Source organism: Pseudomonas sp. FSO-7, assembly GCF_059579345.1.
On the sequence record NZ_CM184193.1, the window covers coordinates 287,580 to 517,265 of the forward strand.

Here is a 229,686-nt window from a genome sequence, read left to right on the forward strand (position 1 = left end):
CCGACAACGATGCCGCCGTGAGCGCCCCGCGCGCTTTGGAGCTGGCGCGCAACTGGGGGGCCGAGGCCGGGATCCTGGCGGGGGCGGGGCATATCAACGTGAAGTCCGGCCACCAGCGTTGGGAGCAGGGTTTCGCTTATCTCTATCGTCTGCAAAACCGCATGGAGCATCACGCCCTGCGTCGCGCCTGAATTTTTAGCGCCCTCCGTCTCCCGGCGGTCTGGGGCGGGAGCCTGCCATGAGTTTGCATGAAACCTTCGGTCAGCCCTTGCTGACCTTTCCCGATGCGGAAAAAAGCCCCCTGAGCATTCGCGCCAAGGCGCTGGTGTTCGTCGACCCCCGTTCGCGGCAGTTGCGCCAGGAACTGGAACAACTGGCGCCCCGGGCGATTTCGGTGCTGATACGCGGCGAAACCGGGAGCGGCAAGGAACTGTTGGCCCGGCATATCCATCGCGAAAGCGAACGCGGCGGATTGTTTGTTTCGGTCAACTGCGGCGCTATCAGCCCGACCTACGCCGACGCCGAACTGTTCGGTTATGCCGCCGGCAGCTACAGCGGCTCGGCCAGTAGCCGGGCCGGTTGGTTCGGTTCGGCCAACGGCGGCACCCTTTACCTGGATGAAATCGGCGATTTGCCGCTGCCGATCCAGATCAAGCTGCTGGCGGCCCTGGAGAACCACGAAGTCACTCGTGTCGGCGCCCATCAGCCCAGTCCGGTGGACGTGCGCCTGGTCGCGGCCACCAGCATCGACCTGGCGCAAGCGGTGGCCGCCGGGAAATTCCACGAACGGCTCTATCACTACCTGAGTGAAGGCCGGCTCGAATTGCCCGCCCTGCGTGAGAGAGTGGGCGATATCCTGTCATTGGCCGAGTATTTCCTGGGTATTTACAGCCAACGCCTGGGCCTGACAGTGCCACTGATCAGCGAAGCGGCGCAGCTCGCACTTGAACAGCACAGCTGGCCTGGCAATACCCGCGAACTGGAGAATGTCATTCATTTTGCGTTGTTGGTGAGCGCTGGGGATTACATATTGCCGGAACATCTCAACTTGCCAGCGCTGACGGAACCTTTGACGGTGGTAAAGCAGATGACTCTCGCGTTGGCCAGGTCAGGCAATCATCAGCAACTGGAGCAGTTGAAAGCGTGGTTCGCTGAACTCTGATGCGTGCAGGTGCTCACTGATTTTATTTAGCCCCGATGGCTGTGCCGTCGGGGCGATTTATTATGCGAGCATTAAAAGTATCGCTTTGATAATGTCTTGCCTGTCGCTAAGTTATATATTTTCATATAAATAATATGTTTGATTTGTTCGCTTGATTGCAAAGGTCCTGTGGCCGTTAATTGAATGGCGCAAGCAATTTTAACTTGCGAGTTCATTAACTAAACGGTCGAGGTTTAAAATGGAATTTGAAAATAATACGCCAGTCGTGGCTAATGTTCCTGCATGGTCCGAGTTGGAAAAATTCAAGATTTTTTCAGTGTCGGGCGGTAACCGAGTCTATAGGAATGGTCGTCAACAGCTTAAGGTCAGGGTCGTTGTCGCGGTGGCCGATGCGTCTCATAAGAGAGTTCCCCTGACCCAGTCCGAACTTGACTCCATCGTTTTGGTCGATGCGTTAAGCGGGTTGCCTTTGTCCAAAAAAGACAGAGATGGCCCTAAGGGCCATGTATGGTATTACACGGAGTATCAAAATAGCCAATTTCGCGAACTGCCTCACTACGGCGCTGTGCCTGGTTCGGTACCGCCGGGACCGTTCGTTTACGTAGTGGATTTTTATGTCAGCACCACTTCGTATACGCCAGTTAAAGTGCGGCCGCGAATAACGCGGGCGGACGGCCAGATGTTCCAATGGGAGACGGGAGCCGAACTGGAATCTCTCCAGTTATATCCGCTTCCTGTGGCGGTTTATCGGGCTGAACAGTATTCGTTCAATCGCGCTGCGGTCCCCTACTACGGCTCAAATCATATTGAAAAGGCCGAGGTTTTCGTCTTGGAACTGATCATTGATCAGCAGCGAATCGAGTTCGTAACGGGCTTCGGTATCGGGACTCATCTGCGGATAGGAAGCTCGGATCGCCGATACACCGGTTATTACCTGGTCGGGTATGGCAATGGCAAGTATATGCCTACAGGCGGGGCTCCGAGGTGGGAGCGACCTGATGCGTTGGGAAGGAGTCGCAGCGAAGGCGGGCAGGTGGCTTTGGTACTTGCCTACGGAAAGCACGGGGGGGATGTGTGGGTCCGAGACCCTGCATCTAACACGCTGATGGAATTTGTCGATATGTATGGAAATCCTCATCAACTGCGCGTGGAACTCACTGATGATCCGCTTTTGGTCCGGGTCCATCGATAAATAAAAAGACGTTTTCAAGGATGATCCCATGAGTCACTCAACCTCACCTTCCGGGCAGTTAACTTCGGCTGCCTTCAAGTTTGATAGTTTTGTCCGTTCGGGTGTGGACCCCCGTACCGGCACCTACAGCTGCAGTGTGGCGTTGGACCCGGTGCCGGCTGATGCAGCCGGCGGCCCGAAGGTCTCACTGACCCTTTCATACGATTGCTTTAATGACAGGAATCTGGGTTTCGGAACCGGCTGGTCTCTTCGTACCTGCAGTTACGATCAACGTCGACGTAAATTGACATTGGCGAACGGAGAGACCTACCAGCTATTTATCAGTGGTGACCAGGCAACTTTCCTTGATAAGAAGCTCGATAACCTATTCGTCACGATACAAAACAATGAAATGTTTATTGAGCACATCGATGGCCGGATTGAAGTTCTTTCTCGCCCCAGCGCGACCTATAACGAGTGGTTGCTGGCGCGCGAGTATTGGCCCGATGGCAAGGAAACGTTCTACGAGTATCGTCTCCTGTCCGGAACGCGACAGTTGGCGACGGTCTATCATCAGCGTCGACGTGTCTTGCATATCGACTACGCTCGGAACAGCCCGGCGCCACCGTCAATTACCGTGTGGCCGGATATTCCCTCCAAGAAGCTTCAGTACCTGCTTGCGCTACAGAACGGAGAACTCCGCAGAATCAGGCTGGTTACCGCTGAAAATACTGAGTTGAATTGGAACTTTGGTTATTCCCCGATCAATGGCTTCCTGGTGATGAGCGAAGTTCATCAGCCAAACGGTGCCCAGGAAAGGCTCACGTACAGGAGTCAGGGGCATAGGCTACCCGAAGGTGCACCGGTCCCCTACATGCCGTACGTCACCCAATCGATCCTGTCTCCCGGCGCAGACCAGCCGGCGATTATCAACACATACCAGTATTCGCCTAGAAACTTTCTTGGCCATGCTTCAGGTTTTCGCTGGTCCGCTGAGCGTGACGTGCTGTATAGCGTCAGTAGCAATTATGAATACTCCTGCACTCAGATTCAGTGGGCCCTCGATACAAGCGGTCGACGCGAATACTCACGGATTATTCGTACCTACAACCGCTTCCATTCGATGATTTCACAACGGACGATCTGCGGCAGCACGATGCAACTGCGCGAGATCCAATATCACGATGTGCCCAATCGGGCTTTCAGGGATCAGCCTCCACAGTTCCAGATGCAACGCGCCGTGCATGACAGCTTTTTCAACACCAGCGCGGGGCCCAGCAACGTCCGGACGGAGACCACCCGGACGTCTTATGACGTGCATGGAAATCTGTTGGAAAAAACCAGTCCATGCGGTGCCCGGGAGAGCTATGAATACTTCCCGGCACGAGGAGGTGTGGATTGTCCACCCAGCCCCATAGGCGTGCCTTGTTTCCTCAAGCGCAAGTCGATATTCCCTTCTCCCGATTTCGTCGCCGCACCTACCACCGTCGTTCGTTACACCTACAGCGAATTGCCCTCACTGCTGGCTGGCCGTCGCGGTGTTCGGCTCGCCAGTGAAACACTCTACGAAGAGGGCGTCAGCGAGCCACGGGTGGACTGTCGGTTGAAGTACATCAACAACGTGAATGACTTCTTTCATGGGCGGTTGCGGAGCAAAGTTGAAACGGTAGGCGGCGTACGGAGCGAATATCGTTATGCCTACCAGCATGAAAACGATAACGTTCGCACCGACCAGACCTTTAGCGCCCAAGGACTGAGCCATCTGCGCCAGGACTGGCATGACGTGTGCGGATGGTTGATCAAGACCCGTGAGGCCGGTGGCTGCGCGGTCAGCATGGAGTACGATTCGCTGGGGCAACTGACCCGTGAAACGGTGATGCCCGACACCGGCTACTCTGCGTCGCGTCAGTTCATCTATCAGTCGGCCACCCCCCCTGGCCATGTCACCGTCACCGTCAAGGACGCCCGCGCAGGCCTGACAGTGACCCGCAGCGACGGACTTGGCCGAACCCTGAGCGTCGAGAAACAGGACGTCGATATGCCCGGCGCGCCCATGCGGGTCATTTATGAGGCCCAATACGACAGCCTGGGTCGCTTGCAGTCGGATAAACAAATCGACTGGTTCAACGGTGAGCCGAAAACGCTGGAAACGCTTTACGACTACGACCAGTGGGGGCATCAGAACCGTACCAATCGTCGTGGGCAAGTGATCCTTCATGATGAGATCGACCCTGTGGCACGCACGCGTACCCACTGGACGGATGGCGGCGGCAAGACCCGTACATTCATCAACGCTCTGGATAAACCAGCGCGCGTCGAACGTATGGATCTGTCAGGCGTTGTACGGGAGGTTACTGTCTACGAATACGATGGCTTGGGACGGTGTATCAGGCAAATCGCTTCCGACGGTGGGGTTACCCGCTACACCTACGATTTGGCTGGCCGCGTGCTGAGTACGACGCTACCGGACGGTACTGTCATCGAGAAGAAGTACGCGCCGCAAAGTCAGGCTGACCACCCCACGCAAATCAGCGCGAACGGCTATGTCCTGGGAAGTCGTGCCTATGACGGCTTGATGCGCATTACCGAGAATCAAAGCGGCGGTCGCAGCGAACGGATGAGCTATGCAGGCTCCAGCAGGAACGCTTCGCACAAGCGCACGCCAGCCGGGAAAGAGCTGCGATTCACACTTGATCCAATGCTCGATGATTGCGTCACCAGCCGCTCCGGCAACCAGGCATCCGTCGCCACGAAGCATCGGTTTGATCCGCATACCGGCTTGCTTCAGGAATCGGCCAATTCGCTGGTGCAGCGGCGTATGGAATATTGTCCTTCAGGCCGGCTCAGCCGAGAATCCTGGGTCACAGCGTCTGACCGGTTCGACAGTGAGCAAACCTATTCATTGATGGGTAAGCCGATTGGTCATACAGATGTCAACGGCATGGCCCGCATCTGTCTTTACGATCAGACGGGACGCCTGTCGGGCGTCACACAAGGCCCAGTCTCCGCCTCCGCTCAAGAACGCATCACCGCCGCCTATTCATACGACGCCCAAGGGCACGTCAAGTGCATCACTGTCACCGATCCTCGATCAGGCCTTTCGATGGTCACCGATCTGCTATACGACGCGTTTGGCCGCGAAATCCTTCGACGTTCCGCCTCCTCGGCAAATGACGTCGTCGAGGTGGCCCAGTCGTTCGGCCCGGGGGATAAGCTCAGCCAGCGTACGCTCAAGTCAAACGGGATGCTGCGTGTCGAGACGTTTGCCTATGATTTGCGCGGCCGGCTGGCCCGTTACGCCTGTCAAGGCCCGCAGGCGCCCGTGGACGCACAGGGCAAAGTCATCGCTTCACAGGATTACACCTATGACTATCTCGATAACATTCGGCAGGTCGTCACGCGTTTCGCGGGCGGCGAGAACACCGCTACGTATCGATATGACCTGGCTGACAAAACGCAACTGAGCGCTGTTACCCACAGTCATCCCGATTATGTGTCCGCCAATTCGGCCTTCCGATATGACGACGACGGCAACTTGCTCAACGACTCGTGGGGTCGCCAGCTGATCTACGATGAATTGGGCCGCCTGGAGCGCGTGAGTTCGGCTGACTCAAGGTCGACATTGGCGCGTTATCGGTACGATGCTTCGGACCGGCTTCATGCCGTTGAGTTGACGGGGCAGGCGCCGTGTCGCCGGTTCTACCGAGAAGAGCGGTTATGCAGCGAGGTAACGGAAAAGGGCGGTCGCAGCATCGTTCGCGAAGAGCGACAGTTGCTGGCGTTGTTGCAGGGGCAAGAGGCGGCGTTATTCAGAACCGACGGCTGCGGCAATGTCCTGCAAGCACTTTCTGGCGGCGAAAATCCCCATCACGCCTATTCGCCTTATGGTCAACGCCCGGGGGCAGACGGGTTGGGCAGCCTGTTCGGTTTCGGCGGCGAACCGCTGGATCCGGTCACTGGCTGTTACCTGCTTGGCAATGGCTATCGGGCCTACGATCCGGTACTGATGCGATTCCATAGGCCCGACAGTTGGAGTCCTTTTGATGGCGGTGGTCTGAACCCCTATGCCTATTGCCTCGGAGACCCGATCAATCTCAGCGATCCGACCGGTCATATTTCTACTTGGGGCTGGATCAAAATCGGCCTTACTGCCGCTTTCGCGATAGCTTCTGTTGCATTCACCATTGCGACACTTGGCGCATCCGCGCCGTTGGTAGGGGTGTCGTTTTCGGCTGCGGCGGCCTTGACGCTGGAGGTGGTGGGAGGCGCGGTATCGATTGCGTCGGTTGTATTGGAAGAGGCGGCTCCGGACGCCGTTGCCACGCAAATCCTGAGCTACACCAGCCTGGCCTTGGGCGCTGTCTCCGGCGGGGCCTCCCTGGCGGGCAAATTGCTGGGAAGGGGGACATCGCTAGCCCTGCGCAACACCGTTGATTCGCTCGGTGACGCGGTGACGCTGAGTCGCAGCAATGTGCGCGCGACACGTGTTGGCGGCTACTCCAAGGCCGCGAGCCCTTTGGTTCGGGGAGGCGGCCAGCGCAACCTCATCGGCCTGCAAAACGATCTCACAAACGTGCTGACGGCCAAGGATGTAGTCGGCTACGCCAATTACCCGTTTAAAGCCGTCACCTACACCGTCGAAAGAGAAAAATACATTGAAAAGGCCAAAGGGTATCTTCGACAGGCGGACGAATGGTTCAGCAATCATGAGCGAGCTGAAGCGCCCGAAGAGATTTACGGTGACGTCAGGAAGCGAGGCTCGGACATCCGATTTGCATGACGAAGGGACGTCCGTATGTTTTGGATATATGAAATATTGATATATGCCCTTCCATAAAAGATATTGTTAAGGCATAAAAAATATCGGTATCTTCCGCATCACGCCAGCGATAGCACTTCGCTGGCACCCCCCGTTGGCCGTCGTCCGTGACGACAGTGATATTCGATAAGGACACTGCATGAAAAAGGTTCTGTTGTTCACCGCATTGGCGGCAGCCCTGACCTCGGGCCTGGCCCAGGCCGCGGAGAAACTGGTCGTGGCTGCCACGCCGGTGCCCCACGCTGAAATCCTCGAGCTGATCAAGCCAACCCTGGCCAAGGAAGGCGTGGACCTGGAAATCAAGGTTTTCACCGACTACGTCCAACCCAACGTACAGGTAGACCAGAAGCGCCTGGACGCCAACTACTTCCAGACCCTGCCGTACTTGAAGAACTTCAACGAAGGCAAAGGCACGAACCTGGTGACCGTGATCGGTGTTCACGTCGAACCGTTCGGCGGCTACTCGAAGAAGTACAAGAAGTTGGCTGATCTGCCAGACGGCGCGACCATCGCGCTGCCCAACGAAGGCAGCAACAGCGGCCGTGCGCTGATCCTGTTGCAGAAGGCTGGCCTGATCGAGTTGAAAGACCCGAAAAACGCTTTGGCGACGCCAAAAGACATTGCCAAGAACCCGAAGAACTTCAAGTTCAAGGAACTGGAATCGGCCATGCTGCCGCGGGTGCTGGACCAGGTCGACCTGGACCTGATCAACACCAACTATGCCCTGGAAGCGGGTCTTAACCCGGCCAAGGATGCCCTGGTGATCGAAGGTTCCGATTCGCCTTACGTCAACTTCCTGGTGGCCCGTCCCGACAACAAGGACAGCCCGGCTATCCAGAAGCTGGCCAAGGCCCTGACCAGCCCTGAAGTGAAGGCGTTCATCGAGAAGAAATACAGCGGCGCGGTACTGCCGGCGTTCTGATTCGCGCGGTAAACCTTGTCACGGTTTCAAACGCCGACGGCTGATACAGCGTCGGCGTTTTTTTGTGCTCGCGTTTTTTACTGTGGGAGCGAGCTTGCTCGCGATGGCGGTTGATCAATAAGCATTGATGTGACTGACAGGCCGCTATCGTCGGATCGCCGCCCGGAGCAAGCTCGCTCCCACAGGGGGGGGCATCTGATGGGTCAGGCCACCCCGCTCTTCAACGCCCTGCGCAACGCCATCAACAATTTCAATATGTCCTGCGGTTCCAGTCGCTGCGGCACTTTTACGTCAGCCATGTTTTTCTTCCTTGTAATGGTGAGGGGGGTGTCAAAAAACCCTCCCTGCGGCGCAAGAAAAATAGTCGCCTTTGTCCTTCGCGGCAAATTCGGGGGATAGTTTTTTGCGTGATATCAATATGCTTTAACGGTATTTAAGTTCCGGTTTTTATGCCATTAAAGTCAGTGCCTGCCGAGTAGCTACCCGCTGCCCATGGACCGCACGACCGCCGCTTACCGAGCGGCGTCCAGGATGTTCAATGAACTTCGATTACGCGTTTATCCTCAGCACCCTCCCGGCATTTCTCAAGGCCGTGGGCGTGACGCTGCAGGTCGGCCTTATCGCCATCGCCACCTCGCTGCTGGTGGCGCTGGTCAACGCAACGATCCTGGTGTTGCGCGCGCCTTACCTGCAACGCCTGGTGGGGCTGTATGTGGAGCTGGCCCGCAACACCCCGCTGCTCATCCAATTGTTCTTCGTCTACTTCGCCTTGCCGGCGCTGGGCATCAAGGTGTCGGGGTTTGCGGCGGCGATCATCACCATGACGTTCCTGGGCGGTGCCTACCTCACGGAAGTGCTGCGGGCGGGTGTGGACGCGGTGCCCCCGGCGCAATTGGAATCTGGCCGTTCCATCGGCCTGTCCCACGGGCAGTTGTTGCGCTACGTGATCCTGCCGCAGGCCGGGATCCTCAGCTTGCCGTCGCTGTTCGCCAATTTCATTTTCCTGCTGAAGGAGACCACCGTGGTCTCGGCCGTGGCGGTGCCGGAGATTCTCTACACCACCAAAAGCTACATCGCGCTCTACTACAAGACCTACGAAATGCTCGCCGTGCTGACGCTGATTTGCGTGCTGCTGTTCTTGCCGCTGTCGCTGCTGCTCAGCCGTCTGGAAAGGAGGCTCCAGCATGGCCAGTTCGGGTCTTGAGTTGCTGTGGGTGTCGTTGCCGCAACTGGGCAAGGGCGCCGCGCAAACCTTGTCGATTTCCTTCTTGAGCATCGCCCTCAGCACCGTGGGCGGCGTGCTTTATGGGGTGTTGCGTACGCTGGGCGTGAAGTGGCTGGACGCCGTGCTACGGGTCTACCTGGAACTGTTCCGAGCGATTCCGGTGCTGGTCTGGTTGTACCTGCTGTTCTTCGGCCTGCCGATCTTTTTCGGCCTGAGCCTTCCAAGTTTTTGGTGCGCGGTGCTGGTGTTGTCGTTGTGGGGCGCCAGTGAGGTCGGTGAAGTGGTGCGCGGCGCCTTGCATTCGTTGCCGCGCGGCCAGCGCGAGGCGGGCTTGTCGATTGGATTGAACGGTCCGCAACTCTACGGCCATGTGCTATTGCCGCAGGCGCTGCGACGCATGACGCCGCCGACCATCAACGTCTACACGCGCATCATCAAGACCAGCTCCCTGGCCGTGCTGATCGGCGTGGTGGACGTGATCAAGGTTGGCCAGCAGATCATCGAGCGCACCTACGAGTCCGTGCTGATCTACGGCGCGCTGTTCCTGTTTTTCTTTTTTATCTGCTACCCGCTTTCGGCCGCCTCCCGCGTGCTGGAGCGGCGCTGGACGCAAGCATGAGCGCATTGATCGAGTTCAAGGGTTTCAACAAGTTCTTCGGCGAACAGCAGGTGCTGGACGGCATCGACCTGCAAGTGAAACCAGGCGAAGTGATCGTCATCCTCGGCCCCAGTGGTTGCGGCAAAAGTACGTTGCTGCGTTGCCTCAACGGGCTGGAAGCGGCCCACAGCGGTGGCCTGACATTCGCCGGTCGCGAGTTGCTGGGCAAGGGCACCGACTGGCGCGAAGTGCGGCAGCAGATCGGCATGGTGTTCCAGAGCTATCACCTGTTCCCGCACATGAGCGTGCTCGATAACCTGCTGCTCGGCCCGGTCAAAGTGCAAAAACGCGACCGCCGCGAAGCGCGTGGCCAAGCCGAAGCCTTGCTGGCGCGGGTGGGGCTGCTGGACAAGCGCGATGCCTTTCCCCGCCAGCTCTCCGGCGGCCAGCAGCAACGCATCGCCATCGTGCGTTCGCTGTGCATGAACCCCAAGGTCATGTTGTTCGATGAAGTCACCGCCGCCCTCGACCCGGAAATGGTCAAGGAGGTGCTGGAAGTCATCCAGGGCTTGGCCCGCGAAGGCATGACCCTGCTGATCGTCACCCACGAAATGGCCTTCGCCCGCGCCGTGGCTGACCGCATCGTGTTCATGGATGCCGGGCGAATCCTTGAACAAAACCCTCCCGAGATTTTCTTTACGAACCCGCAAACCGCACGAGCGCAGCAGTTCCTGGAGAAGTTCTCCTACGTCGCCGCACTACCCAAAACGACTCAAACAAAGGAACTGGAACCGTCATGAAAACTGCCAAGTCTTCTCTGCTGCTACTGCCGTTGCTCGCTGCCTTCCTGCTGGCCGGCTGCAACAAAACCGAAGAACCGCCGAAGCCGAACGTTGCCAGCCCAAGCGCCGCGTCGGCCAGCTACCTGGACAAAATCAAGGCACGGGACAAATTGATCGTCGGCGTCTTCACCGACAAACCACCGTTTGGCTTTGTCGATGAGGCGGGGCGTTATGTCGGCTTCGATACCGACATCGGCCGTCGATTCGCCAAGGACTTGCTCGGCGATGAAAACAAGGTCGAGTTCGTCGCGGTCGAACCGGCGAGCCGGATTCCGTTCCTGCAAAGTGACAAGGTCGACCTGATCCTCGCCAACATGACCGTGACCCCGGAGCGCAAGGAAGCGGTGGAGTTCACCAACCCGAACCTGAAAGTCGCGGTGCAGGCGCTAGTGCCGCAGGCCAGCGAAGTGAAAAGCCTCGATGACCTGGCGACCCGCACCACCATCGTCACCACCGGCACCACGGCGGACATCTGGCTGACCAAGAACCACCCGGACTGGAAGTTGCTCAAGTTCGAGAAAAATTCCGAGTCCTTGCAAGCGCTGGCCAACGGTCGTGGCGATGCCTATGCCCAGGACAATCTGGTGCTGTTCAGTTGGGCCAAGCAGAACCCTGGCTACCGCGTGCTGGAGCAGACACTGGGCGCTGAAGCGCCAATCGCACCGGCGGTGAAGAAGGGCAATGTCGAGTTGCGTGATTGGGTCAATGCCGAGTTGGCGAAGCTGGGTGAAGAGAAATACCTGCTCAAGCTGTACGACCAATATGTGCGCAAGGAACTGAGCGATGACACCAAGCCGGAGAGTGTGATTGTCGAGGGGGGCAAGTGGCAGGGGTGAGCCTCTGATTTTTAGGTAAACCTTCCTATTGCTATCGCGAGCAAGCTCGCTCCCACAGTGGATCTTCAGTGAACACAGCTCTGTGAACAGATGAGAATCCATTGTGGGAGCGAGCTTGCTCGCGATTCGGTTGATCAGGCGCCGCTCAATCCGGCCAATGCCACGCCGGCTCATCCAACGCCCGCTGCCCGACAATCCCGGTCTGCCCGAGCTCCTTTTCCAGCACGATGCAATTGCATTGCTCATCCTGTTCCAGGGCGGCGATCAGGCGCGTGGCGTGGGACACGACCCAGACCTGGCAATTGGCCGAGGCGCGGATGATCAACCGCGCCAGGGCCGGCAACAGGTCCGGGTGCAGGCTGGTTTCCGGTTCGTTGAGCACCATCAGCGAGGGCGGTCGTGGGGTGAGCAGGGCAGCCACCAGCAACAGATAGCGCAGGGTCCCGTCCGACAGTTCGGCGGCGGACAGCGGCCGCAGCAGGCCATGTTGTTGGAACGCGATGGCGAAACGTCCGCCTTGCAGTTTCTCGATGTGCAGGTGGGCACCGGGAAACGCGTCGCCGATGGCGGCATGCAGGGCTTCGTCGTCGCCGATTTCAAGGATGGTCTGCAGGGCGGCGGCCAGGTCGCGTCCGTCATGGTGCAGCACCGGCGTGCGGGTGCCCAGTTGCGGTTGGCGCACCGGGGCGTCGGCGTCGCTGCGAAAATGGTCGTAGAAGCGCCAGCGACGAATGAACTCGCGCATCTGCAGGACCTCCGGCGACGTGCGCAGGCTGCCGACCTGGTCGAACAGGCTGTCGAAGGTGGGCGTGTGCTGGGCCAGCACATCCCAGGAACGACCTTCGCGGGCACGGATCATCGGCCCGTTGCGGTCCACCAGCAGGCTGGCGGGCCGAAACACCGGGCCGGCCCAGATGCATTCGCGCTTGATTTCAGGGTCCAGTGAAAACGCTGAGCGACTGGGCTCCGGCAAGCCCAGGGCGATCGAATAGCTGAAGTCTTCCCCGGCGAAACCCAGGCGCAGGCGCTTGGTGCCCTGGCGCACAACCGCCTGGACCGGCACCTCGCCGTTACGCATGCGGTGGCTGATTTCCTCCGGGCCGGCCCAGAAGGTCGAGTCCAGCCCGCCTTCCCGGGCCAGGGCGTTGACCACCCCGCCCTGGGCCGTCTCGGCCAGCAGGCGCAGGGCGCGGTACAGATTGGATTTACCGCTGCCGTTGGGGCCGGTGATCAGGTTCAGCCGGCCCAGGGGGATGACCATTTTATTGATCGATCGGTAGTTGGCCACCGCCAGTGTCTTGAGCATGCAGATTTCCTTTGCATGGGCGTGGGAACAAGTCTGCCCGATTGCTGTGCTTTGAGTGAACCCTGTTCTAAGCTCACAGTCGTATCGTCACTGGTACGTCCGTACAACGCAAAGGAGTCTGCATGGCTGGTCCCGGAATCAAATTGATGATTGGTTTGGGCGTGTGTGCATTGTTGACGGGGTGCGGTGATAAGAAGCCCGAAGAAAAAGCCCTGCCACGGGTTTTTGTGCAGCAAGCCGTGCCCAGTGAATACGCAGCCTCGGTGACCCTGACCGGCGACGTCCAGGCGCGGGTGCAGGCCGATCTGTCGTTTCGTGTGGGCGGCAAGATCATCGAGCGCAAGGTCGATGTCGGTGACCGGGTCTCGGCCCGGCAAGTGCTGGCCCGGCTCGACCCTCGTGACCTGCAGACCAACGTCGACTCCGCCGAGGCCCAGGTGGCCGCCGAGCAGGCGCGGGTCAAGCAGAGCGCGGCGGCGTTCGTGCGCCAGCAGAAACTCCTGCCCAAGGGCTATACCAGCCAGAGCGAATACGACGCGGCCCAGGCTCAACTGCGCAGCAGCCAGAGTGCGCTGACCGCCGCCCAGGCCCAATTGGCCAACGCCCGTGAACAACTGAGCTACACCGCGCTGGTCGCCGAGGCACCGGGCATCATCACCGCGCGCCAGGCTGAAGTCGGCCAGGTGGTGCAGGCCACGGAACCGATCTTCAGCCTGGCCCGGGACGGCGAACGCGACGCGGTGTTCAACATCTACGAATCGCTGTTGAGCGAACCGCCGTCGGACCCTGCAATCACCATCAGTCTGCTGGATAACCCCGCCATCAAGACCACCGGCACGGTGCGCGAAATCACCCCAGCGGTGTCTGCCCAGACCGGCACCGTGCAGGTCAAGGTCACCCTCAATGATTTGCCCGAAGGCATGCGCCTGGGGTCGGTGGTCAGCGCCACGGCCAAGTCCGCCGGCAAGACCGCCTTCGAGTTGCCTTGGTCGGCCCTGACCAAAAACCTCAGTGAACCGGCCGTGTGGCTGGTGGACGGCGAGGGCAAGGCCCGGTTGCAAACGGTGACGGTCGGCCGCTACCTGACCGGCAAGGTCATCATCAGCGATGGTCTCAAGGGCGGTGAGAAAATCGTCACCGCAGGCGGGCAGTTGCTGCACCCCGGCGTACGCGTCGAGATCGCTGAAAACACCTATGGAAAATCCACGCCGGGAGCCCAGCCATGAGGCGTTTGTGGATGGTTTCGGCCGGCCTGTTGCTGGCCGCCTGCTCCAAGGAAGAAGCGCCGCCCGAACCGGTGCGCCCGGTGTTGTCCGTCGAAGTCCGGGCTCTCGACCAGCAGGCACTCGGGCGGTTCGCCGGGAATATCCAGGCACGTTACGAGAGCAACGTGGGTTTCCGCGTGCCAGGACGCATCGCCAGTCGCAATGTCGATGTCGGCGCAGAGGTGAAGAAGGGCGATCTGCTCGCCACGCTCGACCCCACCGACCAGCAGAACCAGTTGCGCGCCGCCCAGGGCGATCTGGCGCGGATCGAGGCGCAGTACATCAATGCCCAGGCCAATGCCCGTCGCCAGCAGCAATTGTTCGATCGTGGCGTCGGGGCCCAGGCGCAACTGGACATCGCCCAGACCGATCTGAAAACCACTGGCGCGGCCCTCGAGCAGGCCCGGGCCTCGGTGGAGCAGGCCCGCGACCAGCTCAACTACAGCGAGCTGCGTACTGACCACGACGCAATCGTCACCGCCTGGAATGCCGAAGCCGGGCAGGTGGTCACCGCCGGCCAGCAAGTGGTGACCCTGGCCCGCCCGGACATCAAGGAAGCGGTGATCGACCTGCCGGCCGGGCTGGTCGAGCGCCTGCCCACCGACGTGGTGTTCGAGGTCGCCGCGCAATTGGACCCGACTATCCACACCACCGCCATCGTGCGCGAGATCGAACCCCAGGCCCAGAGCGCTACCCGTACCCGCCGCGCGCGCCTGACGCTGACCGACACACCGCCAGGTTTTCGCCTGGGCACGGCCATCAGCGTGACCCTTAGCTCGACCATCGAACCGCGCATCGAGCTGCCGCTCAGCGCCCTGCAAGAGATCGACGGCAAGGTGCGCATCTGGCTCATCGACCCGCAGAGCCAGACGGTCTCACCCCGTGAGGTACGGATTCTCGAACGTTCGGCCAACTCGGTGCTGGTGGCCAACGGCATCAAGGCCGGCGACCGCGTGGTCAGCGCCGGCGTGAACAGCCTCCAGCCGGGGCAGAAAGTGAAACTCGACGAGGACGCACGATGAAAGGGCCTTTCAACTTATCCGAATGGGCCCTGCGGCATCAGTCGTTCGTCTGGTACCTGATGTTCGTGGCGCTGTTGATGGGCGTGTTCTCGTACATGAACCTGGGTCGGGAAGAAGACCCTTCGTTCACCATCAAGACCATGATCATCCAGACCCGCTGGCCGGGCGCGACCCAGGAAGAAACCCTCAGGCAGGTCACCGACCGCATCGAGAAAAAACTCGAAGAGCTCGACTCCCTCGACTACGTCAAAAGCTACACCCGTCCGGGAGAATCGACGGTGTTCGTGTACTTGCTCGATACCACTGGGGCCAAGGAGATCCCCGAGATCTGGTATCAGGTGCGCAAGAAGATCAACGACATCCGTGGCGACTTCCCCCAGGGGCTGCAAGGGCCGGGCTTCAACGACGAGTTCGGTGACGTGTACGGTTCGGTGTACGCCTTCACCGGCGACGGCCTGTCGATGCGCCAGCTGCGCGACTACGTGGAGCAGGTGCGCGCCGAGATTCGCGACGTGCCCGGGCTGGGCAAGGTGGAAATGCTCGGCGAGCAGGATGAAGTGCTGTACCTGAACTTCTCCACGCGCAAACTCGCCGCCCTGGGCATCGACCAGCGCCAGGTGGTGCAGAGCCTGCAATCACAGAATGCCGTGACGCCGGCCGGGGTGATCGACGCCGGGCCGGAGCGGATTTCCGTGCGCACGTCCGGGCAGTTCCAGTCAGAAAAAGACCTGGCCAACGTCAATCTGCGGCTCAATGATCGCTTCTATCGACTGGCCGACATCGCCGACATCAGCCGGGGGTATGTCGACCCCGCCACACCGATGTTCCGCTTCAACGGTACGCCGGCCATCGGCCTCGCCATCGCGATGAAAAAGGGCGGCAACATTCAGGACTTCGGCAAGGCGCTGCATGCGCGCATGACCGAACTGACCGCCGACCTGCCGGTGGGCGTTGGCGTGCACACCGTGTCGGACCAGGCCGAGGTGGTGGAAGAGGCGGTCGGCGGCTTTACCAGCGCCTTGTTCGAGGCGGTGATCATTGTACTGGTCGTCAGCTTCATCAGCCTTGGCGTGCGAGCCGGGCTGGTGGTGGCCTGTTCGATTCCGCTGGTGCTGGCGATGGTCTTCCTGTTCATGGAATACAGCGGCATCACCATGCAGCGGATTTCCCTCGGCGCGTTGATCATCGCCCTCGGCCTGCTGGTGGACGACGCGATGATCACCGTGGAAATGATGGTCACGCGCCTGGAAAAAGGCGACAGCAAGGAACAGGCCGCGACGTTCGCCTACACCTCGACGGCGTTTCCGATGCTCACCGGGACCCTGGTGACCGTTGCCGGTTTCGTGCCCATCGGCCTGAATGCGAGTTCTGCCGGTGAGTACACCTTCACCCTGTTCGCGGTCATCGCCGTGGCGATGCTGGTGTCGTGGATCGTCGCGGTGCTGTTTGCCCCGGTGATCGGCGTGCACATCCTTAGCGCCAACGTCAAACCCCACAGCGCCGAGCCGGGGCGGATCGGCCGGGCGTTCAACGGCGGCCTGCTGTGGGCGATGCGCAATCGCTGGTGGGCCATCGGCATCACCGTGCTGCTGTTCGTGCTGGCGCTGTTTTGCATGCGCTTCGTGCAGAACCAGTTTTTCCCATCGTCGGACCGACCGGAAATCCTGGTGGACCTCAACCTGCCGCAAAACGCCTCGATGGACGAGACCCGCAAAGCCGTCGACCGCCTGGAGGCGACCCTCAAGGGTGACCCAGACATCGCGCGCTGGAGCACCTACATCGGTGAAGGCGCGATTCGCTTCTACCTGCCGCTGGACCAGCAACTGCAGAACCCGTACTACGCACAACTGGTGATTGTCAGCAAGGGCCTGGAGTCGCGCACCGCGCTGACCGAGCGCCTGCAAAAGCGTTTGCGCGAGGATTTCGTCGGCATTGGCAGCTACGTGCAAGCCCTGGAAATGGGCCCGCCGGTAGGCCGGCCGATCCAGTACCGGGTCAGCGGCAAGGACGTCGACCAAGTGCGCAAGCACGCCATCGAGCTGGCCACCGAGTTGGACAAGAACTCCCACATCGGCGAAATCATTTACGACTGGAACGAACCGGGCAAGGTCCTGCGCATCGATATCGCCCAGGACAAGGCGCGGCAATTGGGCTTGTCTTCCGATGACGTGGCCAGGCTGATGAACAGCATCGTCAGTGGCTCGCCCGTGACTCAGGTCAACGACGATATCTACCTGATCAACGTGGTTGGCCGTGCTGAAGATGCCGAGCGCGGGTCGCCGGAAACCCTGCAGAACCTGCAGATTGTCACACCGAGCGGCACCTCGATTCCGTTGCTGGCGTTTGCCACGGTGCGTTATGAGCTGGAGCAGCCGCTGGTGTGGCGTCGTGACCGCAAGCCGACCATCACCATCAAGGCCGCGGTGCGCGACGAGATCCAGCCCACCGACCTGGTCAAGCAACTGCAACCGGACATCGACAAGTTCGCAGCCGGCCTGCCGGTGGGCTACAAGGTCGCCACGGGCGGTACGGTGGAAGAGAGCAGCAAGGCCCAAGGGCCGATCGCCAGCGTCGTACCGCTGATGCTGTTTCTGATGGCGACCTTCCTGATGATCCAACTGCACAGCGTGCAGAAACTGTTCCTGGTGGCGAGCGTCGCCCCCCTCGGGTTGATCGGCGTGGTGCTGGCGCTGGTGCCGACGGGCACGCCCATGGGCTTCGTGGCGATCCTCGGGATCCTCGCCCTGATCGGTATCATCATCCGTAACTCGGTGATCCTGGTGACCCAGATCGATGAGTACGAACGTGACGGCTATGAGCCCTGGGACGCGGTGGTGGAGGCCACCGAACACCGGCGTCGGCCGATCCTGCTCACGGCGGCCGCGGCGAGCCTGGGGATGATCCCGATTGCCCGGGAAGTGTTCTGGGGTCCGATGGCCTACGCGATGATCGGCGGGATCATCATCGCCACCTTGCTGACATTGCTGTTCCTGCCGGCACTGTATGTGGCCTGGTACAAGATCCGCGAGCCCAAGCGCGATTGAAGGGCTTGCTGCGCAGCCCATCGCGAGCAGGCTCGCTCCCACAATTGGTCGTTGTGAACACGAAATAGGTGTCCGCCGCAGATCCAATGTGGGAGCGAGCCTGCTCGCGATAGCTGAGTATCATTCAACATCAATGCAAGCTGACCCGACGCCTTCGCGAGCTTGCTCGCGATGAGGCCGGTGAATTCACCCTGGCCTTTTACTTGCGCAACAACCGCAACCCATTGAACACCACTAGCAAGCTCACCCCCATGTCGGCAAACACCGCCATCCACATGGTGGCAAGCCCGGCGAAGGTGACCCCAAGGAAAATCGCCTTGATCACCAACGCCAAGGCAATATTCTGCTTGAGGATGCTGGATGTCTGCCGGGACAGGCGAATGAACGCCGGGATCTTGCGCAGATCATCGTCCATCAGCGCGACGTCGGCGGTCTCGATGGCCGTGTCGGTGCCGGCCGCCGCCATGGCGAAACCGATTTCCGAACGGGCCAGGGCCGGCGCGTCGTTGATGCCGTCGCCAACCATGCCGACGCGGTGACCCTCGGCATACAACGCTTCGATGGCTTGTAGCTTGTCTTCCGGCAACAAGTCGCCTCGCGCCTGGTCCATGCCCACCTGCGCAGCAATCGCGTCGGCGGTGTGGGCGTTGTCGCCGGTCAACATCAGGGTCTTGATGCCCAGGTCATGCAATTGCCGGATGGCTTCGCGGCTGGAGTCCTTCACGGTGTCGGCCACGGCAAACAGCGCCAAGGGGCCTGTAGCGTCGAGCAGCAGCACCACCGACTTGCCTTGTTTTTCCAGGGCGAAGAGTTTTTCTTCCAGTTGGGGAGAGCACAGGCCGAGGTCTTCCACCAGGCGGTGGTTGCCCAAGTGATAGGTCTGGCCGCCGATGTCGCCGCGCACGCCACGCCCGGCAAGCGCCTCGAAGTTATCCACAACCTGCGGCGCCAATTGCTTATCCACAGCCGCGTTGGCGATTGCCCGAGACACGGGGTGGTCGGAGCGGGCGGCGAGGCTGGCGGCCAGTGCTGGAGCGGTGCTTTCCACCGTCGGGTCCAGGGCTACGTAGTCGGTTTGCACCGGTTTGCCGTGGGTGATCGTGCCGGTCTTGTCCAAGGCCAGGTAGTCGAGCTTGTAGCCGCCCTCCAGGTACACGCCGCCCTTGACCAGAATGCCTTTGCGCGCGGCGGCGGCGAGGCCGCTGACGATGGTCACGGGGGTGGAAATCACCAGCGCGCACGGGCAGGCGACCACCAGCAGCACCAGCGCCCGGTAGATCCAGTCGAACCACAGCGCGCCCATGAACAGTGGCGCAATGACCGCCACCGCCAGGGCCAGGGCAAACACCGCCGGGGTGTAGATTTTCGAGAACTGGTCGACGAAGCGCTGGGTCGGCGCCCGGGCGCCCTGGGCCTGTTCCACGGCGTGGATGATTCGCGCCAGGGTCGAGTGATCGGCCGCCGCCGTCACCCGATATTCCAGTTCACCGGCCTGGTTGATGGTGCCGGCGAACACCTTGTCACCGACGGTTTTTTCCACTGGCAGGCTTTCACCGGTAATCGGTGCCTGGTCGACGGTCGAACGGCCAGCGACCACTTCACCGTCCAGGCCGACACGTTCGCCCGGACGCAGCCGCACCCGCGCGCCGAGGGCGATGGCCTTGACCTCCTGGACCTGCCAGGTCCCATCGGCCTGCTGCACGGTGGCCTGTTCCGGGGCCATCTGCATCAGGCCGCTGATGGCGTTGCGCGCGCGGTCGAGGGATTTGGCTTCGATCAACTCGGCCACGGTGAACAGGAACATCACCATCGCCGCTTCCGGCCATTGGCCGATCAGCACGGCACCGGTCACGGCGATGCTCATCAGCGCATTGATGTTCAGGTTGCGGTTCTTCAGGGCGATCCAGCCCTTCTTGTACGTGCCCAGGCCACCGCTGAGGATCGACACCAACGCCACCAGCGCAACCACCCAGTTTGGCGCGGCATTGGTGAAATGGATCACCTCGGCGCCCAAGGCCGTCACGCCGGACAGCGCCAACGGCCACCAGGGCTTGGCCGGGGCGGGCAGGTCGTTGGTTGCCGGTTTCTGGCCCGGGGTCAGCGGGTCGGCCTGCATCCCCAGGGACTCGATGGCCTGGATGATCGGCGCGTCGCTGGGCAAGTCGTGAGTCACGCCCAGCACGCGGTTGATCAGGTTGAATTCCAGTCGCTGCACGCCTTCAAGCTTGCCGAGCTTGTTCTGGATCAGCGTCTGTTCGGTGGGGCAGTCCATGGCTTCGATGCGGAAACTGCTCAGCCGCGCACCGTCCGTCGGCGTTTTGCCGAGGTTGACCACCGCCGGCGCCGCTTTCGAGGCGCAGCAGGAATGCCCGTGGTCATGGCCGTGGTCGGGTTTGTGGATGTGAAGGGAATCGCTCATCGGGTGACGTCCGTGAAAAGTGCCTGTTGCGCAGTAAAGACCCTGTAGCCACTATAGGGTCAAGCACCTATTTGGGAGGCCGCATCATGAAGATCGGAGAACTGGCGAAAATCACCGACTGCCAGGTCGAAACCATCCGCTATTACGAGCGCGAAGGCCTGCTGCCGGAACCGGCCCGCAGCGACGGCAACTACCGCGTCTACACCCAGGCCCATGCCGAGCGGCTGACGTTCATCCGCAACTGCCGCACCCTGGACATGACCCTGGAAGAAATCCGCAGCCTCCTGGCCCTGCGCGACAGCCCGCAGGACCAGTGCGAAAGCGTCAATGCGCTGATCGACGAACACATCCAGCACGTCAAGGCCCGCATCGATGGCCTGCTGGCCCTGCAGACGCAACTGATCGACCTGCGCCATCGTTGTGGCGAAGGGCCGGACCTGGATCAATGCGGGATCTTGCAGCGGTTGGAGGTGAGCGGGGCGGTGGGGCCGGAGGTGGAGCATTCACATGTGGGGCGTAGTCACGGGCATTGAGCCGATCTTGAAATAGATGGAAATCCAATGTGGGAGCGGGCTTGCTCGCGAAGGCGGTGTGTCAGGCAAAGTGATGCTGCCTGACACTGCCTCTTCGCGAGCAAGCCCGCTCCCACAATAGTCTGATGGGGGGCTTTTAGACCGCCATCGGCGCGGTCATCGGCGCATGGTGCTGGTAGCCTTCGAGGGAGAAGTCGCCCGGTTCCACCAACTCCAGCCATTCAGGCTGGTACACGCCGGTCTTGGCGAACTCCGGCACACGCTCGGAAATCACCAGTTTCGGCATCGGAAACGGCTCGCGGGTGAGCTGTTCGTTGAGCATGTCCAAGTGGTTTTCGTAGACGTGAGCATCACCGATGAAATAGGTGAACCAGCGCGGCGTGTAGCCGGTCAGGCGTCCTATCAGGCTCAGCAGCGCGGCGCCTTCGGTGAGGTTGAACGGCGTGCCCAGGCCCAGGTCGTTGGAGCGGATGTAGAGGGTCAGGGAAATTTCCTTGGTCTCGACATTCGGGTGGAACTGGTAGAGCAGATGGCACGGCGGCAGGGCCATCTCATCGAGCTGGGCGCAGTTCCAGCCGTGGAACAGGATGCGCCGGCTGCCCGGGTCCTTGATGATGGTGTCGACGCACTGGCGAACCTGGTCGATGGCCTTGTACAGGACCACGTAGGCTTGGCCGTTTTCTTCGCCTTCGGCGATCTGCCGGTAACCCTGGGCCAGCGTCTGCTCGATGGCCGCCGGGTTGCTCAGGGGGATCTGTTTGTAGGCCGGCCATTTGCGCCATTGCACGCCGTAGATCTCCCCCAGGTCGTCTTCGCCCTGGCGGAACGGGTTGGCCAGCCACTGGGCGTTTTCGTTGGCGTTCTGGTCCCAGACCTTGCAGCCCAGGGCGCGGAACTCGGCGGCGTTGTTCACGCCACGAAGGAAGCCGCACATCTCGCCGATGGCCGATTTGAAGGCCATCTTGCGGGTGGTGATGGCCGGGAAGCCGTCCTTCAAGTCATAGCGCAGCATGGCACCGGGGAAGCTGATGGTGTTCACACCGGTGCGGTTGGCTTGCTTGGTGCCGTTCTTGATGACGTGGGCCACCAGATCGAGATATTGCTTCATGGGTTACCTGTGTCCTTGAACCCGGGGCCAGCGCCCCGGGGTTCGAATTTTAAACCTTGGCCGCCGCAGCCGGCGCACGATGATAAGCCAGCCAGATCAGCGCCAGGCCGCCGACGATCATCGGCAGGCACAGCACCTGGCCCATGGTCAGCCAGTTCCACGCCAGGTAGCCGAGCTGGGCGTCCGGGACGCGGACGAATTCAACGATGAAACGGAAGATGCCATAGAACAGTGCGAACATGCCCGACACCGCCATGGTGGGGCGCGGCTTGCGCGAGAACAGCCAGAGGATCAGGAACAGTGCCACGCCTTCAAGGGCGAACTGATAAAGCTGCGACGGGTGGCGGGCAAGTTGTAAATCGTCAGTGGGAAAGATCATCGCCCACGGCACGTCAGTCGGCTTGCCCCACAATTCGGCATTGATGAAGTTGCCAATGCGCCCGGCGCCCAGGCCGATCGGCACCATGGGCGCGACGAAGTCCATCAGCTCGAAAAACGACTTGTTGTTGCGTTTGCCGAACCACAACGCTGCCAGCATCACGCCGATGAACCCGCCGTGGAACGACATGCCGCCCTTCCAGACCTCGAAGATCAGCGTCGGGTTGGCCAGGTAGGCGCTCAGGTCGTAGAACAGCACGTAGCCCAGGCGTCCGCCGACGATCACGCCCATGGACAACCAGAACACCAGGTCGGAGAGCTTTTCCTTGTTCCAGGTCGGGTCGAAGCGGTTGAGCCGGCGCGACGCCAGCAGCCAGGCGCCACCGATGCCGACCAGGTACATCAGGCCGTACCAGTGGATTTTCAGCGGGCCGATGGCCAGGGCTACCGGATCGATCTGCGGGTAAGGCAGCATTGATATTCCTCGTAAACGTCAAAAATACCCGGGCGACGCTGTCACCTCGGGATTAAGCCAGGATTGCGTCAGAACAGAAAACTCAAGCCCACGCAGAATAGCAAGGCGGCAAACAGCCGCTTGAGCAAGCGCGGTGACAGGCGATGGGCCAGGCGCGCGCCGAAACGGGCGAAGACCATGCTGGTCAAGGCGATGCCCAGCAGCGCCGGCAAATACACGAAACCGAGACTATGGGCCGGCAGCAGCGGATCGTGCCAGCCCAGAATCATGAAACTCAAGGCACTGACCACGGCGATGGGCAGTCCGCAGGCCGATGACGTCGCGACCGCTTGTTGCATCGGCACGCTGCGCCAGGTCAGGAACGGCACGGTCAGCGAACCGCCGCCAATGCCGAAAATCGCCGAGGCCCAGCCGATCACCGTGCCGGCCACGGTCAACCCGGCCTTGCCCGGTACGGTGCGACTGGCCTTGGGCTTGAAGTCCAGGGCCAGTTGCACGGCAACGATCAAGGCGAACACGCCAATGATCTTTTGCAGGTGCGGGCCGGAAATCGCTTCGGCGGTGATCGCGCCGAAACCGGCACCGATCAGGATCCCGACGGTCATCCAGGCGAAAATCGGCCAGCGCACCGCGCCTTTGCGCTGATGCTCGCGCACGGCATTGACCGATGTGAAGATGATCGATGCCAGGGACGTGCCCACGGCCAGGTGCGTCAACACCTGCGGGTCGAAGCCCTGCAGGGTGAAACTGAACACCAGCACCGGGACGATGATGATCCCGCCCCCCACGCCGAACAACCCGGCCAGCACCCCGGCGCAGGCGCCGAGCAGCAGATAGAGCACAAATTCCACCAGCCTCTCCCCGCCCATCCCCGAAATAAGAGCGGCATGGTAACGGATCCAGGGCCCCTGGCTCCACTGAAGGCGATGGATGTCGGGGGGATGTGTGGGTAGAGTGGCTGAAAACGCCCCGGTGCATCATCACACTTTGTGACGAACCGCTGTTGTGGCGAGGGAGCTTGCTCCCGCTGTAGGAGCTGCCGAGCGAAGCGAGGCTGCGAAAAGATCAAAAGATCGCAGGCTTCGCCAGCTCCTACAGAGCCCGGCGGGAGCAAGCTCCCTCGCCACAAGAGCGGTGTTGGGCTTTATTTTTTAATGGATTGGCATTGTTAACAGGACAACCTGATGTGCCTGATCGTATTCGCCTGGCGCCCCAACCACGCCCAGCCGCTGATCGTGGCGGCCAACCGCGACGAGTTCTACGCCCGGCCGACCTTGCCCCTGGCCCAATGGCCGGACGCGCCCCATGTCCATGCCGGGCGCGATCTCGAAGCCGGTGGCACCTGGCTCGGCATCGGCGCCGAGGGCCGTTTTGCCGCGCTGACCAACATCCGCGACCCGGGCCAGATGCCGGCCTTCAAGTCGCGCGGTGAGCTGGTGGCGCGATTCCTGACCGGGAATCTATCGATTGCCGATTACCTGAGCGAAGTTGTGCCCCGCGCTGGCGAGTATGGTGGCTTCAACCTGCTGCTCGGCGATGGCACCGAGCTGTGGCACCACAACGCCCGCGATACCCAGCCCCAACGGCTGGCCGAAGGGGTCTATGGAGTATCGAACGCTGGGCTGAACACGCCATGGCCCAAATTGCTCAAGGCCCGGGCGGCCCTGGGCGAGGTGCTGGACGATCCGCAGCCCGAGGCCTTGTTGGCGTTGCTGAACGACCCACAACCCGCGCCGGTGGCGGAACTGCCGGACACGGGCGTCGGCCTGGCGACCGAGATGCTGTTGTCGAGTGTGTTCATTGCCAGCCCGGCTTATGGAACGCGGGCGAGTACGGCGTTGATTGTCCATGCCGATGGGACGCGGCATATGGTCGAGCGCAGTTTCGGGCCGCATGGGGGGCATTTGGGGGAGGTGGAGATCAGGATCTAGCTTTTGTGGTATCAGGTCTGCCCCAATCGCGAGCAAGCTCGCTCCCACAGGGGATCTCGGTTGTTCACAAAATTGGTGTTCACCGCAGATCCACTGTGGGAGCGAGCTTGCTCGCGATTGGGGCGCCGCAGGTTCAGAGCGTCTTGTTCGAGGCCGGATTGATCATCCGCGCCAACCCAAGGTTTTTCAGCGCCAGTTGCAGGGAGCTGTGGATCACTTGCGGGTTGTCGATGGTCATCACTTCCGCCAGCAATTCCTGGGCTTTGCTGAGGTTGATCTGGCGCAGCATCCACTTCACTTTCGGCAGATTGGTGGCGTTCATCGACAGGCTGTCGAACCCCATCGCCATCAGCAGCACCGCGGCCGCCGGGTCGCCAGCCATTTCGCCGCAGATGCTCACCGGCTTGCCTTCGGCATGGGCGTCACGCACTACATTCTGCAAGGCTTGCAGCACGGCCGGGTGCAGGTAGTCGTACAGGTCGGCGACGCGTGGGTTGTTTCGGTCCACGGCCAGCAGGTACTGGGTCAGGTCGTTGGAACCCACCGACAGGAAGTCCACCTGCCGCGCCAGCTCCTTGGTCTGGTACACCGCGGCCGGAATCTCGATCATCACGCCGACCGGCGGCATCGGCACGTCGGTGCCTTCGTCGCGGACTTCGCCCCAGGCCCGGTGGATCAGGTGCAGGGCTTCTTCCAGTTCATGGGTGCCGGAGATCATCGGCAACAGGATGCGCAGGTTGTTCAGGCCCTCGCTGGCTTTGAGCATGGCGCGGGCCTGGACCAGGAAGATTTCCGGGTGGTCGAGCGTCACGCGGATGCCGCGCCAGCCGAGGAACGGGTTGTCTTCCTTGATCGGGAAGTAGGACAGGGACTTGTCGCCGCCGATGTCCAGGCTGCGCATGGTCACCGGTTGCGGGTGGAAGGCGGCCAGTTGTTCGCGGTAGATCGCCAGCTGTTCCTTTTCGCTGGGGAAGCGCTGGTTGATCATGAACGGCACTTCGGTGCGGTACAGGCCCACACCCTCGGCCCCACGCTTCTGCGCCCGAGCGACGTCGGCCAGCAGGCCGGTGTTGACCCACAGCGGCATGCGGTGGCCGTCGAGGGTCACGCACGGCAGGTCCCGCAGGGCATCCAGGCCCAGGGACAGTTGCTTTTCTTCCTCCACCACATCGGCGAACTGCTTGCGCAGCACGTCGCTGGGGTTGGTGTAGACCTCGCCGTGGTAGCCATCGACGATCATCTGGATGCCGTCGACCTTGGAGTACGGCAGGTCCACCAGGCCCATCACCGTCGGGATGCCCATGGCCCGGGCCAGGATCGCCACGTGGGAGTTGCCCGAGCCCAGTACCGAGACCAGCCCCGCCAGCTTGCCTTCGGGCACTTCGCCGAGCATGGCCGGGGTCAGTTCTTCGCTGACCAGGATGGTGTTGTCGGGATAGACCAGGGTCTGCTGGCGCTCCTGCTGCAGGTAGGCCAGCAACCGGCGGCCAAGGTCCTTGACGTCCGAGGCGCGCTCGCGCAGGTAGGCGTCGTCCATCAGTTCGAAGCGGTTGACGTGGTCGGTCACCACTTGGCGCAGCGCGCCCTGGGCCCACTGGCCGGTCTTGATGACGGTGGTCACTTCGCTGCCCAGGGAGGCATCGTCGAGCATCATCAGGTAAACGTCGAACAGCGCGCGCTCTTCCGGGCGCAGCTGCGTCGCCAGCTTGGCCGACAGGGCCCGCATGTCGGCGCGCACGCCTTCGATGGCGGTCTTGAACAGGCCCAGCTCGGCGTTGATGTCGGTGATGGTCTTGTCCGGCACCACGTCGAGGTCGGCGGGCGGCAACATGACCACCGCCGTGCCCACCGCCGCGCCCGGCGAACCCGGCACGCCGACGAACTTGGCTTCCTGGATGCCCTTGCCCTGGCGCCCCAGGCCGCTGATCGAGCCGGTGGCCTCGGCGTGGGCGATAACCCCGGCCAGTTGCGCGCTCATGGTCACGAGGAAGGCTTCTTCCCCCTCGTCGAACTGGCGGCGCTCTTTTTGCTGGATGACCAGCACGCCGACGACGCGGCGATGGTGGATGATCGGTGCGCCAAGGAACGAGGCATAGCGCTCTTCGCCCGTTTCGGCAAAGTAGCGGTAGCGCGGGTGATCCGCGGCGTTTTCAAGGTTCAGGGGTTCTTCGCGCGTGCCGACCAGGCCGACCAGGCCTTCATTGGGGGCCATGCTGACCTTGCCAATGGAGCGCTTGTTCAAGCCCTCGGTGGCCATCAGCACGAAACGGTTGGTCTCGGGGTCCAGCAGGTAGACCGAGCAGACCTGGCTGCCCATGGCCTCTTTGACGCGCAATACAATAATCCCCAACGCCGCCTTGAGATCCTTGGCGGAGTTAACTTCCTGGACGATCTTGCGCAGCGTATTGAGCATGGCTCGGGGTCGAACTCCGTCGTCAGTCGCGCGTCAGCAGGCGCGGGGCAAGCTCTTTGAGAGCGCGTCGATACACTTCGCGCTTGAATGTCACCACCTGGCCCAACGGATACCAATAGCTGACCCAGCGCCAGCCATCGAACTCCGGTTTACCGGTCAAATCCATCCGCACCCGCTGCTCGTTGGAGATCAGGCGCAGGAGAAACCATTTCTGCTTCTGGCCGATGCACAGCGGTTGGCTGTGCGTCCTGACAAGGCGTTGCGGCAAACGATAGCGCAACCAGCCTCGGGTGCAGGCGAGTATTTCGACATCTTCCCGCTCAAGCCCCACTTCTTCATTCAACTCGCGGTACAAGGCCTCTTCCGGCGTCTCCTGGGGGTTGATTCCACCCTGGGGAAACTGCCAGGCGTCTTGATTGATACGGCGAGCCCATAGCACCTGCCCAGCATCATTCGTAAGAATGATCCCCACATTGGGACGGAAACCATCGGGATCGATCACGGCAACAACCTCGCAAACGCATGTCGCCGCATTGTTCCACAAAGGTTGTGAAAGCAGCAACGAGCGCCCCTAGCTTATGTGCACTCTTGTGAAAAGTCCGTATTCTGGACGCCTTTCTTCAGATTTTTCAGCGAGTAACTGCAATGCGGCTGGCTTTATTCGACTTGGACAACACATTGCTGGGTGGCGACAGCGACCACGCGTGGGGCGATTACCTGTGCGAGCGCGGTTTCCTGGACGCTGTCACGTACAAGGCACGCAACGACGCGTTCTACCAGGATTACCTGGCCGGCAAGCTCGACAACGCCGAATACCTGAATTTTTGCCTGGAAATCCTCGGTCGTACCGAAATGCACGTGCTGGAGCAGTGGCACCTGGACTACATGCGCGACTGCATCGAGCCGATCGTATTGCCCCAGGCCATCGAGCTGCTGAAAAAGCACCGTGACGCCGGTGACAAGCTGGTGATCATTACCGCCACCAACCGCTTCGTCACCGCGCCGATTGCCGAGCGCCTGGGTGTGGAGACCCTGATCGCCACCGAGTGCGAGATGATCGACGGGCGCTACAGCGGGCGCAGCACCGACATCCCGTGTTTTCGCGAGGGCAAGGTGACTCGCTTGAACCGTTGGCTGGAAGAAACGGGGCATTCCCTCGACGGCAGCTATTTCTATAGCGATTCGATGAACGACTTGCCGTTGCTGGAGGTGGTGACGCATCCGGTGGCGGTGGATCCGGATCCGAATCTTCGGGCCGAGGCCCAGAAGCGGGGTTGGCCGGTGATTTCGTTGCGTGGCTGAAATTGTCATCGCGAGCAAGCTCGCTCCCACAGAGGTTGCGTGATCGACACAAATCCCCTGTGGGAGCGAGCTTGCTCGCGATGAAAGCGCCGCGGTCCAAGCCTTAAACCGGCTTGGCCCCCATCAACCCCGCAATGGCAATAAAACAGACAACGCTGAACAGCGCCAAGGCAAACGTAAACTTCCCAGCGCCCGCCGCCGGCAGCTTGCGCAGTTTGTTCAGCCGCACCAGCAGCCAGAACCCCGCCAGCGCCGCCAAGGTGTAGAGCACGCTGGAAGCCAGCAGCCAGGTCTGTCCCAGCGGCCAGCCGACTTGATGAACCATCCACCAGCCGGTGAAGGGCAGGCTCGTCAGCGCCAGGATCATCACCAGCCAGACAAACAGCCGAGGGCGTTGCAGCGTGCGCGCAGGTGCCGTGGCATCGCCGTTGCGGCGCGTGCGCCAGACCCAGATGGCCAGCCCCAGGGCGCCCGCCAGCAGCAACACCGTGGCGACGACGTGAGCGATTTTCAGCGTGGTTAACGTTTCCATCGTTCGATTTCCTTATGACTTGCTCACAGCCTAGCCCGGCTTTATCAACCCAGGAACAGTTGGTAGGCCGGGTTATCGCTTTCATCCCAGTAGGGATAGCCGATTTCTTCCAGGGCGGCCGGGACCAGGTGGCGTTCATCGTGAGGCACTTGCAGCCCCGCGACCACGCGGCCGTCCGCCGCGCCGTGGTTGCGGTAGTGGAACATCGAGATATTCCAGCGCCCGCCCAGCTTGTTGAGGAAGTTGAACAGCGCGCCCGGGCGCTCCGGGAACTCGAAACGCAGCACCACTTCATCGATGACATGGGCCGCGTGCCCGCCGACCATGTGGCGGATGTGCAACTTGGCCAGTTCGTTGTCGGTCAGGTCCAGCACCGGGAAGCCTTGTTCGGTCAGGCTGGCGATCAGCGTGCTGCGCGGGTCGTTTTCCGGGTGGGTCTGCACGCCGACGAAGATGTGCGCTTCACTGCCGGTGTTGTAGCGATAGTTGAATTCGGTGATCTGGCGCTTGCCGACGGCTTCGCAGAACGCCTTGAAGCTGCCCGGCTTTTCGGGGATGGTCACGGCGATGATGGCTTCGCGGCCTTCGCCCAGCTCGGCGCGTTCGGCGACGTGGCGCAAGCGGTCGAAATTGACGTTGGCGCCGGAGTCGATGGCCACCAGGGTCTGGCCGCTGATGCCCCGTGACTCGACGTATTTCTTGATCCCTGCCACGCCAAGGGCGCCAGCAGGTTCGGTGATCGAGCGGGTATCGTCGTAGATATCCTTGATAGCGGCGCAGATCTCGTCGGTGCTGACGGTGATCACTTCGTCCACGTGGTGCTGGCAGATATCAAAGGTGTGCTGGCCAATCTGCGCCACGGCAACGCCGTCGGCGAACAGCCCCACGGTCGGTAGCACCACGCGCTCGCCCGCGGCCATGGCCGCTTGCAGGCAATTGGAGTCGTCCGGCTCGACGCCGATGATCTTGATGTCCGGGCGCAGGTATTTCACGTAGGCCGCGATCCCGGCAATCAGCCCGCCACCGCCCACCGGGACGAAAATCGCATCCAGGCGCCCGGGGTGCTGGCGCAGGATTTCCATCGCCACCGTGCCCTGCCCGGCAATGGTGTGGGGATCGTCATACGGGTGGATGTAGACGTAGCCCTTTTCGTCGACCAGTTTCAGCGAATAGGCCAGGGCCTCGGGGAACGAGTCGCCGTGCAGGACCACTTTGCCGCCACGCGAACGTACGCCTTCGACCTTGATTTCCGGCGTGGTCTTGGGCATCACGATGGTGGCCTTGACGCCCAGCACCTTGGCCGCCAGGGCCAGGCCCTGGGCGTGGTTGCCCGCCGAAGCCGTGACCACGCCGCGGGCGCGTTCTTCGTCACTGAGTTGGGTCAGCTTGTTGTAGGCCCCGCGAATCTTGAACGAGAACACCGGCTGCAAGTCTTCACGCTTGAGCAAAATGCTGTTGCCCAGCCGCTCGGAGAGCTGGCGGGCGCTCTGCAACGGGGTTTCTACGGCAACGTCGTAAACGCGCGAGGTGAGGATCTTTTTGACGTACTGTTCAAGCATCGGAAAGCATCACTGAGCGGGTTGGGCAGGGCCAAGGAGTCTAACCCGGCTTTTGGCCGGGCGACCACACGAATTAAGGCACTTTGAGCACAGAACCCCCCGTGGCGAGGGAGCTTGCTCCCGCTGGATCGCGAAGCGATCCCCCATCGATATACGGGGGGGATCAATTACGACGGCTTCGCAGCCGAGCGGGAGCAAGCTCCCTCGCCACACTGGATCGGTGCTATTCAGGCAATGACCAGGACCCTTTCGGCGCCTATAATGCCGGCCTTTCGTTCCCTCTCGGCACCTTCGGAGCCCGCATGACCCAGGATCAACTCAAACAGGCCGTGGCCCAGGCCGCCGTCGACCTCATCCTCCCGAAACTGGATGACAAGAGCGTCGTCGGGGTCGGCACCGGCTCCACGGCCAATTGCTTCATCGATGCGCTGGCGCAACACAAGGGCGCGTTCGACGGCGCGGTCGCCAGCTCCGAAGCGACCGCCGCGCGCCTCAAGGGCCACGGGATCCCGGTGTACGAGCTCAACACCGTCAGCGACCTGGAGTTCTACATCGACGGCGCCGACGAAAGCGACGAGCACCTGAACCTGATCAAGGGCGGCGGCGCGGCCCTGACCCGCGAGAAGATCGTCGCGGCGGTGGCCAAGACCTTCATCTGCATCGCCGACGCCAGCAAGCTGGTGCCCGTGCTCGGCGCTTTCCCATTGCCGGTGGAAGTCATTCCCATGGCCCGCAGCCACGTGGCCCGCCAGTTGGTGAAGCTGGGCGGCGACCCGGTGTACCGCGAAGGCGTGCTGACCGATAACGGCAACATCATTCTGGACGTGCATAACCTGCAGATCACCAATCCGGTGGAACTGGAAAGCCAGATCAACGCCATCGTGGGCGTGGTCACCAATGGTTTGTTCGCTGCTCGTCCGGCGGATGTGTTGTTGCTGGGGACTGCTGAAGGGGTGAAGACCCTCAAGGCTTGATCCGATGTTGTGACGGGTACAGTTGTGGCGAGGGAGCTTGCTCCCGCTGGGCTGCGCAGCGGCCCTTTTTTGTGAGCGCTTCGCACTCAAGCGGGAGCAAGCTCCCTCGCCACAATGATTTTAGGCCGCTCTTGAGTGATCAACATTGCTCGCTACAGGAGTCATTGCCTATCAATCGCCCTGCGGTTTCTTGAACACATAGAACAGGTTCGGCTCGCTCACCAGGTACAGGTTGCCATCGTCGTCCATGGCCAGGCCTTCGGCCTGGGGCACGGTTTTTTGCAGGCCTTGGCCGCCTTTGCTCAACGACAGCGTGCTCAGTGGCCGGCCGTCGATATCCAATTCGATAATCAACCGCGACTCATCGGACAGCGCCAGCAAGTGGCCGCTGCGTTCATCGTATTGCAGGCTCGAAAGGTCGCGCACGAACAGCCCGGCATCGCGCTTGGGGTTGTTGATCACATGGACCGCGTAGGATTTTTCCGGATTGTGGTGGGGAAACCCATGCACTTCATAAATCAGCATCGGGTCGCGCTCCTTCGCCACGAACAGGCGTTTGCCCACCGAATCGTAGGCCAGTCCTTCGAACCCCTTGTTGCCGCTCATGTGTACGCCGAGGGTCATCTGCTCGGCGTCGGCGGCGTCGAGGAATTGGGTGTCGTTTTCCAGATGAATCTTGATCAGACGCTGCTGGCGCTCGTCAGTGATGACGTAAGTGTCTTCGCTGATGAATTCCACCGCCTCCGGATCCCCGAAGCCGACCAAGGCGATGCGCCGCAAAATCTTGCCGTCCAGCGACAGCTCGATCAGCTCGGCATTCTTGTTGGTCACGGTGAACAGGCTCTTGCGGATCGGATCGAACGTCAGCGCGGAAACGTCATCGTCCAGGCCCTCGATCACCTGCGCCTCCACCGTGACCCGGTATTGGTCCAGGGCGATGGTCTCTTCGCTGGTGGGTTTCCAATAGGTGTTGAGGTTGAACCAGGCGCGCTCGAACAGGCGCAGGTGCTGGCCGGCGGCGATCAGGAGGATCAGCACCAGCGTCAGCAATAGCAGGATCAAGGGTTTGGGGCGGGCGAGTCGACGCATGTTGGGGTGGGCTCGGATGAGAACAGGTGAGTGGAAATACCACGGCTGCCTGAACTGAAACTTAATGGCTGTGTGCCACACCCTACAACGAAGGAAGACTTATCCTACAGAGTTAGTGCTGTCAGCGCTGTTTTTCGAAACGATAGAACAGGTTCGGCTCGCTGACCATGTACAGGTTACCGGCCTCATCGACGGTGACACCTTCGGCGCGGGGGATGGTGTCTTTCAGGCTGTTGAAGCCGCCCAGCAAGGTCATGAAGCTGACCTGCTCGCCTTTTTCGTCCAGTTCCAACAGCAGATGGGAGTCGGCCGAAAGCACCAGCGTATGGCCGGTGCGCGGGTCGATCGCCAAGGCCGAGAGGTTGCGCAGGTCCAGTTCATTGCTGACATGGATCTGCTTGTCGCCCTTAAGCTGTTGACTGCCGTCGCTTTTCCAGGTGAACAATGCCGGCGGGCGTTCTTCGCCGAGTATCAGTTGCTGGTTGCGCGGGTCCCAGGCGATCGCTTCGAACCCTTTGTTCTGGTTCTTGGATGGGCCGAGATCATAGTGGGGGAAGTCGGTATTGTTCAGTTCGCGGGTATCGGCATCGACGTGGACGATGGTCAGGGTGTGACTTCGCTCGTCGGTGATGGCCAGTAGGCCGTTTTCCATATAAGCCACGCCCTCCGGATTGCTCCAACCCACCAAGGGCATCTTGCGCAGCACGTCGCCTTGCAGGGTCAGTTCCGCCAGGAACGGCTTCTTGCCCATGACTGCGAACAGGGTCTTGGTCTGCGGGTTGTAGGTCACATCGGACGCCTCGTCCTTCTCCATGCCCGGTAGCGGCTTGGCGTCGATCACGGCGCGGTAGTCCGGCAACCAGATGCTTTCCTGGCGCTGGGCCGGGCTCTGGAAGTGCTCCGATAGCCAAAGCAGGCCGCGGTCGTCCCAATGCATCGCAAACGCCAGGCCATAGGCGGCGGCCACCGCCAGCAGCGACCAGGCATACCAGGGCAGGGCGAAGCGCGAGCGGCGGGCAGGTTTGGCGGCAGGCAGTGCTTGGGTTTTGGCCATCGGGGAATGCGTTCCAGAAAATTCGGCTAGGGGAGTGGCTGGCTCAGATGCCGCATTCCCCGGAATTATCCGGATGGCATGTGAAAAAAACGGTAAAACTTCGGTCTTCAGGGAAAGCTGGATCTCTAATGTGGGAGCGGGCTTGCTCGCGAATGCGGTGTATCAGAACGATATATGTCGACTGACACTCCGCATTCGCGAGCAAGCCCGCTCCCACATTAGATCAGCAGTGGCCACAAAACCGAGTTAGCGAACGCTGCTTTCGAAACGGCTCGCCCCCGGCAGTTCCAGGACCAGTTCATCGCCTGCATTCAGCGGCCCGACGCCCGCCGGGGTGCCGGTGAGGATCACGTCGCCGGCCTGCAGCGAGAAGCAACCGGCCATGTATTGGATCATCGGCACGATGGGGTTGAGCATCAGGCTGCTGTTGCCATCCTGGCGCACTTCACCGTTGATGGTCAGGCGCACGGGGATGTCGGTCAGGTCGGCAAAGGTATCTTTCGAGACAAATGGAGCGATCACCGCCGCGCCGTCGAAGGACTTGGCCACTTCCCATGGCAGGCCCTTGCCCTTGAGCTCGGCCTGTTTGTCCCGCAGGGTCAGGTCCAGGGCCGGGGCGAAGCCGGAGATCGCGTCCAGTACTTCTTCAGCGCTGGGCTTGGTGGACAACGGCTTGCCGATCAGCACGGCGATTTCCGCCTCGTAGTGCACCGAGCCACGGTCGGCGGGAATGCTGAAACCGCCTTCCAGCGGCACCACGCAACTGCCCGGCTTGATGAACAGCAAGGGTTCGGTGGGCACCGGGTTATCCAGTTCCTTTGCATGTTCGGCGTAGTTACGGCCAATACATACCACTTTCCCTAGCGGAAAATGAATACGTGTACCGTCGACATACTGGTGCTGATAGCTCATTACCGACTCCTGCTTCTGGGGTTCATCAGGTGTTTTAGGCGTCAAATCGCGAAAATCTTGCCCGGGTTCATGATGCCGTTCGGGTCGAAGACGGCCTTCACGGCTTTCATGTATTCAATTTCCACCGGCGAACGACTATAGGTCAGGTAGTCGCGCTTGGTCATGCCCACGCCGTGTTCGGCGGAAATCGAGCCGTTGTACTTCTCGACGGTTTCGAAGACCCATTTGTTCACGGTGGCGCACTTGGCGAAAAACTCATCCTTGCTCAGGTTTTCCGGCTTGAGGATGTTCAGGTGCAGGTTGCCGTCGCCGATGTGACCGAACCAGACGATTTCGAAGTCCGGGTAGTGTTCGCCCACGATCGCGTCGATTTCCCGCAAGAAAGCTGGGACTTTCGAGACGGTCACCGAAATGTCGTTCTTGTACGGCGTCCAGTGGGAAATGGTTTCGGAGATGTACTCGCGCAGCTTCCACAGGTTTTGCAGCTGGGTTTCGCTCTGGCTCATCACGCCGTCCAGCACCCAGCCCTGTTCCACGCAGTACTCGAAGGTTTCCAGGGCGTGGTTGGCGACTTCCTCGGTGGTGGCTTCGAATTCCAGCAGGGCGTAGAAGGGGCAGTCGGTTTCGAACGGCGCCGGTACGTCGCCACGCCCGAGGACCTTGGCCAGGGCCTTGTCGGAGAAAAATTCGAAGGCGGTCAGGTCCAGCTTGCCCTGGAAGGCGTGCAGCACCGGCATGATCGAGTCGAAGTCCGGGGTGCCGAGCACCATGGCGGTGAGGTTTTTCGGGGCGCGGTCCAGGCGCATGGTGGCCTCGACCACGAAGCCCAGGGTGCCCTCGGCGCCGATGAACAGCTGCCGCAAGTCGTAGCCGGTGGCGTTCTTGATCAGGTCCTTGTTCAGTTCCAGCAGGTCACCCTTGCCGGTGACGACCTTCATGCCCGCCACCCAGTTGCGGGTCATGCCGTAGCGAATGACCTTGATCCCGCCGGCATTGGTGCCGATATTGCCGCCAATCTGGCTGGAGCCTGCCGAAGCGAAGTCCACCGGGTAGTACAGGCCATGTTCTTCAGCCTTGTTCTGCAGTTGTTCGGTGACCACGCCCGGCTGGCACACGGCAGTGCGGTCGGTCAGGTTCACGTCGAGAATCTGGTTCATGTAGTCGAATGACACCACCACTTCGCCGTTGGCGGCCACGGCCGCGGCGGACAGCCCGGTGCGCCCACCCGACGGCACTAGCGCGATGTTGTGCGCATTGGCCCAGCGCACGATGGCCTGGACCTGTTCGGTGGTCTTGGGAAAGACAATGGCCGAAGGCGCCGGGGCGAAATGCTTGGTCCAATCCTTGCCGTAAGCGTTCAGGGAGTCGGCATCGGTCAAGACCTTGCCAGGCTCAACCAGGGTCTTCAGCTCATCTATCACGGCAGGATGGGTCATCGACAGAACTCTCGAACAATTCATGGTCATCCTGAGAACGCTTCACGTCGCAGGAATGAGTGTTTGCGGGGGGCATATGCTAGCATACCGACCCCGCAGCGTAGTGCCCAACGGCTGTTCTGCGGCGACGGCTGTCACGCCGGTCGGGCCAGCATGCGCTGTCCGATTCCCTGCCATTTTTCTCCGGGACACAGGTTTACGCAGATGAGCAAGACTTCTCTCGATAAGAGCAAGATCAAGTTCCTTCTTCTCGAAGGCGTCCACCAATCGGCTGTCGACGTCCTCAAGTCGGCGGGCTACACCAGCATCGAGTACATCACCAGTTCTCTGCCGGAAGCCCAGCTCAAGGAAAAGATCGCCGATGCTCACTTCATCGGCATTCGCTCCCGTACTCAACTGACCGAAGAGATCTTCGACCACGCCAAGAAACTGGTGGCGGTCGGCTGCTTCTGCATCGGCACCAACCAGGTTGACCTCAACGCGGCTCGCGAGCGCGGTATCGCGGTGTTCAACGCGCCGTACTCCAACACCCGTTCCGTTGCCGAGCTGGTGCTGGCCGAGGCGATCCTGCTGCTGCGCGGCATCCCTGAGAAGAACGCTTCCTGCCACCGTGGCGGCTGGATCAAGAGCGCGGCCAACTCCTTCGAAATCCGCGGCAAGAAGCTGGGTATCGTCGGCTACGGCTCGATCGGCACGCAGTTGTCGGTACTGGCTGAAGGCCTGGGCATGCAAGTGTACTTCTACGACACCGTGACCAAGCTGCCCTTGGGCAACGCCACCCAGGTCAATGACTTGCACGAGCTGCTGGGCATGTCCGACATCGTGACCCTGCACGTGCCGGAAACCGCCGCCACCCAGTGGATGATTGGCGAGAAGGAAATCCGTGCCATCAAGAAGGGCGGGATTCTGATCAACGCCGCGCGTGGCACCGTGGTCAAGCTCGACGCCCTGGCCGACGCGATCAAGGACAAGCACCTGATCGGCGCCGCCATCGATGTGTTCCCGGTGGAGCCTCGCTCCAACGACGACATCTTCGAAAGCCCGCTGCGTGGTCTGGACAACGTGATCCTGACCCCGCACATCGGCGGTTCCACCGCGGAAGCCCAAGCCAACATCGGCCTGGAAGTGGCGGAGAAACTGGTCAAGTACAGCGACAACGGTACGTCGGTATCGTCGGTGAACTTCCCGGAAGTGGCCTTGCCTGCTCACCCTGGCAAGCATCGCCTGCTGCACATCCACGAAAACATCCCGGGTGTGATGAGCGAGATCAACAAGGTCTTCGCCGAAAACGGCATCAACATTTCCGGTCAGTTCCTGCAGACCAACGAGAAAGTCGGCTACGTCGTGATCGACGTCGACGCCGAATACTCGGACCTGGCGCAAGAGAAGCTGCAGCACATCAATGGCACGATTCGTTGCCGCGTGTTGTTCTAAGGCGCAGTAACGAGCTACTAGCCGAATAAAAACGGGAGCCTCGCAAGGGGCTCCCGTTTTTTCTGTCGTACACATAACCTGTGGGAGCGGGCTTGCTCGCGAAGGCGGTGTGTCAGTCGATGTATTTCTGGCTGATACACCGCCTTCGCGAGCAAGCCCGCTCCCACAGGGTTTTGCGGTTCTTCAGTGAGTGCCGTTACTTCACATTCACCGTGATTTTCTTGGATACGATCGACGGGTCGAATGGCATGTGGCCGGTGTCGCCCAGGATCAATTGCAAGGTGTGCTTGCCCGGGGCCAGTTTGATGGTGGTCTCGGTTTGTGCCTTGCCGAAGTGCACGTGGTTGGCGTCGGTTGGAATCGGCGCACCGGCGGCAGGCAGCTTGTCGACATCGATCAGCAAATGGTGATGGCCAGTGTTCTTGGTCATATCGCCGGCCGGGGCCAGGGCGATGTTCTTGACGCCGAACTTGACCTTGAATTCCTGGGCGACGGTGGCGCCGTCTTCCGGGGAAACGATGAACACTTCAGCACCTTTGGGCGCCGGTGTCGCGGCGCTTGCCAGCATCGACGCGCCCAATAACAGACCGGCCAACGCGGCACGAGACATAAAGCTTTTCATTTTTTTCTCCAGTTTTTCCATGAAATCCGCCTGGCCATCACAACTTCATGACCAATCGTTGTCGAAGCCTGCAACAACCATAGCAAAGCGAGCCTGAAACGAGCGTCGCTTGTACAAATACAAAGGAGTGACCATGCGCTTTCTGCCTGGCCTGATTTGCCTGCTACCCCTTTTGAGCCCCCTGGCTCATGCCGAACTGATCGATGACATCAATGACCGTGGCGAACTGCGCATTGCCCTTGAGGCCAACACCGCGCCCTTCAACTTCAAGGAAGACGGCAAACTCACCGGCTTCGAAGTGGAACTGGGTGAAATGCTCGCGGCTGAACTCGATGTACGGCCCGACTTCGTGGTCACCGATGCCGCGGATCTGCTGCCCGGCGTGGAGAGCGGCAAGTACGACGTCGCCATCAACCACATAGCAATGACCCCGGAACTGGCCGAACGTTTCGACCTCAGTGCCGCTTATAGTCGTCCGGATGCGCAACTGCTGGCGAGCAAGGAGGAGCCGCAGCGTCCGTTGGTCATGGCACAGTCGTTCCAGCCGGAAGAAAAGAGCGGCCCGCCGCCGAGCCTGGTGATTCCGTTCCAGAAGGGCAATCCGGCGTTCAAGGCCAGCCTGGACAACGCCCTGACGCGTATCAAGGATGACGGGAGGTTGGAGCAGTTGTCGCAGAAGTGGTTGAAAAAACAGGAGTGAAGCTTCCAGGCGATGAGGCCAAACCATCGAGCTTCATTGATTGTTGCACCGCTATCGCGAGCAAGCTCGCTCCCACACTTGATCAGTTGTGAACTCATAAACTGTGAGCACCGCAGTTCCAATGTGGAAGCGAGCTTGCTCGCGATGGCGCCCTCAAATCCTAAGCAGGTCTACGCCAGACACTCGCCAACCAAGGCTGCTGCTCTCGCGGCAGCCCAGCCGGTCGGTAGTAATGCTCAAGCTCTACAAAGCCCGCTTCCGTGAGCAAGGTGCGCCAGGCCCCAAGATCGTGGTAGGCGCCGAAGCGCTGGCCGTTCCAGCCTTCCTGGTTTTCGCCCCGAGGGTTCGAGCTGAACAGCACGCCGCCGGGCTTGAGCGTGGCGTGCAGTTGCTTGAGCACCCGTGGCAGTTCCTGGACGGGGACATGAAACAGCACCGCGTTGGCGAAAATCCCGTCAAAGCGTTCGACCGGCAGGTCGAGTTCCAGGAAGTCCTGCTGCCACACCTCACAACCGCTGTCCTGGCGCGCCATCCGGGCAAATTCCTCTGAACCGTCGAGGCCGACCGCGACATGGCCCATGGCCGTGAATGTGCGCAGGTCGCGCCCCGGGCCGCAGCCGAAATCCAGGATGTGCAGCGGTGCCTGGCCCTGGATATGGCGCAGCAGGGCGTCGATGTTCTGGCTGACATCGTGGTCGCGGGTGCCTTCGCGAAAACTCTCTGCCACGGCGTTGTAATGGCCCAGGGTCGTGGCGGTGATGGCGTGCAGGTCGTCGGTGGTGTGTTTCATGGGTGTGGGCTTGGGTGAGGAGTGTCAGCCGACTATACCGCAAGCCCACAGGTCAACTGCTCCCATAGGTCAGCGTTTATTCAAGCCGCGCGCCAGGCGGTCACCACCCAATTGGATCACGGCGACCAATGCCACCAGCAACACGATCACCGTGAGCATGATCTGGCTGTCGAAACGTTGGTAGCCGTAGCGGTAGGCGATGTCGCCCAGGCCGCCGGCGCCGATCGCTCCGGCCATGGCCGAGGAGTTGATCATGGTCACCAAGGTGATGGTAAAACCGCCGACGATGCCCGGCAGGGCTTCAGGCAGCAGCACATGCCAGACAATGTGCCAACGCCGGCAACCCATGGCCTGGGCCGCTTCGATCAGGCCATGGTCGACCTCCCGCAGGCTGACTTCGGCGATACGGGCGAAGAACGGCGTGGCGGCGATGGTCAGCGGTACGACCGCGGCCCACACGCCATAGGTGGTGCCGACGATCAGCCGGGTGAACGGAATCAGCGCCACCATCAGAATCAGGAACGGTATCGAGCGGAACAGGTTCACGAACGCGCCCAGAACCCGGTTCAAGGCCGGTGCTTCATAGATCCCGCCCTTGCCGCTGGTGACCAGGATCACCGCCAGCGGTATGCCCGCCAGCAACGCAATCAACGACGACACGCCGACCATCAGAAACGTGTCGATGAACCCCTGCAACAACCGATCAAACCACATAACCCAGCACCTCCACCCGTTGCGCCCAATTGCCCGCCCGTTGACGCAGTTCCTCGGCGCCCCACGACGAGGCGCTCACGGCCAGTAGCAGTTGCCCCAGCCCGTGGCCCTGAATCCGTTCGATGCCGCCGTGCAGCAATCGCACCCGTCCACCGAGGGCGCTGAACAAGGCGGCAAGATCCGGTTCCTCACGCTCTATGCCGGTGAATTGCAGGCGCAGCACGGTTGCCGCGTCCGCCGACGCCGGCTGCACCTGCAAGCGACTTTGCAGTTCTTCCGGTATGGCGTGTTGCAACGGTGCCAACAGCGTCCGGCTGACCTCGTGTTGCGGGTTGCCGAACACTTCCCAGACCGGTCCCTGCTCGACGATCCGCCCCTGCTCGAGCACCACCACCCGGTCGCAGACTTCGCGAATCACTGCCATTTCATGGGTGATCAAGACGATGGTCAGACCCAGCCGCTGGTTGATCTCACGCAGCAGGCCGAGGATCGACTGGGTGGTCTCCGGGTCCAGGGCCGAGGTGGCTTCATCGCACAACAGGATCTGCGGGTCATGCACCAGCGCCCGGGCAATCCCCACCCGCTGCTTCTGTCCGCCGGAAAGCTGCGCCGGGTAGGCTTGGTGCTTGCCTTGCAGGCCGACCAGTTCCAGCAGCTCGCGGACTTTGCGCTGGCGCTGCGCCTTGGGCACGCCCGCGACTTTCAGGGGCAGTTCCACGTTCTGCCACACGGTCTTGGCCGACATCAGGTTGAAGTGTTGGAAGATCATGCCGATGCGCCGGCGCAGCTCCACCAGGCGGTCTTCATCGAACTCGCCGATGTCTATCTGATCGATCAGCACCCGGCCGCTGGTGGGTTGTTCGAGGCGGTTGATGGTGCGGATCAGCGAGGATTTGCCGGCACCGCTGCGGCCGATGATGCCGAATACTTCGCCACGCTGAATCGCCAGGTCGATGCCTTGCAGCGCGGCCACCGGGCCCTGGGCACCGTTGTAGGTCTTGCCCAGGCCGATGAAGCGCACATGGGCGCGATTCAGCTCTGGATGCAGTTCAGTCTGTTCGGCGCTGTGGGGCGTGGGGGCTTCATGTCGGAGTCGCGCGTTGACGGCGTTCATGGTCAGCCTTCCCAGCCGGCTTGGTAGAGCTTGCCGTGGGCCTTGTCCAGGGCGGCGCGCACGGCGGGCGAGTGCTGGTAGATATCGACGAACTTGGCCAGCCGCGGGTCGTCCTTGCTCTTGGGTTGGATCACGAACTGAATCACGTATTCCTTGTGATCGAGGCCATCGAACAGCAAGGCCGACGTGGCATCGAAGGTTTTCGCCAAGCGGATGTAGGCCGGGTAGCCCTGTACCAGGTCGGCATCTTCATAAGCGCGCACCAGTTGCACGGCTTCGACCTGGAGGATCTTGAGTTTTTTCGGGTTGGCGACGATGTCGTCTTCGGTGGCCTTGTAGCCGACGCCTGGCTTGAGGCTGATCAGCCCGGCCTTGGCCAGCAGTTGCAGGCCGCGACCGCTGTTGATCGGGTCGTTGGCAATGGCGACGCTGGCGCCTTCGGGCAGTTCGTCGAAACTTTTGTATTTTTTCGAATAGAGACCGACGTTGTTGATGATCCCCGGCGCAAAGGGCACCAGGTCGAACCCGGCCGCGGCCTTGGCATTTTCCAGGAACGGGATGTGCTGGAAGTAATTCACGTCGATGTCACCGGAGGCCAGGCTGACGTTGGGCGCTATCCAGTCGCTGAACTCCACCAGCTCGACCTTCAGGCCTTGCTTGCCGGCTTCTTCGACCGCTGCTTCCAGGGGAATGGCGAACGCGGCGGTGGTGCCGATCTTCAACGGTGCGTCGGCGGCAAACAGCGCCGAGCTGAACAGGCCGAGGGCCAGGGCCAGTGCTTTGACTGACAGGGTCAGGAGTTGCTGGGTCATGTCGGATATTCCAGTCATTAATGGATGAGTCGCAGGCTCTTTGTGGCGAGGGAGCTTGCTCCCGCTGGGCTACGAAGTAGCCCCAAAGTCTTTTTGGGCGGGCTTCGCCCACCAGCGGGAGCAAGCTCCCTCGCCACAGGGTCAGTGTCGATAGCCTCAGGGTCAGTGCCGATAGGTCGAACCGGTGTGTTGTTCGGGTAGATGGGCCTCGGCGTGAAACAGCTTTTCCCGCAGGGTGCCGGTGTCGTATTCGGTCTTGTACGAACCGCGTCGCTGCAACTCGGGGATCACCAGGTCGATGAAGTCCACGTAGCTTTGAGGCGTGACGATGCGGGTCAGGTTGAAGCCGTCGAGGCCGGTTTCGGCGATCCACGATTCCAACTCATCGGCCACCTGTTCGGGCGAGCCGACCAGGGTGATGTAGCGACCGCCCAGGGCGTGTTGCTCCAGCAATTTGCGCCGGGTCCAATCGTTGTTCTGCAAGGTCTTGGTGGCGGACTGGATGGCGTTGCTCTTGACGTACTGGATCGGTTCGTCCAGTTCGTACTGGGAAAAATCGATCCCCGTCGACGCGGAAAAATGCGCCACCCCGGCTTCGGCGCTGGCGTAGCCCAGGTACTCGGCATGCTTGGCCCAGGCGGCCGCTTCGGTCTCGCCGACGATCACGTTCAGGCCCATGAACACCTTGATGTCTCCGGGGTTGCGCCCGGCCTCGGCGGCGCTGGCGCGGACCTTGTCCACCTGGACCTTGGTCGCCGGTTTGTTCTGGCCGCTGATGAACACGCACTCGGCATGCCGCCCGGCGAACAACAAGCCGCGCTCGGAACTGCCGGCCTGGAACAGCACCGGGGTGCGCTGGGGCGACGGTTCGCACAGGTGATAGCCCTCGACCTGATAGAACTCGCCCTGGTGGCGGACCTTGTGCACTTTCTCCGGCCGGGCATAAATCCGCTGCTCGCGGTCGTTGATGACCGCGTCGTTTTCCCAGCTGCCCTCCCACAGTTTGTAGAGCACTTGCAGGTATTCATCGGCCTGGTCGTAGCGGCGATCATGTTCGACCTGCGCCGTCAGGCCCATGGCCTTGGCCGCGCTGTCCAGGTAGCCGGTGACGATGTTCCAGCCGACCCGGCCGCGACTCAGATGGTCGAGGGTGCTCATGCGTCGGGCGAACAGGTACGGCGGTTCGTAGGTCAGGTTGGCGGTGAGGCCGAAGCCGAGGTTTTTCGTCACGGCGGCCATCGCGGACACTAACAACAGCGGGTCATTGACCGGCAGTTGGATCGACTCCTTGAGCGTGACGTCCACCGACTGTTGGTACACGTCATAGACGCCGACGATATCGGCGATGAACAGCCCGTCGAACAACCCGCGCTCGAGCAGCTGCGCCAGACCGGTCCAGTATTCAATGGTGTTGTACTGAGTCGAGGTGTCCTGAGGATGAGTCCACAGGCCATGGTTGATGTGCCCGATGCAATTCATGTTGAAGGCATTGAGCAGGATCTTTTTCTTGCCGGCCGCCATCAGATCGTCCCCCGCAGCGGCGGTTTTTCATCGTTGAGGTAGAAGTTGCCCACGGCGTGGTATTTCCAGCGCACCGGGTCATGCAGGGTGTGCACCCGGGCGTTGCGCCAGTGACGGTCGAGGCCATGTTCGGCCAGGGTCGCCTGGCTGCCGGCCAGTTCGAACAGTGTGCTGCTGGCGGCCAGGGAAATTTCGGTGCTGATGGCGCGGGCTTCGGCCACGGCAATCGAGGCGGCGGCGACCGTGTCGGCATTGGTGTCGGCCTGGGCCCGATCGAGGAATTCACCGGCGCGTTCCAACAGGGCTTCGGCGGCGTGCAGGCGGATGCTCAGTTGGCCAAAACTCTTGAGGGTGTGCGGGTCTTCGGTGGCGACGTCGCTGGTGGCGTCGATCCAGGGGCGGGTTCTGCTGCGGACAAAATGCAAGGCGTCTTCATAGGCGGCGCGGGCGATACCAGTGTCGATGGCGGCATGAAGAATCTGCGCCAACGGCCCCACCGGTGTGGGGCGTTCGAAAGCGCTCTGGAAGGGCACGATGTCGTCGGCGACGACGTAGACATCTTCGAATACCACCGACCCACTGCCTGTGGTGCGCTGGCCGAAACCGCTCCAGTCGTCGATCACCGTCAGGCCTTTGCTGTTGCGAGGGACGAACGCCAGTTGTTGCACGCCGTTTTCATCCACCACCGACGTGGGGATGCGTTGGGCGTAGATCGCCCCCGTGGCGTAGAACTTGCGGCCGTTGATGCGATAGCCCTCGCCGTCACGGCGCAGTTGGGTGATGCGGTCATGGGCAGTCTTGGTGCCAAGTTCGGCCAGGGCGTTACCGAAACGTTGCCCGGCGAGCACTTCGGCGTACAGGCGTTGTTTTTGCGCTTCAGTGCCGTTTACCCGTAGCACTTCCAGAGCGTAGAAATGATTTTGTGGGATCTGCCCAAGAGAACCGTCGGCTTGAGAGATCAAGGCGATCACTTTGGCCAGGGTGACGTTGGACACACCGGCGCCGCCATAGGCCTTGGGCACACTGATGCCCCACAGGCCAGAGCGGGAGAAGGCCTCCAGTTCCGGGTACGGCAAGCGCCGCTCGCGGTCGCGCAGGGCACTGTCGCGCTTGAAGTCATCGGCCAGGTCACTGGCCACGATCAGGGCTTGTTCATCGCTGGTGATCACCGCGACGTGTTGGGAAAACGTCATGTACTGCTCCAGAGGTCGGGTCGTCAGATCCAGGAATGCCGGGCCGGCAAGGTGCCATTCAGGTGGTAGGCGCCTATCGCGTGATACTTCCAGCGCACCGGATCGTGCAGGGTGTGGACCCGTGCATTGCGCCAGTGACGGTCAAGATTGAATTCGGCGAGGGTGGCGCGGCTGCCGGCCAGTTCGAACAGTTTTTCGCTGGCTTGCAGGGCGATCTCGGTGGTGAGTGCCTTGGCTTCGGCCACGGCAATCGAGGCGCGGGCGGACGATTGCGCCGTGATGGGGGCGGCGCTGACCTGGTCCAATACGTGCCCGGCCTTGCGCAGCAACGCTTCGGCGGCGTGCAGTTCGATTTTCAGCTTGCCGATGTCGGCGATCACGTAGAGGTCATCACTGGCCCGCTCGACTTTGGCGTCGATCCAGGGGCGGGCCCGTTCGCGCACGAAGGCGATGGCATCGTCGATGGCGCCACGGGCGATGCCGGCATCGATGGCGGCCTGGATCAGTTGGGAAATCGCCCCTTGCACGCCGGGCGTTTCGTTGATGCGCCAGTTCTCCAGCACCAAGTCGGCATCCACTCGCACATTGTTCAACAGCACGGTGCCGCTGGCCGTGGTGCGCTGGCCGAAGCCTGACCAATCGTCGACGATCCGCAGACCAGGGGTGCCGCGCCGTACGAACGCCAGTACTTGCCGGCCCTCGTCATTCAGCGCCTTGACCGCCACCCAGTGGGCAAACAGCGCGCCAGTGGAATAGAACTTCTGGCCATTGATAACGAATCCGTCACCGTCGGCGGTGATCCGCGCCTTGAGTTCAAGGGTATTGCGGGTGCCGCGCTCGGGCCCGGCGTTGCCGATGCGCCAGCCTTCAAGCACGCTCTGCAACAGGATTTTTTTCTGCCGCTCGGTGCCGGTACCGAGAATCAGTTGGAGCACGCCGAACTGGTTCTGAGGGATCTGCCCGAGGGCCGGGTCGGCGGCGGAAATGATTGCGAACACGTCGGCCAGGGTGACGAACGACACCTGCGGGCCGCCGTAGGCCCGGGGGATGGCGATGCTGCCCAGTCCGCTGCGGGTGAATTGCTCGATTTCCGCCCAGGGCAGCTTGCGTTGCTGGTCACGACGGGCGGCTTGCTGACGAGCCACCTGTGCCAGTTCATGGGCGGCTTTGATCGCCTCGGCATCGTTGCGCAACACCTGTGCGGGCAACAACAGCGGAGCGATGTCCAGGTCGCTCTGGACCTTTGCTTGCGCCAGATCCGACATTACAGCCACTCCGTGGCTGCGGGCAGTGCCTTGGCAGACTGCACTGGGGTGATTGTGTTCCGTTCCATACCCACCTCACATCTCAAGAAACGCCGCGATGAAGGCGGCGAGCAAAAATCAAGAATGTCCGGTGGTCCGGTTTATATACCCTAAGCGTGTGTAATTTATTTTTGAACTAACTTTTAGGAATATGGATAGGTTGGTTTTAAATTGAAGCTGGTGTGCTCACCTGGGTGAAGCCGCTTTTTGTGGCGAGGGAGCAAGCTCCCTCGCCACAAAAGCATGTGTATCGCCGAAACGTTTGCATCAAGGCTCTCGGCGGCGCGTTTCGGCGGCCATGGGCGCCGGTTTCGGTGACGTGCTCAGGTACGGATTGGCGCAACCGATCTTCAACGTCCGTGGCGGTGCCCAGTGGGAGTTGTTGCCCACGCGATCGAGGATGCAGTAGGTCACTTCCAGGCGCAGATCTTCTCCCGCTTCCAGGATGATCTGCGGCGGGACCCAGATATTGATCGGCTGGCCGACTTCGCTGGCGGTGAGGGCAGGCAGGTCCATGCGCACATCGCCCCAGCGCAGGGTCACAGCGTCGCCGGCGGCCATGTTCCGGTAGGGTTCGATGGTCAGCGGTACGCCGCGCTTGATCTGGCTCGGGTTCACCCCTTGGCGCCGGATGGTGGTGGGAATGCGTACCGGCGCCAAGCCCTGGTTTTCATCGCCGCTCAGGGCCAACGGTTGGCCACCGGGACAATCGAGCTTCACCAGCACTCGTTGCCTGGCCGACAGCGCCGGCCCGCGTCCAACCTGCATCACCCGATAATGGATGCGCGAGGTCCCGTTGACGATGAAGCTCTCCGGGACCCGCATCGTAATGTTGCCCGATACGTCGGCCTGCGACAGCACGCGCGAACCGACGTAGCAGTTGTCCCAGTACAGTTCGATCAGGTCACCGGCGTCCATGCCGGGGTAAGGTGCAATGGCGACCTCCAGGTGGGCGGCGTTGGCGATATTGATACCGGTAGGGTGGGCATTGGCCAGGGTGGGGGCTGCCAGTTCAGGACTCTTCGACTTACATGTCATGGTGTTCTCCTTGATGCTTGAAAACTAAGTCCGTTTCGGGAAGATCAAAAGGCGATGGATCATCGCGATATATTTGTGCAGCCATATGGGCTGTCTGCGCTTAGTCACTGCGCAAACTAAATACTGTGCGTCGCCTGTCGGGCACTAGATAAGGGGTCTACAGTTTCAGTGTCAATAGAGCCAGTTGCTTAATAACTCATTGTGAAAGGCTTCAGAAATATCCTACGCATGCATGTTAAGAATGCGCGGCGCCGCAGGCCGATTTCCTAGGATCGTTGGTTTTTCGAATAAGGCTAGAAACCGCGACTGACAACTAAGTTTGTGAGGGCTGCGGAGGTGAAGTGTTGCGAGAGTTATATAGAGGGTCGCTTCCTATATAAAAGCGGAGGCTTTAAGTGAGGCGTAAGTTGCAAGTTATGTCGTTCGGATAAAGTGGCTGGTGATGTCGTGTTAGTTGTGCGGTCTCACTTCCATCCCTGGAAGCGATAACACCGATTTACTGGTCGCCGTGTCCGGCAGAGAGGAACTTGCTGAGGAACTGCCGCGTGCGTTCTTCCTTGGGGGCCGCAAACAAGGCCTTGGCTTCGCCTTGTTCGACGATCACGCCTTTGTCGAAAAACACCACGCGGTTGGCCACGTCCCGGGCGAAGCCCATTTCGTGGGTCACGATGACCATGGTGCGTTTTTCTTCGGCCAGGCCGCGAATGGTTGCCAGGACCTCGCCCACCAGCTCCGGATCGAGGGCCGAGGTCGGCTCATCGAACAGAATCACCGCCGGTTCCATCGCCAACGCCCGGGCGATCGCCACGCGCTGTTGCTGGCCACCGGAAAGGCGTCGTGGGTAGGCGCCTTCCTTGCCGGACAGGCCGACCTTGGCCAAGAGCTTGCGGCCCAGGGCCTCGGCTTCTGCGCGTGGAGTCTTTTTCACCACCAGCGGGCCTTCGATCACGTTCTCCAGCGCGGTGCGATGGGGGAACAGGTTGAAGTTCTGGAACACGAAGCCCACCTGCTGGCGTAAACGGCGCACCAAGCCTTGTTGCTGGTTCAGCGGGCGACTGCCATCGATCTCGATGTCGCCGACCTTGATCCGGCCGCTGGTAGGCTCTTCGAGGAAATTCAGGCAGCGCAGGAACGTCGTCTTGCCCGAGCCGCTGGGGCCGATGATCGCAACCACTTCGCCTTCTTCGATCTTCAGGTCGATGCCGTTGAGCACCACCTGACCCTTGAACTGCTTTGTCAGTTTTTCCACGACAATCATGGGTCAGGACTCCTGGTCATGCCGATTGACCCGGGCTTCCAGGACGTTCTGCAGGTGCGAGAGCACGGTGGCAAGAACCCAATAGATCAGCGCGGCGGCAAGGTACATGGTGAAGATTTCGAAGGTTCGCGCGGTGATCAGCTGCGCCTGGCGGAACAGCTCCGGTACCTGGATGGTCGCCGCCAGCGCGGTGTCCTTGACCAGGGAAATGAAGCTGTTGCCCAACGGCGGCAGGGCCGTGCGTGCGGCTTGCGGCAGGATGGCCCGGCGCAGGGTCTGGGCGCGGGTCATGCCGATACTCGCCGCCGCTTCCCACTGGCCGCGCTCGATGGAACTGATGGCGGCCCGCAGGATTTCACACGCATAGGCGGCCATGTTCAGCGAGAAACCGATCAGGGCCGCTGGCAGCGGATCCAGCTCGATGCCCAGTTGCGGCAACCCGTAATAGATCACGAACAACTGCACCAGCAACGGCGTGCCACGAAAGAACGACACGTAGATGCGGGCGATCCAGTTCACCAGCTTGAAGCGCGACAAGCGCATCAGCGCCAGGCCGAACCCCAGCAGCAAGCCGAAAAACATGCCGCCGAGGCTGAGGATGACCGTGTAATACGCGCCCTTGAGCAAAAAGGGCGCGGAATCCAGTGCGAGTTGAAGAGCTGCTTCCATTATTGGGTAACGTCAGCGCTGAAGTATTTTTCCGAAAGCTTTTTCAGCGTACCGTCGGCGCGCAGTTTCTCGATGGCCTTGTTCACGGCCGCCAGCAGCTCAGGCTCGCCTTTGCGCAAGGCAATACCGGACTCCTGGCGCGAAAAGGCTTCGCTGGTGACGGTGGTGTCCTTGGCTTTCTTGGCGTATTCCAGCGCGGCCAGGCGGTCGATCAGGATGGTATCGATACGGCCGACGCGCAGGTCCTGGAACTTGGTGGGGTCGTCATCGTAGGTTTTGACTTGGGCGCCCGGTACTTCTGCCTTGACCCACTGCTCGTAGTTGGTGCCCAGGCCCACGCCGACTTTTTTACCGTCCAGGTCAGCGGCCTTCTTGATGTTCAGCTCGTCGGCTTTCTTGGTCAGTACCAGCGCCTGAATCCCGGAAACGGTGTACGGCTCGGAGAAGTCATACTTTTTCTTACGTTCTTCGGAGATGGTCACCTGGTTGACCACTGCGTCCAGACGCCCGGATTCCAACGCTGCGAGGATGCCGGCCCATGGGGTCGTCTGCAGCTTGACCTTCACCCCCAGTTCCTTGGCCAGGGCTTCGGAGAACTCCACTTCGAAGCCGGTCAGTTTGCCGCTGTCATCGACGAAACTGAACGGTGGATAAGTACCTTCCAAGCCGATCTTGATTTCGTCCGCGTCCTTGATTTTCTGCAGTTGCTCACCGGCAACCGCTTGCCCCAGCAGCCCGGCGCTCAATGCCAGGCCCAGCGAACCCACCAACAGGTTGCGACGTAATGCGGAAAAATTCATGACAAGCCCCTGTGTTTTCTTATGAAGAGGTTATTTTGGCTGAGATAAGGCGTAGCCGCGACCCGAAAGGATTGCCACATCCTGCCTTAAAGCAGCCTGGGCGTCTCGCGGCAAATGCGCCTGTGGCGAGACTATAAGTTGGCTTTTATAGATTGGAAAATAATATTAAATCAAGCATGTATGCTCATTTGGAATGAGAACCTGTGGCAGCGAGCTTGCTCGCGATGGCGGTGGATCGGCCGAAAATGTATTTGGCTGACCTACCGCTATCGCGAGCAAGCTCGCTCCCACAAAAGCCTGCTACCGAGTCTTCACTAAGCCTGGAACGCCGCGCTGTAGGCAAACAACGCCGGTGCGCCGCCGGTGTGCAGGAAGATGATCGGGCCTTCGTCGAAACGGTCGCGGCCAATGCCGTCGAGCAGGCCGGCCATGGCCTTGCCGGTGTAGACCGGATCGAGCAACAGGCCTTCCTGGCTGGACAGCAGCTTGACCGCCGCCAGTGTCCCGGCATTCGGTTCGCCGTAGCGGGGGGCGAAGTATTCATCCCACAGGTTCACCTTGAACGCTTCTGGAAGGGCGACGTCCAGCAACGCTGCCGTGCGCTCCGCCAGGCCCTGGACCTTCGGATACTGGTCCTCCTCGCTGCGCGAGACCGTAACGCCAATGACCGGAAGCGCCGGCAGGCTTTCACTCAACGCCAGCGCCAGGCCGCTGTGGGTCCCGGCACTGCCCGAGGCCAGTACCACGGCGGCGAACTCGATCCCGGTGTCCCTGATCTGCTCGGTCAGCTCCAGGCCGGCGCGCACATACCCCAGCGCGCCCAAGGCGTTCGAACCGCCAATCGGCACCAGGTAGGGCTTTTTCCTATTGCTGCGCAGGCGACTGGCGAGGGCCTGCAATTGCTCGTCGGCGTTGTCCAGGTTGTCCACCAGCTCGACCTTGGCGTCGAACAGCTCCAGCAACAGCCGGTTGCCGTTGCCCAGGTAATTGCTGTCTTCGGTGCCGATGGGGTTTTCCAGCAAGGCCACGCAACCCAGGCCGAGCTTCGCGGCCAGGGCGGCGGTCTGGCGTACATGGTTGGACTGGATCGCCCCGGCGGTGATCAGGGTATCGGCACCTTGGGCGATGGCATCGGCGGCCAGGTATTCGAGCTTGCGCAGTTTGTTGCCGCCCAAGGCCAGGGGCGTCAAGTCGTCGCGCTTGATATAGATGTCCCGGCCGAGCCAAGTGGAGAGACGGTCGAGTTTTTCCAGCGGTGTCGGATGGCCGAGCAGGTCGAGACGGTTAAAGCGAGACAGCTGTTCTTTGATCATGAGTCCGTACTGGTTGTAGGCGATGTCTGGACTATAGGCACGCGGATATTCAGGGGCAACCGGCAATCATGGGGCGGAGCGTAAACGGGGTGGCGAATGATGAGTGAGCGCCGAAAAACCTGTGGGAGCGAGCTTGCTCGCGATAGCGGTGGGTCAGTTGGCCTATTTATTTACTGACCTACCGCTATCGCGAGCAAGCTCGCTCCCACAGGGGCTGTGTGGTGTCTGTTGAACACTGAACGAATACATACCAGGCAGCGTCTACCCTCCCACGGGCTCGCGTAGGAAACGTACCGTCGAGCCCTGCGATTAGTCCTTAGCTGGCTATTCATGTTTAACTTGAACGTTCATTCAAGTTAAACCGTCGGTTTGCTGCCCGCTCACAACAGGAGGCTTGCCTTTGCCGAGTCCGTATTCCACTGCCACCCTTTCGCTCCCCGGGGTACTTCGTTCATGAGTGCCTCGTCCCTTCCACCCAGCGGCCTGGTCCGCATGAACCCGCCGGTCTTTTACTTCGCCGCGACCTTTATCCTGCTCTTCGGCCTGGTGGTGATTGCCATGCCCGCCCAGGCCGGCGCCTGGTTGCTGGCGGCGCAGAACTGGGCGGCCAATACGGTCGGCTGGTACTACATGCTGGCGATGACGCTGTATCTGGTCTTCGTGGTGGTCACCGCCTTGTCCGGCTACGGCAAGATCAAGCTCGGTGCCGACCACGACGAGCCCGAATTCAGTTATCTGTCCTGGGCCGGCATGCTGTTCGCCGCCGGCATCAGCATCACGCTGTTTTTCTTCTGCGTGTCCGAGCCGCTGACCCACATGGTCCAACCGCCCCAGGGCGAGGCCGGTACCGCGGAGGCGGCGCGCCAGGCCATGCAGATCCTGTTCTTGCACTGGGGCCTGCACGGCTGGGGCGTCTTCGCGTTCGTCGGCATGGCCCTGGCGTATTTCGCCTACCGGCACAATTTGCCGCTGGCCCTGCGCTCGGCGCTGTACCCGCTGATCGGCAAGCGCATCAACGGCCCCATCGGCTATGCCGTGGACGGCTTCGGCATTATCGCCACGGTGTTCGGCCTCGGCGCAGACATGGGCTTTGGCGTACTGCACCTCAATTCCGGGCTCGACTACCTGTTCGGCATCGCCCACACCCAGTGGATTCAAGTCGGCCTGATCGTGCTGATGATGGGGGCGGCGATCCTCGTGGCGGTGGCCGGTGTCGACAAGGGCGTGCGGGTCATGTCCGATATCAACATGCTGCTGGCCTGCGCGTTGCTGCTGTTCGTGCTGTTCGCCGGGCCCACCCAGCATTTGCTCAACACCTTGATCCAGAACATCGGCGATTACCTCGGCGCCCTGCCGATGAAGAGTTTCGACCTGTACGCCTACAACGAGCCCAGCGACTGGCTGGGCGGCTGGACGGTGTTCTACTGGGCCTGGTGGATCGCGTGGTCGCCGTTCGTGGGGCTGTTCATCGCACGGATTTCCCGTGGTCGCACCATCCGTGAATTCGTGTTTGGCGTGCTGCTGATCCCCCTGGGTTTCACCCTGGCGTGGATGTCGATCTTCGGCAACAGCGCCATCGATCAGGTGTTGAACCACGGCATGAGCGCCCTGGGCATGTCCGCCCTGGAAAACCCATCGATGAGCCTTTATCTGCTGCTGGAAACCTACCCCTGGAGCAAGACCGTCATCGCGGTCACCGTGTTCATCAGCTTCGTGTTTTTCGTCACGTCCGCCGACTCCGGCACCGTGGTGCTTTCGACGCTGTCGGCCAAGGGCGGCAACCCCGATGAGGACGGGCCGAAATGGCTGCGGGTATTCTGGGGCGCGATGACGGCGCTGGTGACCAGTGCGTTGTTGTTCTCCGGCAGCATCGATGCCTTGAAGTCGGCGGTGGTGCTGACGTCCTTGCCGTTCTCACTGATTTTGCTGTTGATGATGTGGGGACTGCACAAGGCGTTTTACCTGGAGTCCCAGAAACAGATTGCGCAATTGCATTCCCTGGCACCGGTGTCGGGGGCGCGCCGGGGCACGGGCGGCTGGCGCCAGCGCTTGAGCCAGGCGGTGCATTTTCCGTCCCGTGACGAGGTGTACCGTTTCCTCGACACCACGGTGCGCCCGGCCATAGAAGAAGTGACCGCGGTGTTCGTCGAGAAGGGCCTGACGGTGGTGACCCAGCCCGACCCGGCCAACGACAGCGTCAGCCTGGAGATCGGTCACGGCGAGCAGCATCCGTTCATTTACCAGGTGCAGATGCGCGGCTACTTCACGCCATCCTTCGCTCGCGGCGGCATGGGCTCGAAGGAGCTCAACAACCGTCGGTACTACCGTGCCGAGGTGCACTTGAGCGAAGGCAGCCAGGATTACGACCTGGTGGGCTACACCAAGGAGCAAGTCATCAACGACATCCTCGACCAGTACGAGCGGCACCTGCAGTTCCTGCATTTGGTGCGCTGACCGAGGCTCTGGGACAGCCGGCCGTTTTTTCGATCTTCATCGGCCTCATCGCGAGCAAGCTCGCTCCCACAGGGTCAAGTGATCCACTTGTGGGAGCGAGCTTGCTCGCGATGGCGGTGTGACTGGCGACGGAGAATAGAGCCTCAGACCAGCCCGCCATTGGCCCGCAGGATCTGCCCATTCACCCAGCCAGCGGCCGGGCTTACCAGAAAAGAAATGATGCTGGCGATGTCTTCCGGCTGGCCGAGGCGTTCCAGGGGCGGCATCTTGGCGTAGTGCTGCACCTGTTCTTCACTCTTGCCGTGCATGAACAGTTCAGTGGCGACCGGGCCGGGGGCCACGGCATTCACCGTGATCTGGCGCCCGCGCAGTTCCTTGGCAAACACTTGGGTCAGGGATTCCACCGCCGCCTTGCTGGCGATGTACACCGAGTAGCCGGGCAGGTTCAGGCCTACGGTGCTGCTGGAAAAATTCACGATCCGGCCTCCGTCGTTCAGGCGGGTCGCGGCTTCGCGCAAAGTGTTGAAGGTGCCACGGGTATTGATGGCGAACGTCTGCTCGAACAGCTCGTCGCTGTGCTGCGCCAGGGGCATTACCTGAAGGATGCCGGCGTTGTTGATCAGCACATCGACCTTGCCCAGCTTCGCTTCGGTTTCATCGAACATCCGCCGCACATCCGCGGCAGAGGACACGTCTGCCTTGACCGCTATGGCTTGGTGGCCGGCCTGGCGCAATTGCACCACCAGCCTGGATGCCTCGCTGGCGCTATTGGCGTAATTGATGACGACGGCAAAACCTTCGCTGGCCAGTTGCTTGGCGATTTCGGCGCCGATGCCTCGGGAGGCGCCGGTCACGATGGCAACTTTCGAGTTTTGAACAGGCATGTGAGGGTTCCTTTGAGGTTGAGGGGTTGGATTCGTTGAAGCCAGATTCACATGTTTACTCTTGGCGATAAATGCACGAGAGTTGCCTTGACTGTTCAATTTTTTCCAACAATCAGTGCGCGGGGCTCAGATGGACCAAGTCAAGGCGATGAGGGTATTTGTCCGCATCTACGAGCGCAGCAGCTTCACCCTGGCCGCTGAAGACTTGAACATGCCCCGGGCCACGCTGACCCACACGCTCAATCAGTTCGAAGCCTGGCTGGGCGTTCGTTTGCTGGAGCGCAGCACCCGCAAGGTGCGCCCGACCCTCGACGGCGAAGCCTACTACCCACGCTGCGTGCAATTGCTGGCGGAACTCGAAGAAGCCGAGCTGGCGTTTCGCGGCGTAGCGCCCAAGGGCAAACTCAGAGTAGACCTGCATGGCACTCAGGCCAGGTATTTCGTGATCCCGGCGTTGCCACAATTCATGGCCCGCTACCCCGAAATAGAACTGTTCATCAGCGAGGCGGATCGTTTCGTCGACCTGATTGCCGAGGGCGTCGATTGCGTGCTGCGCTCCGGTGCGCTGGCGGACTCGTCATTGATCGGCCGACGTGTTGCCAACCTTCGGCAGATCACCTGTGCCAGCCCCGCTTACCTGCGCCAGTACGGCGAACCGAAAAGCCTCGATGACTTGAAACATCATCGGGCGGTGAATTACGTCTCGCGGACCACCGGCAAGCTCTATCCGTTCGAGTTCATGGTCGATGGCGAACTCAAGGAGGTGCCGATCGGGGGGACGTTCTCGGTGTCCGGTGCCGAAATCTACGCCGCCTCGGCCATCGCCGGCCTGGGCTTGATCCAATGCCCGTATTACCGAATGCAAGAGCCGATCCGGCAGGGCCTCATGCAGGAAGTCCTCCCCGCCACCCCACCACCGTCCATGCCGGTCTCGGTGCTTTATCCGCACAACCGACTCATGTCGCCACGGGTGCGGGTGTTCGTGGATTGGGTGGCGGAGGTGTTTGCGCAGGCGCGATGACCGAGTGGTGATAGCGATGCGTAGGTTGGAGAGTTGCGTTAATATTTTTCAGGGTGTGTATTGTGTGTATCAGCATCCTCTTTCGCAGCTAGAGTTTTCCGGCAGAGCTGTCGAATAAGGCAAAGGTGATGCGAAGTCGGGAAATGATCAGGAAGATCGAAGAGGATGGTTGGTATCTGGTGGCAGTCAAGGGTAGCCATCATCAGTACAAACACGCTTTCAAGGCTGGGAGGGTGACGATCAAGCATCCTGACACCGACCTGCCCAGAGGCACGATCAATAGCATATTGAAACAGGCGGGCCTGAAATGAAGCCCATGACCGATTACGAAGTCCCCTATGGGGATGCATTGTTATCAGACCGGTTGCTGCCGGATCTGGAGGAAGGATTCGTCCACATGAAATTTCCGGTCGTTCTGCACAAGGATGCCGATTCCGAGTACGGAGTGACGGTCCCGGATGTACCGGGTTGTTTCTCCGCAGGCAGTACCGTGAGCCAGGCATTCGAAAATGTGAAGGAAGCGCTCTCGTTGCACTATGAGGGCCTGATAGCCGACGGCGAGCCGCTGCCGCAGATCCATGAGATTGACGATCATCTCGACGATCCGCAATACGCCGGCGGGATATGGGGGGTGGTTGAGTTTGATGTCACGCCCTATTTCGGAAAGTCAGTACGGTTCAACGCAACGCTACCCGAGCAATTGCTTGAGCGCATCGACCAGACCGTGCGACGGGACCAGCGTTATAGCTCGCGTTCGGGTTTTCTGGCAGCGGCGGCCTTGCGCGAACTTTCAGCCTGACCGAGGCGTCTGTGAAATGTTAGCTTTTGCCACCCGCCGTCCGAACAGAGAGCCTTTTCGATGACCTACACCGCTGCGCAAAACCGCTACGAGTCCATTCCTTACCGCCGCGTCGGTCGCAGCGGGCTGGTGCTGCCGGCGTTGTCGCTGGGGTTGTGGCACAACTTTGGCGACAGTACGCCCATCGACACCCAGCGCGCCTTGCTGCGCACGGCGTTCGACTCAGGGATCAACCACTTCGACCTGGCCAACAACTACGGCCCGCCCTACGGCAGCGCCGAGATCAATTTCGGCCGATTGCTGCGCGAGGATTTCAAGCAATACAGGGATGAGTTGATCATCTCCAGCAAGGCCGGTTGGGACATGTGGCCGGGGCCTTACGGCCAGGGTGGTGGTTCGCGCAAATACGTCCTGGCCAGCCTCGACCAGAGCCTGCAACGCCTGGGGCTGGATTATGTGGATATCTTCTATTCCCACCGCTTCGACCCCGATACACCACTGGAAGAAACCGCCAGCGCATTGGCCACCGCGGTGCAGCAGGGCAAGGCGTTGTACATCGGCATTTCCTCGTATTCCGGGGTGAAGACCCGGGAAATGGCGGCGCTGCTCCAGGAATGGAAAGTCCCGCTGCTGATCCACCAGCCGGCCTACAACCTGCTCAACCGCTGGGTGGAAAAAGACCTGTTGGACGCCACCGACGAACTGGGGACCGGTGTGATCGCTTTCACCCCGCTGGCCCAGGGCCTGCTGACCGACAAGTACCTCAAGGGCGTTCCGGCCGACGCGCGGGTGAACCGTCCGGGCGGTGGCTCGTTGCAGGCTTCGCACCTGTCGGAGGAGAACCTCGCCCATGTGCGTGCGCTCAACGAGATCGCCCAGCGTCGCGGCCAGAGCCTGGCGCAAATGGCCCTGGCCTGGACCCTGCGTGATCCCCGCGTGACCAGCGCCCTGATCGGCGCCAGCCGGCCGGAGCAGATCATCGAGAACGTCGCCGCCTTGCAGAACCTGAACTTCAGCGCCGAAGAACTGGCCGAGATCGACCGGTTTGCCCAGGAAGGCGGGATCAATCTTTGGGAGAAACCTTCGTCGGCGGAGTAAGCTTTCTTGGAGGGTAGCAACCGAGTCACGGATAAGCCGCCTAGTTGGTGAAGTGTCTTATCCGTGATTATTGATGCGCACGGTTGTCATTTTTTGCTAGGAAAGCCAAGTATTTCCGCTGCCTCGCTGAAAAACGTATCCCTTGCAGATCGTTTTCTGAGGCGCATATCGATCACCTGTGATTGATCAGGTAGATTGAAATATCCCCTATCCAAGCTACACAGGTCCTCAAGAATTGGCAGGGGCAGCCCCAGTAGCTGTCTAACTTGAGATCGGGAAAGTACCTTGTTTTCCACGAGCATATTTACGCCTCGCGCAATTAACTGAGGTCTTTCAAAGTCAAAGTCGCCATCCATAGGTTCACCCTTGACCCAACCTCGTGCTGACCTCGCTTTCCACAATCTTGTTGTCGTGGTGTCGTTAATAATCTCCAGGTCTAGACATCTACGAACCATCGCAGCGACAGAGATCTTCCAGCGTGGTTTTAGCGCTAGCAAAGTATCCAACGTAGGCCAGCGGATTTCCCTCAAGAAGCTTTCTGCGGGCATCAGGAATGCACTCGCAAATCGGTGTGCCTGTGATTCAAGCAGCGTAAAATGCGTCTCGTACTGCTCCTTGGAAACATATCGATGGAGAACGATATGCCCAAGTTCATGAGCCGCATCGAATCGATTCCGTATGCCGTTTGCCTTATCAGCCACAAGAAGTACATAAGGTCGCTGATCTAACTCATACCAATTTGATACTCCATCCATTTTTAGATGGCCTAGAGTGGTTCGAGCGCAGACGATTCCGGCGTTTTCGAGTGCTTGAACGACATTGGGTATGGGCGCGACTCCTAACCCCCATGCCTGACGACATTCGCTAGCCATCCGTTCGACTTCTTGGTCGGAAATCAGCAGACAATTGGTTTCTTTCAAATGCGGAACGTTAACAGTGACGAATTCAAGACTCTCCTGAAGCTTATAGGAGATGTCTTGAAGCCACTCCAAGCGTACTTCTGCTATTTCTCTTGCGTTAGCGGTAGCACTCAGCTGTGAGCGAAAGAAAAAAGGAGTGCTTTCACTCGTTACGATTTGCTCTTCAAGCAACCAGTTTTCGCTGACGCCAAAAACCTCGCATAGCCGTTGGAAAGCATCTGCCTCAGGAACCTGAAGCCCATTCTCCCATTTAGAGATGTTTCCAGAGGCGCGTCCTACCATTTCGGCCAAAGCGGTCTGGGTGATACCAAACGTGAGCCGTAATTGCTTGAGACGCTCGGACTGAAAGCCCGCGACCCCAGTTCTCATGGTTTACCTCTTGGAATTGTGCTCATCATCAATTTGGTCTTCGATTTCTTCGGCGCGGCGCATCTTATCTCGCAATTTCACCAATTCAATCGGTTTTTGATCAATTGCTTGGTCATCAGAGTAGCCTTGGAGCAGCTCTTCGAACGTGCAATCCATATGGAAGCCTTTACCGTTGAAATAAGGTACAGCCATCATGATGGCTCTAGGCTCTGATTGGTCCGCTGATCGTGGAGGTGGTGCATGGACTACGACAAGCGCGTGGATCAACTGTTCGGTAACGGTATGCGTAAGCCCGTCGATCCAATCCATCTGAGTGGAAGCTAACGATTCATTCAGGGCTTTCAGTTCGTTGCGGTGTTTGGCAGAGCGGATCTCTTTTTGCCAAGGCAGAACGACCGATGTGACGCGCAAATCTCCCAGTTCCAATAGGACATAATTGTGTCCTTTCGGATCGGTTGTTTTGATGATCGGATTCCATCGCGTCATCCCCGCCAAGGCCTCTTGAACGAGTGAGTGGCGCAGGTGGCCTCGCAAATCCTCAGGAGGAGTATGGATCAGAAGATCTTGCACCTCCTTTGAAGCCTTCTGAAAGGTTTGAGGAATCAAAACCCCAAGCTCATCAAAAAAATCTTTATCAACTTGCGCACGAATGAAGCCTTGGATTTCTTCTTTTGTGACCATGCATTCACCACTCACTATTCGATAAGCGGATTTTTACTTCATTTTTATTCGTTATGGAAGCGCTGACTGGTTTTTTGTACAGCTAATAAGACGGGCGGCGCTTCTGTCCTAAAGCATATTGAAAAAACGGCACATCCCCCAACACCGTCGCCCGGTGCATCACCCGCCGGGCAGGGCGGTAGTCATCCACGGCAAAATGCTGGGTGACGCGGTTGTCCCAGAACGCCACGTCGTTGACCTGCCAGCGCCAGCGCAGGGTGAACTCCGGGCGGGTGGCGTGGGCGAAGAGCAGTTTCAGGATCACTTCGCTTTCGGTCTCCGACAGTTCGTTGATACGCGTGGTGAAACCCTCATTGACGAACAGCGACCGTCGCCCGCTCACCGGATGAGTACGGATCACCGGGTGGGACAACGGCGGGTTTTTCCGCCGGGCCGCTTCCCAGCGCGCCAGGTCCTCGGCGGTGTTGCCAAAGCGTTCCAATGGAAAGGACCGGGTGAAGTCGTGAGTCGCCGTCAGGCCTTCCAGCAAGCGTTTCAACGGTGTCGACAAGGCTTCGTAGGCGGCGATGCCGCTGGCCCACAAGGTATCGCCGCCAAACGCCGGCAGCAGTTTGGCGCTGAGCACCGCGCCCAGGGCGGGCGTCGGGAGGAAGGTCACGTCGGTGTGCCACACGGCGTTGTCGCGGACATCGGTGACGGCGGTGTCGAGCACCAATACTTCAGGCTGCTCCGGCACGTTGGGGTAGATCGGGTGAATGTGCAGGTCGCCAAAACAGGCGGCGAAGCGCGCCTGCTGTGGCGGTTCGATCGGTTGGTCGCGGAAAAACAGCACCTGATGCTCAAGCAGCGCCTGCTCAAGGGTGTCGCGATCGGCCAGGCTCAGGGGCTGGCTGATATCGATCCCTTCGATCTGCGCGCCAAGGGCGGTGCTCAATGGCGTAATGGTCGGGCGGTTCATTGCAATGTTCTCGTTCTGGGCGCCGAATGGTCGGCGTGGTCATTGGGTCTCAATGGGTCTGGCCGTGCCACGGCACCAGTTTGCGCTGCAGGGCGCGCAGGCCCATTTCCATGGCGAAGGCGATCAGTGCGATCACCAGGATTCCCAGCACCACCACATCGGTGACCAGGAATTGTGCCGCTGACTGCACCATGAACCCCAGGCCACTGGTGGCGGCGATCAGCTCGGCGGCCACCAGCGTCGACCAACCTACGCCCAGGCCGATGCGGATGCCGGTGAGGATATCCGGCAAGGCACTGGGCACGATCACGTGGCGAATCAACTGTGCCCGTGTGGCGCCCAACGATTGGGCCGCGCGCAGTTTGGCCCGGTCGACCGTGCGCACGCCGGTGGCGGTGGCAATGGCGATCGGGGCGAAGATCGCCAGGTAGATCAGCAGTACCTTCGACAACTCGCCAATGCCGCACCAGATCACGATCAACGGCAGGTACGCCAACGGTGGAATCGGCCGGTAGAACTCGATCAACGGATCGAGCACGCCGCGCGCGATGCGGTTGGCGCCAATGGCGATGCCCACCGGCACCGCCGTCAGCACCGCGAACAACAGGCCAAGGCCGATGCGTTCAAGGCTGGCGGCCAAGTGTTGCCAGAGGGTGGCGTCCATGTAGCCACTGGTCGCCAGCAGCCAGCCCTTTTGCAATACGGCAGACGGCGAGGGCAGGAACAGCGGTTCGATCAGGCCGCTGGCGGTGACGGCCCACCAGACTGCCAGCAAGGCGATCAGGGTCAAGCCGCTGATCCAGCGCGTACTCAGGTTGGGTCTCGGGTCGATGGCCGTGGGCTTGGTCTTCGTGTCACGGACCACGGCTGGAATTTCGTAGCTGCTCATGCGCGCTCCTGGGGTCGAGTGGCGCTGCGTTGGGCGAACACCTTGGCGAGTACATGCTCGCGGGTTTCGATGAAGCGCGGGTCGGACTTGATCGACCGCGCCGACTCCCCGGCCCCGTAGCGCTGGCCGAAATCCAGGCTCAGGCGCTCGACGATCTGCCCCGGGTTCGGTGTCAACAGAATCAATTCAGTGGCGAGGAAGACGGCTTCTTCAATGTCATGGGTGATCAGGAACACCGGCTTGGCGGTGCGCTGCCAGACCTGCAGCAACAGTTCCTGCATCTGCTCACGGGTGAAGGCGTCCAGCGCACCGAACGGTTCGTCCATCAACAGCACGCGAGGGTCGGCTGCCAGCGCCCGGGCCAGGCCGACGCGTTGTTTCTGGCCGCCGGAGAGCTGCCAGACGCGGCGTTGCTCGAAACCGGCCAGGTCCACCAGGGCAAGCATTTCCCGGGCGCGAGCCTCGCGTTTTTCCTTGGGGATGCCGGCCAGTTCCAGGCCGAACCCAACATTTGCCAGCACGTCCTGCCAGGGCAGCAGCGCATCGTCCTGGAACACCACGCCGCGCTCGGCACTCGGGCCCTTGACCGGCGTGCCGTCGAGGGTGATCTGCCCGGCGCTGGGCTCGACGAACCCGGCAATCAGGTTCAACAGCGATGTCTTGCCACTGCCGGACGGGCCGAGGGCAACCAGCAACTGCTTCGGCCCCAGGGTCAGTGAGATATCCGCCAGCACCGGTTCCGCCGCGCCGGGGTACTGTGCGCTGATGCGCTCCAGCTGTAGCAAGGCCACTGCGTGTCTCCCTTTTTTGATCAGCGAGTGATGTATTTGGCGCTGACGTAAGGCGCGTAGTCAGGCAGCACGGCGTCGACCTTGCCTTGCTCTTTGAGGAACGCGGCGGTGTCGGTGATGGCTTGGGTGGTCGGTGCGCCGAGGCTCACGACCTGATCGGCCGCCAGGGGAAAGACGTTGCCTTGCAGCAACAGCGGGATATCGCTGGCCTTGGCGCCGGAGAGCTTCACCAGTTTGTCGACGTTGGACGCATCGGCCAGCCACCCCTGTGGGTCCTTGCGGTACTGGGCGTAGGCGTCCAGGGTGACTTTGGCGAAGGCTGTGACGATTTCGGGATGCTTCTGGGCGAAGTCCTTGCGCACGATCCAGGCGTCGAAAGTCGGTGCGCCGGACTTGGCCAGCTCCGCGGAGGTGATCAGCACCTTGCCGTTTTCCTTGGCCGCGCCCAGGGCCGGGTCCCAGACGTAGGTGGCATCGATGTCGCCGCGCTTCCAGGCGGCGATGATGGCCGGTGGCGCCAGGTTGAGCACGGTGACTTTCGACGGGTCGATGTTCCAGTGCTTCAACGCGGCGAGCAGGCTGTAGTGACCGGTGGACACGAATGGCACGGCGATTTTCTTGCCGATCAGGTCTTGCGGAGAATGTATGCCGGAACCGTCACGAACCACCAAGGCTTCGGCGGCGCCGATCTGGGTGGCGATGAGGAAGGTTTCCACCGGGACCTTGCGAGTGATGGCCGCGGTCAACGGACTGGAACCGAGGTAGCCAATCTGCACGTCGCCCGAGGCGATGGCGGTGATGACATCGGCGCCGTTGTCGAACTTGCGCCAGTCGATTTTGGCCTGGGTGGCTTTTTCATAGGCGCCATCGGCCTGGGCGACTTTGGCCGGGTCGACGGTGGTCTGGTAAGCGACGGTCAGGTCGGTCGCCTGGGCAAAAAGACTCGTTGCAGCCAGGGAGGCGGCCGCGAGAAGGCGAAGGGGGAAACGCAAAGACATGGAAAATCTCCTCAACAGGCCGCCGGATGTTCGGCGTTGAAGGAGACTAAATGATCTAAGAATTAGAAAATAAATAACTTTTTAGAATGAGCTTATTTGCGAAAAAATCTATAAGCCACAACTGGAAACCCTTGTGGCGAGGGAGCTTGCTCCCGCTCGGCTGTAGGAGCTGTCGAGTGCAACGAGGCTGCGATCTTTCCCCAGACACTTGAATCCCAAGCGAAAGATCAAAAGATCGCAGCCTTCGGCAGCTCCTACAGTGCAGTCCAGCGAAGCATCCTCGTCAAAGAGGGCTCAGTTACTGATCGCCAGGATGCTCGCCTGATACGAACCCACGAACACATCGAAATCCCCTACCTCGTTCTGCTCCAGCTCGGCTTGCTGGACCAGTGATTCCCGGGCGGTTTCTTCGAAGGCGGCCTGCTCCTGGGCAGGCAATGGCTCGGCGCGGAAGAATTCGGCGTGGGCCTTGCTTTGGCGCAGGGAGAACTGGGCGAAGCTTTCCTGGTGTTCGGCCATCGCGGCCAGCACTTGGGCGGAAGGCGTCAGGGACGGATCGCGGACCTTCGCCAATTGCGCGTCCAGCGCCTGGCGATGGGCATCACCACCTTGGCTCTGGTCGAGCAGCGAGGCCAGCGGGGCGATTTTTTCCAGCAATTCCACGGCCCAGGCCTGCATGCCCACCGCTTGACCCTGGCGCTGCAATTGCAGGCCCGGCTTGCGACCCTCCTTGACCACGGTCAGGAAGTTGCTCGTGGCGTTGCCGCATTCGTTGTTTTCCAGCTGTGGGCTGTCATTGAGGCCGCAATACAGCAGGAACGCATCGAGGAAGCGCGACTCGGTGAGGTCGATGCCCATCGGCAGGAACGGATTGATGTCCAGGCAACGCACTTCGACGTACTGGATACCCCGGGCCATCAAGGCCTGGATCGGCCGCTCGCCGGTGTAGGTCACGCGTTTGGGGCGGATGTTGGAGTAGTACTCGTTTTCGATCTGCAGGATGTTGGTGTTGAGCTGTACCCACTCGCCGTTCTGGTGAGTGCCGATTTCGACGTACGGCGCGTAGGGCGTCGCCACCGCTTTGCGCAGGCTGTCGGTGTAGCTCGCCAGGTCGTTGTAGCACGGCGTGAGGCCGGCCTGGGCGTTGCTCTGGTAACCCAGGTCGCTCATGCGCAGGCTGGTGGCGTAGGGCAGGTACAAGGTGTCCGGATCCAGTTGTTCCAACTGGTGCGGGCGGCCCCGCAGGAAACCGACGTCCAGGGCCGGCGAGGCGCCAAACAGATACATCAGCAGCCAGCTGTAGCGGCGGAAATTACGGATCAGCGCGATGTAGGCCGACGACTGGAAGTCACGGTCGCTCAGATCGGCGGCTTCGTTCTGCCGGAGCAGGGGCCAGAGTTTTTCCGGCAGGGAAAAGTTGTAGTGGATCCCGGCGATGCATTGCATGGTCTTGCCGTAGCGCAGGGCCAGGCCCTGGCGATAGACGTACTTGAGCCGGCCGATATTCGAGGTGCCGTAATACGCGATCGGGATGTCTTCTTCCGCCGGCAGCGGGCACGGCATCGACGGGCTCCACAAGTACTCGTCGCCGAGCTTGCTGTAGGCAAACCGGTGGATCTTGTCGAGGCTGCGCAGGGTATCGGCCGGGTTGGCCAGGGCCGGCGTGATGAATTCCAGCAGCGACTCGGAATAGTCGGTAGTGATCTGTTCGTTGGTCAGCGCCGAACCCAGGGCCTTGGGATGCGGGGTCTGCGCCAGACGTCCATCGTCCGTGACGCGCAGGCATTCACGCTCGATGCCATGCAGGCACTGTTCGAGCAGGGAGAGGTTGGCGCGCTCGCCGAGCAGGGCCAGGCGGCGGTTTAAAAGGTCGCTCAAGTTGAATTCCTTCACGCGTCAGTCGCCCCAATATGGGGGTGGGCAAGACGGTCTACAAGGGTGAAGTTAAAACTGGCGTTTTCGCCTGGTTTTTGTGCGGCTTAAGGCCACTCGCCGCAACCCCCTGTGGGAGCGAGCTTGCTCGCGATGGCGCAAGGTCAGTCAGCATCAACGCAGCTGATCCACCGCTATCGCGAGCAAGCTCGCTCCCACAGGAAAGCTCGACACCGCATTCATGGCGTCGAAATTAACTCAAATCGATGACAGGGAGCTATAGGACAGCGAACGTGCCTTGCGCTTTTGCGACCAGTTTGTCGCCTTGCATCACCTCGGCCTCGACCACCAGCGTGCGCCGGCCCGGGTGGATGACCCGGGCGGTGCACAACACACGTCGCCGTCGGACACGGCGCGAATGTAGTTGATCTTGCATTCGATGGTCGCGCTCTGCTGGTCAAAGCCATGGACACTGGAACAGGCCAGGCCCATGGCGATGTCCACCAGGCTGAACAGCGCGCCGCCGTGCAGCTTGCCGCCGCGGTTGCGCAACGGCGGCTCAAGGCTCAGGGCGACTTGCGCCACCCCGTCCCCCAGGCTCTGCAGACGGCAGCCGAGCAGCTTGAAGAAGGCGCTCTCCACCAACCCGGCTGGCGCGTCCATCAACGTTTCTTCAACTGCTTGGCGTTGGCGAACAGCGAGGCCATGGCGTTGTTCGCCGGCGCCGCGGTGGCGGTTTCCTTGCGCGGCGCAGTGTTCTGCGACTGACGAGGCGTCGAGCCAGGGCGCGCCCCACGGGCACCGTCGATTTTCTCGCCCGGCGTGTCGCTCATGCGCATCGACAGGCCGACGCGTTTGCGTGGGATATCGACTTCCATGACCTTCACTTTCACCACATCGCCGGCCTTCACCGCTTCGCGCGGATCCTTGATGAACTTCTCGGACAACGCCGAGATATGCACCAGACCGTCCTGGTGCACGCCGATGTCGACGAAGGCACCGAAGTTGGTGACGTTGGTCACCACGCCTTCGAGGATCATGCCCGGTTGCAGGTCCTTGAGGTCTTCGACGCCGTCCTGGAACTCGGCGGTCTTGAACTCGGGACGCGGGTCGCGGCCTGGTTTTTCCAGTTCCTGGAGGATGTCGGTGACGGTGGGCAGGCCGAAGGTTTCGTCGGTGAATTTCTTCGGGTCCAGGCGCTTGAGGAACGCGGCATCACCGATCAGCGAGCGGATGTCGCGGTCGGTCTGGGCGGCGATGCGTTGCACCAGCGGGTAGGCTTCAGGGTGGACAGCCGACGAATCCAGCGGGTTGTCACCGTTCATGACACGAAGGAAGCCGGCGGCCTGTTCGAAGGTCTTTTCACCCAGGCGTGGGACTTTCTTCAACGCGGCGCGGGTCTTGAACGCGCCATGTTCGTCACGGTGGGTGACGATGTTCTGCGCCAGCGTGGCGTTCAGGCCGGAGATCCGCGCCAGCAACGCCACCGAAGCGGTGTTCACGTCCACGCCCACGGCGTTCACGCAGTCCTCCACCACCGCGTCCAGGCCGCGCGCCAGTTTCAGTTGGGAAACGTCGTGCTGGTACTGGCCGACACCGATGGATTTGGGGTCGATCTTCACCAGCTCCGCCAGTGGATCCTGCAGGCGACGGGCGATGGACACCGCGCCACGGATCGACACGTCCAGGTCGGGGAATTCCTTGGAGGCCAGTTCCGATGCCGAGTAAACCGAAGCGCCGGCCTCGGAGACCATGACCTTGGTCATTTTCATGGCCGGGTATTTCTTGATCAGCTCGGCGGCCAGTTTGTCGGTCTCGCGGCTGGCGGTGCCGTTGCCGATGGCGATCAGGTCCACCGAATGCTTGGCGCACAGGGCGGCGAGCACGGCGAGGGTCTGGTCCCATTTGTTGTGTGGCACGTGTGGGTAGACCGTGGCGTGGTCCAGCAGTTTGCCGGTGGAATCCACCACCGCCACCTTGCAACCGGTGCGCAGGCCCGGGTCCAGGCCCAGGGTGGCGCGCGGGCCGGCCGGTGCGGCCAGCAGCAGGTCGTGCAGGTTGTGGGCGAATACGTTGATCGCCTCGGTCTCGGCGTTGTCGCGCAACTCGCCCAGCAGGTCGGTTTCCAGATGGGTGTAGAGCTTGACCTTCCAGGTCCAGCGCACCACTTCGGCCAGCCATTTGTCGGCGGCGCGGTTCTGGTTCTGGATGCCGAACTGCTGGCCGATCATGCCTTCGCACGGGTGCATGGTGCCGGGCAATTCTTCACCGACCTTCAGTGCGGAGCTGAGGATGCCTTCGTTGCGTCCGCGGAAAATAGCCAGTGCGCGGTGGGACGGCATGCTTTTGAGCGGTTCGTCGTGTTCGAAGTAGTCGCGGAACTTCGCGCCTTCCTCTTCCTTGCCAGCGATCACCCGGGCGCTGAGGATGGCTTCCTGTTTGAGGAAGTTGCGCAGCTTTTCCAACAGATTGGCGTCTTCGGCGAAACGCTCCATGAGGATGTACTTGGCGCCTTCCAGCGCTGCCTTCACGTCCGCCACACCTTTTTCGGCATCGACGAAGCGCGCGGCTTCGGTTTCCGGGGCCAGGGTCGGGTCGTTGAACAGGCCGTCGGCCAGCTCGCCGAGGCCGGCTTCCAGGGCGATCTGGCCCTTGGTGCGGCGCTTTTGCTTGTAGGGCAGGTACAAGTCTTCGAGACGAGTCTTGGTGTCGGCCAACTTGATGTCGCGCTCGAGTTGCGGGGTCAGCTTGCCTTGCTCCTGGATGCTGGCCAGGATGCTGATGCGCCGTTCGTCGAGTTCTCGCAGGTAGCGCAGGCGCTCTTCTAGATGCCGCAATTGGGTGTCATCGAGGCTGCCGGTCACTTCTTTCCGGTAACGGGCGATAAAAGGCACCGTGGAACCTTCATCGAGTAGCGCGACGGCCGCTTCGACCTGTTGTGGGCGTACACCGAGTTCCTCGGCGATGCGGCTGTTGATGCTGTCCATAAAACCACCTGACAAATTGTGAAATCAGGCTCGCCGCCACAGAAACCGGGCTCGGCGAGACTGGTTGAGCGGCCTGGCATGCGCCGCTGCCTGGGTCAAAAGGCTGCCTGTTGACCCGCGAAATTCAAAAAGTGCTGCCTGGCCAAGGCTAAAAAAATGGCATGCCGGGATCACGATCCGACATTCCCTGGCACAAAAGGCCGCGCATTATAACCAGCGTTCCGTCCTGAGGGGGGGACATGGTCTGTAGGCTCGATACCCGGATTTGTGGAGATAGAGGAAAAATCTGCTAACAATGCACACGGTGCGTATAACGGCAGCTAGGCCATAATGCGCGCCGAGATCAAAGGAGCTTCCTATGAGCAGCACTGCACAAACTGCTGAAGGCGAAAAAATTCTTATTGTTGACGACGATCCGGGGCTGAGCAGCCTGCTGGAGCGTTTTTTCGTCAGCAAGGGCTACCGCGCCCGCACCGTACCGAACACCGAGCAAATGGATCGGTTGCTGGCCCGTGAAGTATTCAACCTGGTCGTACTCGACCTGATGCTGCCCGGCGAAGACGGCCTGACCGCCTGCCGCCGCCTGCGCGGCGCCAACAACCAGATCCCGATCATCATGCTCACCGCCAAGGGCGACGAGTTGAGCCGTATCAAGGGCCTTGAACTGGGCGCTGACGATTACCTGGCCAAGCCGTTCAACCCCGACGAGCTGATGGCCCGCGTCAAGGCGGTACTGCGTCGCCAATCGGCGCCGGTGCCTGGCGCGCCGGGCAGCGAAGATGAAAGCGTGACCTTCGGCGACTATGAACTGTCCCTGGCCACCCGCGAGCTCAAGCGCGGCGATGAGGTCCACATGCTCACCACCGGTGAGTTCGCCGTGCTCAAGGCCCTGGTGATGAACGCGCGCCAGCCGCTGACCCGCGACAAGCTGATGAACCTGGCCCGGGGACGTGAATGGGATGCGCTGGAGCGCTCCATCGACGTGCAGATTTCCCGCCTTCGTCGGATGATCGAGCCTGATCCTTCCAAACCGCGGTATATCCAGACCGTCTGGGGCGTGGGTTATGTGTTCGTGCCGGATGGCGCCGCCAGCAAGTGATCGGCGCTTTGTAGGAGCGGGTGGCCTGGCCGGTTGAAATGTCTTCTTCCAGGCGACTCGCGGTCTGTCATTGTGCGAGCATCGCTCGCTCCTGCAAGTGTGTAGCGGTTATTCATGAAAACCCCCGTTTGGTTCCCCCAGAGTTTCTTCTCCCGCACCCTCTGGCTGGTGCTGATCGTCGTGCTCTTCTCCAAGGCACTGACGTTGGTGTACCTGCTGATGAACGAAGACGTGCTCGTGGATCGGCAGTACAGCCACGGTGTTGCTCTGACCCTGCGGGCTTATTGGGCGGCGGACGAAACCAACCGAGCGAAAATCGCCGAGGCGGCGACGCTGATCCGTGTCGTCGGTGCCGGCGTGCCGGAGGGCGAGCAGCATTGGCCCTACAGCGAGATCTATCAACGCCAGATGCAGGCCGAACTGGGTGCCGATACCGAGGTGCGATTGCGCATGCACTCGCCGCCGGCGCTTTGGGTGCGGGCTCCGAGCCTGGGGGATGGCTGGCTGAAAGTGCCGTTGTACCCGCATCCGTTACGCGGCCAGAAAATCTGGAACGTGCTCGGCTGGTTCCTGGCCATCGGCCTGCTGTCGACGGCGTCGGCGTGGATCTTCGTCAGCCAGCTCAACCAACCGTTGAAACGCCTGGTCTACGCAGCCCGCCAACTGGGCCAGGGGCGTAGCGTGCGGCTGCCCATCAGCGATACGCCCAGCGAGATGACCGAGGTCTACCGCGCCTTCAACCAGATGGCCGAGGATGTGGAACAGGCTGGGCGCGAGCGCGAGCTGATGTTGGCGGGCGTCTCCCACGACCTGCGCACGCCGCTGACCCGGTTGCGGTTGTCGCTGGAGTTGATGGGCGAGCACACCGACCTGACTGACGAGATGGTCCGCGACATTGAAGACATGGACGCGATTCTCGACCAGTTCCTGGCGTTCATACGCGACGGGCGTGATGAGTCCGTGGAAGAGGTGGACCTCAGCGAGTTGGTGCGGGAAGTGGTCGCGCCCTATAACCAGAACGACGAGAAAGTGCACCTGCGCCTGGAGCCGATCCAACCGTTCCCGTTGCGCCGGGTGTCGATGAAGCGTTTGCTGAACAACCTGATCGGCAATGCCCTGAACCATGCCGGCGCGGGTGTCGAAGTCGCGGCCTATGTCTCCGGCGACACCAGCGCGCCTTACGTAGTGCTGAGCGTCATGGACCGTGGCGCCGGCATCGATCCCTCGGAGCTGGAAGCCATTTTCAACCCCTTCACCCGGGGCGATCGCGCTCGGGGCGGGAAAGGCACGGGGCTGGGCCTGGCCATCGTCAAGCGCATCGCCTCGATGCACGGCGGCAACGTCGAGTTGCGCAACCGCGCCGGTGGCGGGCTGGAGGCACGGGTGCGGTTGCCGTTGGGCTTGATGCTGCCTCGGGATGCGGTGTAGCGCGATCTCTCTCAAGTAAGACAGAGAACCTGTGGCGAGCCCTGTGGGAGCGAGCTTGCTCGCGATGAAGACGCCTCGGTCTACAGTAAGACTGCGTTATCGTTCATCGCGAGCAAGCTCGGCTCCCACAAAAGCTCGCTCCCACAGGGTCTTGTATTGAGTCAGCCCTTGCCCTTGGTCCGGGTCATGTTCGGCCCGCCATTCTTTTCCAGGTGCTCGATGATGATCCCCGCCACGTTCTTGCTCGTGGTGGTCTCGATGCCTTCCAGGCCCGGCGAGGAGTTGACCTCCATCACCAGCGGTCCGTGATTGGAACGCAGGATATCCACGCCCGCCACCGCCAGGCCCATGACTTTTGCGGCCCGCAGGGCGGTCATGCGCTCTTCCGGTGTGATCTTGATCAGGCTGGCGCTACCACCGCGATGCAGGTTGGAACGGAACTCACCGGGCTTGGCCTGGCGTTTCATCGAGGCAATCACTTTGTCGCCGACCACGAAGCAGCGAATGTCGGCGCCACCGGCTTCCTTGATGTATTCCTGGACCATGATGTTCTGCTTCAGGCCCATGAATGCCTCGATCACCGACTCCGCCGCCGTCGCGGTTTCACACAGGACCACGCCGATGCCCTGGGTGCCTTCCAGCACCTTGATCACCAGCGGTGCGCCGTTGACCATCGCAATCAGGTCGGGAATGTCGTCGGGCGAGTGGGCAAAACCGGTAACCGGCAGGCCGATCCCGCGTCGTGACAGCAGCTGCAGCGAGCGCAGCTTGTCCCGGGAGCGGGCGATGGCCACCGACTCGTTGAGGGGAAACACCCCCATCATTTCGAACTGGCGCAACACGGCGCAGCCATAGAACGTCACCGATGCGCCGATGCGCGGGATCACCGCGTCGAACCCTTCCAGCGGCTTGCCACGGTAATGGATCTGCGGCTTGTGGCTGGCGATGTTCATGTAGGCGCGCAGGGTATCGATCACCACCATTTCATGGCCTCGTTCGGTCCCGGCTTCAACCAGGCGACGAGTGGAATACAGACGCGGATTACGCGACAGCACAGCGATCTTCATGCAACACCTGTGGCAGAGGTAGTGGACACCGGGAATGCCGGCTTGTCTTGAACGTATTTGGTGCCTGGATTGACCACCAGTTGGCCGTCGATCAGGGCTTTGGAACCGAGTAACAGGCGATATCGCATGGATTTGCGGCAGGCGAGGGTGAACTCGACCCGCCAGACCCGGTCACCCAGGGCCAACGTGGTGCTGATCACGTAGCGGACCTGAGCGTGGCCGTTGGAACTCTTTATGGTCTTGCGCGCCACCAGCGGTGCTTCGCAGCGGCGATGGCGCAACTGCACCACGGTGCCGAGGTGCGCCGTGAAGCGCACCCATTTTTCGCCATCGCGCTCGAACGGCTCGATGTCAGTGGCATGCAGGCTGGAGGTGCTGGCCCCGGTGTCGATTTTTGCCCGCAGGCCCACGACTCCCAGGTCCGGGAGCGCCACCCACTCGCGCAGACCGACAACGGTCAAATGGTCAAAAGTCTTCAATAAAAAAACCTGCGATCAGTGCATCGGATCGTGGACTCCGCGAATCGCGGTATTCACGCAGAATAATCACAAAATGGCGACAGTTATCTACGCACTTGTGTGAGCTTGTAACCGATTCCGGCCCCAGCGATACGTGCGGCGTCGGTTTGGCGGGCATTCTATCCGTCGGGCCGGATTCATGCGCCCGACAAAAACGGTAGTACAGTTCCGGCTATTGGCAGAAAGAGGAATGGCAGTGACACAAAAAAAGGAAGAGGACGACAAGGTCCGTCTCGATAAATGGTTGTGGGCGGCGCGCTTCTACAAGACGCGGGCCCTGGCCAAGACCGCCATCGAAAGCGGCAAGGTCCATCACCGGGGAGAGCGTTGCAAGCCGGGCAAGGAACCCCGCATCGGCGATGAGTTTGTTATCCGCACCGGGTTCGATGAAAAGACCGTGGTGGTCGAGGCCCTGTCGATCGTGCGTCGCGGTGCCCCTGAAGCGCAGGCGCTGTATCGCGAAACCGAAGCCAGCATCGCCAAGCGCGAAGCCGCCGCAGCACAACGCAAGGCTGGCGCCCTGGGTGTCAGCACCGATGGCAAGCCGAGCAAGAAGCAGCGCCGGGACCTGTTCAAGTTTCATGGCAGCAATAGCGAATAACGCACTGGCCATTTGAGGTCAGATTACCCGTGGCGAGGGAGCTTGCTCCCGCTCGGTTGCGCAGCGACCGTAAGATTTTGGGGCCGCTGCGCAGCCCAGCGGGAGCAAGCTCCCTCGCCACAGTGTGTCAGGCCACACATTCAGATGAGTTGGCAGCGCCTTCCCGTCAGGCAAACCCACGCCTTGCTTGGAACCCACCCGGAATGCCCATAAAATGCCCGCCATCATTTGTCATCACCTCAGATACCAGACCTTATGACTGATTTACCGGATACCGACTACACCCAACGTTTCATCTTCGATGACAGCGACGCCCGTGGCGAGCTGGTGGCGTTGGAGCGTAGCTACGCCGAAGTCCTCGCCAAGCATCCCTATCCGGAGCCGGTCGCACAACTGCTCGGCGAGCTGATGGCGGCCGCGGCGTTGCTGGTGGGCACCTTGAAGTTCGATGGCTTGCTGATTCTCCAGGCGCGTTCCGAAGGACCGGTCCCGCTGCTGATGATCGAGTGCTCCAGCGAGCGCGAGATTCGCGGCCTGGCCCGTTATGACGCCGAGCAGATCGCGCCCGACGCGACCCTGGCCGACATGATGCCCAACGGCGTGTTGGCCCTGACGGTCGACCCCACCCAGGGCCAGCGCTACCAGGGCATCGTCGATCTCGACGGCGCGACCCTGTCCGAGTGCTTCACCAACTACTTCGTCATGTCCCAGCAGACCAATACCCGATTCTGGCTCTACGCCGACGGGCGGCGTGCGCGCGGTTTGCTGCTGCAACAACTGCCCGCCGATCGCCTGCGTGACCCGGAGGAACGTGACGCCAGTTGGCAGCACATCACCGCTCTGGCCAGCACCCTGAGCGCCGATGAGCTGCTGAGCCTGGACAACGAAACCGTGCTGCATCGCCTCTATCACGAGGAGCAGGTACGCTTGTTCGACGGCCAGCCGTTGCGTTTCCAATGCAGCTGCTCTCGTGAACGTTCCGGCAATGCGCTGGTCAGTCTGGGTCTGGAAGATGCGCAGCAACTGGTGATCGAACGTGGCGGTGCCATCGAGATCGATTGTCAGTTTTGCAATGAGCGCTACCTGTTCGACGCGGCGGACATCGCTCAATTGTTCGCCGGTGCGGGTGTCGACACACCGTCAGATACTCGACACTAAAACGGTTCAGCGCAGGTAAATCTCCTGGCAAACGCCGGATTTACGCCGTACTGACGGGAGGGCCCTACTTTTTTTGGGCTTTTCTGGCATAATCCGGCCCACTTTTTTCGGGTAGTAGTGCGCGACTTCCTACTACAAAACGTTTGGAGCACTCGGCCACGGGCCGACGGGGAATCTCATGACGCAAGCCAATAACGCCGTGTACACCGATCTGAGTGTCGATGATCTGGTCAAAGAAGCCCTGAATCGCGGTGAAGGCGAGCTTGCCGATACTGGCGCGCTGGTTGTTCGTACCGGTCATCGTACCGGTCGCTCGCCAGTCGACCGTTTCATTGTGGAAGAGCCAACCACCCAGGACGCCATCGCCTGGGGCCCGATCAACCGCAAGTTCCCGGCCGACAAGTTCGATGCCCTGTGGAACCGCGTCGAAGCCTACCTGGGCGAGCGCGAGCGTTTTGTCTCCCACGTGCATGTAGGCTCCGATCCTGCGCACTACCTGCCGGTCAAGATGACCACCGAGACGGCGTGGCACAACCTGTTCGGCCGCTGCCTGTTCATCAACCCCGAGCAATACAACGCCGGCGGCAAGGATGAGTGGCAGATCCTCAACGCGCCGAATTTCGTCTGCGAGCCTGAGCGCGACGGCACCAACTCCGATGGCACCGTGATTATCAACTTCGCGGCCAAGAAAGTGCTGATCGCCGGCATGCGCTACGCCGGTGAAATGAAGAAAGCCCTGTTCTCCGTGCAGAACTTCCTGCTGCCGGCTGTTGACGTGCTGCCGATGCACTGCGCCGCGAACATGGGCGAAGAGGGCGATGTGACCCTGTTCTTCGGCCTGTCGGGCACCGGCAAGACCACCCTGTCCGCCGACGAAAGCCGTTACCTGATCGGTGACGACGAACACGGCTGGGGCGTGGGCGTGGTCTTCAATATCGAAGGCGGCTGCTATGCCAAGTGCATCGACCTGTCCGAGAAGAACGAGCCGGTCATCTGGAAAGCCATCCAGCACGGCGCCGTACTGGAAAACGTCGTCCTCGACCCGGTCACCAAGAAAGCCGACTACGCCGACGACAGCCTGACCCAGAACAGCCGCGCCGCCTACCCGCGTGAGCTGATCGAAAAACGCGCACCGAAAAACCTCGGTGGCGAGCCAAACGCCGTGATCTTCCTGACCTGCGACCTGACCGGCGTGCTGCCGCCGGTGTCGATCCTCAGCGAAGAACAAGCCGCCTACCACTTCCTGTCCGGCTACACCGCACTGGTGGGCTCGACCGAAATGGGTTCGGGCAGCGGCATCAAGTCGACCTTCTCCACCTGCTTTGGCGCCCCGTTCTTCCCGCGTCCAGCCGGTGAGTACGCTGAGCTGCTGATCAAGCGCATCCGCGGTTTCGGCTCCAAGGTCTACCTGGTCAACACCGGTTGGACCGGCGGTGGCTACGGCGTTGGCAAGCGCTTCAACATCCCGACCACCCGTGCGGTGATCGCAGCCATCCAGAGCGGCGCGCTGATCGGTGCTGAAACCGAACACCTGGACATCATCAACCTGGACGTGCCGCTGGCTGTTCCAGGCGTCGAGACTGGCCTGTTGAACCCACGCAACACCTGGGCCGACAAAGCCGCCTACGACGAAGCGGCCAAGGCATTGGCCGGTCTGTTCACCGAGAACTTCAAAAAGTTCGACGTGAGCGACGCGATCAAGGCTGCAGGTCCGCAACTGTAAGGCTTGGTTGTTGAATGAAAAAACCGCCCTTCATGGGCGGTTTTTTTATGGACGACTATTTGAGGCGCCCCGATCAGCTAGGCCTCTTCCACTTCCCGCGTATCCCATCGTTGTGCCTTGATCGCCTTGTAAAGCATGCCGATGGTCAATGGCACCTTGTTCCCCCGGCCCTTGGCCCTGCGCTTTTGAAACACATCGAATCCTTCAGGCTGAAAATAGCGGTAGGCGTCGTAGTCGATGAGCTCGATGGCGAAGCGCTCCTCCAATGCCTCCATCAAATGGCGGGCGTCCGCGCCATCGCAACCCAAGTCGAGATTGATCGCGGTGCCCAGGCGGATCGTCTTGCGTTCCGGTAGGCCGATCTCTTCGTGCAGCAGTTCCATGAGCTGGCGCATGGTGTGATCGTCGGGGAAGTCTGGGGCGAGGTGCATGGCGAGGGTTCCGGGGTATTGGTGCGCGTCCGTCTGGAGGGAAAGTTTAGGGGGAAATCGTTGCTCATTGGAAAAGAAGGAAAAGACTCAGTCAACCATTGTTCCAGGAGCTCGCCGTGACGCCGCCTCAAGGTCCATCAACCCTCGGCCATAGGCTTCGCTGTTGGCGTAGATACCTGTGCGGTTGGTTGTCGCCAGCAGGTGTTCGCGCACTTGCTGAGGGCTGAGTTGTGGATAGCGGCTTTGCAGGGCCGCCAAGGCGCCACTGACCAGGGCTGCGGCCGGGGAGGTGCCGGCGGTTTGCATGTAGCGGCCATCCTTGCCCACCGTGAGTAGACCTGCCTGTGCGCCTGCGTCGCCGCCAGGTACGGCAATGCACCACGGGGCCGCGACGCCGCAATAGTTGGATTTTGCATTAATGGCACTGCCGTCGTTTTTCAATGCGACGACCGCGATCCAGCCTTTTTCCAGTTCAGGCAATGCCAGCGGTAATCCTGGTTCGGCCAGGGGCTCTCGCTTGAGTTCGTTGCCAGTCGGGAAGACAAACACCGCGCCGTCCGAAACTAGCCTTCGGGCGACGGCCAGGGAGTCGGGCATCACTTGGTTGTAGCGCGCCTCGTTGATTTCGGTGGCGGGGATGGCGTTGGCCCACGAGTTGTTGAACAGGCGGGCGCCCTTGTCGAAGCCGCTTTGCCAGGACTGCGCGATCTCGCTGTCGAAAAAGAAGGGTTCGTTGTCATCGCCAAAGCAAAAAGGGATCAGCCGGGCATTGAATGCGATGCCGTGCATGCCCTGGTCGTCCTTGTTGGCGGCGAGTATGCCGGCCATTTGCGTGCCATGACCGACGCGGTCAACCGTGCCGGGACGGTTCTCGACGTAATCGAATCCCGGATCACTCAGCCGGCCTTCGAATTCCTTCAGGCCGGCGCTGAGCCCCGAGTCGATCAACGCCACGGTCACGTCCTGGCCCGTGCCGCCGCGTGCATACAACGCCGAAGCCTTGACCACGGCCAAGCCTCGCTGCGCGTGATATTCCGGGGTTTCGAACACCGCCGGTTCTACGCCGGGTCGTTCGGGAATGGACAGGCAGCCGACCAGCAGTGAGGCCGAGGTTATCGTCAGGACGCGTAGCGCGGAAATGGGGTATGGCATCGTTCGTTCCTTGAACATTGTCTTGAGCACCAGGCCTCCTGGCCTCGATGTAACGCATGAGTTGGACGCGAACCTTAACCTGCAAACGAAAGGGGAACGAGGCATCAAAGTGCCCGGGGTTGTATCACTTCATGGCAGAGCGCAAGGACGCCGAGGCTGTATCATCCCGTATCGTTTTTGACCCCGACCTTTTCTCGACTCGCTGCGTTGTCCCGCTAGGCTTTGGGCATCGCAGCAGTCAAAGGAGCGACCGCGCATGCACAGCACCCTGGAACAGGTTTTCGGTTATCCACAGTTTCGTCCCGGTCAGGAGACGGCCATCGGCGCCGTACTGGCCGGTCGGTCGGCGGCGGCCATTTTCCCCACCGGCTCGGGCAAGTCCCTGTGTTATCAATTGCCGGCCCTGCTTCTGCCGCACCTGACCCTGGTGGTGTCGCCACTGTTGGCGTTGATGCAGGACCAGTTGGCATTCCTCCAGCGCCACGGTATCGCGGCGGCCAGTATCGATTCGGTCCAGAGCCGTGACGAAGCCAACGACGCCATGGCAAAGGCCCGTTCGGGCGAGCTGAAAGTCCTGATGATTTCCGTGGAGCGCCTGAAGAACGAGCGCTTTCGCAATTTCCTGCAACAGGTGCCGATCTCGTTGCTGGTGGTGGACGAGGCCCACTGCATTTCGGAGTGGGGGCATAACTTCCGACCTGACTACCTCAAGCTTCCCGATTACCAGCACCAGTTCAACATTCCCCAGGTATTGTTGCTGACAGCCACCGCGACACCCAAGGTCAGCGCCGACATGCAGGCGAAATTCGCCATTGCCGCCACCGATGTGGTGACGACCGGTTTCTACCGACCGAACCTCAATCTGCTGGTCGAACCCGTGCCGGGTGCCGACAAGCGCGCACGGCTGGTGCAGTGGCTGGGCGAGCGTGCCGGGCAGCCGAGCATCGTCTACGTCACCTTGCAGCGAACTGCTGAACAGATCGCTGAGCATCTGGGCCGGCACGGTATCGAGGCCGAGGCCTATCACGCCGGTTTACCCCATGACCAACGTGAAGCCATCCAGCGGCGATTCATGGGCGGGCAATCCAATTGCATCGTCGCCACCATCGCTTTCGGCATGGGCATCGACAAGAGCGACATCCGCAACGTCGTGCATTTCGACCTGCCCAAGTCCATCGAAAACTACAGCCAGGAAATCGGTCGCGCCGGACGGGACGGGCAGCCGTCAGATTGTCTGGTGCTGGCCAACCGTGACAGCCTCAACGTGCTGGAAAACTTCGTGTATGGCGATACGCCGGAGCTTGCAGGCATTCGCTGCGTGCTCGATGAACTGAAGGCCGCTGCCGATGGGCAATGGGAGTTCTTGCTGGGCCCGCTGGCGGACCAGAGCAACATCCGGCAACTGCCGCTCAAGACGTTGCTGGTCCAGTTGGAGCTGCGCCGGCTGATCGCGCCACGCTATGCCTATTTCGCCGAGTACCGCTTCAAGTTCCTGACCGAGCCGCACGAGCTGCTGGAGCGCTTCGACGGTGAGCGAAGGGATTTCGTCGCGGCCATCATCCAGACCTCCAGTCGCGCCCGGAGCTGGGCCACGGTGGATTTCGACGGGATGTACCAGCAGTACCACGCCGAGCGTACTCGTGTGGTCAAGGCGCTGGATTATTTCCAGGAGAAGGGCTGGATCGAGCTGGAAAGCAGGCAGATGACCGAGGTGTACAGCGTGCTGGAAGCTGACCTGGATGTGCAGGCCTTGAGTGCCGAGCTGCATGCCTATTTCACCCGGCACGAACAGGGTGAAATCGCGCGGATCCACGCCATGCTCGAATTGTTCGCCACCGACCGTTGCCTGGGTCATCGCTTGGCGCAGTATTTCGGCGACGACAATGCGCCACACCTGTGTGGCCATTGTTCGGTGTGCCATGGGCATATCGCTCGCCTGCCGGAGCCGCCAGCGTTGCCGGCGCTTGTGGATAAAAGCTTCGAGACGCTGTGTGGCGACTTTATCCACAAGCATGAGCAGCACAGCGGCAGCGTGCCGTCCGCCGAGCGCCTCACTCGCTTCCTGTGCGGGATCAGCGTGCCGCTGTTCACCCGATTGAAGGCGCGGAAGATCCCTGGGTATGCCGCACTGGAAGCGTATCCATACGCTGAAGTTCGCCAGTGGACTCAAGCGCATCTGTGTGCTGCATCCATCCGCTGAATACCCCTCATCACACGAATAAATTTCAAAAACATTCGGCGGCTGACTAAGGTGAAGGCTGTCTTTGGATCGCCAATAAGAGAGCCAACATGAGCCAGACACCTTTCGATATTCAGCGCGCCGCGGTGGTCGGTGCAGGCACCATGGGGCGGGGCATCGTGATGTGCCTGGCCAACGCGGGCGTGACGGTGCAGTGGGTCGACAACAATCCGCAGATGCTCGAGCAGGCACTGGTCGCCGTGGCCGAGACTTATGCCCATGGCGTACGCCAGGGCCGTATCGACCAAGGTGAGGCCGATGCGCGGATCGCCCGGGTGGCACGGGCGGATGATTATGCGGCGATCCGTGACGTGGATCTGGTGATCGAAGCGGTCTACGAAAACCTGGAACTCAAACAGAAAATCTTTCGCGAGCTGGACGGACTGCTCAAGCCCGAGGCCCTTCTGGCGAGCAACACGTCGGCGCTGGACATCGATGCCATCGCCGCCGTCACCCGCAGGCCCGCCCAGGTCCTGGGCCTGCATTTCTTCAGCCCGGCGCACATCATGAAGCTGCTGGAGATCGTTCGCGGCGCACAAACCTCCAAAGCGGTGCTGGATGCGGCCCTGGTGCTGGGCAAGCGCATGGGCAAGGTCAGCGTGATATCGGGCAACTGCCATGGCTTCATCGGCAACCGGATGCTTCATCCTTATGTGTTGGAAGCGCGCAAGATGCTGCTGGAGGGGGCGTTCCCCCATCAGGTGGATGCGGCGTTGCAAGGTTTCGGCTTCGCCATGGGGCCGTTTCGCATGTACGACGTCGTGGGCATCGACCTGGAGTGGCGCGCCCGTGAGTTGGCGGGCCAGGGCCAGGATGCGCCCGAGGTGCAGGTGGACAATCGTCTGTGCGAGCTGGGACGGTTCGGCCAGAAAAGCGGCAGTGGGTATTATCACTACGAGCCGGGCAGTCGACAGGCCGAGCATGATGTCGAGGTCGATGCGCTGGTGCTGCGGGTCAGTGAAACACTGGGTTTCCAGCGTCGCGAGATCGGCCCGGAGGAAATCCTTGAGCGCTGCTTGCTGGCGCTGGTCAACGAGGGGGCGAAGATCCTGGAGGAAGGCATTGCCGAATCGGCCCACGATATCGACCTGGTCTACCTCAACGGCTACGGCTTCCCTGCGGACAAGGGCGGGCCGATGGCCTGGGCCGACGGGCAAGGGCTGGAAGCCATCCACGCACGCCTGCTGGCGCTCGAAACGAAGCAGGGCGACCAGTGGAAGCCCGCGCGCCTGATCGGCGAGCTGGCAGCGCAGGGCAAAGGTTTCGCGCAGGCCTGAGGCCGAGCCACATCAGATCATCGAACAACCGTAAAGGACACCTGATGCCCCAACGCAACGAATACCCACACCTGCAGCCCATCACCACGCGCTGGCACGACAACGATGTGTACGGTCACGTCAACAACGTCACCTACTACAGCTTTTTCGATACCGCTGTGAATACCTACCTGATCGAAGTCGGCGGCCTGGATATCCATGATGGAGACGTGGTGGGGTTCGTGGTGAGTTCGGCCTGCGACTACTTCGCCTCGATCGCCTTTCCGGACCGGATTGAAATCGGCCTGCGGGTCGGCAAGCTGGGCAGCAGTTCGGTCCAGTATGAGCTGGCGGTGTTCAAGGCGGGCGAGGAGGAGGCCTGCGCGGCGGGGCGTTTTGTTCACGTATTCGTGGACCGGGCGTCGAATCGGCCGGTGGCGATTCCGGATCGGCTACGTGGCGCTATGGAGCGGCTGGTGGTCTGAAACGAAAAATCGCAGCCTTCGGTCAGGCTCTGCGGGGAGCTGCCGAAGACTGCGATCTTTTACCGGCTGGTATCTAAAGCCAGCGGTCAGTCATCGTGATAGCGATGCTTATGCTTGTGCTTGCGATGCCCATAGGCATGGCCGCGACCCGGATGGCCGTCGCGATAGTAGCGACGGTCACCACGACGACCTTCATAGCGATCATCGTCATCGTCCTTGCCCATGTAGTTACCCAGGGCGCCACCCGCGCCACCGCCCGCCGCCGCACCGATCAAGCTGCCGGTGCTGCCACCGACGCTACGGCCGACCACGTTACCACCGGCCGCGCCCAGCGCGCCGCCGATCGCCGCTTCGCCGCGGCTGTGTTTGTCTGCACCGACCGCACTACCGCCCGCACCGCCCAGCGCCGCGCCGATAGTGGATCCGGTGTTGCCGCCCAGGGACTGGCCGACGACCGAACCCAAAACCCCGCCCAATGCACCGCCCACACCTGCTTCGGCAGTACCACCGGCGCAAGCGATGCCACTGGCCAGGCTAAGGGACAACAAGAGAATGGAGGAGAACTTCATAGAGGAGCCTCAAAGGGATGACGGCGCGATCCTGAGGCTGGCTTCGCTTGGTTACAATCGAAATCCGACGAGTAACACGACTTGTGCACAATTCTCTAAGTTATTGTTTTTTGGCGGGAACTTAAGGCTGTTTGGCCGGTCTTTAGCTACTTCAGACGGGCCGTTTTCTATGGAAAACGGCCTTTTTTGTGGGCGCTGGAAAGTACTTTGTGGCGAGGGGACTTTATCCCCCTCGCCACAGGGCGTTCATGATCCAACCAGGGCTGTGTCAGGCCGACTTGGCCAGGATCAGTCCATTCTCGCTCGCCGCTTCCAGGCGGATCGCGACGAATTTCGACGTCGGAGTGTGGCTGCCGTCGCCCGTGCTTTCCAGTGGCACCAGTGGGTTCACTTCAGGGTAGTAGGCCGCAGCCTGCCCGGCCGGAATGTCGAACGCCAGCAGGGTAAAGCCCTTGACCCGGCGCTCGCGACCGTCATCCCAGAGCGAGACGATGTCGGCTTTCTGACCCGGCTTGAAGCCCAGGCGGATGATGTCCGCTTCGTTGGCGAACAACACGTCACGCTGGCCCTTGACGCCGCGATAGCGGTCATCAAGGCCATAGATGGTGGTGTTGTACTGATCGTGGGACCGCATGGACTGCATGATCAGGTCGGGCAACTGGCCGGTGGCACGGGTGCGTTCATGCACGAGGTCGGTCGGCAGCAGGTTGGGCTTGAAGTTGGCGCGGCCTGACGGGGTGTTCCAACGTCGCGAACCGGCGCTGTTGCCCAGATAGAAGCCACCGGGGTTCTTCAGCTTTTCGTTGAAGTCCTTGAAGCCGGGTATGGTCTCGGCGATCAGGTCGCGGATGCGACTGTAGTCGGCCACCAGCCAGTTCCAGTCCACCGGGCGGCTGCCCAGCGTGGCGGCGGCGATGCCGGCGATGATCCACGGTTCGGAGCGCATCTGGTTCGACAGCGGCTGCAACTGGCCGTTGGAAGCATGCACCATGCTGAAGGAGTCTTCCACGGTCACCGCTTGCGCGCCTTCGGTTTGCAGGTCGATGTCGGTGCGGCCCAGGCACGGCAGGATCAGCGCGTCCTTGCCGTGCGCCAGGTGGCTGCGATTGAGCTTGGTGCTGATCTGCACCGTCAGGTCGCAATTGGCCAAGGCCTGGAACGTCCGATGGCTGTCTGGCGTGGCTTGGGCGAAGTTGCCGCCCAGGGCGATGAACACCTTCGCCTGGCCATCGGCCATGGCGTGGATCGCCTCGACCACGTTGTGGCCGTTTTCCCGCGGTACCTTGAATTGGAAGCGCCGCTCCAGCGCGTCGAGGAATGCCGCCGGGGGACGCTCGTTGATGCCCATGGTCCGGTCGCCCTGCACGTTGCTGTGGCCGCGAACCGGGCACAGGCCTGCGCCTGGCCGCCCAATGTTGCCGCGCAACATCATCACGTTGGCGATTTCCTGGATGGTCGCCACCGAATGACGGTGCTGGGTGATGCCCATCGCCCAGCACATGATTACGTTCTCGCTTTTGGCGTACATGCGCGCCGCCTGCTCGATTTCGACCAGGGTCAAGCCCGATTGCTCGACGATCTGGTCCCATGGCGTATCGTCGACCGCCGCCAGGTAATCCAGCACGTTGGTGCTGTGCTCATTGAGGAATGCATGGTCGAACACCGCCGCAGCGCCGCTGTTCTGCGCCTCACGCTCCCATTGCAGCAGGAACTTCGCCATGCCGCGCAAGATCGCCATATCGCCCCCCAGGGCCGGGCGGAAATACGCGGTGTTGGTCGGCTTATCACCGTTGGTAAGCATTTCAAGCGGATGCTGTGGATGCTGGAAACGCTCCAGGCCACGCTCCTTGAGCGGATTGATGCACACCACCTGGGCGCCGCGTTTCACCGCCTCGCGCAGTGGTTCAAGCATCCGCGGATGGTTGGTGCCAGGGTTCTGGCCCCAGACGAAAATCGCGTCGGCGTGTTCGAAGTCGTCGAACGTCACCGTGCCCTTGCCCACGCCCACGCTTTGGGCCAGCGCTACGCCGCTGGCTTCGTGGCACATGTTCGAGCAGTCGGGGAAGTTGTTGGTGCCGTAGGCGCGCACGAACAGTTGATACAGGTAGGCCGCTTCGTTGCTGGCCCGGCCCGACGTATAGAACTCGGCCTGGTTGGGGCTGGACAGCCCTTGCAGGTGCTTGCCGATCAGGGCGAACGCCGCTTCCCAACTGATGGGCTTGTAGCGGTCGGTTTCGGCGTCGTAGCGCAATGGCTCGGTCAGGCGACCCTGATACTCGAGCCAGTAGTCGCTCTGCTCCAGCAGCGAGGTCACGCTGTGCTTGGCGAAGAAGGCACCGTCGACGCGACGCTTGGTGGCTTCCCAGTTCACGGCCTTGGCGCCGTTCTCGCAGAACTTGACCATGCCGCTTTCGGGAGAGTCGCCCCAGGCGCAGCCAGGGCAGTCGAAACCGCCATTCTGGTTGGTCTTGAGCATCATGCGGATGTTCTTCAGCGCATTGTCACTGGTCAACCAGGCCTGAGCGACACTGATCAGCGCACCCCAGCCACCGGCCGGGCCCTTGTAGGGCTTGTAGCGCGGTACGGGTTTCTGGTCGGCTTGTTGATGATTGCTCACGCTTGTTTCTCCATCGCAGGGCTGTAGACCCGCGGCGCACTTTTCTGCGGCAGGTGGATGAGGTTGAGGTTGTGTTGGCGGGCCCACTGTACGGCGAGGCCCGTGGGCGACGACAGGCTGACCAGGGTCTGGATGCCGGCCCGCAGTACTTTCTGGATCAGTTCGAGGCTGCAACGGCTGGTGACGATCGCCACGCCACCGGCCACCGGGATCTGTTGCCGGATCAACGCGCCTATCAGCTTGTCGAGGGCGTTGTGCCGGCCAATGTCTTCGCGGCCCAGCAGCAATTCACCCTGGGCGTTCATGAACAACGCCGCATGCACCGCGCCGCAGTGTTGGCCCAAGGGCTGGAACTGGCTGATACGGTCACGCAGGCCATCGAGCCATTGCGCCGCAGGCAAGGGTGCGCCGGGCAGCACCTTGAGGTTTGGCAAGGCCTGTTCCACCGCTTCCACGCCGCACAATCCGCAGCCACTGGTGCCCGCCAACTGTCGGCGTTGCTGCTTGAGGTTCCAGAAGGCGCGGTTGGCGATGGTCACCTGGGCATAGTGCGCGGCACCCGTGCCGCTCAGTTGCAGGTCATAGATATCCGCTGAATCTTCGATGATGCCGCTGCCAAGGCTGAAGCCGACGATGAAGTCTTCAAGGTCGGTGGGGGTGACCAGCATGACCGCCTGGCTGATGCCGTTATAGGCAATCGCCAGCGCCACTTCCTCGGCCAGCGCGGCGCTGTCCGATTGAGCGTGGTCCAGATTGCAGTAGCGATAGCTCTGGCTGGCGACCGGCGTGGATGTTTCCATCACTGGCGCTGGACTGACCGGAGGCTTGTCGTTCATAGGCATCACTGAAAGTAGGAATAGTGTTAAGACTAAATGCGGCAATCTGCCACGTCTAATCGCTATTACTGATCTTTCAATAGATGACGTCGATCAAGAAGTCGTCGGTGATTTCTGATAAAGGGCGAAACAGGCCTCTGCCAACGCCGAGCGGGGGGCACCCCGTCGCATGATCAGGCCCAGCGAGACCAGCGTCTGCGCGCTTTCAATGGGCTGGATGCGCAAGTCTTCGGTCAGGACGTCCAGGCCGCTGTCCAAGGGCATCACCGCGCAACACAGCCCGCCGTGCACAGCTTGTAACAATTGATGCACCGCGTCGGTTTGCAACAGCGGTTGGGGCGTCAGACCCCGGCTGTGGAAGTTGTGGTCGATGGACTGGCGAAAATGCATGCCGCTGGTGAGCATGCCCAGGGGCAGTTCGATCAGGGCTTCCCAGCTCAGCGGTTGTTCACCGAAAAAGAAATAACGCTGGTCGTAAAGCAGACCCATGCGGGTGGGGCTGAAGGGCAGGGCCTCGAAACGTTCGTTGTCCAGGCGTTCCAAGTAGGAAATGCCGAGGTCGATGCGGTTGTTCGCCAACTGTTCAAGGATGCGTTCGGAGCTCAGGGACGACAATTCGAAACGCAGGCTGGGGTGCTCGGTGTGCAGGCGCTGCATCATCGCCATCGGGTCGAAGTCCGACAACGGCACCACGCCCAGGCGCAGTGTACCCACCAGGTTGCCCCGACAGGCCGCCGCTTCGGCCTGCAGCCCATCATAGGCCGCCAGCACTGTGCGCGCCCAGGCCAGTACCCGCTCCCCCGGCGCGGTGAAACCTTCAAAGCGCTGGCCGCGGTTGACCAGCGGCAGGTCGAGTTCTTCTTCCAGGCTGCGCAGGCGCATCGACAGGGTCGGTTGGGTGATATGGCAGCGTGCGGCGGCCTGGCCGAAGTGGCGGGTTTCGTCCAGCGCGATGAGAAATTTCAGCTGCTTGATGTCCATCTTCGCTCCAGGGCGCGGGAAGATTCGGATTCTAGCGCTTGCGCGTGGCGGGGTCATTGGTCGGCTGGGAACCGGGTTCGTTTCGCCTGGTCTAGTCTTTGCGTCTGGACACTTAAATCAAGGAGCGTGTGCCATGAGTATCTTTAGCTTTGTGAAGGAAGCCGGTGAAAAGCTGATCGACCTGCTGACCCCCGGTAACGCCAATGCCAGCGAACAACTGAAAGCGCACATTGCGAAGGTCGGCCTGGGTAATCCGAATGTACAGGCGACCGTGGAGGGCGACAAAGTCATCGTCACGGGTGAAGTGGCGAGCCAGGAAGAGAAGGAAAAGATCCTGTTGGCGGTGGGCAACATCGCCGGTGTCGGCAGTGTCGACGACCAGATCACCGTGACCGGCCCAGTAGCAAAAGCGGCGCGCTTCGTGACCGTGAAGAAAGGCGACACACTCAGCGCCATCTCCAAGGCCGAGTACGGCGACGCGAACAAGTACAACAAGATCTTCGAGGCCAACAAACCGATGCTGTCGCACCCGGACAAGATCTATCCGGGGCAGGTGTTGCGTATCCCTGAGTAACCGGCCCCTGTGGCGAGGGAGCTTGCTCCCGCTGGGCTGCGAAGCGGCCCCAATGCGTCTGCTGCGCAGCCGAGCGGGAGCAAGCTCCCTCGCCACACTGATCCTGTCAGAGCCCTTCGATCAAGTCCCGATAATCCCCCAACGCCTCGAACTCCCCCGTGTCCTTCGGCCCCTTACGACTGTCCGGCTCGCTGACGGCCAGCAGGTGCGCCACGCCGAAGTCCCGGGCGCTGCGCAGCACCGGCAGGGTGTCGTCGATGAACAGGCTGCGGGCCGGGTCGAAATTCAGGTCGGCCTGCAGCGCGTCCCAGAATTGCGGGTTTTCCTTGGGGAAGCCGTAGTCGTGGGAACTGATCAAGCGTTCGAAGTAGGGGGCCAGTTCGATGCGTTCCAACTTCAAGGACAACGAATCGCGGTGGGCGTTGGTGATCATCACCACGCGTTTGCCGGCCCGCTGGATTGCCGCCAGGAACGTATCGGCGTCCGGGCGCAAGGCGATCAAGTGCGCGGTTTCCAACTTCAGTTCGCGCACCGGCAACTTCAGCTCAGTGCTCCAGAAATCCAGGCAATACCATTGCAACTGGCCGGCGTTGCGCTCGAACAGCGGCTGCAGCTCCATCTCGGCCATCGCCCGGCTCACGCCATGCAGTTCGGCGTAGCGCTGGGGCAGGTGTTCGAGCCAGAAATGGTTGTCGTAATGCAGGTCCAGCAGGGTGCCGTCCATGTCCAGCAGAACCGTATCGATCTCATGCCAGGGCAGCAAGGTCATAAAACTTCTCCAGCGGTAATCGGATATCCGACACAAACAATCAGAATAGGCCGGGTATAGTAGCCCGCTATCGCCCAGGAAGCCGTTTATGCGCCAGAAACCCACCATACTCGATCGCCGGATCGTCGCTACCAGCCGCTTGTTCTGCGTGGAAGAACTGAAATTGCGGTTTTCCAACGGTGTGGAGCGTACCTATGAACGTCTGGCGAGCAAGGGGGCGGGCTACGGCGCGGTGATGATCGTGGCGATGCTCGACGCCGACCACGCGGTGCTGGTGGAGGAGTATTGCGGTGGCACCGATGCCTACGAACTGTCCCTGCCCAAGGGCCTGATCGAGCCAGGGGAAGATGTGCTGGCGGCGGCCGAGCGGGAACTCAAGGAAGAAGCCGGTTTCGGTGCGCGACAGTTGGAACACCTGACCGAGTTGTCGCTGTCCCCTGGCTACATGAGCCAGAAGATCCAGGTGGTGCTGGCCACCGATCTGTATGAAGAACGGCTGGAGGGCGACGAGCCCGAGCCGATGCGTGTGGACAAGGTCAACCTGCATGAGCTCTCGGCGCTGGCGCAGAACCCGCAATTCACCGAGGGCCGGGCCTTGGCGGCGCTGTACCTGGCCCGCGACCTGCTGGCCCAGCGTGGAGCGTTCCTGTCATGACGTTCCCTCATCCGTTGATGGCTCCCGTAGTCGAGCTGGCGCTCAAGGCCGGCGAGGCCATCCTGCCGTTCTGGCGCGCCAACGTGCAGGTCAACCATAAAGCCGACGAGTCGCCGGTGACTGCCGCAGACATGGCGGCTCACGATGTGATCGTGGCCGGGCTGACGGCGCTGGCCCCGGATATTCCGATCCTCTCCGAAGAGGACGCCGACATTGCCCAAAGCGTGCGCGCCGGCTGGCAACGCTGGTGGCTGGTGGACCCGTTGGATGGCACCAAGGAATTCATTTCCGGCAGCGAAGAATTCACCGTCAACATTGCCTTGGTGGAACAGGGCCGCGTGGTGTTCGGCGTGGTGTCGATGCCGACCAATGGTCGCTTTTACGTGGGCGGCGCAGGGCTGGGTGCCTGGCGTGGTGACAAGGGGGGTGTGCCTTTGCCGATCGCGGTTCGTGACGTATTGGCGCCGGGTGAAGCGTTCACCGTGGTCGCCAGTCGCCGGCACACCAGTCCTGAGCAGGAGCGCCTGCTGAATGGCTTGAGCGCGAGCCTGGGCGAGCTGCAACTGACCAGTATCGGCAGTTCGTTGAAGTTTTGCCTGGTGGCCGAAGGCGCGGCGGATTGTTATCCCCGGCTGGCGCCGACCTCCCAGTGGGACACTGCCGCCGCCCAGGGGGTTTTGGAAGGCGCGGGTGGCGAGGTGCTGGACTTGAGTGGCGAACCGTTCTGCTATCCGGCGCGTGATTCGTTGTTGAATACGTCGTTCCTGGCGTTGCCGGCGAAAGCGGCGTGGCGTGGGAAGCTGTTGGAGCTTGCTCGCTCCTGAGCGCTATCTGCTTTCTATGGCAAAAGAGCTTTTTGTGGCGAGGGAGCTTGCTCCCGCTCGGTTGCGCAGCAACCGCCAAAAGCAGGGGCCGCTTCGCAGCCCAGCGGGAGCAAGCTCCCTCGCCACAGGGTCCCCAGTCCAAACAGATCTTGCTGTTTCAGCGGTGCAACACGTATTGCCCCTCGAACTGCACCGCCGCTTCTTCGCTGCCGCTATTCAACACTTGCGTCTGCAACGCCAGTCGCGCCCGTCCGTAACGCCGGTAGGTGGCTAGGAAGCGTTTCCAGAGTTTTTCCTCGGGGGCCTGGCAAACGACAGTCGCATCGCGGGTCACTGGCAGCGGATAGCTGATCTGCCCTTCCTGAATCACGATATGCCCGTCTTCGATGCCCTCTTCGCGCAAGGCCAGGTGCAGCCAGCCCCAGCCACCGAGTACGGCGCCGCAATACAGGCTGCCACCGAACATGGTGCTCTTGTGGTTGACGTTCGCCGCCAGCGGCAAGGACAGGCGCAGTTGCCGGGCCTGCCAATCGAGCACCTTGAGGCCCATGTCCCGAGTCAAGGGGATGTCGTGGTGCAGGATCGATTCCAGGTAACGGCTGTCGCGGTTCATTGCGGGGCCTCTTGCTTGACGGGGAAATGACGATAATTCAATCGGACTCATCGGCCGAACCCTGGCTGCTGTCGCCGAAGGTCAGGCCATGCTTGCGCAACTTGTCGTGCAGGGTCTTGCGGGGGATACCGAGGGCTTCGGCCAGGCTGCGCACCGAGCTGTGGGGGCGGGCCAGTTCGGCGGCGATCAGGGTTTTCTCGAAGTTTTCCACCTGCTCGCTCAAGCCACCACTGACCAGTTCCACCGGTGCACCGGGGTTGCCGTCGGGCGCGCTGTTGTCCAGGGCCAGTTCCAGCCCCAGGGCAAAGCGTTCGGCGGCGTTCTGCAGTTCCCGGACGTTGCCCGGCCAGCTGTGGCGCAGCAGCAGCGCCCGTTGCGCCGGCTGCAATTCGTGGGGCGGCAGGCCATGGCGAGCACTGGCTTCGTTGGCGAAATGCTGGAACAGCATCAGCGCATCCTCGCCCCGCTCACGCAACGGGGGTATGCGCAGCGGCGCGACGTTCAGGCGGTAATACAGATCGGCGCGAAAACGTCCCTGGTCGGCGGCCTGGCGCAGGTCTTCCTTGGTCGCGGCGATCACACGGATATCCAGGGGGATCTGTTGATTGCCCCCCAGCCGTTCCACCATGCGCTCTTGCAGCAGGCGCAGCAGCTTGACCTGGACATCCAGGCTCATGCTTTCGATTTCATCCAGAAACAGCGTGCCACCGTTGGCGAACTCGAACTTGCCGATGCGGCGTTTCTGCGCGCCGGTAAAAGCACCGGGCTCGTGGCCGAACAGCTCGCTCTCCACCACCGACTCGGCCAGGGCCCCGGCGTTGATCGCCACGAAGGGGCCGTTGCGTCGGCTTGAGAGGTCGTGCAAGGCCCGGGCGACCACTTCCTTGCCGGCGCCGGTTTCACCGAGGATCAACACGTCGGCGCGGGTGGCGGCCAGTGCGCCGATCTGCTCGCGCAGGCGCAGCATCGGCGTCGATTGGCCGACCAGACGGGCGCTGAGCTCATGGCGGTCGCTCAGGGCCAGGCGCAGGCTGCGGTTGTCCAGCACCAAGCGGCGCAAGGCCAGGGCGCGGCGTACGCTGTCGAGCAGATGATCGCTGGCGAAAGGTTTTTCCAAAAAGTCGTAGGCCCCGGCGCGCATCGCCTGTACCGCCAGCGGCACGTCGCCGTGGCCGGTGATCAGCAGCACCGGCAGTTCCGGGTCCTGGGCGTGGAGTTCGCCCAGCAGTTCGAGGCCGTCCATGCCCGGCATGCGAATATCACTGACCACCACCCCCGGCCAGTCACGGGGCAGCTGCCCGGCCACGCCCTTGGCTTCGGCCAGGGGCAGGATTTTCAGGCCGGCCAGGTCGAGGGTCTGGCTCAAGGCCTGACGTAGATGGGGATCGTCATCGATCAGCACCACCTCAATCCGGTTATCGATGGTCATACACTTCGGTCCTCGGACGGTTGCAGGCTCACCCCGGGCGCGCCGGCGCGCAGCTTCAGGGTGATCAGGGCGCCGCCTTCCTTGTGGTTGGCGAACGACAGTTCGCCGCCGAAGGCGCGCATCAAGGTATCGCAGATCGCCAGCCCCAGGCCAAGGCCCTGGGTGCGCGTCTTGGTGGTGTAGAAGGGCTCGCCGGCGCGGCCCAGGGCTTCCATGCAAAACCCCGGGCCGTTATCGCGGATGTACAGGTTGACGCCGGTTTCGGTGGCCTGGGCACTGAGCCAGAGTTTGCGCGGCGGGCCTTTCTCGGTGAGCGCATCGAGGGCGTTGGCCAACAGGTTGCCGAGTACCTGGCGCAGGCGGGTTTCGCCGGCCTCGACCCACAGCGTGGCGGCCGGCAGGTCGCGGATCAGTTCCACGTCCATGCTGCGCCGACGTTTGGCGAGCAGCGCCAGGGCATCGTCCAGCGCCGGTTGCAGGGCGACGCTTTCCGGGGCATGGCGGTCGCGGCGGGCGAAAGCGCGCAGGTGGGCGATGATCGACGCCATGCGCCCGGTCAGTTCGCTGATCAGCTTGAGGTTGCCGCGGGCATCCTCGGTGCGTTGGTGATCGAGCAGGATCTCGGCGTTTTCCGCATAGCTGCGGATCGCCGCCAGCGGCTGGTTGAGTTCGTGGCTGATGCTCGCCGACATGGTGCCCAAGGCCGACAACTTGCCGGCCTGCACCAGGTCATCCTGGGCACGGACCAACTCCTGCTGGGCGTGCTCGCGCTCCAGCACTTCCTGCTTCAAACGTCGGTTCAGTCCTTCCAGATCGCTGGTCCGTTCGGCCACCCGCCCCTCCAGCTCTTGACGGGCCTTGGCTTCGAAGGCGATCCGATCCAGATAATGGCGCCGGCGTTGCATCATCAGCCCGAGCAACAGCATCAAGACCAGCAATGCCGCGCCACCGGTGGCGACCACGGTGCGCACCGGACGATCGATCAGCGTGCGCGGGGCGAGAATGCTCACGCTCCAGCCGGTTTCTTCGATGGATTGGGTCTGGGTCAGCCAGGCGTTGGCATCCAGGTTCAGTGGCTTGGGATCGCGGGTCGGATAAGGCTGTACCGCGCTGATGGCCTTGCGCTCGTCGTCACTGAGCGGCCGGGTCGCGCGAAATCGCCATTCCTGGCGCGACGTGAGGATGACCACGCCATTGTGGTCGGTCACCAGCAACTGTTCCGGGGTCTTGCCCCACAGGCTTTCGGTGTGATCGAGGTCGACCTTGACCACCAGCACGCCGATGACTTTTTCGCGGTCGTGCACGGCGGCGGCGAAGAAATAACCGCGCTTGGCCGACGTGGTGCCCAAGCCGAAGAAGCGGCCCAGGCGCCCGGCCATGGCTTCGATGAAGTACGGCCGGAAGGCGAAATTGCGCCCGACGAAACTGTCATGTTTGTCCCAGTTCGACGCGGCCAGGGTCTTGCCGGAAGGGTCCATCAGGTACATGACTTCGGCGCCGGTCTGGGCGCTGATGTTTTTCAATAGCCGGTTGGCGTTGCCTTGGGTCACGCCGTCGTCCGGGGCCGACAAGGCGGCGCGCAGGGCCGGCAGGTCGCCGAGAATCTGTGGCAGCACCTCATAGCGGTGCAGCGTGCCCAACAGGTTGGCGACGTAAAGGTCCAGGGTCTGGCGGTTCTGCCCAGCCAGTTCACTGCGGTAATAACGCTCGGCCAGATGCTCCAACGGCCACAGCAACGGCGCCAGGCACAGCGCGAGCAAGGCCAGGCTGCGCCAACGGGGTCTGCGGGGAAGGGTGGAATTCATGAGCATCGGGCGCCTGTGGTGACAGGCGTATTATGCCTAGTTGCCTCGCAAATACTATTTGTAAGGCCTTACCAGGCTTGTCCGGCAAGGCACTGCTGCAACGCGTCTCGCCAGTCGGGTTGGCTCACCGCCCATTCCTTGAGCAGGCGGCTGCAGTCCAGGCGCGAGTTCAACGGTCGAGGGGCCGGCGTCGGATAAGCACTGGACGCAATGGGCTCCAGCAGCGCACAGGGTTTGTGTCGCTCGAGCAGGTTTTCGCCGATGGCCTGGGCGAAACCAAACCAGGAGGTCTCGCCTCGGGTCGTCAGGTGATAGGTGCCCCAGGCTCCGGGTTGACCAGCCTGCCAGCGCTCGATCAGTTGGGCGGTGCTCTCGGCAATGGTGCCGGCCCAGGTCGGTGCGCCAATCTGATCGGCCACCACCCGCAGCTGCGGTTTTTCCTGCAACAGGCGCTGCATGGTCAGCAGGAAATTGCGGCCCTCGGTGGAGTAGACCCAACTGGTGCGCAGAATCAGGTGCTGGCCGCCAGCCTGGCGGATGGCATTTTCGCCGGCCAGTTTGCTACGCCCATACACATTCAGCGGGTTGGGCGTGTCGTCCTCGGTGTAGGGGGTGGGCTTGAGGCCATCGAAGACATAGTCGGTGGAGTAGTGAATCAATGGGATGCCCAGCTCGACGGCTGCCTGGGCCAGGAGGCCCGGTGCCGTGGCATTGATGGCAAACGCCCGTTCCGGTTCGCTCTCGGCCTGGTCGACGGCCGTGTGGGCGGCGGCATTGATGATCAGGCCGGGCCTCAGGGCCTCGATGGGCGCGCGCAGGGTGTCCGGTTGCGCCAGATCGAGCTGGTCGCTGCCGCGTACGAGCAGCTCGCCCATGCCGCCCAGGCGCGACTGGAGTGCCCGGGAAACCTGGCCATTGTGGCCGATGATCAGGATGCGCAGGGGGGGATTCATGGGAACAGGTCTGCCTCGTGCAAGGCCTTGCCGTTCTGGTCCTTGGCCGAAAGGATCGGCGCGCCTTCCAGTTCCCAATCGATGGCCAGTTGCGGATCGTCCCAGCGAATGCAGCGTTCGGCCGAGGGCGTGTAGTAATCAGTCGTCTTGTAGAGGAAGTCCGCCGACTCGCTCAGCACGACGAAGCCGTGGGCAAACCCTGGTGGTACCCACAGCTGCCGATGGTTCTGCGCCGACAGGTGAACGCTTGTCCATTGGCCGAAGGTCGGCGAGCTGCGACGAATGTCCACCGCGATATCCAGCACTTCCCCGGCAGTGACGCGTACGAGTTTCCCTTGGGTCTGTTCGATCTGATAGTGCAGACCCCGCAACACGCCCCGGGTGGAGCGTGAGTGGTTGTCCTGGACGAACTGCAGGGTGTAGCCGGTCGCCTCGGCAAACGCCCGGGCATTGAAGCTTTCGTAGAAAAATCCTCGATCGTCACCGAAGACTTTCGGTTCGATGATCAGGACGTCCGGCAAACGGGTGGCGATGACGTTCAACGTGTTTCTCCGGCGATCTTGAACAGGTACTGGCCGTAGCCGGTCTTGCCAAAATACTGGGCGCGCTCAAGGATGTGCTCGCGGCTGACCCAACCTTGCTGGTAGGCGATTTCTTCCAGGCACGCCACTTTCAGGCCTTGGCGATGCTCGATGGTCTGCACGTACTGCGAGGCTTCCAGCAGGCTGTCGTGGGTGCCGGTGTCCAGCCAGGCGAAACCACGGCCGAAGCGCTCGACGTGCAGGTCGCCGCGTTGCAGGTAGGCATTGTTGACGTCGGTGATTTCCAGTTCGCCGCGTTTGGATGGCTTGATGGCCTTGGCGATCTCGATCACGTCGTTGTCGTAGAAATACAGGCCGGTCACCGCGTAGCTGGATTTAGGCGCGGCGGGTTTTTCTTCGATGGACATCGCCCGTCCTTCCGAGTCGAAGTCGATCACGCCAAATCGCTCGGGGTCCTTGACCCAGTAGCCGAACACCGTCGCGCCACTTGGCCGGTTGATGGCCGTCAGCAATTGCTCGCCGAAATACTGGCCGTGGAAAATGTTGTCGCCCAGGATCAGGCACACCGAGTCGCCGCCAATGAACTGTTCGCCGATCAGGAACGCCTGGGCCAAGCCATCGGGCGACGGCTGCTCGGCATAGCTGAATTGCACGCCAAACTGCTGGCCGTCGCCCAACAGGTTGCGGTATTGCGGCAGATCCTGGGGGGTGGAAATGATCAGGATGTCCTTGATGCCCGCGAGCATCAGCACCGAGATCGGGTAATAAATCATCGGTTTGTCATAAATTGGCAATAGCTGCTTGGAAACCCCGAGGGTAATCGGGTGCAGGCGGGTGCCGGAACCCCCGGCCAGAACAATACCCTTCATCATGCAATTGCATCCTTGTGGTCTAGCGAACCCAAGCGCTCGCCCTGATAACTGCCGTCCTGGACACGTTGGCACCACAGCAGGTTTTCGAGGTACCACTGCACGGTCTTGCGCAGCCCGGTCTCGAACGTTTCCCGAGGTGTCCAGCCCAGTTCCCGTTCGATCTTGCTGGCGTCGATGGCGTAGCGCAGGTCGTGGCCAGGGCGGTCCTGGACGAATCTGATCAGGTCGGCATAGTGCTCGACCCCTTCGGGTTTGCGTGGTGCCAGTTCTTCGAGCAGCGCGCAGATGCTGCGCACCACGTCGATGTTTTTCTGCTCGTTGTGCCCGCCAATGTTGTACGTCTCGCCAACCGCGCCCTGGGTGACGACTTTGAGCAGCGCCCGGGCGTGGTCTTCGACGAACAGCCAGTCGCGCACTTGCTGGCCGTTGCCATAGACCGGTAGCGGTTTACCGGCCAGCGCATTGAGAATCACCAGGGGAATCAACTTCTCGGGGAAGTGAAACGGCCCGTAGTTGTTCGAGCAGTTGGTCAACAGCACGGGCAAGCCGTAGGTGCGTTGCCAGGCCCGGACCAGGTGGTCGGACGCCGCCTTGCTCGCCGAATACGGTGAACTTGGGGCATAGGCGGTGGTTTCGGTGAACAGGTCATCCACGCCGTGCAAGTCGCCATACACTTCGTCGGTGGAGATGTGGTGGAAGCGAAACGCGCGTTTCTGCGGTTCGGCCAGGGCCTGCCAATAAGCGCGGGTGGCCTCCAGCAGGCTGTAGGTGCCCACGATGTTGGTCTGGATGAAGTCCGCCGGGCCATCGATGGAGCGGTCCACATGGGACTCGGCCGCCAGGTGCATGATGGCCTCAGGCTTGAATCGCGCCAGCACGGCACTGACGGTCGCTTGATCGACAATGTCGGCCTGGACGAATTCGTAACGGCTGTCGTGATCGATGCTGCTCAGGGACTCGAGATTGCCAGCGTACGTCAGTTTGTCGAGGTTCAGGACCTGGTGCTCGGTATCGAGAATCAAGTGCCGTATGAGCGCCGAGCCGATGAAGCCAGCACCGCCAGTGATGAGAATGCGCATCCGGTTAAGCCTTTTTCCGTGGGCCGACAAAGCATAGGAGCATAGCTTGTCGGCATGGCGGGAGCGGTGCAAGCGAATATCCCATGGACACACCCTCCCCACACAGCTTCTCAGGAGAGCTGTGCATATTTTTGAACAGAGGGGTTGCTTATCCCCCAACTCAGTGGCGAGATAGACATCCGAACAAAACCACTTCAGGGGTCCCTGTATGCCATCCGCTACGTTGGTTCACCGTGCCAGTTTGCCAAGCCCACAGATCAGCGCCGAGCAAGCGCTGGTGCTGCTGCGCTTGAATTACGGACTCAGCGGCGACCTGCGACCCCTTGGCAGCAACCAGGACCTCAACTACCGCGTCGACAGCGAGCGTGGGCGCTTTGTGTTGAAAATTTGCCACGGCGACTACGCTGTCCAGGAAATCCAGGCCCAACATGCTGCACTCACGCAGTTGGCCGGACACGATGCGGTGAAAGTGCCACGGGTGATTGCGGCCAGCAACGGGTTGGACCTGCTGACATTGGACGTCGACGGCCAGGCGATTCACATGCGCCTGCTGGAGTACATCGACGGCCAGTCCCTCACCCAACTCAAGCACCTGACACCCGAACTTGTAACGGGCCTGGGCCGCCTGTGCGCGGAAATGGACCTGGCCCTGGCGACATTTGACCACCCGGGCCTGGAGCGCACTCTGCAATGGGACGCGCGCCATGCCCCGGCCCTGGTCGACTACCTGTTGCCTGTCATTGAGGATGAACAGCGGCGCCATCTGATCGCCGAGGTCGCGCAACAGGCCGAGCGGCGCTTGCAGCCGCTCAAGGTCAGCCTGCCGGTGCAGGCGATCCACATGGACATCACCGATGACAACGTGGTCTGGCAGCGCGATGCCCAGCGCCAGTGGCATTTGCAGGGCGTCATCGATTTTGGCGATCTGGTCCGTACCTGGCGCATCACTGACTTGTCGGTGACGTGCGCGGCCCTGCTGCATCACGCCGACGGCGACCCGTTCTTCATCCTGCCGGCAATCAAGGCCTATCACGCGGTAAACCCCTTGCGGCGCGAGGAGCTGTTGGCGCTGTGGCCGCTGATCGTGGCGCGCGCCGCAGTCCTGGTGCTCAGCGGTGAACAGCAGGTTTCCATCGACCCGGACAACCAATACAGCCGCGACAACCTGGCCCATGAGTGGGAGATTTTCCGAGTGGCTCACTCGGTGCCTTTCGAGCTGATGGAAGCGGCGATTCTCACCGCCGTCGGCCACAGCCTGCCGGCCATTGCCAGCGAGGGCTTTGCGCCGTTGTTGCCGACCCTGGTAGGGCGTGAGTTCGCCTTGATTGACCTGGGTGTGCTGAGCCCGCATTTCGAGGCCGGCAATTGGGAGCAGCCGGGGATCGACCAGCGTCTGCTGGATGAAGCTGCCGGGCTTCACGGCCTGGCCGCCAGCCGCTACGGGCAGTACCGTTTGTCTCGCACCCGGCCGGACAGTGCCGTCGAACCCGACACTTATCCGTTGCACGTGGCGTTGAGTGTTCCACAGGGCACGCCGCTCGAATCACCGTTCGCCGGAGTGGTGCACAAGGCCGCCGACGGCATGTTGCAACTGGACAGCGCGCAGTTGAGCGTGCGGTTGTGGGGCGTGACGTCGCCGCTGCATTCCGGCGCGGCGCTGGTCAAGGGGCAGGTGCTGGGTGAAGTGACGGGGCCGTTGCAGGTCCAGTTGTGCCGGGGTGCTCAGGTGAATCCGCCGCTGTTCTGCACGCCCTCCAGGGCGCCGGCCTGGCAGGCGCTTTGCCCTTCGCCGGCGGTGCTGCTGGGGCTGGCGTGCGATGCCGAGCCGGAGGTCGATCCCGAGGCGCTGCTGGCCCGCCGCGATGCGAGCTTCGCCCGTTCGCAGAAGCACTACTACGTCGATCCGCCGCGCATCGAGCGTGGCTGGCGCAACCACCTGATCGACATGCAGGGCCGCTCGTATCTGGACATGCTCAACAACGTCGCCGTGCTGGGCCACGGCCATCCACGCATGGCGGCGGTGGCTGCCCGGCAATGGTCGCTGCTCAATACCAACTCGCGTTTCCACTATGCGGCGATCGCCGAGTTTTCCGAGCGCCTGCTGGCGCTGTCGCCGTCCAACATGGACCGGGTGTTCCTGGTCAACAGCGGCACCGAGGCCAATGACCTGGCGATCCGCCTGGCCTGGGCCTACAGCGGCGGACGGGACATGCTCAGTGTGCTGGAGGCCTATCACGGCTGGTCGGTGGCCGCCGATGCGGTGTCGACCTCCATCGCCGACAACCCCCAGGCCCTGAGCAGTCGCCCGGATTGGGTGCACCCGGTGACCGCCCCGAATACCTACCGTGGTGAATTCCGCGGCCCCGACAGCGCGCCGGACTACGTGCGCAGCGTCGAACACAACCTGGCGAAAATTGCCGAGAGCAAGCGTCAGCTCGCCGGCTTCATCTGCGAGCCGGTGTACGGTAATGCTGGTGGGATCGCGCTGCCGCCTGGCTACCTGAAGCAGGTCTACGCGATGGTGCGCGAACGCGGTGGGGTCTGCATCGCCGACGAGGTACAGGTCGGTTACGGGCGCATGGGCGAGTTTTTCTGGGGCTTCGAAGAGCAAGGCGTGGTGCCGGACATCATCACCATGGCCAAGGGCATGGGCAACGGCCAGCCGCTGGGCGCCGTCATCACCCGCCGGGAAATCGCCGAGGCGCTGGAAGCCGAGGGGTACTTCTTCTCGTCGGCCGGTGGCAGCCCGGTCAGTTGCCAGATCGGCATGGCGGTACTGGATGTCATGGAAGAAGACAACCTCTGGGAAAATGCCCGGGTGGTTGGCGGGCATTTCAAGGCTCGACTGGAGGCCTTGATCGACCAGTATCCATTGGTCGGCGCGGTGCATGGCTCCGGGTTCTACCTGGGCGTGGAGCTGATCCGTGATCGCGAGACATTGGAGCCGGCCACTGAAGAAACCATGGCGCTGTGCAATCGCCTGCGAGAATTGGGAATCTTCATGCAACCGACGGGCGATTATCTGAACATCCTCAAGATCAAACCGCCGATGGTGACCACGCGTCAGAGTGTGGATTTCTTTGTCGATATGCTGGCGAAGGTATTGGACGAGGGGCTGTAATCGATCTGGAACAGCCAAGCTGTGAAGCTGTGTCCCCCTGTGGGAGCGAGCTTGCTCGCGATGACGGTGTCCAAGCCAACATGAATGTGGCTGACTCACCGCTATCGCGAGCGAGCTCGCTCCCACAGGGGTTTAATGTTTTTAATCGATTTTTGTCGATATTTTTAGCTTCTTTCTGGTGGTTCTTAGATTTTTAGACTTTATTAGTCGATATTTATCGTCTATAAAGGCGTCACTGCCCATCGCCCAGGAGATGACCCATGACAACGTTGCACAGCACTCCGCGCGCGGATGGTTTCCACATGCCTGCCGAATGGGCGACCCAGACCCAGGTCTGGATGATCTGGCCCGAGCGCCCGGACAACTGGCGCCTGGGCGGCAAGCCCGCCCAGGCCGCCCACGTGGCGGTCGCCAAGGCCATCGCCCGTTTTGAACCGGTGACCGTGGCGGTGTCCGCGGCCCAATACGAAAATGCCCGGGCGCGGCTCGACGTGCCGAATATCCGTCTGGTGGAAATGTCCAGCGACGACGCCTGGGTCCGTGATACCGGCCCTACGTTCGTGATCAATGACAGCGGTGAAGTGCGCGGTGTCGACTGGGATTTCAACGCCTGGGGCGGTTTTGACGGCGGCCTGTACGCGCCGTGGAACCGTGATTCGCAAGTGGCCGGCAAGATCCTCGATATCGAGCGCAGCCCGCGTTATCGCACCGAAGGTTTTGTGCTCGAGGGCGGGTCGATCCATGTGGACGGCGAAGGCACCGTGATCACCACCGAGGAGTGCCTGCTCAACCGCAATCGCAACCCGCACATGAGCCGTGAGCAGATCGAGGCGGTGCTCAGCGCGCAATTGGCGGTGGACAAGATCATCTGGCTGCCGGACGGTCTGTTCAATGACGAAACCGACGGCCATGTGGATAACTTCTGCTGCTATGTGCGTCCTGGCGAAGTGCTGCTTGCCTGGACCGACGACCCGCAGAACCCGAACTACACCCGCTGCCATGCGGCGATGGATGTGCTGCAAAACAGCACTGACGCCAAGGGGCGCCCGTTCACAGTGCACAAAATGCCGATTCCGGGGCCGATGTATGCCACCGAAGAGGAATGCGCAGGTGTGGATGCGGTAGAAGGTTCCCAGGAACGCAACCCGACCGTGCGACTGGCCGGTTCCTACGTGAACTTCCTGATCGTCAACGGCGGCATCATCGCGCCCAGCTTCGACGACCCGCTGGATGCATCGGCCAGGGACATCCTGCAGGACCTGTTCCCGCAGCACGAAGTGGTCATGGTGCCAGGCCGCGAACTGTTACTGGGGGGCGGGAATATCCATTGCCTTACCCAACAGCAACCCGCGCCGTACGTAAAATGAGTGGCGATGTAACAGCCTGCTGATAGCGCCTGCGCCGGCTCTAACTCGGCGATTTTGGATCCATCCCGGCAAGCCCGCGGCCCGATTGGGCCGTGGGTTTTTTTGTGTCTGTTCGTGGGTGGGCCTAGATACATTGGCATAGCTCTTGTATCGGATCAGTGGCAGCTCCGGGGAGTGGAGCTGAGTTGTTTTGTCATAAACCTTGGATAAATTAGCCGCTCATCAACCAGGAGAGGGCGCTGGAATGAATATGACAAGCGAGCGCACATGCCATCCCTTGGCCGTTAATGGTGAGTCGCTTCAAGCCTTGGCGCAGTGGTTGAAGTCCAACGGAACGCGTCAGATCAGAGAACCTGATCCGCGCCGGATGATCGTTGAGCGTTACCCCGCTGGCCTGTTCAGCGAGGCTGAGCTGGAAGCGCTGTGGGATGTGATGCAGGGATAGAAGTCGACGGATTGATAAAAAGCGCTGGCCGGGATGGCAGCGCTTTTTTTGGTGCGCCCAGCATGGGCGCAATCTTGTGGGTGAAAGTCCCGCCGTAAGCTGACCACAGCGAATGAAGTGAAGCGCAACTGCATGAGGGCGACCGAGTGTGGGGAGGAAGCGTGGAGCGAAGCCGTGAGCCGATGAACAAGAACCGGATATAAGGCGAAGCCGACCAGGGTGAGCGGGCCAAAAACCGCGAAACTCTTGTGGTCAAAGGGCGGCTGCGTAGATCCGGCGGCTGTGCGGTGAAGGATTGCGTTCTTACCTGGGGAGATCTCGCCTTATGCCTGAAAGGGCGACGGTGCAAACCGGAGCGAGAAGTCAGCAGAGGCCGTAGTAGTCTTTTTTTCTTTTTTGACGAAGGGCCGAACGAGAGAAAGCGTCATAGGCCATGTTGATGCGAAAGACCGGAAGTCAGATGCCTGCCAAACGCGGGGCGGATGGGAGGGACGCGAGCGGTGAAGCCGTGAGTGCCTCCATCAGCGACGAGGTCAATTGCCCGCAAGATGAATCCTACAACGCAGGGCAAGGGCTGCTGGAACGGGCCTTTGCGAGAGCGAACCTGAAACGGGCTTGGAGACGAGTCAGGGCCAACAAAGGAGCTGCTGGAGTCGACGGTTTGGACATTGAACAGACCGCCAAACTTTTGCAGTCCCGATGGCCTGTGATCTGCGAACAGCTTCTTTCAGGCGTCTACCGGCCCAGTCCGGTACGGCGCGTGGTCATTCCCAAGCCTGACGGCGGTGAACGCGAGTTAGGCATTCCAACGGTCACCGACCGGTTGATTCAACAAGCGCTGCTGCAAGTCCTGCAACCACTGCTCGATCCAACCTTCAGTGAACACAGCTACGGCTTTCGTCCGGGGCGCAGTGCGCAGGACGCCATCCTGGCGGCTCAGCGCCATGTGTCTGCGGGGCTCAAGGTGGTAGTGGATGTTGATCTGGAGAAGTTCTTCGACCGGGTCGACCACGACATCTTGATGGATCGCTTACGCAAACGGATAGCAGATCAGGCGGTCATTCGCCTGATCCGTGCGTATCTGGATGCGGGAACGCTGATCAATGGCGTGGTCGAGAAAAGCCGCCTGGGGACGCCGCAAGGCGGCCCGCTGTCGCCGTTGCTGGCGAACGTGCTGCTGGACGAAGTGGATCGAGAGCTTGAACGCCGAGGTCATAGTTTTGTGCGCTATGCCGATGATGCGAATGTGTACGTTCGCAGTCAGAAGGCCGGGCAGCGAGTGATGTCCTTGCTCAAGTGTCTGTATGAAAAGCTGCACTTGAGCGTCAACGAGAGCAAGAGTGCGGTGACGAGTGCGTTCGGTCGCAAGTTTCTGGGATACGCCTTCTGGGCCTCTCAGGGCGAAGCCAAGCGAGCCGTCTCATTTAAAGCGCAAAAGCAGTTCAAGCAGCGAATACGCTGGCACACCCGACGCTCATGTGGCCGTAGTTTGCAGCAGATCGTCGATGATCTGCGCCCTTACATTCTGGGTTGGAAAGCTTATTTCGGACTGTCGCAAACCCCAGCCGTCTGGCGCGAGCTGGACGAATGGATACGGCACCGATTACGAGCAATCCAGCTCAAGCAATGGAAGCGCGGAACGACGACCTACCGGGCGTTGCGGGCACTGGGGGCGAGTGTGGAAGTCGCGAGGAAGATCGCGGGGAATGCTCGCCGTTGGTGGAGCAACAGCCGGTATGAGCTGAACCGTGTGCTGAGTATCGCCTGGTTCGACAGCTTGGGTTTACCGCGTCTCTCCTGACCTCAATCTCTCGAACCGCCCGGTGCGGACCCGCATGCCGGGTGGTGTGGCAGGGGAACGGCCTATGAAGGCCGTCCCCTATGCCGATTGTCTGGATTTCGAGTTCATTCAAATCCCACAGAGGGCGGTGTTCAATTCAACGGCATTCCGCGCGGCGGGTGATGTGCAAGGGCTCGATTCTTAGATTTTTTTCGCCTAATCACAGACAATTCACGAAATTGACACACTGTTGAAGGCGCGACTAGGATTCGCCCTACGCCTGTGGCTGACAGCCATGACTCTTAAATAATAAAAAGGCCCGACACGATCAGACGTGGGCGGGCCTTTTCATTATTTTCAGGAGCAAGAGTCCGAAAAAGAGCGCAAAAAGCGCCATTTCGGCTGCTCGTCACGGTGCGTATCAACCCGTACAAGGAAAATAATCATGTTGAACAAGCGCATTAGTTTGATCGCACTGGGGATCTTGAGCACGACACACGCCATGGCCAACGACCAGGCGCAGTCAAAGGGGTTCGTTGAAGACAGCAGCCTGAAAGTGCTGCTGCGCAACGCTTATATCAACCGCGACTACAAAGACGGCAATCAGGACAAGGCCGAATGGGGCCAGGCGGCCATCGGTACGTTCTCGTCCGGTTTCACCCAAGGCACGGTGGGCGTGGGTGTGGATGCCTTCGGCCTGTACGCGTTGCGTCTGGACGGCGGCAAGGGGCGTAGCGGAGCGCAAGGCATCGATTTCTTCAAGCAAGGTGATAGCGGCAACGCGGCCGATGACTTGTCCAAGTTCGGTGCCGCGGTCAAGTTCCGTGTCTCCAATACCGTACTGGCCTACGGTGACCAGATGCCGGCCCTGCCGGTGCTCAGCTATGACAACTCGCGCCTGCTGCCGGAAAGCTACACTGGCACGCTGATCACCTCCAAGGAGATCAAGGGCCTGGAACTGAATGCCGGCCGTTTCACCGCCGAATCGCGCAAGAGCGCCGAAGGCCGTGACAGCGGCGGCCTGAAGTCGATCAACGTCTTGGGCGGCAGCTATCAGTTCACCGAGCAGTTCAAGGCTTCGCTCTACGCCTCGGATGTCGAGGACGTATTGAAGAAGCAATACGTGAACGCCAACTACGTGTTCCCGCTGGCCAAGGATCAGTCCCTGACCCTGGACTTCAACGGTTATCGCACCAAGCTGGACAACAGCTACGTTCGCGAAAACAACGTCACCGGCGACGACAACAAGATCTGGAGCCTGGCCGCCACCTTCGCCACCGGCCCGCACAGCTTCACGCTCGCCCACCAGCGCAGCACTGGCGACAGCAACCTGGGCTACGCCTACGGTGGCTATCAGCGCGGGCAGAATCGGGTGGGGGATGGCGGCAACACGATCTACCTGGCCAACTCCTACTGGTCCGACTTCAACGCTGAGGATGAGCGCAGCTGGCAGTTGGGCTACGGCCTGGACTTCACCACTTTCGGCGTACCGGGCCTGACCTACAACGTCGCTTATGTGCGTGGCGATAACATCACCACCTCCACCAGCGAAGGCGGTACCGAGCGCGAGATCTTCAACCAGTTCAAGTACGTGGTCCAGAACGGCCCGGCCAAGGACTTGAGCGTCAGGTTGCGCAGCTCCGTGTTGCGGGTGTCGCAGAAGTCCAGCGAGTACAACGTCAGCGGCAATGAGCTGCGGGTGTTCGTGGATTACCCGATCAGCGTCTTCTGATGCCTGATCAGGTTACGAGCGTATAAAACCGTGGCGAGGGCGCTTGCTCCCGCTGGCCGTAGGAGCTGCCGAAGGCTGCGATCTTTTGATCTTTCGCTTGAGATTCAATTGTCTGGGAAAAGATCGCAGCCTCGTTGCACTCGACAGCTCCTACAGAGCCCAGCGGGACAAGCGCCCTCGCCACAACTGATGCCTGCCTGAAGTGAATAGGGTTGCGACGTCAAACTCGGGTTCTTTTGGCTTTCAGCGCAAGAAAAGCCACTCAAATCGCCTGTTTTCCCGAGAAAAAGTCGTACTAATGCAACGTTACCCGCCGTTTCAAGCGTCGCTTGAAATGCCTCAAATACTTTCTCATGGACGTAAATCCTGCACCTACTAGATTAGGCCGCTCAATGCAGTGGAGACCTATGAAAAATGATCGTTCTGAACAGGGAAGTGGGCGAAGCGCTGAGACGTGACAAATACGTCAACGTTCGCGGTGGGGACTTCAATCTCTACGGTCATTTCGGCGATTTTGTCCGGCTGACCAAAAGCTGGGAAAACATGGAGCCCGACAGTTACTACGGCCAGGCCGAGTCAGGCATGCGTTTTCGCCGCTACAGCGACTTCGAATACAACCCTACGACCCGTGAGCTCAAGCAGCTCGAACACCGGGCCTACGTTCAGTCCAAGGCCAACAACAGCTATGTCGGCGGGCTGGAGCGGCACTTCCAGGATTTCTCCAACGAAGTGATCAATTCGCCAGTGATGCGCAGCCTGATCGACACGGACTTCGAGGTGTACAAGAACGTCCTGCCGCAGGAATTGCACGATGAAATCTGGCAGTGCCAGATCCATCAGATCCGCATCGAGATCAAGCCGGGCAAACAACTGGAAATCACCCCCGAAGGGATTCACTGCGACGGCTATCCGTTCAGCGGCGTGCACTTCTGGGGCCGTCAAAATGTGGCGGGTGCGGAAAGCCGCTTGTACAGCCCCCAGGAAGAACAGCTGGCGGCGACGACCTACGAGGACATCCTCGACACCACGTTCTTCCTGGACCGCGACATGCGTCACTACGTGACCCCGGCGCGCAACACCCATAGCCATGACATGGCGTACCGGCAGATCCTGGCCATTTCCTTCTCGCGGCCCGGGACCGCTTTCGACATTGTTCGCTGAACGGCTCGACCCCATGGACGACCCGACGCAGCAGGTCCTGTTGCGCCGGGCCATGGTCCGGGACGCCGAGCGACTGGAGCGGTTCTTTCGCGGTTTCGACGAAGTGTCGTTCTGCGAATGGCAGGACGCCCGATTCCTGCGCGGTGTGTTGTTGCAGGAAACCACCACCGCGTACCTGGCCATCGATGCGAGCGGTGAAGTGGTGGGCGCGGTGATCGGCGGCATGCTCGGTACCCGCGGCACGATCAATCACTTGGCGGTCAGCCCGCAGCATCGCACCAAAGGCCTGGGCCAGCGGCTGGTCGAGGCCGCATCGGCTGACATGAAGCGGGTAGGCGTGCTGCGCATGTTCCTTTTCGTCGACGATGCTAATCTGGCCGGCAAGCGTTTCTGGGCCGCCCAGGGGTTCTGTGAGCCCCGGGGTGAAATCACCTTCGAGAGGGATTTATGAACAAGACTTCCAGCCAGCCGCTGGCGGTCGAACCGCAAGCCTCGCGTACCTTTGCTGAAGCCAGTCCGGTGGTGGCGGGTTATTTCACGGTTTCGTTTGTGTTCGGTCTGATGGCGGTCAACGCCGGGCTGCCCCTGTGGTTGCCGGTGGCGATGTGCCTGTTCGTCTACGCGGGCGCTTCGCAATTCGCGGCGCTGGCGTTGATTTCCAGCGGTGCGTCACTCACCACCATCGTGCTCACTACGTTCCTGATCAATGCCAGGCACATGCTGATGTCGGTCTACATGGCCAAGGCCCTGCGTGCGCTGGGGCTCAGTCGTTTCGAACGCTGGTGCTACGCGGCAGGGCTGACGGACGAGTCATTCGCTTTCCACAGCGTCAAGCTCGGCAGCGGGGCGCCGGTGAGCGTGCGCTACCTGGTCGGCTTCAACCTGTTCTGCCATACGTCCTGGGTGCTGGGTGGTCTGCTGGGCGCGGTGTGCGCGCAATACGCGGCGCACCTCATCAAATACCAGCTCGACTATGCGCTGACGGCGATGATGCTCTATGTGCTGGTTTCGTTGTGCGACACCCGCAACAAACTGATCGCGGCCCTGGCGGCGGTCGTCTGCATGGGCGGGCTGAGCCTGCTGGGCAGCTCGCCGTTCAATGTCTTCATTGCCACGTTCGTTGGCTGCGGGGTGGGCGTATGCCTGACCAAACGTTCCTGATCCTGGTCGTGGTCCTGATGATGGCCGTGACCTTCCTGCCGCGGGCCCTGCCGCTGCAGATCAATACCGACCACTGGCCGCCCTTCGTCGCCCGTGCGCTGGAATACCTGCCCGTGGCGATCGTCGCTGCCATCAGCCTGACCCCGTTGTTGATCAAGGACCAGCAGATACAACTCGACCGCCCTGAGTTTTATGCCGCGATTCCGACACTGTTATGTGCGTATTTCAGCCGCAACCTGTTTCTCAGTGTGGCGCTGGGCACGGCGGCGTACATCGCGCTCGGTTCGCTGCTGTAGCGTCAGGTCCACCACATCATGCAGCGCCTGGCCAGACAGCTCCGGATTGTTCACCGCCAGGCGGACCTCAAGGAAATCCTCGAAGTCCGGGAAAATCGCCAGGCCGTTGCGCAACGCCGCCTCCCGGGACACCAGCCCGAGGCCATCGAGCTGCGTGATCAACGACAACGTCAGCGTCTCGCTGCAGGAATACACCATGCGCTGGCTCGACCCGTACTCACCGAGGCCTGCGTCGAGAAAGCGCAGGAAGCTGTGGGAATACGGACATTCTTCTGCCGGACGCACCTGAAACTTGTCACCGAGCAGGCCAAGGGAGTCGTCTTCGTCGCCACAATGGGCACCGACCACCTGCACCTGCACATCCGGCATGGTGATGCTGGTAAAGCCGCCCGGTTGCTGCCCGATCAGGATCGCCAGGTCAAAATCTTCATTCCTGAGCTTACTCAGGTTCTCCATCGACTCGGCGTAACTGAATTCCAGCTGATACTGCGGGAACACGGCGATCAACCGATCGATCATCCGCCGGTTGAACTCCGCCGGCAGGGTGGTATTGAGCGCCACTCTGAGCGTGCGCTGTCGCGGCGTCTTGAGCGCTGCGACTTTTTCTTCCAGTTGCCGGGTGGCAATCAGTACCTGATCCATGAAGGGAGTCAGTTCCGAGCCTTGGCTCGTCAACGTCAATCCTTTGTTCGAACGCCGGAACAACCGGAAACCGAACTGCTCCTCGACCTTGTTCAACTGCGCCGCCAACGCCTGCACCGTGAGGCACGAATGCTCGGCCGCTGCCGACAACGAACCGGTCTGCACGATACGCATGAGGTTGCGTAGGGTTCTGCTATCCATGAGGTAATGCCCTCTGCTTAAGTGGGCTCGCTATTGTTGTGCACCTGGGCCGGCCAGGTGGTCATGCTGGCTATCATCATGCACCTTGCCACGCTTGTCGCGATTTTGTGCCGAAAAGCGCCGGGAGGCGATGGTTGGAGCTTATGCGGGATTTAGGGATTTTGCCCAATCGTTGCTGGCCGGGATCGGTTTGCGGGGTTAAAGGTGGACGGGCTTGCGAAAAATCCTGCACGAGTCTCGGAGCGCTCTCAATCGCATGTCGAATTGTTCAAATAGAGTCGAATTAATCCACTTGCGAATAAAAATTTAAAAATAATCCGTATCTGTACTATCCTCTAAGCACCGCCCCGCGACAAAGGAGCCCAAACCCATGGCGACTTCCTCCATCACTCTCAATGCACAGCAACAATTGGATTCCCCGGACGCGGGTCGAATCGCATTGAAATTTTTCTTCAACCTCATGGCGCTCTGGGGTTGTAGCGTCGAGCAGCAGCGCATCTTGTTGGGCAAGGTGGGGAACACGACCTTCTACAAATACAAGCAGTTGCCGGAAAACGTGAGGCTGCCTCGCGATACGCTGGAGCGCATTTCCTATCTCATGGGCATTCACAAAGCGCTGAGCATCATCTTCAGCAACAGCCGGGACCGTGCCTATCAGTGGATCAGCAGCCCGAATACCGCGGCACCGTTCAACGGCCAGTCGGCGCTGTCCTACATGTTGACCGGGCGGGTGGTGGACATCGCCGATGTGCGGCGATACCTCGATGGAGTGCGCGGCTGATGGTGCCACCACTGGCGGACCCGCAATGGAAACGGGCCTATCGGATCGTCAACAGCAGCTTCCCGCCGATTTCGCTGTTTGAAGACGTACTCGACCCCGAAGACCTGCCCACGGCCTACGCCCTGGAAGCGCTGACCAATGACCGGCTGATGGAGCAAGCCGGTGTGCTGTCCCGGGTCCGCCCCGAGGACCGCGTTTCCGGGCCCGGCTCCTCGCCGGTGATGGCGGCGTTTACCCACATCGGCAAAAGCAGCCGCTTCAGCGACGGCACCTTCGGCGTCTACTACGCCGCCAGCAGCCAGGAAGCCGCCATCGCCGAAACCTGCTACCACCAGGCACGATTCCTCGGGGCGACCAACGAGCCCGACCTGGAGTTGACCATGCGCACCTACGTCAACAAGGTGGTCAAACCCCTGCACGACATCCGCCTCGATTACCCCCACCTCCACGACCCGGACCCTACGGCCTACGGCCCATCCCAAGTGTTCGCCCGGCAACTGCGTGAAACCTTGTCGTGGGGGCTGCTGTACAACAGCGTCCGCCTGCCCGGCCACGAATGCGTGGCCGCGTTTCGCCCGCCGGCGGTTTCGATTCCGACGCAGGGCAAGCATATCCGGTACGTCTGGAGTGCTCAGAAGCGGGAGATTTCATTTGTGTTTGAGGTGAGTCAGGTGTGAGTTGGAATAGAAAAACACCTGACAGAATCAGCAACACTGCTTAAAGGGAAGTGAAATAAATGCGTGGCGAGGGAGCTTGCTCCCGCGGGCTGCGCAGCAACCCCCTTCTGTAAATCAACTTGCCGCGATCAACGCTTGTTCTTCCAGCCATATTTCCTGAACGAATGGATCTGTAATCGCGTAGATTCCATGTCCGCGACGCATGATGATATTTTCGGCCACCAAGGCAATCACCACGGGTTGAATTTCTTCTATACGAACATCGCGACCCACGGCTTTTGAGTATTCTGCTGCCGCGTCAACGGAAAAAATGCCGCGAGCATCCCCCGCTGCCGAGGCGATTTTATTGAAGATGGCTTGAGCCAGACTGCCCAATTGTTCAACTTTCTCAAGCTCGATGTTTGCTGCGGCGGAACGCAACGTACTGGCGATGACGGGCAAGAACAGGTCCGGATTACCCTCTTGTTGCAAGACTTGCCTAAGGGCCTTGAGCATTTCTTCCGGGCGGTTGCCGAGGGTATTGAAAGCTTCCGTTGCGACTTCAAGCGACGGCAGTTTGTGCTGGCTGACAGTCATTGCCAGGCGGTTCAGCAGGTACTCGACATAATCGCCCTTCAAGACGGGATACGCCGTGGAAGTCGCGCCGGAAAAAGCCTGGTTACGTTTTGCTGTGAGTTCGCTGACCTGTGCTCGGTGAGAGCCGGTGCCGATGAACAGAAAGTAGCCTGGGGTATTGGGGCGGGGGTTGATGGCGTCACGAGCGGCTTTCAGCGCGAGCAACATCTGGTTGCCGTCCTCAGAGGCAATGGCGTGTTGTACTTCGTCGATGATAAGCACCAAGTCGGTCTTGGCTTGATCGACAACTTCGGTAAACGCTTGCGCGAGCGTCGTGCCTCCAACATCGCCAACGCCTTGAAGTTTGAACCCGAACTTGAATCCTGCCGCACCGATATCGACGCCGCCGACCCGTTTGAGTCTTTCAAGCAAGCCAGATGTGGGGGTTTGTAATTCCTGTAGCGTTTTGCGAATGGCGTCGTGCAGCAAGGTGGCCGGATTGGCTAGGGTATCGCTCCAAAGGTCCACGTAAATGACGAGCGCACCCTCTTTTTCCAGGGCTGGAATCAGGTCACTTCGCAAAAAAGTCGTTTTACCGGTTCTGCGTAACCCGGACAGAAACAGGCCCGAACGCAAACCTTCATCAAGAACGCCAGGATTGAGAAGCTGGTTGGCCATGCTTTCAGCCAGTTCTGGGCGCTGGAAGATGCTGCTCATGCAATTATCCCTTTTTATGGATTGGCCATAATTATTGCTGAGCCATAATTTAGCATAAGAGTTTGCGCAGGCTGAAAGCTAAACATTTGCTTGTTGATCGTGGGACTGAAGGGCCGCTGTGCAGCCCGGCGGCGGGAGCAAGCTCCCGCGCCACAACAGCGTCGATTGATCAAATCTTGAACTGCTGCACCGAAGCCTGCATCGATCCCGCCGCATTGTTCAATTGATCCGCCGTTTGCGTCAGGTTGTGAATCGAGCGGGTGTTCTCGCGGGATTGCTCGGCAATCGACTCCACCCGCTGGGCCATCTCGTCACTGGCTTTGGATTGCTCGGCAATCGTCTGGGAAATCTCCTCCACCACTTCGGCCGCATGCCGGGCACCGGTGCGGATTTCGCTGATGGACACACCGGCCTGCTGGGCCAGGTTGACGCCTTCGTCCACGCGACTGACGCACGCCTGCATGTTCGCCACTGCGTCTCGTGCGCTGGACTGGATGCGCTCGATCATCGCGGTGATTTCCTGGGTGGACTGCGTCGTGCGCGCCGCCAGGTTGCGCACCTCATCGGCCACCACCGCAAAACCACGACCCGCCTCACCGGCGCGGGCCGCTTCGATGGCGGCGTTGAGGGCCAGCAAGTTGGTCTGTTCGGCGATGCTCTTGATCACCTGGATAATCGAATGAATGTCCTCGGACGATGCATCCAGCGCCGTGATCTTGCTGGACGACTGGTTGACCACCTCGGCGATCCGGTTCATGCCTTCCACCACCCCGAGAATCACCTGGCCACCGCTGCTCGCCAAATGTTCGGACTGCGCCGAAATCGTCCGGGCGCTGTCGGCGTGCTGATGGATCTGGCTGATGTTCGCCATCATCTGCTCCATGCTCGCCGCCATGCTGGTCGCGCTCTGGGCCTGCTGATCGGCGCTGGACACAATCTGACGCGCCGTATCGCCCAAATTCCGGGACGTGCCGTGCAATTCGTCGCTCTGGTTGCGGATGGTGGAGATCATCTGCCGCAGATTGGTCTGCATTTGTTCGATCACGCCTTGCAACTGACCCAGTTCATCCTTGCTCTGAGCCCCCATCGAGCGCTGCAAATCCCCCTGGGAAATCGCCTGGGTGTTGAGGATGATCTTGTTCAGCGGCGTCAGCACCGCCTTGAGCAGGCTCCACGACAACAGCGCCAGCGCCACGCACGTGGCCAACAACGTCGCGATCAGCCAGCGCTCCGAGGTGTGAATGCTGTGGTCCTGATGCTCGCGCGATGACTGCGCCTGGTTTTCGATCAGCTCGCTCACCGTCTCGTTGCGCTCTTCCAACGCCGAAAACGCCCCGTCGAACTCCGCCCGCAACGCCTGGCCGTCCTGGGCGCCATTCAGTGCCTTGCCAATCACTTGCTTGGCGTTATCGATGTAGGTTTCGACCTGTGGCTTGAGCTCGCCAATCGCCTTGGCGACATCCCCCGGCAACTTCGCCTCGGCGTTTTCGGCGATGACCTTGCGCATCCGCTGGGTATGCTCATCGAACGCCTCCAGCACCTCTTTGGCCCCCTGGGCATCCCCCGGCTTCACCAGCAGCGCGGCGAGCACATCGGCACGAATGGCGTCGTGCATCATGTCCGCCTCCATGTGCTTGCGCATGGCCGAAATGCTGGTCTCGTTCTGCACCAGGGCCTCGGTCATGGAGTGATAACCCCACAACCCGATACCGCCGAGCAGCAACGCAAAAGAAAGACTGACCAACCCCGAGCCTATGACCTTGGTGCGGATCTTCATCGCTTACTGCTCCTGGAGCGGGGGAATTCTGAGAAAGTGTAGTCGAGCGCGAACAGAGCCTTGGGGACAGGCCAAGCGCTTATCTGAGGCTATCGGCGGGGGAGTTGATTAGATGAGTGTTCCACCAACCCGTGACGAGGGAGCTTGCTCCCGCTGGGCTGAAGCAGGCCCATTATTTCGTAGCGACAGAAGAAAGCTCAACGCTGCCCCACTCAGCAATCACCATTGGACCGGGGGAGTAACGAGGGCAATATTTTCGAGGTTATTAGAAATGGGCAGAAAAGACGTTCTCAGGTGTGGACGTCTGGTGAACGCTATCGCGCCTCGAACCAAGCCTAAAACCTCAGACAGGTCAACGCCAAGTTTGACGCTACTCAATCCTTAGGAGCGCTTCACCAGGCTGTATATCTGGATTATGATTGCGCAGCCGCCTGACCGTAATCCTCTATACTACGGGCCCATTCCCCGATCGCTACCCGTTTCTACCCCGTTTGGCAGCAAATGCCGCGTTGGGCCTCCCGCACTGGCACCCATTATCCCAAGCGTATTGCGAATACTGGAAAGATGATCTTTATAAAAAATAATAAGCTTTTCTCCTGTTTATACTTGTTGGCAGTCGTCATAACCATCGGCATGGTGTACTCACTGGGCTTCGGGGAAGCGGCAAGCCAGATTGCGACCCAGCCCGAGCGCCTGAGAAACTTCACGTTCCCCATCTGGGAACAACACGCTTTTTCGCAACATGGTTTCCTCGTTTTCTATTCGATGGAGAACTACGCAAATAAGATCGCGTACTCCAACCATGCCACGGCTTATCTGTTCTACATGTACGGCCTCTATAAACTAGAAATGTTTGTGCAGGCATTACCGATGAGAGTGACAGGGGCCTTCCTGAACATCATTTCGCTGGCAGGCGTTACGTTCTTTTTTCTGTCCCGTCTGGTGGAAAAGCGCCTGGCATTCGGTCAGGGGCTGCTGATTCTGTTATCGGTCGTATTCATGGTGTCGATGCCGGGATTCTGGATTTCTTCGGCTAGATTCAACGTCGACAATACATTCCCATTGATATTTGCACTCCAGGCGCTGGCTGCGTTCCTGATCTGGAAAAATCAGGAACGGTCCGGAGCGGTCATGACAGTGATCGTGTGTTTTGCCGTGTTTTCTCCGATCTCGGCGGCGTTGCTGGGCGCCGCCTTGCTGGTTTGGGCATGCCGCAGCGACGGTCTCGACAGGCGGATGTGTCGCCTGGCATTGGTGGCCATCGTTGCGGCCGTTGCCTTCTATCTGCCGTCCCCTCTGATAGCGAAGGCACTGGGTTTCACCTCGTCCAACAGCGGCTGGCTGTTTCGCGCTGGTCTGGATGGCGACACCACTTATTTCACCAACATCCTGAAGTCGATACTTGATCCCCAGTTCCCGCGGCCAATTCCGACCATTGCCGTGCCGATCCTGTTCCTGGTAGCCCAGTTGGCCTATTTCCGCATGATCAAACGGCGCGAACCTGCCGGTGTTGCGGCATCGGCGGGGACCTCCCCGTTGGCCGGCATCCACATGTTCTACTACCTGCTTTTTTCACAATACGTGATGACCAGTCTGCTCTGGCCGCAGGCCGTTGCCATTCATCCGTACCTGTATGACTACCTGCTGATGGCACCGGTTTTCGTCGCGATTGTTCTGAATTTTGCGTTCAAACCTTCACCGGCGGCGTTGCGTTTCTGGTCACTGGCGCTACTGTTTTGCATTTCCTTCCATCTCCAGCAGGTCGCGCAGGCAAAATGCCAGGGTTGTTACTACCCGGGCGCCTGGGACGCGAGCATCAAGCGCCCATGAAGACCGTCGCCATTCTCCAGTCGAACTACATACCCTGGAAGGGCTATTTCGACATGATCGCTGCGGTCGATGAGTTCATCCTCTACGACGACATGCAGTTCACCAAGAATGACTGGCGCAATCGCAACCAGATCAAGACGCCGCAAGGCGTCCAGTGGCTCAGCGTGCCTGTCGGGCAAGGCATCAGTCGCCGCATTCGCGATGTCGAGCTGGCCCCTGCCTGGCAGGCCAAGCACTGGAAAACGTTGCAGAGCAACTATCGGCGAGCGCCTTTCTTCGATGAGGTCGCCCAGTGGCTCGAGCCGCTCTATCTGGTGGAGACCCACACGAGGCTGTCGCCGATGAACCGCAAGTTCATGGAAGCGATTTGCCGATACATCGGTATTGAAACCCGCATTACGAATTGCTGGGACTATATGTCTGCCGGCGACAAAACCCGGACCGCGCGCCTGGTGGACCTTTGTCAGCAGGCCGGTGCGACGCGATACCTGTCGGGGCCGGCGGCAAAGGGTTACATCGAGGCGCCGCTGTTCGACGACGCCGACATTGCGCTGCAATGGTTCGATTACGCTGGCTTCCCCGAGTATCCGCAACTCTGGGGGGAATTCACCCATGGCGTCACTGTCCTGGATCTGCTGTTCAATTGCGGCAGGGACGCGCGCCGTTACATGAGGCATGTCAAAGCATGAGGCTGTCCATCGTCGCCACGCTTTACCGTTCGGCCAAGTTCATCGAACAGTTCCATCTCCGTGCAAGCGAGGCAGCACAACAACTGGTCGGAGACGATTACGAGATCGTACTGGTCAACGACGGCTCGCCCGACTCAAGCCTGGAACTGGCCGTCCAGTTGAGCGAAGCCGATCATCACGTGGTGGTCGTCGACCTCTCGCGCAACTTCGGCCACCACAAGGCCATGATGACGGGCCTGCGATATGCCCGCGGTGAACGTGTCTTCCTGCTCGATAGCGACCTGGAGGAAGATCCGGCATGGTTGCTCTCGTTCAGCGAGCAGATGGAGCGCGAGAAGGCCGATGTGGTCTACGGCGTCCAGCAGCAGCGAAAGGGCAGGCACTTCGAGCGCTGGACCGGGAAGGTGTTCTACAAACTATTCCGTGTCCTCAGCGGGCTGGATATGCCCGACAATATCGTCGTCGCCAGGCTGATGTCGCGCCGCTATGTGGACGCGCTGATTCAGCACGACGAACGCGAGTTGTTCATGGCGGGTCTGTGGGTCATCACCGGCTTCGATCAGCGTGCGCAGGCCATCGTCAAGCGCAGTCGTGACGAGACGACCTACACGCTGGGAAAGAAAGTGGCGCAACTGGTCAATTCGATTACTGCCTTCAGCAGCGCACCGCTGGTGGGAATCTTCGGCGTGGGCTGCGCGATCTTCCTGCTGTCGGCCGCCTACACGAGCTTCCTTATCGTCAACTGGCTGTTCCTGGCGAACCCACCTAGTGGCTATACGTCGCTGATGGCTTCAATCTGGCTGCTCGGCGGCTTGATCATCGCATTCGTCGGTGTGGTCGGGATTTATCTCGCCAAGATCTATTCCGAAGTCAAACAGAGACCCTACACTATCGTCCGGAACGTCTACCGTCAGGCTGAGGCGCGGAGCATCGAATGAAAAAACTCATTATTTTTGGTCTCACTGACGCCGCCGAGCTTGCACTCTATTATTTTTCCACCGACTCCGACTATCAGGTCGAGGCGTTTGCCGTCGATCCCGCCTTCATGCCGGCAGACAAGAGCTTCAAGGGGTTTCCGGTGGTGGCGTTCGATGAAGTCACCCAGGTTTACCCGCCAGACCGGTATGTCTTTTTCGTCGCGCTCGGATATTCCAAGCTTAACCAGATCCGCAAGGAAAAGTATCTGGCAGTCAAGGCGCTGGGTTACGAAATGGTCAGCTACATCAGTTCGCGAGCCTCGGTGCTGACAGAGGACATCGGCGAGAACTGCTTCATCCTGGAAGACAATACCGTTCAGCCCTTCGTGAGCATCGGCAACAACGTGACCCTGTGGAGCGGCAATCACGTCGGGCATCATTCGCGTATCGAGGACCATTGTTTCCTGGCCTCGCACATCGTCGTATCCGGCCGTGTGACGATCGGGGAAAGCTGTTTTCTAGGCGTTAACGCGACCCTTCGCGATCACGTCACCATCGGCGAGAAGTGCATCATCGGCGCCGGTGCCCTGATTCTTGGAGATGCCGCTGCCGAAGGCGTGTACATCGGACAAGCCACCGAGCGGTCGCGCGTGCCGAGTACCCGCGTCAGGAACATCTGAAGAACATCATCATTGGCAGAAGAAATCCCATGTGGAAAAAACTAGGAAAGATATTCTGCGCAGAAGGGCAGAGCGATTGGTTGTATTCTCACGCGATGATTCCCATTGCCGAGCAAGTGGATGGCGACCTGTATCGCATCTATTTCTCATCGCGTGACAAAAATAATCGCGGACACGGCGGCTTCCTCGAGATCGACATGCGCGACCCGACCAAGGTCTTGCGCGTCCATTCGGATCCGGTCCTCGAACCGGGCGACCTCGGATGTTTCGACGACAGTGGCGCCTTGCCCAATTCGATCGTCAATGTCGGTGGCCGCAAGCTGCTGTACTACACCGGGATCAACCTGGGCGTGACGGTGAAGATCCGCAATTCCATCGGCCTGGCCGAATGGAACGAGGCCACCCAGCGCTTCGAGAGGCTGTTCCGCGGCCCCGTCATCGACCGCACCCGTGATCTTCCTCACTTCGTCGCCACTCCCGAGGTGCAGTTCGAGGCCGGACGATTCAGGGCCTGGTTCACCTCCTGTGTGCGATGGGAACAAGGCCCTTCGGAAGCGAAGCACTTTTATCATCTCGAGTATGCCGAGTCCGCCGACGGGATCGAGTGGGAGCGCAACGGCACGGTTGCCATCGAGTTCCGTGACGAACACGAGTACGCCCTGGGTGTGCCGCGCGTGCTCAAGGATGCGGACATGTACCGGATGTGGTTCTGCTCCCGGGCCACGAAGGACTGCCCCACCTACCGGATCCGCTACGCGACCTCGCTCGATGGCGTGCAATGGACGCGACACGATGAGCAGGTGGGAATCGACGTATCGGAATCGGGTTGGGATTCGGAGATGATCTGTTACCCGTTCGTCTTCGATCATGGCGGTCGACGCTACATGCTTTATAACGGCAATGGCTATGGCAAGACGGGTTTCGGGATTGCCGTCTGGGGAGACGAGTGACCCTGATTCAGCGCTGGCGACCCGTAATCAGGCCCATTCTCCGTTACGCGGTCGTCGGCGTCGCCTGCAATGCCATCGGTTATGCGGCCTACCTGGCATTGACGTGGCTGGGCATCCCATTCAAGCTGGCCATGAGCTTCCTGTACGTGCTTGGCATCTGCATCAGCTTCCTGGGTAACCGCAACTGGGCGTTCGAGCATCGCGGCAACGTCGTGGGGACGGCATGGCGCTTCGGCCTGGCGCACGCAGCCGGCTATTTGCTCAACCTGGCCTTGCTGACGGTGTTGGTCGACAAGCTGGGATATCCCCATCAGTGGGTCCAGGCCGCTGCCATTTTCGTTGTAGGAGGTTTCTTGTTCGTCGTCTTCAAGCTATTCGTCTTTCGTCATGACCAACCGGATGGGAACCAGGCGTGAAGATCTGTTCTGAATGCGAGACGCCGTACGCCTCGGAGCAGTGGGCATGTGTCCAGTGTGGACATCAGGTGGCTCGAAAGAACGGTTTTGCCGCGTTTGCGCCAGAACTCGAGGACAAGCAGGAAGGCTTCAAGGCCGACTTCTACGAGACCTACGCGCATCTTGAAAGCGACCATTTCTGGTTCCGGGCGCGTGGCAGGTTGATTACATGGGCGCTGACGAAATATGCGCCGCGCATGCGTTCATTTCTGGAAATCGGGTGCGGTACCGGCTTCATTCTGAGTCGGGTCGCCGTGGCGTTTCCGAAGGCCAGGTTGCTTGGCAGCGAAATGTTTTCGACCGGGCTGAAGTTTGCCTCCTCTCGCGTGCCCGGTGCGGAGTTCGTGCAGATGGATGCGCGCGATATCCCTTACATCGACGAGTTCGAAGCGATTGGCGCGTTCGATGTCATCGAGCACATCGAGGCGGATACCGTGGTGCTCCAGCAGATGCACCGTGCCCTGAAGCCCGGGGGAATCATGCTGTTGACCGTGCCCCAGCATCAGTGGCTGTGGAGCCAGGTGGATGAGTATTCCTGCCACGTGCGGCGCTACGATGCCACCGACCTGCATCGCAAGGTGGAAGAGGCGGGGTTTTCCGTCGTGCGCAGCACATCGTTTGTCTCGTTGCTGCTGCCGGCGATGATGATTTCACGCGGCGCCAAGAAGCAGCAACGGGGCGATACGAGCGAGACCGCCGAATTAGCGGTACCCAGGGCGCTCAATGTGCTGTTTGGTTTCGTGATGTGGCTGGAGTGTTTGCTCATCAAGGTGGGCGTGAGTTTTCCGGTCGGTGCCTCCAGGTTGCTTGTCGCCCGGAAAAAAAGTGGGTAGCCCCCACCGTGCATAATGACGTGATGTCTAGTTCGACCCGACAAAAATTTGCGTACGGAGGCTCAAATGGCGGAAGACAAAAAGATCCAGTTCAATCGCCCCTACATGACGGGAAAAGAACTTTATTACATCGCTGAAGCCAAGTTCGGCAATATCCTCGCCGGCGATGGCCCGTTCACCAGGCGGTGCCATGAGTGGTTGACCGAACGTACCGGCTCGAGCAAGGTTTTATTGACCCACTCGTGCACGGCAGCGCTGGAAATGTCCGCGTTATTGTTGGACATCCAGTCGGGCGACGAGATCATCATGCCCTCGTTCACATTCGTTTCCACAGCCAATGCCTTCGTTTTGCGCGGCGGCGTTCCCGTGTTCATCGATATCCGTCCGGATACCCTGAACCTGGATGAGACGCTGATCGAGGCGGCCATCACGCCGCGCACCAAGGCAATCGTCCCGGTTCACTATGCGGGCGTGAGTTGCGAGATGGATACGATCATGGAGATCGCCCAGCGTCACAACCTGAAGGTGGTCGAGGATGCGGCGCAGGGGGTCATGGCCGCTTACAAGGGCCGGGCTCTGGGCAGTATCGGGGACCTCGGTGCCTTCAGCTTCCATGAGACCAAGAACGTCATTTCGGGCGAGGGCGGCGCATTGCTCGTCAATGATCCTGCGTATGAGTTGCGCGCAGAAATCATCCGCGAAAAAGGTACTGACCGTAGTCGTTTCTTCCGCGGCGAGGTCGACAAATACACCTGGCAGGAAGTCGGTTCGTCATTCCTTCCAGGGGACTTGACTGCTGCGTTTCTCTGGGCGCAGTTGGAAGAGGCCGAACACATCACCCAGGCGCGGCTTGCCATCTGGCAGCGGTATCACGAATTGCTGGCGCCGCTGGAAACCAGCGGGGCACTGCGCCGCCCTATCGTGCCGGCCGACTGCCAGCACAACGCGCACATGTACTACGTGCTGTTGCCCGCAGACGTGCCGCGACAAATGGTGCTCGATGGGCTCAAGCGAGAGGGAATCAATTCGGTCTTCCATTACGTGCCCCTGCATTCTTCGCCGGCTGGCCAGCGTTACGGCCGTGTCCATGGCGCCATGGACAACACGGTGAGCCTCTCGGAACGCTTGCTGCGACTGCCGCTGTGGGTAGGTATGTCAGTCGAGCAGCAGGAGCGTGTGGTGGAAGTCTTGCGGGACGAACTGTGTCGCTGATTTGACAAGCACTCTTGCTGGCGTTCGGCACGATCCTAGTGCAAGTTTTATCGCAGCAGCTTTTGGTTCGGCGCGTTCTTTTGTAGTCCAAGAAGGCCGAGCGCTCTGTTTGCTGCACTCCTGATTCAATTGCCCCCGCAACGGACGCGCCAGATCGGGATGTGAGTATGACGAGCAGACGACTGGCGTCAGCTAACTCCTATTCATGGCAGCCAAATCGTGTTCTGTCCTAAACCCGTGGCGAGGGCGCTTGCTCCCGCTGGGCTGCGAAGCCGCCCCTTCTTTAATGCCCCCTAATACAGAAGAAACCCAATGCTGCCCGACCCAGTGAGCAGCATTGGGTCTGCGGCCCTTGAGCAGGATTACTCCCCAGCACCCGGCACACCCGAGGGTGTCTCGCGCCGAGGTCAGGTCGGATAGCGCGAGCTTGCAGCTATGTGGTGAAGTGCTAGCTTTATGGCATTACGGCATCTGAGCCAACACCACCCAAGGAAAGCTCGCAATGGACCTGCACAACGAATTCGAAAACAGTAAATTCTTCCACCGTGCCCGCATCGATCGACGCGCTGCTGACGCATTGGTCGGGCTGGCCGCAGGGATTGCGGCAGATGGTGTTGTGAATACCACCGAAGCGGTTTTCCTGAAGCAATGGTTGGAAAGCAATCTGGCGCACCTGAACGATCCGGTGATCAACCTACTGTATTCGCGTTTGGCGTGCATGCTTCAGGACGATGTTCTGGATCAGGATGAGTCTCTTGAGCTGCTTAATATCCTGCATGGTTTTTCTGGAATGGACATCGACAGACCAAAGGTCGGCGGTGCTGTTGCCGTTGCTCCTACGGATCTTCCATTCAACTTGCCGGCCCCTGATTTGGTGTGGGATGGCCGAATGTTTGTATTCACAGGCGTCATGGCCTTTGGGCCGCGCAAAGATTGTCAGGCATTGGTCGAGGAACGTGGCGGTTTGATTGGGGGCGGAGTGAGTAAGAAGGTGCATTACCTGGTGGTCGGCAGCGTGGGGAATGAGCAGTGGCGCCACAGCACCTACGGAACGAAGATCATGAAGGCAGTGGAATTGCGGGAGGCGGGTGCTTCGATTGCCATTGTGGGTGAGGACCACTGGCAAAAGATGCTGTTTGGTTGAGCTGGTCGAGGAAAGGCTGCCCGTTGTCTTGGCTGAAAGATTGTCGGTGGGTTCGATGGCCTCATCGCGAGCAAGCTCGCTCCCACAGGTTTTTCAGGGGGTGGATAAAAAGTGAACACCCCAGAAACAACAAAGCCCTCGCATTTCTGCGAGGGCTTCGTTTTGTATGGTGCCGGCACCAGGAGTCGAACCCGGGACCTACTGATTACAAGTCAGTTGCTCTACCAACTGAGCTATACCGGCGTGTGGGCGACGATTATAGCGATTGGGTGCGTTCTGTAAACCCCTGAATTCTGACTATTTTTGCGCAGGTCCGGCTTAGGCGCGGTGTAGCAGGTTGCGCAGTTTGTTCAGGACCCGCCAGGTGCGGCTGTTTTGGATCGCGTGGAGTTGGGCTTCGGCCTGTTCGGCGCGTCGCAGGGCGGCGCTGAGTTGCTGGTTTGTGTCGTCGATGGGGTGGCTGAATTTGTGGCCTTTGCACAGTTGGAAGCCGTCGAGGTTGCACGGGGGGATGTCGAAGGCGGGTTTGAGGTCCAGGTGTTCTTTGGCGAGGTAGTAGGTGTTGATGCCGTCGAACAGGATGGATTGGTAGCCAGCGTCGGTCACCAGGGTTTCCCAGGTCTGGTCGCGGGCCCATGGGGTTTCGATGAGGATGATCCAGGGGCGCCAGCGGCTGAAGTTCATACCGCGCAGCACGGTTTCTTCGTGGCCTTCGACGTCGATTTTCAGGAAGTGGATGGGGCGGTCCTGGGCGTATTGCTCGCAGATGGAGGCCAGGGTGCGGGACTGGACGGTCTGGTTGCGCACATCCATGCCGGCGTCGCGGTGTTGTTGGGCGACGCTGGCTTCTACTGTGGACAAACCCGTGTCGGCGATGGTGTAGAAGGTCAGGCTGTCGGCGTTTTCGCCGGCCACACATTGCAGGTTGATATCGTCGGGGCGTTGTTGGCGGAGCGCGTCGTAGTAAGCCGGCACTGGCTCGATGTTGATGCCGCGCCAGCCGCGGTCGTAAAACGCTCGGGTGACCGAGTCATCTGTCGGATGGTTGGCGCCGACGTCGAGGTAAAAGCCGTTTTCCACCGATTGAAGGGCACGCCATAGGCGTATGTCTTCGAAGTTTTGTGCGTAGGAAATGAACGTCACGGCCAGTCCTTGAGTGTGTCGGCATTGTGTCAATCACGATACGTGGGGCTGTTGTATAGCACGGGCGCGGTGGACGCAATTACTGGCGCGGGGCAGCACTGAATTCGGCGGTTATGTCGTTTTGCTTAGACGCTTATGCACAACGGGCTGGATGAGGCGCAGGGTATCTTGCGATTTTGTGACCGCTTTCGCGTTTCGTCGCAAATGCCTGTTTTCATGGTTTTTTATCCATATGAACAAAAAATGACCAATGCTGATTCGGTCAGGAAAACACGGATTTCTTGAATCCGAGTTTATTTCATCAACAGAGTTATCCACAGGATGTTTCGTCTCGGTAACGCTCTGCCAGCAACAACAGATTGCGCGGCGTCAGTGGGGTTTCGCAGAAGGTGCCGAGGCGAACGTCGTAGCCTTTTTGAGTGAGGAAAAGCGCTCGGTCCAGCACCAGCCAAAGCTCCAGTGGCCGTCGGAAAAGGCCCCGCACCAATTCCAGGTTGCGCACCTCGGCCAAGCGCTGATGGCCTGCAGCTTCCAAAGCGACCCAATCAGGCGTGCCGACTGTGGATAAGTCTTTGAGGGCCGCCAGATCCGTGCAGTACTGGGCGAAGGATTTTTCCAGCCAGGCGCTGGGCAGCGACGGCGTGGGCAAGTATTCGTCGCACCCTCTGATTTGCCGTTGCAGCAAGTCGAAGCCCAGGCGCCAAGCCATGGATCGGTCCCGCTGTCTTCTGACGCGGGCGCCAGCGGTGACGGTTTCGGTCAGCGGTAGGCTGAGATCGTCGAGCGACAGCTGTAGGGCAGAGCCCTTGGCAGCGTCGGACAGTGCTTGATAGCGCTCGCTGCTGATGCGGTTGTAACAGCACGGCGCGATAGCCAGTTGTGCACAACCAGTGGCGCTGGCCAGGTGTATCAAGCGCACATGCAGGTCACCGCAGGCGTGCAGGGCTATGGGTGTGTGTTCGGGCTGGAGCGCCTGGGCGGCGTCCGCCGCCATCACGTCTTGTTGCAGGTGCGTGGCAGGCAGGTGATGGCGCAGGCTCAGTTGTTGGCCGCTGGCGACCAATGCGGGGTCGTACTCCAGGCAAGTCAGTTGCTGCTCAGCGTGGAGCAGACGTCGACCGAGGTGGCCTTTGCCGGCGCACCAATCCAGCCAGTGGGTTGGCCGGGTGGTGAAGTGCAGTCGACTGGCGAAGGCTTCGATCTGCTGCCATTTGCGCCCGGGTACGTCGACGTTGAGGCGATGGCTTGGCGCTTCAAGCGTGCTGGCGGGCAATTCTGCGACGGCGCTCAATGCGTGGGAGATTGCGGCCAATGCTGGGAAGGGCGCTGGCGTGTCTTCCATCAACCATGGCTGATGATGGTCGTTTTCTGCCGCTCCCAGCGAACGCTGGCGTAGCCATCGGGCCAGTTCCGGGTGCGATGTTTCCCAAGGCAGCTGCAGATGGGTGAACGGGCGCGGTTTCCACAGTGCCTGGTGCGCTGTGAGGAAAGCGTCCAGCGCCGTGAAGCGGGCGAGCAATGCCTCGCCCGTCAGCACGCCGCTGTCAGCGCCCTTGGCAGGCATCGACGCGCAACCAGCGCTCCAACAGCTTGAAGCCTTGCACCAACAGGAAGGACATCAGCAGGTAGAACATGCCGGCCGCGAAGAATATCTCCACCGGCAGGTAGGTCCGGGCAATGATGGTGCGGGCCATGCCGGTGAGTTCCAGCAGGGTCACGGTACTCGCCAGGGCGCTGGCCTTGAGCATCAGGATCACTTCGTTGCTGTAGGCCGGCAGGCCGATGCGCGCGGCCCGCGGCAGCATGATATAGATCAGCGCCTTGGGCCGCGACATGCCCAGGGCCCGCGCGGCTTCGATCTCGCCACGGGGAATGGCCTGGATCGCGCCACGCAGGATCTCGGCGATGTAGGCGGCGGTGTGCAGGGTCATGGTGGCCGTGGCGCACCAGAACGGGTCCCGCAGGTACGGCCACAACGCACTGCCGCGCACGGCATCGAATTGCGCCAGGCCGTAGTAGACCAAGAACAGCTGGACCAACAGCGGCGTGCCACGGAAAAAGAAGATGTAGGCGTAGGGCAACGCCCGCACCTGCCACAGGCGCGAAGAGCGGGCGATGCCCAGTGGAATCGCCAGCAGCAGCCCGGCGATCACGGCGATGGCCACCAGCTCCAGGGTCAGTGTGGCGCCCTGGGCCAGCTTCGGCAGCCACTTGATGATGACGTCCCAGTTCATTGGGTGCTCCTGGTAAATCCACGGGCGGCGCGTCGTTCCAGCAGGTGCATGCCGATCATGGCGAGCACCGTCAGCCCCAGGTACATGAACGCGGCGACCATATAGAAGGTGAACGGTTGCTTGGACACGGTCACGCCGATTTCCGCATGGCGCATGATTTCTTCCAGGCCGATCACCGAGACCAGCGCAGTGTCCTTCATCAGGATCATGAACAGGTTGCCCAGGCCGGGCAGGGCGATGCGCCACATCTGCGGCATGATCAACCTGGTGAAGATCCGCCACTTCGACAGGCCCAGGGCGACGCCGGCCTCACGGTGGCCCTTGGGAATCGCCAGGATCGCGCCGCGAAACACTTCCGTGGCGTAGGCACCAAAGCACAGGCCCAGGGCGATGACGCCGGCGGCGAAGGCGTCGAGGGTGAGATCGGGGTTGCCGAAATATTCACCCAGGGCACGCAGCAGGTTGACGGTGCCGAAATAGATCAGCAGCACCCAGAGTAATTCCGGGATGCCGCGCACCAGCGTCGAATAGGTGCCGCCCAGCCATTGCAGCGGCTTGTACGGGGAAGTCTTGGCCAAGGCGCCGAGCAGGCCGAGTACCAGCCCCAGGCACAGGGCCGCGAGTGCCAACTTGACGGTCATCAGCGCGCCGGCGGCGAGCGCCGGGCCGAATCCGTAGAGATCGATCATCATGGGTAAGAATTCATATCGCGGCAGGCTTTGCTAAGGGCCGGCGCCGCCAGGGAGCGGCGCCGGCCAGGCACGTCAGCGTCAATAGATGCTGAACGGGAAGTACTTGTCGTTGATCTTTTTATAGGTGCCGTCGGCAAGGATTTCCTTGAGGGCGGCGTTCAGCTTGTTGCGCAGTTCGTCGTTACCCTTGCGCACCGCAATGCCGATCTTGTCGCCTTCCACCACCGGGTCGCCCTTGAATTCGTAATCACGGCCGGCTTGGGTTTTCAGCCAGTCGTAGTTCACGTATTTGTCCGCCAGGATCCCGTCGACGCGCCCGGAGGTCAGGTCCAGGTAGGCGTTTTCCTGGGTGTCGTAGAGTTTCAGCTCGACGCCTTCCATGTTGTCTTCCATCCAGGTGCCGGCGAGCGTGGAGCGCTGTGCCCCGATGACCTTACCCTGGAGAGACGCTTTATCGATCTTGAAATCGACGTTTTTCGGCGCAATGAACTGCAGTTTGTTGGAGTAGTACGGGTCGGTGAAGTCCACGGCCTGCTTGCGTTCTTCATTGATCGACAGCGAGGAAATCAGGAAGTCGAACTTCTTGGCCATCAGGGCGGGAATGATGCCGTCCCAGTTGGACGTGACCACTTCGCACTCGACTTTCATCTTGGCGCACAGGGCGTCGCCGATGTCTTTATCGAACCCCACGACCTGGCCGCTGGCGTCCTTGTTGTTGAACGGCGGATAGGCCGCTTCGATGCCCATCTTCAGCTTTTCGGCCGCCATGGTGCTGGCCGAGAAGACCAGGCTGGCCGCTGCGGCCAGGAGGAATTTCTTGTAGGTCTGCATGTGTACTGCTCCGTTAGCGGTTGCTGGACATGAATTGTTTGCAGCGCGCCGAAAGCGGGTTCTCGAAGACCTGCTGTGGCGATCCTTGCTCCTCGACCAGGCCTTGATGAAGAAACACGACTTCACTGGAAACCTGACGGGCGAAGCCCATTTCATGGGTGACCAGTAGCATGGTGCGTCCTTCTTCGGCCAGGGCGCGGATCACACTAAGTACTTCCTGGACCATTTCCGGGTCAAGGGCGGAGGTGGGTTCGTCGAACAGAATCACCTTGGGCTGCATCGCCAGTGTGCGGGCGATGGCGGCGCGTTGTTGCTGACCACCGGACAGTTCGGCCGGGTAGGCGTGGCGTTTGTCGGCGATACCGACCTTGGCCAGCAGCGCTTCGGCGACTTCGACGGCTTCGGCCTTGCTCTGGCCAAGCACCCGGCGCGGGGCTTCGATGATGTTATCGAGCACGCTCATGTGCGGCCAAAGGTTGAAGTTCTGGAAGACGAAACCGATCTCGCTGCGCAGGCGGTTGATCTGTTTGCCGTCGGCGGCCACCAGCTCACCGTTTTTCGCGGCCTTGAGCTTGAGCTCTTCGCCGGCCACCAGGATCTGGCCCTGGTTGGGGTTTTCCAGCAGGTTGATGCAACGCAGGAACGTGGACTTGCCGGACCCGGAGGATCCGAGGATCGAGATCACATCGCCGTCGCGGGCGGTCAGCGAGACGCCTTTGAGCACCTCCAGCTGTCCGTAGCGTTTGTGCAGGTTGCGGATTTCAAGCGCGGGCGTGGCCTGGGCCATGTGCGGTCCTCATGGTATGTGCTCCCTTGCTGTTGGCTGCCTTCCTTGGCGAGGCGGCCAAGCTAGCATGCGTCCGAATGGCAGCCAACAGCGCTACGGGCGGTAAACCGGTGATGTGCGGCAGGTTGTCGCATCGGCACAGCAGACTGTCGCGCCATCAACAACCGAACGGCCGTTTGAACCTTGTTTACCGGTGAAAAGCCCGGGAGTCGCGTAAAAAAAGGCGCGATGGTGCCAGCTTTGGGCGGGGGTTGGAAGGGTTAACCGGATGAGCGTGCCTATTCCGATTGGCATTCGACTCAACTTCCAATCGGTCTGAACATCGATGTTCATAAATCGATCAAACGAGGTGGCGTCCAATATCAGGAGTTGTGGTCATGAAGTCGCTATTTTGCCTCATCGTGTTAGGCGCGCTGCTTTTTCCCGTCATGCTCAACGCCACCAACCTCGCCCCTGTAGACAACACAGGGGTCCAGGTCCAGCCCATGCAGCAGAACGGCATCACTTATCTGTCCGGCGGTATCGGCGAGGACGAAGCCCGGGCCATCGGGCAGGCCCAGGGTTACAACGTGCACATGACCTTTGCGATCGGCCCGGAAAACAAATACGTCCCGGATGTGGACGTGACCGTGCAGAACGCATCGGGACAAACAGTGCTGACCCTCAGCGATGCGGGGCCGCTGGTTTATGTGCAACTGCCGCCGGGCAAGTACAACGTGGTGGCGACGCGCAACGGTGAGGCGCGGCGCGACACTGCTGAGGTAGGCAGCGGGGCCGCGCGCAACCTGGTGTTCCATTGGAACAGTGACGAATAACCGAGCGGCTTATTCGCTGGCGGGTTCTTCCAGGGTCTGGCGATAGCGGTCCAGCGCCTCGCTGAAGTCCTTGATGAACTCCGGTGTGCTGAGCCAGCGCTGGGCGGTCTCGCGGTCCATGTCATCGACCCACATGCGGTAGTCCACCAGCATGTCGGCGGCCAGGTTGGTCGCCGCCATGCTTTCGTTTTCGGCGTTTTTCAGGTCGAGCAGACCTGGGCGTTCGATGATCATCACGCTCAGGGACGTGAGCAGCGTATCGAGCATTTCACTGCGGCTGACGGCCTCGGCTTCGCGCAGCTTGGCGAACAGTTCCAGCACGTAGACCGGTGGCTGGGCGGTGGCGTGGGCCGGGTCGCCATACATCGGGATCGATTTGCGCCCGGTCATGCGGATCTGCTTGGCTTTGTCTTTGGCGCGCTTGGCGCGTTTCTGCTGTTTGTTCAGTGAGGCCATTGGGCTTCGGTTTCCAATTCGTTAGGGGACGGTGCCCGGCTCAGTCGATTTTCGGCACGGTAAAGCGGAATTCGCTGCCCTGGCCTGGCTGGCTTTCGGCGTGCAGTTTACCGCCATGGGCCTGGACAATCCCCTTGGAAATGTACAACCCCAGCCCGGTGCCGTTCGGGTTGCCTTCCTTGGTCGTCCAGTAGCGCTCGAAAACATGAGGCAATTGCTCTGGCGCAATCCCTTCACCGGTGTCGCGGACGCTGAACACGATCTCATTCCCGACGGACATCGCGCTGATGCTCACGGAGCCCTGCTGCGGCGTGAACTTGATGGCATTGCCGATCAGGTTGGACAGCACCTGGAACAGCCGCTCGGGGTCGGCGTTGATCCTCAGGTTGGGTTCGGCATGGAAGGAAATGTCGATCGCCTTGGCAGTGGCCAGCGGCGTCAGCAGCGAGCAGGCGTCGTCGAAGATCTGGCTGACGTCCATCGGCTGGGGATTGATGGTGTAGCGTCCGGCATCGATGCGCGAAATGTCGAGCAGATCCTCCAGCAGTGTGTTCATGCGGCTGGTGGCCTGTTGCATGGTGTCGATGGCGGAAGAAATTCGCTTGGAGCTGTGGGAGCCGTCCGAGCTGAAGGCCTTTTGCATCATGCCGCAGAGCATGGAAATGACCGTCATCGGGCTGCGCAGGTCGTGGGACACCACGGCCACCAGTTCATCGCGTGCCTGCACGGCCTGGCGCTCCTTGTGCACCTGGCGGGCCAGGTCGTTTTCCAAGGCCGAGCGCCGCAGGTCGTTGGCGGCGAACAGGTCGCCATGGGTCCATTTGGTACTGATGCCGGCCATTTCGACTTTCCAGATCTCGAAAGACGTCCGGGGCCGCAGGCGCAGGCCGGTCTCGCTGTTTTCCAGGTCCAGGGGCTTTTGTGGGTCGCCGCTCCATTGGAGGGTTTGCTTCACCTCGGGACGGAACCACAGCACGCCGTTTTCCACAGGTTTGGGCAGGTGGATCGCCAACACGCCGCTCGCCACGTCCGGATAAGCCTGGGCAGGTGCGAAGACGCTGCTCAGGTTGTGGTGGGAGAACACCGGTTTATCGGTTTCCAGGATCCATTTATGCAGCTCGCGGATCTGCTCCGGTTCCGGGCACTGGCCATGGCGGTGTAGCTTGTTGTCTTCGAAAATCGCGACGCCGCTGGCGCCGGTCATGTCCATGAGCCGTTGTGGCTCGTGGGACAGGCCATCGAAGACGTTGTCGCTGGACTCGGCCATGACCGCGGCGAGGACCTTGAGGTCTTCCAGCTTGGCGTCCCGTTGCCGGGTCAGTTCCAGGGCCTGCATGGCGCTGATCTGCAATGACAGCACCTGACCGATGGTCTGGCAGGCCATGCGCATTTCATGGGGAACCAGCAGCGGCTGGCGATTGCCGCAACTGATCAGCCCCCACAAGCGTTCGCCTTCCATCAACGAGATGCTCATGGACGACAGCACGCCCATGTTTTTCATGTACTGGCGATGGATCGGCGAGACGCTGCGCAGTGTGGCAAAACTCAGGTCCAGGGGCGCCTGGGTGTCGGGCCGCAATTCCGGGACCAGCGGCACCGGCGCGTAGTCGGCGTTGGGGATGATCCGCAGCCAGTTGGTGCGATACAGCTCGCGGGCCTGTTCGGGAATATCCGACGCCGGGAAAAACAGGCCCTTGTAGAGCTCCATCGACGGCGCGCTGGCCTCGGCAATCACCTGGCCGTGGCCTTCTTCTTCGAAGCGGTAGATCAGCACCCGGTCGTAACCGGTCATGGCCTGGATTTCCCGCACACTGATTTCGTACAGGGCCTGGAGGGTTTTCGCACTTTGCAGGCGTTGCAGCATGCGGCCCATGTTGGCCTCGCCGCTGACGCCTTCGGGGCGATAGTCGCTCAGGTGCTGTTCCAATTCGACGATCAGGGCGCCCCCTGATGGCGATGCACCAGGGCATCGAAACGCTGCTGGTTCACGACAATGGCCACGGGCACGCTGTCGCTTTCCGGGGCGGCGCGACAAGCGATGAGGATCGCCTCGGCCTGTTCCAGCCCCAACAGTGCGTCGAGTGTCTGGCCCAACAGCCTGTGGGGATCTTGCCCCATCAACTGCAACGCGTTGGCGCTGACCTGACGGATCACGAAATCGGGCTCGGACAGCATCAACAACACGCCGTGAGGCTGGATGGCCCCAGGAAAGCGAATCGGTTCGTCTGCGCAATTGGCCAGCAGTTCTTCGAAGGCTTCCTGGTTTTCCGGGTTCATAACAATACCTTTTGGCTGTCCAGCCAGTGTTCAAAATGAGAGAACGTCGCCTTGGCGGCGCGTGTGACTTCGAACACCTGGGCCTCGCCTAGGTTCCTGTCGTCCAGGTATTGAAGGAAATCCTTCCAGCGTCGGCCGGTGAGTTCGCCATATACATTGAGAAAGGTCGCGCCGCTTGAGGCATCAAGACCGAGTTGCTCGGCCACCCTGCGCCGCAGGATCTGCCCGCCGAGGGTCGCGCCTTCCAGGACGTAGGAAACGCCGAGGGCGGCGGCTCGGGAGTCGATTCGTGGCAGCACCTGGCAGGTGGGCAATGCCTCGATAGCGGCTTCATCCAGACCCAGGGCCTTGAGGTCGGCTCGCAATACCGGGAGTTTGATGCGCAGGGATTGGTCCAGCCCGGTTGGAATCAACGCCAGCACATGAAGCTGTTGCTCCAGCGGCTGATAAAAACCGTAGTAGGCCGCCATCAGGCGCCGGTACAGATCCAGATCCAACTGTGGTGAGAAAAACGGCAGGCGTTTTTCCAGGGCGACGTGCAGTTCAGCGGTTTCGGTCCGCAATGCCTGGATCAGGGAAGGGTGAGGCGCGGCCGGTGACATGCAGGATGAAGCTCATCGACTGAAGCATTGCTGGAGAAAAACGCATCAATCTTACATGGGTTTTTTGAGTGCGCGGTCATTGGGTATCGGCTTTTTATTCCTTCAAGTCGCTGCGCCCGACGGCCCCTTCCTCAAGGCGCGCCTGTTCACGGTCCAGCTCGTTGCGCAGTTCTTCCTCCGTAGGCAGCACCCGTTGATATTGGCTGGCGAACAATTGTTCATGGCCTTGCAGTACGGAATAACGCACCACCGAATCGTCTTTCCGCGCACAGAGAATGATGCCGACGGTGGGTTTATCATCGGGGCCGCGGTTCAGCTCCTCGTAGAGGCGCACATACATATCCATTTGCCCGATGTCCTGGTGGCTCAGTTCGCCGCGCTTGAGGTCGACGATCACAAAGCATTTGAGCAGGTAGTTGTAGAAGGCCAGGTCGAGGTAGAAGTCTTTGCTTTCAGTGCTGATCCGTTGCTGACGGGCGATGAAGGCGAAGCCCTTGCCCAGTTCGAGAAGGAACCCCTGCAACTGGTCGATCAAGGCCTGCTCCAGTTCCGTTTCCAGAAGGGTGCCGGCATTGGGCAGGCCGAGGAGTTTCAGGACTGCAGGATCCCTGACGATGTCCCCAGCAACCAGGTTCATCTCCCTGATCTGGGTGATGGCCTCCTGGCGTGCCTGGCGAATCAGCTCGCCGAGTTCGTTGATCAAGGGAGCGAGCTGTGGGTCATCTTGAGGCAGCAGTGGCGTCATCGAAGTGTCCAGCCATTGAGAGGGGGCGGACCGCAAGGATGCTCCGGGCGACGTTTCGATGATGCCGGACGGGGCTGATTGCTTGGGGGGAAAAATAGCGGATTGACGCAGGACGGGTATGACGCCGCCCCATGTTGGTTAACCTTGGATTGTGGGAATTATCCCCGGAGGGCGTCATCCACCGCGGTCCCGGCCAGACAGTCAGTCCTGGCCTTGTGTCAGTGCCTGGGACGCAGCCACATAATCGGCCTGGAATTGCTTGCTTTCCACCCAATCCAGCGCGGTCTGCTCATCCACGCCCGTGGTCAGACGGCGGTATTCGATCAATGCGGTAATGATGAAATCGGTCGCTTCTTCCTCACCCTCCTGTTCCAGCACCAGCGCCAGCAGGGGATGGGCCAGGAACGCTTCGCACATTGCCTTCTGGCTGACTTTTTCGGCGGCACTCATGAGTTGGAACAGCTCCGTCAGGTCCACGGTTTCCAGATCGATGCGCTCGTCGTTCGGGTCCAGGAAATCGTTCGGCGCAGCAGTACGTTGAATGCGGTTCTGCTTGGCCTTCGCCTTGGCGCGCTGGCTGCGCTTCTGCTGTTTGTTCGCCGATGACATGGTCGGATTCCTGATGGATAAGGCCATCTATCCTACAGCTTCAACGCGCACGCTTCGAATCTCAATCCACTATGAAAAGCGTAGCCCCCGATGAGGTGGAGGATCGATGGGGCTCGGCCTGGTCGGCGACCTGGTAGCTCATGCCGGGCTTGAGCAAAAACTGCCGGCCATCTTCGAGTTCAGTATTGAGCTCGCCCTTGAGGCAAAACAGGATGTGGCCCTTGGTGCACCAATGGTCGGCCAGATACCCGGCTGTGTATTCCACCATCCGTACCCGAATGTTCCCGAATTGCCGCGTGCGCCAATAGGCGGTTCCGGTGACGCCTTTGTGCTCGGTGGGTTCGATGGTTGACCAATCGGTGGTGCCGAAGGGGATGTCGGTGATGTCCATGTCGACTCGTTTGCCAGGGGGAGAGGATGAATGTAGCTGAGTCGACAATGCGCAGGAAGAAATCCCAGGCAATAAAAAACCCGATCAATTGCTTGATCGGGTTTTCGGTATTTGGTGCCCAGAGACGGAATCGAACCGCCGACACGGGGATTTTCAATCCCCTGCTCTACCGACTGAGCTATCTGGGCAACGGGGCGCATTAAACGGGTTTTTCAGGGGGGCGTCAAGCAAGTTTTCAAAAAATATTTAACTATTACCGTCGCTTACGATCCGCCCCCGCATTCAACAGCTTATTCGGATGGCGGTACGTAGCCTTCGGCCTTGGCGTAATCTTCGCCGGAAAAATACTTGTCCATCTCGCCCTGAAGGTATTTGCGGTCTTCGGCGTTCATCATGTTCAGGCGTTTTTCATTGATCAGCAGGGTCTGGTGTTTCTGCCAGTCGGCCCAGGCCTTGGCCGAGACGTTGTCGTAGATGTCCTGGCCCTTGGCGCCCGGGAATGGCGCACGCTCCAGGGCAGGCAGTTCTTCTTTGTACTTGCGGCACATGATGGTGCGGGTCATTGCAACTCTCCTGCGTTCATTACGGCGGCCGCGCGTTCGAGCAATGTTTTGACCGGGGCGGCAAGGCCCAGGCGCGGCGGGGTGGCGAGGTTATACCAGAGCCAGTCGGCCTCGGCCACGTGATGGCCGGTTTCCCGGACCCGGACCAGCCAGGGTTCGATCGCCAACTGGAAGTGGCTGAAGGTGTGCACCAGGCCTGGCATTTCGTGTTGGCTGCCCAATTCCAGCGAGTGTTGCAGCGCCAGGTGTTGCAGGTCGTCGAGGTCGTCGAGTTCCGGCAGGCTCCACAGTCCGCCCCATAGCCCGGTGGAAGGGCGTCGGTAAAGCAGGATCGCGCCCTCGTGGTTGGCCAGCATCGGCATCAAGGTGCGCTTTTTGGGCACCTCTTTACGAGGCTTGGGAATCGGGTAGCGGGTTTCCAGGCCCAGCATGTGAGCCTCGCAACCCTGTTTCAGCGGGCAGAGCAGGCAACTGGGCTTGCTGCGGGTACAGAGTGTGGCGCCCAGGTCCATCATCGCCTGGGTGTAGGCGTTGACCCGGTCCTGTGGCGTGAAGCGCTCGGCGGTGGCCCATAGCTGTTTTGCCACCTTGGGTTCGCCCGGGTAGCCTTCCTGGGCGGTGAAGCGTGCCAGCACGCGCTTGACGTTGCCATCAAGGATCGGCGCCCGCAGGCCCATGCTGATGCTGGCGATGGCGCCGGCGGTGGACAGGCCGATCCCCGGCAACTCGGTGAGTTTTTCCACGTCCCGGGGGAATTCGCCGCCGTACTGCTCGACGACGATTTTCGCGGTTTTCTGCAAGTTGCGCGCGCGGGTGTAATAGCCCAGCCCGGTCCACAGGTGCAGCACTTCGTCCTCCGGCGCGGCGGCCAGGGCTTGAACGGTGGGCAGCGAGGCCATGAACCGGTCGAAGTAATTGAGCACGGTACTGACCTGGGTCTGCTGCAACATGATTTCCGAGACCCACACCCGATAGGGCGAGATGGCTTGTTGCCAGGGCAGATCGTGGCGACCGTGGCGGTCGAACCAGTCCAGGACGGCGGTGGAAAACTGCTCGGCTCTCATCGCTTGAACAGCCCCTTGAGCGCGTCTTTCAGTTCGGGACTGACCTTGTCGCCGAGCTTCTCATCGATCTTGTCGCCGAGCCGGTCGCCGGCCAGTTTCGCCGCGACCTTGCCCAGCCCGTCGTTGTCCAGGCGGCAGGCCTTCGCCCCCAGCTCCAGTGGGCCACGGCAGCGCAACGGCCATTCGACGTCGACGTAGCGTTCGTTGACCTGGCAGGCCGGGTCGGGCATGTCGCTCTTGTCGCCTTCGACGATGACGCCGACGCGGTAATCCATGCCCAGCACCCGCAGGTCGATATCGCCGTTGCCGTTGACGCTCATGCCGGGGATGCGGACTTTCAGGTCGGGGTTGTGAGCGACGCCATTGGTGAAGGTGAGATTGCCGTTGAGTTGCTGGAACGGCGTGTCCTTGCCCCGGGGTTCGCCGCTGAGGGACTTGCGATTGAGGGTGGCGATGCCTTTGCACAGTTGCTGTTCGAGGTTGGCATTGAGCAGCACGCCATCGTTGATGACGAACCCGGCGTTGCCGTTGAGGCTGTCGATCAGGGCCTTCTGGCTATTGCCGGTGGCGGTGATCGCGCTGTTGAGCGTGACCAGGCCTTTGACCGGCGGATTCTTGCCCTGGCTTTCGATGATCTTCTCGGCAGGGACCCGGTTGATGCGGGTTTGCAGGCTCAACTGTGGGGTAGGTTGGCGCACATCCAGGGTGCCCTTGGTTTCGAAGTTGCCGCTGTACAGATCGCCCCGCAGATTTTCCAGGGTCAGCAGGCCACCCAGGCCGGTGGCCTTGAGCGCGGCGTTCTGGATCGGCAGTTTATCCAGGGTCAGTTGCCCGAAGGACAGGTCGGCATCGAGGTCCAGCTTGCTCAGGCGCTCCACCGGAAACAGCCGATCGTTACTCCAGGCACCCTGGGTCGGAGCACTCGGCAACGGTGTGCTGCCGGCACCGGCCATGGCGCTGGCTTCGGTGTTGCTGACTTCGGCCTCACGGGCCGCCTTGGAGCTGTCGGCTTCGGCGGATTTTGGCGGCAGGTAGCGGTCGACGTTGAACGTGTCGGCCTTGAGCTGCACGCGCAGGGCCTGTTTGGCAATGTCTTCCACGGCGATACGGCCGCTGAAGTTGCTGTCGTCGAGCTTCAGGTTGATGTTGTTGAACTCGACACTGGTCGGCGTGCCGGCAATGCGGCTGGCCAGCTCGACCTTGCTCAGGCTGCCTTCGGCCATGGCCGGGAGTGTCTGGCCGACGCTGTCGACGAACTTTGTCAGATCGAACTGGGCGATCGACACCCCGCCATTCAATTGCGGGGTCTTGTCGAGGTCGTTGACCTTCAGTTCACCCAGGGCGCGCAGTTGGTTGAGCGACAGCTTGATGCCGGTCCATTCGGCGACGTTGGCCGCCTTGTCCAGGAACAGTTGGCCTTGGGCGGCGAAATTCAGGGTCTTGCCCTGCAAGGGGTCGCCGGTGGCTTCGCCGGACAGTTTCAGGTCTTCGAACTTGTAGCGTTGCAGGGCCCGCTCGAAGCGCAGTTCGCCGGTCACTTCGGTGCGTACGCGCACAGCCGGCTGGTTGCTGGACAGAAATGCGGTCAGGGTCACTGGAATGTTGGTGGAGTCGTGGACCGGGCCGGTGCTCAGTTGGATGCTCTCGGCGGTGTACAGCTTGCCGGTTCGCTCGTCGGTGTATTCGATCCGGGCGTTGTTCACGGTCAGGCTGTCGATGTCCAGGCGGGTCGGCTGGGCAGATTTTTCTGCCGGGGTGCTGGCGGGCGGGGCCGGTTGTTCGGCGGGTGCCGGAGTGTTCGCTGTCGTAGCGGAGGCTGGCGCCTTGCCGATGTCTTCCCAGTTACCGTGACCGCTCTTGTCACGGTTGAGCCGCAGGTTCAGGCCTTCGACGCGCACATCGCTCATCTGCACTTCCCGGCGCAGCAGCGGTATCACCCGGACCGAGAGACCGAGCATCTGCAGGTCGGCGAAAGGTTGGGTCGGAGTGGCCAAGGTCGCGACGCTGGCGTCGTGCAACTCCAGACCCAGCCAAGGGAACAGGCTCCAGCCGATATCGCCATTGAGGGTCAGCTCAATGTGGGCCTTGTCGCGGGCTATCTGGCGGATCTCTTCCTTGTAGTCGTTGGGATCGAACAGGTGGGTCAGGGCAAAGCCCAGGGCCACAATGATCAGCAACAGCCCGAGAAGTACCAGACCCAGGATTTTGCCGAACGCTTTCATGGGCGAATCCTTGTAGGTTGAGTTCAAAATTTAGCCGGGAGTATAACGCTGTGGATGGGGGTGGTGCGTCGGGTACTCGTTATAAGTCCCGTCCGTAGATCAATGTGGGAGCGAGCTTGCTCGCGATAGCGGTGTGACCGTCAATGAAAATGCTGAGTGTGCGACCGCCATCGCGAGCAAGCTCGCTCCCACACAGTGGGTCTACAACGATGGGCATGAACGCTCCTGAAAAAATAAATCGTTAGCCCCCTACAGAAAGCCGGCAAGCGTGCGATAAGACAGATGGCACGAAAAAGGTGATATCACTTTGGTTTCTCTGCCACGATCAAATGGTAACCTTTGCCCGTTCGTCCGTCCTTCTGCGACTTGATGTCGCACACTATGGAGCTTCACCAGAAAATACAGCCATGCCTGCGTGCAATGAAGGCTGAGGGTGAAGCGTGGCTGACGGACCATTCCAATAACTGGGGGATACACAATGAGCACGAGCATCACGGCGGACGGCATCGCCGACCAGCCAGCGTTCCTCTCCAAGGAACGCATCATCGCCAAGCCCGGTTTCAACCGGTGGTTGGTTCCACCGGCCGCACTGGCCATTCACCTGTGCATCGGCATGGCCTATGGCTTCTCGGTGTTCTGGTTGCCATTGTCCAAGGCCTTGGGTGTCACCAAGCCTGTGGCCTGTGCACCGGATATGAGCTTCATCTCGCAAGTCTTTTCGTCCCAATGTGACTGGCCGATCTCGATGCTCGGCTGGATCTACACCCTGTTCTTCATCTTCCTGGGTTGCTCGGCAGCCATCTGGGGTGGCTGGCTGGAACACGCCGGACCACGCAAGGCCGGCGTTGTATCGGCCTTGTGCTGGTGCGGCGGCCTGCTGATTTCCGCGCTGGGTATCTATACCCACCAGATCTGGCTGATGTGGGTCGGTTCCGGGGTGATCGGTGGTATCGGCCTGGGCCTGGGCTACATCTCCCCAGTGTCGACCCTGATCAAATGGTTCCCGGACAAGCGCGGCATGGCGACCGGCATGGCGATCATGGGCTTCGGCGGTGGTGCGATGGTTGGTGCTCCACTGGCCGCGGCGCTGATGAACCATTTCGCTTCGCCGACGGGCGTGGGCGTCTGGCAGAGCTTCCTGGTCATGGCCGCGATCTACTTCGTGTTCATGATCGGTGGCGCCTTGTCGTATCGCGTTCCGCCGACCGGCTGGAAGCCTGAAGGCTGGACCCCGGCACCGAAGAAAGCCGCGAACGCGATGATCACCCATCGCCACGTTCACGTGAACGTAGCCTGGAAAACCCCGCAGTTCCGTCTGGTATGGCTGGTGCTGTGCCTGAACGTATCTGCCGGTATCGGTATCCTGGGCATGGCTTCGCCGCTGTTGCAGGAAGTGTTTGGCGGTAAATTGCTTGGCACCGACCTGCCTTTCGGTCAACTGGACGCCGTGCAACTGGGCCAGATCGCTGCCATCGCAGCCGGCTTTACCGGGCTGTTGAGCTTGTTCAACATCGGCGGCCGGTTCTTCTGGGCATCGTTCTCGGATTATCTGGGTCGTAAAAACACCTATTTCGTGTTCTTCGCCCTGGGCTTTGCCCTGTACGCGCTGATCCCGAACCTGGGCCACCTGGGCAGCGTCGCGCTGTTCGTGGCGGCGTTCTGCATCATCCTGTCGATGTACGGCGGCGGTTTCGCCACTGTGCCGGCCTACCTGGCGGACCTGTTCGGTACGCAAATGGTCGGCGCGATCCACGGTCGCCTGCTGACCGCCTGGGCTGCGGCAGGTGTGCTGGGTCCGGTACTGGTGAACTACCTGCGTGAATATCAACTGAGTATCGGCGTTGAACGCGCCGCGGCCTATGACATCACCTTGTACATCCTCGCTGGCCTGCTGGTGCTGGGCTTCCTGTGCAACCTGATGGTCCGTCCGGTCGCCGACAAGTACTTCATGACCGACGCCGAACTGGCCGCCGAACAGGCGCTGGGCCATGACAAAGGCGCCGACAGCAGCACGTCGCTGGAGTGGAAAGCCGCGCCGGGCACCAAGCCTTTGGCGATCGCCGCCTGGCTGGTGGTGGGCATTCCGTTGGCGTGGGGTGTGTGGGTGACCCTGCAGAAGACGGCGGTGTTGTTCCGCTAAGACCGTTGCCCGAACCTTCAAGGTAAGGGCAAACCTAGTGTGGGAGCGGGCTTGCTCGCGAAGGCGGTGTGTCAGTTGACGATGATGTCGACTGACACACCGCCTTCGCGAGCAAGCCCGCTCCCACATTTGATTCTGGGTGATGGCAAAAATTGCTTGTATGGACATGTCTATCACCGACAGCCCGGGGTCCAGCCCGTCAGTGATGTCACCTCTTGTGTTTCTGTTTGCCGCTCGCGCCCCTATAATGGCTGCCTTTTTCGCCCAATGATTTTGCGGAGCTGGTGATGGCCGAACGTAAGGCGTCTGTCGAGCGCGACACTCTGGAAACCCAGATCAAAGCCTCGATCAACCTGGATGGCACCGGAAAGGCCCGGTTTGATATCGGTGTGCCTTTTCTTGAGCACATGCTGGACCAGATCGCCCGTCACGGGCTGATCGACCTGGACATCGTCAGCAAGGGCGACCTGCATATCGACGACCACCATACGGTGGAAGACGTCGGTATCACCTTGGGCCAGGCCTTTACCAAAGCCATCGGCGACAAGAAGGGCATCCGTCGCTACGGCCATGCCTACGTGCCGCTCGATGAAGCGCTGTCGCGGGTGGTCATCGACTTCTCCGGCCGCCCGGGCCTGCAGATGCACGTGCCGTACACCCGTGCCACCGTCGGCGGCTTCGACGTGGACCTGTTCCAGGAATTCTTCCAGGGCTTCGTCAACCACGCCAACGTGACCCTGCACATCGACAACCTGCGTGGGCATAACACCCACCACCAGATCGAAACCGTGTTCAAGGCTTTCGGTCGCGCGCTGCGCATGGCCGTGGAGCTCGACGACCGCATGGCCGGCCAGATGCCTTCCACCAAGGGCGTCCTGTAATGCAGACGGTCGCGGTTATCGACTACGGCATGGGCAACCTGCACTCGGTGGCCAAGGCCCTCGAGCACGTGGGCGCCGGCAAGGTGCTGATCACCAGCGATGCCGACGTGATTCGCGAAGCCGACCGTGTGGTGTTCCCCGGCGTCGGCGCGATTCGTGATTGCATGGCCGAGATTCGTCGCCTGGGCTTCGACAAGCTGGTGCACGAAGTCAGCCAGGACCGTCCGTTCCTCGGCATTTGCGTGGGCATGCAAGCCCTGCTTGAACGCAGCGAAGAGAATGATGGTGTCGATTGCATCAGCATGTTCCCAGGCCAGGTGAAGTTTTTTGGCAAGGGCCTGCATGAAGACGGCGAGCACTTGAAGGTCCCGCACATGGGCTGGAACGAAGTGAAGCAGACGGTGGATCACCCGCTGTGGCACAACATTCCGGACCTGGCGCGCTTCTACTTCGTGCACAGCTACTACATCGCCGCCGGCAATGCGCGGCAGGTGGTGGGCAGCGGTCACTATGGCGTCGATTTCGCCGCAGCCCTGGCCGATGGTTCGCGCTTCGCGGTGCAGTTCCACCCGGAGAAGAGCCATACCCATGGCCTGCAACTGTTGCAGAACTTCGCGGCGTGGGACGGGCGCTGGTAATGGCCCGCAAGAAACCGCCGATCCTCACCCTCACGCCCGAGCAGGAGAGTGAAGCGAACCGCAAGATCCAGCGGTTCATGGAGCAGCGTTTCGAACTGGACCTGGGGTCGTTCGAAGCGGCGGAAATTCTTGACCTGTTTACCCGCGAAATTGCTCCGCACTATTACAACAGGGCGATTTTCGATGTGCAGGCGCACCTTAAAGAAAGGTTCGAAAGCATTGAAAGCGACTTGTGGGCGCTCGAGAAAAATTGATTTTCGAGCCAAGCTGAATATTCGTATTTGAAGGTTTGCCAGATGCTGATTATCCCCGCTATCGATCTCAAGGACGGCGCTTGCGTCCGTCTGCGTCAGGGCCGCATGGAAGACTCCACGGTGTTTTCCGATGACCCGGTGAGCATGGCCGCCAAGTGGGTGGAGGGCGGCTGCCGTCGCCTGCATCTGGTCGACTTGAACGGCGCCTTCGAAGGGCAGCCGGTCAATGGCGAAGTGGTCACGGCCATTGCCAAGCGTTACCCGAACCTGCCGATCCAGATCGGCGGCGGCATCCGCTCGCTGGAAACCATCGAGCACTACGTCAAGGCTGGCGTGAGCTACGTGATCATCGGCACCAAGGCCGTGAAAGACCCGGCTTTTGTCGCCGAAGCCTGTCGCGCGTTCCCTGGCAAAATCATCGTCGGTCTGGATGCCAAAGACGGTTTCGTCGCCACCGATGGCTGGGCTGAAATCAGCACCGTGCAGGTCATCGATCTGGCCAAGCAGTTTGAAGCCGACGGCGTGTCCTCGATCGTTTATACCGACATCGCCAAAGACGGCATGATGCAGGGCTGCAACGTGCCGTTCACCGCTGCGTTGGCCGCTGCCACCAAGATCCCGGTGATTGCTTCCGGTGGCATCCATAATCTGGGTGACATCAAGTCGCTGCTCGACGCCAAGGCGCCGGGCATCATCGGCGCAATCACCGGCCGGGCGATCTACGAAGGCACCCTCGACGTCGCTGAAGCGCAAGCTTTCTGCGATTCGTACAAAGGCTGAGGACTCACCATGGCGCTGGCCAAACGCATCATCCCTTGCCTGGACGTGGATAACGGCCGCGTGGTCAAGGGCGTCAAGTTCGAGAACATCCGCGATGCCGGCGACCCGGTGGAAATCGCCCGTCGCTACGACGAACAGGGTGCGGACGAGATTACCTTCCTCGACATCACGGCCAGCGTCGATGGCCGCGATACCACGCTGCATACCGTCGAGCGCATGGCCAGCCAGGTGTTCATCCCGCTGACCGTGGGCGGCGGCGTGCGCACCGTGCAGGACATCCGCAACCTGCTCAATGCCGGGGCGGACAAGGTGTCGATCAACACGGCGGCGGTGTTCAACCCGGAATTCGTCGGTGAAGCGGCCCAGCACTTCGGCTCGCAGTGCATCGTCGTGGCCATCGATGCGAAGAAGGTCTCTGGCCCGGGCGAGACCCCGCGCTGGGAAATCTTCACCCACGGTGGGCGTAAACCCACGGGCCTGGACGCCGTCGAGTGGGCGAAGAAGATGGAAGGCCTGGGTGCCGGGGAAATCCTGCTGACCAGCATGGACCAGGATGGCATGAAAAACGGCTTCGACCTCGGTGTGACCCGCGCCATCAGCGATGCCCTGGGCATTCCGGTGATTGCTTCCGGCGGCGTCGGCAACCTGCAGCACCTGGCCGATGGCATTCTTGAAGGCCACGCCAGTGCGGTACTGGCGGCGAGCATTTTCCACTTCGGCGAATACACCGTGCCGGAAGCCAAGGCCTACATGGCGCATCGCGGTATCTGCATTCGCTGATCGCTGGACACCATGGCGGGCCCAAGGCACTCTTGGGCACACCATGGATTGCGGTAGCCCGACATGCTCAAACGTCTCGTTCTTGCCTTTGCGGGCGCCACGTTGCTGCTCGCAGGCACCACCCGCGCCGCCGATGCTCCGCTGGTGTTGCTGACGGAAAACTTCCCGCCGTACAACATGGCCAAGAACGGCAAAAACTTCGCCCAGGACGAGAATATCCATGGCATTGCCGTGGACATCGTCCGCGAAATATTCAAGCGCGCCGATATCTCCTACAGCCTGACGCTACGTTTCCCCTGGGAGCGCATCTACAAACTCGCCCTGGAAAATCCGGGATACGGTGTGTTTGTCATGGCGCGGTTGCCTGAGCGTGAAAAGCTGTTCAAATGGGTCGGCCCCATCGGTCCGGACGACTGGATCATGCTCGCCAAGGCCGACAGCAAGATCGCCCTCGACTCACTGGAGCAGGCGCGCCAATACAAGATCGGTGCCTACAAGGGCGACGCGATTGCCGAGACATTGGCCAAGCAGGGGCTCAAGCCAATTGTCGTATTACGCGATCAGGACAACGCCAGGAAACTGGTCAACGGCCAGATCGATCTGTGGGCCACCGGGGATCCTGCCGGGCGGTACCTGGCGCGCCAGGAAGGGGTGAACGATCTCAAGACCGTCCTGCGCTTCAACAGTGCCGAGCTGTACCTGGCGTTGAACAAGGACGTGCCTGACGAGGTGGTCGCCCGGCTTCAAAAGGCCTTGGATGAATTGCGCAAGGAAGGCGCGGTGGACGCGATCATGGCGCGGTATCTCTAAGCATTTTACCCACCGCAACGCCGCCATCGCGAGCAAGCTCGCTCCCACAGGGGATCTGCCGTGAACACAAATCTTGTGCCCGATGCAGAACCACTGTGGGAGCGAGCTTGCTCGCGATGGCGGCAGTGCAGTTTGAGATAGCGCTCAGCCGCTACCGATAAACCCCATCCTTCCCATGCCCGACCATCGCCCGATTGCTGCGCAGGCTGATCATCGACTTGATGTCGATCCATTCGATGCCCTGGGCCTTGAGCTTGGGTAGCTCGCGTTCGAGTACCGCCAGGGTCTGCGGGTAGGGATGGCCGATCATCACGGCCGAGCCTTGCCGGCGGGCCAGGTCGATGGCGGTCTGCAATTGATGGGCTATGGCGGCTTCGGTGCGCTCGTCGTCCAGGAACACATCCCGCGACACACTGGCCAGGCCGATCTTTTGCGCTTCGGCGGCTGCAACGGTCTGGGCGCTGGTGCGGCTGTCGACGAAAAACTTGTGCCGTTGCTGCAAGTTCGCCATCAGCCACGCCATGGCCTTGGGCTGGGCGGTCATGCGGCTGCCCATGTGGTTGTTGATCCCGCTGGTGTAGGGCACGGCCGCGAACGCGGCGTCGAGGCGCCTGCCCAGTTCTTCGATGGACAGTTCCGGATGCCAGGCGAACGGCCCGGTGGCCGGGTCCATGGGCATGTGCAGCATGACCAGCTTGTCGGCGCGATGGGCTTCGCGGGCGACTTCGGCGGCGTGAGGGGTGTCGGGCATGATCGCGGCGGTGACCGGACCGGGGAGGGCCAGTACCCGGCGATCCCGAGGCAGATTTTGCCCCAGGTCGTCGATGATCAGGCTCAGGTACGCCTTGTGTGGCGAAGAGGGTGTGGCGGGCGCCGCGTTAACGGCCCCCGTCAGCAGGCACAGCAGGAAGAAGGCGAAACGCAGGCCCATCTCAGCGGCCGGACGTGATGTTCAACCCTTTGAGCAAGCTCAAGGCCTGGGCCAACTGATAATCGTCATCCTGCGGCATTGGCTTGGCCTTGGCGCCGGAACCGGTCGGTTTGTCGGCGCCGCCGTTGCCATTGCCCAGGTGACCTTGCAGGTCGGCTTCCTTGAAGTACTCGCTGTCCTGCTCGTTGGTGATCTTGGCCTTGCGCACCTCGATGTCCGGGACGATGCCCTGGGCCTGGATGGAGCGGCCGTTGGGCGTGAAATACAGCGCGGTGGTGATCTTCAGGGCACGGTCGTTGTTCAGTGGCAATACGGTCTGTACCGAACCCTTGCCGAAACTGGTGGTGCCCATGACCACGCCGCGCTTCTGGTCCTGCAGGGCACCGGCAACGATTTCCGAAGCCGAAGCGCTGCCGCCGTTGATCAGCACCACCAACGGCACGGCTTCGCTCAAGTCGTTGCCGGTGGCCGAGAAGCGCAGCTCGGAATTGGCGATGCGGCCCTTGGTGTAGACGATCAGGCCCTTGGTGATGAAGTGATCCACCACTTCCACCGCCGATTGCAGCACGCCGCCGGGGTTGTTACGCAGGTCCAGGACCAGGCCGTTGAGTTTCTTGCCGTTGTCCTTGCGCAGCTTGGCCAGGGCCTTGGCGACTTCTTCGCCGGTCTTGACCTGGAACTGGGTGATGCGGATGTAGCCGTAGCCCGATTCCAGCAGTTGGCTCTTCACGCTCTTGACCTGGATGACCGCCCGCGTGAGGGTCACGTCGAACGGTGTGCCACCGTCGCGTACCAGGGTCAGGGTGATCTTCTGGCCGATCTTGCCGCGCATCTTGTCCACGGCTTCGGTCATGCTCTGGCCGCGGGTCGGCTGGCCGTTGATCTTGACGATGAAGTCACCGGCCTGGATGCCGGCCTTGGAAGCAGGCGTGTCGTCGATTGGCGAGACCACCTTGACGAAGCCGTCTTCGCTGCCGACCTCGATGCCCAGGCCGCCGAACTCGCCGCTGGTGCTTTCCTGCAGCTCGGCGAAATCGTCCGGCCCCAGGTAGGCCGAGTGGGGGTCAAGGTTGCTGAGCATGCCTTTGATGGCGTTCTCCAGCAGCATCTTGTCATCCACCGGTTCCACGTAGGCGGCCTTGATCCGGTCCATGACCTCGGCAAAGGTGCGCAGCTCGTCCAGCGGCAGCGGGGCCTTGGTGGTCGCAGCCGTGGCGGCGGGTGCCGATGGGGCCGGTTCGGCGGCGAAAGCCAGGGGCGCACCGATCACGAGGGCGATCGTCAGGGCCAGCGAGGTAAGGCGGGACAAATGCAGCATGTCGAACGAACTCCTTAATAGGATGGGCGCGCTTATCCTTGCGCACGACACCATTGGGCCGGGTCACTGGGGCGACCCTGCTGACGAATAGCGAAATACAGTGCTGGCGTATCCTGCCCGCCACTGTTACCGACCGTGGAGATGGACTCACCGGCCTTGACCACATCGCCCGCCGACTTGAGCAGCGTCTGGTTGTGGCCGTACAGACTCAAATAGCCGTTGCCGTGATCGAGGATCACCAGCAGGCCGGCGCCGCGCAACCAGTCGGCGAAGACCACGCGCCCGCCATGCACGGCATGCACCTGGCTGCCGGCGGAAGCGCTGATCATCACCCCGTCCCATTTGGTGCGGGTGTCGTCGCCGCGGGTTTCACCGAAGCGCGCAAGCAATCGACCATTGACCGGCCATGGAAGTTTGCCTCGGGCTGAAGCAAAAGCGCCGTCAAAGGTTTCGCCGTCACTGGAAACCAGTGCGCCGGGGCTGGCTTTTGCCGGTTGGCGCGGTGCGTCGCCGGCGTCCGCGTCGGCCTGGGCTTCACGCAAACGCTTTTTTTCGGCTTCCTGCTGGGCGATCAGCGCTTTCTGGCGCGCTTCTTCCGCCTCTCGGGCCTGGCGAGCCAGGGTCTCTTCGATGGTTTTCAGCACGTTGGCCAGTTCGGCCTGGTCCTGCTCGCGGGCCTTGAGCTTGCTGTCGCGGGCCTTCACGTCGTCATTGAGCTTGGCCAGAGCCACCTGGCGTTCCTTGCGAACCTTCTCGAGTTCTTCACGCTGGGTGTCGAGGCTGCTTTTCTGCACCAGCAACTGGGCCTGCTGCAGCTCGATGTCTTTTTCGACATTAGCCAGTTGGCGCAAGGTTTCGTTGAAATTCTTGAGTTGTTCCAGGCGGGCCTGGCTCAGGTAATCGTAATAGGTGAGGGTGCGGGCGAATTTCTCGGGGTTCTGCTGGTTGAGCAGCAGCTTGAGGTATTCCTGGCGGCCGTTCTGGTAGGCGGCCCGGGCCTGGATGGCGATCAGCTTTTGCTGTTCAGTGCGCGCGCTCTGGAGTTTTTTTTTCTCTCCATCGAGCCGCTGCAGCTCGGATTCGCTTTTCTTCAGCTCTTTTTGCAGGGCGTCGACCTGCTTCTCCAGCTTGCCCATCTCGGTTTCGGTGCCGCGCAGGTCTTTCTGCACGCTGGATTTCTCTTCCTGCAACTTGCCCAACAGCTTTTTCAGCTCGGCAATGTCCTGGCGCGTGGCTTCCAACTGTTGTTGGGTTTGCGCGCGCTCGTCGGCAAAGGCCGGTTGGAGCAAGCAGGTCAGAGCGAGGGCTATCAGGACGCGAAGCATAGAGGCGGGCGACACCAGGGAAAGGGACGGCCTAGTATGCCCGCCCCACGCTGCAAAAAAAACGCCCATTTGGGGCTGTGTGATAACTGGCCCAAAAAACACCAAAAACCCATGTGGGAGCGAGCTTGCTCGCGATGGCGCCAGCACATTCAACAAAGATGTCGATTGGAAGATCGCTATCGCGAGCAAGCTCGCTCCCACAGGGTTTGCGGATCAGACCAGGATCGAAGTCCCGGTCATCTCCGCCGGCTTCTCCATGCCCAGCAGCATCAGCATGGTCGGCGCGACATCGGCCAGCACGCCGCCGTCGCGGACCTTGAAGCCGCGCTTGCCGACATAGATGAACGGCACCGGTTCGGTGGTGTGGGCGGTGTGGGCCTGGCCGGTGGATTCGTCGGACATCTGCTCGACGTTGCCATGGTCAGCTGTGATCAATGCTTCGCCGCCAACCTTTTCCAGGGCCTCGACAATGCGACCAACGCAGGTGTCCAGGCATTCCACGGCCTTGACCGCCGCGTCGAACACCCCGCTGTGGCCCACCATGTCGCCGTTGGCGTAGTTGACCACGATCACGTCGTAACGCTGGTTTTCAATGGCGTCGACGATGCGGTCGGTCACTTCCGGCGCGCTCATCTCCGGTTGCAGGTCGTAGGTGGCGACTTTCGGCGAGGGGATCAGGATGCGTTCTTCGCCCGGGAAAGGCTCTTCACGGCCGCCGGAGAAAAAGAACGTCACGTGGGCGTACTTTTCGGTCTCGGCGATGCGCAGCTGGGTCTTGCCGTTTTTCGCCAGGTAGTCGCCCAGCACGTTTTCCAGGCTGCCGGCGGCGAAGGCCGATGGCGCGGGAATGCTGGCGGCGTATTGGGTCAGCATCACGAAACCGGCCAGTTTTGGCTGGCGGGCGCGTTCGAATTCCTTGAAATCGTCTTCGACAAACACCCGGGTCAGTTCGCGGGCGCGGTCGGCGCGGAAGTTCATGAACACCACGGCGTCGCCGTCTTCGACTTTCACCGGCTCGCCGATGGTGGTGGCCTTGACGAATTCGTCGCTTTCGCCGCGCTCGTAAGCGGCTTGGAGGCCTTCCTGGGCTGTGGCGGCGTTGAATTCGGCGTTGCCGTCGACGATCAGGTTATAGGCCTGGGACACGCGATCCCAACGGTTGTCACGGTCCATGGCGTAGTAGCGGCCGACGAGGCTGGCGATGCGGCCCTTGCCGAGGGCCTGGAACGTGGCGTCCAGCAGCTCGATCGACGACGTGGCGCTTTTCGGCGGGGTGTCGCGGCCATCGAGGAACGCGTGCAGGTAGATCTTCTCGGCGCCGCGCTTGGCCGCCAGTTCGGCCATGGCGACCAGGTGGTCCTGGTGGCTGTGCACGCCACCGTCGGACAGCAGGCCCATGAAGTGCACGGCCTTGCCGGCGGCCACGGCCTTATCCACGGCGGCACAGATGGTCGGGTTTTCGAAGAACTCACCGTCGCGGATCGATTTGGTCACGCGGGTGAAGTCCTGGTACACCACGCGGCCTGCGCCGAGGTTCATGTGGCCGACTTCGGAGTTGCCCATCTGCCCGTCCGGCAGGCCGACGTCCATGCCGCTGCCGGAGATCAGGCCGTTGGGCACGGTGGCCCACAAACGGTCCAGCACGGGCTTGTTGGCCGAATACACGGCGTTGGATTCGTGGCTTTCACTGTGACCGAAGCCGTCGAGAATCATCAGGACCAAAGGTTTAGGCGTGGTAGTCATGGAATCCACTCGTGGCGGGTTAAAAGAAGACGATGGAAAAGGGACGGGCAGTTTAAAGGTAAGTTCCGGCGGCGTCACCGCCGGGCGGGGTTTGGCCGGCCTTGTGTGCTGTGTATACTGGCCGACATTTTAACGCCCTGGAACCTCCTTCGATGGTTGCTCACCTGATTCAATTTGCCACTAACCACTACATTCTCGTCGGTATCTTCGTCGTGCTGCTGGCGTTGCTGGTTGCCCACACGATGCAGGGCGGCGGTCGCAGCCTGAGTACTGGCGAGCTGACCGCGCTGGTCAACAAGGATGCCGGTATCGTGGTCGACATCCGTCCGAGCAAGGATTACGCCGCTGGTCACATTGTCGGGGCGGTGAACATTCCCCAGGACAAATTGATCGCCCGCATCGGCGAACTGGAAAAACACAAGGCCAAGACGCTGATCCTGGTGGACGCCCAGGGCCAGCATGCCGGCACCCACGCCCGCGAGCTGATGAGGTCCGGCTTTACCGCCGCCAAGCTGTCCGGTGGCGTTGCCAGCTGGAAAGCCGACAATCTGCCCCTGGTGAAGTGAAATGCCCCACGTTGTTGTCTATTCCAGCGATTACTGCCCCTATTGCTCCAGAGCCAAGTTCCTGCTCCAGAACAAAGGCGTGGCCTTCGAAGAGATCAAGGTCGACGGCAAGCCGCAACTGCGCGCCGAAATGACCCAGAAGGCCGGACGCACGTCCGTGCCGCAGATCTGGATCGGCAGCACCCACGTGGGCGGTTGCGATGATCTGTTCGCCCTGGAGCGCGCCGGCAAGCTCGACGCGCTGCTCAAGGCCTGAATTTCCCACTAAAGAACCTGAAAGTAAGAAGGATCTGCGATGACTGACCAACAGAACACAGCTGCCAGCGAAGAAGAAACCGCACCGCAATTCTCCTTGCAGCGCATTTATGTACGTGACCTGTCCTTCGAAGCTCCGAAAAGCCCGGCGATCTTTCGCCAGCAGTGGGAGCCGAGCGTAGGCCTGGACCTGAACACCCGTCAGAAAGCCCTGGAAGATGACTTCCACGAAGTGGTGCTGACCCTGTCGGTCACCGTGAAGAACGGTGACGAAGTGGCGTTCATCGCCGAAGTGCAGCAGGCCGGGATCTTCCTGATCAAGAACCTGGATGCTCCTTCGATGAGCCACACCTTGGGCGCATTCTGCCCGAATATCCTGTTCCCCTACGCCCGGGAAACCCTGGACAGCCTGGTGACCCGCGGCTCGTTCCCGGCCCTGATGCTGGCGCCGGTGAACTTCGATGCCCTGTATGCGCAAGAACTGCAGCGCATGCAACAAGAAGGCGGCGCGACCGTTCAGTAAGCGGTATCGCGTCTGTAAGCCAAGACGCAAAACCTGTGGGAGCGAGCTTGCTCGCGATAGCGCTGGGTCAGTCGACTTTGCTGTTGACTGATACACCGCTATCGCGAGCAAGCTCGCTCCCACAGGTGTTTCTGGCTGACGGGAAGGGCTCAGGCGAAGCCGTTCTGCCGCCACGCCTCATAAACCGCCACCGCCACGGTGTTGGACAGGTTCAGGCTGCGGCAGCCTTCGCGCATCGGCAGGCGCAGGCGCTGCTCGGCGGGCAAGGCGTCCAGCACGTCGGCCGGCAGGCCACGGCTTTCCGGGCCGAACAGGAGCGCATCACCGGCGACAAAGCTGGCGTCATGGAACGGCCGCGAACCCTTGGTGGTAAAGGCGAACAGGCGCGGATGCCCGAGGCTTTCCAGACAGCTGGCGAGGTCGGCGTGACGCTGCAAGGTGGCATACTCGTGGTAGTCGAGGCCGGCGCGGCGCAGGCGCTTGTCGTCCATGTCGAAGCCCAGCGGCTCGATCAAATGCAGGTGGCAGCCGCTGTTGGCGCACAGCCTGATGACGTTGCCGGTATTCGGCGGAATTTCCGGTTGAAAAAGGATGACGTGAAACATGCACGGCTCCGCAGATAAAGATGAGCGGCATTCTACGCCGCAAACCGACCGACGTTCGAAGCTAATGCCTCGGGTGATGGGCTCTTTGGCGATCTTCGGCATGATGGTCGGGCTGATGATCGGGCGCCTGACCACGCCCGACCCAAGCGCGTTGCAACAGGTCGAGGTGACAGACGGAACGCTGGTGGCCTGGTTCAACAATGAACCCAAGCTCCATGGCGAAATTGTCGACGGCTCAGTGGCGCTGCTGTTTCAAGCAGAAGGCCGGCCGCAGAAGGGCCAGCTCAAGCTCAACGGCAAGGATGTGAACTGGCGGGTGCGTTTGAGTGACAAGGGATTGTTGCTGACGCTGGTAGCGGCGCGTCCGTTGCGAGGGGAGTGGACCGGCAGCGAAGTGGATGATCGCTGGCGGCTGGAGGTCCGTCTCCAGGAGCAATAAAAGAGGGAATCCCCGGCCTGCCTGTACCAAGGTCCCCAAAACGGTAGGGCCGCGCCAAGCGGGTGGCCCTGGGGGTAAAGAAGGGAAACCTTGACCTGCCTGTATCAAGGCCCCCAAAACAGTGGGCTCGCTGAGCCCGTATAAAATGGGGAATCCCCGGCCTGCCTGTACCAAGGTCCCCGAAACTGGGTAGTGATCTAGCTATTGCAGGGGGCGTGCCAGTTTTAAATGGCCTGTCACAAAAAAGCTGCTGGTGAGGCTGAAAGCCCCGTATTACGGGGCTTTTGCTTTTGTTTGTGCGGTTTTTCCGGGGTTGGGACGGTTGGTTTTGGCGTGTGGCGCATGTGCAATTGCGGTTCGCAGTGCATTGATGCGGTGCATGAAGCCTTCAAAAGCATCGCGAGCAAGCTCGCTCCCACAGGGCTGGCGGCACTCACAAGTATTTGCGCACACCGAAAACCATTGTGGGAGCGAGCTTGCTCGCGATTGGGCCTTCAAGTTCAGCGAAGGGTTGAAGACTGATCAGCCCTCATCCCCGTCATCATCGTCTCCACCATCGACCTTCATCCCCAACTCCTTGATCTTGCGGGTCAAGGTATTGCGGCCCCAGCCCAGCAGCACCGCGGCGTCGCGGCGGCGACCGGCGGTGTGCTTGAGGGCGGTTTCGATCATGATCCGCTCGAAGGCCGGTACGGCGCTGTCCAACAGGCTTGACTGACCGCGGGCCAGGGCCTGGTCGGCCCACTGGCGCAGGGCTTGCTCCCAGTTGGTCACGGGCGCCGAATCCTGCGGCAGGCTCAACAGCTCCGGCGGCAGGTCGCTGATGTGCACTTCGCGACCCGAAGCCATCACCGTGATCCAGCGGCAGGTGTTCTCCAACTGGCGCACGTTGCCCGGCCACGGCAGGTTCTTGAGGTATTCCTCGGTTTCGCTCTTGAGCAGCTTGGGCTCGACCGCCAGTTCCTGGGCCGCGCGGCTGAGGAAGTGGCGGGCCAGGGTCGGAATGTCTTCGCGACGATCCGCCAGGCGCGGGATATGAATACGGATCACGTTCAGGCGGTGGAACAAGTCCTCACGGAACTTGCCGGCGTGAACCAGGGTTTCCAGGTTCTGGTGGGTCGCGGCGATGATGCGCACATCCACCTTGACCGGCGTATGGCCGCCGACCCGATAGAACTCGCCATCGGCCAGCACCCGCAGCAAGCGGGTCTGGGTGTCAGCCGGCATGTCGCCGATCTCATCGAGGAATAGCGTACCGCCGTCGGCTTGCTCGAAGCGCCCGCGCCGCAGGTTGGCCGCGCCGGTGAACGCGCCTTTTTCATGGCCGAACAGTTCGGACTCCATCAAGTCCTTGGGAATCGCCGCCATGTTCAGCGCGATGAACGGCGACGCCGCCCGCGGGCTGTGGCGGTGCAGGGCGTGGGCCACCAGTTCTTTACCAGTACCCGACTCGCCGTTGATCAGCACGGTGATGTTGGAGTGGCTCAGGCGCCCGATGGCGCGAAACACTTCCTGCATCGCCGGCGCTTCGCCGATGATTTCCGGGGTGCGGGCCAGGGCCGGCACCTCCTCCATGCCCTGTTGCTCTTGGGCGTGCTGGTTGGCGCGCTTGACCAGCGACACGGCTTCGTCGACGTCGAATGGCTTGGGCAGGTATTCAAACGCCCCGCCCTGGTAGGACGCCACGGCGCTGTCCAGGTCGGAATGGGCGGTCATGATGATCACCGGCAGCCGCGGATGCTGTTCGCGAATCCGCGCCAACAGGTCCAGGCCGCTGGCGCCGGGCATGCGGATGTCGGAGATGATGACGTCCGGTTGCTGACGCGCCAGGCGACTCATCACCCCATCGGCGCTGTCGAAGCTCTGGGTGGTCATGCCTTCTTGTTGCAAGGCTTTTTCCAGGACCCAACGGATAGAACGGTCGTCATCGACGATCCACACGGTTTCACTACGGCTCATGTCGATGTGGCTCCTTGTTCCAGTGGCAGGAAGATCGAGAAGGTGGTGTGGCCGGGGTGGCTCTCACACTCGATCAAGCCCTGATGCTGACTGATGATGTTCTGGGTAATGGCCAGGCCCAGCCCGGTACCGTCCGGACGGCCGCTGACCATGGGAAAGAAGATGGTTTCCTGCAGCTCGGCAGGGATGCCCGGGCCGTTGTCGATGATCTCGATCTTGGTCACCAGGCGATGGCGCACGTGGCCAATGGTGAACTGGCGCATGGCGCGGGTCCGCAGGCTGATGCGACCCAGGCGCAGTTCGTTCTGGCTGCTGATGGCCTGCATCGCGTTGCGCACGATGTTCAGCACCGCCTGGATCATTTGCTCGCGGTCGATCAAGACGTCGGGAATGCTCGGGTCATAGTCGCGCACCAAGGTGATGCAGCCCTGGCTTTCCGCTTCCACCAGGCTGCTGACGCGCTCCAGCACTTCATGGACGTTGCACATCGCCAGGGACGGCAGCTTGTTCGAGCCGAGCATGCGGTCCACCAGGTTCCGCAGGCGGTCGGCTTCCTCGATGATGACGTTGGTGTAGTCCTTGAGGCTTTCTTCCGGCAGTTCGCGGGCGAGCAACTGCGCCGCGCCACGTATCCCGCCGAGGGGGTTCTTGATCTCATGGGCGAGGCCGCGCACCAGCATCTTGCTGGTTTCCTGCTTGGACAGCTGCGCCTCTTCCTTGGTGATGCGCAGTAGGCGGTCACGTGGGTGGACCTCCAGCAGCAGCAAGGTGGCGCCGTTATTCAGGATCGGCGTGACCGCGTAATCCACGGTCAGGGTCTGGCCAGTCAGGGCGGTGAGCATCGCCTCGCGCTTGGTGAACGGGTGAGCCTGCTCCACCGCTTGGCGCAGGGAATTGAGCGCTTCGGCGGATTCGGTGAACAACTCGCTGATGAACTGCCCGTGGCTGCGCTGGCCGCTGACAGCCAGGAGCATCTCCGCCGCCGGGTTCATGTACTCGAGGCGCAATTCGGCGTCGAGCAGGATGGTCGCGGTGGTGAGGTTGTCGAGCAGCAAGCGGTGTAGTGCGTCGCTAATGGTCATCAGGACCTCTTTTGGAGCGTAGCAACTCGGGACCGGTCCCAAATTGCGCGCGCGATTGATGCGCTGTTGCCAGGAAAATGCAAAAACCAAACCAAGGCTCCGAAAAGAAGCGTTTAGAGCCTCAAAAGGATGTTTTTCGGTCGGTTGCGTGGCGTTCTGCCAGCTTTTTCGGGTACTTTCGAACCAAAATGGGTTTTGGATCTGAGTAGCGTGCAAGCTATTGCACCAATATAGTGCGAAGGTGTGGGCCGCGTTAGAAGAACGGCAAGATGCTGCTTTTTTCTTCTTCAGGCTTTTCGGCGAGGGGGCATTCGGGGCGCTGGCCGTAATCGGCGGTGGCGCAGGGTTTGATGCGGCGCTTCTGCGCCAGGGACACGCGCTGCATGTGGAAGGGCTGGTTGGCGGTGCGTTCGACGATACGGTCCTGCTCGTCGAGGATTTCGACCGCCAGGTGATGGGTGCCTCGATCGATGTCGCTCAAGGCGAATACCGGGCTCGGCCCCGGCGCGCCCGTTGGCTTGCCATCAAGTAACAGTCGGTAGCGGTGGCCTTTTTTCAGGCCGGGTTCGCTGGTGACGCTGACGATCAATTCGCCTGCGGTGCTGCGTATCGTTGCGTCCGGCTCGGGAATCAAGAGCCTGAGCATTTCGTAATGAAACAGCGGCTCGGGCCGGGCTTCGACCGCGGGTGCCGAGGTTGTACCCGTGGGCGCCGGCATCCGGTTGCCGGGTGGCAGTTGGACTTTCTTTGCGTTGCCGGGGCGCGGCTGATCGGTGAACACGCGATTGCCCTGGGCATCGATGTAGGTGTAGACCTGCGCCACCCCGGGCAGCGCCGTCAGCGCCAGGCCCAGCGCAAGCCACCAGCGGATCATGGCTGGTGCACCCGTTGCACGGTGAAGGTGACGGTTTCGCTTTGCTGCACGAGGTTGTCGCCGTCGACGACTTGAACCGCGAGGCTGTGCTCGCCCCGATCGATGTTCACCAATTGCAGGCGCGGCACGTTGCTCGGCTGGCCGTAGGGCTGTCCGTCCAGCAGCAACCGGAACAGATGCGGGCTGCGCAGGCGCGGTTGAGCGTGCACGCCAACGGTGAAGGTGCCGTTGTTGGCGCGCAGGGCCTCGTCGGTGGGGATGTCGGTCAGTTCCAGGATTTCGTAGGCATCGCGCGGCTCTTCGCGGGTGGCGGGGGGCGTCGGTGTGTCCGGGCTGGCCGGGGATTGGCGCTCGATGCTGTTGAGCGGCGGCAACTCTACCGTCTGGGCCGGGATGCCTTGGGGCGGCTGGTTGCTGTAGGCGGTGTTGCCCTCGGCGTCGGTGTACTTGTAGATCTGCGCAGCGGCGGGCAGAGCCAGTAGCAACAACAGGCTGATTGAAAAACCACGACCCATGAAAATCGACCGAAAACGAAAAGTGATGGGTGCAGCATAGGCTAGGCGGCGCGATGGCCCAAGTTGTCGCCCCCAATCCCCTGTGGGAGCGAGCTTGCTCGCGATGGCGGTGTGTCAGTCGCTGAATAGTGGATGTGACGGCCCCATCGCGAGCAAGCTCGCTCCCACATTGGATCTGTGGTGTTCACAGCCTTTATGCCCGACGCTGGATCCCTGTGGGAGCGAGCTGGCTCGCGATGGCGGCGTGTCAGGCGCTGAGGTGTTGGATGTGCAGGCCTCATCGCGAGCAGGCTCGCTCCCACAGGGGAAGGGGGGGCTCAGGATGTTGGGGAGAGGCACAGCCCTGCGGTTGCCCGGATCAGGGCGAGCCTGTGCACTGGGTGCTGCTTGTTGTGGTGGGTGGCACGGGCCAACCATTGTGGGCACTGCGGGTCGGTGCGGTAGGGGGCGAAGTCGGCCAGTTGCTGCAACAGGCGTTTTTGCAGGCGGTCGAGTTGCGGGCGGATCTGGCCCACCAGGTCCGGGCGCGGGAGGTCCGGGGCCTTGCCGTCCAGGGCCCAATCGGACAAGTCGACGTATTGCACCAATTTGTTGGCTTCTATCTGGGCGGCGAAAAACGCTTCCACGGTTTCGCTGCTCAGTTTATAGGCCGGTGCCTGGGCGACGGCCGCGGCAATGACTTCACGCTCGCGCTGACGATCTTCTACGGGTTTGCCACTGTCCCATTTACTCAGCGCCACTTGATCGGCGATGGCCAGGCGTTCGCCAATGGCGTTAAGCAGCGGGGTCAGGGCCTCAGGGGCGTGAGTCGAGGCGGCTTCGGCGGTGGTAGCCAGCAGCGCAGCAGACAGGGCAAGGCAGAGCTTGAAGCGCAAAGTCATGGGCAGTCTCGTCTTCTAAGGGGAGCGACGGGGCATCATGCACGTAACCGACGCCCATAAAAAAGGCCTCCCGAAGGAGGCCTTTCTTTATCTCACGCCGTGCGTGGCGGCGCTTACTGGATCAGCAGCTGTAGTACAGCTCGTATTCCAGTGGGTGAACGAAGGTGCGAACCTTGATTTCTTCTTCGCTTTTCAGTGCGATGTAAGCGTCGATGAAGTCATCGCTGAATACGCCGCCCTTGGTCAGGAACGCACGGCCCTTGTCCAGCTCTTCCAGGGCTTCTTTCAGGCTGCCACAGACCTGCGGGATTTCCTTGGCCTCTTCAGGCGGCAGGTCATACAGGTTTTTGTCAGCGGCATCGCCAGGGTGGATCTTGTTCTGGATACCGTCCAGACCGGCCATCATCAGTGCAGCGAAGGCCAGGTACGGGTTGGCAGCCGGGTCCGGGAAGCGTGCTTCGATACGGCGGGCTTTAGGGCTGTTCACGTAAGGAATACGGATCGAGGCGGAACGGTTGCGAGCCGAGTAGGCCAGCATCACCGGGGCTTCGAAGCCTGGTACCAGACGCTTGTAGGAGTTGGTCGACGGGTTGGTGAAGCCGTTCAGGGCCTTACCGTGCTTGATGATACCGCCGATGAAGTACAGGGCGGTGTCCGACAGACCGGCATAGCCTTCGCCTGCGAAGGTGTTCTTGCCGTCCTTGGAGATCGACATGTGAACGTGCATGCCCGAACCGTTGTCGCCGTACAGAGGCTTCGGCATGAAGGTCGCGGTGCGGCCGAAGGCGTCAGCAACGTTGTGTACACAGTACTTGAGGGTCTGTACTTCGTCAGCCTTCTTGACCAGCGTGTTGAATTTCACGCCGATTTCGTTCTGGCCGGCAGTCGCCACTTCGTGGTGGTGAACTTCGACGGTCTGGCCCATTTCTTCCAGTGCGTTGCACATGGAGGTACGGATTTCGTGGTCGAAGTCGAACGGTGGAACCGGGAAGTAGCCGCCCTTGATGCCTGGACGGTGGCCTTTGTTGCCGCCTTCCACGTCCTGGTCGGACATCCACGAACCTTGTTCGGAGAAGATCTTGAACATGGAGCCAGAGATGTCGGACTTGAATTTGACCGAGTCGAAGATGAAGAACTCAGGCTCAGGACCGAAGAAAGCGGTGTCGCCGATGCCGGTGGACTTCAGGTATTCCTCGGCGCGGTGGGCGATGGCGCGTGGGTCGCGGTCATAGCCTTGCATGGTCGAGGGTTCGATGATGTCGCAGACCAGGATCAGGGTCGGCTCTTCGGTGAATGGGTCCAGGACGGCGGTTGCGTCGTCCGGCATCAGGATCATGTCGGAGGCTTCGATGCCTTTCCAGCCGGAGATGGAGGAACCGTCGAACATTTTCCCGATTTCAAAGAATTCGTCGTCCAGCGCATCACGGGCCGGCATGGTCACGTGATGTTGAGTACCTTTGGTGTCAGTGAAGCGCAGATCAATCCACTTGACGTCATGATCTTTGATGAGTTGAACCGACTTCGACATATGTCCTCCGGGTGGCTTCGGGCGGGTAGTGGAGTGCCCTTAGATATGGGTGATGCCGGCGCGAATACTCTGCCAAGGCAACCTGCCTCACAAGGGAGCAAATTGCATGCCAGTGCCCCAGCATGGGTTTTTTGCACCAAATCCACGCTTTTAAAGGCGTAAATCAAAGATTGTCAGACAATAACGCACTGCAATGTGGCGTCGTCAGTCGATAATGACCTGTTTTGGTGCATGCAAAACCATCTGCACATAAACTGGTTAAACCTTGAGCAATTTCCGCTATAATCCGCGCCCCCCTTTTTCGGCTGGCCGTTCGCGCGCTGTTTTCATGAAACTAATCGTAAAAGTCTTCCCCGAGATCACCATCAAGAGCCGCCCGGTACGGATGCGTTTCATCCGCCAGTTGGCCAAGAACATCCGTGCCGTGCTCCGAGACCTGGACCCGGCTGTGGTGGTGAATGGCGTGTGGGACAACCTCGAACTGGAAACCCGTGTCAGCGAACCCAAGCTTCTGAAGGAAATGACCGAGCGCCTGAGCTGCATGCCGGGCATCGCGCATTTTTTGCAAGTCGATGAATACCCGCTGGGGGATTTCGACGACATCCTCGCCAAGTGCATGCTTCATTATGGTGACGCATTGGCCGGCAAGATCTTTTCGGTGCGTTGCAAGCGCGCCGGCAAGCACGTGTTCAGCTCGATGGATGTGGAGAAGTACGTCGGCAGCCAGTTGCGCCGGCAGTGCGGCGCGGCCGGTATTTCGTTGAAAGACCCGGAAATCGAAGTGCGCATCGAAATTCGCGACCAGCGGTTGTTCGTGATCCACAGCCAGCACAACAGCATCGGCGGTTATCCGCTGGGCTCGCTGGAGCAGACCCTGGTGCTGATGTCCGGTGGCTTCGACTCCACGGTGGCCGCCTACCAGATCATGCGTCGCGGGCTGATGAGCCATTTCTGCTTCTTCAACCTTGGTGGCCGGGCCCATGAACTGGGCGTGATGGAAGTGGCGCACTTCATCTGGAAGAAGTACGGCAGCTCCCAACGCGTGTTATTTGTGAGCGTGCCGTTCGAGGAAGTCCTTGGCGAGATTCTCGGCAAAGTCGATAACAGTCATATGGGCGTCATTTTGAAGCGTATGATGTTGCGCGCCGCTTCACGAATTGCCGACCGCCTGCAAATCGATGCGCTGGTGACCGGCGAGGCGATCTCCCAGGTGTCGAGCCAGACGTTGCCGAACCTGTCGGTGATCGACTGCGTGACCGAGAAGCTGGTCTTGCGTCCACTGATCGCCAGCCACAAGCAGGACATCATCGACCAGGCCAATGAAATCGGCACCGCCGAGTTTGCCCGGCACATGCCGGAGTACTGCGGCGTCATCTCGGTCAATCCGAAGACGGCGGCCAAGCGCGGGCGGGTGGAGCACGAAGAGAAAGAATTCGACATGGCGGTGCTCGAGCGAGCGCTCGAAAACGCCAGGCTGGTACCGATCGATCGCGTTATCGATGAATTGGGCCAGGACATCAAGATTGAAGAAGTCGGCGAAGCGCTGGCCGGTCAGATCATCATCGACATCCGCCACCCGGATGACGCTGAAGACGACCCGCTGAGTATCGCTGGCATCGAGGTAAAAACGATGCCGTTCTATGCCGTGAACGCGCGTTTCAAGGAACTGGACCCTACTCGCCAGTACCTGCTTTATTGCGACAAAGGCGTGATGAGTCGCCTGCATGCCCACCATTTGCTCAGTGAGGGGCATGCCAATGTGCGCGTTTATCGACCGAGCTAAGTGCCCGGGGCTGTTTGCCTGTGGCCTGCGTCACCGGCCCCCCGACGCCGCCGACAGGCTGTAACGGCTTTGTCGGACTCAACGTAAATCGCTGCCACGACCTGTCAGCACACCGAATCCTCTGATCGAGATACACAAGTGATCGAAAATCTACGCAACATCGCCATCATTGCTCACGTTGACCATGGTAAGACCACCCTGGTAGACAAACTCTTGCGTCAATCCGGCACCCTGGAGCGCAACGAGCTCAACGACGAGCGCGTGATGGACTCCAACGACCAGGAAAAAGAGCGCGGTATTACCATCCTGGCGAAAAACACCGCCATCAACTGGAACGGCTACCACATCAACATCGTGGACACCCCGGGCCACGCCGACTTCGGTGGTGAAGTAGAGCGCGTGATGTCGATGGTCGACTCCGTGCTGCTGCTGGTTGACGCTCAAGACGGCCCTATGCCGCAAACCCGTTTCGTGACCAAGAAGGCCTTCGAAGCTGGCCTGCGTCCGATCGTGTGCATCAACAAGGTTGACCGTCCAGGCGCGCGTCCGGACTGGGTTCTGGACCAGATCTTCGATCTGTTCGACAACCTGGGCGCCACCGAAGAACAGCTGGACTTCAAGGTCGTCTACGCCTCGGCCCTGAACGGTATTGCCGGTCTGGACCATACCGAAATGGCTGAAGACATGACCCCGCTGTACCAGTCGATCGTCGACAACGTACCGGCACCGAAAGTCGACCGTGACGGCCCGTTCCAGATGCAGATCTCCGCACTGGACTACAACAGCTTCCTGGGTGTTATCGGTGTGGGCCGTATCGCTCGTGGTCGCGTCAAGCCGAACACCCCGGTCGTGGCTATCGGTGCCGACGGCAAGCGCCGCAATGGTCGTATCCTGAAGCTGATGGGTCACCACGGTCTGCACCGCGTAGACGTTGAAGAAGCGGCTGCCGGCGACATCGTCTGCATCAGCGGCATGGACTCGCTGTTCATCTCCGACACCCTGTGCCACCCGGACACCGTTGAAGCGATGAAGCCGTTGACCGTCGACGAGCCAACCGTTTCCATGACCTTCCAGGTCAACGACTCGCCATTCTGCGGTAAAGAAGGCAAGTTCGTGACGTCCCGTAACATCAAGGAGCGTCTGGACAAAGAACTGCTGTACAACGTTGCACTGCGCGTTGAAGAAGGCGACTCGGCCGATAAGTTCAAGGTCTCCGGCCGTGGCGAACTGCACCTCTCGGTTCTGATCGAAACCATGCGTCGCGAAGGCTTCGAAATGGCTGTAGGCCGTCCGGAAGTGATCATCCGTCTGGTTGACGGCGTGAAGCACGAACCGTTCGAAAACGTCACCATCGACCTGCCGGAAGAATCCCAGGGCAAGGTGATGGAAGAGATGGGCCTGCGTAAGGGCGACCTGACCAACATGGTGCCGGATGGCAAAGGCCGTGTACGTCTGGAATACAACATCCCTGCTCGCGGTCTGATCGGTTTCCGTAACCAGTTCCTGACCCTGACCAACGGTGCTGGCATCCTGACCTCGATCTTCGACCGTTACGACGTGATGAAGTCTGGCGACATGTCTGGCCGTCAGAACGGCGTTCTGGTTTCGGTTGAAACCGGCAAGGCACTGACTTACTCCCTGGAAACCCTCCAGGCGCGTGGCAAGCTGTTCGTCGAGCACGGCCAGGAAATCTACGGTGGCCAGATCGTTGGTCTGAACAGCCGTGACAACGACCTGGGCGTGAACCCTACCAAGGGCAAGAAGCTCGACAACATGCGTGCTTCGGGCAAAGACGAAACCATCGCCTTGGTTCCACCTGTTCGCTTCACCCTGGAACAGGCCCTGGAATTCATCCAGGACGATGAATTGTGTGAAGTGACTCCGAAGTCGATCCGCCTGCGTAAGAAGATCCTGGACGAAAGCGAGCGTACCCGCGCTGCCAAGAAAGCCAAGAACTGATTTAGCCCAGGCTGAATGAAAAACGCCCCCGGTCGCGAGATCGGGGGCGTTTTTTTATGCCTGGAAGTGATGTGGCGCCTGTTGGGGCCTCATCGCGAGCAAGCTCGCTCCCACAGTGGATGTGCAGTGGGTACAGATTTTGTGTTCGACATGAATCCCTTGTGGGAGCGAGCTTGCTCGCGATGACGGTGGTTCAGGCACCGCCGAACCCTCTGTAGGTCAGAACTTGTCCAACGTCCGCGGATTGCGCTCGCGCTCCACTTCCTTGGGCTTGTAGGCACAATACCCCGGCCGTGGGCCTACCCGTGGATGGTTGCGGCAGGTGTCCGGGCGCTTCTCGTAAATGGTGCACAACCGGCTCTTGCGGTCCAGATAAAGGCAATCGTTGTTGCTCATGCGCTGGAGCGTGAAGATTTCCGACTTCTGGTTGTAACGCTCGACGATCCCTTCCTTTTGCAGGCGCTTGGCGATGTTCTTCGGCGGGTCGCCCAGTTCGAATTCATCGACGATGCCGATGCGGATCAGGTCCTTGATCTTGACCTCCACCGGCAGCGTGCAGCAGCTCGACACGCAGGAACCGCACATCGGGGCGGAGTACTTGGCCCAGGTATCGAGTCGGTCGATCTCCGCGGCGGCGATCAGGTTGGGCTTCATCATCACGGTTTACCAGCATGCATCAGGGCGCGCGATCATACCGGGACTGGTGAAATTTTGAACGACCATCTGCCGGTTTTTTTTCATCCAGGCAAAAACGCTCCAGGACCGGCACGCCCCCTGCATTCATTCGCCCATATGGCAGTTCCCTGGCGACGATTCTCCGGCACGGTGGAAAAACCACCGAACCTGCGCCTGTACCGCCTGTCAGACCGACTAGGCTCAGACAATTCCATGCTCGTTCGAGGTCTCATCAATGACTCAAGAACCACTTGTTCGCGAAGCCGAAGTCGCTGCTTTTCGCGATGCTGTGTTGACCAAACTCACTTATGCCGTCGGCAAGGACCCCGATCATGCGTTTGATCACGATTGGTTCGAAGCCATTGCCCTGGCCGCCCGCGACCACATGGTCGAACACTGGATGGACCACACGCGGCAGATCTACCGCAAGGGCCAGAAGCGCGTCTATTACCTCTCCCTGGAATTCCTCATCGGTCGCTTGCTCTACGACAGCCTGAGCAACCTCGGCCTGCTGGACACCGCCCGTGAAGCCTTGACCGAACTGGGCGTGGACCTGGAGCGTATCCGCCTGCTCGAGCCGGACGCGGCGCTGGGCAATGGCGGCCTCGGCCGCTTGGCGGCGTGCTTCATGGAAAGCATGTCGACCCTGGGCATCGCCGGCCATGGCTACGGGATTCGTTATGAGCACGGCCTGTTCCGCCAGGCGATTGTCGATGGCTGGCAGCAGGAGCAGACCGAGCACTGGCTGGACTTCGGCAACCCGTGGGAGTTCGAGCGCCCGGAGGTGGTCTACCCGATCGGCTTTGGCGGCAGCGTCGAAACCGTGACCGATGACACCGGCAAGACTCGGCAAGTCTGGTCCCCGGGCGAAACCGTGCGTGCCATCGCCTATGACACCCCAGTGGTGGGTTGGCGCGGTGCCAGCGTCAACACCCTGCGCCTGTGGCGCGCCCGGGCGGTGGAAGACCTGCACCTGGAACGCTTCAATGCCGGCGACCACTTGGGCGCGGTAGCGGAAGTGGCCCGGGCCGAAAGTATTTCCCGCGTGCTGTATCCGGCCGACAGCACCGAAGCCGGCCAGGAACTGCGCCTGCGCCAGGAATATTTCTTCGTCGCCGCCTCGTTGCAGGATTTGCTGCGCCGCCATCGCAACATGCACACCTCGGTGCTGACCCTGGGCGATCACGCGGCGATCCAGCTCAACGACACGCACCCGTCCATCGCCGTGGCCGAGCTGATGCGTCAATTGGTGGACGTCTACGATGTGGCCTGGGACGCGGCCTGGCAGATCACCCAGGACACGCTGTCCTACACCAACCACACGCTGCTGCCCGAAGCCCTGGAGACCTGGCCGGTGGGGCTGATGGAACGCATGTTGCCCCGGCACATGCAGATCATCTACCTGATCAACGCCCAGCACATCGATTCGCTGCGGGCCAAGGGCGTGCACGATTTCGACGTGCTGCGCTCGGTGTCGCTGATCGAAGAGGACAACGGCCGCCGGGTGCGCATGGGTAACCTGGCGTTCCTCGGTTCCCACAGCGTCAACGGCGTGTCCGGGTTGCATACCCAGCTGATGCGCAGCACGGTGTTCTCCGAGCTGCACAAACTCTATCCGAATCGGATCAACAACAAGACCAACGGCATCACCTTCCGCCGCTGGTTGTTCCAGGCCAACGCCGAATTGACCTCGATGATGGTCGACGCCCTCGGCCCGAGCGTGCTCGACAACCCCGAGGAACGCCTGATCGAACTGGAGCCGTTTGCCGACAAGCCGGCGTTCCGCAAGGCGTTCGCCGAACAGCGCCTGCACAGCAAGAAGGCCCTGGCTTACCTGATCCATGAGCGATTGGGCATCGCCGTCAACCCGGCGGCGATGTTCGACGTGCAGGTCAAGCGGATCCACGAGTACAAGCGCCAGTTGCTCAACCTGATGCACACCGTGGCGCTGTACCAGGCGATCCGCGCCGAGCCGGAAGTGGATTGGGTGCCGCGGGTGAAGATCTTCGCCGGCAAGGCCGCCGCCAGTTATCACCAGGCCAAGCTGATCATCAAGCTGACCAACGACATCGCCCGGGTGGTGAACAACGACCCGACCGTGCGTGGTTTGCTCAAAGTGGTGTTCCTGCCCAACTACAACGTCAGCCTGGCCGAAAGCATCATCCCGGCGGCGGACTTGTCGGAGCAGATTTCCACGGCCGGTTTCGAAGCGTCGGGCACCAGCAACATGAAGTTCGGCCTCAACGGCGCGCTGACCATTGGCACCATGGACGGCGCCAACGTGGAAATGCATGAGCGCATCGGTGGCGAACACATGTTCATCTTCGGCCTGACCGCCGAGCAGGTGGAAGCGCGCAAGCAAAACGGAGAGTTCAGCGCCGCGCCGGACATCGCCGCGTCCCACCGGCTCAACGATGTGTTGCAGGCGATTCGTGGCGGGGTGTTCTCGCCGGATGATCCGATGCGCTACGCCGGGCTCGTGGACTCGCTGGTGGACTACGACCGCTTCCTGGTGTGCGCCGACTTCGACTCGTATTGGAACGCCCAGGCCAAGGTCGAAGAACGGTGGCACGACTCCAAGCAGTGGTGGCGTTCGGCGGTGCTCAACACCGCGCGCATGGGTTGGTTCTCCTCGGACCGGACCATCCGTGAATACGCCACCGACATCTGGAAAGCCCTGGAGTAGCATTTGCTGTAAGAAATGTGAGCGAAGCCCAACGGCGGTTGGGCTTCGTCGATATACTAGGCGCCAGTTTCGCCGGGCTGTGTGGCCGGACTCAGTAAGGGGCAGCGCACCAATCCAATGTGGGAGTGAGCTTGCTCGCGATAGCCGTGGGGCAGGCAATATCAGTGTCGCCTGACACGCCGCTATCGCGAGCAAGCTCGCTCCCACAGGGTTTGGGGGTTTCCACTAGACTGATCCAGGCACCGCATCACCCCGGTTACGCCCGCAACGGGCCGCTTAGGGATATCGACCATGCAATGGATCTTGATGCTGTTGGGCCTGGCACTCGGCTGGGTGGTGGACGAGTCGTTCGCCGATGCGCTGATAGGCGCACTGGTGGGGCTTGGCATCGCCCAGGCGTTTAGGCTGAGCCGCCTCGCTGCCCAGGCCACCAAGCAACAGGGCCTTCTGCAGGAGGCGCAGCGTAGCTTGATCGAGCTGCAAGCGCGTCTGACGGTGCTCGAGCGCGGCAGTACTGCTGCACCGAGTGATCCGGCGCCAGCGCCTGAAGTCGTCGTCGCCCAGTCACCGAAAGCCGAACCTCGTGTCGAGCCGGAGTTGAGCTGGGAACTGCCGCCTGACCTCGAGCCCGTCTCGGCAATGGCTACGCAAGCCAGTCAGCCCCTGCCCGACGACATCTGGAAACCTCAGCCTGTCGCCTCCCAGCCCGCCGCCCGCAAACCGGTTCGCCCGGAACCGGTGGTTTTTGAGCCCGCAGCGCCCCGTGGCCCGAATCTGTTCGACCGCGCCTGGATGGGCGCGCGCAATTGGCTGTTCGGCGGCAACACCGTGCTGCGGGTCGGCGTGGTGCTGTTGTTCCTCGGCCTGGCGTTCCTGCTGCGCTATGCCACCGAAGGCCTGGTGGTCCCGATCGAACTGCGTTACGCCGGCGTCGCGGCCAGCGCCTTGGGCCTGCTGGGCCTGGGTTGGTGGCTGCGCAACCGCAACAACAATTATGCGCTGATGCTCCAGGGTACCGGGATCGCCGTGTTGTACCTGACCGTGTTCGCCGCCATGCGCCTGCATCCATTGCTCGATTCCAAGGCCGCCCTGGGCTTGCTGGTAGCGGTGACGGTGTTCTCGGCGATCCTGGCGGTGACCCAGAACGCCTTGGGCCTGGCCGCAGCCGCAGCGTTGGGCGGCTTCGCCGCACCGATCCTGACCTCCACCGGCAGCGGCAACCACGTCGCCCTGTTCAGTTACTTCATCCTGCTCAACGCCGGCATCCTCGCGATTGCCTGGTTCAAGGCCTGGCGCCTGCTCAACCTGATCGGCTTCGTCGGCACCTTCGGCATCGGTTTGGCTTGGGGCCTGCGCTCCTACGCGCCGGAACTGCTCTGGAGCACCGAGCCGTTCCTCATTCTGTTCTTCCTCATTTACCTGGCGATCGGCTTGCTGTTCACCCGTCGCAAACTGTTGGAAATGAGCGACGCCCCCGAGGACTGCAGCCGCGAGGCGTTGCTGCGCTGGTCGGCGCGCAAGGGCGATTACGTGGACGGCACGATGTTGTTCGCGCCGCCACTGGTGGGCTTCGGTCTGCAGTTCGCCTTGGTGCAGCATCTGGAGTTCGCCGCTGCCTTCAGCGCCCTGGCCCTGGGCATGATCTACATGGGCCTGGCCCGCGTGCTGATGGGGGGCCGGGCCTTGCTGCTGGCCGAAACCTGCCTGGCCCTGGGGGTGATTTTTGCCAGCCTGGCGATTCCGTTGGGGCTCGACGCCCGTTGGACCTCGGCGGCCTGGGCCGTGGAGGGCGCGGGGATCTTCTGGCTGGGCCTGCGTCAGCAACGACCCTTGGCCCGGGCCTTTGCCTTGCTGCTGCAACTGGGCTCGGCGCTGGCCTTCATCAGCGAACTGCGGTCCGGCGAAGGCAGCCTGCTCGATGGGGCTCCGTTGGGGGCGTTGATGCTCGGCGGCGCCTTGCTCTTCACCTTCTACCAACTGCGCAAAGCTGCGCCGGACCTCACCTCGACGTGGGAGCGCCAGGGTTTACCGGTGTTGGCTGTCCTGGGACTCAGCTTCCTGTATTTGCTGGCGCCGCTGTTTTTCTTCACCCATGGCACTGCCATTGCCTGGGCCCTGGCCGGTTTGGCGACGCTGTTTGTCGGCCTGCGCCTGCAATCGCGCAGCTTCCTGTTCACGGCATTCGCGGTGCAGTTGCTCGGCGGCGCGCTGTTCCTGATGCGCTTGCAAGGCGCCGAGGGCGATGCGTCGGCGGTGTTCAGCGCGGGCTGGAGCGGGTTGCTCAGTGCTTCGCTGATCGGCCTGGCGTTGATCGGCGGCATGTTGCTGGCGGCGCGCGACGACATGGTGCGCAACGATGTCCGATTGCTGCGCGGCTTGTCCGTGGTGCTGCTGGCGGGGCTGGTGCTGATCAATCTCGCGGTGCTGTTCGTCCTGCCCTGGCAAACGGCGAGCGGCGTATGGGCGGCCAGTGGCCTGTTGATCATCTGGCTGAGCCTGTACCTGAAACAACGCGCGAGCTTTGTCTTCGGCTTGCTGCTGCAACTGCTGGGCGGTGCGGCGTTCCTGACGGCGGGGCCGGCGCTGTTGGGGCCGCTCAATGCCGAGGATCTGCGGCCCCTGGCCCATAGCGGTTTCTGGACGCCGCTGGTGCTGGGGCTGGCGGCGTTGGTGGGCGCATGGCGCCTGCAACGGGCCCACGCCGCGCAGGAACTGGACGCCCTGAGCTTGCAGCGCCTGTCCGAGCTGTTACTGATCTGGGGCGCGGGCTGGTGGGCGCTGGCGTGGGTCAGCGAAGTGCTGCGCTTTGCCCCGGCGAACCTGCAGGGCAGCTTGCTATTGGTGGTCGCGGCGCTCAGCGTGGCGGTGTGGAGCGTTTTGTCGCTGCGTTTGAAATGGCCGGCGCTGGGGTTGCTGTGCACGTTGTTGATTCCGGCGGCGGGTTGCGTGCTGGTGGCGACGGGGCACAGCTACTACCACCCGGCTGCGGATTTCGGCTGGCTGGCCTGGCTGGCGGTATTTGCCGTGCATTTCCTCTCGCTCAAGCGCCTGGCGCCGATGCTGCCGGCCCAGGCGCGCAGTACCGCCCACGTGCTCGGTTGCTGGTTGCTGATGGCGGTGTTGATGCTGGAATTGCGTTACGGCCTGCTGTTGCTGTCCGAGCAGTACAACGCCTGGCGCTGGTTGGCCTGGGCGATCCTGCCGAGCCTGTACCTGGTGCTGATGGCCGCGCCGCGTGCCTGGCCATGGCCGGTTTCGGCGCAGCCACGGGAATACCGTGTCTATGCGGCGGCACCCATGGCACTGCTGATGCTCGGTTGGTTCTGGCTGACCAACACCTTCAGCGATGGCACCGCCGAGCCACTGCCTTACGTGCCGTTGCTCAACCCCTTGGAGCTGGGCCTGCTGTTCGCCTTGTTCGGTGTCTACGTGTGGGCCCGCAACGCCGTGGCGCAATCGACGAGCCGATGGAGTCGCGTTGGACACATCGCCCAATTGATCGCCGGTGTGTCGTTGTTCGCGTTCTTCACCGCCCTGGTGATGCGCAGTGCCCACCAGTGGATGGGGGTGCCGTTCGAGCTGGATGCGCTGCTTGAATCCATGTTCGTACAGGCCGGGCTGTCCATTGTCTGGACCCTGATCGCCCTGGGCCTGATGATCGGCGGGCATCTGCGCCATCGCCGTGAAGTGTGGCTGATCGGCGCGGCGTTGATCGCCGTGGTCGTGGCCAAGCTGTTCTTTGTCGAATTGAGTAACCGTGGCGGTCTGGCGCGGATTGTTTCGTTTATCGGCGTAGGCGTGTTGCTGCTGGTCGTGGGCTATTTTGCTCCGCTGCCGCCCAAGCGCCCGGAGACGGTCGCCCAGGATGAGCCGCCTATGCCTGTCAGTGAGGGAGTGTCATCTTGAGTCGCAAGTTGAATCGGATCGGGCTGGGCGTGGTCGGATTGTGGGTGGCGTTGTCGGCTACGGCCCAGGAGCAACCGGCGGATTTCGCCCATCAGGTGCCGTTGGTCCTGAGCGGCGAAGGGCCGTGGTATCGCCTTCCGTTGCCACTGGACGTGCAGTTGCAGGCGCGACAGACCGACCTGAGCGACCTGCGGGTCTTCAACGCCGCCGGTCAGGCCCAGGCCTACGCCTTGGTGCGCGAGTCGGCCCAGAGCCGGGAAAACCGCACCCTCACCGATGTGAAGTGGTTCCCGCTGTACAACGCCGCCGATGACAACGAGCGCGCTCCCAGTGTGCGAGTGCAATCGAACGCCAACGGCACCCTCGTGGAAGTCCAACCCTCGAGCCGGCTCGAAGTCGGGGAGGAAGCGTTGCGTGGCTGGTTGTTGGATGCCAGCGCGATCAAGGCGCCGCTGCAGCAGTTGATCCTCGACTGGACCAGCGAGCGCGACGGCTTCCAGCGGTTCACCATCGAAGCCAGTGACGACCTGCAGCACTGGCAGTCGTGGGGCGAAGGCCAGGTGGCGCGCTTGACCTTTGCCGACGAGCAGGTCGAACAGCATGAAGTGAACCTGCCGGGGCAGCCGGCACGTTACCTGCGGCTGCTGTGGGATTCGCCGTCCTCGGCCCCGGTGCTGACCTCGGCCCAGTTGCAAAGCGCCAGCCGCGAAAACCTGCCGTTGCCGTTGGCCTGGTCGCAGCCGTTGGCCGGCAGCACGACGAAGGCCGGTGAATACACCTGGCAGTTGCCCATGGGGCTGAACATCGAACAGGTGGAGGTCGAACTGAGCCAAGCCAACAGCCTGGCCCCGGTGACCCTGGCCGGTCGTCGTGAAAGCAGCCACCCGTGGCAGCCGCTGGGCAGTGGCTTGCTCTATCGCCTGACCCAGAACGGCCAGGATGTGCTGCAAAATCAATTGCAACTGTCCGGCCAGACCGTGCAGCAATTGAAACTGACCGTGGACGAGCGTGGCGGCGGCCTGGGAACCGAAGCCCCGGCCCTGCGCTTTGCCGTGCGTCCGACCCAGGTGGTGTTCCTGGCGCGGGGCGAAGGGCCTTACCGACTGGCGCTGGGCAGCGCGACGGTCAAAGCGGCCAGCTTGCCATTGAGCACGCTGGTGCCCGATTACAAACCGTCGCGCCTGGCGACGCTGGGGACGGCGACGGTGAACGGCGCGGCCACGTCGACGCCGGCTGCGGCCCCTGCAACCGCAGCCACGCCTGCGACGGTCGACACCAACTGGAAGAAAATCGGCTTGTGGGCGGTGCTGCTGCTGAGCGTACTGTTCCTCGCGGCGATGGCGTTCAGCCTGTTGCGCAAGCCTCCGGTCAATAACTGAGGGTGTGCTCATCGCGAGCAAGCTCGTTCCCACTGTTGACCGAGTTGTTCCGACGAACGCGGTCTATTGTGGGAGCGAGCTTGCTCGCGATGGCGTCCTCTGAATCAACAGAAATACCCAAGCGAGCCCCCACCCCGTGAACTCAATCCTCCATATCCCGTCTCATAGGAGGAATTAAGTCCCGACTCGCGCTAAACTGCGCTGGTTTTTCCGCCCCCTATTCTTCGGAGCCGTCCATGTCCCGCGTTACCTTGAGTCGCTATTTGATTGAGCAGACCCGCAGCAACAATACCCCTGCCGATCTGCGCTTTTTGATCGAAGTGGTGGCGCGTGCGTGCAAGGAGATCAGCCACGCCGTCTCCAAAGGCGCGTTGGGTGGTGTCCTGGGCAGCATGGGCACCGAAAACGTGCAGGGCGAAGTGCAGAAGAAGCTCGACGTGCTGTCCAACGAAATCCTGCTCGAAGCCAACGAATGGGGCGGTCACCTGGCCGGCATGGCGTCCGAGGAAATGGACAATGCCTACCAGATCCCGGGCAAATACCCCAAGGGTGCCTACCTGCTGGTGTTCGACCCACTGGACGGTTCGTCGAACATCGACATCAACGCGCCGGTCGGTACCATCTTCTCGGTACTGCGTTGCCCGAACGAGTACCTGAGCCAGAACGAAGCCCTGAATGAAAAGGCCTTCCTGCAGCCGGGCACCGAGCAGGTCGCCGCCGGTTATGCCATCTACGGTCCTCAGACCATGCTGGTGCTGACCCTGGGCGACGGCGTCAAAGGCTTCACCCTGGACCGCGAGATGGGCAGCTTCGTCCTGACCCACGAAGACATCACCATTCCTGAAACCACCCAGGAATTCGCCATCAACATGTCCAACCAGCGTCACTGGGAAGCCCCGGTAAAACGCTACGTCGAAGAGTTGCTGGCAGGCGAAGAAGGCCCACTGAAGAAGAACTACAACATGCGCTGGGTCGCTGCGATGGTTGCCGACGTGCACCGGATCCTGACCCGTGGCGGCCTGTTCATGTACCCGCGCGACAGCCGCGAGCCGTCCAAGCCGGGCAAGCTGCGCCTGATGTACGAAGCCAACCCGATGTCGTTCCTGGTGGAGCAGGCAGGCGGCGCTTCCACCGACGGCCACCAGCGCATCCTCGATATCAAGCCTGAAGGCCTGCACCAGCGCGTGGCCGTGTTCCTTGGTTCGAAGGAAGAAGTGGCGCGCGCCACGGCCTATCACAAGGAGTAATCATGGCCGAGCCCTGGCAGCCGTTGCTCGATTGGTGGTTCGGTTCAGCCGACACACCGGACGAAATATCCGCTGACAAGGGCAAGCTGTGGTTCGGTAAACACCATGATCGCCAGGCGCAAGAGCGCTTCGGCGATCGGGTCGAGCAGGCACTGGCCGGCGGATTGACCGACTGGGCGCAACGCCCCGAAGGTTGGCTGGCCCTGGTGCTGCTGCTCGATCAACTGCCGCGAATGATCTTTCGCGACACGCCCAAGGCCTTTTCCGGCGATCTGCGTGCCCAAGCACTGGTGGCCCAAGGCTTGGCCGCAGGTTTCGATCTGCAACTCAAACCGATCCAACGCGTATTCATCTACCTCGTGCTTGAACACTGCGAAAACCTCGCGGTGCAGAACGAAGCCGTGTCGCGGTTTATCGACCTGGTGCGAGAGCAGCCTGAGGCGCAGCGGGCGGTGTTTGAAGACAACCTGGATTATGCCGAACGGCATCAGAAGATCATTGCTCGGTTTGGGCGGTTTCCCCATCGCAATGCGGTGTTGGGGCGCGAGTCTACGGCTGATGAGCTGGAGTTTTTGAACAGGCCTGGGTCCAGGTTCTAGTGAGTTGTTAAGGACTGCTTCGAAGCAATCGCTTCATTAGCAGCGTGGGCAAGCTCTTGCGGTTATCGGCAATGATATGGATATAAATCGTTTGGCCCCGCACCTCATAAATGATTCGGTTCATCCCTGACAATATCTGACGATACTGACCGAGATTCAGCCTTTCGATTTCTTCTGGAATCGATCCCGCATAAGGCAAGGTCTCCAAATGACGGATCGCCGTTTTCAGGCTGGCATAAGTGTTTTGCCATGTCTGAAAAGAAAATCGTTCGATAAGATAGGCGCGGAGTTCTTTAAGATCTGTTTCAGCCGACTGAAGAATGACAATCTTTAACTTCATTGGACATCGGCCTTGTCCAGCTCACCGAAGACATCTTCAATTTCTCTGAATTTACCGTTTTCAATTTCTTGGTTGCCCATCGCCAGTAGCTTTAACAGCGCCATGGTGTCTTCTTGTTCTTCGAAACTTTTTACATCCATAACCACGAGCTTGGCTTCACCGTTTTGAGTGATGATTAAAGGCTCCCTGCTTTCTGTAATGCTCTTGACGATTTCGGCGGTGTGGCTCTTCAAATAGCTGATGGGTTTGATTTGGGATGACAGCTTCATGATGCTGGCCTCGAAAGAGTGAATGGACTGAGTTTAGTCTTAATTCAGTCTTGCGTCAGGCTGTGTTGATCTGATTCCTGTGAGGCTGATGCCGCCATCGCGAGCAAGCTCGCTCCCACAGAGATCTTTGTGGCAAAGAGATCAGCTGTGGGAGCGAGCTTGCTCGCGATGGGGCCCCTTCCAGGCGCTAGATCCGGAAACTGCCCACCAACTGCTTCAACCGCGCCGCCTGCTGCTCGAGGTCGGCACAGGCCCGCAAGGTGGCTTGCAGGTTTTCCACGCCTTCCTGGTTAAGGGTATTGATCTCGGTGATGTCGACGTTGATCGACTCCACCACGGCGGTCTGTTCTTCGGTGGCGGTCGCCACGGACTGGTTCATGCCGTCGATTTCACCGATACGCTGGGTCACGCTGCCCAGTCGCTCGCCAGCCTGGTTGGCGATGCTGACGCTGCTTTCGCTCTGGCGCTGGCTGTCGGTCATGGTCAGTACCGCTTCCCGTGCGCCGACTTGCAGTTCTTCGATCATCTTCTGCACTTGCTGCGCCGAATCCTGGGTGCGGTGGGCCAGGTTGCGCACTTCATCGGCCACCACTGCGAAGCCGCGCCCGGCTTCACCGGCCCGGGCCGCTTCGATGGCGGCGTTGAGGGCGAGCAGGTTGGTCTGTTGGGAAATGCTGGTGATCACCTCAAGAATTTGGCCGATGTTCACCGTGTTGCTGTTCAGGGTTTCGATGTTGCCGCACGAATCGCTGATCTTGGCCGACAATTGCTGCATGGCCGCGATGGTTTTATCCACCACGTGCTGGCCGTCTTCAGCCAGGCTGCGGGCATCGCTGGAGTGTTGCGAGGCGAGGGCGGCGTTCTGGGCGATTTCCTGGGCGGCGGCGCCGAGTTGGTTGATGGCCGCGGCCACGCTGCTGGTGCGCGAGGCCTGCTGGTCGGAGTTGAACATCGACGAGTTGGACGCACTGACCACGCGCAAGGCGACCTCGTTGACCTGGCCGGTGGCCGAGGCCACTTCGCGGATCGAGGTGTGAATGCGCTCGACAAAACGGTTGAACGACGTGCCCAGTGCGCCGAATTCGTCCTGGCCGTGGATGACCAGGCGGCGGGTCAGATCGCCTTCGCCTTCGGCGATGTCATGCATGGCGCGGCCCATGGTCAGCAGCGGTTGCATCAGTACACGGATCAACATGCCCAGCAGGGCGATGATGAACAGCACGGCGATGACCATGGCGATCAGCGCCGACGTACGGAACTCACTGAGCATCGCCAGCGCAGTGTCCTGGTCGAGCACCAGCGCCACGTACCAATCGGCACCCGGCACGCCGTTGACGCGGGTGAAGGAGATGAATTGGGTCTTGCCGTCGAGGTCGACTTCCTTCACGCCCGGGCTGATTTGTGGCGCGCCGTTGGGGTAGGCCTCGGCCAGGGTCTTGAGCACGCGCTTGCTATCGGGGTGGATCAGGATCTTGCCGTCGGCGCTGACGATGAACGCGTGGCCGTGGCCACCGAAGTTCAGTGAGTTGATGATGGCGCTGACGCTGGACAGGTCGATGTCTGCACCCGCCACGCCAATCATCTGGTTCTGGCGTTGTACCGGCGTGGCGACGGTGATCACCAGTTTGCCCGATGAGGCGGCGATGTAGGGTTCGGTGACGATGGTTTGCTGTGCGCTGTTGGCGGCCTTGTACCAGCCACGGGCGCGCGGGTCGTAGTCGGCGGCGCGATTGCCGGCCGGGACCGAGAACATCACGCCGTCGGTGCCGCCGAAATAGCTGAGTTGGAAGTTGCCGGTGTAGGCCGGCAGGCCCACGGCGCGCTTGAGGCTGTCGGCACTGTTGCCGTCCACGGCGATCTGCTGGGCCAGCGACTGCAGCAATTGGATACGACCGTCGACCCACGTCTGGATGTTGCGGCTGGTCAGGCTGCCGAGCTCCTGCATGGAGGTCTCGGTGCTGGCGTAAAGGCTTTGGCGTTGACGATAGTCGTTGAACAGGATGAAACAGGCGAATGCAACGGCCACCACGAGGGCGGCAGCCAGCAGGATTTTATGGCTGAATTTCATGTTTCTGGTCATTAAGAAAACTACCGCGGAGGGACGGGTCAGGAAGGGCTGTCAATTTGCCATAACGCAGGATTTTGCGCTGTTACTTTTTATCGGCGCAAAAGCCCGGCCCATCAGGCGCCAAGGGCCCAATCCCGACGAAAGGTACGACGCTGTCACAAACCGGTTGATTCACCGATGAAACACCTCTGCACAGCCAATAAATACTGGGGGCGTCAGGGAACCAGATAGGGGTTTTCTCTTCTAAGGATCAGGTTGGCACCCTGCCACCTCCCTTCCGTTCCAGGAGTTACACCATGTCGCTGCGATCTATCGCCCTGCTGTTTATGTGCGTCGTGTTGACCGCATGCAGCAAGGTCAACCAGGAAAACTATTCGAAACTGTCGGCTGGCATGCCCAAGGCCGAAGTCGAAACGTTGCTGGGGAAACCGACTGATTGCTCAGGCGCCCTCGGCATGTCCAGTTGCACCTGGGGCGACCAGAAAAGCTTTATCAGCGTGCAGTACGCCGGTGACAAAGTGTTGATGTTTTCCGGCCAAGGCCTGAAGTAAACCGAGGCCAGAGGCCTGCGGGAGAAAAATAATGATGCGGTTAGTTTTTGTGCTTTTGGCTGGCCTGGTATTGGCCGGCTGTGCCACTTCTGGCGAAGATCCCTTGGCACCCAAGACGGTCAACAGCGTCAATCTCAAGCGTTACCAAGGGACCTGGTATGAGTTGGCCCGTCTGCCCATGTATTTCCAGCGCAATTGCGCGCAATCGGAAGCTCACTACACCCTCAAGCCAGACGGTAACGTGGGTGTGCTCAATCGCTGCCTGACCTCGGACTGGCAGTGGGAAGAAGCCAAGGGCACTGCCACGCCGCAGGTGCCGGGCAAGACCGACAAGCTCTGGGTCGAATTCGACAACTGGTTTTCACGGATCGTGCCGGGCGTGGCGAAAGGGCAATACTGGGTACTGTACGTCAGCGATGACTACAAGACCGCCATCGTCGGCGACCCGAGCCGCCGCTACATGTGGCTGCTGTCCCGCACGCCGACCGTCAATAGCGTCGTGCGCGAGGAACTGCTGAGCAAGGCGCGCCAGCAGGGTTATGACACGACACGACTGATCTGGCGCGCGTCGGATCGGCAGATGGCCAAGACCTCGGATTAACGGCCACCCGGGATCAATTGGGTTTGGGCTTGAACGGGCCTGATGCAGGTGGACGCATCGAGGGGCCGCTCTGCCGACGCCTCACGTCCGAAGTGGTGTGCGTGGTGATGCGAACACCCTGTTCCAGTGAGTTCAAGCTCAAGGTTGCCCCCGCCTGTCGAGAACCTGTGGCCGCGGCTTACGCATCAGCGGCCGCGGTCTTTTCAATTCAATGATCCGCCTGCTCAGGTTGGATTTGCCATTACCCTGCGATACAGCGGCAACCTGTGTGCCTTGGCAGCGCATGCCATGGCGTCACGACGGGCTGTAGAGGCATTGTTCGTCACGGTTTTGCGTGACTGAACGGTTTTATCCGCTCCGGCAAAGCTCCTGTCCGCTCTGGCAAAGTCGGGTCGTTGGCGGCGTAAGTAGACTCCGCGGGTTTTTCATCTGTCGGGCTTAGGCACGGTAGGTGGTTTCCCTTTTTCATGGAGTTGTACGATGCCAGTTCCTTACAAGGCTTGCGCTCGCGCGGGCAAGCGTCTGTTGTATTGGGCCGTCGCTCTGGCGGGTTCCAGTGCTGCCCCGTCAGTGCTCGCGCTGAGTATTCCCGATGCCGGGCAGTTGCTGAACGAGCACCAGCAGACACTGCCGTCCGAGCCTCGATCCACCGAACCACCACCGGCCTTCGAGCTTCCCTCCGACACCAGCCGTCCCGCAGAGTCCGGGCTTCGCGTGCAACTCAAAGAGATTCGCTTCAGCGGTGATACAGAGCTTGCGGATGCGGAAAATCTTCAAGAGCTGGTCAAGCCTGTCCTCGGAAAGACGCTCGATCATGCGGGCCTGCAGCAGTTGGTCGACAGTATCACCCGCTACCTTCGCGGACGCGGTTACGTGCTGGCGCGCGCCTACCTCCCCCGTCAGGACCTGACGGAGGGTAAGTTGGAGATCGCCTTGGTCAAGGGGCGGCTGCAGTCCGGCGCCTCACGCATCGAACTGAACGGCAACACCCGCAGCAGCCCCGAACGTTTGCAGGGTATCGCCGATGCAGCGCTCCCTGAAGGCAAGGTGCTGCAAGTCGAGGATCTGGAGCGGGCCTTGCTGCTGATCAATGACCAGCCCGGCGTCAGTGCCCAGTCTGCGCTCGAGCGTGGCAACGAGCCCGGCACCAGCCGTCTGTTGATCAGCACCAAGCAAGATGCCCTGGTCAATGGCGGGGTTTCGACGGACAACTATGGCAACCGCAGTACCGGTACGGCCCGTGCCAATGCGCAAATAGACGTCAACGACCCATTGGGTATCGGTGACCAGCTGAGTATCGGCTTGAGCAAAAGCACCGGTAGCGACATCGTCGGTGGCTCCTACAGCCTGCCGCTGACAGCCTCCGGGCTGCGCCTGAATGTCGGGGGCTCTTATCTGCGCTATGAGGTGGATCAGGAGCAATTCCGTTCACTGGATCTACGCGGTACCGCCCGTAGTGGTTCGCTGGGGCTGAGTTATCCGTTGATTCGCTCGCGGCTGCAGAATCTCAATCTGTCCGCTACCTATGAGTACAAAGCGCTCGAGGATCGTGGCTTGGGTACCAACCTGCGCGATCGTGAGCTGAATAATTTCATCGTTGCCATGAGCGGTAACCGCTTCGACAGTTTCGCCGGTGGCGGTGTAACGGATGCCATGCTGGCGCTGACGTTTGGCGAACTTGATCTGTCCGGTAACCGTGACGATGAGTTTGCCGACAGTGTAAGCGCCAAAAGCGACGGTAGCTTCCATAAGCTCAACCTGCGTGTCTCGCGCTTGCAGAGCCTGGGGGCCGCAAGCCCGTGGACGCTGTTCGGCGGCGTTTCGGCGCAGTGGGCCGGTGACAACCTCGACTCTTCGGAGAAATTCCTGCTGGGTGGTCCTGCCGGTGTTCGCGCCTATCCGGTCGGCGAAGCCTCCGCGGATCATGGCTGGCTGGCCACTTTGGAGCTGCGTCGCAACATCGATTTGGGACTGCCAAGCGTCACGCTGCAGGGCCTCGGGTTCTTCGACACCGGGCGTGTCTGGCTGAACGAGAACCCTTGGCCAGGCTCGATCAACAATGCCGACGATACCAACCGTTATGACCTGAATGCTGTCGGTCTGGGCGCCAACCTGTGGGCGGGCGATTTCAGTGTCCGCACCGCCGCGGCGCGCACGCTGGGCGACAACCCGGGACGGGGACAGTCCGGGTTGGACGCGGACGGTCGCGCCAGCGACTGGCGCGCCTGGATCCAAGTCTCATACGCATTCTGATCAAACCCGTTGCGGTCATCTACGAACTTTAGGAGCACCCCATGAAGCGCGCTTCGTTGAACCATCTTTACCGCCTCGTTTGGAGCGATGCCGATCAGGCGTTCGTTGCCGTAGCAGAACATTCCACCGCGCGGGGCAAGCGCGGTGGTGTCGTCGGTGCCCTCGCCGTCCTTGGCTTGATCAGTTGCGGTGTGGCCCAGGCGGCCGATCTACCTACCGGCGGATCCATCGTCGGTGGCAGTGGCACGATCTCGCAGAACGGCAGCCATATGGTCATCGACCAGCACACAGGCAAGCTCGTTACCAACTGGAACAGCTTCGATGTGGGGGCTGATGCCAGCGTCACTTTCCGCCAGCCAGGCGCCGAGAGCATTGCGCTCAACCGCGTCATCGGCGGCGGTAGCGCCAGCCAGATCATGGGCAAGCTCAACGCCAATGGTCAGGTGTGGCTGCTCAACCCCAACGGGGTGGTGATCGGCCAAGGAGCCCAGGTCAATGTCGGCGGTCTGGTGGCGTCCTCCCTGAAGATCAGCGACCAGGACTTTCTCGCCGGCAAGACCACGCTCAGTGGCGGTGCTGGCGCTGGCGCCGTGCTCAACCAAGGCACGGTCAATGCGGCAGCAGGTGGCGTGGTCGCGCTGATCGGCCCCAAGGTCGGCAACAGCGGAACGATCCGTACTCCAGGCGGCAGCACCGTGCTGGCCGCCGGCGATAAAGTCAGCCTCGATTTCCAGGGCGACGGTCTGGTGAACGTCAACATCGAGCGCGGTGTGCTCGACGCACTGGTTCAGAACGATGGCCATATCAGCGCCGACGGCGGCATGGTTGCGTTGAGCGCGCGTTCCGCCGACGCCGCCTTGAACAGCGTCATCAACAATACCGGCCTCATCGAGGCCAAAGGCCTGGTGGAACGCGGTGGCCGCATTCTGCTTGACGGTGATAGCGAAGGCGGCTTGACCCAGGTCGCCGGCACGCTCGATGCCTCTTCCACACATGGCCGAGGCGGCGACATCGTGGTCACGGGTGAGCGTATCGCCGTTGCCAATGCCACGCTTGAGGCCAGCGGGACGAGCGGTGGCGGCACGATCAAGGTCGGCGGCGGCTGGCAAGGCCAGGATGCCAAGGTGGCCAACGCCAGGCAGGTGACGGTCGAGCGTAACGTCAAAGTCAAAGCGGATGCGACTGTAAAAGGTGACGGCGGTACGGTTGTGTTCTGGGCTGACGGGGATAACCGTTTTGCTGGCGACATTTCCATCCGCGGTGGTGCCCAGGGCGGCAACGGCGGCAAGGCCGAAGTGTCCGGCAAGCAGAAGCTGCAATATGTCGGTAAGACCGATGCCCGCGCGGCCAAGGGACGCACGGGCGATCTGTTGCTCGACCCGGCCAATATCACTGTTTCCGGCGGTAGCGGTACCAGTGGCGATTGGTCCGCCGGCAGCGGCAACGTGACGGTCTACGAGCAGACGCTTGAAGCCCAGATGGCCAACGTGCTGATGCAGGCGACCGATAATATCAATTTCGCGGATCTGAACCTCAATGGTGGCGACGGCGTCATCTCCCTGCAGCAGAACGTGAGCTTCCGCGCCGAGACGCTCGGTGGCAGCAACGCTACCATTACCTTCGCCAACCCAAACAATACGCTTGAGGTTTCCGGCACAGGCAGTATCTACATGCAGGCCGGTGGCGGTGGCACCGGCTCTATCATTAATGTGTTCAACCTCTCTGCGTCGGGAGCGGGCGTAAACCCCGCAGTGGCCGCTTTACCTGATCACAATGTCTCGACGATCGGTAGCGGTACCCCTGGAGCGGGTAGCATCACCTTGCTGGGTGCCGACGGGTTGACCATTGCCGGGTCGCTGACCACTGGCGGTGGTTACGTCAGGCTGTCCAGCGATTCCGATAGCGGCGGTCGTGGCGCATTGACCATCAATACGCCGATCGACACCAACGGTGGCAACCTCTACTTATCGTTCGGCACCACCGCGTTCCCTGAAAGCATCGCCACCCTTAACAGCAACATCACGCTCGGCACAGGCCGGCTGTATTTCGGCGATGCGATGGGCAGCAAAGCGCTGGGCGGCTCCACCGGAGAGAAGCGTCTGGCGGGCTTGCTCAACCTGAGCGGCGACGTCAACTTCAGCACGCCGATGACCATGCTTGGCGGGGCTTCGATCTACACGGATGGGGCGATCAACTTCACCAACACACTCAACCTGGACACCGGCAGCGGCCAGCTGACGCTGCGTGCCAATAACGTCGACTTCACCCAGGCAACGCTGCAGAACGTGAGTACTGCCAGCGTTCGCCTGGAACCCTACAATGTGACCACTAACATCCAGTTGAATAGCAGCAGCGGCAATGCTGGCGGCGGTATCCTTCTGGACGCGAACGCGCCCGCTACGGACATCAGCAAATTGCTGGGGGTCAGCAACCTCACGATTGGCCGCTCCGATGGCACTGGCACCACCTCGGTCGATGCTTCTGGCTTCGGCTTTAACGCCAACAACAACCTGACCTTGCTCAACGGCAACATCCAGGTCGATGGAGCGCTGCGCAACACCCATGCGAACGGGCACCTCACTGCTCGGGCGGGCACTGGGGATGTGGTCATCGGCAGCGGCGGTACAGTGACCGCGCAGGGCACTGGCGATGCCGTCGTGCTGGTCGCCGCGCGCAATTTCGTCAACCAGGCTGGCGCCAACGCATTGGTTGCCAACAACGGTCGCTGGCTGACCTATTCCAGCAGCCCACTGGATGATACCCGGGGTGGGCTGGCTGCCGCCTTCAAGCAATACGCTGCGCAATACGGCGACACGGTGTTGGGTTCGGGCAATGGCCACCTCTACAGTTATGCGCCCAAGGTCAATGTTGAGCTGCAAGGGGAGGTGCGCAAGACCTATGATGGGAACGCGACCGCGACCGTGACGGACGCCAACTTTGCCATGTCCGGTGCAATCGATGGCGATAGCATCGATGTGCTTTCGTTCGGTGCCGCCTCTTACGCGGATAAGAACGCTGGTGCGGGCAAGCTGGTTACCGTGGACAACGTCAATGTGTCCGAAGCGACCAATGGTAATGTCAAGGTCTACGGCTATCAGGTCGATGCCTCCAGCGTCAGCGGCACTGTTGGTCAGATCGACCGCAAGCAACTGACCGCCACGGCCAACGTGGCTGATAAAACCTACGACGGCACCACCACGGCCAGTCTGAGCAACCTGGCGTTGATTGGCATCGTTGGCGGGGATGAAGGCAAGGTCAACACCAGCGGCACCACCGGTACCTTTGTCGACAAGAACGCCGGCCAGAACAAAGCGGTAAGCGGTTCGGGCGTTGCCCTGACCGGTGACGAAGCGAACAACTACGTGTTCGACACCACTGCGCAGATCGGCACCGCCGATATCGACCGCAAGCAGCTGACCGCCACGGCCAACGTGGCTGATAAAACCTACGACGGCACCACCACGGCCAGTCTGAGCAACCTGGCGCTGATTGGCATCGTTGGTGGGGATGAAGGCAAGGTCAACACCAGTGGCACCACCGGCACCTTCGTCGACAAGAACGCCGGCCAGGGCAAATCGGTAAGCGGCTCGGGCGTCGCCCTGACCGGTGACGAAGCGAACAACTACGTGTTCGACACCACTGCGCAGATCGGCACCGCCGATATCGACCGCAAGCAGCTGACCGCCACGGCCAACGTGGCCGACAAGACCTACGACGGCACCACCACGGCCAGCCTGAGCAACCTGGCATTGATTGGCATCGTTGGCGGGGATGAAGGCAAGGTCAACACCAGTGGCACCACCGGCACCTTCGTCGACAAGAACGCCGGCCAGGGCAAATCGGTAAGCGGCTCGGGCGTTGCCCTGACCGGTGACGAAGCGAACAACTACGTGTTCGACACCACTGCGCAGATCGGCACCGCCGATATCGACCGCAAGCAGCTGACCGCCACGGCCAACGTGGCTGACAAAACCTACGACGGCACCACCACGGCCAACCTGAGCAATCTCTTGCTGGTCGGCGTCGTTGGCGGGGATGAAGGCAAGGTCAGCACCAGCGGCACTACCGGTACCTTCGTCGACAAGAACGCCGGCCAGGGCAAATCGGTAAGCGGGTCGGGCGTTGCCCTGACCGGTGACGAAGCGAACAACTACGTGTTCGACACCACTGCGCAGATCGGCACCGCCGATATCGACCGCAAGCAGCTGACCGCCACGGCCAACGTGGCTGACAAAACCTACGACGGCACCACCACGGCCAACCTGAGCAATCTCTTGCTGGTCGGCGTCGTTGGCGGGGATGAAGGCAAGGTCAGCACCAGCGGCACTACCGGTACCTTCGTCGACAAGAACGCCGGCCAGGGCAAATCGGTAAGCGGTTCGGGCGTTGCCCTGACCGGTGACGAAGCGAACAACTACGTGTTCGACACCACTGCGCAGATCGGCACCGCCGATATCGACCGCAAGCAGCTGACCGCCACGGCCAACGTGGCTGACAAAACCTACGACGGCACCACCACGGCCAACCTGAGCAATCTCTTGCTGGTCGGCGTCGTTGGCGGGGATGAAGGCAAGGTCAGCACCAGCGGCACTACCGGTACCTTCGTCGACAAGAACGCCGGCCAGGGCAAATCGGTAAGCGGGTCGGGCGTTGCCCTGACCGGTGACGAAGCGAACAACTACGTGTTCGACACCACTGCGCAGATCGGCACCGCCGATATCGACCGCAAGCAGCTGACCGCCACGGCCAACGTGGCTGATAAAACCTACGACGGCACCACCACGGCCAACCTGAGCAATCTCTTGCTGGTCGGCGTCGTTGGCGGGGATGAAGGCAAGGTCAGCACCAGCGGCACTACCGGTACCTTCGTCGACAAGAACGCCGGCCAGGGCAAATCGGTAAGCGGGTCGGGCGTTGCCCTGACCGGTGATGAGGCGAACAACTACGCCTTCGACACCACCGCGCAGATCGGCACTGCCGATATCGACCGCAAGCAACTGACCGCCACCGCCAACGTGGCTGATAAAACCTACGACGGCACCACCACGGCCAACCTGAGTAACCTCTTGCTGGTAGGTATCGTCGACGGTGATGAAGGCAAGGTGACCACCCGTGGTACTACCGGCACCTTTATCAACAAGAACGCCGGCCAGGACAAAGCGGTAAGCGGTTCGGGCGTTACCCTGACCGGTGACGAGGCGAACAACTACGCCTTCGATACCACCGCGCAGGTCGGCACCGCCGATATCGACCGCAAGCAGCTGAATGCGACGGTCGATATCGCCGATAAACCTTACGATGGTAGAAACACGGCGACCATTCGGGATATCGCGCTGGATGGGGTGATCGCCGGTGACGTGGTCGGTGCGACGGGTGAGGCGCTCTTTGATACACCCGATGCAGGTCAAGGCAAGACGGTGAATGTCGACCTGTTGTTGCAGGGCGACGATGCGGCCAATTATCAATTGGCTGGCCAACCGTTACAGGGCACGGCAAACATTGAGCAGCCTTTTAACACGCCAGTCGGTCTGATCAACGCGGCGCAGGGGGTCAATGGCACCGAGGTCGCCATCAAGCGCCCGGGAGATCAGGTGGTTGTTGAAGGGCTATCCCCTATGCAGCCGATTCCATCGACAGCCTTGTTCAGCGACACCCCGAGCCTGGCTAACGCTACCTCGAATTTTGTCGGTGTAAATGAGCTGGTCCTGCAGGACGCGGTACTCAACGGCAATGGCAGGATGAGTCTGGCTGTAGCCGATGGTGTCTCCGAGCCCGCAGTGCAAAAAAGCCTGGCGCTTTACCGCACCCGTGCGGGCGAACCGCTGAGTGGGGAAGGGCAGTACTCCGCGACCGACCTGGGCAATAGCTTTACGCTGGAGCTGGCCAATGCAGGTAACCGTCAGGCTCCTGTGTTGCAACGCTCCGGTGCCGGCTCGGTCGAAGGCGCAGTTGCACTGGCCAACGGCAATCGTATGAGCCTCCAGGTGACCCTGCTGAGCGACGGTGTGCTTCTGGTGCAAGTGCCGCCCATGGCTGGCGACATTGCCAGTGACGAGCTGGCGGCGTATGGGCTGGTCGTAGCCAAGAAGCTGCTGGGCACCAGCGTTCGTAGTATCGAGGCGGTGGTCATCGAGCATGCGCTGAGGCAGGCCAAGGTTGCTGGCAAGTCCATGGAGGTGGTCAGCCGCTGAAGTAGCGCCCCCGGTATTGGTTACCGGGGGCGTTTTTCTGAATATCTACCGGCGTCAGCCCAGGAGTTCGCGCAAGACCTGGGTAAACGCTTGGGCGCTTTCCTCTTCCCCCGCATGATGTCCATCGCGCACCACCCACTTTCCTCCCACCATTACATCCCGCACCTGGCGATCGCCGCCGGCAAACAACCAGCGATTGAGAATCCCGTCGCCATTGGCCGTGGCCAGATACGGATCGTTGCCGTCGAGCACCAGCCAGTCGGCGCGCTTACCCGTTTCGAGGGCACCGACCGGTTGTCCCAGTGCCTGGGCACCGCCTTCCAAGGCCGCGTCAAACAAAGTGCGGCCGACCATCGGCTGATCCGCCCGATACAAGCGGTTGCGCCGTTGGTCACGCAGGCGCTGACCATATTCCAGCCAGCGCAATTCTTCGACCACGCTCAAGGACACATGACTGTCGGAACCGATACCCAGGCGCCCGCCCTGGGCGAGGAAATCCACGGCCGGGAAAATCCCGTCCCCCAGGTTGGCTTCGGTGGTCAGGCACAGGCCGGCAATCGCCCGGCTCTTGGCCATGAGGCTGACTTCCTGAGCGTTGGCATGAGTGGCATGAACCAGGCACCAGCGCTGGTCGACCTCGGTGTTTTCGTACAGCCATTGCAGCGGACGGGCGCCGCTCCAGCTCAGGCAGTCATCGACTTCCTTCTGCTGCTCGGCGATGTGGATGTGCACCGGGCAATCACGGTCGCTGGCGGCCAGCACGTCCTGGATCTGCCCGGGTGTCACGGCGCGCAGCGAGTGGAAACACAGGCCCAGGGCCTGGGACGGTTGCCCGGCCAGGATCGGCTGCAAGCGGGATTGAAGCTTCAAGTAATTTTCGGTGCTGTTGATGAACCTGCGTTGCCCGTCATTGGGCGCCTGGCCGCCAAAACCGGAATGGCTGTAGAGCACCGGCAGTAGCGTCAGGCCGATGCCGGTGGCGCTGGCGGCGTGGCTGATACGCAGGGCCAGCTCCGCCGGGTCGGCGTAGGGCGCGCCGTCGATGTCATGGTGCACATAATGGAATTCGGCGACCGAGGTGTAGCCGGCCTTGAGCATTTCGATGTACAGCTGGTGGGCGATGATGCCGAGTTGCTCGGGGCTGATTTTTCCGACGAGGCGGTACATCAAGTCGCGCCAGGTCCAGAAACTGTCGTTGGGATTGCCCGCCACTTCCGCCAGCCCGGCCATGGCCCGTTGAAAGGCATGGGAGTGCAGGTTCGGCATGCCCGGCAACAGCGGGCCGCCCAGCCGTTCGGCGCCGTCTGCGTGTGAGCCGGCCTGGATATGGGTCAGGACGCCCTTGGCATCGACCTCAAGACGTACATCATGGGCCCATCCATTAGGCAGCAGCGCGCGTTCGGCAAAGAAGGCGGACATGGTTCAACCTCATCGTGCGTAATTTGTATATACATATACAGACGTTTGCCTGGCCGGTAAACTCCGGCAAGCTAGCAACCTTATCCGCAGAACAGGGAACCGCCGTGCCGACTCCGCCTGCCAAACCGCCGCTGGCCGCACACATGGGTGACAGTCCGGCGCCCTTGTACGCCCGCGTCAAACAGATGATCACCCAGCAGATCGACAGTGGAAACTGGCCGCCGCATTACCGCGTGCCGTCGGAAAGCGAGCTGGTCAGTCAGTTGGGCTTCAGTCGCATGACCATCAACCGTGCCTTGCGGGAAATGACCGCCGACGGCCTGTTGGTGCGCATGCAGGGGGTCGGTACGTTCGTGGCCGAACCCAAGAGCCAGTCCGCGTTGTTCGAAGTGCACAACATCGCCGACGAAATCGCCTCCCGTGGTCATCGCCACACCTGCAAGGTGATCACCCTGGAAGAAGAGGCGGCCGGTTCCGAGCGAGCCCTGGCCCTGGACATGCGCGAAGGCCAGAAGGTGTTCCATTCGCTGATCGTGCATTTCGAGAACGACATCCCCGTGCAAATCGAGGACCGTTTCGTCAACGCACTGGTGGCGCCCGAATACCTCAAGCAGGACTTCACCGTGCAAACCCCTTACGCCTACCTGAATCAGGTTGCGCCGCTGACCGAAGGCGAGCACGTGGTGGAAGCGATCCTGGCCGAGCCAAGCGAATGCAAGCTGCTGCAGATCGAGCGGGGCGAGCCGTGCCTGTTGATCCGCCGCCGCACCTGGTCCGGACGCCAACCGGTGACCGCCGCACGCCTGATCCATCCGGGTTCTCGCCACAGCCTGGAAGGACGCTTTCATAAATGAGCCAGTTGAAGGTTTTACGCGCAGCAGATTACCCCCGCATGCCGTGGAAAAACGGCGGTGGCAGCACTGAAGAAATCACCCGCGATGCCGGCGCCGGCCTGGAAGGTTTTGGCTGGCGCCTGTCGATTGCCGATATCGGTGAGTCGGGTGGTTTTTCCACATTTGCCGGTTACGAGCGGGTCATCAGCGTTTTGCAAGGTGACGGCATGACGCTGAACGTCGATGGCCAGGCCACGCGGGCTTTGCATCCGCTGGACCCTTTTGCGTTCAGCGGCGAGAGCCATGTCCATTGCACGCTGCTGGGCGGGCCGATTCGCGACTTCAATCTGATCTACGCGCCACAGCGTTACCGCGCGCGGTTGCAGTGGTTGGGTGGCCAGCAGCGGTTTTTCAGCGGGGCGGAGACGGTGCTGGTGTTCAGTGCCGCCCCGGGATTGGCCATCAAGATCGGTGAATCCGCCGTTGATTTGGGCCTCTACGACTGTTTGCAAGTGAGCGGTAACACCGGGCTGGTGGATGTCTCCATCCACGGTCAATGCTGTGTGATCGAACTGACCGCCCATTAAGCGTCTGCAAAAACGCTTTTTGTGGCGAGGGAGCAAGCTCCCTCGCGACAAAAAGCGCGCTCATTGTTCCCTTCCCGCGCACCAACTTGTTACCGAACGCCCCAGCGTGGCGCAATACCACGCCTTTGTGCCCCGCCGATTTTCCCCTCGAAAACCCTCTTCAAAAATTTCATGCAGCCCAGCAACCCTTAAATCACAAGGCTTTCAGCCAATTCCCCAACCGTTCCTGAACATCGCTTCCAACAAGTTGGCCGCTTGATTGCATATGCTTGTACATACAAGTAAAGACGTATGCGTATGAGTCACCGATCTTCTACGCAACGTTCGCTAAATCGCTGCCCACTGCCCGGGCTGGTCTGGATTGATCGCTGAGGAGTTTTTGCTGTGACCGACGCTACCCGCAAACCCGAAAAATACCGTGACGTTGAAATCCGCGCCCCTCGCGGTAACACGCTGACCGCCAAGAGCTGGCTGACTGAAGCGCCGCTGCGCATGCTGATGAACAACCTCGACCCGGAAGTGGCCGAGAACCCCAAGGAACTGGTGGTCTACGGTGGCATCGGCCGCGCGGCGCGCAACTGGGAGTGCTACGATAAGATCGTCGAAAGCCTCACCAATCTGAACGACGATGAAACCCTGCTGGTGCAATCCGGCAAGCCGGTGGGCGTGTTCAAGACCCACAGCAACGCCCCTCGCGTCCTGATCGCCAACTCCAACCTGGTGCCGCACTGGGCCAGTTGGGAACACTTCAACGAACTCGACGCCAAGGGCCTGGCCATGTACGGCCAGATGACCGCCGGCAGCTGGATCTACATCGGCAGCCAGGGCATCGTGCAGGGCACTTATGAAACCTTCGTCGAAGCCGGTCGCCAACACTACGACTCCAACCTCAAGGGCCGTTGGGTCCTGACCGCCGGCCTGGGTGGCATGGGCGGCGCACAACCGTTGGCCGCGACCCTGGCCGGTGCGTGCTCGCTGAACATCGAATGCCAGCAAGTGAGCATCGATTTCCGCCTCAAGACTCGCTATGTCGACGAGCAAGCCAAAGACCTCGACGACGCCCTGGCGCGTATCGAGAAATACACCGCCGAAGGCAAGGCCATTTCCATCGCGCTGTGCGGGAATGCTGCCGAAATCCTGCCGGAAATGGTCCGTCGTGGTGTGCGCCCGGACATGGTCACCGACCAGACCAGCGCCCACGATCCCCTCAACGGTTACCTGCCGGCCGGTTGGACCTGGGACGAATACCGTGCCCGTGCCAAGACCGAACCCGCCGCCGTGGTAAAAGCCGCCAAGCAATCGATGGCCGTCCACGTCAAAGCCATGCTGGCCTTCCAGAAAATGGGCGTGCCGACCTTCGACTACGGCAACAACATCCGCCAGATGGCCCAGGAAGAGGGCGTCGAAAATGCCTTCGACTTCCCCGGCTTCGTCCCGGCGTATATCCGTCCGCTGTTCTGCCGCGGCATCGGCCCGTTCCGCTGGGCTGCGCTGTCCGGTGACCCCCAGGACATCTACAAGACCGACGCCAAGGTCAAGGAACTGATCCCCGACGACGCCCACCTGCACAACTGGCTGGACATGGCCCGCGAGCGCATCAGCTTCCAGGGTTTGCCGGCGCGGATCTGCTGGGTTGGCCTGGGCCAGCGCGCCAAGTTGGGCCTGGCCTTCAACGAGATGGTGCGCAGCGGCGAGTTGTCGGCGCCGATCGTCATCGGGCGCGACCACCTGGACTCCGGTTCCGTGGCCAGTCCCAACCGTGAAACCGAATCCATGCAGGACGGCTCCGACGCGGTTTCCGACTGGCCGCTGCTCAACGCCTTGCTCAACACCGCCAGCGGCGCGACCTGGGTGTCGCTGCACCACGGTGGCGGCGTCGGCATGGGCTTCTCCCAGCATTCGGGCATGGTAATCGTCTGCGACGGTACCGACGAAGCGGCCGAGCGCATTGCCCGCGTATTGCACAACGACCCGGGCACCGGGGTGATGCGCCATGCCGATGCCGGTTACCAGATCGCCATTGATTGCGCGAAAGAGCAGGGGCTGAATCTGCCGATGATCACCGGCAAGTAATGCAGAACCCATGTGGGAGCGGGCTTGCTCGCGAAGGCGGTTTTACATCCGAGGCATGTGTTGAATGACGCACCGCTTTCGCGAGCAAGCCCGCTCCCACAAAAGCATCGCTCGAACTAGAACAATCCACCAGAGGTTGAACCATGGCTGTCACCAGCACACGCGCAAGCAGCAAGCCGTTGATCGAGAAGCGTTCGATCGACTACATCCCGGAAGCGGAGCGACACGGTCGGCTGTTGAGCCAGTTCACCCTCTGGATGGGGGCCAACCTGCAAATCACGGCCATTGTCACCGGTGCATTGGCGGTGGTGCTGGGCGGTGATGTGTTCTGGTCGTTGATCGGTTTGCTGATCGGCCAAGTGCTCGGCGGTGGGGTCATGGCCTTGCATGCCGCGCAAGGCCCTAAGCTTGGCCTGCCGCAGATGATCTCCAGCCGGGTGCAGTTTGGTGTGTATGGCGCGGCCATCCCGATCGTGCTGGTGTGCCTGATGTACCTGGGTTTCACCGCAACGGGAACCGTGCTTTCCGGCCAGGCGCTGGGCCAGTTGTTTGGCGTCAGCGACAGTGTCGGCATCCTCATTTTCGCCAGTGTCATCGTGCTGGTCACCGTGCTCGGTTATCGGGTGATTCACTTCATTGGCCGTGTCGCCAGCGTCCTTGGTGTGATTGCCTTTGTTTACCTGTTCGCTCGCCTGATCAGCCAGACGGACGTTGGCGCACTCCTGCAGATCCGCCATTTCAGCTGGAGCAGCTTTCTGCTTGCAGTATCGCTCGCAGCCTCCTGGCAGATCGCCTTCGGCCCCTACGTGGCGGACTATTCGCGTTACCTGCCGAGCAAGACGTCCTCGGTGAAAACCTTTTTTGCCGCAGGCGCCGGTTCAGTCATCGGCGCACAGGTGGCGATGATCCTCGGGGTATTTGCCGCCGCCTCGGCCAATGGGCAGTTCGCGGGTCACGAAGTGGCCTACATCGTTGGCCTGGGGGGGACCGGCGCCACCGCTGCGCTGCTGTACTTCAGCATCGCGTTCGGCAAGGTCACCATCTCCACGCTGAACTCCTACGGCAGCTTCATGTGCATTGCCACCATCATCAGCGGTTTCCGGGGGCACCTGAACGTCACGCGCTTGCAGCGTCTGGTCTTCGTGCTGTTCATCGTCGGCGCGGCGACCCTGATCGCGCTGCTGGGCCAGCACTCGTTCCTCGGTGCGTTCAAGTCCTTCATCCTGTTCTTGCTGGCGTTCTTTACGCCTTGGAGCGCGATCAACCTGGTGGACTACTACTGCATCACGCGCGAGCGCTATGACGTGCCGGCACTGGCCGATCCGAACGGCCGCTACGGTCGCTGGAACGCCTTGGGTATCAGCGTTTATGTCTTCGGCGTGCTGGTTCAATTGCCGTTCATCGCCACCAAGTTCTATACCGGTCCACTGGTGGGAGCCATGGGCGGTGTGGATGTTTCCTGGATCATCGGCCTGGTGGTCCCGGCGGCGCTGTATTACGTCCTCGCCAGGAAGTGGCACAGCGCAGTACCCGATCAATTGATCCTGCCGCTCGAGCAGGACGCGGTTGACGCACAACCGAGCAGGGCGGGCCGCATCCAAGCGGTCTGATGGGACGTTGACAGGGCTGGATGCCTCTTGACTGCCGTAAGCCAATCCAACTGATTAGGAGCGTCACATAATGAAGTCGAACAAGACCCTGCTGACCACATTGCTTTCCATGGGCCTGTTGGCCAGCGCCGGCGCCACACAAGCGGCGGGTTGGTGCGAGTCGGGCAAACCGGTGAAATTCGCCGGTCTGAATTGGGAAAGCGGCATGCTGCTGACCGACGTCCTGCAAGTGGTGCTGGAAAAAGGCTACGACTGCAAGACCGACAGCCTGCCGGGCAACTCCATCACCATGGAGAACGCCCTGAGCAGCAACGACATCCAGGTGTTCGCCGAAGAGTGGGTCGGCCGCAGTGAAGTCTGGAACAAGGCCGAGAAGGCCGGCAAAGTAGTGGGCGTCGGTGCGCCGGTGGTGGGGGCCATCGAAGGCTGGTACGTGCCGCGCTACGTGATCGAAGGCGACGCCAAGCGCAAGCTCGAAGCCAAGGCGCCAGGCCTGAAGAACATCGCCGACCTGGGCCAGTACGCCGCCGTGTTCAAGGACCCGGAAGAGCCGTCCAAGGGCCGCTTCTACAATTGCCCGGCCGGCTGGACCTGCGAGCTGGACAACAGCGAGATGCTGAAAAGCTATGGCCTGGAAAAAACCTACACCAACTTCCGCCCAGGCACCGGCCCGGCCCTGGATGCGGCCGTATTGTCCAGCTACAAGCGTGGCGAGCCGATCCTGTTCTACTACTGGTCGCCAACCCCGCTGATGGGCCAGGTGGACCTGGTGAAACTGGAAGAAAAACCGGGCGTGGATAAGAGCGTGAGCATCAAGGTCGGCCTGTCCAAGACCTTCCACGACGAAGCCCCGGAACTGGTGGCGGTGCTGGAAAAGGTCAACCTGCCCATCGATATCCTGAACCAGAACCTCGGGCGCATGGCCAAAGAGCGGATCGAGTCGCCAAAACTGGCGAAGATCTTCCTGAAGGAACATCCTGAAGTCTGGCACGCCTGGGTAAGCGAAGACGCTGCCAAGAAAATCGACGCGGCTCTGTAGGTCGAATCTTTCCCGGCCAACCGTGGGGCTGGCCGGGACGTTCACCGCATCCACTTGATCGAGAGTCTCTTATGTTTCCCGAAAGCTTTACCTTCTCCATCGCCGACTGGGTCAACGGTTGGGTCGACTCCCTGGTGACCAACTATGGCGATGTGTTCCGGCACATCTCCGACACCCTGCTGTGGGCCATCGTCAACCTCGAAGGCCTGCTGCGCATGGCGCCCTGGTGGCTGATGCTGGCCATCGTCGGCGGTATTGCCTGGCACGCCACCCGCAAGGTCGTGGCCACGGCAGTGATCGTCGGCCTGTTGTTCCTGGTGGGGGCGGTAGGCCTGTGGGACAAACTGATGCAGACCCTCGCCCTGATGCTGGTGGCGACGCTGATCTCGGTGTTGATCGGCATTCCCCTGGGCATTCTTTCGGCGCGCAGCAATCGCCTGCGTTCGGTGCTGATGCCGTTGCTGGATATCATGCAGACCATGCCCAGCTTCGTGTACCTGATTCCGGTGTTGATGCTGTTCGGCCTGGGCAAGGTCCCGGCGATTTTCGCCACGGTGATCTATGCCGCGCCGCCGTTGATTCGCCTGACTGACCTGGGCATTCGCCAGGTCGATGGCGAAGTGATGGAAGCCATCAACGCCTTTGGCGCCAACCGCTGGCAGCAGCTGTTCGGCGTGCAACTGCCCCTGGCCCTGCCGAGCATCATGGCCGGGATCAACCAGACCACCATGATGGCCCTGTCGATGGTCGTCATCGCTTCGATGATCGGCGCCCGAGGCCTGGGTGAAGACGTGCTGGTGGGCATCCAGACCCTCAACGTCGGGCGCGGCCTGGAAGCGGGGCTGGCCATCGTGATTCTCGCCGTGGTCATCGACCGCATTACCCAGGCCTATGGTCGTCCTCGGCATGAGGTGAGCAAATGAGTAACGCAGCCATCAGCAAGATCGAAGTCAAGAACGTCTTCAAGATTTTCGGCAATCGCTCCAAGGAAGCCCTGGAGCTGATCCGCCAGAACAAGACCAAGGACCAGGTACTGGCCGAAACCGGTTGCGTGGTCGGCGTCAACGACCTGTCGTTGAGCATCGGCACTGGCGAGATTTTCGTGATCATGGGCCTGTCCGGCTCCGGCAAATCCACGTTGGTGCGCCACTTCAACCGGCTGATCGATCCTACCAGTGGCGCGATCCTGGTGGACGGCGAAGACATCCTGCAACTGGATATGGACGCCCTGCGCGAGTTTCGTCGGCACAAGATCAGCATGGTGTTCCAGAGCTTCGGCTTGTTGCCCCACAAGAGCGTGCTGGACAACGTCGCCTACGGCTTGAAAGTGCGTGGCGAAAGCAAACAAGTTTGCGCCGAACGGGCGCTGCACTGGATCAACACCGTGGGCCTGAAGGGCTACGAGAACAAATACCCGCACCAGCTCTCCGGCGGCATGCGCCAACGCGTCGGCCTGGCCCGAGCGTTGGCGGCGGACACCGACATCATCCTGATGGACGAAGCCTTCAGCGCCCTCGACCCGCTGATCCGCGCGGAAATGCAGGACCAGTTGCTGGAGCTGCAAAAGACCCTGCACAAGACCATCGTCTTCATCACCCACGACCTCGACGAGGCCGTGCGCATCGGTAATCGCATTGCGATTCTCAAGGATGGCAAGCTGATCCAGGTCGGCACGCCCCGGGAGATCCTGCATTCGCCGGCGGATGAGTATGTCGATCGGTTTGTGCAGCGCAGGGCTGCGGTGGTTTGAGGTTGTGGTGGTCGGCGCGCTTTTGTGGCGAGGGAGCTTGCTCCCGCTCGGGCGCGCAGCGGCCGCTTCTTTTGGGCCTGCTGCGCAGTCCAGCGGGAGCAAGCTCCCTCGCCACAGAGGCGATGCCTTAAGCCAGATGTGATGCTGAAATGAATTTTTCATGAGGTTGAAGATGTCCCAGGCTGAAAAAATCGTAATCACCGGCGCTCCGTTGCGCTGGCAGGACGTGGTCGCCGTCGCCCGCTTCGGCGCTGTGCTCGAGTTGTCGACCCAGACCTGGGCGCGGATCGACAATGCCCAGACCATCGTCCAGCGCATCGTCGCAAGCGGCGAGCGCGCCTACGGCGTCAACACCGGCCTGGGGGCCTTGTGCAATGTCTCGCTCAAGGACGAACAACTCAGCCAGCTGTCGCGCAACACACTGCTCAGCCATGCCTGTGGCGTTGGACCGGTGCTTTGCGATGAGCAGACCCGGGCGATTATCTGCGCCGCCATCCTCAACTACAGCCAGGGCAAATCCGGCATCCATCGCCGGGTGGTCGAAGCGCTGCTGGCGCTGCTCAATCGCGGCATCACGCCGCAAGTGCCATCCCAGGGGTCGGTGGGTTACCTGACCCACATGGCCCATATCGGCATCGCGCTGCTGGGCGTTGGCCAGGTCAGCTATCGCGGACAAATAGTCCCGGCGCAACAGGCCTTGGCCGCCGAGGGTTTGCAACCGGTGCAACTGGGGGCCAAGGACGGTTTGTGCCTGGTCAACGGCACGCCGTGCATGACCGGCCTGAGCTGCCTGGCCTTGGCCGATGCGACGCGGCTGGTGCAATGGGCCGACGTGATCGGCGCCATGAGCTTCGAGGCCCAGCGCGGCCAGATCGCCGCGTTCGACGCCGAGGTCATTGCCCTCAAGCCGCACCCGGGCATGCAGCAGGTCGGGAACAATTTGCGGGCATTGCTCGACGGCAGCGAGGTCATCGCCGCGAGCCTGGGCATCCGTACCCAGGACGCCTTGAGCATCCGTTCGATTCCCCAGGTGCACGGCGCGGCTCGCGATCAGTTGGCCCACGCCCGGCAACAGATCGAAACCGAACTCAACGCGGTCACTGATAATCCGCTGCTGCTGGGTACGCCGGAGAATTTCCGGGTCATGTCCCAGGCCAATCCCCACGGCCAGTCGGTGGCGTTGGCGGCGGACCTGTTGGCGATTGCCATGGCAGAGATCGGCTCCATCGCCGAGCGTCGCCTCGACCGCTTGATCAACCCTCACGTCAGCGGTTTGCCGGCCTTCCTGGTGGCCAACCCCGGCGTAAACTCGGGGATGATGATCGTGCAATACGTCGCCGCGTCGCTGTGCGCGGAAAACCGCCAACTGGCGCAACCGGCGGTGCTCGACAACTTCGTCACTTCAGGGCTGCAAGAAGATCACTTGAGCATGGGCACCAACGCGGCCCTGAAGCTGCACCGGGCGCTGGAAAACTGTACGCAGATCCTCGCCATCGAATACCTGTTGGCGGCCCAGGCCTTTGAGTTCCTCAAGGCCCAGCGCTTCGGCGCCGGCACCGACATCGCCTGGAAGCTGCTGCGCGAACGCGTTCCGGCCTACGACCAGGACCGCTGGCTGGCGCCGGACATCGCCAGTGCCGCCGGCCTGCTTAAAGACCCGAGCGTGCTGCACAACGTATTACCGAATTTGAATTGATCAAAAAAGCGCCAGCGTGCCAAGACACCCATTGCCCACAAGGCATCGCCCAAAGCGAAGGTGACGGATAACGGAACATTCCGGAGCGACTGGCGGGTGAAAAAACAAAACTCTCAAAAGGAGCAATACATGACTGCCTTAAACCTGATTCCCGGCCAATTGAGCTTGGCTCAATTGCGTGACATCTATCAGCAACCCGTGACCCTCAGCCTCGACGCCAGCGCCTCGGCGCAGATCGAAGCCAGCGTCGCCTGCGTCGAGCAGATCCTGGCCGAGAACCGCACCGCCTACGGCATCAACACCGGTTTCGGCCTGCTGGCCTCGACCCGCATCGCCAGCGAAGACCTGGAAAACCTGCAGCGCTCCCTGGTGCTTTCCCATGCCGCTGGCGTGGGCGAGCCGATCAGCGACGCGTTGGTTCGGCTGGTCATGGTGCTCAAGGTCAACAGCCTGAGCCGGGGCTTTTCCGGCATCCGTCGGCAGGTGATCGATGCGCTGATTGCGCTGATCAATGCCGAGGTTTATCCGCACATTCCGCTCAAGGGTTCGGTCGGTGCGTCCGGTGACCTGGCGCCGCTGGCCCACATGTCCCTGGTGCTGCTGGGTGAAGGCAAGGCCCGCTACAAGGGCGAATGGCTGCCGGCCGTCGAGGCCCTGAAAGTCGCCGGCCTCGCGCCGCTGACCCTGGCCGCCAAGGAAGGCCTGGCACTGCTCAACGGCACCCAGGTCTCCACCGCGTTTGCCCTGCGTGGCCTGTTCGAAGGTGAAGACCTGTTCGCCGGTGCCCTGGCCCTGGGCAGCCTCACGGTGGAAGCGGTGCTGGGTTCGCGCTCGCCATTCGATGCGCGCATCCATGCCGCCCGTGGCCAGAAAGGCCAGATCGATGCCGCTGCGGCCTACCGCGATCTGCTGGGCGAGCGCAGCGAAGTTTCCGATTCGCACCAGAATTGCGACAAGGTCCAGGACCCGTACTCCCTGCGCTGCCAGCCGCAAGTGATGGGCGCCTGCCTGACTCAGTTCCGCCAGGCCGCCGAGGTGCTGGTGATCGAGGCCAACGCGGTGTCGGACAACCCGCTGGTGTTCGCCGCCGAGGGTGACGTGATTTCCGGTGGTAACTTCCACGCCGAACCGGTGGCGATGGCCGCCGACAACATGGCCCTGGCGATCGCGGAAATCGGTTCCCTGAGCGAGCGTCGTATTTCGTTGATGATGGACAAGCACATGTCGCAACTGCCGCCGTTCCTGGTGGCCAATGGCGGGGTGAACTCCGGCTTCATGATCGCCCAGGTCACCGCTGCGGCCCTGGCCAGTGAAAACAAGGCACTGTCCCATCCCCATTCGGTGGACAGCCTGCCGACCTCGGCCAACCAGGAAGACCACGTCTCCATGGCTCCGGCCGCCGGCAAGCGTCTGTGGGAAATGGCCGAGAACACCCGTGGGATTCTCGCGGTGGAGTGGTTGGCAGCGTGCCAGGGGCTGGACCTGCGCGGCGGTTTGAAGACCTCCACGAAGCTGGAGCAGGCTCGCAGCCTGTTGCGCGCAGAAGTGCCGTTTTATGAGAAGGACCGGTTCTTTGCGCCGGACATCAATGCGGCCAGTGAGTTGTTGGCCAGTCGTTGCCTGAATGAATTGGTCACGGCGCAGTTGTTGCCGAGCCTGTAAGGGCCTTACCGCAAGCAGGCACACACGATGTTTGATCAGCCTCGATACCTGTGGGAGCGGGCTTGCTCGCGAAAGCGGAGGGTCAGCTTGCATCAATGTCGAATGTGCCGCCGTCTTCGCGAGCAAGCCCGCTCCCACAGGTTCTGCGCAGTCCTTGTGGGAGCGAGCCTGCTCGCGATTCGATTTTGAATGAGACGAGGAGACTCGGATGAAAACCCTCTGGCAAAACTGCCACGCCGCCACCATGGCCCAGGGCGTCTACTCGATCATTGAAGACGCCGCCATTGTCACCCAGGGCGAGCACATTCAATGGATCGGTCCGCGTGCCGAACTGCCGACGGGTGACTATCCAGCGGTCAACGACCTCAAGGGCGCCTGGGTCACGCCGGGGTTGATCGACTGCCACACCCACACGGTATTTGGCGGCAACCGCAGCGGTGAGTTCGAACAGCGCCTGCAAGGCGTCAGCTACGCCGAGATCGCGGCGGCCGGCGGTGGCATCGCCAGCACCGTGCGCGCCACCCGCGCCGCCAGTGAAGACGAACTGTACGCCAGCGCCGCCAAACGCCTGAAAAGCCTGATGCGCGACGGCGTGACCACGGTGGAAATCAAGTCCGGCTATGGCCTCGGCCTGGCCAGCGAACGCAAGATCCTGCGGGTCATCCGTCGCCTCGGTGACGCATTGCCGGTCAGCGTACGCAGCACCTGCCTGGCGGCCCACGCCTTGCCGCCGGAATACAAAGATCGCGCCGATGACTACATCGAACACATCTGCACCGAGATGCTGCCGGCCCTGGCGGCCGAGGGGCTGGTGGATGCGGTGGATGCCTTTTGCGAATACCTGGCGTTTTCCCCGGCCCAGGTCGAGCGCGTGTTCATCACCGCACAACAACTGGGGCTGCCGGTGAAGCTGCACGCCGAACAATTGTCATCGCTGCACGGCTCCAGCCTGGCGGCGCGTTACCAGGCGTTGTCGGCCGATCACCTGGAGTTCATGACCGAGGACGACGCCAAGGCCATGGCCGCATCCGGCACCGTGGCGGTGTTGCTGCCGGGGGCGTTTTATTTCCTGCGTGAAACCCAGCTGCCGCCCATGGATGCCCTGCGCAAGCACGGGGTGAAAATCGCCGTGGCCAGCGACCTCAACCCCGGCACCTCGCCGGCATTGTCGTTGCGCTTGATGTTGAACATGGCCTGCACCTGTTTCCGCATGACCCCGGAAGAAGCCCTGGCGGGGGCGACGATTCATGCGGCCCAGGCCTTGGGCATGGCTGACACCCACGGTTCGCTGGAAGTCGGCAAAGTCGCGGACTTTGTCGCCTGGTACATCGACCGCCCGGCCGACCTGGCGTACTGGCTCGGTGGCGATCTGGAAAAACGCGTCGTGCGTCACGGCGTGGAAATCGATTGAGGAGAACGGTTGTGGAAAAGGTCCTGAATTTCAAGCAAGGGCGTGTGCCGCTGTTGGTCAGCATGCCCCACGCCGGTCTGCGCCTGACGCCGGCGGTGAAGGCCGGGTTGATTCCCGAAGCCCAGAGCCTGCCGGACACCGACTGGCACATTCCCAAGCTCTATGAATTCGCCAATGAGCTGGGCGCCAGCACCCTGGCCGCGGAGTACTCGCGGTTCGTCGTCGACCTGAATCGCCCCTCCGATGACAAACCGATGTACGTCGGCGCCACCACGGGTTTGTACCCGGCGACGCTGTTCGATGGCGTGCCGTTGTTTCGCGAAGGGCTGGAACCGTCGGCCGAGGAGCGGGCGACTTATCTGCAACAGGTCTGGATGCCGTACCACCAGGCGCTGCAGCAGGAGCTGGCACGGCTCAAGGCCGAGTTCGGTTATGCCTTGCTGTTCGATGCCCACTCGATCCGTTCGGTGATCCCGCACCTGTTCGACGGCAAGCTGCCGGACTTCAACCTCGGTACGTTCAACGGTGCCAGTTGCGACCCGGCCCTGGCCAGCCAGCTCGAAGCCATCTGCGCCCGCCACGGCCAGTTCACCCATGTGCTCAACGGGCGATTCAAGGGCGGGCACATCACACGACACTACGGCAACCCGGCCGAAGACATCCACGCCGTGCAACTGGAATTGTGCCAGAGCACCTACATGGAAGAATTCGAACCGTTCAACTACCGTCCGGACCTGGCGGCGCCGACCCAGGTGGTGCTCAAGGAATTGCTGGAAGGTTTCCTGGCGTGGGGGCAAAAGACCTACAAGCGTTGATCCCTAGTGGGCAGCTTTTGTGGCGAGGGAGCTTGCTCCCGCTGGATGGCGAAGCCGCCCCAAAGATTTTATGAGCGCTGCGCACTGGAGCGCCAGCCCGGTCAAGCGGGAGCAAGCTCCCTCGCCACAACAGCACTCACTTCTCTTTGCCTGTCGCCACCGTGCAAAACCAAGTCGCCACAGTTCACCTTCGCCCCCTCGACGCTGCGTAATGTTCCGGTCACGGTGCGCCAAGACACCGACCTACAATAATCCTGCTGCCGCACGAGACCCTCGCGATGAAAAGACTGTTCAAACGCTGTCTGTCGTTCCTCTGCGGTACCGTTCTACTCAGCACCGGGGCAATGGCCGCCGAGCCTGCGTCCTGCCAGACCGTGCGCATGGGCGTGGTCAACTGGACCGACGTGATCGCTACCAGCGGCATGGCCGATGTGCTGCTCACCGGTCTGGGCTACGACAGCAAGCAGACCAGCGCCGTGCAACAAATCATCTTCGCCGGCATCCGTGACAAGCGCCTGGATATTTTCCTGGGTTACTGGAAACCGGCTATGGACAAGAACATCGCCCCGTTCCTGGCGGCCAACCAGGTGAGGGTGCTGGACAAACCAAGCCTGGCCGACGCCCAGGCCACCCTGGCGGTACCGGATTACGTGGCGGCGGCGGGGCTCAAGACGTTTGCCGACATCGCCCGGTTCAAGGATCAGCTCGGCGGCAAGATCTATGGCATCGAGCCGGGCAGCGGCGCCAACACCACCATCAAGACCATGATCGAGACCGATCACTTCGGCCTCAAGGACTTCAAGCTGATCGAGTCCGGTGAAGCGGGCATGCTGGCTGCGGTGCAGCGGGCGGTGAATCGCAAGGAGTTCGTGGTCTTCGTCGGCTGGACCCCGCATCCGATGAATATCAACATGAACATCACGTACCTGACCGGCAGCGAGGACGTCTACGGTCCGAACGAAGGCGCCGCGACCGTCTCCACCGTGACTGCGCCGGATTACGCCCAACGGTGCCCGAATGTGAACCGGCTGTTGGAAAACCTCACCTTCACCGCTGCCCAAGAGAGTCAGTTGATGGTGCCGATCATGGAGCGCAAGACGCCACAGGATGTCGCCCGGCAATGGTTGCGCGAGCATCCCGAGGATTTGCAGCGCTGGCTGGCTGGCGTCACGAGCGTTGATGGCAAGGATGGCGTAGCGGCGGTGCAGGCCAGTCTCAAGCCCTGACACAATCTTCTGGACACTGCTAACTCCCGTGGCGAGGGGATTTATCCCCGCTGGGGGTGCGAAGCGCCCCCAAACAGTTAAATGCCGTCAGCCTGGCACACCGCGGCGATCTGCATTCAGGGCTGCTTCGCAGCCCAACGGGGATAAATCCCCTCGCCACAGGTCGTGCTTCGTCCAATGATGTATTTGGTTGTCACTCCCATGACCTACCCACTCTCCCAGGCAATGTCAGCCTTCATCGACAAAACCCTGAGCTTCACCAGCCCGGACGACAGCCTCGCCGGTTCGCGCCAGGCCTACAGCCAGATGTGCCGGGCGTTCACGCCGCCCTGCCCGCCGACGTTGGCCATCGAGGATTTCGAACTGGCCGGCGTCGCGGTGCGGGCCTATTACCCGCAGAGTGCGGCACCGTTCGCCGGCTGGCCATGCCTTCTTTACCTGCACGGTGGTGGTTGGGTGGTGGGGGATCTGGATTCCCATGATTTCATCTGCATGGAGCTGGCCGCTGAGCTGGGCGCGTTGGTGGTGGCGGTGGATTACCGGCTGGCCCCGGAGCATCCGTTTCCGGCCGGTTTCGAAGACTGCCTGGCTGTGTGGCGTCACTTGGCGGACTCCCCGTTTGCCATCGACCCGCGTCAGCGGCTGGTGGTCGGCGACAGTGCCGGCGGCAATCTCGCCGTCGCGTTATGCCTGGCCTTGCGCGATGCTGGACAACCATTACCCCGGGCCCAGGTCTTGATTTATCCGGCGCTCGGCGGCCCCGCGGATCTGCCGTCGCGTCACGAATGTTTTGATGCCCCACTCCTGAGCCGCGGCGACCTGGCACGTTATGAGGCGCTGTACCTCAGTGGTGCGCAGCCCTCGCCGTATGCCATGCCGTTACTCGCCAACGATCTGAGCGGCTTGCCGCGGGCGTGGGTCGCCGTCGCACAATGGGACCCGCTGCGCGACGATGGCGTCCGTTACAGCGAGCGGCTGAACGCCGCAGGAGGCGACGCAGTGCTGTATCTCGGCGAGGGGCTGGTCCACGGTTGCCTGCGGGGTCGGGGTCAGGTGCCGGAGGTCGATCGGATGTATCGCACGCTGCTGGCGTACCTGGCTGACATGCTTTGACTGCGCAGGGGACATGCTCATTAAGGTCATTCGGGTTTATGATGCCGAACGGCAGACTAAATAGAAGTCCCCACAGGGATGACTCGACCCCTTACGGAGCGCGCAATGCAGACTTTGTACCCGCAGATCAAACCCCATGCCCGGCACGATCTGGCTGTCGATGACACCCACACCCTCTATGTCGATGAAAGCGGTTCCCCAGAAGGCCTGCCAGTGGTGTTCATTCACGGCGGCCCGGGTGCCGGCTGCGATGCGCAGAGCCGCCGCTACTTCGATCCGAACCTGTACCGCATCGTCACCTTCGACCAGCGCGGTTGCGGTCGGTCCACCCCCCACGCCAGCCTGGAAAACAACACCACCTGGGATCTGGTCGAAGACCTGGAGCGCATCCGCAAGCACTTGGGTATCGAGAAATGGGTGCTGTTCGGCGGTTCCTGGGGCTCGACCCTGGCCCTGGCGTACGCCCAGACCCATCCTGAGCGGGTGCATGGCCTGATCCTGCGTGGGATCTTTCTCTGCCGTCCGCAGGAAATCGAGTGGTTCTATCAGGCTGGCGCCAGTCGCCTGTTTCCCGACTACTGGCAGGACTACATCGCACCGATCCCGCTGGACGAGCGCGACGACCTGCTCAGCGCGTTCCACAAGCGCCTGACCGGCAACGACCAGATCGCCCAGATGCACGCGGCCAAGGCCTGGTCCACCTGGGAAGGTCGCACCGCGACCCTGCGTCCGAACCCGCTGGTGGTCGATCGCTTCTCCGAGCCGCAGCGGGCGCTGTCGATTGCCCGGATCGAATGCCACTACTTCACCAACAATGCTTTCCTTGAACCCAACCAGTTGATTCGCGACATGGGCAAGATCGCCCATTTGCCAGGCGTCATCGTGCACGGCCGCTACGACGTCATCTGCCCGTTGGACAATGCCTGGGAGCTGCATCAGAACTGGCCCAACAGCGAATTGCAGGTGATCCGCGACGCCGGCCACGCCGCTTCGGAGCCGGGAATTACCGACGCGTTGGTGCGCGCCGCCGCGCAAATGGCCCGGCGCCTGCTCGACTTGCCGCCCGAAGAAGCATGAAGGGGCTGTTGCAACGGGTGCGCGGCGCCCGGGTCGAGGTGGCAGACGAGATCGTCGGGGCCGTGGACCAGGGCTTGCTGGTGCTGGTGGCCGTCGAGCCCGGGGACACCCGGGCCAGCGCCGACAAGCTCTTGCACAAGCTGATTAACTATCGAGTGTTCAGCGACGCCGAGGGCAAGATGAACCTGTCCCTGGCGGATGTCGGTGGAGGGTTGTTGCTGGTGTCGCAGTTCACCTTGGCGGCCGACACCAAAAGCGGTCTGCGCCCGAGTTTTTCCTCGGCTGCGCCTCCGGCCCTGGGCGAAGAATTGTTCAACTATTTGCTGAGCCAGGCGAAACAGGTGCATGGCACTGTGGCATCAGGTAGATTCGGCGCCGACATGCAGGTTCATCTGGTCAATGATGGCCCGGTAACCTTCCTGTTACAGGTCTGAAAGCGTTTGAAACATCTTTTCGGTTCTGTTTCGAGGTAAAACAGGGTGTTTTCTCGATAAATACTTTGTTACCCCTGATGCGTTGTCACGCGGGCTACTAGATAATCGCGCGCTACGGGGGATCAGCGTTCGCTGGTCCATTTGACTTAGGTAGAGAGTTGTCCTGGACCGTTTGGGGAATCATTTTGCCCCGTCGGAGTCGGAACAATGCTCGCCAACTTGGCAAGAGTGGTCCGCAGGTGCGGTTTTTCAGCGCCGTTACCGTGCAGATACTTTATCTGGCCGTTGGTTTTTTGATCAGTTTTCGGCGAGGGTTGCTCGTGATTGTTAGTCCCTGTAATGCACCAAAAATGACTGCCAAACGGTTGAGAAGCGCCCTGGTAACGGGCTCGGCCCTGTTGTGCCTGTTCGGCGCGGGCCAACTGTGGGCATTCAGCCTGGATGATGTATCGGCGAAGGCACAAGAATTGGCCGGGCAGAAGTTCGAAGCCCCGCGCAGCAATTTGCCGAACGAATTCCGCGAAATGAAATTCGCCGATTATCAGAAAATTCGTTTCCGCACCGAAAAAGCTGAATGGGCCGACCAGAAGACCCCGTTCCGGCTGTCCTTTTATCACCAGGGCATGCATTTCGACACGCCGGTGAAAATCAACGAAATCACCGCGACCACCGTCGACGAGATCAAGTACGACCCGACACGTTTCGATTTCGGTGATGTGAAGTTCGATCCCAAGGCTACCGAACAGCTGGGCTACGCCGGTTTCCGCGTGTTGTACCCGATCAACAAGGCCGACAAGCAAGACGAAATCATGACCATGCTGGGCGCGAGTTATTTCCGCGTCATCGGCAAGGGTCAGGTCTACGGCTTGTCCGCTCGTGGCATGGCCATCGACACCGCGCTGCCATCCGGTGAAGAGTTCCCGCGCTTTCGCGAGTTCTGGATCCAGCGTCCGAAACCGACCGACAAGCACCTGGTGATCTTCGCCCTGCTGGATTCGCCACGGGCCACTGGCGCCTATCGCCTGACCGTGCGTCCGGGCACCGACACCGTTGTCGACGTGAAATCCCGCGTGTTCCTGCGTGACCGCGTCAACAAGCTGGGCATCGCCCCGTTGACCAGCATGTTCCTGTTCGGCGCCAACCAGCCGTCCAAGGTGCTGAACTACCGTCGTGAACTCCACGATTCCAGCGGCCTGTCCATCCATGCCGGCAACGGTGAGTGGATCTGGCGTCCGCTGAACAACCCGAAACACTTGGCCGTGAGCAACTTCTCGGTAGAAAACCCGCGTGGTTTCGGCCTGCTGCAACGTGGTCGTGACTTCAGCCATTACGAAGACCTGGATGACCGTTACGAAAAACGTCCAAGCGCCTGGATCGAACCGAAAGGCGATTGGGGCAAAGGCACCGTCGACCTGGTTGAAATCCCGACCGCTGACGAAACCAACGACAACATCGTTGCGTTCTGGAGCCCGGAAAAACTGCCTGAGCCAGGCCAGCCGCTGGACTTCGCCTATCGCCTGCACTGGACCCTCGACGAAGCCAACCTGCACTCGCCAGACAGCGCCTGGGTCAAGCAGACCCTGCGTTCGACCGGTGACGTGAAGCAGTCCAACCTGATCCGTCAACCGGACGGCAGCGTGGCCTACCTGGTGGATTTCGAAGGGCCGTCCCTGCAAGCGCTGCCTGAAGAGGCCGAGGTGCGTAGCCAGGTGAGCGTTGGCGACAACGGCGAGATCGTCGAGAACAGCGTGCGCTACAACCCTGAAACCAAGGGCTGGCGCCTGACGCTGCGCCTGAAGATCAAAGACCCGAGCAAAGCGACCGAGATGCGCGCCGCATTGGTCAGGCCGCTGGTCCCTGTCGAGCTGCCAGCCACCGGGCATTCCGTGACCACACTGGCCAAGGCCGACAAGGTCGCCAAGCAGCAGAGCGAAAAAGAGCAAGCCAACGAGCAAGCCGGCGAGCAGAAAGAAGCCAAGGCCGTCAAGGCGTCTGCCGCCGCTGCCGAGCCGACCCCAACCCCACAGGAACCGGAACAGGCTGAACAAGTCCTGACCGAGACCTGGAGCTACCAGTTGCCTGCCGATGAGTAATACGTCCGTACAACCAGAATCTCTCAGTGAGTATCTGGCCCATTTGCCGATGACCGACGAGCAGCGCGCCGAGCTGGCGGGCTGCACGTCATTCAGCGAATTGCACAAGCGCCTGGCTTCGTCGACATTCGACGCACCCAACGAGGCGGCGCAAGCCTCGGTGGGCCGTCGCCTGACGCTGAGCACTGCCGAGGAACTCGAGGACGCCGAAATGCTGGCTCTCGATGCCAACGGCCGGGTGTGCTTGAAGGCGACGCCGCCGATTCGTCGGACCAAGGTCGTGCCGGAACCGTGGCGCACCAATATCCTGGTGCGCGGTTGGCGGCGCCTGACCGGGCGTACCAACCCGCCGAAGCCGCCCAAGGATGAGCGCGTGCTGCCCCATGCACGCTGGCGTACCGTGGGTTCGATTCGCCGCTACATCCTGCTGATCCTGATGCTCGGCCAGACCATCGTTGCCGGTTGGTACATGAAAGGCATCATGCCGTACCAGGGCTGGTCGCTGGTGGACCTGGACGAAGTCCTGCACCAACCGCTGATGCAGACGGCCACGCAAGTGCTGCCGTATGCGTTGCAGACCAGCATCCTGATTCTGTTCGGGATCCTGTTCTGCTGGGTGTCGGCGGGTTTCTGGACGGCGCTGATGGGCTTTCTCGAATTGCTCACCGGCCACGACAAATACCGCATCTCCGGCGCCAGCGCCGGCAATGAGCCGATTCCCAAGGACGCCCGCACCGCGCTGGTGATGCCGATCTGCAACGAAGATGTGCCGCGGGTATTCGCCGGTTTGCGCGCGACCTTCGAGTCGGTGGCCGCCACCGGTGACTTGGATCGTTTCGACTTCTTTGTGCTCAGCGACAGTAACGAAACCGATATCTGCGTGGCCGAACAGCAGGCCTGGCTGGATGTCTGCCGTGAAGCCGGGGGCTTCGGCAAGATCTTCTACCGCCGTCGTCGCCGTCGCGTGAAACGCAAGAGCGGTAACCTCGACGATTTCTGCCGTCGTTGGGGCAGTGACTACAAGTACATGGTCGTGCTCGACGCGGACTCCGTAATGAGCGGCGAATGCCTGACCAGCCTGGTGCGCCTGATGGAAGCCACGCCGGATGCCGGCATCATCCAGACTGCGCCACGGGCCTCGGGCATGGACACGTTGTATGCGCGCATGCAGCAGTTCGCCACGCGGGTGTACGGTCCGTTGTTCACCGCCGGTCTGCACTTCTGGCAACTGGGAGAATCCCACTACTGGGGCCACAACGCGATCATCCGCATGAAACCGTTCATCGAGCACTGCGCCCTGGCGCCGTTGCCCGGTAAAGGCGCGTTCGCCGGTGCCATCCTGTCCCATGACTTCGTCGAAGCCGCGCTGATGCGTCGTGCCGGTTGGGGCGTGTGGATTGCCTACGACCTGCCGGGCAGCTATGAAGAGCTGCCACCGAACCTGCTGGACGAACTCAAGCGTGACCGTCGCTGGTGCCACGGCAACCTGATGAACTTCCGGCTGTTCCTGGTCAAGGGCATGCACCCGGTGCACCGTGCGGTGTTCCTGACCGGCGTGATGTCCTACCTGTCGGCGCCGCTGTGGTTCTTCTTCCTGGTGCTGTCCACCGCGCTGCTGGCGGTGAACACATTGATGGAGCCGCAGTACTTCCTCGAGCCACGCCAGCTGTATCCGCTGTGGCCGCAATGGCATCCAGAGAAAGCCATCGCGCTGTTCTCGACCACCATCGTGCTGCTGTTCCTGCCCAAGCTCTTGAGCATCGTCCTGATCTGGGCCAAAGGCGCGAAGGCATTCGGTGGCAAGTTCAAGGTGACCCTGTCGATGTTGCTGGAGATGCTGTTCTCCATGCTGCTGGCGCCGGTGCGGATGATTTTCCACACCCGCTTTGTCCTCGCCGCTTTCCTGGGCTGGGCCGCGACCTGGAACTCGCCGAAACGTGACGACGACTCCACGCCATGGAGCGAAGCGGTCAAGCGCCACGGTCCGCAAACCTTGCTGGGCTTCTTCTGGGCTTTGCTGGTGATCTGGCTGAACCCGAGCTTCCTCTGGTGGCTGGTGCCGATTGTCGGGTCGCTGATGCTGTCGATCCCGGTGTCGGTGATCTCCAGTCGCGTGGGCCTGGGCTTGAAGTCCCGTGATGAAAGCCTGTTCCTGATCCCTGAGGAGTACGCACCGCCGCAGGAGCTGCTGTCGACGGACCAGTACACCCATGAAAACCGTTGGCACGCGCTGAACGACGGTTTCATCCGGGCGGTGGTCGATCCACAACAGAACGCCTTGGCGTATGCGCTGGCAACCTCGCGTCACGGCCAGGCCGAGCCGATTGAGTGGCTGCGGGTCGAACGTGTTCGTCACGCGCTGAAGGTCGGCCCGGCGGGTCTCACCAATGGTGAGCGGCTGGCCCTGCTGAGCGATCCGGTGGCCTTGTCCCGCCTGCATGAGCAGGTCTGGAGCGAGGGGCATCCGGAGTGGCTGGCGGCATGGCGTGAATCGGTCAAGGCCGACCCTCATGCGCCGCTGCTACCGCTACAGCCGGTGAGCGTGCAGTCTCAAGTGGCCTGATACGCAAAAAGCCCCGCTTCTGGAAAGAAGCGGGGCTTTTTGTTGGGTGCATTTTTTACCTGTGGCCCCGGCTTTGTAACGAGGGAGCTATGGTCTTGGGTTGACGCTGTCCAACAGTCGATTAGCCAACAAACCACTCAGTTCGATCAGTTGCAGGATGCCAAGGGCAACATGGCGTCGAGAGCCTTTCAGGTCGAACGCAAGGTCGTTGACCATGGCATCGGCTGAGGCCAGGGTTTCGCTGAGGTTGGCCAGCAGGTTTTCGGTGTCGATGCCGTCGACGACGGTGAAGAGTTGGCCTGGCGACGCTTTATTCTCGGATTTGGCCTGTTTGGGGTTCAGGTAGTAATCGAGTGTGCGATCAGCGGCTTCCTGGAGTTTCTTGGGGTCGGTTTCTGGTTCTGGTGGGTTGGGTGTGACCTTGTACATGGTTGACGCTCCTAGGGTAATGGAGCCGCCAGATATCGCTGCTAAACGAGAAGGGTGGCGACTGTACGCGGGTTAGCAGACCGGGACCCTAGAACCCGGCAGACCCGAGGGTCTCCCACGCACAACCGCCATGACATAGATGTGCAGGCGCTGAAGCCTGCTCACGCATGTGGAGAGCGTACGTCTAGGATTGTCCAGGCTGCTAAACCCGATCGCTGAACTGACAGCGACCTGCAAACGTTAAAGCCCAGGCCTAAGGCGTACAAGCCGGCGGATTCTGGCGTAGTTGTAGGCAATGGCGCAAGGCGCCGTAGCCTTGGGATGACGGATTGTGGGCCTGGGTATTCTTGGGTGTATATCCGTTATTGGGGCTACGGCTGCTGACGGTTCCGCTCTTACAGCGGCTCACTTTTGAGAAGCGCAAAGGTAAGCCGCTGTAAGAGCGGAACCGTCAGCAGCCGTTACCTAAATAACGGATATACACACAACACCAACCCCAACACCCACACCCGAATCAAACCCGGAACCGCCCCACCAACGTCTGCAAATGAACCCCCAACCGCGCCAGCTCAGCACTCGAAGCGGCAGTCTTCTCACTGGACGACGCCGTCTGCTCCGACACATCACGCACATTCAGCACACTACGGTTGATCTCCTCAGCCACCGCACTCTGCTGCTCAGCCGCCGCGGCGATCTGCTGGTTCATCGACTGGATCGCCGAAACCGTACGAGTAATGTTTTCCAGCGAGCCCCCCGCGCGGCGGGTCAGTTCGACGCTGCTGTCGGTCAGGCTGCGGCTGTTGTCCATGATGGTCGCGACTTGTTCGGTACCGCTTTGCAGGCCGACAATCAGTTCTGCGATTTCTTCGGTGGACTTCTGGGTGCGCTGGGCCAGGCTGCGGACTTCATCGGCCACCACCGCAAAACCACGTCCGGCCTCACCGGCACGGGCTGCCTCGATGGCCGCGTTGAGGGCCAGCAGGTTGGTTTGCTGGGCCACGGATTTGATCACGTCCAGGACGCTGCCGATCTTGTCGCTTTCGCGCTTCAAATCGCCCATGGCGGCGGTGGAGTTGCCCACTTCCTTAGCCAGACGCTCGATCTGGGCAATGGCCTCGCCCACCACTTTGTCGCCTTCGCGGGCCTGTTGGTCGGCGGCGACTGCGGCTTCGGAGGCTTCCTCGGCGTTGCGGGCGACTTCCTGCACCGTGGCGGTCATTTCGTGCATGGCGGTGGCGACCTGATCGGTTTCCACCTTTTGGCTGTTGACCCCGGCGCTGGTCTGCTCGGTCACGGCCGAGAGTTGTTCGGCGGCGCTGGCGATTTGGGTAACGCCTTCGCTGATGCCGCCGATCAATTGCCGCAGGCCCACGGTCATGCTTTGCATGGCGCGTTGCAACTGGCCCAGTTCGTCGCGACGGTCAGAAGTGAGGTTGTGGGTCAGGTCGCCAGCGGCCACGCGTTCGGCAACCTTCAAGGTTTCGCCGAGTGGGCCGACGATCTGCCGGGTGATGAACAGGGCGGCGATCACGCCGAACAGCAGCGCCAGCGCGGCCGCCACGATCAGCAGCGTCTTGGCTTGGACGACGTCGTGGTCACGCACGGCTGTCTGGGAAACCGTCAGCTTCTGGCTGGAATCGATCAGTGTTTGCCCTTGCTCGGTCATGCGCTGGAGGGCCGCGGCGTTGTCGATCTGCGAGTCGCGGAACTGGGCGACCGCCGCGCGATAGAGATTGAACGAGTCGTTGGCCTGTTGCAGGTTGGCGGCGTGTTCCTGGGGCAATTGGTCTGGCAGTCGCGCAAGCAGCTTGAGGACCGTGTCGATGGCCTCGAGGGCCGGTTGCTGGGCTTCGCTCTTGCCGCTGTAGGTGTAGCCGCGGACTTGGTAGCGGGCTTGCTGGATGGCCTTGCTCAGGGTGACCACGCTGTTGAACGGGGTGACGTCGCCGGCTTGCAGCAACAACTGTTCAACTTCGGCGACGCGGGCCACGGCGTTGTCGGCGCTGGCACCGAGTTTGCTGCGGGCATCTTCGCGGTTGACGGTAGCGCGGGTCATCTGGGCGAAGGCGCCCTTGTATTCGGCGACGGCAGCCAGTTGCTTGTCGATCAGTGCGACGTCGGCCGGCTGTTCGATTAACTCGCGTGCGGTTTTCAGGCCGGCTTCGAGCTTGCCCAGCAGGTCGTTGACCTGTTGCGGGCCCTTCTCGCCCCGCGTGGTGTTGTAGTCGATGCTGGCCAGGTTCAAGTCTTTGCTCAAGTCGTTGAGACTGGCAATGAACCCCAGTTTATCGCCCCGGCTGATGACATTGCCCAGGCCGGACCAACCGGTGAATGCGATCATCAGGGTGAGGAACAGCACCAGGCCGAAGCCTGCGCCGAGTTTGCGGTTAACGCCTACGTTTCCCAGACCCTGGGCAAGCCACCGGAACATGCTGATACTCCCTTGGAGCGCTGAATGGGTTTTATGGGCACTGTATCGGCGGCTTTGACGGGATCTGTAGAAATGAGCTCAGGATTCTCAGAGTGGCTTGTTTGTGGCAAAGCAGAGAAACCTTTCAGAACAACCTTGCAAGCAATGCGGTAACCGCGGTCTCGACCCGCAGGATCCGCTCGCCCAGTTGTACCGGTTGCAGACCGGCCTTGCCCAGCAGGTCGATTTCGTAGGGAATCCAACCGCCTTCGGGGCCAATGGCCAAGGTCACCGGTTCTGTGAGCGCTCGCGGGCAGGGCGGGTGGTTGCCGGGATGACCGACCAGGCCCAAGGTGCCGGCGGTCATGGCCGGCAGGCGGTCCTCGACAAAAGGTTTGAAGCGTTTCTCGATAACCACCTCAGGCAACACGCTGTCCCGGGCTTGTTCCAGGCCCAGGATCAGTTGCTCGCGGATGGCCTCGGGCTCGAGGAACGGCGTCTGCCAAAAGCTCTTTTCCACGCGATAGCTGTTGACCAACACCACCCGCGGCACGCCCATGGTGGCGACCGTCTGGAACACTCGCCTGAGCATTTTCGGACGCGGCAGCGCCAGCACCAGGGTCAACGGCAACTTGGCCGGCGGCGCCTGGTCGAGGGTCACTTGCAGTTCGGCCTCGCGAGCCTCCAGGCGCAGTACCTGGGCCGAGCCCATCAACCCGCCGATGCGCCCGACCCGCAGGCTGTCACCGACGGCACTGCGATGGACTTCCTGCATGTGGGTCAATCGGCGATCGCTCAGGATCACGCGGTCGGGCCCAATGAAGTCGGCCTCTTCGAGCAGCAGCAGGTTCACGCTTGGGTCGCTGGCGGCTGGTCGTTGTGGTCATCGACCGGCTGGTCCTCGGGTTCTTCTTCCCGGCGCTTGCGCACCAGGCCACCGAACAGGATGCCGATCTCGAACAGCAGCCACATCGGCACTGCCAGCAGGGTCTGGGAGAAAATGTCCGGCGGGGTCAGGATCATGCCGACCACGAAGCAGCCGATGATCACGTAGGGGCGGATCTTCTTCAGGTAGGCCACGTCGACCACGCCGATCCACACCAGCAGCACCACGGCCACGGGGATTTCGAACGCCACGCCGAAGGCGAAGAACAGCGTCATGACGAAATCCAGATAGCTGCTGATGTCGGTCATCATTTCCACGCCCGCCGGGGTGGCGGCGGCGAAGAACTTGAAGATCAGCGGGAACACCAGGTAATAGGCGAAGGCCATGCCGGTGTAGAACAGCAGGATGCTGGACACCAGCAGCGGCACGGCGATGCGTTTTTCATGCTTGTACAGGCCCGGGGCGATGAAGCCCCAGATCTGGTGCAGGATCACCGGGATCGCCAGGAACAGCGAGACCATCATCGTCAGCTTCAGTGGCGTCAGGAACGGCGACGACACGTCGGTGGCGATCATCGTCGCGCCTACCGGCAGGTACTGGCGCAGCGGCGTGGAGACGAAGGTGTAAATCTGCTGGGTGAAGGAAAACAGCCCGGCGAAGATGATGAAAACCGCCGCGACGCAACGCAGCAGGCGGGTGCGCAACTCGGTGAGGTGCGATACCAGCGGCATCGGCTGGTCGTTTTCGGGGATATCGCTCATGGGGCTCGCGGCGGCAAAGTAGGATCGTTAGGCGCAGGGACAGCGTGGGGCGCTGTATCCGCTACCGTCGGTGTCACTGGCGCCGGTTCAGCCACCGGCGCGCCACTCTCTGGCGCTTGGGAAGCCACGGTCGGCTCGGCCACAGGCTGGACTGGCGTCGGTTCCTGCTGGGGCGGCGTGAAGATTTTCCGCGCTTCCTGCTCCAGGGACAGAATGTGTTCGTTGTGAAGTTGCCGACGGATGTCGTCGGCGCCGATTTCACGTTCAACTTCCTGTTTGATCGCATTGAAGCTGCGCTTCAGGCGCCCGATCCAGAGACCGGCGGTGCGCGCAGCGCCCGGCAGGCGCTCGGGGCCCAGTACCAGCAGGGCGACGAGGCCGACGAGCAGCAGTTCAGTGAAGCTGATCCCAAACATTAGTCAGTGCTCACGAGTCTTTGCGGATGGGCTCTTCGACTTTTTGGGCCTGCACGTCGATGGTATTCGGCGCATTCACAGGCTGAGTGGCCTGCGGGTGTACCGGTTGGGTCGGTTGTGCGGGCTGAGCCTGGTTGGTCGTCGGGTCGGCCGGTTTCTCGTCATCGTTCATGGCCTTGCGAAAACCCTTGATCGACTCGCCGACATCGGTGCCGAGGTTCTTCAGTTTCTTGGTGCCGAACACCAACACCACGACGACCAGGATGACGACCCAGTGTTTCCAGTCAAAGATACCCATGTGGCTACTCCTCTCAAAAATTGATCAGGCGGACGGGCGCGAGGCTTTCTCGACGTGCCCGGACAGACCGAAGCGACGGTCCAGTTCATCCAGTACGGCCTGCGGATGCTGCCCCAGTTGGGCCAGCATGACCAGGCTGTGGAACCACAGGTCGGCGGTCTCGTAGATCACGTCGCTGCAGTCGCCGCTGATGGCGGCGTCCTTGGCGGCGATGATGGTCTCGACCGACTCTTCGCCGACTTTTTCCAGAATCTTGTTCAAGCCCTTGTGGTACAGGCTGGCGACATAGGAACTGTCGGCCGCGGCGCCCTTGCGCTCTTCCAGCACCTGGGCCAGGCGGGTCAGGGTGTCACTCATGGGTATGTCCTGAATAAATGGCATGCGGGTCCTTGAGCACCGGGTCGACGGTTTTCCAGTCGCCGTTCTCGAAGACGCGATAGAAGCAGCTTTGACGGCCGGTGTGGCAGGCGATCTCACCGACCTGCTCGACCATCAGGATGATGACGTCGCCGTCGCAGTCCAGGCGCATCTCATGCAGGTGCTGCACATGCCCGGACTCTTCACCCTTGCGCCACAGCTTGCCACGGGAACGTGACCAATAGATGGCGCGGTTCTCGGCGGCGGTCAGGGCCAGCGCTTCGCGGTTCATCCAGGCCATCATCAATACGCGCCCGGTCTTGTGGTCCTGGGCGATGGCCGGCACCAGGCCGTCAGCGTCCCACTTGATCTCGTCCTGCCAGTTTTTCATCTTTGACTCCGACCATGGGCCGCGTACCTGACGTCGGCGGGCCCAGCGTTGAAACAGTGTGCCAGCGCGAACCGGTGCTGGCTATCGGCGAACGACCAGATACAAACCAACGATCACCATGATTGCGGCGGGCCAATGGCCCAATTCGCTCAACGGTCCACCAGCCGCCAGCATTGCGCCACCTCCCAGGTGAGCTGCGCCGAGCAAGCGCAGGAACCAGTCGTCCTTGCGTCGGTGCCACGGTGGCGCCGGGTCGTGGGCGTGGGGTTGGGACATGCGTTCGAGCAGGTCGCGGGTCATGTTGGCCAAGTGCGGGATCTGCTCGAACTGGCTCTGCACGTTGCCCAGCAAGGCTCGCGGGCTGACGCGCTCGCGCATCCAGCGTTCGAGGAACGGCTGGGCGGTGTTCCACAGGTCGAGGTCCGGGTACAACTGACGGCCGAGGCCTTCGATGTTCAACAGGGTTTTCTGCAACAGCACCAACTGTGGCTGAACCTCCATATTGAAGCGTCGCGCGGTCTGGAACAGGCGCATCAGCACCTGGCCGAAGGAAATATCTTTTAACGGTTTTTCGAAGATCGGTTCGCACACGGTACGGATCGCCGCTTCGAATTCGTTGAGCTTGGTCTCGGCCGGCACCCAGCCCGAATCGATGTGCAGTTGGGCGACACGGCGGTAGTCACGCTTGAAGAAGGCGAACAGGTTGCGGGCCAGGTAGTCCTGGTCTTCGGGGGTCAGGCTGCCGACGATGCCGCAGTCGATGGCGATGTATTGCGGACTCCAAGGCTGCACGGTGCTGACAAAGATATTGCCCGGGTGCATGTCGGCGTGGAAGAAGCTGTCGCGGAACACCTGGGTGAAGAAGATTTCCACGCCGCGCTCGGCCAGCAGTTTCATGTCGGTGCGCTGGTCGGCCAGGGTCGCCAGGTCGGTGACCTGGATGCCGTAGATGCGCTCCATCACCAACACTTTCGGTCGGCACCAGTCCCAATAGACTTGCGGCACATAGAGCAGCGGCGAGCCTTCGAAGTTGCGGCGCAGCTGGCTGGCGTTGGCGGCCTCGCGCAGCAGGTCGAGTTCGTCGTAGATGGTTTTTTCGTAGTCCTGGACCACGTCCACCGGGTGCAGCAGGCGGGCATCGGCCGACAACCGTTCGGCGGCGCGGGCGAGGATGAACAGCCACGCCAGGTCCTGGGCGATGATCGGCTTGAGGCCCGGGCGAATGACCTTGACCACCACCTCTTCGCCGCTCTTGAGTTGTGCGGCGTGAACCTGGGCCACGGAGGCCGAGGCCAGGGGCTCGACGTCGAAACGGCTGAAGACTTCGCTGATCTTCTTGCCCAGTTGTTCCTCGATCAGCGCCACCGACAGCTTGGAATCGAACGGCGGCACGCGGTCTTGCAACAGCATCAGTTCGTCGGCGATGTCTTCGGGCAACAGGTCGCGACGGGTCGAGAGGATCTGCCCGAACTTGATGAAGATCGGCCCCAGGTCCTGCAAGGCCAGGCGCAGGCGCGCGCCACGCGGCAGGTCCAGGGTTCGTCGGGGGAACCAGCGCCACGGCAGCACGAAGCGCAGCGCCAGGAGAAACCAGGGCAACGGCAGGGCGAACAGCAGGTCATCGAGGCGGTAGCGGATCACGACGCGCTGGATGCGCAACAAACGGCGGACGGCAAGCAGCTTCATGCGTTATCGCTTGGTTTCAAGGGATCGGGAAAGGCGCTCGAAACGCGCCTCGAGACGTTCCAGGTCAAGCTTGACCTGATCCAGTTCATCAAAACGGGCCTGGGCCTCGCGTTGGCCTACGAGGGTACGCGATTCTTCGGCCAGGTATTCACTCAGATTCTGTCCCAGGCTGGCGAAACCCTGGCGATACCAGTGGCGGCGGCGGCGCAAATGGCCGCTGAGCAACTGGGTCGCCACCGGACCGATCCAGCGGGACACTTCGTATTCCCAGTCCAGTTCCAGGTCCTGGAGAATCGCCGCCAGCTCCAGCAGCACGCCGCTGTCGCCATCGAGCTCCACGTCGGGGCTGTGCAGTACCGCGCTCTTGTCCTTGCCCAGGGCCAGGTTCACCAGGCTCGACGCCGGAGCGCGCAGCGTGCAATCCGCTTCGGCTTCCCAGTGGGCGGCGAGCATCAGGCCTTCGTCGCTGGGCAGGATGAACACCTGCAACGCCGGGCTGCGGCAGTCGACGGCGATCACCTTGCCGCTCAAGTGCGCCAGGCGCGCGAGCGCCGTGCTGTCCAGGCGCAATACCCGGTTGAGGCCGAGTTCGACGCTGGCGAGCAGGCCGGTGAGCAACATCAGGGTTTGATACCGCGATGCAGGGCGACGATACCGGCGGTCATGTTGTGGTAGGTCACGCGGTCGAAACCGGCCTCGACCATCATCGACTTCAGGGTTTCCTGGTTCGGGTGCATGCGGATCGATTCGGCCAGGTAGCGATAGCTTTCCGAGTCGTTGGTGATCAGCTTGCCCATCAGCGGCATGAAGGCGAACGAGTAGGCGTCATAGGCCTTGGACATCAGCGCGTTGGTCGGCTTGGAGAACTCCAGCACCAGCAGGCGGCCGCCGGGCTTGAGCACCCGCAGCATCGAACGCAGGGCGTCTTCCTTGTGGGTGACGTTGCGCAGACCGAAGGCGATGGTCACGCAGTCGAAATGGTTGTCGGGGAACGGCAGCTTTTCAGCGTCGGCCTGGACGAACTCGACATTGCCGGCCACACCCAGGTCCAGCAGGCGGTCGCGACCGACCTTGAGCATGGATTCGTTGATGTCGGCCAGCACCACCTGGCCGGTCGGCCCGACGATGTGGGAGAACTTCTTCGTCAGGTCGCCCGTGCCGCCAGCGATGTCCAGCACGCGATTGCCGTTGCGCACGCCCGACAGCTCGATCGCGAAACGCTTCCACAGGCGGTGCATGCCGCCCGAGAGCAGGTCGTTCATCAAGTCGTACTTGGCGGCTACGGAGTGGAAAACCTCAGCGACTTTTTCCGCTTTCTGGCTTTCCGGCACGTTCTTGAAGCCGAAGTGCGTGGTGGGTTCGGCATCGCTGCCTTTGCGCTGATCAGTCATATCGCGGTCACCAAAAAAGAATGCGGGACATTCTAATCCCGGTGGAGGGCTTTGTCTTGGCAAGGCTGAAGGTAAGATGGGCGACCGCCGGGACGTTTTGACGCAGCCAGGGTCTGAAACGTTCAGGCAAGTCCCGATAAAACAGGAGTCATCCGATGGCCCGTATAACTGTTGAACGTGCCCATGGCCTGGGCAAGGAAACGGCGCGAGAGAAGGCCGACAAGCTGGCGCAGAAGTTGTCCGACAGCTATGGCCTGGAGCCGCAGTGGGAGGGCGACACCCTGAAGCTCAAGCGTTCCGGGGTCAAGGGCGAAGTGCATGTGGGCGAGGATTCGATCCGTGTCGACGTGGAGTTGGGCATGTTGATGTCGGCCATGAGCGGCACGATCAAGACGGAAATCGAAAAGGCGCTGGATAAGGCGTTGGCTTGATCGACCGAAAGGAGGATGCAGTACTCAAGTTCACCACCAAACTCTGTGGGAGCGGGCTTGCTCGCGAATGCGGTGGGTCATTCACTATTGATGTTGACTGATCCACCGCTTTCGCGAGCAAGCCCGCTCCCACAGGGAGATCACTGTCCTCAAGATTGTGTCAGTTGTTAGGGTGCCGTTTCTAATTATTGTCACTACTTTGTGCCTGAGCCCGTCCATGTGCGGGCAGTTCCTCAAACCTTTTTCGAGTGAGGTGCACCGTGGCCAAAGTTATTCTGAAGAAAAAAACCGACGTTGAATCTTCCACGCTCAGCGACGTGAAAACGTACGCGCGCAAGATCTGGCTGGCGGGCCTGGGCGCCTACACGAAGGTCGGCCAGGAAGGCAGCGGGTACTTCCAGGAGTTGGTAAAAGCTGGCGAAGTTATTGAAACCAAAGGCAAAAAGAAAATTGCCGGGAAACTTGAAGCGGCCAACAGCGAATTGATTGAAGCCAAGACCGACGTCAATACTTTCAAGGCTCGGGTTGAAGTACAACTCGATAAAGTCGAGAAGGTATTCGATGCCCGTGTTGCAAGTGCCTTGAATCGTATCGGCATTCCGTCTAAACATGACGTTGAGACACTCTCTGCTAAGCTCGATGAGCTGACAGCATTGCTCGAACGTGTCGCGCGTAAACATTAAGGAGAACGGGATGGCTGGCAAAAAAATCACAGAAAAAGAGGGCAGCTCGTGGGCCGGGAAGATTGAAAAATATTCCCGCAAAATCTGGCTTGCTGGTTTAGGCGTGTACTCGAAGATCGACACTGACGGCAGCAAGCTCTTCGAGTCCCTGGTTAAGGACGGCGAAAAGGCCGAAAAACTCACCAAGACGGCAGTCGGCAAACAAGTCGATGCCACCAAGGAAACCGTCGATTCCGCCAAGTCGCGCATCGGCGGCGTGAAGGATCGTGCCCTGGGTAAATGGGACGAGCTGGAAGGGGCTTTCGACAAGCGCCTGAACAGCGCGATCTCGCGCCTGGGCGTGCCGAGCCGCAATGAAGTCAAGGCGCTGCACAGCAAGGTCGACACCCTGACCAAGCAGATCGAAAAACTCACCGGCGCCAAAGTCGCACCCGTGGCGACCAAGACGGCGGCGGCCAAGCCAGCCGCTAAAACGGCAGCCAAGCCACTGGTCAAGGCTGCGGCAAAACCCGCTGCCAAACCTGCGGCGAAAGCAGCGGCCAAGCCAGCGGCTAAAACCGCAGCGGCCAAACCTGCGGCCAAGGCTGCGGCTAAACCGGTAGCGGCGAAAGCGGCAGCCAAGCCCGCCGCCAAACCGGCGGCCAAGCCAGCGGCCAAGACGGCTGCCGCTAAACCCGCTGCGGCCAAACCGGCGGCTAAACCAGCAGCCAAGCCAGCGGCAAAAGTGGCGGCCAAACCCGCTGCGGCGAAAAAACCTGCCGTGAAAAAACCGGCCGCGCCAAAAGCAGCCGCACCCAAGGCGCCCACTGCGGCCGCCAAGCCGGCAACCCCGGCGAGCACGGCGAACTCTGCCGCCGCTCCAACCCCGGTCGCCACTCCAGCACCAACGTCGACTCCAACGACGCCTCCCACCCAGTCCTGATATCCAGGGCAAACAAAAAAACGCCCGGCCTATGTAGGCCGGGCGTTTTTGTTTGTACGCAGGTCAACCTGTGGGAGCGAGCTTGCTCGCGATAGCGGTGGGTCAACAGTATTGATCTTGACTGACACACTGCCATCGCGAGCAAGCTCGCTCCCACAGGGGAATTGGCGGTGATACGGATATTGGAATCACCCACAATGGATCTGCCACGGGCGGTGATTAGTCGTGTTCTTCCAGATACCGCAACGCCAGCCGCTCCGTCGCCACCTTGGTCGCGGGCGGCAGGTGCGGGGCCACCAGCATCATGATCTGGTAGACCACCAGTCGAACCTCGCCCTCGCGGTCCAGGATGCGCTGGTAGTCCAGGGAGAACAGCAAGGTCATGGTGATCTGCTCCACCAGTTGCCCCAGGGCCTGGGTATCGCTGACCAGCAAATCCTGGGCCTTGAGCTGCGCCAGCAGTGAGGCAAGGGTGCGCTTCAGGGCATTGAGCAATTGACGGATGCCCTTGGCCAGCTTCGGCAGGCGCCCGGCCAGGTTCGACAGGTCCTGGAACAGAAACCGGTACTGGGCCAGGCGCTCGACGATCAAATGCAGGAACAGCCAATAGTCTTCCGGCGCCAACTGCGCGTCTGCCGGTGGGTCGAGCAGCGGTGCCAGTTCGCTCTGGAAGCGCTCGAACAAGCCGAGGATCAGCGGTTCCTTGCCATGGAAGTGGTAGTAGAGATTGCCCGGGCTGATGCCCATTTCGTTGGCAACCTCCATGGTGGAGACGTTCGGTTCGCCCTTTTCGTTGAATAATTGCAGGGCACATTCAAGGATGCGGTCGCGGGTTTTCATCCGGTCTTCTTAATGGTCAAGTCGTGCCACCGCCAATCGCCTGGCCGTGGAATAGGGCCTTCAGCGCACGCGAACATAGGTGCCGGGGGCTGCGTCCAGGGGCGGGTAGTTCGCGTTGCCCAGGCTCATCTGGGTTTCGTGCTGGGCGCCGGAGTGCTCCTGGATCCAGCTCAGCCATTGCGTCCACCAACTCCCTTCGACGTGCGTGGCGTCGTAGTACCAGGCCCGTGGGTCACTGCTCATTTTTGCGCTTTCGATGTAGTTGGCCTTGGGGTTGCCCGGCGGGTTGAGAATGCTCTGGACATGGCCGCTGTTGGAAAGCACGAAACGTTTGTCGCCGCCGAGCAACAGCGTCGAGCGATAGACCGCGTCCCAAGGCGTGATGTGGTCGTTGATGCCGGCCACGCTGAAGCTGTCCACCGTCACTTTTTGCAGGTCGATGGGCGTGCCGCACACTTCCAGGCCACCAGGGTGGGTCAATGGGTTGTGCTTGAAGAAGTCCAGCAGATCACCGTGGTAAGCCGCCGGCAGCCGGGTGCAGTCGTTGTTCCAGTAGAGGATGTCGAAGGCCGGCGGCTCCTTGCCCAGCAGGTAGTTGTTGATGAAGTAGGTCCAGATCAGGTCGTTGGGACGCATCCAGGCGAACACCCGGGCCATGTCGCGACCATCGAGGATGCCCTTCTGGTAGGAGCGGCGCTTGGCGGCTTCCAGGGTTTGCTCGTCAATGAACAGCGTGGCCTGGCTGTCGATCTGGCTGTCCAGCAGGCTCACCAGGTACGTGGCACTGGCAACCCGGCGCAGCTGGCGCTTGGCTTGCAGGTGGCCTTGCAGGGCGGCGATGGTCATGCCACCGGCACAGGCGCCCATCAGGTTGACCTCGCGAGCGCCGGTGATCGCCCGGCAGACGTTCATGGCCTCTTCCGTGGCCTCGACATAGCTGGACAGGCCCCACTCGCGGTGGCGTACGTCAGGGTTGCGCCAACTGATGATGAACACCTGCAAACCGTTTTTCAGGGCGTACTGGACAAAGCTGTTGGAGGGGCTGAGGTCGAAAATGTAGAACTTGTTGATCTGCGGCGGCACGATCAGCAATGGCTTGGCGTACTGCTTTTCGCTCATGGGCCGGTACTGGATCAGTTCGAGCAGATCGTTGCGAAACACCACCGCGCCGGGTGTGGTCGCCAGGGTCTTGCCGACTTCAAAGGCATGGGGCGTGGTTTGGCGGGGCAGGCCGTCGTTGTGCAGCAGGTCGTCCACCAAGTGGCTGATGCCTCGAACCAGGCTGGCGCCGCCGGAGTTGAACAGCTCCTTGACCGCCAGGGGGTTGAGCAAGGTATTGGACGGCGCTACGGCGTCGTTGAGCAGGGCGAAGGCGAAGTGGGCGCGGGCGCGGTCATCCTGGCTCATGTCGCTTTCGTCAATCCAGCTCTTGACCTGTTTTTGCCAGCTCAGGTAGGCCTGCAGACTGCGGCGGTAGAACGGATTGAGCTGCCAGGTGGGGTCGGCGAAACGCGGGTCGTTGGGGTTGGTGGGGTGCAGGGTCTCGCCCAGCAGCACGCGGCCCAGTTGACCGCCCAGTTTCAGCGCATGCCGGGCACTGTGCACCGGGTTGCGCAAACCGTGTGCGGCCACACTGCGCAAGGTGGACAGCAGGTCCCTGCCACGCAGGCCGGTGACCGCACTTTGTGCGTTGATGAAGCTGGCAGGGGCGGGCATGGAACCCTTCGCCGGTTTGTCGCGCATGAGTCAACTCCTTCGTCATCAGGCTAAAAACAAACACACCGAACCAGACAACATAGTCGCTGTTTCGGGTCGCTGCGCAATCCGGCGTCCTGCCAGGCGCTAATGGGCGGTTTCAGCCGCCGCCCAGCGGCGAGGGATGCGGATGCATCACGGCACGCTGACGTTCTTCCTCCAGAAACTTCATGATGATCGGCGCCACCGCCTCGGCCCGGGTGATCAGGAACAAATGGCCGTCATCGATGATGTGCAATTGGGCGTTGGGAATGCGCCAAGCCAGCATGCGCATGTTGATCAGTGGAATCAGCGGGTCGTCATCGCCGGCCAGCACCAGGGTCGGCTGGTGGATCTTGTGCAGCCAGTGGATGCTGGTCCAGCCGAGGCCGGCGAACAGTTGCCAGTAATAACCGAGCTTGCCCGCCGAACGAACCTTGGCCGCGTGGCTGGCCGCCAGGCTCGGGTCACGGCGGAACGAGCCGCCGTAGATCAGCGGTGCGATACGCATCACATGGGAAGGCTGAACGTAGCGCCGGGGGCTGGCCATCATCCACAGCACCTTCGGTTTGCCCGGTACCATCACTGCCCCGGCCGCCGTGGCCGCCAGCACCAGCTTCTTGCAGCGCTCCGGGTAGTCGTAGGCGAACTGCTGGGCCAGGGCGCCCCCCCAGGACACGCCGATCACGTTGACCTGCCCGTAGTCCAGGTAGTCGAGCATCCGCGCGGTGAGTTTGGCCAGGCCCGGAAAGCGATACGGCCGGTTGGGCGTCGATGAGCCGCCGACACCGGGCACGTCAAAGGCGATGACTTCCAGGTCCGGGTCCAGGGCCTGGATGAACGGGAATACCAGCTCGAGGTTGGCGCCGATGCCGTTGAAAATCAGAAGTGGCGTCAAGTGAGGCTTGCCGGGACGTACCGCGGTGCGCAAGGTCTGGCCATCCAGATCGACGGTACGGAAGATGTACGGTTGCGGCATGCTTCAAGCCCTGTGGGTTGGGTCGCTGTCTTTCATTTTTCCCCGATTCCTTGTGGGAGCGGGCTCGCTCGCGATGACGGCGGTACATCCAATATCGATGTTGGCTGACACACCGTCATCGCGAGCAAGCTCGCTCCCACAGGGGATCTGCCGTGAACATGAGTTTTATGTTCGCCAGCGCTGTGGGCCTTGCATTCAGTGTCGGCTGGCGGGATGTATTCGTGAGCAAGCCCACTCCCGCGCCAGACGAGTTGCATCCGTTACCGCTCATGCACATAGGTGCCGGGCGCCGCTTCACCGGCCGGGTAGGCCTTGTTGCCCAGCACGGTAGGGGCTTTTTTCAGTTTGCCCGAGCGCTCAGCCTGCCAGGCTTGCCAGTGTAGCCACCAAGAGTCGGTGTGCTTGGTGGAGTTTTCCTGCCAGTCCTCGGCCTTGGCCGGCATGTCCTCGCCGGTCATGTAGCGCGACTTGGGGTTGCCGGGCGGGTTGAGGATGCTCTGGATATGACCGCTGCTCGACAGCACGAATTCCACTTTTCCACCGAACAGCTGCGCCGACTTGTAGCAGGACTTCCAAGGTGTGATGTGGTCGTTGGTGCCCGCCAGGGAAAAGATGTCGGCGGTGACTTGCTTGAGGTCGATCGGCGTGCCGCACACTTCCAGTGCGTTGGGCCGGATCAACGGGTTGTTTTTGAACATCTCGATGAGATCGCCGTGGAACGCCGCCGGGAGCCGCGTGGTGTCGTTGTTCCAGAACAGGATGTCGAACACCGGCGGCTCGTTGCCCAACAGGTAATTGTTGACCCAGTAGTTCCAGATCAGGTCGTTGGGGCGCATCCAGGCGAAGACCTTGGCCATGTCACGGCCTTCGAGTACACCGGCCTGGTAGGAATGGCGCTTGGCCGCTTCCAGGGTCTGCTCGTCGACGAACAGTGCCACGTCGGTGTCCAGGGTGGTGTCGAGTACGCTCACCAGCAAGGTCAGGGCATTGACCTTTTTCTCGCCGAGGGCGGCGTAATGGCCCAGCAGCGCGGTGCAGGTGATGCCGCCCGAGCAGGCGCCCAGCATGTTCACGTCCTTGCTGCCGGTGATGGCCGTGACCACATCCACCGCTTCCTTGAGCGCCTCGATGTAGGTCGACAGGCCCCACTCGCGCTGTTCCTTGGTGGGGTTGCGCCAGCTGACGATGAAGGTCTGCACGTTGCTGCGCAGGCAGAAGCGCGCCAGGCTCTTGTCCGGGCTCAGGTCGAATACGTAGAACTTGTTGATCTGTGGCGGCACCACCAGCAGCGGTCGCTCGTGGACCTGCTCGGTAATGGGCCGGTACTGGATCAGCTCCAGCACGTCGTTGCGAAATACCACGGCACCTTCGGTCACCCCCAGGCTCTTGCCGACCTCGAACGCGCCCATGTTCACCTGGCTCGGCATCCCGCCGTTGTGCACCAGGTCCTTGGCCAGGTGGGACAGGCCATCGAGCAGGCTCTTGCCGCCGGTTTCGAAGAAGCGCTTGACCGCCGCCGGGTTGGCCGCCGAATTGGTCGGGGCCATGGCTTCGGTCATCAGGTTGATCACGAAATGCCCGCGGCTGATGTCCGCGGGCGAGAGGCTGCTGTCGTCGATCCAGGCGTGCAGCTCCTTGCGCCACGCCAGGTAGGTTTGCAGGTAGCGTTTGTAGAGCGGGTTCTGGCTCCAGGCCGGGTCGACGAAGCGACGGTCGTCGCCGGCCGGTTGCAGCTCGGATTTGCCGAACAGGACATTCTTGAGTTCGACGCCGAAATGGGCGACATGCTTGACGCTGTGCAGCGGTTGCTTGATGGCCTGGGTCAGCACCATCCGGGCAGAGGCCAGCAGGTCTTTCCTGCGCAAGCCGACGACGGGATTCAACCCCAGGGTATTTTCCGAGGCCTGGTACTTCAGGTCATCGTTGTTCTTGTTGCTCATCTACGACGCTCCATTGTCCTTCAGACGAGTACCCGGTTGGTGCCATGAAGCCACACAGCCGATACCGGGTACGCTGCTCGGGTGACCATTAATTCCGCATCGAGGGCCAATGAGGAAACGTATGCCAGGAACTCGCCGGTTCCTTTGCAGGGAACTTGCCAGCTCCATTGGTTACCCGAGTTTAATTTTTTTCGCAAGCAGGCCAGTCATTGACGTTGCTGCGCGGGCATTCAAGCAGATGAGTCTAGAAAAATCGCCCTAAAGCGCCAGCCCTTGAGCTAGAGCATCAGCTTGACGACGGACGCGTCCGGATCGCGGGTTTTTCCGGCGGCCTTGAGCTCGCCAAGATAATCGTTCCACAAGTCCTGCTGGCGCACCGCCAACTGGTAAAGATAGTCCCAGGTGAACAATCCGCTGTCGTGGCCGTCGTCGAAGGTCAGTTTCAGTGCGTACTGGCCGGCCGGCTCGACCTTGGTCAGGCCGACGTTGAGCTTGCCGTATTGCAGGATAGGTTTGCCATGGCCCTGGACCTCGGCGGAAGGCGAATGCACCCGCAGGAATTCGGCAGGCAGGTGGTACTCCTCGTCCGGCGCGTATTTGAGCGTCAGGGTCCTGGAGGCTTTGTGCAGGTTGATGGCGGTGGGGAGTTTGGTCATGGGGCGTCAGTCTCTTGCAAGCTTGCGTGAACGATATGTGGCGAGGGAGCTTGCTCCCGCTGGAGGGCGAAGCCCTCCCAAAAATTCGCGACCAGCTCCTGATAAGCGGCGGCCACGGGTTTTGGGGCCGCTTCGCGGCCCAGCGGGAGCAAGCTCCCTCGCCACAAGAGCCCACTCACATAGCGTGTGGCTTACAGGATATACCGCGACAGATCTTCGTTCTGCGCCAATTCACCCAGGTGGCTGTTGACGTACTCGGCGTCGATGAGGATCGGCGCTTCGTTGTGGGCGCTGGCCAGATCGCCGGCGCTGAACGACACCTCCTCGAGCAAGCGTTCGAGCAACGTGTGCAGGCGACGGGCACCGATGTTCTCGGTCTTCTCGTTGACCTGCCAGGCGATCTGGGCCAGGCGCTTGATGCCTTCTGGCGTGAACTCGATGCTCAGGCCTTCAGTCTTGAGCAGCGCGCAATACTGTTCGGTCAGGGACGCATGGGGTTCGCTCAGGATGCGCTCGAAGTCTTCCGGCGTCAGCGCCTTGAGTTCGACGCGGATCGGCAGGCGACCCTGCAGCTCCGGCACCAGGTCGCTCGGTTTGCTCAGGTGGAACGCACCGGAGGCGATGAACAGGATGTGGTCGGTCTTGACCATGCCCAGCTTGGTGTTGACCGTGCAGCCTTCGATCAGCGGCAGCAAGTCGCGTTGTACACCTTCGCGGGACACATCGGCACCGCCGACATTGCCACGCTTGGCAACCTTGTCGATCTCGTCGATGAACACGATGCCATGCTGCTCGACCGCCTCCAGCGCCTTGGCCTTCAACTCTTCTTCGTTGACCAGGCGGCCGGCTTCTTCATCGCGCACCAGCTTCAGCGCTTCCTTGACCTTGAGCTTGCGGCTTTTCTTCTTGCCCTTGCCCATGTTGGCGAACAGGCTCTGCAACTGGTTGGTCATTTCTTCCATGCCTGGCGGCGCGGAAATATCGACGCCGGCCATCTCGGCCACTTCGATCTCGATTTCCTTGTCGTCCAACTGGCCTTCGCGCAGGCGCTTGCGGAACAGCTGGCGGGTGTTGGAATCCTGGGTCGCGGCAGAGTCGGCGTTGAAGCCCATGCGCGCCGGTGGCAGCAAGGCGTCGAGGATACGCTCTTCGGCGGCGTCTTCGGCGCGGTGGCGGACCTTGGTGATTTCCTGTTCGCGCAGCAACTTGATCGCGGCGTCGGCCAGGTCACGGATGATCGACTCGACGTCGCGACCGACATAGCCGACTTCGGTGAACTTGGTGGCTTCGACCTTGATGAACGGCGCATTGGCGAGCTTGGCCAGGCGCCGGGCGATTTCGGTCTTGCCGACACCGGTCGGGCCGATCATCAGGATGTTCTTGGGGGTCACCTCGACGCGCAGCTCTTCGGGCAGCTGCATCCGGCGCCAGCGGTTACGCAGGGCGATGGCGACGGCGCGCTTGGCATCGTCCTGGCCGATGATATGGCGGTTGAGTTCGTGGACGATTTCGCGGGGAGTCATGGACATAATAATTGGCGGTCCTCAAGCAAGAATGAGCCGGTGCGCGGGTGGCAGGCTTATTCGGCGAGGTCCTGCTCCTCAATGGTCTGGGTGTGGTTGGTGAAGACGCAGATGTCGCCGGCGATGCCCAAGGCAGTCTCGACGATCTCACGGGCCGACAGGTCGGTTTTTTTCAGCAGGGCGCTGGCCGCGGCCTGGGCGTAGGCGCCGCCGGAACCCATGGCGATCAAGCCATCTTCGGGTTCAACGACGTCGCCGTTGCCGGTGATGATCAGCGAGGCGTCCTTGTTAGCGACCGCGAGCATGGCTTCGAGGCGGCTCAGGGAGCGGTCGGTGCGCCATTCCTTGGCCAGTTCCACGGCGGCACGGACCAGGTGGCCCTGATGTTTTTCAAGCTGGCCTTCGAATCGTTCGAACAGCGTGAAAGCGTCGGCGGTGGCCCCGGCGAAACCGGCGATGACCTCGCCGTGATACAGGCGGCGGACTTTTTTCGCGTTGCCTTTCATCACGGTGTTGCCCAGTGAAACCTGGCCGTCGCCGCCCATGACGACTTTGCCATGACGGCGGACTGAAACGATGGTGGTCAAGGGAGAGTCTCCACGCAGCGGGGCGAAAATGCCCGGATGGAACTCATATGGGGGTGGCGTGGGGTTTTTCAACTGTGGGGTGGGAGAGGGGACGAGCGGCACCCTGGGGGGGCAATCAAGTTTGTGGCAAAGGCATTCACTGTGGCGAGGGCGCTTGCTCCCGCTGGAGCGCGCAGCGGTCCCAAGCTTTTGGGGCTGCTACGCAGCCCAGCGGGAGCAAGCTCCCTCGCCACAAAAGCCCCGCCGCACCGGGTGTTTTCAGCAAAAGTCAGCGGCTTTGGCGTTGTTGTAACAACAGGTTGCTGAAACCGCTCCCTGCCAGTTGTTTCTGGGCCTTGGTCAGTTCCTCGCGGTTGCTGAACGGGCCGACCAGTACCCGGTACCAGGTTTCGTCCTTCACCGTCCCGGACTCCACGGACACGGACTGGCCCAGCAGAATGATCTGCGCCCGGACCTTGTCGGCGTCGGCTTCCTTGCGGAACGAGCCGGCCTGCAGGAAGAACTTCGTCACCGGCGCGGCTTTCTGTACCGGCGGGGCCGGTGGCGGCGTGATGCCAGCCAGGGCCGCCTGGGCGCGAGCGGTGTCGATCTTCGCCGCTTCGGCCGGGGTCACCGGCGTGGTGGGCACCTGTGGCACTTGCGGCGTCGGCAGGGTTTTCTCCGGCACGGCATCGGGCGGCACGATGACTTCCGATTCCGGCAGCAAGGTGTAGAAGTCGTACTTCGGCTTCACCGGTTGCGTCGGGCTCGGCGGGGTCTTGTTGGCCTCGGCGATACGCGTGGCTTTCTGCTGCTCTTGCCGGACGCGCTTGACGTCATCGCCCTGGCCCGGCTCCAGCTTCATCAAGAACACAATGAACGCGCCGACGGTCAGGCCGATGGCCATCCACAACCAACCTGGAATCGGTTTTTTGGCTGGAGGCTGGTAACGACTGGCGCCGCGCTTGGGTGCAGGTTTTTTCTTGGCGGCCAACTTACATGCGCTCCAGGGTTTCCAGGCCCAGCAGTTCCAGGCCTTGTTTGAGCGTGCGCCCGGTCAGCGCGGCGAGGCGCAGGCGGCTCTGCATTTGCTCTGGGGTGGGGGCGCTGAGGATCGGGCAGTTCTCGTAGAAGCTGGAGAACAGGCCGGCGACATCGTACAGGTAGGCGCACAGGGTGTGCGGCGTGCCCTTGTCGGCGACGTTGTTCAGCACCTCGCCGAACTGCGCCAGTTTCGCTGCCAGCTCCTGTTCCTGAGGAGCCTCGAGCACGATCTGGCCGTCCACTTCGCTGAAGCTCTTGCCGAGCTTGCGGAACACCCCCGCCACGCGGGTGTAGGCGTACAGCAGGTACGGTGCGGTGTTGCCTTCGAAGTTGAGCATCAGGTCGAAGTTGAAGCTGTAGTCGCTGGTGCGGTGCTTGGACAGGTCGGCGTATTTCACCGCGTCGATGCCCACGACCTTGGCGATCTTGCGCAGTTCGTCCTCGGCCAGGTCCGGGTTCTTGCCCTTGACCAGGGTGTAGGCGCGGTCCTGGGCTTCGGTCAGCAGGTCGATCAGTTTCACCGTGCCACCGTCGCGGGTCTTGAACGGGCGGCCGTCGGCGCCGTTCATGGTGCCGAAGCCCATGTGTTCCATTTCCATCGGGCGGGTCACGAAGCCGGCCAGGCGCGCCACTTCGAACACTTGCTGGAAGTGCAGGGCCTGGCGCTGGTCGACGAAGTACAGCACTCGATCGGCCTTGAGCACGCTGTTGCGGTAGCGCACGGCCGCCAGGTCGGTGGTGGCGTAGAGGTAGCCGCCGTCGGCCTTGACGATGATCACCGGCAGGGGCTCGCCGTCGGCGGTCTTGAACTGGTCGAGGAACACGCACTGGGCGCCGTTGCTTTCCACCAGCATGCCCTTGGCCCTGAGGTCGTTGACCACGTTGGCCAGGTCATCGTTGTAGGCGCTCTCGCCCATCACGTCGGCCATGGTCAATTTGACGTTCAACAGCTCGTAGATTTTCTGGCAATGGGACAGGGAGATGTCCTTGAACTTGGTCCACAGCGCCAGGCACTCGGCATCGCCGGCCTGCAGCTTGACCACCAGACCACGGGCGCGGTCGGCGAACTCGGGCGACTCGTCGAAGCGTTGCTTGGCGGCGCGGTAGAAGTTCTCCAGGTCCGACAGCTCGTCGCTGGTGATGGGGTTTTCCTGCAGATAGGCCATCAACATGCCGAACTGCGTGCCCCAGTCGCCAACGTGGTTCTGGCGGATCACGGTGTCCCCAAGAAACTCCAGGACCCGGGCCACGCCGTCACCGATGATGGTCGAGCGCAGGTGGCCGACGTGCATTTCCTTGGCGAGGTTGGGGGCCGAGAGGTCGACCACGGTGCGCTGCAACGGGCCGGCCTTGCGCACGCCGATGCGTTCGTCGGCCAGGGCCGCGTCCAGGCGCGAAGCCAGGGCCTGGGTGTTCTGGAAGAAATTGATGAACCCGGGGCCGGCAATG

Annotated in this window: 199 protein-coding genes, 2 tRNA genes and 4 pseudogenes (2 of these 205 running past the window's edge); 97 read left to right on the plus strand and 108 right to left on the minus strand. The window is 61.1% G+C overall.

Going from position 1 to position 229,686, the window contains the following annotated elements; all coding sequences use genetic code 11:
• The 9 genes from AC515T_RS01235 to AC515T_RS01275 form a co-directional block, all read left to right on the plus strand.
• Positions 1–191 carry the 3' portion of an alpha/beta hydrolase gene (locus AC515T_RS01235; RefSeq protein ID WP_496531129.1) on the plus strand. The gene continues 391 nt to the left of window position 1, outside the view, so 191 of the gene's 582 nt are visible here — the last part of the coding sequence; the start codon falls outside the window, past its left edge; the stop codon is at positions 189–191.
• A 47-nt stretch (positions 192–238) separates the two neighbouring features.
• Positions 239–1,162: a sigma 54-interacting transcriptional regulator gene (locus AC515T_RS01240; RefSeq protein ID WP_496531130.1), complete on the plus strand. Its 924-nt coding sequence runs from the start codon at positions 239–241 to the stop codon at positions 1,160–1,162.
• 238 nt (positions 1,163–1,400) lie between these two features.
• Complete coding sequence (locus AC515T_RS01245; protein WP_496531131.1) at positions 1,401–2,354, plus strand: hypothetical protein; 954 nt, start codon at positions 1,401–1,403, stop codon at positions 2,352–2,354.
• Between the two features lie 28 nt (positions 2,355–2,382).
• On the plus strand, positions 2,383–7,113 hold the full coding sequence (locus AC515T_RS01250) for an RHS repeat domain-containing protein (RefSeq protein ID WP_496531132.1): 4,731 nt from the start codon (positions 2,383–2,385) through the stop codon (positions 7,111–7,113).
• A 178-nt stretch (positions 7,114–7,291) separates the two neighbouring features.
• Positions 7,292–8,074 (plus strand): MetQ/NlpA family ABC transporter substrate-binding protein, encoded by a 783-nt coding sequence (locus tag AC515T_RS01255; protein WP_496531133.1) that lies wholly within the window; start codon positions 7,292–7,294, stop codon positions 8,072–8,074.
• A gap of 538 nt (positions 8,075–8,612) precedes the next feature.
• Complete coding sequence (locus AC515T_RS01260) at positions 8,613–9,278, plus strand: amino acid ABC transporter permease (protein WP_496531134.1); 666 nt, start codon at positions 8,613–8,615, stop codon at positions 9,276–9,278.
• Entirely contained in the window at positions 9,259–9,918 is a 660-nt protein-coding gene (locus tag AC515T_RS01265) for an amino acid ABC transporter permease (RefSeq protein ID WP_496531135.1), read from the plus strand. Before AC515T_RS01260 ends, AC515T_RS01265 begins: the two co-directional genes overlap by 20 nt.
• A complete protein-coding gene (locus tag AC515T_RS01270; RefSeq protein WP_496531136.1) occupies positions 9,915–10,697 on the plus strand; it encodes an amino acid ABC transporter ATP-binding protein in 783 nt (260 codons plus the stop codon). The genes AC515T_RS01265 and AC515T_RS01270 overlap by 4 nt, the downstream gene beginning before the upstream one ends.
• Positions 10,694–11,575, plus strand: a complete 882-nt coding sequence (locus tag AC515T_RS01275; protein WP_496531137.1) for a transporter substrate-binding domain-containing protein — start codon at positions 10,694–10,696, stop codon at positions 11,573–11,575. The genes AC515T_RS01270 and AC515T_RS01275 overlap by 4 nt, the downstream gene beginning before the upstream one ends.
• Positions 11,576–11,720: 145 nt before the next feature.
• Here the strand turns inward: AC515T_RS01275 and AC515T_RS01280 are convergent, their stop codons facing one another.
• Positions 11,721–12,881: an AAA family ATPase gene (locus AC515T_RS01280; RefSeq protein ID WP_496531138.1), complete on the minus strand. Its 1,161-nt coding sequence runs from the start codon at positions 12,879–12,881 to the stop codon at positions 11,721–11,723.
• Between the two features lie 122 nt (positions 12,882–13,003).
• Here AC515T_RS01280 and AC515T_RS01285 point away from each other — a divergent pair, with 122 nt between their 5' ends.
• From AC515T_RS01285 to AC515T_RS01295, 3 genes are read left to right on the plus strand one after another with little or no spacing between them, the layout of a single operon-like run.
• Positions 13,004–14,107 (plus strand): efflux RND transporter periplasmic adaptor subunit, encoded by a 1,104-nt coding sequence (locus AC515T_RS01285; protein ID WP_496531139.1) that lies wholly within the window; start codon positions 13,004–13,006, stop codon positions 14,105–14,107.
• On the plus strand, positions 14,104–15,168 hold the full coding sequence (locus AC515T_RS01290; protein WP_496531140.1) for an efflux RND transporter periplasmic adaptor subunit: 1,065 nt from the start codon (positions 14,104–14,106) through the stop codon (positions 15,166–15,168). Before AC515T_RS01285 ends, AC515T_RS01290 begins: the two co-directional genes overlap by 4 nt.
• Positions 15,165–18,212, plus strand: a complete 3,048-nt coding sequence (locus AC515T_RS01295) for an efflux RND transporter permease subunit (protein WP_496531141.1) — start codon at positions 15,165–15,167, stop codon at positions 18,210–18,212. Before AC515T_RS01290 ends, AC515T_RS01295 begins: the two co-directional genes overlap by 4 nt.
• A 199-nt stretch (positions 18,213–18,411) precedes the next feature.
• Here the strand turns inward: AC515T_RS01295 and AC515T_RS01300 are convergent, their stop codons facing one another.
• A complete protein-coding gene (locus tag AC515T_RS01300; protein WP_496531142.1) occupies positions 18,412–20,631 on the minus strand; it encodes a heavy metal translocating P-type ATPase in 2,220 nt (739 codons plus the stop codon).
• An 86-nt stretch (positions 20,632–20,717) separates the two neighbouring features.
• On the opposite strand from AC515T_RS01300, the gene cadR reads away from it, so the two are divergent.
• Positions 20,718–21,164 (plus strand): Cd(II)/Pb(II)-responsive transcriptional regulator, encoded by a 447-nt coding sequence (gene cadR / locus AC515T_RS01305; protein ID WP_496531143.1) that lies wholly within the window; start codon positions 20,718–20,720, stop codon positions 21,162–21,164.
• A 136-nt stretch (positions 21,165–21,300) separates the two neighbouring features.
• On the opposite strand, the gene AC515T_RS01310 is transcribed toward cadR, so the two are convergent.
• The 3 genes from AC515T_RS01310 to AC515T_RS01320 all read right to left on the minus strand — a co-directional run bounded on the left by AC515T_RS01310 (position 21,301) and on the right by AC515T_RS01320 (position 23,976).
• Positions 21,301–22,272 (minus strand): thymidylate synthase, encoded by a 972-nt coding sequence (locus AC515T_RS01310; protein WP_409556860.1) that lies wholly within the window; start codon positions 22,270–22,272, stop codon positions 21,301–21,303.
• 49 nt (positions 22,273–22,321) lie between these two features.
• Positions 22,322–23,125 carry a prolipoprotein diacylglyceryl transferase gene (lgt, locus tag AC515T_RS01315; protein WP_496531144.1) on the minus strand — a complete coding sequence of 268 codons (804 nt, stop codon included), beginning with the start codon at positions 23,123–23,125 and terminating at the stop codon, positions 22,322–22,324.
• Between the two features lie 68 nt (positions 23,126–23,193).
• Complete coding sequence (locus AC515T_RS01320) at positions 23,194–23,976, minus strand: sulfite exporter TauE/SafE family protein (protein WP_496531145.1); 783 nt, start codon at positions 23,974–23,976, stop codon at positions 23,194–23,196.
• 333 nt (positions 23,977–24,309) lie between these two features.
• Between AC515T_RS01320 and AC515T_RS01325 the strand changes: the two genes are divergently transcribed.
• On the plus strand, positions 24,310–25,056 hold the full coding sequence (locus AC515T_RS01325) for an NRDE family protein (protein ID WP_496531146.1): 747 nt from the start codon (positions 24,310–24,312) through the stop codon (positions 25,054–25,056).
• A gap of 133 nt (positions 25,057–25,189) precedes the next feature.
• Here the strand turns inward: AC515T_RS01325 and ptsP are convergent, their stop codons facing one another.
• Entirely contained in the window at positions 25,190–27,469 is a 2,280-nt protein-coding gene (gene ptsP, locus AC515T_RS01330) for a phosphoenolpyruvate--protein phosphotransferase (RefSeq protein ID WP_053180992.1), read from the minus strand.
• 22 nt (positions 27,470–27,491) lie between these two features.
• Positions 27,492–27,971 carry an RNA pyrophosphohydrolase gene (locus AC515T_RS01335; protein ID WP_003186867.1) on the minus strand — a complete coding sequence of 160 codons (480 nt, stop codon included), beginning with the start codon at positions 27,969–27,971 and terminating at the stop codon, positions 27,492–27,494.
• A 143-nt stretch (positions 27,972–28,114) separates the two neighbouring features.
• Between AC515T_RS01335 and AC515T_RS01340 the strand changes: the two genes are divergently transcribed.
• Complete coding sequence (locus AC515T_RS01340; RefSeq protein WP_496531147.1) at positions 28,115–28,771, plus strand: histidinol-phosphatase; 657 nt, start codon at positions 28,115–28,117, stop codon at positions 28,769–28,771.
• 103 nt (positions 28,772–28,874) lie between these two features.
• Here AC515T_RS01340 and AC515T_RS01345 read toward each other — a convergent pair whose 3' ends face one another.
• Together AC515T_RS01345 and ilvA are read right to left on the minus strand one after the other, a co-directional pair.
• The gene (locus AC515T_RS01345; RefSeq protein WP_496531148.1) at positions 28,875–29,303 is read right to left on the minus strand and encodes a DUF2269 family protein; all 429 of its coding nucleotides are present in this window, start codon (positions 29,301–29,303) and stop codon (positions 28,875–28,877) included.
• Positions 29,304–29,347: 44 nt separating this feature from the next.
• Positions 29,348–30,862 (minus strand): threonine ammonia-lyase, biosynthetic, encoded by a 1,515-nt coding sequence (gene ilvA / locus AC515T_RS01350; RefSeq protein ID WP_496531149.1) that lies wholly within the window; start codon positions 30,860–30,862, stop codon positions 29,348–29,350.
• Positions 30,863–31,164: 302 nt separating this feature from the next.
• On the opposite strand from ilvA, the gene rpiA reads away from it, so the two are divergent.
• The gene (gene rpiA, locus AC515T_RS01355; RefSeq protein WP_496531150.1) at positions 31,165–31,836 is read left to right on the plus strand and encodes a ribose-5-phosphate isomerase RpiA; all 672 of its coding nucleotides are present in this window, start codon (positions 31,165–31,167) and stop codon (positions 31,834–31,836) included.
• A gap of 171 nt (positions 31,837–32,007) precedes the next feature.
• On the opposite strand, the gene AC515T_RS01360 is transcribed toward rpiA, so the two are convergent.
• The 4 genes from AC515T_RS01360 to AC515T_RS01375 all read right to left on the minus strand — a co-directional run bounded on the left by AC515T_RS01360 (position 32,008) and on the right by AC515T_RS01375 (position 36,327).
• Entirely contained in the window at positions 32,008–32,925 is a 918-nt protein-coding gene (locus AC515T_RS01360; RefSeq protein WP_496531151.1) for an SdiA-regulated domain-containing protein, read from the minus strand.
• 121 nt (positions 32,926–33,046) lie between these two features.
• Positions 33,047–33,979: an SdiA-regulated domain-containing protein gene (locus tag AC515T_RS01365; RefSeq protein WP_496531152.1), complete on the minus strand. Its 933-nt coding sequence runs from the start codon at positions 33,977–33,979 to the stop codon at positions 33,047–33,049.
• 246 nt (positions 33,980–34,225) lie between these two features.
• A complete protein-coding gene (locus AC515T_RS01370; protein ID WP_496531153.1) occupies positions 34,226–34,891 on the minus strand; it encodes a fumarylacetoacetate hydrolase family protein in 666 nt (221 codons plus the stop codon).
• A gap of 41 nt (positions 34,892–34,932) precedes the next feature.
• Positions 34,933–36,327: a D-2-hydroxyglutarate dehydrogenase gene (locus tag AC515T_RS01375; protein WP_496531154.1), complete on the minus strand. Its 1,395-nt coding sequence runs from the start codon at positions 36,325–36,327 to the stop codon at positions 34,933–34,935.
• Positions 36,328–36,531: 204 nt separating this feature from the next.
• On the opposite strand from AC515T_RS01375, the gene serA reads away from it, so the two are divergent.
• A complete protein-coding gene (serA, locus tag AC515T_RS01380; RefSeq protein ID WP_122565165.1) occupies positions 36,532–37,761 on the plus strand; it encodes a phosphoglycerate dehydrogenase in 1,230 nt (409 codons plus the stop codon).
• A 196-nt stretch (positions 37,762–37,957) separates the two neighbouring features.
• Here the strand turns inward: serA and AC515T_RS01385 are convergent, their stop codons facing one another.
• Entirely contained in the window at positions 37,958–38,383 is a 426-nt protein-coding gene (locus AC515T_RS01385) for a DUF4399 domain-containing protein (RefSeq protein WP_496531155.1), read from the minus strand.
• 133 nt (positions 38,384–38,516) lie between these two features.
• On the opposite strand from AC515T_RS01385, the gene AC515T_RS01390 reads away from it, so the two are divergent.
• Entirely contained in the window at positions 38,517–39,083 is a 567-nt protein-coding gene (locus AC515T_RS01390) for a transporter substrate-binding domain-containing protein (RefSeq protein ID WP_122565166.1), read from the plus strand.
• A gap of 160 nt (positions 39,084–39,243) precedes the next feature.
• On the opposite strand, the gene AC515T_RS01395 is transcribed toward AC515T_RS01390, so the two are convergent.
• From AC515T_RS01395 to AC515T_RS01450, 12 genes are all read right to left on the minus strand, one after another.
• Entirely contained in the window at positions 39,244–39,873 is a 630-nt protein-coding gene (locus tag AC515T_RS01395; protein WP_496531156.1) for a class I SAM-dependent methyltransferase, read from the minus strand.
• Between the two features lie 69 nt (positions 39,874–39,942).
• Positions 39,943–40,587, minus strand: a complete 645-nt coding sequence (locus AC515T_RS01400) for a methionine ABC transporter permease MetI (protein ID WP_490144226.1) — start codon at positions 40,585–40,587, stop codon at positions 39,943–39,945.
• Positions 40,577–41,701 carry a methionine ABC transporter ATP-binding protein gene (locus tag AC515T_RS01405; RefSeq protein ID WP_496531157.1) on the minus strand — a complete coding sequence of 375 codons (1,125 nt, stop codon included), beginning with the start codon at positions 41,699–41,701 and terminating at the stop codon, positions 40,577–40,579. Before AC515T_RS01405 ends, AC515T_RS01400 begins: the two co-directional genes overlap by 11 nt.
• A 2-nt stretch (positions 41,702–41,703) precedes the next feature.
• Positions 41,704–42,513 (minus strand): MetQ/NlpA family ABC transporter substrate-binding protein, encoded by an 810-nt coding sequence (locus AC515T_RS01410; RefSeq protein ID WP_496531158.1) that lies wholly within the window; start codon positions 42,511–42,513, stop codon positions 41,704–41,706.
• A gap of 162 nt (positions 42,514–42,675) precedes the next feature.
• Positions 42,676–44,034, minus strand: coding sequence for an LLM class flavin-dependent oxidoreductase (locus AC515T_RS01415; protein WP_496531159.1), 1,359 nt, complete (start codon positions 44,032–44,034; stop codon positions 42,676–42,678).
• Positions 44,034–45,227 (minus strand): SfnB family sulfur acquisition oxidoreductase, encoded by a 1,194-nt coding sequence (locus tag AC515T_RS01420; RefSeq protein ID WP_496531160.1) that lies wholly within the window; start codon positions 45,225–45,227, stop codon positions 44,034–44,036. The genes AC515T_RS01415 and AC515T_RS01420 overlap by 1 nt, the downstream gene beginning before the upstream one ends.
• Positions 45,228–45,250: 23 nt before the next feature.
• Positions 45,251–46,492 carry an SfnB family sulfur acquisition oxidoreductase gene (locus AC515T_RS01425; RefSeq protein WP_496531161.1) on the minus strand — a complete coding sequence of 414 codons (1,242 nt, stop codon included), beginning with the start codon at positions 46,490–46,492 and terminating at the stop codon, positions 45,251–45,253.
• 306 nt (positions 46,493–46,798) lie between these two features.
• Positions 46,799–47,569, minus strand: coding sequence for a hypothetical protein (locus AC515T_RS01430; RefSeq protein ID WP_496531162.1), 771 nt, complete (start codon positions 47,567–47,569; stop codon positions 46,799–46,801).
• Between the two features lie 496 nt (positions 47,570–48,065).
• Positions 48,066–48,827, minus strand: coding sequence for an L-cystine ABC transporter ATP-binding protein TcyN (gene tcyN / locus AC515T_RS01435; protein ID WP_496531163.1), 762 nt, complete (start codon positions 48,825–48,827; stop codon positions 48,066–48,068).
• Positions 48,828–48,830: 3 nt separating this feature from the next.
• Complete coding sequence (gene tcyL, locus AC515T_RS01440) at positions 48,831–49,496, minus strand: cystine ABC transporter permease (RefSeq protein ID WP_163006689.1); 666 nt, start codon at positions 49,494–49,496, stop codon at positions 48,831–48,833.
• Positions 49,496–50,296 carry a cystine ABC transporter substrate-binding protein gene (tcyJ, locus tag AC515T_RS01445; RefSeq protein ID WP_496531164.1) on the minus strand — a complete coding sequence of 267 codons (801 nt, stop codon included), beginning with the start codon at positions 50,294–50,296 and terminating at the stop codon, positions 49,496–49,498. Before tcyJ ends, tcyL begins: the two co-directional genes overlap by 1 nt.
• A 314-nt stretch (positions 50,297–50,610) precedes the next feature.
• Entirely contained in the window at positions 50,611–51,609 is a 999-nt protein-coding gene (locus tag AC515T_RS01450; protein ID WP_496531165.1) for a D-cysteine desulfhydrase, read from the minus strand.
• A 492-nt stretch (positions 51,610–52,101) separates the two neighbouring features.
• On the opposite strand from AC515T_RS01450, the gene betT reads away from it, so the two are divergent.
• Positions 52,102–54,063, plus strand: a complete 1,962-nt coding sequence (gene betT / locus AC515T_RS01455) for a choline transporter BetT (RefSeq protein WP_496533059.1) — start codon at positions 52,102–52,104, stop codon at positions 54,061–54,063.
• A 143-nt stretch (positions 54,064–54,206) separates the two neighbouring features.
• Here betT and AC515T_RS01460 read toward each other — a convergent pair whose 3' ends face one another.
• Entirely contained in the window at positions 54,207–54,947 is a 741-nt protein-coding gene (locus AC515T_RS01460) for an SDR family oxidoreductase (RefSeq protein WP_496531166.1), read from the minus strand.
• 130 nt (positions 54,948–55,077) lie between these two features.
• Here AC515T_RS01460 and AC515T_RS01465 point away from each other — a divergent pair, with 130 nt between their 5' ends.
• The 4 genes from AC515T_RS01465 to mgrA all read left to right on the plus strand — a co-directional run bounded on the left by AC515T_RS01465 (position 55,078) and on the right by mgrA (position 57,865).
• Entirely contained in the window at positions 55,078–55,968 is an 891-nt protein-coding gene (locus tag AC515T_RS01465) for a LysR family transcriptional regulator (protein ID WP_496531167.1), read from the plus strand.
• A 128-nt stretch (positions 55,969–56,096) separates the two neighbouring features.
• Positions 56,097–56,279: a type II toxin-antitoxin system HicA family toxin gene (locus AC515T_RS01470; RefSeq protein ID WP_496531168.1), complete on the plus strand. Its 183-nt coding sequence runs from the start codon at positions 56,097–56,099 to the stop codon at positions 56,277–56,279.
• A gap of 86 nt (positions 56,280–56,365) precedes the next feature.
• A complete protein-coding gene (locus AC515T_RS01475; RefSeq protein ID WP_024619603.1) occupies positions 56,366–56,767 on the plus strand; it encodes a type II toxin-antitoxin system HicB family antitoxin in 402 nt (133 codons plus the stop codon).
• Positions 56,768–56,827: 60 nt separating this feature from the next.
• Positions 56,828–57,865 carry an L-glyceraldehyde 3-phosphate reductase gene (mgrA, locus tag AC515T_RS01480; RefSeq protein ID WP_496531169.1) on the plus strand — a complete coding sequence of 346 codons (1,038 nt, stop codon included), beginning with the start codon at positions 56,828–56,830 and terminating at the stop codon, positions 57,863–57,865.
• A gap of 86 nt (positions 57,866–57,951) precedes the next feature.
• Here mgrA and AC515T_RS01485 read toward each other — a convergent pair whose 3' ends face one another.
• The 9 genes and pseudogenes from AC515T_RS01485 to AC515T_RS01525 form a co-directional block, all read right to left on the minus strand.
• Positions 57,952–59,154 (minus strand): helix-turn-helix domain-containing protein, encoded by a 1,203-nt coding sequence (locus tag AC515T_RS01485; protein WP_496531170.1) that lies wholly within the window; start codon positions 59,152–59,154, stop codon positions 57,952–57,954.
• Positions 59,155–59,157: 3 nt separating this feature from the next.
• Entirely contained in the window at positions 59,158–59,835 is a 678-nt protein-coding gene (locus AC515T_RS01490) for a hypothetical protein (RefSeq protein WP_496531171.1), read from the minus strand.
• Between the two features lie 82 nt (positions 59,836–59,917).
• The gene (gene tauD / locus AC515T_RS01495; protein WP_496531172.1) at positions 59,918–60,793 is read right to left on the minus strand and encodes a taurine dioxygenase; all 876 of its coding nucleotides are present in this window, start codon (positions 60,791–60,793) and stop codon (positions 59,918–59,920) included.
• A 49-nt stretch (positions 60,794–60,842) separates the two neighbouring features.
• Positions 60,843–61,682, minus strand: a complete 840-nt coding sequence (tauC, locus tag AC515T_RS01500; protein ID WP_496531173.1) for a taurine ABC transporter permease TauC — start codon at positions 61,680–61,682, stop codon at positions 60,843–60,845.
• Positions 61,679–62,473 carry a taurine ABC transporter ATP-binding subunit gene (gene tauB, locus AC515T_RS01505; protein WP_496531174.1) on the minus strand — a complete coding sequence of 265 codons (795 nt, stop codon included), beginning with the start codon at positions 62,471–62,473 and terminating at the stop codon, positions 61,679–61,681. Before tauB ends, tauC begins: the two co-directional genes overlap by 4 nt.
• A 20-nt stretch (positions 62,474–62,493) precedes the next feature.
• Positions 62,494–63,471, minus strand: a complete 978-nt coding sequence (gene tauA / locus AC515T_RS01510; RefSeq protein WP_496531175.1) for a taurine ABC transporter substrate-binding protein — start codon at positions 63,469–63,471, stop codon at positions 62,494–62,496.
• 294 nt (positions 63,472–63,765) lie between these two features.
• Positions 63,766–65,349 carry a glutamate--cysteine ligase gene (gshA, locus tag AC515T_RS01515; RefSeq protein ID WP_496531176.1) on the minus strand — a complete coding sequence of 528 codons (1,584 nt, stop codon included), beginning with the start codon at positions 65,347–65,349 and terminating at the stop codon, positions 63,766–63,768.
• A gap of 271 nt (positions 65,350–65,620) precedes the next feature.
• A pseudogene (locus tag AC515T_RS01520) lies at positions 65,621–66,006 on the minus strand (PaaI family thioesterase).
• Entirely contained in the window at positions 66,006–68,330 is a 2,325-nt protein-coding gene (locus tag AC515T_RS01525; protein WP_122565190.1) for a Tex family protein, read from the minus strand. The pseudogene AC515T_RS01520 and the gene AC515T_RS01525 overlap by 1 nt, the downstream one beginning before the upstream one ends.
• A gap of 358 nt (positions 68,331–68,688) precedes the next feature.
• Between AC515T_RS01525 and ompR the strand changes: the two genes are divergently transcribed.
• Positions 68,689–69,429, plus strand: coding sequence for an osmolarity response regulator transcription factor OmpR (ompR, locus tag AC515T_RS01530; RefSeq protein WP_003196691.1), 741 nt, complete (start codon positions 68,689–68,691; stop codon positions 69,427–69,429).
• A gap of 114 nt (positions 69,430–69,543) precedes the next feature.
• Positions 69,544–70,857 (plus strand): ATP-binding protein, encoded by a 1,314-nt coding sequence (locus tag AC515T_RS01535; RefSeq protein WP_060739672.1) that lies wholly within the window; start codon positions 69,544–69,546, stop codon positions 70,855–70,857.
• A gap of 161 nt (positions 70,858–71,018) precedes the next feature.
• Here AC515T_RS01535 and rimK read toward each other — a convergent pair whose 3' ends face one another.
• Together rimK and rimB are read right to left on the minus strand one after the other, a co-directional pair.
• Positions 71,019–71,924 (minus strand): 30S ribosomal protein S6--L-glutamate ligase, encoded by a 906-nt coding sequence (gene rimK / locus AC515T_RS01540; protein WP_003196697.1) that lies wholly within the window; start codon positions 71,922–71,924, stop codon positions 71,019–71,021.
• Positions 71,921–72,403, minus strand: coding sequence for a retropepsin-like aspartic endopeptidase RimB (gene rimB, locus AC515T_RS01545; RefSeq protein WP_018608792.1), 483 nt, complete (start codon positions 72,401–72,403; stop codon positions 71,921–71,923). The genes rimK and rimB overlap by 4 nt, the downstream gene beginning before the upstream one ends.
• A 235-nt stretch (positions 72,404–72,638) precedes the next feature.
• Between rimB and AC515T_RS01550 the strand changes: the two genes are divergently transcribed.
• From AC515T_RS01550 to AC515T_RS01560, 3 genes are all read left to right on the plus strand, one after another.
• Entirely contained in the window at positions 72,639–73,043 is a 405-nt protein-coding gene (locus tag AC515T_RS01550) for an RNA-binding S4 domain-containing protein (RefSeq protein ID WP_496531177.1), read from the plus strand.
• A gap of 255 nt (positions 73,044–73,298) precedes the next feature.
• Positions 73,299–74,201, plus strand: coding sequence for an Hsp33 family molecular chaperone HslO (hslO, locus tag AC515T_RS01555; RefSeq protein ID WP_496531178.1), 903 nt, complete (start codon positions 73,299–73,301; stop codon positions 74,199–74,201).
• Positions 74,202–74,379: 178 nt separating this feature from the next.
• A complete protein-coding gene (locus tag AC515T_RS01560) occupies positions 74,380–75,924 on the plus strand; it encodes a phosphoenolpyruvate carboxykinase (protein WP_060739668.1) in 1,545 nt (514 codons plus the stop codon).
• A 77-nt stretch (positions 75,925–76,001) separates the two neighbouring features.
• Here AC515T_RS01560 and AC515T_RS01565 read toward each other — a convergent pair whose 3' ends face one another.
• Positions 76,002–76,355 (minus strand): DUF1493 family protein, encoded by a 354-nt coding sequence (locus AC515T_RS01565; protein ID WP_496531179.1) that lies wholly within the window; start codon positions 76,353–76,355, stop codon positions 76,002–76,004.
• An 87-nt stretch (positions 76,356–76,442) separates the two neighbouring features.
• On the minus strand, positions 76,443–77,507 hold the full coding sequence (locus AC515T_RS01570) for a S8 family peptidase (protein WP_496531180.1): 1,065 nt from the start codon (positions 77,505–77,507) through the stop codon (positions 76,443–76,445).
• A gap of 256 nt (positions 77,508–77,763) precedes the next feature.
• Here AC515T_RS01570 and AC515T_RS01575 point away from each other — a divergent pair, with 256 nt between their 5' ends.
• The 3 genes from AC515T_RS01575 (at position 77,764) to AC515T_RS01585 (ending at position 81,487) form a co-directional block, all read left to right on the plus strand.
• Positions 77,764–79,707 carry a RecQ family ATP-dependent DNA helicase gene (locus tag AC515T_RS01575; RefSeq protein WP_496531181.1) on the plus strand — a complete coding sequence of 648 codons (1,944 nt, stop codon included), beginning with the start codon at positions 77,764–77,766 and terminating at the stop codon, positions 79,705–79,707.
• 89 nt (positions 79,708–79,796) lie between these two features.
• Positions 79,797–81,023 (plus strand): 3-hydroxyacyl-CoA dehydrogenase, encoded by a 1,227-nt coding sequence (locus tag AC515T_RS01580; protein WP_496531182.1) that lies wholly within the window; start codon positions 79,797–79,799, stop codon positions 81,021–81,023.
• A 44-nt stretch (positions 81,024–81,067) separates the two neighbouring features.
• Positions 81,068–81,487: an acyl-CoA thioesterase gene (locus AC515T_RS01585; RefSeq protein ID WP_496531183.1), complete on the plus strand. Its 420-nt coding sequence runs from the start codon at positions 81,068–81,070 to the stop codon at positions 81,485–81,487.
• An 86-nt stretch (positions 81,488–81,573) separates the two neighbouring features.
• Here the strand turns inward: AC515T_RS01585 and AC515T_RS01590 are convergent, their stop codons facing one another.
• From AC515T_RS01590 to AC515T_RS01605, 4 genes are all read right to left on the minus strand, one after another.
• Positions 81,574–82,056, minus strand: coding sequence for a glycine zipper domain-containing protein (locus AC515T_RS01590; RefSeq protein WP_496531184.1), 483 nt, complete (start codon positions 82,054–82,056; stop codon positions 81,574–81,576).
• A 268-nt stretch (positions 82,057–82,324) separates the two neighbouring features.
• On the minus strand, positions 82,325–84,673 hold the full coding sequence (locus tag AC515T_RS01595; protein WP_496531185.1) for an FdhF/YdeP family oxidoreductase: 2,349 nt from the start codon (positions 84,671–84,673) through the stop codon (positions 82,325–82,327).
• Positions 84,670–85,509 (minus strand): formate dehydrogenase accessory sulfurtransferase FdhD, encoded by an 840-nt coding sequence (gene fdhD, locus AC515T_RS01600; protein ID WP_496531186.1) that lies wholly within the window; start codon positions 85,507–85,509, stop codon positions 84,670–84,672. Before fdhD ends, AC515T_RS01595 begins: the two co-directional genes overlap by 4 nt.
• Positions 85,510–85,602: 93 nt before the next feature.
• Positions 85,603–86,490 carry a LysR family transcriptional regulator gene (locus tag AC515T_RS01605; protein WP_496531187.1) on the minus strand — a complete coding sequence of 296 codons (888 nt, stop codon included), beginning with the start codon at positions 86,488–86,490 and terminating at the stop codon, positions 85,603–85,605.
• Between the two features lie 133 nt (positions 86,491–86,623).
• Between AC515T_RS01605 and lysM the strand changes: the two genes are divergently transcribed.
• Positions 86,624–87,064: a peptidoglycan-binding protein LysM gene (gene lysM / locus AC515T_RS01610; protein WP_496531188.1), complete on the plus strand. Its 441-nt coding sequence runs from the start codon at positions 86,624–86,626 to the stop codon at positions 87,062–87,064.
• Positions 87,065–87,170: 106 nt separating this feature from the next.
• On the opposite strand, the gene yrfG is transcribed toward lysM, so the two are convergent.
• Complete coding sequence (gene yrfG / locus AC515T_RS01615) at positions 87,171–87,833, minus strand: GMP/IMP nucleotidase (protein WP_496531189.1); 663 nt, start codon at positions 87,831–87,833, stop codon at positions 87,171–87,173.
• Positions 87,834–87,921: 88 nt separating this feature from the next.
• Between yrfG and nudE the strand changes: the two genes are divergently transcribed.
• The gene (gene nudE, locus AC515T_RS01620) at positions 87,922–88,488 is read left to right on the plus strand and encodes an ADP compounds hydrolase NudE (protein ID WP_186707288.1); all 567 of its coding nucleotides are present in this window, start codon (positions 87,922–87,924) and stop codon (positions 88,486–88,488) included.
• Positions 88,485–89,312, plus strand: a complete 828-nt coding sequence (cysQ, locus tag AC515T_RS01625; RefSeq protein WP_496531190.1) for a 3'(2'),5'-bisphosphate nucleotidase CysQ — start codon at positions 88,485–88,487, stop codon at positions 89,310–89,312. Before nudE ends, cysQ begins: the two co-directional genes overlap by 4 nt.
• 157 nt (positions 89,313–89,469) lie before the next feature.
• On the opposite strand, the gene AC515T_RS01630 is transcribed toward cysQ, so the two are convergent.
• From AC515T_RS01630 to rfbB, 7 genes are all read right to left on the minus strand, one after another.
• The gene (locus AC515T_RS01630; RefSeq protein WP_496531191.1) at positions 89,470–89,925 is read right to left on the minus strand and encodes a YiiD C-terminal domain-containing protein; all 456 of its coding nucleotides are present in this window, start codon (positions 89,923–89,925) and stop codon (positions 89,470–89,472) included.
• Between the two features lie 37 nt (positions 89,926–89,962).
• Positions 89,963–91,354 carry a sigma-54-dependent transcriptional regulator gene (locus AC515T_RS01635; RefSeq protein WP_192262056.1) on the minus strand — a complete coding sequence of 464 codons (1,392 nt, stop codon included), beginning with the start codon at positions 91,352–91,354 and terminating at the stop codon, positions 89,963–89,965.
• Positions 91,351–93,159 carry a sensor histidine kinase gene (locus tag AC515T_RS01640; protein ID WP_496531192.1) on the minus strand — a complete coding sequence of 603 codons (1,809 nt, stop codon included), beginning with the start codon at positions 93,157–93,159 and terminating at the stop codon, positions 91,351–91,353. Before AC515T_RS01640 ends, AC515T_RS01635 begins: the two co-directional genes overlap by 4 nt.
• A gap of 68 nt (positions 93,160–93,227) precedes the next feature.
• Positions 93,228–94,112: a dTDP-4-dehydrorhamnose reductase gene (gene rfbD, locus AC515T_RS01645; RefSeq protein WP_496531193.1), complete on the minus strand. Its 885-nt coding sequence runs from the start codon at positions 94,110–94,112 to the stop codon at positions 93,228–93,230.
• The gene (gene rfbC / locus AC515T_RS01650; RefSeq protein ID WP_496531194.1) at positions 94,109–94,654 is read right to left on the minus strand and encodes a dTDP-4-dehydrorhamnose 3,5-epimerase; all 546 of its coding nucleotides are present in this window, start codon (positions 94,652–94,654) and stop codon (positions 94,109–94,111) included. The genes rfbD and rfbC overlap by 4 nt, the downstream gene beginning before the upstream one ends.
• Entirely contained in the window at positions 94,651–95,526 is an 876-nt protein-coding gene (gene rfbA / locus AC515T_RS01655) for a glucose-1-phosphate thymidylyltransferase RfbA (protein ID WP_496531195.1), read from the minus strand. The genes rfbC and rfbA overlap by 4 nt, the downstream gene beginning before the upstream one ends.
• Positions 95,523–96,605: a dTDP-glucose 4,6-dehydratase gene (gene rfbB, locus AC515T_RS01660; protein WP_496531196.1), complete on the minus strand. Its 1,083-nt coding sequence runs from the start codon at positions 96,603–96,605 to the stop codon at positions 95,523–95,525. The genes rfbA and rfbB overlap by 4 nt, the downstream gene beginning before the upstream one ends.
• Before the next feature lie 208 nt (positions 96,606–96,813).
• On the opposite strand from rfbB, the gene AC515T_RS01665 reads away from it, so the two are divergent.
• From AC515T_RS01665 to AC515T_RS01705, 9 genes are all read left to right on the plus strand, one after another.
• Positions 96,814–99,726: an aminotransferase gene (locus AC515T_RS01665; protein ID WP_496531197.1), complete on the plus strand. Its 2,913-nt coding sequence runs from the start codon at positions 96,814–96,816 to the stop codon at positions 99,724–99,726.
• 260 nt (positions 99,727–99,986) lie between these two features.
• Positions 99,987–101,093, plus strand: a complete 1,107-nt coding sequence (gene aguA / locus AC515T_RS01670) for an agmatine deiminase (protein WP_496531198.1) — start codon at positions 99,987–99,989, stop codon at positions 101,091–101,093.
• 244 nt (positions 101,094–101,337) lie between these two features.
• The gene (locus AC515T_RS01675) at positions 101,338–101,538 is read left to right on the plus strand and encodes a hypothetical protein (protein ID WP_057449186.1); all 201 of its coding nucleotides are present in this window, start codon (positions 101,338–101,340) and stop codon (positions 101,536–101,538) included.
• A 433-nt stretch (positions 101,539–101,971) separates the two neighbouring features.
• Positions 101,972–103,339 carry a group II intron reverse transcriptase/maturase gene (gene ltrA / locus AC515T_RS01680; RefSeq protein WP_496529475.1) on the plus strand — a complete coding sequence of 456 codons (1,368 nt, stop codon included), beginning with the start codon at positions 101,972–101,974 and terminating at the stop codon, positions 103,337–103,339.
• Between the two features lie 424 nt (positions 103,340–103,763).
• On the plus strand, positions 103,764–105,050 hold the full coding sequence (locus AC515T_RS01685) for an OprD family porin (protein ID WP_496531199.1): 1,287 nt from the start codon (positions 103,764–103,766) through the stop codon (positions 105,048–105,050).
• 414 nt (positions 105,051–105,464) lie between these two features.
• Entirely contained in the window at positions 105,465–106,211 is a 747-nt protein-coding gene (locus AC515T_RS01690; protein WP_496531200.1) for a 2OG-Fe dioxygenase family protein, read from the plus strand.
• Between the two features lie 13 nt (positions 106,212–106,224).
• On the plus strand, positions 106,225–106,662 hold the full coding sequence (locus AC515T_RS01695; RefSeq protein ID WP_496531201.1) for a GNAT family N-acetyltransferase: 438 nt from the start codon (positions 106,225–106,227) through the stop codon (positions 106,660–106,662).
• On the plus strand, positions 106,659–107,372 hold the full coding sequence (locus AC515T_RS01700; protein WP_053117411.1) for an AzlC family ABC transporter permease: 714 nt from the start codon (positions 106,659–106,661) through the stop codon (positions 107,370–107,372). The genes AC515T_RS01695 and AC515T_RS01700 overlap by 4 nt, the downstream gene beginning before the upstream one ends.
• Positions 107,351–107,668 carry an AzlD domain-containing protein gene (locus AC515T_RS01705; RefSeq protein WP_122565219.1) on the plus strand — a complete coding sequence of 106 codons (318 nt, stop codon included), beginning with the start codon at positions 107,351–107,353 and terminating at the stop codon, positions 107,666–107,668. Before AC515T_RS01700 ends, AC515T_RS01705 begins: the two co-directional genes overlap by 22 nt.
• Here AC515T_RS01705 and AC515T_RS01710 read toward each other — a convergent pair.
• Positions 107,585–108,511: a LysR family transcriptional regulator gene (locus AC515T_RS01710; RefSeq protein WP_496531202.1), complete on the minus strand. Its 927-nt coding sequence runs from the start codon at positions 108,509–108,511 to the stop codon at positions 107,585–107,587. The genes AC515T_RS01705 and AC515T_RS01710 overlap by 84 nt on opposite strands.
• A gap of 370 nt (positions 108,512–108,881) precedes the next feature.
• On the opposite strand from AC515T_RS01710, the gene AC515T_RS01715 reads away from it, so the two are divergent.
• Positions 108,882–109,292 (plus strand): MbcA/ParS/Xre antitoxin family protein, encoded by a 411-nt coding sequence (locus tag AC515T_RS01715; RefSeq protein WP_496531203.1) that lies wholly within the window; start codon positions 108,882–108,884, stop codon positions 109,290–109,292.
• Positions 109,292–109,969: an RES family NAD+ phosphorylase gene (locus AC515T_RS01720; protein ID WP_496531204.1), complete on the plus strand. Its 678-nt coding sequence runs from the start codon at positions 109,292–109,294 to the stop codon at positions 109,967–109,969. The genes AC515T_RS01715 and AC515T_RS01720 overlap by 1 nt, the downstream gene beginning before the upstream one ends.
• Before the next feature lie 114 nt (positions 109,970–110,083).
• Here the strand turns inward: AC515T_RS01720 and AC515T_RS01725 are convergent, their stop codons facing one another.
• Together AC515T_RS01725 and AC515T_RS01730 are read right to left on the minus strand one after the other, a co-directional pair.
• Entirely contained in the window at positions 110,084–111,241 is a 1,158-nt protein-coding gene (locus AC515T_RS01725; protein WP_496531205.1) for an AAA family ATPase, read from the minus strand.
• Between the two features lie 169 nt (positions 111,242–111,410).
• The gene (locus tag AC515T_RS01730; protein WP_496531206.1) at positions 111,411–113,018 is read right to left on the minus strand and encodes a methyl-accepting chemotaxis protein; all 1,608 of its coding nucleotides are present in this window, start codon (positions 113,016–113,018) and stop codon (positions 111,411–111,413) included.
• A 501-nt stretch (positions 113,019–113,519) separates the two neighbouring features.
• On the opposite strand from AC515T_RS01730, the gene AC515T_RS01735 reads away from it, so the two are divergent.
• The 9 genes from AC515T_RS01735 (at position 113,520) to AC515T_RS01775 (ending at position 121,728) form a co-directional block, all read left to right on the plus strand.
• Positions 113,520–114,848: a hypothetical protein gene (locus AC515T_RS01735; RefSeq protein WP_496531207.1), complete on the plus strand. Its 1,329-nt coding sequence runs from the start codon at positions 113,520–113,522 to the stop codon at positions 114,846–114,848.
• A complete protein-coding gene (locus AC515T_RS01740) occupies positions 114,845–115,537 on the plus strand; it encodes a WbqC family protein (RefSeq protein ID WP_496531208.1) in 693 nt (230 codons plus the stop codon). The genes AC515T_RS01735 and AC515T_RS01740 overlap by 4 nt, the downstream gene beginning before the upstream one ends.
• Complete coding sequence (locus tag AC515T_RS01745) at positions 115,534–116,475, plus strand: glycosyltransferase family 2 protein (RefSeq protein WP_496531209.1); 942 nt, start codon at positions 115,534–115,536, stop codon at positions 116,473–116,475. Before AC515T_RS01740 ends, AC515T_RS01745 begins: the two co-directional genes overlap by 4 nt.
• The gene (locus AC515T_RS01750; RefSeq protein ID WP_496531210.1) at positions 116,472–117,134 is read left to right on the plus strand and encodes an acetyltransferase; all 663 of its coding nucleotides are present in this window, start codon (positions 116,472–116,474) and stop codon (positions 117,132–117,134) included. Before AC515T_RS01745 ends, AC515T_RS01750 begins: the two co-directional genes overlap by 4 nt.
• A 29-nt stretch (positions 117,135–117,163) precedes the next feature.
• Positions 117,164–118,084: a glycoside hydrolase family protein gene (locus AC515T_RS01755; RefSeq protein WP_496531211.1), complete on the plus strand. Its 921-nt coding sequence runs from the start codon at positions 117,164–117,166 to the stop codon at positions 118,082–118,084.
• Positions 118,081–118,500 (plus strand): GtrA family protein, encoded by a 420-nt coding sequence (locus AC515T_RS01760; protein ID WP_496531212.1) that lies wholly within the window; start codon positions 118,081–118,083, stop codon positions 118,498–118,500. The genes AC515T_RS01755 and AC515T_RS01760 overlap by 4 nt, the downstream gene beginning before the upstream one ends.
• 68 nt (positions 118,501–118,568) lie before the next feature.
• Complete coding sequence (locus tag AC515T_RS01765; protein ID WP_496531213.1) at positions 118,569–119,372, plus strand: class I SAM-dependent methyltransferase; 804 nt, start codon at positions 118,569–118,571, stop codon at positions 119,370–119,372.
• 66 nt (positions 119,373–119,438) lie between these two features.
• Positions 119,439–120,584, plus strand: coding sequence for a dTDP-4-amino-4,6-dideoxygalactose transaminase (rffA, locus tag AC515T_RS01770; RefSeq protein ID WP_496531214.1), 1,146 nt, complete (start codon positions 119,439–119,441; stop codon positions 120,582–120,584).
• Positions 120,585–121,086: 502 nt separating this feature from the next.
• Complete coding sequence (locus AC515T_RS01775; RefSeq protein ID WP_496531215.1) at positions 121,087–121,728, plus strand: BRCT domain-containing protein; 642 nt, start codon at positions 121,087–121,089, stop codon at positions 121,726–121,728.
• Positions 121,729–121,895: 167 nt separating this feature from the next.
• Here the strand turns inward: AC515T_RS01775 and AC515T_RS01780 are convergent.
• From AC515T_RS01780 to AC515T_RS01810, 7 genes are all read right to left on the minus strand, one after another.
• Positions 121,896–121,971, minus strand: a tRNA-Thr gene (locus AC515T_RS01780).
• 75 nt (positions 121,972–122,046) lie between these two features.
• Positions 122,047–122,871, minus strand: a complete 825-nt coding sequence (locus AC515T_RS01785; RefSeq protein ID WP_496531216.1) for an FkbM family methyltransferase — start codon at positions 122,869–122,871, stop codon at positions 122,047–122,049.
• Positions 122,872–123,181: 310 nt separating this feature from the next.
• The gene (locus tag AC515T_RS01790) at positions 123,182–124,435 is read right to left on the minus strand and encodes a methyltransferase (RefSeq protein WP_496531217.1); all 1,254 of its coding nucleotides are present in this window, start codon (positions 124,433–124,435) and stop codon (positions 123,182–123,184) included.
• Positions 124,416–125,105, minus strand: a complete 690-nt coding sequence (locus AC515T_RS01795; protein WP_496531218.1) for an ABC transporter permease — start codon at positions 125,103–125,105, stop codon at positions 124,416–124,418. Before AC515T_RS01795 ends, AC515T_RS01790 begins: the two co-directional genes overlap by 20 nt.
• Complete coding sequence (locus AC515T_RS01800) at positions 125,102–125,797, minus strand: ABC transporter permease (protein WP_496531219.1); 696 nt, start codon at positions 125,795–125,797, stop codon at positions 125,102–125,104. The genes AC515T_RS01795 and AC515T_RS01800 overlap by 4 nt, the downstream gene beginning before the upstream one ends.
• Before the next feature lie 78 nt (positions 125,798–125,875).
• Entirely contained in the window at positions 125,876–126,628 is a 753-nt protein-coding gene (locus AC515T_RS01805; RefSeq protein WP_496531220.1) for an ABC transporter substrate-binding protein, read from the minus strand.
• A gap of 13 nt (positions 126,629–126,641) precedes the next feature.
• Positions 126,642–127,415, minus strand: coding sequence for an ABC transporter ATP-binding protein (locus AC515T_RS01810; protein ID WP_014336086.1), 774 nt, complete (start codon positions 127,413–127,415; stop codon positions 126,642–126,644).
• A gap of 377 nt (positions 127,416–127,792) precedes the next feature.
• Between AC515T_RS01810 and AC515T_RS01815 the strand changes: the two genes are divergently transcribed.
• Positions 127,793–128,230 carry a carboxypeptidase regulatory-like domain-containing protein gene (locus tag AC515T_RS01815; protein ID WP_496531221.1) on the plus strand — a complete coding sequence of 146 codons (438 nt, stop codon included), beginning with the start codon at positions 127,793–127,795 and terminating at the stop codon, positions 128,228–128,230.
• A 9-nt stretch (positions 128,231–128,239) separates the two neighbouring features.
• Here AC515T_RS01815 and AC515T_RS01820 read toward each other — a convergent pair whose 3' ends face one another.
• From AC515T_RS01820 to AC515T_RS01865, 10 genes and pseudogenes are all read right to left on the minus strand, one after another.
• Positions 128,240–128,686, minus strand: coding sequence for a hypothetical protein (locus AC515T_RS01820; RefSeq protein WP_122565233.1), 447 nt, complete (start codon positions 128,684–128,686; stop codon positions 128,240–128,242).
• Between the two features lie 40 nt (positions 128,687–128,726).
• Positions 128,727–130,963, minus strand: a pseudogene (locus AC515T_RS01825) (ATP-binding protein).
• Positions 130,960–131,565, minus strand: coding sequence for a biliverdin-producing heme oxygenase (locus tag AC515T_RS01830; protein ID WP_496531222.1), 606 nt, complete (start codon positions 131,563–131,565; stop codon positions 130,960–130,962). Before AC515T_RS01830 ends, AC515T_RS01825 begins: the two are co-directional and overlap by 4 nt.
• A 94-nt stretch (positions 131,566–131,659) precedes the next feature.
• Positions 131,660–132,232, minus strand: a pseudogene (locus tag AC515T_RS01835) (PDDEXK nuclease domain-containing protein); the annotation flags it as partial.
• A 279-nt stretch (positions 132,233–132,511) separates the two neighbouring features.
• The gene (locus AC515T_RS01840) at positions 132,512–132,919 is read right to left on the minus strand and encodes a hypothetical protein (RefSeq protein ID WP_496531223.1); all 408 of its coding nucleotides are present in this window, start codon (positions 132,917–132,919) and stop codon (positions 132,512–132,514) included.
• Between the two features lie 61 nt (positions 132,920–132,980).
• Positions 132,981–133,310 carry a DHCW motif cupin fold protein gene (locus tag AC515T_RS01845; protein ID WP_496531224.1) on the minus strand — a complete coding sequence of 110 codons (330 nt, stop codon included), beginning with the start codon at positions 133,308–133,310 and terminating at the stop codon, positions 132,981–132,983.
• A 112-nt stretch (positions 133,311–133,422) separates the two neighbouring features.
• Positions 133,423–133,498 (minus strand) — tRNA-Phe (locus AC515T_RS01850).
• 102 nt (positions 133,499–133,600) lie between these two features.
• A complete protein-coding gene (locus AC515T_RS01855) occupies positions 133,601–133,873 on the minus strand; it encodes an oxidative damage protection protein (protein ID WP_496531225.1) in 273 nt (90 codons plus the stop codon).
• Positions 133,870–134,937 (minus strand): A/G-specific adenine glycosylase, encoded by a 1,068-nt coding sequence (mutY, locus tag AC515T_RS01860; RefSeq protein WP_053117495.1) that lies wholly within the window; start codon positions 134,935–134,937, stop codon positions 133,870–133,872. The genes AC515T_RS01855 and mutY overlap by 4 nt, the downstream gene beginning before the upstream one ends.
• Complete coding sequence (locus AC515T_RS01865) at positions 134,934–137,159, minus strand: AsmA family protein (protein WP_496531226.1); 2,226 nt, start codon at positions 137,157–137,159, stop codon at positions 134,934–134,936. The genes mutY and AC515T_RS01865 overlap by 4 nt, the downstream gene beginning before the upstream one ends.
• Before the next feature lie 478 nt (positions 137,160–137,637).
• Here AC515T_RS01865 and AC515T_RS01870 point away from each other — a divergent pair, with 478 nt between their 5' ends.
• From AC515T_RS01870 to AC515T_RS01900, 7 genes are all read left to right on the plus strand, one after another.
• Positions 137,638–139,299: an OFA family MFS transporter gene (locus AC515T_RS01870; protein WP_496531227.1), complete on the plus strand. Its 1,662-nt coding sequence runs from the start codon at positions 137,638–137,640 to the stop codon at positions 139,297–139,299.
• Positions 139,300–139,586: 287 nt separating this feature from the next.
• Entirely contained in the window at positions 139,587–140,180 is a 594-nt protein-coding gene (hisB, locus tag AC515T_RS01875) for an imidazoleglycerol-phosphate dehydratase HisB (protein WP_003186751.1), read from the plus strand.
• Entirely contained in the window at positions 140,180–140,818 is a 639-nt protein-coding gene (gene hisH / locus AC515T_RS01880; RefSeq protein ID WP_018606318.1) for an imidazole glycerol phosphate synthase subunit HisH, read from the plus strand. The genes hisB and hisH overlap by 1 nt, the downstream gene beginning before the upstream one ends.
• Positions 140,818–141,072: a DUF2164 domain-containing protein gene (locus AC515T_RS01885; protein WP_496531228.1), complete on the plus strand. Its 255-nt coding sequence runs from the start codon at positions 140,818–140,820 to the stop codon at positions 141,070–141,072. The genes hisH and AC515T_RS01885 overlap by 1 nt, the downstream gene beginning before the upstream one ends.
• Positions 141,073–141,114: 42 nt before the next feature.
• Positions 141,115–141,852 (plus strand): 1-(5-phosphoribosyl)-5-[(5-phosphoribosylamino)methylideneamino]imidazole-4-carboxamide isomerase, encoded by a 738-nt coding sequence (hisA, locus tag AC515T_RS01890; protein WP_014336098.1) that lies wholly within the window; start codon positions 141,115–141,117, stop codon positions 141,850–141,852.
• A 9-nt stretch (positions 141,853–141,861) separates the two neighbouring features.
• Positions 141,862–142,632, plus strand: coding sequence for an imidazole glycerol phosphate synthase subunit HisF (gene hisF, locus AC515T_RS01895; protein ID WP_003196830.1), 771 nt, complete (start codon positions 141,862–141,864; stop codon positions 142,630–142,632).
• 63 nt (positions 142,633–142,695) lie between these two features.
• Positions 142,696–143,442 (plus strand): substrate-binding periplasmic protein, encoded by a 747-nt coding sequence (locus tag AC515T_RS01900; protein ID WP_496531229.1) that lies wholly within the window; start codon positions 142,696–142,698, stop codon positions 143,440–143,442.
• 151 nt (positions 143,443–143,593) lie between these two features.
• On the opposite strand, the gene AC515T_RS01905 is transcribed toward AC515T_RS01900, so the two are convergent.
• The 4 genes from AC515T_RS01905 to gpmI all read right to left on the minus strand — a co-directional run bounded on the left by AC515T_RS01905 (position 143,594) and on the right by gpmI (position 148,759).
• Positions 143,594–144,373 carry a divergent polysaccharide deacetylase family protein gene (locus AC515T_RS01905; RefSeq protein ID WP_496531230.1) on the minus strand — a complete coding sequence of 260 codons (780 nt, stop codon included), beginning with the start codon at positions 144,371–144,373 and terminating at the stop codon, positions 143,594–143,596.
• A 1-nt stretch (position 144,374) separates the two neighbouring features.
• Positions 144,375–145,691 (minus strand): S41 family peptidase, encoded by a 1,317-nt coding sequence (locus tag AC515T_RS01910; RefSeq protein WP_496531231.1) that lies wholly within the window; start codon positions 145,689–145,691, stop codon positions 144,375–144,377.
• 32 nt (positions 145,692–145,723) lie between these two features.
• Positions 145,724–147,016, minus strand: coding sequence for a murein hydrolase activator EnvC family protein (locus AC515T_RS01915; RefSeq protein WP_496531232.1), 1,293 nt, complete (start codon positions 147,014–147,016; stop codon positions 145,724–145,726).
• A gap of 213 nt (positions 147,017–147,229) precedes the next feature.
• Positions 147,230–148,759 (minus strand): 2,3-bisphosphoglycerate-independent phosphoglycerate mutase, encoded by a 1,530-nt coding sequence (gene gpmI / locus AC515T_RS01920; protein WP_122565248.1) that lies wholly within the window; start codon positions 148,757–148,759, stop codon positions 147,230–147,232.
• 152 nt (positions 148,760–148,911) lie between these two features.
• On the opposite strand from gpmI, the gene AC515T_RS01925 reads away from it, so the two are divergent.
• From AC515T_RS01925 to secB, 3 genes are read left to right on the plus strand one after another with little or no spacing between them, the layout of a single operon-like run.
• Positions 148,912–149,325, plus strand: coding sequence for a rhodanese-like domain-containing protein (locus tag AC515T_RS01925; protein ID WP_496531233.1), 414 nt, complete (start codon positions 148,912–148,914; stop codon positions 149,323–149,325).
• Between the two features lies 1 nt (position 149,326).
• Positions 149,327–149,581 (plus strand): glutaredoxin 3, encoded by a 255-nt coding sequence (gene grxC, locus AC515T_RS01930; protein WP_014336106.1) that lies wholly within the window; start codon positions 149,327–149,329, stop codon positions 149,579–149,581.
• Between the two features lie 39 nt (positions 149,582–149,620).
• A complete protein-coding gene (secB, locus tag AC515T_RS01935) occupies positions 149,621–150,103 on the plus strand; it encodes a protein-export chaperone SecB (protein ID WP_122565250.1) in 483 nt (160 codons plus the stop codon).
• Between the two features lie 149 nt (positions 150,104–150,252).
• Here secB and AC515T_RS01940 read toward each other — a convergent pair whose 3' ends face one another.
• A complete protein-coding gene (locus AC515T_RS01940; RefSeq protein WP_496531234.1) occupies positions 150,253–150,708 on the minus strand; it encodes a tRNA (cytidine(34)-2'-O)-methyltransferase in 456 nt (151 codons plus the stop codon).
• On the opposite strand from AC515T_RS01940, the gene AC515T_RS01945 reads away from it, so the two are divergent.
• Positions 150,707–151,147 carry a hypothetical protein gene (locus tag AC515T_RS01945; RefSeq protein ID WP_496531235.1) on the plus strand — a complete coding sequence of 147 codons (441 nt, stop codon included), beginning with the start codon at positions 150,707–150,709 and terminating at the stop codon, positions 151,145–151,147. The genes AC515T_RS01940 and AC515T_RS01945 overlap by 2 nt on opposite strands.
• A gap of 522 nt (positions 151,148–151,669) precedes the next feature.
• Here AC515T_RS01945 and ntrC read toward each other — a convergent pair.
• The 6 genes from ntrC to glnA all read right to left on the minus strand — a co-directional run bounded on the left by ntrC (position 151,670) and on the right by glnA (position 157,986).
• Complete coding sequence (gene ntrC / locus AC515T_RS01950; RefSeq protein ID WP_060739603.1) at positions 151,670–153,106, minus strand: nitrogen regulation protein NR(I); 1,437 nt, start codon at positions 153,104–153,106, stop codon at positions 151,670–151,672.
• Positions 153,103–154,188, minus strand: a complete 1,086-nt coding sequence (gene glnL, locus AC515T_RS01955) for a nitrogen regulation protein NR(II) (protein WP_053117539.1) — start codon at positions 154,186–154,188, stop codon at positions 153,103–153,105. Before glnL ends, ntrC begins: the two co-directional genes overlap by 4 nt.
• Positions 154,189–154,441: 253 nt before the next feature.
• Positions 154,442–155,062: a DUF4124 domain-containing protein gene (locus AC515T_RS01960; protein ID WP_496531236.1), complete on the minus strand. Its 621-nt coding sequence runs from the start codon at positions 155,060–155,062 to the stop codon at positions 154,442–154,444.
• Positions 155,059–155,577 carry a DUF4124 domain-containing protein gene (locus tag AC515T_RS01965; protein WP_496531237.1) on the minus strand — a complete coding sequence of 173 codons (519 nt, stop codon included), beginning with the start codon at positions 155,575–155,577 and terminating at the stop codon, positions 155,059–155,061. Before AC515T_RS01965 ends, AC515T_RS01960 begins: the two co-directional genes overlap by 4 nt.
• Before the next feature lie 317 nt (positions 155,578–155,894).
• Complete coding sequence (locus AC515T_RS01970; protein WP_496531238.1) at positions 155,895–156,458, minus strand: chorismate mutase; 564 nt, start codon at positions 156,456–156,458, stop codon at positions 155,895–155,897.
• A gap of 121 nt (positions 156,459–156,579) precedes the next feature.
• On the minus strand, positions 156,580–157,986 hold the full coding sequence (gene glnA, locus AC515T_RS01975) for a type I glutamate--ammonia ligase (protein WP_496531239.1): 1,407 nt from the start codon (positions 157,984–157,986) through the stop codon (positions 156,580–156,582).
• Positions 157,987–158,314: 328 nt separating this feature from the next.
• Between glnA and thiI the strand changes: the two genes are divergently transcribed.
• Positions 158,315–159,769: a tRNA uracil 4-sulfurtransferase ThiI gene (gene thiI, locus AC515T_RS01980; RefSeq protein WP_496531240.1), complete on the plus strand. Its 1,455-nt coding sequence runs from the start codon at positions 158,315–158,317 to the stop codon at positions 159,767–159,769.
• A gap of 138 nt (positions 159,770–159,907) precedes the next feature.
• Positions 159,908–161,728 carry a translational GTPase TypA gene (gene typA, locus AC515T_RS01985; protein WP_053117555.1) on the plus strand — a complete coding sequence of 607 codons (1,821 nt, stop codon included), beginning with the start codon at positions 159,908–159,910 and terminating at the stop codon, positions 161,726–161,728.
• Positions 161,729–161,947: 219 nt separating this feature from the next.
• On the opposite strand, the gene AC515T_RS01990 is transcribed toward typA, so the two are convergent.
• Positions 161,948–162,385: a YkgJ family cysteine cluster protein gene (locus tag AC515T_RS01990; RefSeq protein ID WP_003196865.1), complete on the minus strand. Its 438-nt coding sequence runs from the start codon at positions 162,383–162,385 to the stop codon at positions 161,948–161,950.
• 253 nt (positions 162,386–162,638) lie between these two features.
• Here AC515T_RS01990 and AC515T_RS01995 point away from each other — a divergent pair, with 253 nt between their 5' ends.
• The 5 genes from AC515T_RS01995 to AC515T_RS02015 all read left to right on the plus strand — a co-directional run bounded on the left by AC515T_RS01995 (position 162,639) and on the right by AC515T_RS02015 (position 172,220).
• Positions 162,639–165,089, plus strand: a complete 2,451-nt coding sequence (locus AC515T_RS01995; RefSeq protein ID WP_496531241.1) for a glycogen/starch/alpha-glucan phosphorylase — start codon at positions 162,639–162,641, stop codon at positions 165,087–165,089.
• 291 nt (positions 165,090–165,380) lie between these two features.
• Entirely contained in the window at positions 165,381–168,995 is a 3,615-nt protein-coding gene (locus AC515T_RS02000; protein WP_496531242.1) for a DUF2339 domain-containing protein, read from the plus strand.
• A complete protein-coding gene (locus AC515T_RS02005; RefSeq protein WP_496531243.1) occupies positions 168,992–170,374 on the plus strand; it encodes a DUF3999 domain-containing protein in 1,383 nt (460 codons plus the stop codon). Before AC515T_RS02000 ends, AC515T_RS02005 begins: the two co-directional genes overlap by 4 nt.
• 236 nt (positions 170,375–170,610) lie before the next feature.
• A complete protein-coding gene (locus AC515T_RS02010; RefSeq protein ID WP_018607993.1) occupies positions 170,611–171,621 on the plus strand; it encodes a class 1 fructose-bisphosphatase in 1,011 nt (336 codons plus the stop codon).
• A gap of 2 nt (positions 171,622–171,623) precedes the next feature.
• Positions 171,624–172,220, plus strand: a complete 597-nt coding sequence (locus AC515T_RS02015) for a DUF924 family protein (RefSeq protein WP_496531244.1) — start codon at positions 171,624–171,626, stop codon at positions 172,218–172,220.
• A gap of 7 nt (positions 172,221–172,227) precedes the next feature.
• Here the strand turns inward: AC515T_RS02015 and AC515T_RS02020 are convergent, their stop codons facing one another.
• The 3 genes from AC515T_RS02020 to AC515T_RS02030 all read right to left on the minus strand — a co-directional run bounded on the left by AC515T_RS02020 (position 172,228) and on the right by AC515T_RS02030 (position 174,909).
• Positions 172,228–172,560 (minus strand): type II toxin-antitoxin system RelE/ParE family toxin, encoded by a 333-nt coding sequence (locus AC515T_RS02020; protein ID WP_496531245.1) that lies wholly within the window; start codon positions 172,558–172,560, stop codon positions 172,228–172,230.
• Complete coding sequence (locus AC515T_RS02025; protein ID WP_496531246.1) at positions 172,557–172,829, minus strand: type II toxin-antitoxin system Phd/YefM family antitoxin; 273 nt, start codon at positions 172,827–172,829, stop codon at positions 172,557–172,559. The genes AC515T_RS02020 and AC515T_RS02025 overlap by 4 nt, the downstream gene beginning before the upstream one ends.
• A 187-nt stretch (positions 172,830–173,016) precedes the next feature.
• On the minus strand, positions 173,017–174,909 hold the full coding sequence (locus AC515T_RS02030; RefSeq protein WP_496531247.1) for a methyl-accepting chemotaxis protein: 1,893 nt from the start codon (positions 174,907–174,909) through the stop codon (positions 173,017–173,019).
• A 284-nt stretch (positions 174,910–175,193) separates the two neighbouring features.
• Between AC515T_RS02030 and AC515T_RS02035 the strand changes: the two genes are divergently transcribed.
• From AC515T_RS02035 to AC515T_RS02050, 4 genes are all read left to right on the plus strand, one after another.
• Positions 175,194–175,448 carry a hypothetical protein gene (locus AC515T_RS02035; RefSeq protein ID WP_003186715.1) on the plus strand — a complete coding sequence of 85 codons (255 nt, stop codon included), beginning with the start codon at positions 175,194–175,196 and terminating at the stop codon, positions 175,446–175,448.
• A gap of 31 nt (positions 175,449–175,479) precedes the next feature.
• Complete coding sequence (locus AC515T_RS02040) at positions 175,480–176,049, plus strand: lipocalin family protein (protein ID WP_122565265.1); 570 nt, start codon at positions 175,480–175,482, stop codon at positions 176,047–176,049.
• Positions 176,050–176,529: 480 nt separating this feature from the next.
• Positions 176,530–178,302, plus strand: a complete 1,773-nt coding sequence (locus AC515T_RS02045) for a ShlB/FhaC/HecB family hemolysin secretion/activation protein (protein ID WP_496531248.1) — start codon at positions 176,530–176,532, stop codon at positions 178,300–178,302.
• A 41-nt stretch (positions 178,303–178,343) separates the two neighbouring features.
• Positions 178,344–184,493, plus strand: coding sequence for a YDG domain-containing protein (locus AC515T_RS02050; protein WP_496531249.1), 6,150 nt, complete (start codon positions 178,344–178,346; stop codon positions 184,491–184,493).
• Positions 184,494–184,547: 54 nt separating this feature from the next.
• Here AC515T_RS02050 and AC515T_RS02055 read toward each other — a convergent pair whose 3' ends face one another.
• Positions 184,548–185,912, minus strand: coding sequence for a formimidoylglutamate deiminase (locus AC515T_RS02055; RefSeq protein WP_496531250.1), 1,365 nt, complete (start codon positions 185,910–185,912; stop codon positions 184,548–184,550).
• A gap of 143 nt (positions 185,913–186,055) precedes the next feature.
• On the opposite strand from AC515T_RS02055, the gene hutC reads away from it, so the two are divergent.
• The 17 genes from hutC to mdoH all read left to right on the plus strand — a co-directional run bounded on the left by hutC (position 186,056) and on the right by mdoH (position 207,894).
• On the plus strand, positions 186,056–186,766 hold the full coding sequence (gene hutC / locus AC515T_RS02060; RefSeq protein ID WP_207963178.1) for a histidine utilization transcriptional repressor HutC: 711 nt from the start codon (positions 186,056–186,058) through the stop codon (positions 186,764–186,766).
• Positions 186,763–187,332 (plus strand): HutD/Ves family protein, encoded by a 570-nt coding sequence (locus AC515T_RS02065; protein WP_496531251.1) that lies wholly within the window; start codon positions 186,763–186,765, stop codon positions 187,330–187,332. Before hutC ends, AC515T_RS02065 begins: the two co-directional genes overlap by 4 nt.
• A 384-nt stretch (positions 187,333–187,716) precedes the next feature.
• Complete coding sequence (hutU, locus tag AC515T_RS02070; RefSeq protein WP_039592729.1) at positions 187,717–189,405, plus strand: urocanate hydratase; 1,689 nt, start codon at positions 187,717–187,719, stop codon at positions 189,403–189,405.
• Between the two features lie 143 nt (positions 189,406–189,548).
• Positions 189,549–191,015: a purine-cytosine permease family protein gene (locus AC515T_RS02075; protein WP_496531252.1), complete on the plus strand. Its 1,467-nt coding sequence runs from the start codon at positions 189,549–189,551 to the stop codon at positions 191,013–191,015.
• Positions 191,016–191,085: 70 nt separating this feature from the next.
• The gene (locus AC515T_RS02080; protein WP_496531253.1) at positions 191,086–192,054 is read left to right on the plus strand and encodes an ABC transporter substrate-binding protein; all 969 of its coding nucleotides are present in this window, start codon (positions 191,086–191,088) and stop codon (positions 192,052–192,054) included.
• A 71-nt stretch (positions 192,055–192,125) separates the two neighbouring features.
• Positions 192,126–192,977, plus strand: coding sequence for an ABC transporter permease (locus AC515T_RS02085; RefSeq protein ID WP_003196893.1), 852 nt, complete (start codon positions 192,126–192,128; stop codon positions 192,975–192,977).
• Complete coding sequence (locus AC515T_RS02090; protein ID WP_050586211.1) at positions 192,974–193,804, plus strand: quaternary amine ABC transporter ATP-binding protein; 831 nt, start codon at positions 192,974–192,976, stop codon at positions 193,802–193,804. The genes AC515T_RS02085 and AC515T_RS02090 overlap by 4 nt, the downstream gene beginning before the upstream one ends.
• Before the next feature lie 172 nt (positions 193,805–193,976).
• Positions 193,977–195,500, plus strand: a complete 1,524-nt coding sequence (gene hutH, locus AC515T_RS02095; protein WP_496531254.1) for a histidine ammonia-lyase — start codon at positions 193,977–193,979, stop codon at positions 195,498–195,500.
• A 129-nt stretch (positions 195,501–195,629) separates the two neighbouring features.
• Entirely contained in the window at positions 195,630–197,162 is a 1,533-nt protein-coding gene (gene hutH / locus AC515T_RS02100; RefSeq protein ID WP_496531255.1) for a histidine ammonia-lyase, read from the plus strand.
• 208 nt (positions 197,163–197,370) lie between these two features.
• The gene (gene hutI / locus AC515T_RS02105) at positions 197,371–198,573 is read left to right on the plus strand and encodes an imidazolonepropionase (RefSeq protein WP_496531256.1); all 1,203 of its coding nucleotides are present in this window, start codon (positions 197,371–197,373) and stop codon (positions 198,571–198,573) included.
• An 11-nt stretch (positions 198,574–198,584) separates the two neighbouring features.
• Positions 198,585–199,388: an N-formylglutamate deformylase gene (hutG, locus tag AC515T_RS02110; RefSeq protein WP_496531257.1), complete on the plus strand. Its 804-nt coding sequence runs from the start codon at positions 198,585–198,587 to the stop codon at positions 199,386–199,388.
• 278 nt (positions 199,389–199,666) lie between these two features.
• Positions 199,667–200,614, plus strand: a complete 948-nt coding sequence (locus tag AC515T_RS02115) for a choline ABC transporter substrate-binding protein (RefSeq protein ID WP_496531258.1) — start codon at positions 199,667–199,669, stop codon at positions 200,612–200,614.
• A 201-nt stretch (positions 200,615–200,815) separates the two neighbouring features.
• Positions 200,816–201,727, plus strand: a complete 912-nt coding sequence (locus tag AC515T_RS02120; protein ID WP_496531259.1) for an alpha/beta hydrolase — start codon at positions 200,816–200,818, stop codon at positions 201,725–201,727.
• 105 nt (positions 201,728–201,832) lie between these two features.
• Positions 201,833–202,804 (plus strand): prolyl aminopeptidase, encoded by a 972-nt coding sequence (gene pip / locus AC515T_RS02125; RefSeq protein WP_003196909.1) that lies wholly within the window; start codon positions 201,833–201,835, stop codon positions 202,802–202,804.
• Positions 202,801–203,238 carry a D-aminoacyl-tRNA deacylase gene (dtd, locus tag AC515T_RS02130; RefSeq protein WP_496531260.1) on the plus strand — a complete coding sequence of 146 codons (438 nt, stop codon included), beginning with the start codon at positions 202,801–202,803 and terminating at the stop codon, positions 203,236–203,238. The genes pip and dtd overlap by 4 nt, the downstream gene beginning before the upstream one ends.
• A 350-nt stretch (positions 203,239–203,588) precedes the next feature.
• Complete coding sequence (locus tag AC515T_RS02135) at positions 203,589–205,331, plus strand: glucan biosynthesis protein G (RefSeq protein WP_496531261.1); 1,743 nt, start codon at positions 203,589–203,591, stop codon at positions 205,329–205,331.
• Positions 205,324–207,894, plus strand: a complete 2,571-nt coding sequence (gene mdoH, locus AC515T_RS02140; protein ID WP_496531262.1) for a glucans biosynthesis glucosyltransferase MdoH — start codon at positions 205,324–205,326, stop codon at positions 207,892–207,894. Before AC515T_RS02135 ends, mdoH begins: the two co-directional genes overlap by 8 nt.
• An 87-nt stretch (positions 207,895–207,981) precedes the next feature.
• On the opposite strand, the gene AC515T_RS02145 is transcribed toward mdoH, so the two are convergent.
• The 11 genes and pseudogenes from AC515T_RS02145 to ubiE all read right to left on the minus strand — a co-directional run bounded on the left by AC515T_RS02145 (position 207,982) and on the right by ubiE (position 216,919).
• Entirely contained in the window at positions 207,982–208,323 is a 342-nt protein-coding gene (locus AC515T_RS02145; RefSeq protein WP_496531263.1) for a DUF6124 family protein, read from the minus strand.
• 514 nt (positions 208,324–208,837) lie between these two features.
• A complete protein-coding gene (locus tag AC515T_RS02150; protein WP_496531264.1) occupies positions 208,838–210,754 on the minus strand; it encodes a methyl-accepting chemotaxis protein in 1,917 nt (638 codons plus the stop codon).
• 124 nt (positions 210,755–210,878) lie between these two features.
• Positions 210,879–211,586: a 16S rRNA (uracil(1498)-N(3))-methyltransferase gene (locus tag AC515T_RS02155; RefSeq protein ID WP_496531265.1), complete on the minus strand. Its 708-nt coding sequence runs from the start codon at positions 211,584–211,586 to the stop codon at positions 210,879–210,881.
• A complete protein-coding gene (tatC, locus tag AC515T_RS02160; protein WP_060739577.1) occupies positions 211,583–212,380 on the minus strand; it encodes a twin-arginine translocase subunit TatC in 798 nt (265 codons plus the stop codon). Before tatC ends, AC515T_RS02155 begins: the two co-directional genes overlap by 4 nt.
• A complete protein-coding gene (gene tatB, locus AC515T_RS02165; protein ID WP_496531266.1) occupies positions 212,377–212,796 on the minus strand; it encodes a Sec-independent protein translocase protein TatB in 420 nt (139 codons plus the stop codon). The genes tatC and tatB overlap by 4 nt, the downstream gene beginning before the upstream one ends.
• A gap of 10 nt (positions 212,797–212,806) precedes the next feature.
• The gene (locus AC515T_RS02170; protein WP_060739575.1) at positions 212,807–213,094 is read right to left on the minus strand and encodes a twin-arginine translocase TatA/TatE family subunit; all 288 of its coding nucleotides are present in this window, start codon (positions 213,092–213,094) and stop codon (positions 212,807–212,809) included.
• A 24-nt stretch (positions 213,095–213,118) separates the two neighbouring features.
• The gene (locus AC515T_RS02175) at positions 213,119–213,451 is read right to left on the minus strand and encodes a phosphoribosyl-ATP diphosphatase (protein WP_003186671.1); all 333 of its coding nucleotides are present in this window, start codon (positions 213,449–213,451) and stop codon (positions 213,119–213,121) included.
• Positions 213,444–213,842: a phosphoribosyl-AMP cyclohydrolase gene (gene hisI / locus AC515T_RS02180; protein WP_003196931.1), complete on the minus strand. Its 399-nt coding sequence runs from the start codon at positions 213,840–213,842 to the stop codon at positions 213,444–213,446. The genes AC515T_RS02175 and hisI overlap by 8 nt, the downstream gene beginning before the upstream one ends.
• Positions 213,843–213,923: 81 nt before the next feature.
• Positions 213,924–215,528 (minus strand): ubiquinone biosynthesis regulatory protein kinase UbiB, encoded by a 1,605-nt coding sequence (ubiB, locus tag AC515T_RS02185; protein ID WP_496531267.1) that lies wholly within the window; start codon positions 215,526–215,528, stop codon positions 213,924–213,926.
• Positions 215,525–216,149, minus strand: a pseudogene (locus AC515T_RS02190) (ubiquinone biosynthesis accessory factor UbiJ). The gene ubiB and the pseudogene AC515T_RS02190 overlap by 4 nt, the downstream one beginning before the upstream one ends.
• Positions 216,149–216,919 (minus strand): bifunctional demethylmenaquinone methyltransferase/2-methoxy-6-polyprenyl-1,4-benzoquinol methylase UbiE, encoded by a 771-nt coding sequence (ubiE, locus tag AC515T_RS02195; protein ID WP_496531268.1) that lies wholly within the window; start codon positions 216,917–216,919, stop codon positions 216,149–216,151. The pseudogene AC515T_RS02190 and the gene ubiE overlap by 1 nt, the downstream one beginning before the upstream one ends.
• A 155-nt stretch (positions 216,920–217,074) precedes the next feature.
• Here ubiE and AC515T_RS02200 point away from each other — a divergent pair, with 155 nt between their 5' ends.
• The 3 genes from AC515T_RS02200 (at position 217,075) to AC515T_RS02210 (ending at position 218,955) form a co-directional block, all read left to right on the plus strand.
• Positions 217,075–217,350 carry a polyhydroxyalkanoic acid system family protein gene (locus AC515T_RS02200; protein WP_496531269.1) on the plus strand — a complete coding sequence of 92 codons (276 nt, stop codon included), beginning with the start codon at positions 217,075–217,077 and terminating at the stop codon, positions 217,348–217,350.
• Positions 217,351–217,610: 260 nt separating this feature from the next.
• Positions 217,611–218,033 carry a phasin family protein gene (locus AC515T_RS02205; RefSeq protein WP_122565288.1) on the plus strand — a complete coding sequence of 141 codons (423 nt, stop codon included), beginning with the start codon at positions 217,611–217,613 and terminating at the stop codon, positions 218,031–218,033.
• A 10-nt stretch (positions 218,034–218,043) separates the two neighbouring features.
• Positions 218,044–218,955 (plus strand): phasin family protein, encoded by a 912-nt coding sequence (locus AC515T_RS02210; RefSeq protein WP_496533060.1) that lies wholly within the window; start codon positions 218,044–218,046, stop codon positions 218,953–218,955.
• 219 nt (positions 218,956–219,174) lie between these two features.
• Here the strand turns inward: AC515T_RS02210 and AC515T_RS02215 are convergent, their stop codons facing one another.
• The 9 genes from AC515T_RS02215 to argS all read right to left on the minus strand — a co-directional run.
• Positions 219,175–219,795, minus strand: coding sequence for a TetR/AcrR family transcriptional regulator (locus tag AC515T_RS02215; RefSeq protein ID WP_060739570.1), 621 nt, complete (start codon positions 219,793–219,795; stop codon positions 219,175–219,177).
• Between the two features lie 60 nt (positions 219,796–219,855).
• Positions 219,856–221,538, minus strand: coding sequence for a class II poly(R)-hydroxyalkanoic acid synthase (gene phaC / locus AC515T_RS02220; RefSeq protein ID WP_496531270.1), 1,683 nt, complete (start codon positions 221,536–221,538; stop codon positions 219,856–219,858).
• A gap of 112 nt (positions 221,539–221,650) precedes the next feature.
• Entirely contained in the window at positions 221,651–222,508 is an 858-nt protein-coding gene (gene phaZ / locus AC515T_RS02225; protein WP_003186648.1) for a poly(3-hydroxyalkanoate) depolymerase, read from the minus strand.
• Positions 222,509–222,768: 260 nt separating this feature from the next.
• Entirely contained in the window at positions 222,769–224,448 is a 1,680-nt protein-coding gene (gene phaC / locus AC515T_RS02230; protein WP_122565293.1) for a class II poly(R)-hydroxyalkanoic acid synthase, read from the minus strand.
• A 278-nt stretch (positions 224,449–224,726) separates the two neighbouring features.
• Complete coding sequence (locus tag AC515T_RS02235; protein WP_496531271.1) at positions 224,727–225,104, minus strand: gamma-butyrobetaine hydroxylase family protein; 378 nt, start codon at positions 225,102–225,104, stop codon at positions 224,727–224,729.
• Between the two features lie 191 nt (positions 225,105–225,295).
• Positions 225,296–226,633: an ATP-dependent protease ATPase subunit HslU gene (gene hslU, locus AC515T_RS02240; protein WP_186706092.1), complete on the minus strand. Its 1,338-nt coding sequence runs from the start codon at positions 226,631–226,633 to the stop codon at positions 225,296–225,298.
• Between the two features lie 50 nt (positions 226,634–226,683).
• A complete protein-coding gene (hslV, locus tag AC515T_RS02245) occupies positions 226,684–227,214 on the minus strand; it encodes an ATP-dependent protease subunit HslV (protein ID WP_003196958.1) in 531 nt (176 codons plus the stop codon).
• 268 nt (positions 227,215–227,482) lie between these two features.
• The gene (locus tag AC515T_RS02250; RefSeq protein WP_030140998.1) at positions 227,483–228,187 is read right to left on the minus strand and encodes an SPOR domain-containing protein; all 705 of its coding nucleotides are present in this window, start codon (positions 228,185–228,187) and stop codon (positions 227,483–227,485) included.
• A gap of 1 nt (position 228,188) precedes the next feature.
• A protein-coding gene (gene argS, locus AC515T_RS02255; RefSeq protein ID WP_496531272.1) for an arginine--tRNA ligase crosses the window boundary here: on the minus strand, positions 228,189–229,686 show its 3' portion. Its footprint extends 239 nt past the window's final position; 1,498 of the gene's 1,737 nt are visible here — the last part of the coding sequence; its start codon lies beyond the right edge, outside the window — the gene reads right to left on this strand; it ends in the stop codon at positions 228,189–228,191.

What these genes read in the sequence shown, in the direction of transcription:
- hutH (WP_496531255.1), top strand. Translation starts at nt 195,630, where the DNA reads ATGACTGCCTTAAACCTGATTCCCGGCCAATTGAGCTTGGCTCAATTG.
- phaC (WP_496531270.1), bottom strand. Translation starts at nt 221,538, where the DNA reads ATGCGCGACAAACCGGCGAAGGGTTCCATGCCCGCCCCTGCCAGCTTC.
- AC515T_RS01535 (WP_060739672.1), top strand. Translation starts at nt 69,544, where the DNA reads ATGAAAACCCCCGTTTGGTTCCCCCAGAGTTTCTTCTCCCGCACCCTC.
- hslO (WP_496531178.1), top strand. Translation starts at nt 73,299, where the DNA reads ATGACTGATTTACCGGATACCGACTACACCCAACGTTTCATCTTCGAT.
- AC515T_RS02050 (WP_496531249.1), top strand. Translation starts at nt 178,344, where the DNA reads ATGAAGCGCGCTTCGTTGAACCATCTTTACCGCCTCGTTTGGAGCGAT.
- AC515T_RS01460 (WP_496531166.1), bottom strand. Translation starts at nt 54,947, where the DNA reads ATGCCTGTTCAAAACTCGAAAGTTGCCATCGTGACCGGCGCCTCCCGA.
- AC515T_RS01775 (WP_496531215.1), top strand. Translation starts at nt 121,087, where the DNA reads ATGGACCTGCACAACGAATTCGAAAACAGTAAATTCTTCCACCGTGCC.
- AC515T_RS01465 (WP_496531167.1), top strand. Translation starts at nt 55,078, where the DNA reads ATGGACCAAGTCAAGGCGATGAGGGTATTTGTCCGCATCTACGAGCGC.
- AC515T_RS01255 (WP_496531133.1), top strand. Translation starts at nt 7,292, where the DNA reads ATGAAAAAGGTTCTGTTGTTCACCGCATTGGCGGCAGCCCTGACCTCG.
- AC515T_RS01630 (WP_496531191.1), bottom strand. Translation starts at nt 89,925, where the DNA reads ATGAACCGCGACAGCCGTTACCTGGAATCGATCCTGCACCACGACATC.
- AC515T_RS01300 (WP_496531142.1), bottom strand. Translation starts at nt 20,631, where the DNA reads ATGAGCGATTCCCTTCACATCCACAAACCCGACCACGGCCATGACCAC.
- rpiA (WP_496531150.1), top strand. Translation starts at nt 31,165, where the DNA reads ATGACCCAGGATCAACTCAAACAGGCCGTGGCCCAGGCCGCCGTCGAC.
- AC515T_RS01705 (WP_122565219.1), top strand. Translation starts at nt 107,351, where the DNA reads ATGCCTGACCAAACGTTCCTGATCCTGGTCGTGGTCCTGATGATGGCC.
- AC515T_RS01690 (WP_496531200.1), top strand. Translation starts at nt 105,465, where the DNA reads ATGATCGTTCTGAACAGGGAAGTGGGCGAAGCGCTGAGACGTGACAAA.
- yrfG (WP_496531189.1), bottom strand. Translation starts at nt 87,833, where the DNA reads ATGACCTTGCTGCCCTGGCATGAGATCGATACGGTTCTGCTGGACATG.
- AC515T_RS01925 (WP_496531233.1), top strand. Translation starts at nt 148,912, where the DNA reads ATGGTTGCTCACCTGATTCAATTTGCCACTAACCACTACATTCTCGTC.
- thiI (WP_496531240.1), top strand. Translation starts at nt 158,315, where the DNA reads ATGAAACTAATCGTAAAAGTCTTCCCCGAGATCACCATCAAGAGCCGC.
- cadR (WP_496531143.1), top strand. Translation starts at nt 20,718, where the DNA reads ATGAAGATCGGAGAACTGGCGAAAATCACCGACTGCCAGGTCGAAACC.
- AC515T_RS01635 (WP_192262056.1), bottom strand. Translation starts at nt 91,354, where the DNA reads ATGACCATCGATAACCGGATTGAGGTGGTGCTGATCGATGACGATCCC.
- betT (WP_496533059.1), top strand. Translation starts at nt 52,102, where the DNA reads ATGAACCCGCCGGTCTTTTACTTCGCCGCGACCTTTATCCTGCTCTTC.
- AC515T_RS02175 (WP_003186671.1), bottom strand. Translation starts at nt 213,451, where the DNA reads ATGAGTGACACCCTGACCCGCCTGGCCCAGGTGCTGGAAGAGCGCAAG.
- AC515T_RS01360 (WP_496531151.1), bottom strand. Translation starts at nt 32,925, where the DNA reads ATGCGTCGACTCGCCCGCCCCAAACCCTTGATCCTGCTATTGCTGACG.
- AC515T_RS02200 (WP_496531269.1), top strand. Translation starts at nt 217,075, where the DNA reads ATGGCCCGTATAACTGTTGAACGTGCCCATGGCCTGGGCAAGGAAACG.
- nudE (WP_186707288.1), top strand. Translation starts at nt 87,922, where the DNA reads ATGCGCCAGAAACCCACCATACTCGATCGCCGGATCGTCGCTACCAGC.
- ilvA (WP_496531149.1), bottom strand. Translation starts at nt 30,862, where the DNA reads ATGCTTGAACAGTACGTCAAAAAGATCCTCACCTCGCGCGTTTACGAC.
- AC515T_RS02040 (WP_122565265.1), top strand. Translation starts at nt 175,480, where the DNA reads ATGATGCGGTTAGTTTTTGTGCTTTTGGCTGGCCTGGTATTGGCCGGC.
- AC515T_RS02035 (WP_003186715.1), top strand. Translation starts at nt 175,194, where the DNA reads ATGTCGCTGCGATCTATCGCCCTGCTGTTTATGTGCGTCGTGTTGACC.
- AC515T_RS01340 (WP_496531147.1), top strand. Translation starts at nt 28,115, where the DNA reads ATGCGGCTGGCTTTATTCGACTTGGACAACACATTGCTGGGTGGCGAC.
- AC515T_RS02090 (WP_050586211.1), top strand. Translation starts at nt 192,974, where the DNA reads ATGAGTAACGCAGCCATCAGCAAGATCGAAGTCAAGAACGTCTTCAAG.
- AC515T_RS01395 (WP_496531156.1), bottom strand. Translation starts at nt 39,873, where the DNA reads ATGAAACACACCACCGACGACCTGCACGCCATCACCGCCACGACCCTG.
- AC515T_RS01710 (WP_496531202.1), bottom strand. Translation starts at nt 108,511, where the DNA reads ATGGATAGCAGAACCCTACGCAACCTCATGCGTATCGTGCAGACCGGT.
- glnA (WP_496531239.1), bottom strand. Translation starts at nt 157,986, where the DNA reads ATGTCGAAGTCGGTTCAACTCATCAAAGATCATGACGTCAAGTGGATT.
- AC515T_RS01665 (WP_496531197.1), top strand. Translation starts at nt 96,814, where the DNA reads ATGCCATCCGCTACGTTGGTTCACCGTGCCAGTTTGCCAAGCCCACAG.
- AC515T_RS02015 (WP_496531244.1), top strand. Translation starts at nt 171,624, where the DNA reads ATGGCCGAGCCCTGGCAGCCGTTGCTCGATTGGTGGTTCGGTTCAGCC.
- AC515T_RS01410 (WP_496531158.1), bottom strand. Translation starts at nt 42,513, where the DNA reads ATGACCCAGCAACTCCTGACCCTGTCAGTCAAAGCACTGGCCCTGGCC.
- pip (WP_003196909.1), top strand. Translation starts at nt 201,833, where the DNA reads ATGCAGACTTTGTACCCGCAGATCAAACCCCATGCCCGGCACGATCTG.
- hisH (WP_018606318.1), top strand. Translation starts at nt 140,180, where the DNA reads ATGCAGACGGTCGCGGTTATCGACTACGGCATGGGCAACCTGCACTCG.
- AC515T_RS01790 (WP_496531217.1), bottom strand. Translation starts at nt 124,435, where the DNA reads ATGCCTGCCAAGGGCGCTGACAGCGGCGTGCTGACGGGCGAGGCATTG.
- AC515T_RS01605 (WP_496531187.1), bottom strand. Translation starts at nt 86,490, where the DNA reads ATGGACATCAAGCAGCTGAAATTTCTCATCGCGCTGGACGAAACCCGC.
- AC515T_RS01965 (WP_496531237.1), bottom strand. Translation starts at nt 155,577, where the DNA reads ATGGGTCGTGGTTTTTCAATCAGCCTGTTGTTGCTACTGGCTCTGCCC.
- AC515T_RS01970 (WP_496531238.1), bottom strand. Translation starts at nt 156,458, where the DNA reads ATGACTTTGCGCTTCAAGCTCTGCCTTGCCCTGTCTGCTGCGCTGCTG.
- hisF (WP_003196830.1), top strand. Translation starts at nt 141,862, where the DNA reads ATGGCGCTGGCCAAACGCATCATCCCTTGCCTGGACGTGGATAACGGC.
- AC515T_RS01415 (WP_496531159.1), bottom strand. Translation starts at nt 44,034, where the DNA reads ATGGCGGCCGGCAAGAAAAAGATCCTGCTCAATGCCTTCAACATGAAT.
- mutY (WP_053117495.1), bottom strand. Translation starts at nt 134,937, where the DNA reads ATGAGAGCCGAGCAGTTTTCCACCGCCGTCCTGGACTGGTTCGACCGC.
- AC515T_RS02025 (WP_496531246.1), bottom strand. Translation starts at nt 172,829, where the DNA reads ATGAAGCTGTCATCCCAAATCAAACCCATCAGCTATTTGAAGAGCCAC.
- tauA (WP_496531175.1), bottom strand. Translation starts at nt 63,471, where the DNA reads ATGTCTTTGCGTTTCCCCCTTCGCCTTCTCGCGGCCGCCTCCCTGGCT.
- AC515T_RS01420 (WP_496531160.1), bottom strand. Translation starts at nt 45,227, where the DNA reads ATGACGTTTTCCCAACACGTCGCGGTGATCACCAGCGATGAACAAGCC.
- AC515T_RS02075 (WP_496531252.1), top strand. Translation starts at nt 189,549, where the DNA reads ATGGCTGTCACCAGCACACGCGCAAGCAGCAAGCCGTTGATCGAGAAG.
- tcyN (WP_496531163.1), bottom strand. Translation starts at nt 48,827, where the DNA reads ATGATTGTCGTGGAAAAACTGACAAAGCAGTTCAAGGGTCAGGTGGTG.
- AC515T_RS01865 (WP_496531226.1), bottom strand. Translation starts at nt 137,159, where the DNA reads ATGAAAGCGTTCGGCAAAATCCTGGGTCTGGTACTTCTCGGGCTGTTG.
- AC515T_RS01745 (WP_496531209.1), top strand. Translation starts at nt 115,534, where the DNA reads ATGAGGCTGTCCATCGTCGCCACGCTTTACCGTTCGGCCAAGTTCATC.
- dtd (WP_496531260.1), top strand. Translation starts at nt 202,801, where the DNA reads ATGAAGGGGCTGTTGCAACGGGTGCGCGGCGCCCGGGTCGAGGTGGCA.
- AC515T_RS01475 (WP_024619603.1), top strand. Translation starts at nt 56,366, where the DNA reads ATGAAATTTCCGGTCGTTCTGCACAAGGATGCCGATTCCGAGTACGGA.
- AC515T_RS01525 (WP_122565190.1), bottom strand. Translation starts at nt 68,330, where the DNA reads ATGGACAGCATCAACAGCCGCATCGCCGAGGAACTCGGTGTACGCCCA.
- tatC (WP_060739577.1), bottom strand. Translation starts at nt 212,380, where the DNA reads ATGAGCGATATCCCCGAAAACGACCAGCCGATGCCGCTGGTATCGCAC.
- rfbD (WP_496531193.1), bottom strand. Translation starts at nt 94,112, where the DNA reads ATGAATCCCCCCCTGCGCATCCTGATCATCGGCCACAATGGCCAGGTT.
- lysM (WP_496531188.1), top strand. Translation starts at nt 86,624, where the DNA reads ATGAGTATCTTTAGCTTTGTGAAGGAAGCCGGTGAAAAGCTGATCGAC.
- serA (WP_122565165.1), top strand. Translation starts at nt 36,532, where the DNA reads ATGAGCAAGACTTCTCTCGATAAGAGCAAGATCAAGTTCCTTCTTCTC.
- AC515T_RS02065 (WP_496531251.1), top strand. Translation starts at nt 186,763, where the DNA reads ATGAGCCAGTTGAAGGTTTTACGCGCAGCAGATTACCCCCGCATGCCG.
- AC515T_RS01280 (WP_496531138.1), bottom strand. Translation starts at nt 12,881, where the DNA reads ATGCTCAAGACACTGGCGGTGGCCAACTACCGATCGATCAATAAAATG.
- AC515T_RS01695 (WP_496531201.1), top strand. Translation starts at nt 106,225, where the DNA reads ATGGACGACCCGACGCAGCAGGTCCTGTTGCGCCGGGCCATGGTCCGG.
- AC515T_RS01735 (WP_496531207.1), top strand. Translation starts at nt 113,520, where the DNA reads ATGCCGCGTTGGGCCTCCCGCACTGGCACCCATTATCCCAAGCGTATT.
- AC515T_RS02215 (WP_060739570.1), bottom strand. Translation starts at nt 219,795, where the DNA reads ATGAAAACCCGCGACCGCATCCTTGAATGTGCCCTGCAATTATTCAAC.
- AC515T_RS01910 (WP_496531231.1), bottom strand. Translation starts at nt 145,691, where the DNA reads ATGCTGCATTTGTCCCGCCTTACCTCGCTGGCCCTGACGATCGCCCTC.
- tcyL (WP_163006689.1), bottom strand. Translation starts at nt 49,496, where the DNA reads ATGGAAGCAGCTCTTCAACTCGCACTGGATTCCGCGCCCTTTTTGCTC.
- AC515T_RS01885 (WP_496531228.1), top strand. Translation starts at nt 140,818, where the DNA reads ATGGCCCGCAAGAAACCGCCGATCCTCACCCTCACGCCCGAGCAGGAG.
- AC515T_RS01730 (WP_496531206.1), bottom strand. Translation starts at nt 113,018, where the DNA reads ATGAAGATCCGCACCAAGGTCATAGGCTCGGGGTTGGTCAGTCTTTCT.
- AC515T_RS01245 (WP_496531131.1), top strand. Translation starts at nt 1,401, where the DNA reads ATGGAATTTGAAAATAATACGCCAGTCGTGGCTAATGTTCCTGCATGG.
- ompR (WP_003196691.1), top strand. Translation starts at nt 68,689, where the DNA reads ATGAGCAGCACTGCACAAACTGCTGAAGGCGAAAAAATTCTTATTGTT.
- AC515T_RS01490 (WP_496531171.1), bottom strand. Translation starts at nt 59,835, where the DNA reads ATGGTCACAAAAGAAGAAATCCAAGGCTTCATTCGTGCGCAAGTTGAT.
- AC515T_RS01805 (WP_496531220.1), bottom strand. Translation starts at nt 126,628, where the DNA reads ATGCAGACCTACAAGAAATTCCTCCTGGCCGCAGCGGCCAGCCTGGTC.
- AC515T_RS01845 (WP_496531224.1), bottom strand. Translation starts at nt 133,310, where the DNA reads ATGGACATCACCGACATCCCCTTCGGCACCACCGATTGGTCAACCATC.
- cysQ (WP_496531190.1), top strand. Translation starts at nt 88,485, where the DNA reads ATGACGTTCCCTCATCCGTTGATGGCTCCCGTAGTCGAGCTGGCGCTC.
- AC515T_RS01720 (WP_496531204.1), top strand. Translation starts at nt 109,292, where the DNA reads ATGGTGCCACCACTGGCGGACCCGCAATGGAAACGGGCCTATCGGATC.
- glnL (WP_053117539.1), bottom strand. Translation starts at nt 154,188, where the DNA reads ATGACCATTAGCGACGCACTACACCGCTTGCTGCTCGACAACCTCACC.
- AC515T_RS01310 (WP_409556860.1), bottom strand. Translation starts at nt 22,272, where the DNA reads ATGAAGCAATATCTCGATCTGGTGGCCCACGTCATCAAGAACGGCACC.
- AC515T_RS02085 (WP_003196893.1), top strand. Translation starts at nt 192,126, where the DNA reads ATGTTTCCCGAAAGCTTTACCTTCTCCATCGCCGACTGGGTCAACGGT.
- AC515T_RS01750 (WP_496531210.1), top strand. Translation starts at nt 116,472, where the DNA reads ATGAAAAAACTCATTATTTTTGGTCTCACTGACGCCGCCGAGCTTGCA.
- AC515T_RS01715 (WP_496531203.1), top strand. Translation starts at nt 108,882, where the DNA reads ATGGCGACTTCCTCCATCACTCTCAATGCACAGCAACAATTGGATTCC.
- rimK (WP_003196697.1), bottom strand. Translation starts at nt 71,924, where the DNA reads ATGAAGATCGCTGTGCTGTCGCGTAATCCGCGTCTGTATTCCACTCGT.
- AC515T_RS01405 (WP_496531157.1), bottom strand. Translation starts at nt 41,701, where the DNA reads ATGAACGCCGTCAACGCGCGACTCCGACATGAAGCCCCCACGCCCCAC.
- mdoH (WP_496531262.1), top strand. Translation starts at nt 205,324, where the DNA reads ATGAGTAATACGTCCGTACAACCAGAATCTCTCAGTGAGTATCTGGCC.
- AC515T_RS02170 (WP_060739575.1), bottom strand. Translation starts at nt 213,094, where the DNA reads ATGGGTATCTTTGACTGGAAACACTGGGTCGTCATCCTGGTCGTCGTG.
- phaC (WP_122565293.1), bottom strand. Translation starts at nt 224,448, where the DNA reads ATGAGCAACAAGAACAACGATGACCTGAAGTACCAGGCCTCGGAAAAT.
- grxC (WP_014336106.1), top strand. Translation starts at nt 149,327, where the DNA reads ATGCCCCACGTTGTTGTCTATTCCAGCGATTACTGCCCCTATTGCTCC.
- AC515T_RS01430 (WP_496531162.1), bottom strand. Translation starts at nt 47,569, where the DNA reads ATGACATGTAAGTCGAAGAGTCCTGAACTGGCAGCCCCCACCCTGGCC.
- AC515T_RS01570 (WP_496531180.1), bottom strand. Translation starts at nt 77,507, where the DNA reads ATGCCATACCCCATTTCCGCGCTACGCGTCCTGACGATAACCTCGGCC.
- AC515T_RS01800 (WP_496531219.1), bottom strand. Translation starts at nt 125,797, where the DNA reads ATGATGATCGATCTCTACGGATTCGGCCCGGCGCTCGCCGCCGGCGCG.
- AC515T_RS02210 (WP_496533060.1), top strand. Translation starts at nt 218,044, where the DNA reads ATGGCTGGCAAAAAAATCACAGAAAAAGAGGGCAGCTCGTGGGCCGGG.
- ubiE (WP_496531268.1), bottom strand. Translation starts at nt 216,919, where the DNA reads ATGACTGATCAGCGCAAAGGCAGCGATGCCGAACCCACCACGCACTTC.
- AC515T_RS01240 (WP_496531130.1), top strand. Translation starts at nt 239, where the DNA reads ATGAGTTTGCATGAAACCTTCGGTCAGCCCTTGCTGACCTTTCCCGAT.
- AC515T_RS02120 (WP_496531259.1), top strand. Translation starts at nt 200,816, where the DNA reads ATGACCTACCCACTCTCCCAGGCAATGTCAGCCTTCATCGACAAAACC.
- AC515T_RS01855 (WP_496531225.1), bottom strand. Translation starts at nt 133,873, where the DNA reads ATGACCCGCACCATCATGTGCCGCAAGTACAAAGAAGAACTGCCTGCC.
- rfbA (WP_496531195.1), bottom strand. Translation starts at nt 95,526, where the DNA reads ATGATGAAGGGTATTGTTCTGGCCGGGGGTTCCGGCACCCGCCTGCAC.
- tauC (WP_496531173.1), bottom strand. Translation starts at nt 61,682, where the DNA reads ATGAGCAGCTACGAAATTCCAGCCGTGGTCCGTGACACGAAGACCAAG.
- AC515T_RS01370 (WP_496531153.1), bottom strand. Translation starts at nt 34,891, where the DNA reads ATGAGCTATCAGCACCAGTATGTCGACGGTACACGTATTCATTTTCCG.
- AC515T_RS01560 (WP_060739668.1), top strand. Translation starts at nt 74,380, where the DNA reads ATGACGCAAGCCAATAACGCCGTGTACACCGATCTGAGTGTCGATGAT.
- ubiB (WP_496531267.1), bottom strand. Translation starts at nt 215,528, where the DNA reads ATGAAGCTGCTTGCCGTCCGCCGTTTGTTGCGCATCCAGCGCGTCGTG.
- AC515T_RS01295 (WP_496531141.1), top strand. Translation starts at nt 15,165, where the DNA reads ATGAAAGGGCCTTTCAACTTATCCGAATGGGCCCTGCGGCATCAGTCG.
- AC515T_RS01290 (WP_496531140.1), top strand. Translation starts at nt 14,104, where the DNA reads ATGAGGCGTTTGTGGATGGTTTCGGCCGGCCTGTTGCTGGCCGCCTGC.
- hisI (WP_003196931.1), bottom strand. Translation starts at nt 213,842, where the DNA reads ATGAAAAACTGGCAGGACGAGATCAAGTGGGACGCTGACGGCCTGGTG.
- hisA (WP_014336098.1), top strand. Translation starts at nt 141,115, where the DNA reads ATGCTGATTATCCCCGCTATCGATCTCAAGGACGGCGCTTGCGTCCGT.
- AC515T_RS02150 (WP_496531264.1), bottom strand. Translation starts at nt 210,754, where the DNA reads ATGTTCCGGTGGCTTGCCCAGGGTCTGGGAAACGTAGGCGTTAACCGC.
- hutH (WP_496531254.1), top strand. Translation starts at nt 193,977, where the DNA reads ATGTCCCAGGCTGAAAAAATCGTAATCACCGGCGCTCCGTTGCGCTGG.
- AC515T_RS01450 (WP_496531165.1), bottom strand. Translation starts at nt 51,609, where the DNA reads ATGATCAAAGAACAGCTGTCTCGCTTTAACCGTCTCGACCTGCTCGGC.
- AC515T_RS01400 (WP_490144226.1), bottom strand. Translation starts at nt 40,587, where the DNA reads ATGTGGTTTGATCGGTTGTTGCAGGGGTTCATCGACACGTTTCTGATG.
- AC515T_RS01915 (WP_496531232.1), bottom strand. Translation starts at nt 147,016, where the DNA reads ATGCTTCGCGTCCTGATAGCCCTCGCTCTGACCTGCTTGCTCCAACCG.
- AC515T_RS01375 (WP_496531154.1), bottom strand. Translation starts at nt 36,327, where the DNA reads ATGACCCATCCTGCCGTGATAGATGAGCTGAAGACCCTGGTTGAGCCT.
- AC515T_RS01815 (WP_496531221.1), top strand. Translation starts at nt 127,793, where the DNA reads ATGAAGTCGCTATTTTGCCTCATCGTGTTAGGCGCGCTGCTTTTTCCC.
- AC515T_RS01725 (WP_496531205.1), bottom strand. Translation starts at nt 111,241, where the DNA reads ATGAGCAGCATCTTCCAGCGCCCAGAACTGGCTGAAAGCATGGCCAAC.
- AC515T_RS01990 (WP_003196865.1), bottom strand. Translation starts at nt 162,385, where the DNA reads ATGATGAAGCCCAACCTGATCGCCGCCGCGGAGATCGACCGACTCGAT.
- AC515T_RS01585 (WP_496531183.1), top strand. Translation starts at nt 81,068, where the DNA reads ATGCCCCAACGCAACGAATACCCACACCTGCAGCCCATCACCACGCGC.
- AC515T_RS01795 (WP_496531218.1), bottom strand. Translation starts at nt 125,105, where the DNA reads ATGAACTGGGACGTCATCATCAAGTGGCTGCCGAAGCTGGCCCAGGGC.
- AC515T_RS02145 (WP_496531263.1), bottom strand. Translation starts at nt 208,323, where the DNA reads ATGTACAAGGTCACACCCAACCCACCAGAACCAGAAACCGACCCCAAG.
- gpmI (WP_122565248.1), bottom strand. Translation starts at nt 148,759, where the DNA reads ATGACTACCACGCCTAAACCTTTGGTCCTGATGATTCTCGACGGCTTC.
- AC515T_RS01870 (WP_496531227.1), top strand. Translation starts at nt 137,638, where the DNA reads ATGAGCACGAGCATCACGGCGGACGGCATCGCCGACCAGCCAGCGTTC.
- tauD (WP_496531172.1), bottom strand. Translation starts at nt 60,793, where the DNA reads ATGAACCGCCCGACCATTACGCCATTGAGCACCGCCCTTGGCGCGCAG.
- AC515T_RS01995 (WP_496531241.1), top strand. Translation starts at nt 162,639, where the DNA reads ATGACTCAAGAACCACTTGTTCGCGAAGCCGAAGTCGCTGCTTTTCGC.
- AC515T_RS01285 (WP_496531139.1), top strand. Translation starts at nt 13,004, where the DNA reads ATGGCTGGTCCCGGAATCAAATTGATGATTGGTTTGGGCGTGTGTGCA.
- AC515T_RS01640 (WP_496531192.1), bottom strand. Translation starts at nt 93,159, where the DNA reads ATGAATTCCACCCTTCCCCGCAGACCCCGTTGGCGCAGCCTGGCCTTG.
- AC515T_RS01565 (WP_496531179.1), bottom strand. Translation starts at nt 76,355, where the DNA reads ATGCACCTCGCCCCAGACTTCCCCGACGATCACACCATGCGCCAGCTC.
- AC515T_RS01325 (WP_496531146.1), top strand. Translation starts at nt 24,310, where the DNA reads ATGTGCCTGATCGTATTCGCCTGGCGCCCCAACCACGCCCAGCCGCTG.
- AC515T_RS01940 (WP_496531234.1), bottom strand. Translation starts at nt 150,708, where the DNA reads ATGTTTCACGTCATCCTTTTTCAACCGGAAATTCCGCCGAATACCGGC.
- AC515T_RS01830 (WP_496531222.1), bottom strand. Translation starts at nt 131,565, where the DNA reads ATGTCACCGGCCGCGCCTCACCCTTCCCTGATCCAGGCATTGCGGACC.
- AC515T_RS01250 (WP_496531132.1), top strand. Translation starts at nt 2,383, where the DNA reads ATGAGTCACTCAACCTCACCTTCCGGGCAGTTAACTTCGGCTGCCTTC.
- AC515T_RS01265 (WP_496531135.1), top strand. Translation starts at nt 9,259, where the DNA reads ATGGCCAGTTCGGGTCTTGAGTTGCTGTGGGTGTCGTTGCCGCAACTG.
- AC515T_RS02055 (WP_496531250.1), bottom strand. Translation starts at nt 185,912, where the DNA reads ATGTCCGCCTTCTTTGCCGAACGCGCGCTGCTGCCTAATGGATGGGCC.
- hslU (WP_186706092.1), bottom strand. Translation starts at nt 226,633, where the DNA reads ATGTCCATGACTCCCCGCGAAATCGTCCACGAACTCAACCGCCATATC.
- lgt (WP_496531144.1), bottom strand. Translation starts at nt 23,125, where the DNA reads ATGCTGCCTTACCCGCAGATCGATCCGGTAGCCCTGGCCATCGGCCCG.
- AC515T_RS01390 (WP_122565166.1), top strand. Translation starts at nt 38,517, where the DNA reads ATGCGCTTTCTGCCTGGCCTGATTTGCCTGCTACCCCTTTTGAGCCCC.
- AC515T_RS01810 (WP_014336086.1), bottom strand. Translation starts at nt 127,415, where the DNA reads ATGGCCCAGGCCACGCCCGCGCTTGAAATCCGCAACCTGCACAAACGC.
- AC515T_RS02030 (WP_496531247.1), bottom strand. Translation starts at nt 174,909, where the DNA reads ATGACCAGAAACATGAAATTCAGCCATAAAATCCTGCTGGCTGCCGCC.
- AC515T_RS02020 (WP_496531245.1), bottom strand. Translation starts at nt 172,560, where the DNA reads ATGAAGTTAAAGATTGTCATTCTTCAGTCGGCTGAAACAGATCTTAAA.
- AC515T_RS01960 (WP_496531236.1), bottom strand. Translation starts at nt 155,062, where the DNA reads ATGATCCGCTGGTGGCTTGCGCTGGGCCTGGCGCTGACGGCGCTGCCC.
- ntrC (WP_060739603.1), bottom strand. Translation starts at nt 153,106, where the DNA reads ATGAGCCGTAGTGAAACCGTGTGGATCGTCGATGACGACCGTTCTATC.
- AC515T_RS01385 (WP_496531155.1), bottom strand. Translation starts at nt 38,383, where the DNA reads ATGAAAAGCTTTATGTCTCGTGCCGCGTTGGCCGGTCTGTTATTGGGC.
- AC515T_RS01900 (WP_496531229.1), top strand. Translation starts at nt 142,696, where the DNA reads ATGCTCAAACGTCTCGTTCTTGCCTTTGCGGGCGCCACGTTGCTGCTC.
- fdhD (WP_496531186.1), bottom strand. Translation starts at nt 85,509, where the DNA reads ATGAACGACAAGCCTCCGGTCAGTCCAGCGCCAGTGATGGAAACATCC.
- AC515T_RS01345 (WP_496531148.1), bottom strand. Translation starts at nt 29,303, where the DNA reads ATGGAAACGTTAACCACGCTGAAAATCGCTCACGTCGTCGCCACGGTG.
- rffA (WP_496531214.1), top strand. Translation starts at nt 119,439, where the DNA reads ATGGCGGAAGACAAAAAGATCCAGTTCAATCGCCCCTACATGACGGGA.
- AC515T_RS01685 (WP_496531199.1), top strand. Translation starts at nt 103,764, where the DNA reads ATGTTGAACAAGCGCATTAGTTTGATCGCACTGGGGATCTTGAGCACG.
- AC515T_RS02080 (WP_496531253.1), top strand. Translation starts at nt 191,086, where the DNA reads ATGAAGTCGAACAAGACCCTGCTGACCACATTGCTTTCCATGGGCCTG.
- AC515T_RS01840 (WP_496531223.1), bottom strand. Translation starts at nt 132,919, where the DNA reads ATGTCATCGGCGAACAAACAGCAGAAGCGCAGCCAGCGCGCCAAGGCG.
- AC515T_RS01425 (WP_496531161.1), bottom strand. Translation starts at nt 46,492, where the DNA reads ATGTCGGATCTGGCGCAAGCAAAGGTCCAGAGCGACCTGGACATCGCT.
- AC515T_RS01675 (WP_057449186.1), top strand. Translation starts at nt 101,338, where the DNA reads ATGAATATGACAAGCGAGCGCACATGCCATCCCTTGGCCGTTAATGGT.
- AC515T_RS01580 (WP_496531182.1), top strand. Translation starts at nt 79,797, where the DNA reads ATGAGCCAGACACCTTTCGATATTCAGCGCGCCGCGGTGGTCGGTGCA.
- AC515T_RS01820 (WP_122565233.1), bottom strand. Translation starts at nt 128,686, where the DNA reads ATGGCCTCACTGAACAAACAGCAGAAACGCGCCAAGCGCGCCAAAGAC.
- AC515T_RS01270 (WP_496531136.1), top strand. Translation starts at nt 9,915, where the DNA reads ATGAGCGCATTGATCGAGTTCAAGGGTTTCAACAAGTTCTTCGGCGAA.
- aguA (WP_496531198.1), top strand. Translation starts at nt 99,987, where the DNA reads ATGACAACGTTGCACAGCACTCCGCGCGCGGATGGTTTCCACATGCCT.
- AC515T_RS01700 (WP_053117411.1), top strand. Translation starts at nt 106,659, where the DNA reads ATGAACAAGACTTCCAGCCAGCCGCTGGCGGTCGAACCGCAAGCCTCG.
- tcyJ (WP_496531164.1), bottom strand. Translation starts at nt 50,296, where the DNA reads ATGAATTTTTCCGCATTACGTCGCAACCTGTTGGTGGGTTCGCTGGGC.
- rfbB (WP_496531196.1), bottom strand. Translation starts at nt 96,605, where the DNA reads ATGCGCATTCTCATCACTGGCGGTGCTGGCTTCATCGGCTCGGCGCTC.
- hutC (WP_207963178.1), top strand. Translation starts at nt 186,056, where the DNA reads ATGGGTGACAGTCCGGCGCCCTTGTACGCCCGCGTCAAACAGATGATC.
- AC515T_RS02045 (WP_496531248.1), top strand. Translation starts at nt 176,530, where the DNA reads ATGCCAGTTCCTTACAAGGCTTGCGCTCGCGCGGGCAAGCGTCTGTTG.
- ptsP (WP_053180992.1), bottom strand. Translation starts at nt 27,469, where the DNA reads ATGCTCAATACGCTGCGCAAGATCGTCCAGGAAGTTAACTCCGCCAAG.
- hutI (WP_496531256.1), top strand. Translation starts at nt 197,371, where the DNA reads ATGAAAACCCTCTGGCAAAACTGCCACGCCGCCACCATGGCCCAGGGC.
- AC515T_RS01905 (WP_496531230.1), bottom strand. Translation starts at nt 144,373, where the DNA reads ATGGGCCTGCGTTTCGCCTTCTTCCTGCTGTGCCTGCTGACGGGGGCC.
- secB (WP_122565250.1), top strand. Translation starts at nt 149,621, where the DNA reads ATGACTGACCAACAGAACACAGCTGCCAGCGAAGAAGAAACCGCACCG.
- AC515T_RS01275 (WP_496531137.1), top strand. Translation starts at nt 10,694, where the DNA reads ATGAAAACTGCCAAGTCTTCTCTGCTGCTACTGCCGTTGCTCGCTGCC.
- AC515T_RS01945 (WP_496531235.1), top strand. Translation starts at nt 150,707, where the DNA reads ATGCACGGCTCCGCAGATAAAGATGAGCGGCATTCTACGCCGCAAACC.
- AC515T_RS02115 (WP_496531258.1), top strand. Translation starts at nt 199,667, where the DNA reads ATGAAAAGACTGTTCAAACGCTGTCTGTCGTTCCTCTGCGGTACCGTT.
- AC515T_RS01485 (WP_496531170.1), bottom strand. Translation starts at nt 59,154, where the DNA reads ATGAGAACTGGGGTCGCGGGCTTTCAGTCCGAGCGTCTCAAGCAATTA.
- phaZ (WP_003186648.1), bottom strand. Translation starts at nt 222,508, where the DNA reads ATGCCGCAACCGTACATCTTCCGTACCGTCGATCTGGATGGCCAGACC.
- ltrA (WP_496529475.1), top strand. Translation starts at nt 101,972, where the DNA reads ATGTTGATGCGAAAGACCGGAAGTCAGATGCCTGCCAAACGCGGGGCG.
- AC515T_RS02010 (WP_018607993.1), top strand. Translation starts at nt 170,611, where the DNA reads ATGTCCCGCGTTACCTTGAGTCGCTATTTGATTGAGCAGACCCGCAGC.
- AC515T_RS02000 (WP_496531242.1), top strand. Translation starts at nt 165,381, where the DNA reads ATGCAATGGATCTTGATGCTGTTGGGCCTGGCACTCGGCTGGGTGGTG.
- AC515T_RS01740 (WP_496531208.1), top strand. Translation starts at nt 114,845, where the DNA reads ATGAAGACCGTCGCCATTCTCCAGTCGAACTACATACCCTGGAAGGGC.
- AC515T_RS01365 (WP_496531152.1), bottom strand. Translation starts at nt 33,979, where the DNA reads ATGGCCAAAACCCAAGCACTGCCTGCCGCCAAACCTGCCCGCCGCTCG.
- AC515T_RS01260 (WP_496531134.1), top strand. Translation starts at nt 8,613, where the DNA reads ATGAACTTCGATTACGCGTTTATCCTCAGCACCCTCCCGGCATTTCTC.
- AC515T_RS01755 (WP_496531211.1), top strand. Translation starts at nt 117,164, where the DNA reads ATGTGGAAAAAACTAGGAAAGATATTCTGCGCAGAAGGGCAGAGCGAT.
- AC515T_RS01470 (WP_496531168.1), top strand. Translation starts at nt 56,097, where the DNA reads ATGCGAAGTCGGGAAATGATCAGGAAGATCGAAGAGGATGGTTGGTAT.
- AC515T_RS02135 (WP_496531261.1), top strand. Translation starts at nt 203,589, where the DNA reads ATGACTGCCAAACGGTTGAGAAGCGCCCTGGTAACGGGCTCGGCCCTG.
- AC515T_RS02235 (WP_496531271.1), bottom strand. Translation starts at nt 225,104, where the DNA reads ATGACCAAACTCCCCACCGCCATCAACCTGCACAAAGCCTCCAGGACC.
- AC515T_RS01575 (WP_496531181.1), top strand. Translation starts at nt 77,764, where the DNA reads ATGCACAGCACCCTGGAACAGGTTTTCGGTTATCCACAGTTTCGTCCC.
- tatB (WP_496531266.1), bottom strand. Translation starts at nt 212,796, where the DNA reads ATGTTTGGGATCAGCTTCACTGAACTGCTGCTCGTCGGCCTCGTCGCC.
- AC515T_RS01590 (WP_496531184.1), bottom strand. Translation starts at nt 82,056, where the DNA reads ATGAAGTTCTCCTCCATTCTCTTGTTGTCCCTTAGCCTGGCCAGTGGC.
- hisB (WP_003186751.1), top strand. Translation starts at nt 139,587, where the DNA reads ATGGCCGAACGTAAGGCGTCTGTCGAGCGCGACACTCTGGAAACCCAG.
- mgrA (WP_496531169.1), top strand. Translation starts at nt 56,828, where the DNA reads ATGACCTACACCGCTGCGCAAAACCGCTACGAGTCCATTCCTTACCGC.